The sequence below is a fragment of the Sphingomonas panacis genome (assembly GCF_001717955.1).
In the GTDB taxonomy this organism is placed as follows: domain Bacteria; phylum Pseudomonadota; class Alphaproteobacteria; order Sphingomonadales; family Sphingomonadaceae; genus Sphingomonas; species Sphingomonas panacis.
This window is the reverse complement of sequence record NZ_CP014168.1, coordinates 3322971-3553656: the sequence shown is the minus strand read 5'-3', so window position 1 is coordinate 3553656 and position 230686 is coordinate 3322971. Positions and strand designations below refer to the sequence as shown.

The window sequence follows — 230686 nt, the reverse complement described above, 5'->3', positions numbered from 1 at the left end:
ACGAGTAACGCCAGCGCCTGCCGATCCACGAATGCGAGTGTATTGGCCATCATCAGCAGAATCGCGGTAGTCCAGGCGACTAATGGGCGTGGCCATGCCGCGCCCGCGCGCGCAACGTTCGATTCCGTCACGATCGACATCCCCTCTTGTTTTACCGCTAAACTAAATGTTCTTTCGCGTGTGTCAATCGCGCATGCCTGCCGGCCACGAGTCAGCCAAATTTATTAGCGCTAAAAGGAATGGCGGTTGACAGAGAGCGCCAGATTCATTTAGCGCTAAATCAACAGTGCCGGATCATTGTCCGGTAAACTGATACAGGGGAGGTTTCTATGTCACGCAGCTTCGTTTCGGCCGTCTTGGTTGGCGGCTCGGTTCTCGCCCTAGCCGTGTCCGCCACGTCCGCATTCGCGCAGACCGCTCCGGCCACGCCAGCATCCAATCAGACTTTCGGCGACAGTGCCGGGCAGGGCGACATCGCCGAGCCCGCGATCGGGGATATCGTGGTTACGGCACAGCGCCGGTCGGAGCGGCTTCAGGACGTGCCGCTGGCGGTGACTGCGGTTACCGCAGAGGGGCTCGCCCAACGCCAGATCAGCGACACCAATTCGCTCGTGTTGGCGGTGCCATCGCTTAGCTACCAGCAGGGCGCCAATCCGACCAACACCAGTTTCCGTATCCGTGGAGTTGGCACGGCGCTGTTCGGGCAGGGCGTCGAATCCTCGGTCTCGGTCGTGACGGACGGCGTCGTCGCGATCCGCGCGGCGCAGGGGTTTTCTGACCTTGCAGACGTCGAACAAGTGGAGGTGCTGCGCGGGCCGCAGGGCACGTTGTTCGGCAAGAATGCGTCTGCGGGTGTCATCAACATCACCACCGCGCTGCCCAGCAACACCTTTCAGATGAAAGCCGACGCAACGGTCGCAGAACATGGCGAATACCGGGCGCGCGGCACGGTATCGGGGCCGATCAGCGACACTTTGCGCGCGCGCGTAACCGGTTTCTACAGCGACGTCCGGGGGATCACGCGGAACATCGCCACCAATAGCTGGGTCAACGGCTCGAAGAGCTGGGGTGTTCGCGGCAAGTTGGATTGGGACGCGACCGACACGCTGAACCTGGTCGCTGCAGCCGATTATCGCAAGACCGATGCCGATTGCTGCGCGTCGACGCTCATCAACATCGCAAATCCGCTGCTCCAGCGGCTCGCCGGGCCGATCCAGGCGACGCGCGAAAATCGCACGATCAGCGAAGACGCGAACACGTATGCAAACTCGAAATCGCAAACCTATTCTCTGACGGGCAATCTCGATCTCGGCAGTGCGACGCTCACGTCGATCACCGCGTATCAGAAGTTCGATCTCGACGTGAACCAGCCGATCGACCGCATCAATGCACCGGTTCCGCTGTTCGTCGGTGCCAACGCGGCCTATTCGTGGTGGAACCAGAATCATGGTCGGGTCGACCTCAAAGGGTTCACACAGGAAGTCCGCCTCGCCAACCGGGGAAACAGCGACATCAATTATGTCGTCGGCGTCTTCTATCTGAACAGTTCGATCAACCGACCCTTCGACCGCCGCCGCGCGCGATGCACTGCGGGAACGCTCGGGCAGCCCTGCGCGCCGGGCAACATCGTCTATCAGTCATCGGCGAGCGACATCACACTGGACCAGCAGAACATCTCCGTTTTCGGCCAGACCGACTTCAAGATCGTCGGCGGGCTGCGGGCGATCGCGGGCGTCCGGGTGCAGCATGAGAAGGGCACGAACGCGGGCACCCGGATCGCACCGATCCAGCCCGGCGACACTGTCTTCCCGAACAACCCGCCCAACTCGGGTTCCTTCTCGGCCAGCGATACCGCTGTGACGGGCAAGGCCGGCCTTCAGTACGAATTCAATCGCAACCTGCAGACCTACGCCACCTACACGCGCGGCTATAAGGGCCTCGGCTTCGAAATGGAGATCGGCGGCAATCTGGCGGCCCAATCAGCTGTCGAGCCCGAGCACGTCAACGCCTATGAGATCGGCGCGAAGGGCCGGACCGCCGATGGATCGCTGAGCTTCGCCGTCGCGCTCTTCCGCTCGGACTATACCAATCTTCAGGTTCAGGCGAACCGCTCCGATCCCGTGACGGGCGTCGTCCAATTCGTCACGACCAACGCCGGGAGTTCGCGCTCGCAGGGTGTCGAACTAGAAGCCACGCTTCGCCCGAGCCGAAACCTGTCGGTCAACATGGGCGTGACCTACGCGCGGTCGCGGATCAACATCGACGGGCTGAACTGCGGGCTGCAGTTGCAGGCGGCGGCTCCGGTCATCGCCACGGGCGTACCGACCAACGTCTGCTACAGATCCGCCGCAGGTGCGACACCGCAGCAGAACCTGCGCGACCGGCCGCTCCAGGCCAGTCCTGACTGGCGCATCAGCGTGGCGCCGCGATGGGACTTCCAGTTGAGCAGCGCACTCGACGCCTTCGTGCAGTCTTCGCTCGCCTATACCAGCGCGCAATATTTTACGTCGGAGCTCGATCCGCTGACCATCCAGCCAGCGTATGCGATTGTCGATGCCAGTGTCGGCGTGCGGACCAGCGATCAGCGCTACAGCCTGACGCTATTCGTGCGGAACCTGTTCAATGAAAACTACCTGACCAGCATCGGCCACAATTCGTTGCTGTCGACGACCGCCAGTCCGTTCGACTTGGTCGGCACGTACAACAAAGATTCTCGTCGCTACGCTGGCGCGACCCTTGGTGTGAAATTCTGACGCCTCTCGGATCGGCATCGGTGGTGTCGATCCGCTTTCGTAGGAATGCGTGATGATGAGGAACGCGTGGTGTTCGATGTAAACAGGGACAGCAGCGGCCAGGCCGACGCTCCGAAGCCGATGAACGGGATGCACGGACGGTCGCCGCTTGCCCTCGATGCTGACGGTGAAGCCTGGGTTGCAACAACACGCGATGCGATGAGCATCGCGGATCAGGTGTCCCAGTTGTTCGTGTTTGCCTGTGAGGGGGAACACGACGACACTGTCGATGCGATCACCGCCCTGCGCCCGGGCGGTATCCACCGCTTTCCGACCGGCCCGATCGACGGGGTCTGGCGCGCGGCGCGGCGGATGCTGGAAAGTGCGGACGTGCCGCTGGTGATGAGCGGCGATATCGAAGGCGGGACGATCAGCTATCCCTTCGCGACCGCGGTTCCCAACCAGATGGGCCTTGCGGCGTGCGATGATCTGGACCTGAGCGAACGGATCGCCCGCATCGTCGCGCGCGAAAGCCGCGCGCTCGGCTACGACTGGTCGTTCACGCCAGTGGTCGACGTCAACGCCGAGTTCCGCAGCGCGATCGTCGGTACGCGGTCCTACGGATCGGATCGCGAGACTGTGCTCGCCCAGGCACGCACCTATGTTCGCGCGCTTCAGGCGGAAGGCGTGGCGGCCTGCGCCAAACATTGGCCGGGAGACGGATTCGATTCGCGCGACCAGCATCTCGTCACCAGCGTCAACCCGCTCCACATGGACGCGTGGCGCGCGCTGTTCGGCAAGATCTACGGGACGCTGATCGGCGATGGCGTGATGACGATCATGTCGGCGCATATCGCGCTGCCCGCCTATATCCGTGAGCGTGACTCGTTGGCGGGTCGCGATGCCTTCATGCCCGCAACGATTTCGCGTCTTCTCAATGAAGACTTGCTACGCGGCGAACTCGGTTTCCAAGGGCTGATCGTGTCGGACGCGACCGGTATGGGCGGCCTGACGAGCTGGATGGAGCGCGAAGCCGCCGTGCCCGCAGTAATTGAGAACGGCTGCGATATGTTTCTGTTCAGCCGCAACCCGGCGCGAGACATCGATCTAATGATGCGCGGTCTGCGCGCAGGCCGGCTGTCCGAAGAGCGGTTACACGCGGCGGTGACACGTATTCTGTCGTTTAAGGCAGCGCTCGGCCTGCATCGCAAGTCAGTCGAGGAACGCGTTCGCCCGCTCGATGCGATGACCACGATTTTGCGCACGCCTGAAAGTCAGGCCACAGCGCGGGAAGCGATAGGCCGGGGTGTCACGCTCACGAAGGACATTGACGGCCTGTTCCCAATTGGTCCCGCGGTGCACCGTCGCGTCGTCGTGATCGCAGAGGAAGGATGGAGCTTCTTCGTCGGCGCACTTGAGCGCAGTTTCGAACCGTTCCTGGCCGAACTGCGAACGCGCGGGTTCGAGGTGCGGATGTACGATCCGGGTAAGCATCCGACACCGGAGGACACCGATCTGGTACTCTACCTCGTTGGGCAGGAAGCGACGCCTGCGGCATATCACATCTACCTCGACCTTCCGAAGCTGCACGGGGGGCATCGCAAGGGAATGACGCAATATTGGCGCGAGATTCCGACGGTGCTGATCTCGTTCGGCCAGCCCTATTATCTGTTCGATGCGCCTACTGCTCGGGCCGCGATCAACGCCTACAACGCGCTCGAACATGCGCAGGTGGAGGTCGTCCGGCGGATGGTGGGGGACGCCCCCTTCACAGGGGTCAGCCCGGTCGATCCCTTCTGCGGACAGGAACAGGCGAGATGGTAGAGCGCCCAAATGACCAGCGCGCGCAACTCGACGCGCTCTATGCCGACATGACACCGCGGCATCTGCTGCCATTGTGGGAGAGTCTTCATGCGCTCGTGCTGCCGGAGCCGAAGTCGCCCGCCGTACCGTGGCAGTGGCGGTATGACGATGTGCGCGCGTATCTGATGCGCGCAGGCGACGCGATCAGCGCCGAGCAGGCCGAACGTCGCGTGCTTATCATGGAAAATCCGGGGTTGCCTGGGTGGAGCGCAATCACACCGAGCCTCTACGCCGGATTGCAACTGGTGTTGCCGGGTGAGGTCGCGCCATGCCATCGGCACAGTCAAAGCGCGCTACGCTTCGTCATGGAAGGTTTGGGCGCCTTCACCGCGGTTGATGGCGAAAAGGCGATGATGGAGCCGTTCGATCTCGTGCTGACGCCAGGCGGCCAATGGCATGATCACGGCAACCCGTCACCGGCACCGATGATCTGGCTCGACGGCCTCGATATTCCCATCGTGCGGCTGTTTGATGCATCGTTCGCCGAACGGCTCGGTACTGCGGCGCATCCCGAAACCGTTCCCGCCGGCGACACCCTGGTCCGCTACGGTCACAACCTGCGCCCGATGCGCGGCAGCACCGCGGATCGTCGTCCGGGCGCACGTCCGATGTTCCACTATCGTCATGCCACCTGGCGCCCGGCGCTGGACGCGATGGCGACGACGGCGGAGATCGATCCGCATCTCGGCCATGCGCTTGAGTTCCTCAATCCCACCGATGGCGGCCCGGTGCTGCCAACACTCTCGGCGCATGTCCGGCTGTTGCCAGCCGGCTTTCAGACCCGGCCACGACGATCCACCGACGGTTCGGTTTTCGTCGTTGTCGCCGGCACGGGCGAAGCCCTGGTCGGCGAGGAGACGATCACGCTTGAGGAGCGCGACGTTGTCGTGGTGCCCTCATGGATGACGCTTACGTTACGCGCGCGGTCTGAACTCGTTCTCTTCGCCTATTCGGACAAGGCCTCGCAACTGGCGCTCAATTTTTACGGGGAGCAGAATCTGTGACGATCCTTTTTAGTCCCTTGCCTCCAGTGCTGGCCGCGACCAGCGACGGCAACCTGTTTCCGGTGCGTCGCCTGTTCTGTATAGGTCGCAATTACGCTGCCCACGCCCGCGAAATGGGGAAGGACCCTGATCGTGAGCCGCCCTTCTTCTTCACCAAATGGGCAGAAACCGTCGTCCCGACCGGAACAACGATCGCCTACCCGTCGCTGACCGCGAATTTACAATATGAGGCAGAGTTGGTAGTCGCAATCGGCACTGGCGGCCGTGACATCGATCCGGCCGCGGGCCTTGATCATGTCTACGGCTACGCCACCGGACTCGACATGACCCGTCGCGACCTGCAGTTCGAAGCGCGCGACAAGGGGCGGCCGTGGGATACCGGCAAGAATGTCGAACAGTCCTCGCCGCTTGGTATGATTCACCCTGTCACAGCGGTCGGCCACCCCACTACGGGATCGATCCGGCTGACCGTCAACGGTGAAACGCGGCAGGACGCCGATCTCGACGAATTGATCTGGCCGGTCGCCGAGGTAATCGCGCACGTCAGCCGCGCGTATCGGCTGGAGCCGGGCGACCTGATCTACACCGGTACGCCCGCCGGGGTCGGCGCGGTGGTGCCGGGCGACACGATCGTCGTCAGCATCGCGGGGCTGAGTGACACGGTGATCACCATCGGTCCTTGCGCCGATGACTGATCTGCCGGTTCTTCACGGATATTTCCGTTCGTCGGCGAGCTATCGCGTCAGGATCGCGCTCAACCTGAAAGGCATCGCCTATACCGATGCCTTTCACCACCTGCGCCGCGGCGAGCACCGCGCGCTGGAGTTCCTGGCGCTCAATCCGCAGGGGTTGCTGCCGGCACTGGAAAGCGTGGACGGGGCGCTGACGCAAAGTCTGGCGATTTGCGAGTATCTCGATGCGATAGTGCCCGAACCGGCGCTATTGCCGACCGGGCCGTTCGAACGCGCGCGGGTGCGCGCGTTCGCGTTGGCGATCGCGTGCGACGTCCATCCGCTCCAGAACCTGACCGTCCTCACGCGGTTGCGCGGGGCGGGGCTCTCCGAGGATGCGGTGACGGATTGGGCCAGGGAGGTGATCGACGAGGGCATGGCAGCTTGTTCGGCCCTGATCTCTGACCGCGACGGCCCTTATTGCTTCGGCGCACAGGTTACACTGGCGGATCTCTGTCTGATCCCGCAACTGGCCAATGCGCGACGGTTCGGCGCCAGCACCGATTGGCCGCGGCTGGCTGCGATCGAGGCTGCCTGTCTCGCACTTCCGGCGTTCGATGCTGCGCGACCGGAGAGGCAACCCGACGCCGAATAGGCTTCCAACGAAAGACATGATGCGATGATCGGCAAAAGAGTTCGATGGATCGGGATGGGCGTGGCAGCGATGGCGCTGGCGACAGGGGCGATATCCGCGCCGCCCGCGTTCGCGCGGCCTGCCGGCGGTCGGGCCTCGGCTCCGGCGCTCGCCCCGCGGGCTCGCCCAATGAACGTGCTCTTTATCATCGCCGATGACCTCGCGCCGCGGATCGGCAATTACGGCTGGCCGGTGCGGACACCCAACATCGACAGGTTGGCGTCGCAAGGCGTCAGCTTCGATCGGGCCTATGCGCAATTTCCCTGGTGCGGCCCCAGCCGAGCCTCATTCCTGACCGGCACGCGGCCGAATACCACCCGGGTTATGGATTTGGCCACGCCGTTCCGCGCCGCCTTGCCCGACATCCAGACGATTCCCCAATATTTCCGCGCCAACGGCTATTTCTCGGGGCGCGTCGGCAAGATCTTCCACCAGGGCGTACCGACCGATATCGGCACGGGCGGCCCCGACGACGGCGTGTCGTGGGACGCAGTAGTTAACCCGCGGGGCCGCGACCGCGACGCCGAAGATGGGAAGTTGAAGGTGCTGACCCCGGGCATCCCCTATGGCTCCGCGTTGGCCTATCTCGACGACGAGGGGGCCGACACCGAGCAGACCGACGGCAAAGTCGCCACCGCCGCGATCGAGATGATCCGTGCACACCGGAACACGCCCTTCTTTATCGGCGTGGGCTTCTATCGCCCGCACGTACCGGAGGTCGCCCCCAAGAAGTATTTCGACCTTTATCCGCTTGAGAAAATCCAGGCGACGCCGCAATCAACTACCGACCTTGCCCGCCTGTTGCCGGCATCGAAGGCGTGGACGCCCGACAACTTCGGCATGACGATCGACGAACAGCGCCGGATGATCCGTGCGTATTATGCCGCGACCAGCTTCATGGATGCGCAGGTCGGTCGGGTGGTCGATGCTTTGGAAGAGATGGGACTCGCCGACGATACGATCGTGGTTTTCACCAGCGATCATGGCTTCATGCTGGGTGAACACGGCCAGTGGATGAAGAACATCCTTTGGGAGGAATCCGATCGCGTACCGCTCATCCTGCGTGTCCCGGGCATGAAGAACCGCGGCAAGCGATCACCGCGCACGGTCGAGTTGCTCGACCTTTACCCAACGCTGACGGGCTTGGCCGGACTCCCCCATTATGCGCGCAACGAAGGCACGAGCCTCGAGAGTTTGTTGCGCAATCCTGCAACCCGTACCTGGACGAAGCCTGCGCTTTCCCAGATTCGTGGCGGACGAAGCGTCCGCACGGAACGGTGGCGATACACCGAGTGGGAAGAAGGCAGGCTTGGGCGCGAACTGTACGACCACCGGATCGATCCGCAGGAACGGAACAACCTTGCCGAAAATCTACGCTTTGCGGCCACGGTCGCCGAGCTCCGCGCCTTGCTGCCGCGCGGTTCGGTTGAGAAACGACCATCCGCAGTCCGGTATGATGCTATTCGCGACTGTACCTATTTCCCACAGCCAAAACCTGGCGCCGCCAAGGGTGGTGCGCCAGGTGGCGAGGGTGGGGGAGGCCTCAAGCGCTGCGACGCGCTTGATCCTTGAGCGGCGTCGGTTCGATATGAAGCGTCCCCGGTTTCCTGGAGGCAGTTTGGTTTTGGTCATGCTGCCATATCGAGATCCTGTTTGGCAGCATAGTAGTTCACCTCAGCCTCGGCGGGCGTGACGTAGCCGATCGGGGCAAAGAGGCGTTGGTTGTTGAACCAATCGACCCACCGCAACGTCGCCATCTCGACGACGGCGAGGCTCGGCCATGAGCGCTGCCGCCAGATGACCTCTGCCTTGAACAGGCCGTTGATCGTCTCGGCAAGGGCATTGTCGTAGGAATCCCCGACGCTGCCGACCGACGGCACAAGCTTTGCCTCCGCCAGGCGCTGGGTGTAGCTCATGGCGAGGAATTATGTCCTGATCGTCGGCGGGATAGTTGAATTTACACCGAGACAAGCAGCGAATGTCGGGCGCGGCTTAGGCGGGTCCCCGCAACCATACACCACACATACCAAACCGTCTCAGGTCAGCCCGAGGCGGTTTTTTATTGCCTTTTTTCCACGCCTTCCGCGTAAGCGAGGTCTGAAGGCCGCCTTGCGGGCGGGGCTCTCGACGGGCTGATAGCCGCCCTTTGAGCGGGGCGATGATGTCGGACGAGAGCGGGTCAGCGGGCGATGGAGCGAGCAGTCATACGAGCGGTCGTATGAGTAGTCGGATCGAGATTGTCGGCCGGGTGTCAGGGCGGCGGCACTGGACCGTCGAGCAGAAGCTGGCGATCCTGCGCGATGCCTTTGGGCCCGAAGGCTCGGTCCGCGCGGCCATCGAGCGCCATGAGGTCGGCAGCGGCGCGATCTACACCTGGCGCCGCCAGGCGATGTCGGGGGCGCTGACCGGGATCACCAAGCCAGCGGTGCCGAGCTTTGCCGAGGTCCAGATCAGCGAGCCTGCGGTGATGTTGCCGGCGCCGTCGTCGGCCGCGCCGGGTAGCGGGCAGATCGGGATCGAGCTCCCGTCTGGCGTGCGGCTGACAGTTGACGCATCATACCAACCTGCGTCGAGGCTGACTCACGTAAGGGATACCCAAACGGGTGAAAGTCTGAATCTATGGCGCCCTGGATCGGAGGGCGTGACCATGGGATCAGCGATCGGCTTGCGGGACGATTTTGACGGAGCTGCATTGAGGAGATTGGCGCGCGGGTCGAAGAGCGCGAACCAGACTCGTCGTCTTTTGGCGTTGGCCGAGATTTATGACGGCGGCAGCCGGACCGCAGCGGCACGGATCGGCGGGGTGGGATTGCAGATCGTGCGCGACTGGGTGGTGCGGTTCAACGCCCGCGGTCCCGATGGGCTGCTTGATGGCAAGGCCCCCGGGGCCCGTTCCCGGCTCGATGATGCGCAACGGCGGGCGCTGGTTGAGGTTGTCGAGCGCGGTCCGATCTCGGCGATCCATGGCGTCGTTCGCTGGCGGCTGATCGACCTGGTCCAGTGGTTATACGACGAGTTCGCGGTGTCGCTCGATGAAACCACCGTGGGACGGGAATTGAAGAAGCTGGGCTACGTCAAGCTCACGGCGCGCCCTCGCCACCATGCCCAGAACGAGCTTGCCATGGATGCCTTCAAAAAGGGGGCTTTGCCGCCGAGCTGGCAAAGGTCGGAGCGATCCTCCCGAAGGGCACGCCCATAGAGATATGGTTCCAGGACGAAGCGCGGGTTGGCCAGAAGAACAAGATCACGCGGCGTTGGGCCCGGCGCGGGACACGGCCATCGGCACCCAAGGATCAGCGGACGAAATCAGCCTATATCTTCGGCGCGATCTGCCCCGAACACGGCAAGGGCGCTGGGCTGGTGCTGCCCTTCTGCAATACCGAAACCATGTCGCTGCATCTGACCGAGATATCGCTCGCCGTCGCCCCCGGCGCGCACGCGGCCGTGCTGATGGATCAGGCTGGCTGGCACATGACCGACAAGCTGGATGTGCCTGCCAATATCAGCATCATCGCCCTGCCAGCCAAATGTCCCGAGCTCAACCCGGTCGAAAACATCTGGCAGTTCATGCGCGAGAACTGGCTCTCCAACCGGGTCTTCACCTCCTACGACAACATCGTCGATCACTGCTGCGACGCGTGGAACAAGCTCCTCGATCAACCATGGCACATCATGACCATCGGCCGCCGAAAATGGGCTCGTGGGTCATGATTAATGCAGGTTGGTATCAGTCGATGCCGAGGCGCTATCGCGGGTGATCGGTGTCCTGGCACGATGATCCCGCTTCCCCCGCTGACACGGATATTTCTGGCGTGCGGCGCGACCGATATGCGCAAAGGGTTCGATGGCCTGGCGGTGCTGGTGCAGCAGGCGCTGGAGCAGAGTCCGCATTCCGGCGCGCTGTTCGCGTTCCGGGGCAAGCGCGGCGATCTGGTCAAGCTGCTCTGGTATGATGGCCAGGGGTTGTGCCTGTTCTCCAAGCGCATGGATCGAGGCCGGTTCATCTGGCCGTCGACCCCAACCGGCACGGTAGCGATGACCGCGGCACAACTTTCAATGCTGTTGGAAGGCATCGACTGGCGGCGGCCGGAGCGCACATTCACACCGTCGCTGGCGGGCTAAAAATGCCCGGATTCCTGCGCTTTTTCTGGCTCTGGAACCCACGATCTGATATATATTCGCGGTGTCGGACGCAGCCCTTTCCGCCCCTGATAAAGACGCTCGGATCGCCGAGCTGGAAGCCGCATTGGCGACCGCCCACGCCGATATTACCGCTCGCGATATCCTGATCGATACGTTGCGCGTGCAGCTTGCCCGCCTCAAGCGCATGCAGTTCGGGAAGGCGTCCGAGAAGCTCAACCACGAGATTTCTCAGCTCGAGCTGGCGCTCGAAGAGCTCGAGGCCGAAGCCGCCACGGTGAGCGCGCGGCGCGTCGATCCTGCCACCCTCGATCGGCACGCGCCGGTTCGAGCGCTCCCGGCCCATCTGCCGCGTGAAGAACAGCGGATCGAGCCCGAGCACGGCAACTGCACCTGCCCCGATTGCGGCGGGCTCTTGCGCCCACTGGGTCAGGATAGCGACGAGATGCTCGACGCCGTGCCGGTCCATTGGCGGGTCGTCCGTACCATCCGGCCCAAGTATAGCTGCCGCGCCTGCGAGAAGGTCGTGCAGGCAGCGGCACCCGTAAAGGCTATCGCGCGCGGCAAGGCGACGTTCGGAACGCTCGCCCATGTCGTGGTCGCCAAGTTCGACCATCACCTGCCACTCTACCGCCAGGCGGAGATGATGGCCGCGCAGGGCATCGATATCGATCGCTCGACGCTCGCCGGCTGGGCCGGTCAGGCATCAGCATTGCTCGATCCGATCGTCAGCCGCATCCGCGAGGTCGGGCTCACCGCAACCAAGATCCATACCGACGACACGCCCGTGCCGATGCTCGATCCCGGGCGCGGCAAGACCGCGACCGGCAGGATCTGGGCCTATGTCGTCGACGATCGCGCCTCGGGCGCCACCACGCCGCCGCTGGTCTGGTATAAGTTCACTCAGGATCGCACCGGCAGTCATCCCCAACAGCAGCTCGCCAGCTTTACCGGGTTCCTGCAGGCCGACGGCTATGCCGGTTACGACAAGCTCTACAGCACCAACCGCGTCACCGAGGTCGCCTGCTGGGCGCATTTCCGGCGCAAGATTTTCGATATCCACGCGACCAAGCCGACGTCGCTCACCACCGACCTGCTGGCCCGTATCACCAACCTCTATCGGATCGAGGACGAGATCCGCGGCCACCCGCCAGACGTTCGTCGACGAGGCCGGCTGGAACGAACCGCACCCTTGGTCGAGGCGTTGCGCATCGCGCTCGACGACGCCTTGCGACGCCTCTCGCCAAAGTCCGAGATGGCCAAGGCGATCGCCTATGGCCGCAAGCGCTGGACCGCGCTCACGCGGTTCCTCGACGACGGCCGGCTGGAGATCGACAACAACATCGCCGAACGTGCGATCCGCAGCATCGCGATCGGCCGCAAGAACTGGCTGTTCGCCGGATCGAAGGCTGGCGGCGAACGCGCTGCCGCGATCTACACGGTCATCGAGACCTGCAAGCTCAACGGTGTCGAGCCGCAGGCCTATATAGCCGACGTCATCGCCAAAATCGCCGGCAACTGGCCTGCCGCGCGCTGGGACGAACTCATGCCGTGGAACTGGCGCCCAGACTTTCAGGCGATCGCCGAAGCCGCATAAGCAATGTCGCAATTCGCCATACACGACCACTAAAAGCAGGTGTGGCCGCCCCGTAAGCAACCGTTGACATTCGACATACTGATCGCTTCTTTTGCACGATGGTCGACGCTTCTGATGTTGCCTTTGTTGCGCCTTGGCGCCCCCTTGAACATGACGTCGAGCGGGAGGGTTTGCCGCGCCAGTTGGCAAAGGAGCTGTCGCCGGATCATCCACTTTGGTCTGCAGGGTGCGAAGTGATCGGCCGTGCTGACAGCAACGACGACATTCTGACTGTTTGCAAGGATGGCCGCTTCGCTATCGTTCATCTCACCTGGGGCCAAGGCCCCGGCAACGCCGAATACCCACACACAGTGATTTACAACAGCGCCAACGAGTTAAACGATGCCCTCTGGCGGGACGCCGTTTGGCAAGGCTTCGTGGACGACTTTGATCCGAACGATCCGAGGCTTCAGGTCAGCGCGTGACAGCCGTAGTCCAAGGCAGTTCTTAGCGATCTCCAGCAACGGCCGGACGGTCGCAACCACCAACTATCACCGTTCCGCGGCCTTCAGGCCACGCTTACCCTTCCGCCGAGTCGCAGGCCGCCAGATCCGCTCACCGGATCGCTCTGGATGCCACTACGTCGTAAGCGCGAAATCACCCCCACATTCCAGAACTGATGGGTATCGGCGATAGCATGTCCGCAGGGTAGCTTGGCGGGTAAGACACATGCTTCATGACGAAATTAGTTTCGAAACCGGCGGCGGTGAGCCTCCGGTGCGGCACCTGGATGTTGTGAGCGGCCCTGGCGGTCGCAGGCGCTGGACGCGCGAGGCGAAGATGCGGATCATTGAAGAAACGTTGCGCCCTGGCGCGAACGTCGCGGATGTCGCCGGACGGCACGGCTTGGTGCCGCAACAACTCTACGGTTGGCGTAGTGCGGTGCGCGCTCGGGAGAGCGAGCCGGCGCTGAGCTTTGTGCCGCTGGCTTTGGAAGGTGCACCACCGTCGATCGCGTCGGGCAGTGCTGCGATCGTCGTGGAGACCGGCGATCTGACGATCCGCATTCCAGCGAGCGTGAGTGCCGATCATATCGAGCGCGTGTTCCTGGCGGCGCGAATGCTGTCGTGATCATCCCGCCTGGGCCGCTGAAGGTGATGGTGGCGACGAAGCCCGTCGACTTCCGCAAGGGTGCGATCGGTCTTGCGGCGCTGGTCGAGCATGAACTTGCCGGCAAACCCTTCTCGGGCGTCGCATGGGTGTTCCGCTCGAAGCGGGCGAACCGGATCAAGCTGCTGGTCTGGGACGGCAGCGGCCTGGTGCTGGTGAGCAAGGTTCTGCAGACCGGTGCCTTCCATTGGCCACGCGCCGGTGGCGGCGTGATGCGACTGTCGGCAGCGCAGATGTCGGCGTTGTTCGAGGGGCTCCAGTGGAGCCGGATGCATGTGAGGTGGTGCCGGTTTTCTAGACAGGAGGCTAAGCTATCCCGGACGTAAGGGATGGACGGCAATGAAGACGACGCGGAAGCGGTATACGGGTGAGTTCAAGGCCAAGGTGGCGCTGGAGGCGATCCGGGGTGACCTGACACTGGCCGAGCTGGCGACGAAGCATGGCATTCACCCGACGATGATTGCGACGTGGAAGCGGCAGGCGATCGAGGGCATGGCGGCGACCTTCTCGGGCGCGAGCGAAGCTGCCAGGGTGGCAGGCGATACCGAGATCGAGAAGCTGCACGCGAAGATCGGGCAATTGGTGGTGGAACGGGATTTTTTGTCGAAGGGGTTCGCGCGATGAGCGTCGCGGGGCGGCGACAGATGATCGAGCGGGGGCATGCCAGCCTGTCGATCGCGGCGCAGTGTCGGCTGGTATCGATCAGCCGGTCGTCGTTTTACTATGCGCCGATGCCGGAGACGACCGAGACGCTGGCGCTGATGGCGGTGATCGACGCCTCGTTCCTCGACCACCCCTGGTATGGCAGCCGCCAGATGGCCCGACATCTTCAGCGGCTCGGTCACGCGGTCGGGCGTCGGCGGGTGCGGCGGCTGATGGCGAAGATGGGGCTCGCGCCCATCTACCAGCGCCCACGGACGAGCGATCCGCACCCGGAGCACCGGATCTACCCATATCTGCTGCGCGATCTGGAGATCACCCGGCCGGGTCACGTCTGGTGCGCCGACATTACGTACCTGCCGATGCGGCGGGGCTTCCTCTATCTCGTCGCCGTCATGGACTGGGCATCGCGGAAAGTGCTCGCCTGGCGATTGTCGAACACGATGGACGCGGAATTCTGCGTCGAGGCTTTGAAGGAAGCGCTGGCGCGCTTTGGCAAGCCCGAGATCTTCAACACGGACCAAGGCAGCCAGTTCACGAGCACCGACTTCACCGGCGTGCTGCGCGATGCCGAGGTGCGGATCAGCATGGACGGGCGTGGCCGCTGGATGGACAACGTCTTCATCGAGCGGCTCTGGCGGTCGCTGAAATACGAATGCGTCTACCTGAACGCGTTCGACACCGGCTCTGAGTTGCGTACCGGCCGAGACCGGTGGATCACCTATTACAACGGGCAGCGGCCCCACTCTCGCCTCGCCGGTCGAACCCCGGACGAGGTGTATGGGCGAGGCAGCGCAACGCCATATCCGTGGCATGCCACGGATATGGCGTTCACCAGAATGGCGGCGTAAACCAATCGGGGTATAGCTTAGCTCAGCCGCCAAACTGTCCAAGAAGGCGGCACCACCTCACGGATCAAGCCCGAGCGCTTTCGGCTTGAGTATAGCGAGTTCCAGTCGGGCCAGCAGGTCGTCGAGGCGTTCAACGGCGGCTCGCTCGATTTCGGCGGGATGAGCGAGATTCCGCCGATCTTCGCCGCCGCCTCCAACATCCATAGCTTCCGCCAGATCGCGGTCCAGCATGGCGACGTCAACAATCAGGTGGTGCTGGTGCCCAGGGACTCGCGCGTTCGCTCGCTCGCCGATCTCAAGGGTAAGCGCGTCGCCTATGTGCGGGCGACGACGAGCCAGTATTTCCTTATCAAGATGCTCGAATCTGTCGGCCTGGGCTGGGCGGATATCACGCCGGTCGCGGTCGGCGTGTCGGACGGCGCGGCGGCGTTCTCGCGCGGATCGGTCGATGCCTGGGCGATCTACGGTTTCCCGATCCAGCGTGCCATCGCGACCGAGGGCGCAACCATCCTCAAGACCGCGCTCGGCTTCCTGTCGGGCAATTACATCGTGTCCGCGCATGTCGATGCGCTCGCCGATCCCGCCAAGGTCAAGATCATCGGTGAGTATCTGACGCTGCTTCGCCGCGCTTATGCCTGGGCGGCGGCGCATTCGGACCAATGGGCTGACATCATCGCCAGGGATATCGGCGTGTCGCAAGCCTATGTGCGGGATCAGTTCGCCCGCAGGAGCGCGCCCTACGAACTGCGCCCCGTCACCGACGCGGCGATCGCCTCGCAGGAGGAGGTCGCGCGCGTCTTCGCCGAGGCCGGGCAGGTGCAGCGAAAGGTCGATGTCCGCGCGCTGTGGGACGATCGCTTCAATCCCGTCATCGAAAAGGCTTTGTGAAATGGCCAGCGTCCTCGCCGCCGATCCCGAGACCGACCTGTCGCCCGAGCGGCTCGACCGCATCACCGCCACGCTCGCCGAGAGCGCCGGCGCGGTCGATCGGGCGGCAGAGTTCCCGCGCGACAATTTCGCGTTTCTGGCGCGCGAAGGGCTGATCGGGCTGACCGTGTCGCGCGCGCTCGGCGGTGTCGGGGCGGGGCTGGGCGATGCGCTGAAGGTGCTCGGCGCGGTCGCCAAGGGCGAACCTTCGACCGCGCTGATTCTGTTCATGACCTACGCCTATCACGCCGCGCCCACCAAGACGCGCGCGTGGCCGGCCGGGCTGTACGAGCGGCTGGCGCGCGAGGCTGTCGCCGGGCGCGGGCTGATCGGCGGCTTGCGGGTCGAACCCGAACTCGGCACGCCGGTGCGTGGCGGCTTGCCCAAGACGGTGGCGCGCCGCACCGACGAGGGCTGGGCGATCACCGGCGAGAAGATCTATTCGACCGGCTCGACCGGGCTCGACTGGTTCGCGGTGTGGGCGAAGACCGACGAGGAGACCCCGCGCGTCGGGAATTTCCTCGTGCCGGCGGATTCGCTCAACATCACGATCGAGCCGGTGTGGGATCACCTCGGCATGCGCGCGACGGTGAGCCACGAGGTTCGCTTCGCCGACACGCCGGTGCCGCTCGCGCATGGGGTCGATCTGCGCCGGCCCGAGGACTGGGCGCCGATCCCCGGCGACATCTCGCAGGGGGCGTGGAACGCACTGTCGATCTCGACGATCTATGACGGCGTGGCGCGGGCGGCGCGCGACTGGCTGGTGCGCTATCTCAACGATCGCGTGCCGAGCAACCTTGGCGCGAGCCTCGCCACGTTGCCGCGTTTTCAGGAGAAGGTCGGCGAGATCGAAGGGCTGTTACAGGTCAACCGCACGCTGATCGAGAATGCCGCCGCCAGAGTAGACGCGGGCGAGGCGATCAGCGCGAACGAGCTCACCATCGTCAAATGGGCGGCGACCGGCAATGCGATCCGCGCGGTCGAGATCGGGCTGGAATTGACCGGCAATCCCGGCCTCACGCGCAACAACCCGCTCGAACGCCATTATCGCGACGTGTTGTGCAGCCGAATCCATTCGCCGCAGAACGACACGATCCTGACGTCGGCGGGCCGTTCGGCGCTGGCGCTATGACTACGCCGCTCGTCATTGCCAGCCAGATGGAGGCGGATTTCAACGCCGGCCTTGCCGCGCATCCGATCGGCCCGCGTGTCATCCCCGTGCCCGAGGACAGGCCGTGGGAGGCGGCGAGGGAGGCCGATATCCTGCTGGTGCGGCCCTCGCCGGCGTGGCGCGGCAACCATGACCTCGCGCGGCCGGCGGCGTGGCCGGGGCGGTTGCGCTGGGTGTATAGCGCATCGGCGGGGATCGATTTCTATCCACCCTGGCTGCTCGACGCGCCGCTCGTCACCTGCGGGCGCGGCGTCGCTTCCGACGAGATCGCCGACTACGTGATCGCCGCGATCTACGCGCGCGCCAAGAACCTCGATGCGGTGACGGTGCATGCGCGTGCCGACTGGCGGCCGGCGATGCTCGGCCGGGTCGGTGGCAGCACGGTCGGGATCGTCGGACTGGGCGCGATCGGCGGCGCGGTGGCGCAGTGCGCGGTCGCGCTTGGCGCGCGCGTGGTGGCGGTGCGGCGCGGAACGGCGCCGGCGGAGACCGCGGGGGTCGAATTGCTCGACAGTGTCGAAAGCGTCGTCGTCGAGGCCGATCATATCGTCATCGCGGTGCCGGCGACGCTGGCGACGCGCGGACTGTTCGACGCAGCGATGTTCGCGCGGACCAAGCCGGGCGCGCACCTCATCAACGTCGCGCGCGGATCGGTGATCGATCAGGACGCGCTGATCGTCGCGCTGGACAGTGGGCAGCTCGATTTCGCCACGCTCGACGTGACCGAGCCCGAGCCGCTGCCGGACGGCCACCCGCTCTACACGCATCCGCGTGTGCGGCTGACGCCGCATGTCTCGTCCAACTATCTGATCGTCCGCCATCGGCTGAGCGAGAAGGTCGCCGAGGATATCGGGCGCTTCGCGCGGGGCGAGGCGCCGAGCGATATCGTCGATCGGGTGCGGGGGTATTGATCGGCCGCCGATCGATCTGATCCAACGGAAGCCTAGGCCGCCGCCGCGATCGTGGCTTCGGGAAGCTCGGCCAGGATCGCCTCGGGCTCTGGGCGCTCCATCCAGTCGGGGCTGACCGCGATGAAGCGGACCTGTGCGTCGCGACCGATAATCAAGATGGTCGGCTGTGGCAGAACCCAGGTGCCGGTGCCGGTGATCGACCCGATCCAGCTCTGGCCCGCCGCTACCGCCGGCTTATCCTCCGGCTCGAAGGTGATGCCAAGCCAATCGCCTAGCGCATTGTCCGGATCGCAGGCCAAGGTGAGTTTCAGCCCGTGCCGCGCGCGCAGTTCGGGATCGACCGGGGCTTGCGGGCTGACCGCGATCAGCGGGATGCCGGCGCGTGAGAGGGCGGGGAACAAGGCGCGGTCGTAACGCGGCAGCGCGATGTTGCAGGCCGGACAGCCGCCGAAGCGATAGAAGATCAGCACCGCCGGGCCGCGCGCGATCAGGTCGTCACGACGGATCGCGGTGCCATCCTCTGCAGTCAGCGTGAAATCATCGACCAGCTCGCCCGCCTGCGCGTGGTTGCGCGGATCGTATTTGCGGACCAGCGCGGCGCGCGTGGCCGCGTTTGCGCGCAGTTGCTCGGGCGCCCAGTCGTGCTCGCGCTCGGCCTGCAATGCGGCATAGGCCGCCTTCAAGGTATCCGTCATCGATCATGCCTCCTCGTTGTCCGAAGCCTAGCGAGCGAGGCGCGCGCGCTTCCAACGAGAAGCCGCGGCGGATCGATGAGGAATGCGAATATGCCCGTTCGTGAGCGCACCGATCTTTTAGACCCGTTCGTCCTGAGCTCGTCGAAGGACGTGCCAGGAGCGCCGGCGTTCGCGGCACGTGCTTCGACAAGCTCAGCACGAACGGATCGGTATATACGCTATCCCAGCGCCAGCACCGTCTCCCGCGCGAGATCGGCGAGGCGCTGCGTAGCGATGTCGAGGCCGTCGGCGGTCTGGAGGATGCAGGCGACGCGCGGCAGATCGGGGAGGGGGTGCGGCTCGATAGGCGTAGCGTCGCGCAGGAACAGGTGCGTGCGACAGGTGAGGCCAAGCCCCGCAGACACCGCCGAGCGCAGCGTCGTGAGGTTGGGCGTCTCCACCGTGATCCGGTATGGCCGCCCGGCTTCATCGAGCGCCCGGATCGCCGCTTCGCGGAAGCGGCACGGCTGCTCCAGCACCGCGAGCGGGATGATGTCGCGGCGCGCGAGGTCGCTGTCGCCGTACCAGCTCATCGGCGCGGTGGTGATCGCGGCAGGATCGCCGCCGGCTGCGAAACCGAGGATGATGTCGAGCTGGCGGCGTTCGAGCAGCCCCTGCAACTCGGCGGTGCCCGCCACGCGCGCATAGATCTGTGCGTCCGGGTGAAGCTCGGAGAAGCGCGCGAGCAGCCCGGTGAGCAGGCTTTCGGCGAAATCCTGCACCATCCCGACTCGCGCTGGGCCGGCGAAGCGCCCAGTGTTGATCGCCGCGATCGCCTCGTCATGCAGATCGAGCACGCGGCGGGCGTAATCGAGCATCATGTCGCCCGCCGGGGTGAGCGTCAGACGGCGACCCTCGCGGACGAACAGTGCCTGTTGCAGCAATTCCTCGAGCCGCTTGATCTGGAGGCTGAGCGCGGATTGGGTGACGAACACCTGCTCGGACGCGTTGAGCATCGAGCCCGAATCCACGATCGCCACGAAGCTGCGCAGCAAGGTCGTCGGCAGGTTGACGGGCATGTTTGTCCTTCGGGTGATCGGCCGCTCCGCGCGGAGTATCGATCAGGAATGAACTCCTACCAAAATACTATGCATTGCGTGCTGTAAACATAATCTTTGCTGGCTCGGGAGGCTTCGTGCAAAGCACGCAACCTATTGTACTATAAAGTTTAAAATGCGGTATGAGCGCTGCTTATAGGTGGTTCCGCTAAACTCGATTGAACGGATAGACATTCTGATGTTGCCTTGGGCCTCCAGACGCTTGGGACGGCCCAGACATGACCGCATACGCCCAGAGTGCCCCGCAACGGCACGCCCTATCCTTCAGACTGCCGGCCCGGCTGCTCGGGCGGTGGTTCTCGCCGCTCGTGCTGCTGCTGCTGTGGGAACTCGGCTCGCGCACCGGGCTGATTCCCGAACGCACGCTCGCTGCGCCTTCGGCCGTGCTCGGCGCGTTAGTGGCGATGATCGCTTCGGGCGAATTGCCGAGCAACCTGCTGGTGTCGTTCGGGCGGGTGTCGATCGGGCTGTCGATCGGGATCAGCGCCGGCATCGCGCTGGCGCTGGTCGCCGGGCTGTCGCGATCGGGCGAGATCACGGTCGATCCACTGATGCAGATCAAGCGCACGATTCCTGTCGTGGCGCTGTCGCCTTTGTTCATCGTCTGGTTCGGCATCGGCGAGACCACCAAGATCGCGCTGATCGCGTTCGCGACCGTGTTCCCGGTCTATCTCAACCTGTATAGCGGCATCCGCGCGGTCGATCCGCGGCTGATCGACGCGGCGCGCAGCTTCGGGCTCAGCCGGATCGAGCTGATCCAGCATGTCATCCTGCCCGCCGCCTTGCCGTCGCTGTTGGTGGGCCTGCGCTTCTCATTGTCGGTGGCGATCATCGTGCTCGTCATCGCCGAGCAGATCAACGCCTCGGCCGGGCTGGGCTATCTCATCAACAACGCGCGCGATTTCATGCGTACCGACATCATCGTCGTCTGCCTGATGGTCTACGCGCTGCTCGGCCTCGGTGCCGATTGGCTCGTGCGTGCCGTCGAAACCCGCGCTTTGGCATGGCGCCCCAGCATCGTGGAGCAAAACTGATGGACGTCGCCCGAGGATTCCTGCTGGCCAAGGCCGCAGATCTGCCGACCCCCGCCGTGCGCCTAAGCAACTTCACCCGCCGCTTCGGCGCCAATACGATCATCGACGGTCTTGATCTGGAGATCGCGCCAGGCGAGTTCGTCGCGCTGCTCGGCCGCTCGGGATCGGGCAAGACGACGCTGTTGCGCACGCTCGCCGGGATGGACGAGGTGCGCGGGCAGGACGTGTCGGTGCCCTCGGCGCGCGCGGTGGTGTTCCAGGATGCGCGGCTGCTGCCGTGGAAGACGGTGTGGCGCAACGTCGCGCTCGGGCTGAAGGGCGGCACTATCCGGGAACGCGCCGAGCAGGCGTTGCGCGAGGTTGGCCTCGGCCACCGGCTCGATGCGTGGCCGCTGACTTTGTCGGGTGGCGAGGCGCAACGCGTCGCGCTGGCGCGCGCGCTGGTGCGCGAGCCGCAACTGCTCCTGCTCGACGAGCCGTTCGCGGCGCTCGATGCGCTCACCCGTATCCGCATGCACGATCTGGTGCTGTCGCTGTGGCGCGCGCACCGCCCGGCGGTGCTGCTGGTCACGCACGACGTCGACGAGGCGATCGCGCTGGCTGACCGCGTGCTGGTGCTCGACAGCGGCCGGATCGTGGCCGAGGAGCGGATTGCCGCCGAGCGCGGCGATCGCGCAGGCCTCGCGCGAGGGTTGCGGGATACGCTGCTCGGCCATCTCGGCGTGGAGCGCGGTCCCGCGTTGGAGGAGGGCGTCGTGCATCTCGCCCGCGCCCGCGCGTGAATGCGTATCGCCCGATCACGGCGGCGATCGATACCGCACCGCTGCGGGACTTCGTGACCAGGTTTGCCGACCTGATCGACAGGAGCCGCCACCAACATGAAATCCTCGCGACCGGATCGGCGTTGCTTGGTCAGTTGATCGCGCGCGACGACTGGCTGCCCGAAGCGTTCGCCGTCCCGAACCCCGAGCGCTACCAGCAATATCTGCTCCACTGCGACAGCCGCGAGCGGTTCAGCGTGGTCAGCTTCGTGTGGGGCCCGGGACAGGCGACGCCGGTGCATGACCACCGCGTCTGGGGGCTGGTCGGCGTGTTGCGTGGCGCCGAACGCGTGCAACGCTATCGCCGGAGCGAAGACGGTACGATCGTGGCGGCCGGCGACGAGGTCTTGCTGGAGGCCGGCAAGGTCGAGGCGGTCGGCCCCGACATTGGCGATATCCACCGCGTCGCCAATGGCCGGGAGGATGGCCCCTCGGTCAGCATCCACGTCTATGGCGGCAATATCGGCGCGGTCGAACGTGCCACCTACGCCGCCGATGGCACCCCCAAACGCTTCATCTCGGGATACGCCAACGGCGTGCTCCCCAACATCTGGGACAGATCGGAATGACCAACATCACCCCGCAGGATATCCGCCGCGCGCTGCTCGTCGGAGACGAGATCGCGCTGATCGACGTTCGCGAGGAAGCGGAATTCGCGCTCGGTCACCCGCTGTTCGCCGCGCAGATTCCGCTGCGCCGCATCGATGCGGAGGCGCGCTGGCGGATTCCCCGACTCGAAACCTTGGTCGTCGTGTATGACAATGGCGAGGGGCTTGCCGGCGACGCCGCGAGCAAATTCGAAGCGCTCGGCTATCCCGACGTGCGGCGGCTTGAAGGCGGTCTCGCCGGCTGGCGCGACGCGGGCTACGAGCTGTTCGAGGACGTCAACAGCTACTCCAAGGCGTTCGGCGAACTGGTCGAGCATAACCGCCACACGCCCTCGCTTCCGGCCGAAGAGGTGCAGGCGCTCATCACCGAGAAGGCCGACATCGCGATCCTCGATGCGCGCCGCTACGATGAGTATAATACGATGAGCATCCCCGGCGGGCAGAGCGCGCCCGGTGCGGAACTGGTGTTGCGTGCGCGCGCCGCCGCGCCCGATCCCGACACGACGATCATCGTCAATTGCGCGGGCCGGACGCGCAGCATCATCGGCGCGCAGTCGCTCATCAATGCGAAATTGCCCAACAAGGTGTTCGCGCTTCGCAACGGCACGATCGGTTGGACGCTCGCCGGCCAGAGCCTTGAAACCGGGCAGCAGCGCGCCGCGCCAGACGCGGCGGGCGAAAGCGCCGAGGAAGCGCGCGCGACCGCGCGCAGCGTCGCCTATCGCGCCGGCGTCAAGCGGCTGAGCTGGGCCGATCTGGAAGTGCTCAAGGCCGATAGCGCGCGCACGCTCTACCTCTACGACGTGCGCCAGCCCGATGCGTTCGCGCGCGGGCATCTGCCCGGTTTTCGCAACGCGCAGGGCGGCCAGCTCGTGCAGGAGACCGATCACTTCGCGCCGGTACGGGGCGCGCGCATCGTGCTCTCCGATGATCTCGGCCCGCGCGCGGACATGACCGCATCGTGGCTGGCGCAACTCGGCTGGGAGGTGTTCGTGCTCGACGCCGACTTCACCGGCGATCTCGAAATCGGCCCCGACGGCGCGCCCGCGCCGCGCGGTCCCGAGGGCCGCTACAAGCGCCCTTATGAGGGCACCGACAACCAGCAGGCGGCGATGCAGGCCTATCTCGACTGGGAATACGGCCTCGTCGCCCAGCTCCAGAACGACGGCACGCACGGCTTCTACGTCATTTGACATCTCTCCAGAGGAGACATTCCATGAGCGTTAAGTTCATCGGCTATATCGGTTTCAACAACGGCTCCGAGACGCAAAGCGCGGTCCGCAGCCGCGCGCTCGACAAGGATTATGTCGAGGCGGCGGCGAAGGCGCAGGAGGCGGGCGGGTTCGATCGTGTGCTGATCCCGTTCGGGTCGAACAGCCCGGAAAGCCAGATCGTCGCCGCGCACGCCGCCGCGCTTACTACCAAACTCGGGTTCCTCGTCGCGCACCGGCCCGGCTTCACCCAGCCGACGCTCGCGGCGCGCCAGCTCGCCACGCTCGACCAGCTTTCGGGCGGGCGCATCGCGGTCCACATCATCACCGGCGGCGCCGATGAGGAGATGGCGCGCGACGGCGACACCGGCACGCACAAGGCCGAGCGCTACACGCGCACCGACGAATATCTGACGATCCTGCGCAATGAATGGACGTCGCCCAAGCCGTTCGACCATGCGGGCCGTTTCTACGAGGTGCGGCAGGCGTTCAGCGCGATCAAGCCCGACAATCTGCCGGTGTTCTTCGGCGGCTCGTCCGACGAGGCGATCGAGGTGGCCGGGCGGCATGCCGACGTTTACGCACTGTGGGGCGAGACGCTGGAACAGGTCGGCGAGACGGTGCGCCGCGTGCGCGCCTCGGCAGCGCGGCATGGCCGCCGGCCGGGTTTCTCGCTGTCGCTGCGCCCGGTGATCGCCGACACAGAAGAGGCAGCGTGGAAGAAGGCCGATGATATCGTCGAGCAGGTCCGCGCCAACCGCGAGGCGGCGGGGCTGCCGACCAGCGGCCATCGCCCGCCCAACGCCGGATCGCTCCGGTTGCTTCAAACGGCGAGCGCGGGCCGTCGCGATACGCGGCTGTGGACCGGCGTCGCGCAACTGACGGGGGCTGCCGGCAACAGCACCGGTCTGGTCGGTACGCCCGAGCAGGTCGCCGACGGGATGCTCGAGTATTGGGACATCGGCATCGACCATTTCCTGATCCGTGGCTTCGATCCGCTTGGCGATGCGATCGACTATGGGCGCGAGCTGTTGCCGCTGGTGCGGCGCAAGGTCGCGGAGCGCGAGAAGCTCGGTCTGGCGCTTGCGGGTTGAGATGATCGCGAACGCAATCCTCTATCCGCATCGCCTCCCTTCCGTTCGTGTCGAGCGAAGTCGAGACACGGGGCGCAGCGCTTGCCCCTCGACTTCGCTCGGGGCGAACGGAAGGTGGGGTTGGCGTGCCTCGGCGGCCGCGCTGTTTTCGCTGCTGCTCGCCGTCCTGTCAGCCTGCGGGCAGGGCAGCGACACGCACGTCCTCCGCGTCGCCAACCAGAAGGGCTCGACCAGGGCGATGATGGAAGCGGCGGGGGTGCTCAAGGGCGCACCGTACCGCATCGAATGGTCCGAATTCCCCGCCGCGCAACCGCTGATGGAAGCGGTGGGCGGCGGCGCGGCCGATCTTGGCCTGGCCGGCGATGCGCCGTTCATCTTCGCCTATCAAAGCGGCGCGGCCGTGAAAGCGGTCGGTGCGCTGGCGACCGCCGGCAATCCAAGCGACGCGCTCGGCGTGATCGTGCGTAACAGCTCGCCGATCCACTCAGTCGGCGATCTCGTTGGCAAGACGGTGACGACGACGCGCGGCTCGATCGGCCACCATATCCTGTTGCAGGCGCTCGAACGCGCCAAGATCCCGGCGGATCGTGTCACTGTGACCTTTCTGTCGCCAGCCGACGCCAAGGCGGCGTTCGACAACGGCACGGTCGATGCCTGGGCGATCTGGCCACCGTATATCAGCGTCGCCATCAAGGAGGGCGCGCGCACCGTCGTCGATGCGCGCGATTACGAACTGCCGGTCAGCTTCGAGGTTGCACACACCGCCGCGATCGCGCCCAAGGCGGCGCTGATGCGCGACTTCCTTCAGCGCGAGGCCAAGGCGCTCAACCGGGCGCGCGCCCACCCCGAAGCCTTCGCCAAGGTGCTGGCAAAGGAAACCGGCCTGCCGCTCGACATCGCGCGCGCCAGCTTCGATCGTAACAACCGCGTCTCGGTGCCGATCGACGCCGGCATTGTCGAGCATGAGCGCGTCGTCGCCAAACGCTTCGAAACCGCCGGTCTGATCGACGCCAAGCGCCCGGTCACCGAGGCTTTCGACACGGACGTCGGCAAGGGGCTGTTCCGGCCGCTCGCCGCGAACTGAATTTCCAAGGAGACCCAACATGGCAACGGTGTTCAACGAAGCCCCGACGATTCGCTGGAGCGAAGCGGAATGGCGCACGCGCGTCGATCTCGCCGCTTTCTATCGGCTGGCGGCGATCAACGGCTGGGACGATCTGATCTTCACCCACATTTCCGCGCGCGTGCCGGGGCCGGACCATCATTTCCTCATCAATCCCTATGGCCTCGCTTTCGATGAGATCACCGCGTCGAGCCTAGTCAAGATCGACCTCGACGGCAACCTGATCGAGCCCAACGAATACGGCATCAATTACGCCGGCTATGTGATCCACTCGGCGGTCCACGGCGCGCGCGAGGATGCTTTGTTCATCGCGCACTTCCACAGTCCCGACGGCATGGCGGTGTCCGCGCATGCGGAAGGTCTGTTGCCGCTCAACCAGCGCGCGCTCGCGATCATCCCGCGGCTGAGCTACCATGATTACGAGGGCGTCGCGCTCAACCTCGACGAGCGCGAGCGGCTGGTCGCCGATCTCGGCGAAACCAAGCTGATGCTGCTACGCAACCACGGCACGCTCGCGCTCGGCGCGTCGCCGGGCGAGGCGTGGACCAACATTCACCAGTTGGAGACCGCCTGCACCGCGCAGGTCCGCACACTCGGCATCGGTCGGGAGAATGTGCTGATCGCCCCGCAAGCCGCGCAGGATGAGGTACGCCGCCAGATGGCGCGTCCTCGCAACCCGTTGCAGGGCGAACGCTCGACGAGCGATCTCGTTTGGGCGGCGTCGCTTCGCAAGGCTGAGCGGCTGTCGCCCGGCTTCGACGTGTAAACGTAATACCAACCTGCGTCGAGGCTGACTCACGTAAGGGATACCCAAACGGGTGAAAGTCTGAATCTATGGCGCCCTGGATCGGAGGGCGTGACCATGGGATCAGCGATCGGCTTGCGGGACGATTTTGACGGAGCTGCATTGAGGAGATTGGCGCGCGGGTCGAAGAGCGCGAACCAGACTCGTCGTCTTTTGGCGTTGGCCGAGATTTATGACGGCGGCAGCCGGACCGCAGCGGCACGGATCGGCGGGGTGGGATTGCAGATCGTGCGCGACTGGGTGGTGCGGTTCAACGCCCGCGGTCCCGATGGGCTGCTTGATGGCAAGGCCCCCGGGGCCCGTTCCCGGCTCGATGATGCGCAACGGCGGGCGCTGGTTGAGGTTGTCGAGCGCGGTCCGATCTCGGCGATCCATGGCGTCGTTCGCTGGCGGCTGATCGACCTGGTCCAGTGGTTATACGACGAGTTCGCGGTGTCGCTCGATGAAACCACCGTGGGACGGGAATTGAAGAAGCTGGGCTACGTCAAGCTCACGGCGCGCCCTCGCCACCATGCCCAGAACGAGCTTGCCATGGATGCCTTCAAAAAGGGGGCTTTGCCGCCGAGCTGGCAAAGGTCGGAGCGATCCTCCCGAAGGGCACGCCCATAGAGATATGGTTCCAGGACGAAGCGCGGGTTGGCCAGAAGAACAAGATCACGCGGCGTTGGGCCCGGCGCGGGACACGGCCATCGGCACCCAAGGATCAGCGGACGAAATCAGCCTATATCTTCGGCGCGATCTGCCCCGAACACGGCAAGGGCGCTGGGCTGGTGCTGCCCTTCTGCAATACCGAAACCATGTCGCTGCATCTGACCGAGATATCGCTCGCCGTCGCCCCCGGCGCGCACGCGGCCGTGCTGATGGATCAGGCTGGCTGGCACATGACCGACAAGCTGGATGTGCCTGCCAATATCAGCATCATCGCCCTGCCAGCCAAATGTCCCGAGCTCAACCCGGTCGAAAACATCTGGCAGTTCATGCGCGAGAACTGGCTCTCCAACCGGGTCTTCACCTCCTACGACAACATCGTCGATCACTGCTGCGACGCGTGGAACAAGCTCCTCGATCAACCATGGCACATCATGACCATCGGCCGCCGAAAATGGGCTCGTGGGTCATGATTAATGCAGGTTGGTATAAGAAGAGACGTATCGTAAGACGAGACGGGGCCGCCGTTGCACCAGGCAACGGCGGCCTCGACGTTCATCGTCCGGCTACCGCGAGATCTTGAACGACACCAGCACCGTCGCTGGATCGGCGTAGTTCTTGTAGTAAATTCCCGTCGTCGGCGTGTACGAAGACCCCACCGGCGCATCGGCGCCGAGGATGTTCCGCCCTTCGACCCGTATCTGAAAGCTCGGGTCGCGCGGCGTCCAGGTGATCGCGCCGTTGACGAAGGTCTGCCCCGGCCCCCGGTCCTGCGGACGCGCGAGCGCGGCTGTATAGAAGCTGCCCTGATATTGCGCGTTCAGCGAGACCTTCACGTCGCCGAACTTGCCGGCGGGCAGATCGTAATTCGCGCCGCCCGAGACGCTCCACTTCGGCGCGTTGGTCAGCGGGTTGCCATCGGCATCGATGCCCTTGCCGCCCGCGCCCTTGTAATCGTCATATACTGCCTTGAGATAGCCGCCCGACGCCTGCAACGAGGCCCGCTTCGACAGGTGCAAGTCGTTCTCCAGCTCGACGCCCCAGCTATGCGCCTTGCCGGCGTTGCCGCGCCGTGAGCCGACATAGGCCGGATCGTAGAACGACACCTGCAAATCGCGGTAATCGTTATAGAACACTGCAAGGTTGCTGCGCAGGGCGCGGCCGAACAGGGTCGCCTTGAGTCCGCCCTCATAGGTCGTCACCTTCTCGGGGTTGAAGGGCAAGGTGGCGAGGTCGATCCGCGTCGCGCGATTGTCGAACCCGCCCGATTTGAAGCTTAGGCGCGGCACGAACGGGGATTGCTCAAGCGCTGTTGATATTCGTTAAAGCGGGGCGGGGGACCGTGCTCAACCGTGGCGAGATCGCCGAGTCAGCAACGTGTCCATGAACCTGCCGGGCCTTCACTCGCCAGCTAATTCACGCTCCTGCTATTAGCGGGTATCGGCAATCCGAGGTTGCCGCGCAGCGTAGTGTGCTCATACTCGGTGCGGAACAACCCCCGCGCCTGGAGCAGGGGCACGACTTCCGAAGTGAAGCGGCGGAACTGACTAGGGTGGCCGGCATGCACGTTGATCCCGTCGAAGGCCCGCCCCTCGAACCAGCGTTCGATTTCGTCGGCCACAGTCTCAGCCGATCCCACGAACGGACTGCTGAACTGGTCTCGCAGATGTTCGACCGTGTCGCGCAGCGAGAGACCACGCGCGACCGCAATCTCGGTGATCTGTTTGGCCTGGGTGAAGAAGCTGCTTTTGGCATGTTCCAGCGCCTTGACCGGGAACGGCGCGTCGAGATCATACTGGCGGAAGTCGTGCCAGCCGAAGGCACGGCCGAACTCGGCCAACGCCTGGTCGAAACTCTGGTCGATCCTGCGGTGTTCGCGCTCGATCCTGCGGGCATCCTCGTCGGTGTCGCCGACCGTGACCGAGAAGCCCGGCAGAATGACGATCGCGTCTGGATCGCGGCCTAACGCCGCGGCGCGGCGTTTGATGTCGGCGTAGAAGGCCTGGCCTTGTTGGATCGTCTTGGCATGGGTGAAGATCGCGTCCGCCACGGTGGCCCCCAGCGTGCGGCCCTGTTCTGAATCGCCCGCCTGGAAGATCACCGGCTCGCCCTGCGGCGATCGCTGGATATTGAGCGGCCCCACGACCGAGAAATATTCACCCTTGTGGTTGAGCGCGTGGAGCTTGCTCTTGTCGAGAAATACGCCGGTCTCGCGGTCGCGCACCAGCGCACCATCCTCGTAGGACCGCCACAACCCACGCACCACATCAAGATATTCGAACGCGCGGCCGTAGCGCGTGGCGTAATTATAGTGCGCCTCGCGGCCGTAGTTGCCCGCCGTGCCGGCGTCGCCGCTGGTAACGACGTTCCAGCCCGCACGGCCCTTGCTGATCAGATCGAGCGAGGCCAGCCGGCGCGCGAGGTTGAAGGGCTCGTTGTATGACGTCGTCAACGTCCCGACGAGGCCGATATGGCTGGTCGCGACCGCCAGCGCCGAAAGCAGTGTCAGCGGTTCCAGCCGGTTGAGATAATGCGGCGGAGAATCTGCGGTGATGAACTGGCTGTCGACGATGAAAACCAGATCGAACTTGGCCGCTTCGGCCTGACGGACGATCTCGATATACCAATCGATATTGACGCTCGCATCGACCGGGATTTCAGGATCGAGCCAACGGTTGGTCTGGCCAGGACCGCCGACGCCGGTGGTGACGAGTCCAAGTTTGAGCTGTCGCTTGGCCATAGGATGGCTCCTTGCGCTAAATCAGAGTTGCTGGAAATTCGGCGCGACCTGCACCGGCTTGGTGAGCAGCCCGGCTTCCTGGAAGAGGTCGGCAATGCCCTGTTCCTCCGCGATCAAGCCGGTGTCGATGGGAACGGGAACGTTGACGCTGCGGTTGAGGTAGCGCCGCGTCGCCGCGAGCGGCACGCCGGTCTGCTTGGTCAGCATCTGCGCATAGGCTTCGCGGTGGGTTTCCCCCCAGGTGCGCGCGGCGGCGAAGCGTGCGGTCAGATCGGCGAGCAAGGGGCGTTTATCGCGCAACGAAGCGTCAGTGCCGAACACGAAACCGAGACCGGGCGTCAACGATCGGTCGATCGGGATGATGCGCATCCCGTCGCTCAATTCGCCAATGGCCGCATAAGGGTCCCAGATCGCCCAGGCATCGACCGTGCCGCTGGCCAGCGCGGCACGACCGTCACTCGGACTGAGAAACTTCATGTCGATCGCGTCGAACGGTTTGCCGAGCCGTTTCAGGCCCGCGAGCAACACATAGTGGCCGATCGAACCGCGTGGCGTCGCGACCCGCTTGCCGAGCAGATCGTCGAATCCCTTGATGGGAGACGTGCCAGACACCAGCACGGTCGTCGCGGCACCCTTGGCGCGGAACGCCGCGATCGCTTTCACCCCCGCATTCGCCTGCAGGCTGAAAATGAACGGTGCGTCGCCGCCCACGCCGGTGTCGATCGCGCCTGCGCCGAGCGCCTCGATGAGCGGGGCGGCATTGGGGAATTGCGCCCATTGAATGGCATAGGGCACATCCTTGAGCTGACCGGAGGCTTCGAGCAACGCCTGGATGCCGCCGCGCTGGTCGCCGATCACGAGCGTCTTGCTCGATCCTTTGACACAGGCCGACAACGCCCCCGCGGCACCGATCGTCAGAACGGCGCGTCGCGACATCGACGTGTTGAACGACATGGCAAAATCCTTCGGTGCGGATCGCATCAGAAATGGTTCTTCATCGTGATGCCGTAGGTGCGCGGCTCGCCGACGCCCACCTGAGTGATGCCCCAAGTGGCGTTGACCGTGGCGGTGACGAGATAATCCTTGTCGAGCAGGTTCCGCGCCCAAACCGACACGTCCCACGGGCCATTCGCCGCGCGCAGGCCAAGCTGCGCGCCGACCAGCGCATAACCCTTGATCTCGCTGAACGGATCGTCGTTGACGGCGGAGAAGAATTTCGAGCGATAGCTGATGTCGCCAGCGGCGTAGCCGAGCATACGGTCGCTCATCGGGGTCTCGTAGCGCGCCTGCACCGCGCCGACCCATTTCGACGTGCCCGACAGGCGCTGGCCGGAGATGTCGCAGGACGTCCGGTAGGATTGCAGGAACGGGCAGATCGCGTTGGTGTAGCGCACATATTTGGCATCGGTGAACGAACCCGAGGCATTGAGAGTGAGACCCTTGGCGACCGTGCCGCGAAGATCGATCTCGACGCCGCGGCTGCGTACCTTGCCGGCGTTGCCCAGGTACGAAATGCGGTTGGAAACGTCGTACAGGTTGGCCTGATAGTTTTCGTCGCTCGTCCAGAACACGGCGGTGTTGAACTGTACGCGCCGATCGAAGAGTTGCGACTTCACGCCGATTTCGTAGGAATCGACTTTCTCGGGCTCGACGAAGATGTTGATGCCGGCATTTTTGCGGACGAGGTTGATTCCAGCCGATTTGTATCCGCGCGAATAGCTTGCATAAGCGTGAACATCGTCACCGAGGTCCTGATTGGCGCTGAGCAGCCACGACACCGTGCCTTTCGACCGGCTCGCCTCATAAGCGCCACCCGACGGAGCGTAAGCCGCGCGGATTGCAGCGGCGCCGGCCTGATACGCGAGGGGCAGGCTGGAGATCGGGGCGACCGTGCCGACCTGAACCGCATCATAGCTGCCCGCTTTCTTCTCATAGGTATAGCGCAAGCCGCCGGTTAGGCTGGTGTACGGCGTGACGTGCCAGGTCGCCTGACCATAAGCCGCGTAACTGTTCGTGGACGGGTCGAGATAGCTGAACTGATCCAGGCCTTGCAGAAGCGCATTGGGGGCAGTTGGGCCGAAATACCATTTGGCGGCGTCTTTGTTGAACGACAGCTCCTGCTTGAGATCGGCCTTCTGCCAGAAATAATAGAGGCCGGCGGTATATTCGATTTTGCCGCCGCTCGGCGAGGTGAGGCGCAGTTCCTGGCTGAACTGCTTTTGGTTCGTCGCGACGGTGGCTTGTCCGAGTACATCGGCACCGAACTGGTCGCCATCCCAGTTGGGAATCCACTTCCAGAACCGGCCGGCGGTGATCGAGGTCAATGTATGTCCGCCGAGCGCGGCGTCGATGCGCGCCGTGACCCCGCCGCTCGGCATCGCGATCGCCTGGGAACCGTTGATGTCGGTCCGGCGATTGTAGGGATCGATCGCGATCGGAGCATAGCCGACGTCGGCGGAATGCGCGTAGAAGCCTTTCGTCGTCGCGCCATTGGCGAGCGTGGTCGGCAGCACCTGGCCAGACAGATAAAAACCCATATTCCCGGTCTGGCGCGCATAGTCGCCCGTCAGGCGGAAGGTCAGCGTGTCGCTGGGTTTCCACAGCAGGTCGGCCTTGACCGCGACGTTTTCGTAATTGTCCCAATCCTGCTTCTGTTTCGTGTTGTAGATGGTTCCGTCGCGTGCGGCGACGAGGCCGCTCACGCGGATCGCAAGCGTGTCGGTAAGACCGCCGGATACGGATGCTTGAGCGCGCATGTAATTGTAATTCCCGTAAGTCAGGTCGGTGGACACCTCCGGGGTGAAGCTCGGCAACTTGGTGCGCACGTCGATCGCCCCGGCGACGGTGTTCTTGCCGAACAACGTGCCCTGCGGGCCGCGCAGCACCTGCATGCTGTCCACGTCGAGCAGATCGTTGATCACGGTGCCGGTGCGCGGACGGTATACCCCGTCAATATAGAGGCCGACGCCCTGGTCGAGACCGTCATTGGTGCCGCCGGAATTCGTACCGAGGCCGCGGATCGTGATTGTCTGATTACGGCCGCTGAACCCCTGGATCGTTACACTCGGCGCGAAATTGGCGAGGTTCTTGATGCTGGTCTGGCCGCCGATCGCCCCGATCTGGGCTGAAGACAACGCGGTGATGGCGATGGGAACGGTTTGCAGGGTTTCATTCTTGTAACGTGCGGTAACGACGATGTCGTCGCTTGGCGGTGCGTCGCCATTCGAACCCGCGACCTCGGGGGGTGTGGAGGCGGCGGGCGGCGTGGGTGCCTCGGCCGCAAATGCCGGCGTCAGCGCGGTCACCGCCAACAACGCCGCGAACGCGCCGCCAGAGGTGCGCGAAATTCGATAGTTCATCAAAATTCCTGTCTGAGATGCCGGAAAACCGCCGCGAAATGCCGATCCCGGTGTCCGGTGCTGGCTTCAGCGCGCGAGTGTGGTTCGGGAAGAAGGGCGTGGGCGAGCCATCGGGTCGGACGGGCCGTATCGATCATTCGCATAGCTATCTTGACCTCGCGACGTTGGCCGGAGTGGTGCCGGTTCCACGCTAAAGCCGTCTAATTCCTATAGGATCAATGTAGATTTTAAGGGGTATTGATTGGACTTACTCATAGGTCGCGTCTCAGGTTAACGATGGCCGAAGCTGCTACCCCTCAACCGACCGGCTTTTTCCGAAAGGGACTGAACAAATAGGAACGCTGTATCGCAGCGGCCCGTGTCGCCGCACGGCGACAAATTCGGGAGCGCATCCGGCCGGTCGCACTTGCTCTTACCCACAAGTGCCCAATGGGGGTCTCGAGGTGCGGGCGCCCTCGACGAGATCGGCGAGACGCGACATACCTCTCCATATGACGGTTGCACCGGGCGGGGGGTGGGACGCGCGGTCAAGATAGCCGCCGAGCCTTGCGACAGCTCTCACATAAAAGGCGAGGTCGCGGGAAGGCGCCTGTGATAACTTTGGCGTCGAGCGATCGAGGAGATCGCGCTCCGCTTCGGTGAAGACGGCAGCAGGCGAAGCCCCTGGTGCCTCACGAGCCAGTATCGTCAGCCATGACACGCGCCAAGCAACGACGCAGCACAAGGCGATGCAGAAATCAACAGTGGGGTTTCGTTCCGACGCTTATTAACAATCTGCGCAAGCTCTTTGTCTTCCAGTTTGCGAATCCTTGGCTCCGATCAGACTCGTGTGCTGCGTGCGAACGAGGCGCGATAGACCTCGATAGTGCCGAACAGGAAGCGTAACCACGACGATGCTTCTATCGATACCCTGCCGTGTCATCACCGCTGTGCAGATATTCGACTACCGCGTCGGCGGCGCGCTCCGCGGCGGGGCGCTCCGAGTGTGAGAAGGTCGCTGCATATGCACTCTGTTGCACGTCCTGATAGCCGCGCGGGTTTGCCAAAGACCGGGCGATTGCCGCCGGCATCTCGCCGACGCCGCCGATCACCTCGCCGAGCGACCAATGGCTATAATCCATCGAACTACGCCAGTCCGGCATGTGCGTATTGAAGAAGATGGCGGGCCTCGGCCGCTGAATCCATTCGTAGATCTGGCTCGATACGTCCCCCAGATAGATATCCGCCCCCTTTACGTAACTCATGTCGATCGAACGCTGACTGCCCGTGTCGATCAATATTCCCGGATGATCGAGGAAGCGGGCGGGGATATCACGCCGGAACCGTGACCTGCGGTGGATCAGCGAGGTGTGTAGCCGGCGTTTGAACAGCATGACATGCGGTGCGAAAATCAGGTTTAGCGCGTCTTGCGCGGCGAACCAGTCCAAGACCCGCTCGCCGAGCGAGTACCAGGACGACAGCCGGGGGTTGAAGTGCGGATTGTACAACACCGTCGGTTTGTCGTTGTCGAAGAAGCGAGGCCGCGCGGTAAGGTCGATCGTGTCGAACTTGGGGTAGCCGACGATGGCGTGGCCCTGCTCCGTGATCAGCCCGAGCGACAGCATGCGATCCCGAACCTTCTCGCCGGACAGCAGCACCAGATCGAAATGTTTGGTGACGGGCTGAAAACCCGCTGCGCCGTCTCCGGCACCGTGGGGCAGATAGATCAGCTTGAGCGCTTTCAGCCCGAAGCGGGTTTTGAGCAGCGTCGATGTGGTCTCGGGCACCACCAGCGCGTCGAGCTTCGCGAACGCGGGCAGGTTCTCGCGCAGGATCGCGATGCGGCGGAACGGCGCGACGTGATGGAGCATCCGGTCGGCCAGCCGGCTCGTCCATCCGACCTCAAGCATCGTGTAGCAAACATTCGCCGCAGCCGGCAGGATGGCGCTCGCCACGCCGCGCTGCTCCTTGCTCGACGTCAGAATCTCGACATCGACACCGCGCGCGGCCAGTGCCGCCGCGATCGCGATCGTATGCGGAATCTGATGCGCGGCATCGTGGTTGAAGAGGAAGCCGACCCTCATCGGCGCAGGAACGCGACGATTGCCTGCGCGGCCCGGGCGGCGGCGCCGGGGCTGCGGTCGCCGAGCGATGCTGCCGCGCGCGCCTCCTGCCGCTCTCGGTAGAGATGGTGGCGCGCAGGCGCAGCCTCGATCGCCGGCATCAGGTCCTGCGGACGCGAGATCACATCGCCAAGATGCCAGTGCGCGAAGTCGGGATTGTCGACCCAGTCGATATTGTGCGGGTTGAGGAAGACGCAGGGGCGGGGCTCTGCCAGGAACTCGTAGACTTGGCTGCTGATGTCGCCGACATAGATATCGGCCGCGCGCGTGTAGCTCATATCCACCGATCCGTCCGAGCCGACATCGACGAGCACATTGCCGGTCGATCGCGATTGCCAATAGGCCTTGGTCCTGGCGCTACGCCTGCGAAACAGTTTCACGTGCGGCGCCACGATCAGGTTGTAAGCGTCATGCGCGGCAAAGTCCGCGAGCATCGGCTCGATGAACGTGCTCCACGATTCGAGCCCGCGCGTCTTGTGTGCGTTGTACAGGACGGTGGGGCGGGCAGTCTCGAACAGCGGCCCGGACGCATGGGACAAGAGGTCTGCCGTCTCGAGCTTGACCAGTCCGACTTCATGATACTGATCCGCACGGATATGCCCCAGTTCGAGCATCCGCTGTGCGGACTTCGGCCCGGCTACCAGAACGTAATCGAACATCCTGAGCCGCGACGAGAACCCGACGGTGCCGTCGCCGGCGCCATGCGGCAAATAGATTTTCTTGGGCCGCTCGGTCGCGCGCCGGCCCTCGAACAGCCGGAAGGCGGTGTCCTCGACGGTGAAGATCGCGTCATATGCGAGCAGATCGGGCTCGTTCGATCGGTAGATCGAGCCCTTCGCAAAACCGAATATCCTGATCCGCTCGACCACGCGCGCGAACAAATTGCGCTTCATCCGGATATAGTCGAAAGGCGCCTCGCCATAGGCCCGGCGGATGCGCTCCAGATGATAGACGGACTCCGGATCGTTGTAATAGATCGTGACGCGGGCGCCGGGCACGCGGCGCAGCTCGAAAGCGACGGCAAGCCCGTGGTAGCACTGATAGGGTTCAGCAATAAAAAGAAACGCGATGTTCATTTTCGATTGCCGTAAGAGCGCTCGCATCGTGCCGTCAACGTATATGACGCCGTAATGCCCCGATCCACACGACGGATTCGGGACAGGCTCACGGGCGAAACGCCGCTGCTCCGCACGTTCCGCAACACGGGCTGGCTCCTGATCTCAAAGATCCTCGGCGCGGTGCTGAGCCTGATTTATCTCGCGATGGCGGCGCGCGGGCTGCACGCGGCGGGGTTCGGGGCGTTCGCTCTGATCCTGGGGTTGGCGCAGGGCATGGCCGCGCTGGTCGGTTTTCAGAGCTGGCGGATCGTGCTGCGTTGGGGCACCGAGCCGCTGCTGGCCGGCAGGACCGGGCAAGTCTCCGCGCTGCTGTGGTTTTGCGGCATCCTCGATCTGGTCGCCGCGATTGCGGGATGCGCCATCACCGTTGTGCTCGTTCGCTTCCTCGCGCCGCATTTCGGCTGGTCGCGCAGCACCGCCGATCATGCGATCCTGTTCGCGTTCGTGCTGCTGCTCACGGTGCGATCGACAGCCGTCGGCGCCTTGCGGCTCCACGACCGGTTTCGCGACGGCGCACTGGCGGACACCGCGACACCGGTGTTCCGCATGATCGGCGCGCTCGCCGCGGTGTTTGCAGGCGCCAGTGTCGACGGCTTCCTGTGCGCATGGGCCGCGGCGGAGATCGCGACCGCCGCCGCGTATTGGGGGCTGGTCTGGTACAGGGTGAGGCCGGTCACGGCGGGATTGCGGCCGGCGGACATCGCCGGGGTTCCGCGCGCCTATGGCGGGTTTTGGCGATTCGCGCTGTTCACGAATCTCAACTCCAGCCTCGCTTCGGCCAGCCAGCAAGTCGCCCTGCTCGCAGTGGGCTATTCCGCAGGCGCGGTATCGGCCGGCTATTTTCGTCTGGCGCACCAACTTGGCCAGGCGCTGCTCATCCTCGCCGAGATGTTGAGCCGCTCGCTCTATGCCGAGATGGCCCGCGTCAGCGCGAGCCGGAGCCAGGGCGCGATGGCGACGCTGCTCGATCGGACCAACAAAGCGGCTTTGTTCGGCGGAATCGCCGTCTTCGCGGTGGTCGCGATCCTCGGTCGGCCGGCGCTCCACCTGATCGGCGGCGCGGCCTATCTTCCGGCCTATCCCGCGCTCGTCATCCTCGGCGCCGCCGCGGCGGTTCAGTTGATCGGGGTGAGTTTCGAGCCAGCGCTGATGGCGCTGGGGCGCACGGGGACGCTGCTTGCGGTCCGGGCGGCCGCGCTGCTCTGTCTTGCCGGGTTGCTCGCGCTGCTGTTGCCGCGCATCGGCATCATCGGGGCCGCGCTCGCCATGCTGGTGGACGCCATCGTCGCTGTGGCGCTGTTGGGAGCCTTCACGCGGCGGACCGCCGCTATGGCAGAAGCCCCGTCTCCCTGAGCGTCCGACGTGCGATACCGCGGATGCGGATCGCATTGCCGTACAGCGAGTTCGTGGTGCGCTTGACGTCGATCAGCGTCACGGGCCCCGCAGGCGCGAGGGTGTGGAACCCCTCCGTGAACGGCGCCAGCCAGCTTGGCGCGGCGGGGCCGGGCGCATCGCTCGCCTCGAATCGCGTCTCGCTGAGGTCGGTGATGGTCAGCAGCCGGATCGCGCCGCCATAGGTCAGGCGGCAATCCTGTACCGGCAGCACGATGACCCCGTCGCGCACGATCGGCACGCCGCCGGGGCGGGCGCTCGCCAGATCGACACGGACGGGGTTGAGCGGATGAAGCTGCCACGGCCCGGTGAGCCTGTCCGACCATGCGGCATGGAGATGGCTGCGCCGCGCAGCCTTGTCGGCGGAGGGAGCATAGAACAGCCACCATTTCCCCGCGTGATACAGCGGTGTCGCGTCGATCGCGGCGCCGTCGAGGGGGATGTCGCAGGCTGGTTCCCACACAAACGGGAACTGCCGCGCGCGATAGAGCGTGAGCGTGCCGGACTTATAGGCTTCCGGCAGCATCCAGGTCTCGCCATCGGCTTCGAACACGAATGGATAGGACAAATGCCAGGGCGTCTTGAGGACGGTGCGGCAATCGAGCAGATTCAGCCCGTCGTCGTAGGTCAGTACATCGATATGGCCGATCCGCGTTCGATAATCGAAGGCTTCGGCGAACACATGGAGTTTTCCGTCGCGCCACAGTCCGAACGGGTCCGCCCGGAATGCCAGTGGCGGCATGTCTGGCGTCCATACGAGGGCCGCCGGATCGATGCCGTCGCGAAGGATCGCATCCACGCTCTGCCGCACGATCGCACATCGCCATATGTCCATTGCGCGCAGCATTTCGGTCCCCTTGATGGCCAATCCCCTAAGCCACGGACAATGCGATTCCGCCATAGCGCATCACGTTGAAACGCATCGCCCGCAACCATATCTCACTCGGGATGAACATATCGTCATCGCGGGCTTCGCTCGCTTCTCTCGCGGTTGTGATCGCAAGCCTCGGCAACCCGGCGGTCGCGGAGGTGGTCGGCGCCGATGCAGCGGCGTGCAGCGACCCGAGCGCGGCCGCCGTCCGCGTTCATATCACCGGCTTCAAGACCGGCGACGGCAGCGTGCGGGTCCAGGCTTATGGGTCGAACCCGGCGGATTTCCTCGCCACCGGAAAGTGGGTGCGCCGGGTCGAGGTCCAGCTTCAGGGGCGCCGCTCGCTCGACGTGTGCCTGCGTCTGCCGCACTTCGGTGACTATGCGGTGGCCGTGCGCCATGACGCCAACGCCAACCGAAAGTCCGACTGGAACGACGGCGGGGGCTTTTCGCGTAATCCGAGGCTTTCGCTGTTTCACCTGAAGCCAGCCTATGCCGACGTGGCCGTGACGGTGAGCCGGGACACGCCGGCGATCCCGATCGTGATGAACTACCGTCAGGGGTTTTCAATCGCGCCGATGCGGGACGCCGCCCGGCGCTGATCGCATCAGGCGCCCCAATCCAGGATCGGCCAGCCGCGGGCGACCGCAACGGTGCGAAGCCGGGCGTGCGGATTGACCGCAACGGCTTCGTCCGCCCACTCGAAACTCGGCGCGTCGGAAACATGGTCCGAGTGGAAGCGGATCTGCGCGTTCGCGCGGTCGATGCCGGCGTCGGCCAGCCATCGTTCCAGCATCATTCGCTTCGCCACGCCGTAGCAGTTCGGACCGTCGAGTAGCGGCGTGACGTCGCCCGCTGCGTTGCGCCGCGCTTGCGTCGCGACCAGATCGACGACGCCGAGCCGGTCGGCGATCGCACGGGCATAGAAGGCGTGGGCTGCCGTCGCGATCACGATGCGGCGTCCGTCCGCGCGATCCGCCGCCATCTGCGCGCGCGCGCCCGGTCGGATATGGTCGCGCGTCAGGCGCTCGGCGAAATCCTCCGCCAGCCGCGCGGCCATCTCGCCGGTGAGGGTGGCGCCGAGCATCAGCCGGTGCATCGCTTGCTTGCGCCGATCGCGGTCGCGGTGGCTGAGCGCGGCGATGCCGACGAGCGGAGTCAGCGCCAGTCGCCACGGCGCAGTCGCTTTGGCTGCGTGGAGAAGGAACGGCGTCCAGGTCGGCAAGCTGGTGATCGTCCGGTCGAGATCGTAGACGGAAATCCGAACGCGCGGTGCGATCATTCCACCAAGCCGCGCACCAGATCCAGATCGCCGGGCTTGTCGACATCGACTGCGGCCAGCCCGAACGGCGATTCAACCACGCGCGGGCGAACCCCGATACGGGCACCGATGTCGGCCAGTGCGCTCGCCAGCGTCAGCCTTCCGGTCGCGTACCGGATGAGCGGCATGATGCCCAGCCGCCGCACGATCCGCCAGGGGCGCTTGCGGTCTTGCTCGACGTGCTGCCACAGGTCTAGCGCGGCGTTCGCCGCCGGCGTCGCGAGCCAGAACAGGTTGCAGCCCGACCAGTCGCCGTCGGCGAAGCGCAAATAGGTCCGCCGTGTGGCGGGGACGTCGCGTTCAATCGTCTCGCGCCGTGCGAGCAGAATGGCAACGTCGGCATCTTCAGGCACGGCGTCGACGAAGGCCGTGATCCACTCGGGACGCAGCAGCGCGTGGTCCGCCGTGGTCAACAGCAGCGGCGCTCCGCCCAGCGCGAAGCCGCGCGCCGCACTCGCACTCGGCCCGGCCTCGGCAGCGATCGGCTCGGTGCCGAGCGCCAGTGTCTCGCGCCGGACCGTCTCGTCGTTCGTGCTGACCAGGATTCGCCCCGCACCGGCCGCGCGCAGGGCGTCGACGACCCGGGCGAGCATGGTCTGGCCGCCGACCGTGATCAGCGCCTTGTGGGGAACGCCGGCATAGGCGGCGACCGGATCGAGCCCGCCGCGAGACCCCGCGAGAATCAACGCGTTGAAACTCATCTGCCGGCGACGTGGACTTGCCAGAGCACGCCGGGCGCCGCGAGCAGAGGATGACGTTCGCGCCACGGCGTCAGCGCGACGTGGACGCCGGTGTGCCGCTCGATCTTCCAAAGCCCGTAACGTGCGGCACCGTCGAAGGTGAAGGCCGCTTTCACCAGTCGTGCGACGTTCAGCAGCTTGCCCGCAGCGGATCGTGTCAGCCAAGCCTGAACGAGCCGCCGACACTCGTCGAACCCGAGTGCCGGCACCAGACTGGCCTCGACCGTGTCGAAAGCGATCCCGCTGGCCTGCCACGCGAGCGGCAGCAGGCGATTATAGCGTTCCGGTGCGTGGCCCAGGATCTGCGTCTCACGGCCGGGGGGCTCGACGCGGAACTCGGCGCGATATGTCTCGCGCAGCAAGGCTTTCCAGAAGTCGTCCGGCTGGCCCCGGCGCGGCCCCAGCGCGGCCGCGAACCGACTCGCGGTCTTGACCGCTTCGGCTACTGCGCTGAGCGTGCGTTGGCGATCCACGGGACCGTGGCTCCACACCAGTGCGCTTGGCTGCGCGAACCGAATCCAGATCGTCGTGTCGAGCAACGCGCCGGTGGCCGCGCGCTCGAAGGTCGCCAGCGGCATCGTCGCCACCTTCGCGCGGATCGTGCGTTCGCCGACCGGTATCTCGTGATAGCTGACGTCCGGCCAGAGGTTGCCGAGCGCGACCCGCCGCAACAAGGACCCGCGCGATCGTGGCGTGAGCACATAGAAATCGAGAATGTCGCCGAGCGCGCCGGTTCGCAGCACCGAGCCGTAGAACAACACGGCGACACCGCCCAGCCGCTTCGCCAGCACCCGCGCCACCGAATCGATCTCCTGCGGCACCGCCACCGACATTTCCTGCGCTACCACCGTTTGCAACGTGGTCGTCATGGCACCACGAAATCGAGCGATTCGCCTCGAGTGAGTATCACGTCGCCACCCGGATAGGTTTCGCCATCAAGCACGAAGTCGGAGTCGAACGTCAGCCGGATGCCGTCCGTGGTGCAGCGATGATAGCCGAACCGTTCGAGCCATCGCGCTTCCGATCCGGCCAGCAACGCCGGCAGCGTGGCGAGGATGTGGCGCGGGGGTGCATCGACACCGAGCAGCTTCAAACCCGCCCGTTCGCGCCCGAATGGGCGCAGCCCCAGCGGCAGGCGCTTCAGCGTCGACCCCAGGATGATGTAGAACTTCCGCTCGATCTGGATGCCACCGTCCAACGCGACGCCGACATTCAGCCCGCGACGCCAACGGTTGTCCGATTTGCCGAACACCGTCTGCGCGATCGCGGCCGCGAGCGAGAGGCCCACCGCCACGCCGCGGAAGCCGCCCAGTCCGTGGACGCCCTGCGCAATTGCCGTCGCTTCGACGAATGCCCCCGCACCGAACAAAAATCCGCGTAAATGCGGGGTCGCGGCGGCGGCATGACGAACTTCGATCGGGCTGCGCTGCTTGGTCCGCCCCGCTGCGATCGCTCCGAGTGCGTTGTGGAGCGACCAATTGATCGGAATGCCAAGGTCCAAGGCCAGTGCGTTCGTTTTGCCCGAAGGAATGATCGCCAGTTTTGGAAGTCGGTCCCGAAAATACGCGGGCGCGATGCTGAGCACGTCGCGGATCGTTCCGTCCCCGCCATCCACCACGAGTACGTCGATCTCGCGATCGGCGAACCGCGCTAGCGCTTCGCGCAGATCCTGCTCAGTATGGGGAAAAGTCCAGTCGACCGCGTCGGTCGTATCCGGCAGGGATTGCGCCTGCCCAATATTGCGATGGGCGTGACGATTGAAAATGATCCCGACCTTGGTCGCAGGCGCTCTCGTCAATACCCCATAGGATTCCGGCTGCGACTCCACCGGCGCCAAAGCGGCGTTTCCGATGCGTGCTATGGCGCGAGCCAGCAGCGTGTCCGCACCGGCGCTTCGAGGAACCCCATGTGCTAGTCGGCCGGTGCCGTATTGCATTGTCACACGCCTCATGTGTCATGCAATTGTCATAAAGCGACACAGTTTGAAACCTTTAATTGGGGCTGGTCCGCGCTCAAACGAACGGAGGTGATCCGCGGCCGACGTGGCGAGCTTTTCGCTCTCAAGCAGCGCCGACCTGCCGATCCGTGGCGGGCAACAGAATGGTCGTCGCTGCCGAGCGGTTCTTCCACCGTCACCCTAGGCAGTCGTATTTAGAAAGCCACGCACCAGCGCCACTGCTTCCCCAGTTGAAGCATCGAGAAAGCCATGACCCCATTCCGGCTTGTCGACGATATGGCCATTGACCATCAAGGCCGCGGCTCGTGGCGTGTACTGAACCAGATCATCGTTCGGATTGATGACCATGATCGGCTGTCGGACTTCGGGCAGGCCCATGTCGGGTTGGTGATTGAACGCGGCGCGATGCCCGTACCAAGCGCGGTTGCGGCCGAGCAGGCCGTCGGGAAACATGTCGGCGACCGCATCGAGGTCAAGGCCACGGCCCAGGTTGTGGTGCAGGTAGCCGCGCCACCGCTTCATCAGGTGCTCGCCATCCAGGCTTGGTACGATGCGGGCGTAGAGCGTCCGCATCTCCTCGCGCTCCTGATCATTCAGCAAAGGCGCTGATACGAGTACGACGCGTCGGATCTGTTGCGGGCGCATCCTGGCCAGGTCGCAGGAGATCAGCGATCCCGTGTGATAGCCCATCAGATCGACCGGCCCATCGATGCCCAGCGCATCAATGACGGCGGCCATGGCACGCGCGTAGTCGGCGATCTCGGGTAGTTCTTCCGGTGTATCGGACATCCCGAAGCCTGGCGTGTCCACTGCGACCGCCAGCCTGTCTTCGCCCATCTCAGCGATGAACTTGGCGAAGATGCGCCCGCTCATCGGGCTCATGTGGAAGCAGAACAGGGGCGGGTGCTCGGACTGTTGCCCAGCAACACGGATATGCATCTGTCCAAAGGGTCCATCCACATAGCTTCGACGAACAGCAACCATGAGGCCTCCTATTTGATATGATATTGTGATGTAACGATTGCTCGGACGGCGAGCGCAAGGGCACAGCCGAAGACAAAGCCGACTATCCCGAGATTTGCTCGATCGCCTGGTACCAAGCGCCATTGGATCCCTGGACCGTCGCAAGCACCGACGCCCCAAATCCCGGCACGTCCACGTTGACCGTCGTGCCTCCCGCAGCCGTGGCGACGGCGCCGGCGTCGCGCACGCGGACGGTCGCACCCAGCAATCCTCGGCGCGGTGGACGTGCGGCCGCGTGCAGTGACTGCTGCGAGCCTGCGGGAAGCCCATAGTCGATCACGCCGAAGTAGGGGGCGCTTTTGCGGGTGCCGACGTTCCAGGCCCGTAGTCGTAACTGGGTCGCGCTTCCGACCATCGCGTCGAAGCTGGCGTCCTCCAGCCCGTATTGGTGGATCACCCCCAGCCCGAGGACACGATCGAAGAAGGCCAATGTCGCGGCGGCATCTTGCACAGGACCCGAGATGCTTTGCGGTTCGCTTACCAGCCGGTCGCGCACGGTCGCGAGGTCGGTGAACAGAGCCGGATCGCCGGAGATCAGCGCGCAGACCACGCCGTCCGGACCCCATAGATGGGCTTCCTGATAGCGGCCTTCCGGCGTGTCATAATCGGCGGTCTCAGGCTTGAACATGAAGCCGGCGCGCTCGATCGACGCCCGGGCGGCGGGAAGGTCGGGCGCGTAGAAGTCTATGACCTTGAGTGCATCGCAATCCGAACCGCGAGACGGGTCGCGAATTTGATCGCCGCCAGCCGGATCGAACCGGACGAGCCGAACACCGAATGGCGTACCCGCGGTCGCAAGCGTCACCTCGCTCGATTCGTGCGAGTTGATGCCCCATATAGCCCGCGTCTCTTCGACAGATCGCTCGCTTCGCGCCACTTCTTCAAGCCCGAAGGCCGCGAACAGCGCCACATGCGCGTCGAGATCGTTCGTGGAAATTATCGGGCCGTGGATCGAGAGCGTCTCGGGCCGGATCGTGTCATTCGTCACCATGTTCGAAAGCTCTGCCATTAGCTCATCGGGGAAAGGTCGGTCAGGCGTCAGCGCGCTTTTCGCGAGCAAGCGTAACCTTGAACAGCCGGTCGTCGCGAAACCAATGCCAGGTGCGAGCCCGGCTCATGCCATCGGGGCTGACCTGGATCATCTCACAGACGCGGAGCGAAGGATCGCTTGCGTACGTGAAGTTGAGGTAGACCGTCTGTTCGTCCAATTCGTTCATCCACCCGACCAGCCGTTCGCGCCATTCCAGGCGATCGTTGCGGTAGTCGGCGAGCGGTTCGATCTGGCTCTCGCGTCCATCCCTCCAGCGGTTGTGGATTCGCAGGCGAAAGTCGGCCGCGCCGTCCGCTGGAAACTCGGAGTCGGTTTCGACCTCGTGCTCGTCGACAAGGCCACCGGTCGGGTCGAGATGGGTGTACGTACCGATCCATCGGCCCGATCCTCGGGCAAGCACGGGAAAGCGTTGGGCCATGTCTGTCATTCGTCCATCTCCTGCTGGCCTCGGTGCGGGACAGGTTAATATGGCTTAACAATAAGTCAAATGAACTCCTTCACAGCGCCCTGTGTCGGAGCGCGGCGCCCCTTCGCCCAACTGGCAGATGAAGGGCTCCTCCTGAGGCGGGGCCGAGCCTTGATCAGCCGGTCGCGTCGATTCCGTCCGGCACCATGACTTGCCGGATCGCACTGCCGTCCGCCATGAGGTCGAGCAAGGTGTTGATCCGCGACATCGGACTGATGGAGGTGAGCAGCTTCTCGACCGGCAAGCGGCCGCTGCGCCACATGGCGATATAACGTGGGATGTCGCGCGATGGGATCGCCGAGCCCATGTACGAGCCGATCAGCGTCTTTCCTTCGGCGACCAGCGAAACTGCGGGGATGTCGAATGTCTCGGACGGGTTGGGCAGACCGACCGTGACGATCCGCCCCCCGCGGCGCGCTGCGGCATAGGCGGCCTTGAGCACGGCGGCCTTGCCGACCGTCTCGATGACGACGTCCGCTCCGCTTTCGGGGAAGATCGAGGCGAGCTCCGCTGCGTTCGCCGGATCGATCGCGACCGCGCCCAGTTCTGTCGCTAGCGCGCGCTTGTCGGCGGAGGGATCGATCGCTGCGAGTATGCCAGCGCCCGACGCCCTTGCCGCCAGCAGGGCGGAAAGGCCGACGCCGCCCAAGCCATAGATTAGCACATTCTCGCCCGGCCGGACGCCGGCGCTGTTCACTACCGCGCCGGCGCCAGTCAGCACAGCACAGCCGAACAAGGCGGCGATCTGTGCGGGAATGTCCTTGTCGACCTTCACGGCGGAGCGCCGGTCCACGACGACGTGGCTGGCGAAAGCCGAGACGCCGAGATGATGGTGCACATCGTTGCCGCAGGAATCGTGCAGGCGGCGTCCACCGTTCAGCAGGCGCCCCTCGCCATTCGCCTTCGCGCCCTCCGAGCACATGAACGGTTCGCCCGCTTTGCAGCGGATGCATTCACCACAGGATGGCAGAAACGCGAGGATCACGCGATCTCCAACGGCAAAGCCCTGATCTTCACGCGAGCCCAGTGCCTCCACGATCCCGGTGGCCTCGTGGCCCAACGCCATCGGCATCGGGCGAGGGCGGTCGCCATTGATGACCGACAGGTCGGAGTGGCATAGGCCGGCTGCATCGATGCGGATCAGCAGCTCGCCGGCACGCGGCGGGTCGAGCGTGAGCGTGGTCAGCTTGAGCGGGCCATTGGTCGCATAAGGACGCGGGTTGTCGCCGGAACGCTCGAGAACGGCTGCGGTGATTTCCATCGGATCAGCGCGCCCATTTCTTTTCGAAATCCCAGACTTCCTGGAAGCCGATCAGGCCGCAGAACTCCTTGAAGTCGAACATTGGCATGTCGGCAGGCTCGCCGTCGCCTTGGTCGCGCAGCTTGATGAACGCGGTCTCGATCGCCGATGCGGCGATCAGGCTGGAGAGTGAGGGATAGATCGCAAAGGCATAGCCGATGTCCCTAAGCGCATCGCCCGTCAGGATCGGCGTGGAGCCGCCGTTCGCCATGTTGGCCATCACCGGCTTGTCGAAGGTGGAGCAGGCGAGGCGCATCTCCTCCTCGCTCTCCATCGCTTCGGGAAACAGGACGTCGGCGCCGGCTTTCGAATAAGCCTCGAGCCGGCGCAGCACCGCGTCCATCCCCTCGACCTGGCGCGCATCGGTGCGGGCGATGATCAGCATGTCTTTGCGCGTTTCGGCGGCCACTTTGATCTTTTCGACCATGTCCTCGACCGGGATCACCTTGCGCCCGGGGGTGTGGCCGCACTTCTTGGGGAATTCCTGGTCCTCGATCTGGATGGCCGAGACGCCTGCCGCCTCGTAGCCGCGGACGGTGTGCTGGACATTGAGCAGGCCGCCAAAGCCGGTGTCGGCATCCGCGATCAGCGCGGCCTTGCTGGTCTTGAGGATGGTGGCGTGGCGGTCCAGCATCTGCGTGTAGGACACCAGTCCCGCATCGGGCATGCCGTAGGCCGACGCGGTCAGCCAGTAGCCGGTGCCATATACCACGTCGAAACCAACGCGGTCGGCGATCACGGCGGTGATCATGTCGTGGATGCCGGGCACCACGAAAAAGTCTTTGGTGGCGAGTTTGTCGATCAGGCGGGTGTCGGCCATCGTCATTTCCTTGTCGTCCAGAGCCATGGCGCTGCGCATTGCTGCACCGCCTCAAACGCGGTCACATCCTCGGCGTGCAGGGCGAGGATGCGGGTGGTATCGTTCCAGCCGTTCAGCAGCGTTTCGCGCTGGCTGTCGGGCACGGTGAAGGGAATCGCAGTGCCAGCCCCGGTGATGGTGCGGGAGACGAGATCGACGGTGATAGTCGCTCCGTTTTCAGCACTGGCGCGCACCGCCTCGACTTCGGCAGGAGCGAGCCGGATCGGCAGCATGCCGTTGCGAAAGCAATTGTTGGCGAAGATATCGCCGAAGCTCTCCGCGATGATCACACGAATGCCCAAATCGCCAATCGCCCACGGCGCCTGCTCGCGACTGGAGCCGCAGCCGAAGTTTGGCCCGGCCACCAGGATCGGGCGGTCCTCGTCCTCACGGATCGGGAAGTCAGGGCCGTCGCGGCGGTCGGCGAAGGCGTAGCGGCCGAGACCCTTCTTCTCGGTGATCAGGAGGAAGCGCGCCGGATAGATGATGTCGGTGTCGATGTCAGCGTCGGGCAGCGAGATCGCCTGTCCTGTGACCTGGCTCATGGCTTTCATACCAAGACCTCGCGAACGTCAACGATACGGCCCGCGATGGCGGCAGCCGCTACCATCGCCGGGCTCATCAGGTGGGTGCGGGCGCCCACGCCCTGGCGCCCCTCAAAGTTGCGGTTCGAGGTCGACGCGCAGCGCGCGCCGGGAGGGAGGCGGTCGTCGTTCATGGCCACGCACAGCGAGCAACCGGGCTCGCGCCACTCGAAACCGGCTTGCGTGAACAGCGTGTCGAGGCCCTCGGCCTCGGCCTGCGCCTTAACGCGCATGGAACCGGGCACGACGAGCGCGCGGACGCCGGGCGCCACATGTCCGCCGCGAATGACCGCGGCGGCGGAGCGCAAGTCCTCGATCCGTCCGTTGGTGCAGCTCCCGATGAAAGCGTGATCGATGCCGAGGCCTTCGATCAGGTCACCGGCATGCACGTCCATGTAGCGCATCGCCTTGGCCAACTTGTCCCCGCCTGGCAGCGAGCCGCCGATCGGCATGACCTGATCGGGGCTGGTGCCAAAGGTGACTTGCGGGGCGATCTCGCTGGCGTCGATCACGATCTCCCGGTCGAACTTGGCGTCGGCATCGGATGGCAACGCACGCCACGCCGCGACGGCCTGCTCCCAAGCCAAACCTCGCGGCGCGCGCGAACGCCCGTGCACGTAGGCGAAGGTCTTCGCGTCCGGCGCGACAAGCCCGGTGCGGGCGCCCGCTTCGATGGTCATGTTGCACACGGTCATGCGCCCTTCCATCGAGAGCGCCTCGACCGCCTCGCCAGCATATTCCACCGCATAGCCGGTAGCGCCCGACGCACCGACGATGCCGACGAAGGCGAGTGCCATATCCTTGGCCGATACGCCCGGCTGCAGTTTGCCCGTGAACGTGACGCGCAGAGTCCTCGCTTTCGCCTGCCACAGCGTCTGGGTTGCCATGACGGTGCCGCACTCGGACGCACCGACCCCAAAGGCGAGCGCGCCGAACGCGCCGTGCGTGGAGGTATGGCTGTCCCCGCACACCAGCGTAATGCCGGGCAGGGTGAAGCCCTGTTCCGGGCCGATCACGTGGACGATGCCCTGGTCTTCACCGGCAAGCGCGAGGTACTCGATCCCAAAATGCGCGCAGTTGCGCTCCAGCAAGGCGATCTGCGCTGCAGCCTGCGGGTCGGCGATAGCGCCGCCGCGATCGTGCGTGGGCACGGAATGGTCTGCGACGGCCAACTGCGTGTCGGGGCGGCGCACTTGCAGGCCATCCTCCCGCAAGGCTTGGAAGCTCTGCGGTGTGCTGACTTCGTGCAGCAGGTGCCGGTCGATATAGAGCAGCGCCTTGTCGCCGGCTTCCGCTACGACGTGCGCGTCCCACAGCTTTTCGTAGAGCGTCCACGGCATCGGTTCAGTCCAACTGCGGGCCAGCGGCGGCGGCGATCTCGGCCCCGGTCGCGAAGCCGTGGCCTGGCTGGTCGGCAAGCCAGGCAAGCAGGTTTTCAAATTCGGCCATGCGATAGGGCAGGCCGGTGATATATGGCGTGAGGTTGAGCGTCAGCATCCGGCCGCCGTGACTCTCCGCCTCGCGGCTCAGCCAAGCATAAGCATCCTTCATCTGCTCGCGATAGCTCGCCATGGATTGCTGCTGGACGTTCAGGATCTGCCGGTCCGACAACTCATGATTGAGCGGCAGGTTGAGGATCGGGCCGCTCGGCGTGGTCATGCGATACGGCAGATCGTCGTTTACCCAGTCGCACATGTAGGTGAGGCCGGCTTCCGCCAGCAGCGCAGGCGTGTTGAACGATTGCGAGCGGGCGATCGATAGCCAGCCGGTGGGACGGGTGCCCGAAGCGGTTTCGATCCCGTTCAGCGAAGCCGCGATCAGAGCGCGTTCCTCGTCCTCCGGCAGGCCAGAGGCGATGGTGCCGTTCATGTCGGTCGAGTGTGCGATGATCTCGTGGCCGGCGGCGAGCACGTCTGCGATAAGGGCCGGATAGCGCGCGGCTAAAGTGGCATTCGCGGCCACGCTGACCTTTGCGCCGACGCTCGCCAGCGCATCCAGCAGGCGATAGATGCCAACGCGGTTGCCGTAATCGCGCGAGGTGTAGTGGCGATAGTCGGGATATGCCGTCTGCATGTGGCCCGGCGCGCGAAAGGGCTTGTCGGCGGGCGTGATCGGAAACCACTCGAGATCGATCACGATCCAGGTGAGCACCTTGCGGCCGCCGGGCCAGACGATCGCCTTGCGCTCGAATAGATTGGACCAAGGGTAGAGGTCGTGGTCCATGCCTTGCCGGCGCTTGGCATATTCGAGGTAGCTGGGGTCCAGAGTCATGCCGCGCCCCCTGTGCGTTCGGGATAGTGGTCCAGGTAATGGTCGGCGATGTCACCGCTGCGGGTGATCCAGGCGCGTCCATCGGCGGCGATATGGCGCAGCACCTCCTCGAACGGCCCGATCCGGTGCGGCTGGCCGATCAGGTAGCTGTGAAGCGGAATGCACATCACCGTGCCGGATTGCGCGCCTTCAGCGGCGAGGCGTTCGTACTGCTCGATCAGCGTGCGGGCGTACTCGCGCGGGCTCATGTTATAGATGAAGAAGCCGTAATGGTCGTTCACCTCGAGGCTGTAGGGCATCGAAATCAATTGGCCGGCCTTGGTAGCGACCGGCATCGGCTGGTCATCGTGGTAGAGATCGCAAGTGTAGCTCAGGCCGTATTCGGCAATGAGGTCCAGCGTGCGGGTCGTGTGGGTGAGGGCGGGGGCCAGCCAGCCCTTGATCGTCTGGCCGGTGGCATCGCGAACCGTCCGGATCGAATCCTCGATGATGGCGCGTTCCTGCGCCTCGTCCATGCCGTAGCTGTAGCGGGTGTTGTAGATGCCGTGGCTGAAGAACTCCCAGCCGCGCGCGTTGGCGTCCGCCACCACTTCGGGAACGTGTTGGCACAGCGCGACGGAAAGAGAGACCGACCCCGGGAAGCCGTGCTTGCTCATCACATCCGCCATCCGCCAATGTCCGACGCGGTTAGCATAGTCGCGATGGGCATAGCCGACCACGTCCGGGTGGGGCTTGCCCCAGCTCTTGCGATGGGGGTTGCCGGGTGGATCGAGCTCGTAGAACTCCAGGTTCGGTGAGACCCAGACCGCAACGGACTTGCCGCCCGGCCACGCGATCTTGGGCCGACCGCGATACGCGCGATAATCGTAGAGCCCCGGGTCCGCCTCGCCCTCGCGCATCACTGCGCCTCCAGCCAGTCGATCACGGTCTGCACCGGCTCGACATCGGCGTATTTGATCTGGAGGTCGGTCAGATTGCCGAAGTGATAGCTTTCGTGCTTGTCGGCGCAGGTCTCGATCGGAACGATGGTGCGATAACCGCGCGAGAGGCTATCGACGGCGGTGGCCCGCACGCAGCCCGAAGTGCTGCCCCCGGTCACGACCACGGTGTCCACACCGTGAAAGATCAGCAGCGATTGCAGCGGCGTCTCGAAAAAAGCGGACGGCATGCGCTTGTTGTACTGCGCGTCCCTGGGACCGATCTCGCAGCGGTCATCGTACTCGTGTCGGCGGCTCCCGTACTTTATATTCTGCAGGCTGTCGGGCGTGTCGGTGCGTGTGCCCCACACGCCGCAGTCCGAGCCGTCCTCGGCATAGGCGACACGGGTCCAGATCACGGGCATGCCCTTGGCGCGGGCGAGCGCGGAAATGGTGTTGGTATATTCGATCTGGCGCGGGTCGGTCTCGTAAGCGGTTTTGAACTCATCGATGGCAGTGTAGGCCTTCTGGAAGTCGACGTTCACAATCGCGAGCTTCCGGCCGAAGCCGAACTTCACGCGGTTGGGATTGGCGGTGACTTCCTCGAATAGCTGACGCGCCGTCTTGTCTTCGCGGATCATCCTGGTTCCGATCAAAGTCACGCCCATGCTCCTTGTTTGATGTCGGTGTTTTGCGTCGTCGATACGAACCCCAGCGGCAAGCCCGCGAGCGGGGTAAAGCCGTAGAGCGGCTCGTCGCCCAGCGTCTTCTGCACGAATTCCCGCACCGCGATGAGCTTGTCCAGATCGACACCGGTGCGCACGCCCATAGCCTCGAACATGAAGACGAGATCCTCCGTCACGATGTTGCCGCTGGCCCCCGGCGCGAAGGGACAGCCACCGAGCCCACCGAGCGAACTGTCGAACGTGGTCAGTCCGGCATCGAACGCGGCCAGCACGTTGGCGAGACCAAGCCCGCGCGTATTGTGCACGTGAATGCCGGTCAGCGCGTCCCCGCCCACCGCGCTCCAGATCGCGGCGATCATCGATTTGACGGAAGCCGGATCGGCATAGCCGGTGGTGTCGGCCAGCCCAACTTCGTCGCAACCTGCCGCCATCAAGGCTTCGGCGAGTTCGACGACCTTGGCTTGGGGGACCACGCCCTCGATCGTGCAACCGAAGGCGGTGGAGAGGCTGCCCTCGAAATGTGGACGCCGGCCTTCCGGCAAATCGCGGATGGCGGCGGCGATCAGCCTCGCGTCTTCGATCACCTGCGCGTGGGTGCGGCGCAGGTTTGCGAGGCTGTGAGATTCGCTGCAGGACAGCGGCAGCGTGATCTTGTGCGCCCCCGCTGCGATCGCGTCCGTCGCGCCGCGCGCGTTGGGCACCAACGCAGCTACCGTCAGTCCCGGAATACGCGCGGAGTAGGCAACGACTTCAGCGGTATCTGCCAACTGCGGGAGCAACTTGGCGGGAACGAAGCTGCCGACCTCGACCTCGGTCAGGCCTGCGGCCCAGGCCATGTCTATCCAAATTTTCTTGGCGGCGGTCGGCATGATCCGGTCGATGCTCTGCAACCCGTCGCGCGGCCCCACTTCACTGATCAAGACGTCCATGCACCGACATTCCTGTTGATCTCATTTGTATTGTCTATATATCAATTTAAACCGAAGTGTCGAGACGACTGGAGCGAACTTTTGCAGCAGCCGACGGAAAATCCTCCCCTCGCGGGGGTGCGCGTGGTGGAGTTCAGCCACATGGTGATGGGGCCGTCCACCGGCGCGATCCTGGCTGACCTTGGCGCAGACGTGATCAAGGTGGAGCCACTGGGCGGCGACCGCACGCGCCAGTTGCTCGGTTCGGGGTCGGGTTATTTCCCGATGTTCAACCGCAACAAGCGCAGCATCTGCATCGACCTCAAGAGCGAAGACGGGCTCGCGACGGCGAAGCGGCTGGTCGACGGCGCCGACGTTGTGGTCGAGAACTTCCGGCCCGGCGCGCTCGACAAGCTCGGCCTGGGGCCGGAAGCGTTCAAGGCCAGCAATCCCGGGCTGATCTATCACAGCGCGAAGGGGTTTTTGTCCGGACCCTACGAGCATCGTGCTGCGCTCGACGAAGTGGCGCAGATGATGGGCGGCCTTGCCTACATGACCGGCCCAACCGGGCGGCCTCTGCGCGCCGGCGCGTCGGTGATCGACATCACCGGCGGCATGTTCGGCGTGATCGGCATCCTGGCGGCGCTGCATCAGCGCAAGACCACGGGTGAGGGCGCGACCGTGCGCTCCTCGCTATTCGAGACCAGCGCGTACATGGTCGGCCAGCACATGGCGCAGATGGCGGTCACCGGCAGCGCTGCACGGCCGATGCCGGAACGGGTCTCAGCCTGGGCGATCTACGATGTGTTCGAAACCGCGATTGAAGGCGAACTGCTGTTCGTCGGCGTCGTCAGTGACGGCCAGTGGGACGCTTTCAGAAAGGCATTCGATCTCGGCGAGATCGGCAGCGACCCGAAATATGCCAAGAACAATGACCGCGTGCAGGCGCGTGATATGATCGTGCCGCTCGTGCGTAAGATCATGGGGGCCGAGCCGCGCGCGGATCTGCTGGTGAAGCTGGAAGCCGCCGGCGTCGCCTTCGCGCCGATCACACGGCCCGAAGATCTGTTCGACGATGCACATCTCAACGCCAACGGTTCGCTGGTCGATCTCACCCTGAACGACGGGCGCAGCGTGCGCCTGCCGGTGACGCCGATCGAGATGAACGGGGCGCTGCCCGGCGTGCGGCATGACTTGCCCCATCCGGGCGGGGACAGCGAGCAGATTCTCGAGGATTTCGGCTTCGGCGATGCCGAGATTGCGGCGCTGGTAAAGTCCAATGCGGTCGCGAGCACGCGGATGACGGCAAGCTGAGATGATCGAGGGAACAAGCACGGCGCTTGCGCTGGAGCAGGTCGGCGACGGCCATCGCGAAGCCAGAACCCTGGCTGGGATGCTGTGGGAGGAACACGTCGTCGTATCGCTCGACAGCGACACCGACTTGCTCGCCATCGATCGCCTGATGCTGCACGAACGCACCGGCGGCGTCGCGCTCAAGAGTCTGGACGAAGCGGGCCGGAACGTGCTCGCGCCGGGTCAGGTGTTCGCGACGATGGACCATATCGTCGATACGTTCCCCGGCCGAAGCGACAAGACGCTGATGCCCACCGGCACCGCGTTTCTCACCGCCATGCGTGAGGGCGCTCATCGGCACGGCATCACCCTGTTCGACTTGCATGATGCGCGTCAGGGCATCGTCCATGTGATTTCGCCGGAACAGGGAATCGTTCTGCCCGGCGTGACGCTGGTCTGCCCGGACAGTCATACGTGCACGCAAGGCGCGTTCGGCGCGCTGGCCTGGGGCATCGGCTCGACCGAGGCGGAACATGCGCTTGCGACGATGACGCTGCGCGCCGAGCGCCCGCTCGACATGCGCATCACCATCGATGGTGCGCTGGGTCGTGGCGTCACCGCCAAGGATCTGGCGTTGCAGATCATCAGCCGGCTCGGCTCGGGCGGCGCCAAGGGCTACATCGTCGAGTTCGCCGGTTCCGCCGTGCGCGGGCTCGACATGGAAGCGCGCATGACCCTGTGCAACATGGCGACCGAACTGGCCGCCTTCGGCGCGATCATCGCGCCGGACGAGGTCACGTTCGCGTACCTCGAAGGCCGGCCGTTCGCGCCTGCCGGTGCGCAGTGGGATGCGGCTCTGGCTGCCTGGCGGCGCCTGTCATCGGACGATGACGCGGCCTTCGCCGTCGAGCATCGTTTCGATGCCGCCGACGTGGCGCCGATGATCAGTTGGGGCACCAGCCCGCAGCACGCCATCCCGCTGAACGCGACCGTGCCGACGGCGCTGTCCTTGCAGGGCAGCGTCGGTCAGGCGGACTACGACCGCGCGCTGGCCTACATGGCGTTGTCGCCGGACATGCCGCTGCTCGGCCTGCCCATCGACGCGGCGTTCATCGGCAGTTGCACCAACAGCCGAATCTCCGACTTGCGCCGCGCGGCGACGATTCTCAAAGGCCGCCGTGTCGCGCCGGGTCTGCGCGCGATTTGCGTGCCGGGCTCGACCCAGGTCAAGGCCGCCGCCGAAGCCGAAGGGCTGGACCGGATCTTCCGCGATGCCGGGTTCGAATGGCGTGAGGCGGGCTGCTCGATGTGCTTCTTCGCGGGCGGCGAAAGCTTCGGAGCGCAGCAACGTGTCGTCAGCTCCACCAACCGCAATTTTGAGAGCCGTCAGGGACCGGGCACGCGCACGCATCTCGCCTCGCCCGAGACCGTCGCCGCATCCGCCATCGCCGGTCGCATCGCGGACCCGCGGGTGATCGACGGGACCGAGGCGTGACGCCGCTCGTCGCCCTGCAAGCGAAGGCGGTGCCGCTCATACGCGACAACGTCGATACCGACGCGATCATCCCCTCACGCGAGATGACATCGGTGTCCAAGACCGGGCTTGCCGACGGCCTGTTCGCCGGTTGGCGCTATGTCGCGCCCGGCAGCCGCACGCCCGACCCGGCATTCGTGCTGAACGATACGCGGTTCGTAGATGCGCAGATCCTGATCTCCGGCGCGAACTTCGGCTGCGGTTCGAGCCGCGAACATGCGGTGTGGGCACTGGCTGAATATGGCTTCCGCGTAGTGGTGGCGCCATCGTTCAGTCCTATCTTCCGAGCCAATTGCATCCGCAACGGCATCGCCCCGGTCTCGCTTCGCGGAGAGGCCGTCGACCAACTTGCGGCGGCGGCGGAGCGGGGTGAAAGTCTGGCCATCGATCTTGAGGCGATGACCGTTTCGGCTGGTGCGACCTGCTTCAGCTTCACTCTGGAGGCCGAAGCGCGCACGATGCTCATGGAAGGTCTCGACGCGGTTGAACTGACGCTGAAGCGCAGAGCCGAGATTGTCGCCTTTCGTGAGGCCGACGCGGTTAAACGACCTTGGGTTTACATAGAAAAATGAGCGAGAGCGCATAAATGGACTTGCTTATTGTTATATAACTAGGTCAAATAAGATCAGGGTCAGGCGCATCGTCGCAGGCTTATGACAACCAGAAAGAGGGGCAGGCCGTGACACTCCTGAGGTGCGCGACGCATATCGTTGCCGATCTCGATGCCGCCGTGGCGCGGTATGCGCGCTGGCTGGACTATAGCCTGGTCGAGCAAGGCGAGGTGCCCACCGATCTTGCATTGGCCTGGGGCGCACCGGCCAGCGCCGACCGACGGTATGCGGTGATGCAGCCTTCCTCCGGCACTCCGGTGTTCCTGCGCTTCATCGAAGGCGATCCTGTCGGCGATTATCTTCCGATCCGCACCTATGGTTGGGCCGCGATCGAGATCTGCGTGCAGGACGTGGAAGCGGTGAACGAACGTATGGTCGCATCCGGCGACTTCGAAGTCATCGGCCCGCCGAAGCCACTCGATGGCTTTCCCAACGTCAAACCAATGCAAGTGCGCGGGCCGGATCTGGAAACGGTCTATCTCACCGAGATCCGCGTCGACGATCCGTCCGCCGGTCTGCCTCGACCCAAGTCTTTGATCGATCGGCCCTTCATCCTCGTGCTCGCGTGCCCGGATCTTGCGAAGACGGCGGCGTGGATGGCGGAGGTGCTGGCGCTGGAAGTCAGCGATCAGGTAGCGATCCGCTACTCGATGATCTCGCTCGCGTTTGGCTTGCCCGCGGACGACAAGCATGCGCTGGTCACCGCCAAGTGGCAGGGGCAGGTCTTGCTCGAGGCGGATCAGTATCCCGAAGGCACGACGACGCGACCCCGCCACCTGGGCGCGCTGCCGCCAGGCGTCTCGATCGTCTCAATCGTCCATCCCGATCTCGCGCGGCTGGAAGGCCACTGGGCGTCTCCACCGGTCGTGCGCGACGGGCCGCTTTATGCCGGCGCTCGCGTCGGTGTGCTGCACACGCCCGAAGGCGCGCTACTTGAAGTCATCGAAGGGGAGCCGCTCGCCTGGGGCTGAGCCCGGCCGCCTCGCAGCAACAAGGACAATATTATATGACTCAAGTGGTTGAAGTGAAACGCGGCTTCGTCGATCTGCCGCACGGACAGACGCATTATCGCACAGCGGGATCCGGTCCGGCCTTGCTGGCGATCCACGCCTCGCCGGGAAGTTCGCGTCAGCTGCTCGGTCTGATCCGCGATCTCGCCGACGGTGCGACCGTCTATGCGCCTGATACGCCCGGCAATGGTGACAGTACCGCGCTGTTCGATCGCGAACCGACGATCCAGGAGCTTGCCGAGGCAGAACTGCGCTTCATGGATGTGATGGGCCTCGACAAGGTCGATCTTTACGGCTCGCACACCGGCGCCGCGATCGCGGGTGAGCTCGCTATTCTCGCGCCCGATCGTATCAACAAGGTCGTGTTCGACGGGTTGAGCTGGCTGACGCCGGACGAGCTGGAAGACATCCTCGCCAATTACGCCTTCCCGTTCGTTCCCGATCAGGATGGCAGCTATCTGGTGCGTCTGTTCCAGTTCTGCCGCGACCAGTATCTGTTCTTTCCCTGGTACAAGCACGTACGGGCGAACCGCCGCGACGGTAGCCTAGGCAGCCCGCAGGACCTGCATGCGTGGGCGCTGGAAGTCATGAAGGCCAGCGAGACGTACCACCTGAACTACCGCGCCGCCTTCAAGTATGACGCCAAGCCGCGTCTGCCACTGATCACGGTTCCGGCGCTGGCGATAGCGGGCGAGAACGATCCCTTGTTCGACATCACCGCCGAGTTGACGAAGCTGATCCCGAACGCCCGTTTCGAAGGCATGCCACGTTTCGACGCGCCTACCTTCGGGGCGGATCGGAAAGCCAAGATCACGGGCTTCTTCGCTCAGACCGTCGCTGCCTGAGGAGCGCCTGCGTGGATATCAGCCTCTCCCTGCTCACATTGCTGCACATCCTGATCCCGGTCTACTGGCTCGGTGGGGATTTGGGCGCCTTCTATGGCTCCACTTTCATGACCGATCCGAAGCGGACCGTCGGTGAGCGGATGATGGCGCTCAAGATCCTCAACAACATCGACATGGCGCCACGCACGACTCTGATCCTGGCCCTCCCCACCGGCTTAGCGCTGGCCTGGGCGAAGGGTTGGCTCGACGTACCGGGCATCGCCGTTGCCGCGGTCACCGTGGGCTTCCTTGCCTGGTTGGTGCTCGCTTGGGTGGTACACCTTCAACATGGCAGCGGCGCCGGCTTCAAGAAGCTGGACATCACCGTCCGCTATGTCGTTCTCACCGCGCTTGCGGTGGCCGGTCTGGGCGGCCTTGTCGGCACGTTCGCAATTCCCTTCTTCATCGCGCTCAAGCTGTGCATCCTGGCTTGCTGCGTCACGCTTGGCCTGATCGTGCGCAAACAGCTGGTGCCGCTGTTCGGTGCCATCCGCGTGATGACCAGTACCGGGCCGACGCCGGAATCCGACGCGACCATCGCTGCCGTGAACAGCCGTGCCCGAATCTCGGTGCTGACGATCTGGGCCCTGGTCCTACTGGCCAGTTTTCTGGGCATCGCGACACCAACCTGAAGCTTTCAGGCCTAACTTCAAAGGAGAGCCACGCATGACCGGAATGGTGCACAAGACGATAACCGGCAAGATCCTCTACACATCCAAGAAGCCGGGCCGCGAAGGGCATGAACGCGGCCGCGAATACTTCACCTGGACCAAGCACACCGATGGCAGCCGCACCTTGCGCGCGCTGTGCGAGATCGACGAGCCCGAGCCAACGGTGCTGCGTGACATCACCTATAGCCTCGATGCCAACGACATGCCGACGGATTGCTTCGTGCGTCTGATGATCGGCGACAAGTTCATGGGCGCAGGGTTGTTCCGCATCACCCCCGACATGGTGGAATGCGAGAGTTTCGGCCCGCTGATCGGCCGTGTCTCGCAAAAAATGCCGGTCGGCGGTGACTTTGATGGCTTCGGTACACACCCGATCGCGGGCGATGCATACATCACCAAGAAGATCGACAAGACCAAGGGCGCGCATGACCGCAAGTTCCGCACGTTCCTGCCGTCGCCCGATCATCGCGGCGCGACCCCGCCGTTGATCGCGGAGACGAACATCTACCTCGGCTATGTCGGGGACGAAACGATAACGGTGGCCGCCGGCACCTTCGAAGCCTCGCACTACCGCTTCACCGATCCACATGGCGACATGGCCGGCGGTCACCCCGACTATGACGTGTGGGTCACCGCCGACGATGACGCGATCTTCCTGCAAGGCGGCGTCGCTGGCTACATGCAGACCTGGTACGAGCTGGTTGAGCTGGAGCGCCGCTAAGACACCTTAGAGGGATTTCCTTTTGGAACCCCTCTAACACTCAGCCCGACCCGGGCGCTGTTTTCAGCAAGCCGGGTCGGGTTTGGGTGTCGCGAACTTAGAAGGCGGGGGGCGCCTTGTATTCGCGAGTCCAGCTTTCTGGCGTGCCGTCGGGGATTTTGGGCGCGTAAGTCTGGCCGATCGGCAGCGGCACCGGATTCGTCCAGGTCGTGCGTACGTAATTCGCACCCGCCCGCATGATCTGGAAGAAGCCGCCGACCGATACGTGGGGGCCGTGCACAATCTCGGGCGGGCGATAGAAGTAAGCGCCCGGTCGGATTAGGCCCTCGGGCGTCCACATCTCGCCTTGCAGCATGAACATTTCTTCGAAGTGATCGTGGATTTCCGCCGGCATCTCCTTGTGAGCGGGCATGCCGTGCGGCAATCCAAGCAGCAGGAAGGTGCGAGAGCTGTCGTTTGGACCGAGGCGCAGCACCTTGCGGGTAAGCCGAAGGTGCGCGATCCGATCATCGCTCGGCCGCATGTCCCAGGGCGCGTCCAGGGCGTCCACAACCAGGGCTTCAGAGACGCCGATCACGCTGTTTGGATCGCTGCGGCCATACCGGAACACGATCATCGTGGCTCCGGCTTCGCTCGCGCGCGTTCCGGCGCTCTCGCCGCGCGGGGTGAAGCCATAGGCGTGGTATCCGCGCACCAGTCCGCCAATGGTGATGCTGCCGTCCAGAACGAAATATTCCTCGGCTCGGTCCTCTGGTCCGAGATCATCCCGCGTGAAACCGGCCGGGTAGCGGATGAGGAAGGTTTCCTCATCATCCTGCGCGTCCCAATTGAGCCGCTTGATCTGCGTGCCGTCGCGCTGGTCCTGCCAGTCGACGTTCTGTGTCTGGACGAATTCAATGTGCGGACGTGCCATCGCTTCAGGCTCCCAGGCCGAGCGCGCCGGGATTGACGCGATTTTCAGGGTCAATCACGTGCTTGATACCCTGCAGCAAGGCGCGCGCTTCGGGTCGCAGGATGTCGGCATAGTGATACGTGCGGCCGATCTGGTTGGATTGTGCGCCGAACGACGCGAACAGTTCCACGATCTCGCTCCGCACTTCGATCACCAGGGATCGCGCCTCGGGGTTGGCGACGGGCTCCGCGACTGTCGCCTTCACTTGCGCACTGATCGCTGCGTGATGGCCCGGAAGCCAGGTATCGTGCCAGTTGAACACTGGCTCGTAGCTAAAGACATGGTTGCCGATCACCGTGAGCAGGCGCGACACCACCACCCCGCGCGCATCCAGTTCCGACTGATGTCGGGCGATCAGACTCTCCACCGCGTCGACGAGCGGCTTCGCATCGCTGTGCGCGACCTTTGCGTTGAGCGCGACCCAGCGATCGCCCGTCGCGCCGATGACCGCGTCGAGCTGCGAATAGGGATCGGCCCGCCCCGCCTTGGGGATGGAGTTGGGCAGTTCCTTGCCCCCAGAGGGCGCGATAATTGCGCGGGCCAAAGCCATGTCGCCTTCCACCGCTTCGCGGGTGCGACCGGCCAGCACCATGTGCAGCGAATAGCAGCCGTCCTCGATGAAATCGCGGCCTGCCATCGCCAACTGCGCTCCGGCACGCAGGCTGCGCAGCAGGCCCTTTTCCTGCGATACCACCTTCATGAGCGTCTTGGCGTCCTTGACCCAATCGCTCGGAGCGGAGAGCGCCGCGCGCGTCTTGTCCGGGTCCATCATGTAGCAGTCTTCGGCCAGTTCCGAGCGGCCAATCTCGCACAAGGCTTCGACGGCCGCGTCGCGATCTTGAAAGCCGAACGAGAGATAATCGGTGTGCGCGGGCGCGCGCATCATACGCAAAGTCACGACGCCCTTGATGCCCAGTGCTCCGGCGTCGTGCGTGAACAGTCCGGTTGTATCCGGCCCGAAGGTGCGCGTGAACGAACGCCTGGCGGTTTGGATCGCGGTCTGTCCGGTATGCAGGATCGAGCCGTCCGCGAGCACGACCTGCATGCCCAGCACGATCTCCGCGGAGGTACCATAGCGCGCTGTGCCGAGGAACAGCGCTCCGTTCGACAGTCCGCCGCCGACCGTCGCGCCGCGCCCGGAAAACGTGCCGAAGAACGGTAGGCGCAGCCCGCGTGGCTTGAGGGCGTCGTAGATCTGCATCCAGGTGACGCCAGCCTCGACCGTAATCAGCAGATCCTGCTCGTCGATCTCCAGAATGCGGTTCATCCGGCGCACGTCGACCGCTATCGCGCCGTCTGTCTGGCTCACATAGCCTTGCACGTATGTCAGCCCGCCGCCGCGCGGCATCAGGGCGAGCCCGGCATGTGCGATCTCCGCGACCGCGGCGCTCAGTTCCTCGATCGAGGCGGGGCGGATGACGGCGGCGACCCTGCCGCCTGCGCCGAACAGGTCGGCGCTATGGAGAGTGCGGCTCTCGTCGTCGCTCAGGAAGCCCCCGGGGCCCAGGATGTTCGCGAGCCTGTCCTGCAGCACCTCGCGGGCGGTCGTCGAGGTGTCGTTCATGCAGCTTCCCTTTCAAGGTTGGCCTGCGCCGCCGCGCGGAACGCGGCGCGCCCCGACATGAGGATGATCATCGACGTCACGCCGCAGGCGAAAAAGACCGTGCCCAGCGACCAGGCGATGCCGCTCGGTTGGGTGAACACGGTATCGGAGAGGAACCCGACCGCAAAGTTGCCGGCCGTCAGGGCCAGCAAACCGGACAGGATGTTGTGCAATGCCATGACTTGTCCGCGCAACTCATTGGGCACGATCGCGGAGATCCCGGAGTACACGCCCGAGATGTTCCAGTTCACGAACAGGGCGTTCAGGCCATAGCCTATCAGCGCCAGAATCGCCGATGGCACGATGCAGGCGAAGGTGCCGAACACGACCATCGACAGCGCACAGCAGATCGCCGCGATCATCGGCGCGTCCTTGTGCCCGCGCTTGGTGAGCCAGGAGATCACCCAGCCGCTGTTGATCGCCGCGAAGATACTGATGGGCATGCCTACGGCGCCGAGCAGCCAGCCGGTCTGCGCCGGCCCCCAGCCGTGAACCCGGATGAACAGCGCGGGGAACCAGCCGATGATGGCATAGACGCATACGAGGTTGAGCACCGTGCCGACCATCAAGGTCACGAAAGCGCGCGGGTGCTCGCGGAGGAGTTGCAGGATTGGCCTGAGGCTGATCGGCGGCGTCGTCGCGCTCGCGCCGTGGCGCTTGGGTTCGCGCACCGTCAGGATGATGACGAGAGCCAGCAGCAGACCCGGCGTGCCGCACAAGATGAAGACGATCTGCCAGGGTGCCATACCCGCGAAAGCGGCGTAATCGGCGATCAACACTTCGGCTATGACGAGGAACAGGCCCGACAGCGTCAAGGCGGCGGCGGTGCCGAGCGAACTGCCGGTCACGAATACGCCATAGGCTTTTGGCCGCACATAGGGATCGAAGTAATCCGCGATGAGCGAGGCCGCGCATGGGACCAGCGCCGCCTCGCCAACGCCAACCAGCATGCGGGCTATGAACAAGTGACCAAAAGTATTCGCGAAAGCACAGCCGATCGTCGCCGCGCTCCACAGGCACAGGCCGGTGGCGAGTAGTGGCACGCGCCGCGATCGATCGCACCAGATGCCCAGCGGCAGCCCCAGAACGCTGTAGAACAGGCTGAACGCCATGCCTTGCAACAGGCCGAATTGGGTGTCGTTGATGTGCAGCGTGGCCTGGAGGGGTACGATCAGCAGGCCGATCGACACCCGATCGAGGATTGCCAGCGCATAGGCCAGCGTGAGCAGCGAGACGATGTACCAGGCGTACTTGCGCGCCGGCCAGATGTGCCCCTGCGCTATGATCGGTGCGGTGGCCTTCATGCCACCGCCTCCGCGACGTGAGCGTCTTTAGAGAGGAAGTGGGTCACGATCTGCACCGTGTCCGTCAGGTTGGCCGGCCTCTCTTCCAGGCTCGCTCGCGGTAGCCTCGCGGCGAGGTTTGTCGCTCCCGCATACCCTCGATCTCCGAGGCGATGCAGGAGGAGCGCGTTTTGGGGAAAGGCGGGATAGCGGGCCTCTTCATCCGATTGGAGCGCAGCGCGGGCGCAATCGCCATACCGCTCCGGTTGCTTGAGGACGCCAAGCAGGGCGTCGTGCAGCGGTCGTGCGGCAAGGATCGGCGCCAATCCTCGCGCCGCGTCGGCGCTGCCGTCGTGCCACGGCCAAGCGGCCTCACCATCGCGCAGCATGTGCCAGGTTCGGTGGATGTGGCCGCCTCCTCGATCGAATGGGAACACGGGGGCGACTTGCTCGGCCAGAGTTCGGGCCTCCTGCTCATCAAGGCTGTAGCAGCCGTCGAGTATGACGCGTGCGATCGCGCCGGGATAGCGGCGCGCCAAGGTGCAGCCCAGCGGCGTGGCGAAGCCGATCGCCAGCAGGTCGACTTGCGCATAGCCAAGCTGTTCCAGCATCGCGGCAAGGGCGTCCGTCGCGGCTTCAAGGGTCGGCGAGGGCAGGGGATCGGATTCTCCGAAGCCAGGAAGTTCGGGCACGAGGGTGGAACGATCCGGCGATCCCGCTTGCCAGGCAAGTGCCTGCAACGTCGTGGGAGCGGAGAGAATCAGAAGCGGCCGATCGCCCGGCGGGCCGCTGCGATGCACACGCATCCGGCCGTGGGGAAGATCGACGTAGATTGCTCCGGTAGTCGGCTGCGCCGGCAGCGGCGGCGCTGGAGACATGTTCTCCACGGCAGACGCGAGCGTGTTCTCCAGCCAAGCCAGCCATGTGGCGAGATCGGGGGGAAGCCGCTTGACCGCAAGCGCTGTGTTCTCCGCCACCGGCACTCGATCGAGGCTAGCATACAGGACGTCATCGGACCGCGCCGCGACGAGCACGGGCGAGGTGACCCGCATGAGCGAGGGCATCGGATCGTACCGCATCGCGGCAGCATAAGCCGACGAATAGTTCGGCCCGGCGGATAGGAAATCGATCATGTACGCGCTGATCCAGGCGTCTGTCGGTTGCGCGGTTGGCATGCGCGTCTGCGGCGACGGAGCAAACCACGGAAACCAGCGCACCATGTCGCGCATGCGGGTCCACTCGGCGGCGAGATACGCCCCGGCTTCATCAAGCAAGAACGGGCGCATGTATGCGGAAATGAAAGCTGGGTCGGTGCGAGCGACCGGGATCGATAGCCCATCAAGGATGAGGCAGCCCGTTTGTGCCGTTCCGGTGCGCTTAGCCTCGTGTTCCCCGTAGCTATTTGCCCGGCTTGCGGCATACTCAAGCGCGATTTTGGCGCTGGTGTGCGTGGCATAGATGGGAGCACCCTCGATCCCCAGCGCTCGGATAACGGCGTCCAGCGCAGTGGCGAAGTCCGCGATGGTCGGATCGGCGGACCCTAGCGGCTCCGAATTGCCGTAACCTGGTGTGTCGAGTGCATAGACGCGAAAGTGGCGAGAAAGGGCATGCATCGTTGCCAGATGGAGCCGCGAGGACCTTGGCGAATCGTGCAGCATGATCACTGCGGGGCCGTCGCCGATCACACGATAGTGGATCGCGCGTCCATCTGCCTCGAGATAGCGGCGCGCCACCTCTTGAGGGTGTTCAGGGGCGGTGGAACTACGGTCGTCCATGAACACGCTCCGTGCGATCGGCTCGCATACTCCAATCAGAGCTTGCGTCCTGACAATTGATATACTCTTATAACTTATCGTGCGGCAACACCGACCGCTTGTCCAGCCCCCGGAGTGACCTTTGATGACGAGCCAGGTTTTAGGTGGACACCCGTATTCTCAACCGCGTGAGACACCGCGCGGCTGGCTTGTCGTGCTGGCGGCTATGGTCGGGGTGGCGGTAGGGCTGAGCCCGGTGCCTTTTTACACCATCGGCATGTTCGCGCCGGAGCTGTCTAAGGCGTTCGGGTGGTCCTTCGCCGCGATGATGGGCAGCATCGGCGTACAATCCGCAGTGGTGATGGTATCCGGCCCATTGGCAGGATTCGCCGTGGACCGGTGGGGCCCGCGTCGGGTCGCGATCGTATCGCTGCTGTTGTTCGGCCTGTGCTTCATGAGCCTGGCGCTGAGCAATGGCTCGTTGCTGCTCTATTACGCACAATGGGGCGTAATGTCCGTGCTGGGCGCCGGGACACTTTCGGCCGCATGGACGCGCGTGGTGAACGGATGGTTTGACAAGAACCGGGGCCTCGCGCTCGGGTTCGCGAGTACCGGAACGGGACTCACTGGTTTTTTGATCAAGCCGTTCACCGCCTGGATCATCACCGACTATGGCTGGCGCGCGGCGTTCGTGGCGGTCGGGTTGCTCCCGATTTTGATTGGCGTTCCGATAATCCTGCTGCTCTTCCATGAAAGGCGAGGTCTTGCGGCGACGGTCGGCTCGAACGAGGCCGCCGAGGTTGAGGAATATGGCCTCACTCTGATGCAGGCATTACGCAGTCGCAGGTTCTGGATTTTGGCTGCCGCGTTTTTCCTGATCGCTTTTGCGTTGACCGCTCCGACCCCGAACCTGGAAAATATCCTCAAGTCGTTCCACTTCGAACTGGCGCAGATCGGACGTATCACCGCCAGCTTTGGCCTTGCGGTGATCGCCGGACGAATTGTCGGCGGTTGGATGCTGGATCGCATCTGGGCGCCGGCCTGCGCCTTTGTCATCCTTCTCGTACCCGCATTGGGCAGCTGGCTGTTGGCGGGCGACACGCTCAGCGGCCAGGCCGCCCTGGCCGCCGTGCTGTGCATCGGCTTCGGCGCGGGATTTGAATTTGACCTGCTGGCGTATTTGATCAGCCGATACTTCGGGCAACGAAATTACGGCATGATCTACGGCTGCTTCTACACGGTAATCGCGTTCGGGGGCGGCTTGGGACCGGTGGTGTACGGCTATGCCTTCGACAGCACTGGCACGTATGGAACCGCGTTGCTGATCGGTGTCGCGTGCGTGCTGACAGGATCTGTCTTGCTGCTTCTGCTCGGCGCCTACCCGGTATTTACGGCCGCTGACGCGGCAAATCCGCAACAATCCTAAGAGCCGATTTGGCGGATGCTCGATCGCACTTGACACATGCCCCGATTCATATGACCTAATGTCATAACAATAAGTCATATAAGTGACGTTGGCGCCGAACGCAGCGGTGGGACGACATTCTCAGGGAAGGGCATTCTGATGAACATCAAGCTTAACACATGTGTCTCGCGGTTTGCCATGGCGGCGATCATCGCAACAATGGGAAGTGGTGTTGCCCACGCGCAAGCGACGGAGGATGCTGGCAAAGCGGCGGTGCCGGCTGACAATGGCGGCAATCTCGGGGATATCGTTGTGACGGCGCAACGGCGTCCCGAGCGCGTTCAGGAGATTCCGGTTGCGGTTACCGCGTTTTCGGAAGCGACGATCCGCAACCTGAACCTCAATGATGCGATCTCGGTCTCCAAATACGTGCCGTCAATGATTTCGCAGCACAATGCCGGTCTTGCGACTGCCAACTCCTACTTCCTACGCGGTCTGGGCAATACCCAATCGGCTGCGACCTTCGATCCGCCGGTTGGGACTTACGTCGACGATATTTACGTCGCCCGGCAGAACGCGAATAACTATGCTTTCTTCGATACGGAGCGCGTCGAGGTTCTGCGCGGACCGCAAGGTACTCTGTTTGGCCGCAATACGACCGGCGGCGCGGTTTCGATCATCATGCGCAAGCCATCTGATCGCTATGGCGCAAAGTTCGAAAGCACTTACGGCTCCTATGGCCGTGTGACCTCGAAAGTCAGCGTAGATATCCCCGTCTCCGAGAAGCTGCTCACCAAGTGGTCGGCGTTCTACATCAAGGACGACGGCTATCTGAAGAACATCACCACCGGCGAGCACCTGAACGGCGAAACCAGCTACGGTTTCCGCAGCGACGTTCGCATCCTGGCGACCAGTGAGCTGACGGTTGATCTGTCTGGCGAATACACCAAGAACACCGGTACGTATTTCGGTGTCCGCACCCTGCCGATCGCGTCGAGCAGGTTCCGCACGTCGACGACGCCCGTGTTTTACGAAGCGGCCACCAACATGCGGACAACCAGCTGTAAGGGCGATCCGGTCAATATTCTGCTGTCGACCGGGAATGGCTTGTGCTTGAATTCCGAAAACTACGCGGCGTCGGCGAATGTTTCGTGGGCAACGGATGCTGGTACGCTACAGGGCATCTTCGGCTATCGCAAACAAGACCAAGGGTACATTAACAATTACAGCTCGGGCACCGTAAACAAGTACGCCGGGTTCATCCTGGCGGACAGGATCAAGAACGATCAGTTCTCGGGGGAGCTGAAGTGGTCGAGCGAGTTGATGGATGGCCGCCTGAAATACGTCACCGGCATCTATTACCTCCAGGAAAACAACGCGTTGCAGACGGCGCAGTTTTCGGGAGGCACGACTTCCTACGTTCTCGCTACCACCCGTGCCAACGGCGTGGACTATGGTGTGGACGTTCGGTTCAAGCAGAAGGTCGAGACTGCGGCCGTCTATCTGCAAGCTGACTACGAGCTGGTCGATAACCTCACCGCGACGCTCGGTGCTCGCTACACGTATGAAAAGAAGAACCTCGACTTCTTCTCATCGGATCGTTTCCTCAACCCTGCCTGGAATCACGGCGCGGCAGGCTATACCAGCGACGATGTGCGCGCCGCCGGCATCCCGCTCAGCCAAACCCAGAAGCGCGTGACGCCGCGCGTGGCACTGTCGTACAAGGTCAATCCCAACACGATCGTCTTTGCCTCCGCCACCAACGGCTTCAAGTCGGGCGGCTGGAATGGCACTAACAGCGTTCCCTTCCAGGTGCTTCCCTTCAGGCCGGAAAAGACCTGGTCCTACGAAGGTGGCTTCAAGTCCGACCTGTTCGGGCGCAAGCTGCGCCTGAACGGTACGGTCTATCTGGCCAAGACCACTGACCTGCAGGTTACCTCCGGCATCATTGTTCCGCCATCGACTATCGTGTCGCAGCTTGCCCGCAACGCAGGCACGCTGAGGACGTATGGCTTCGAATGGGAGACGATGTACGCGCCTACGAAGCGGTTCTCTATCTTCGTCAATGGCTCGATCAACCGCGGCAAGTATCTTTCGACAGTGCTGACGCCGGGAGTTCCGGATGCCTCGCAGATCCAAACCTCGACCATACCCCTCCGTGTGCCCAAGTTCCAGGTTGCTGGCGGCGCAACCTACAAGGTGCCGGTGAACGCGCTGGGCGGCGATGTCGGCTTCAGCGGCGCGTATCGTCACAACTCGCCTTACGCGGTGGCTGCGCTCAATACCGCATTCGCACCGACCGAGGATTTCGTCGATCTGAACCTCACCTACGATCATGCCGATGGCAAATGGGGTAGCTCGTTCGGCGTGAGCAACCTCACCAAGCAGGAAACGATCACCGCGAACTTCATCTCGCTGTTCCCGGGCGATCCGCGTCGCTTCACCGGGCGGGTTTGGTTTAACTTTTAAATCCTTCGACTTTCTGTTCGTAACCAAGGGGGCTGCCGCGGGCGGCCCCCTTTTCCGTTTGAACGGCGATACACTACCAACCATCGGACAAGTCGACGCAATCTGGAGGCGCAGGCGCTTGACGCCGACTGGCAAACGCTGAACTAAGCAACAGCCATTCTGGAACGATTGGCGTCCGTTCATAAGACGCCAGAGGAAATAATAGTGATTGATCGGGACGCGGCGGTACCGCTCTACCACCAGATTTACCTTCAACTTCGAGACGAGATCCTGAGCGGTCAGCGTCCCTTCCACAGCGCGCTTCCGACCGAGCAGGAGCTTTCCGACATCTACTCGGTGTCGCGCATCACGGCGCGGAGAGTATTGACTGAACTTGCGCAGCAGCACTTTGTGGAGCGTAAGCGGCGGTTGGGAACCCGGGTCATCTTCGAGTCTCCTACCAAGCCGATGGAAGCCAATATCGACCAGGCGGTGGACTCGCTGCTCGCCTTCGGTCGCAGGACCACGGTCAATGTGATCGAGGTGGCAACCGAGTCGCCGCCGCTCGCGGTCGCCGCCGCTTTGAAAGTGGGTCCGGACGAGAAGGTCGTGCGTGCGGTGAGGGTGCGTAGCTTGGAAGGGTCACCGCTAGGCTATATCGTCAGTTACGTTCCGGCCGCCCTGGCGGACGTCATCACGGCCAAGGCGCTGGCCCGCGCACCGATCCTCAAGATTCTGGAAGAAGCGGGGCACAAGGCGGAGCACGCCGAGCAGACGATCAGCGCGATGCAGGCGGACGGCGTGATCTCGCAAGCGCTGGAGATTGAGGCGCGTGCCGCGCTGCTACGGATCACGCGCACCAGCTACGACGGCGCAAAGACACCTTTCCTGCTGACGTTCGCACATTATCGAGCGGACAAGTTCACCATCCGGCTCGATCTTCAGCATCTGGGCAGCACCGTCACGCCCACTTTGGTGCCGGATGTAAGCTGAGGGGCGTGACAAGGCTTTTAATTGATATATAGAAGATACAAATGAACCGTCAGCTGGGCCGCGTGGCTGGGCTGAGCAAGCGGAGTATCTTCGTGAAAGCATTTGAGATTGGCGAGCAGAATGGCCTCGAATCGCTGACCGCAACGGCCCGGCCGGACCCCGTTGCCGGCCCCGGTCAAGCCGTGATCGCGCCGCGCCTCATCAGCCTCAATAATCGCGATCTACAGATCATTCGGGGGGCGTATGGCGCCAAGAAGCCGACCGGGCGCGTGCCCGTGTCCGAGGGCGTGGGAGACATCGTCGCCGTTGGTGAAGGTGTCACCACCGTAAAGCCTGGGGATCGCGTGATCAGCCCGCACTTTGTGAACTGGGCCGGTGGTGACTTCGGCTATCACGCCTTCGGGTTTGATGTCGGGGTGACGAACGATGGCTGGCTGGCCGAGAAGGTGGTGCTGCCAGCGACCGCCCTAATTCGCGTTCCTGAGGCAATTTCCGACGAAAGCGCGGCGGCCCTGCCGTCGGCCGGGCTCACGGCCTGGAATGCGCTGGTGGAAGTTGGCAAGGTCAAGGCCGGCGACCTCGTACTGTGTCTCGGCACTGGCGGCGTGGCGATCTATGCTCTCAAGATCGCGAAGGCTAACGGCGCGCGGGTCGCGATCACCTCGTCCAGCGACGAGAAGCTGGGGCTGGCGCGCCAGCTCGGTGCCGATATCACTATCAACTACAAGACGCACCCCGAGTGGGCGGCCGAACTGATGGCGCAGACCGGCAACTCCGGCGCGGATATCGTGGTGGAGACGGGTGGTCAGGGCACGCTGGGGCAGTCGATTGCCGCTGCGGCGGTAAACGGTCGCATCGTCATCATCGGCGTCACGGCCGGGCAGGGCATGTCGGTACCGGGCTACGGCACCATCATCGGCAAGAACCTGACGCTCAAGGGCATTGCTAACGGTAGCCGCGAAATGCTGCTGAAGCTGGTCCGCGCGGTCGAGGCGAACAATATCGAGGCCATCGTCAACAAGACCTTTCCATTCGACGAGGCGCCTGCCGCTTATGCCTACTTCGCGGCGGCGGAGCATGTTGGCAAGGTCATGATCTCGCTTCGATGAGACACGCCTCGGACCGGCTCGTCGCCCATGCGTTGAGCGTGTCGTGGACGGATCTTCCGCCGGGCGCCAAGCGCGCGGCGCGCAACTTCCTGCACGACAGCATTGCGGTCGGTATCGCAGGCCGCAATGCCGCGCTCGCCGACGCGGCGTTTGGCGCCGCTCGGATCTGGAGCGGGCAGGGCGGCAACGGGTTGGTGCTTGGCCGGCCCGGTGAGCGGCTTACCACGCCTAACGCGGCCTTCGCCAACGCTTACCAGATCCACGCGCAGGAATATGACTGCGTGCACGAGCCCGCCGTCGCGCATCCGATGGCTAGCGTGCTTGCGGTGCTCCTCGCCGAAGCCGACCGTGCGCCGGTGAGTGGTGCCGATTTTCTGGCCGGCATCGTTGCCGGTGTCGATATCGTGGCGACCCTCGGGGTGGCGGTCAAATCGCCGCTCAAGTTCTTTCGCCCGGCTACGGCGGGTGTTTTCGGGTCGATCGGCGGGCTGAGCCGTATGCGGCGCCTGTCTCCCGGCGTGGCGGGCAACGCATTCGGTTATGGCCTCGCGTTCGCCAGCGGCACGATGCAGGCGCATGTCGAGGGCAAGCCCGCGCTCGCCATCCAGGTCGCTGGCGCCGCCCGCTCCGCGATTGAAGCCGCCGACTTGGCCCGCGCCGGATTCGAGGGACCGCAGGGCTCAATCGATGGTCCGTTCGGGTATTTCTCGCTGTTCGAGGATGAGGCGGAACTGGAGCCAGTCTTAGCTGAGCTCGGCGCACGTCACCGGATCGAGGAAGTGAGCTGGAAGCCGTTCCCCACCGGGCGCGCGGCGCACGGCGCGATCATCGCATTGCGCAGCCTGATGGAACGGGACGGCCTGACGGCCGACAAACTCCAATCCTTCACCTATCGCGCGCCACCGCTGATCCACCGCCTCGTCGGGCGCAGACCGTTCGCGGGCATGAGCGTTGCCTATGCGCGGCTGTGCTTTGCCTGGCTTGGAGCGGTTGTGCTGACGCGCGGCACGATTGATCTGGAGGATTTCGCGCCCGAACGCCTGTCAGATCCCGAACTGCTGGCCCTCGCCGAGCGGATCGTGGTTGAAATCGACGACAATGGCGATCCGGCCGCTTTCGTCCCCGCAATCGGAACCGCGGCGCTGGTGGATGGCACGATCGTCAGCGAAGCGGTGTCACGCCAGTTCGGCTCACCGGAGTGGCCGTTGAGCCGGGAGGAGCACTTGGCTAAAGCGCGGCGCTGTCTGGCATTCGGCGGGCGGGCGCAGGCGCACACCGGTCTGATCGACCTGATCGAACGCTTCGACGAACTGGACGATGTCGCGCTCGCGCTGGCCTCCGTGATCGAGTGAGCCCCTCCCGCACGGGGAAGGGCTCATCGCGTCAATGCGGCTCTTCGCCGCCCGACACGTTCATCGACTCCGCGGTGATGTAGCACGCGCCGTCCTGGCACAGGAACGCGACAGCGTTGGCGGTATCCTCCGGCAGGCCCGGACGGCCCATCGGAATGCGACCGGCCATGTCTGCCATGTACTGCTCGATCGTCTTGCCCTGCTTTTCGGCGAAATATTGGTTTTGCCAGGCGCCGAGCCCCGTCGTCACATGATTTGGGCAGACGTTGTTCACGGTGATCCCGTGAGCGCCCAGTTCCGTCGCGGCGGAGCGGACCAGACCGACCAACCCATGTTTGGACGCGGTGTAGGCCTGCATATTCGGAAAGCCGCTCTTAGCCGCCTGACTCGCAATGTTGACGATCCGTCCGCCGCGACCTTGCGCCACCATGCGCTGGGCGGCGGCCTGCATGCCAAAGAACGCGCCGCTCAGGTTGACGTCGATCACCGCGGACCACTCGTCTTCCGAGACATCCAGCAGCGGCTTGACGATGTAGCCGATGCCGGCATTGTTGACCCAGATGTCGAGGCTGCCATGCGTGGCGACCGCGTGATCGGCTAGTGCTTGCACTTCATCCCGGCGGCGCATGTCACAGGATTTTGCCGAGACCGCGACGCCCTTGGCCCGGATGGCGGCTGCGATCTCTTCCATCTCCGACGACAGGCCGATCATGCTGTCGGGGGTGGCCGCGTCGCGCGAGGCGCCGATGTCGGACAGCACGATGTTGGCGCCGTCCTCGGCGAGGCGCAGCGCGATTGCCTCACCCAAGCCGCCCTTGCGGCCCGAACCGGTGATGACGGCAGTCCTGCCAGCGAGCGGCCCGCTCATGCAGGCTCTCCGGTAACTTGACGGGTGAGAATGAAGGTCGGCGTCGACCACTCGTTGAACTCGGCGGCGATGCGGCCCATCGTTTCGGTCGACGCCTCCTGGCCGAACAGGTCCATGTCGTTGATATCGAGAATTTCGACATAGTCGTACGGCGGCTTGGCGTCACTTCCGAGCAGACCGGTGGACTGGAACAGGGTGAAGCCATCGATCGACTTGAGCGCGTTGACCGTGGGCAGGTCGGTGGTCAGCGCCCAACGCTCGTAATCCGCGGCGCTCTTACCGGGCTTGAGGTTCACCAATACGATAATCCGAGTCATACCTGCTTCATCCTCTTGGCATTCAGGAACTGTGGTGTCATATTGTTATAAAGATATACCAAACCTAAGGAAAGCGGCATCTCGATATGACACTCTCCAATTTGCCTTCCGCCCAGCCTTATGACGGCCCACCCGATTACCGCGTGGTTGGCCGTCACGCGGTGTTCCCGCAGACCAGCCATGACGAGATCGAGCGGATCAACTTCCTGGCGCAAATGAACCGTCACCTTTCGGCCCGCGTTGTTCCAGGCGTGAAGGCGGCGTACGAAAACGAGGTCGCGCCCGCCTTCACCAAGGTGCACGGCCGCCCAATCGCCGACCGGCACGAGGCACGGCGCGCTCTGCTCGAGGACGGCAGCTTTTGTCTGTGGTCGGCGATCCGTCGCATGACGATGGAGCAACGCCAACAGGCGGGCCGCTGGACCGCGATACGGCAGCGCGAGGCCTTGGCGCAGAAGGTTGCGGAACTGACGGACGGTGACGAGCGCCTGAAGCTGAACCCGAATGTGGCGATCCCACGCTATGTCTCGGCGGTGGATCACCACTGCATGCCTGGCAGTTACTACACCGAGGCGTTTCCCGGCGACGTTGCCAACGCAGCCAACTACGATCACGGCAACTTTGTCACCACGGCGGGCCTGCTCGGTAAGTTCGCCGATGGCGGCGGGCACGCCGTGGTCAAGTGGATGAAGCGCAACTACCCCGACTTCAAGCCCGCCACGATCCTGGAGATCGGCGGCACCGTCGGCCATTCCGGTTTGCCGATCGCGCAGGCCTATCCGGAAGCGGAGATGACCATCGTCGATCTTGGCGCTCCGGTGCTTCGCTATGGTTTGGCGCGCGCCAAGTCGTTGGGCGTCGAGAACGTCAGCTTCGTGCAGGCTAGCGGCGAGGATCTGGCGATCTTCCCGGATGCTAGCTTCGACTGGATTCAGACCACGATGTTCCTGCACGAACTGTCAAGCACAGCGCTCGACAACATTCTGCGCGAGACTCGCCGCTTGCTGAAGCCGGGTGGCATCGTCCTGCATGTCGAGCAGCCGCAATACACGCCGGACATGCCGCTATTCGAGCAGACGATGCGTGATTGGGATGCGTTCTACAACAATGAGCCGTTCTGGAGCCGCATGCACGAACTCGACCTCGACCAGCACATGGTCGCTGCCGGGTTCGGGGCCGACACGCTGATCCACGGGGGCGTGACGGCCGTCGTCGACAAGGACCTGTTTCCCGACGCCGCTGACGACGAGACCGAGGACTATGGTCGCAAGGCGGCCTGGCACGTTATTGGGGCGAGCATCTGATGAGCGTGAACGACGCATTGGCCGAAGCCGGCGCCAAAGCCGCCGGCAAGCGCCCGTATTTCCTGGACGAAGAAGTGGAGGCGGTGCTCGCCATCACAATGGCCGCCGTGCAGGAGCTCGCCGTCGCCCGGCAACGGATCGATACGCTGGAGCGCCTGCTGGAAGGCAAGGGCGTGCTCAGCCGGTCCGAGATCGAGACGTATGCGCCCGATCCTTCCGCCGCGATCGAGCGTGCCCTGTCGAACCAGGAGTACATCGCCCGCGTGCTGCGCATCGTGCAGCAGCGCAACGAAGCCAACCAGGCGGTTGGCGACATCGCTTCGGAGGCGGTCGGCAGCGAACTCGGCGCGCGTTCGTGAGCGAAGCGGAAGAGTTCGACTTCTCGGTTCCGGTGCTGATTGCCGGGGCCGGCGCCTGCGGTGCGGTGGCGGCGCTCGCCGCGTTCGATGCAGGCGTGACGCCCTTGGTGATCGAGCGGGATGACCGCCCCGGCGGCTCCACTGGCATGTCGCAAGGCCTGTTCTGCGCGGCGGGCACGCAGTCGCAGCGCGAGCATGGCATTGAGGACAATGCCGATCTCTTCTTCGCCGATATTATCGAAAAAGCACGAGGGCAAACCGACCCGGTGATTGCCCGCGCCCTAGCCGATCACAGCGGGGCGACGCTGGAGTGGCTGCGCGAGGCGCACGGGTTGCCTTGGGAACTCGACCTGCGGTTTCGCGCCTCCTACGGCAACAGCCGCCAGCGGCTCCACGGCTGGCCAGGCAACAGCGGTGCCGAGATGGTGCAGCTGCTGCACCGGCGCATGAGCGATGCCGGGATCGACGTGCTGATGGAGGCCAGGCTGGTCGATATCTACGCGCGCGACGACCGGATACTCGGCGTGGCGATCGAGCGGGCGGACGGAGCAATCGAAAAGATCGGTTGCGACGCGCTGATCCTGGCGTGCGGCGGCTTTGGCGCCAACCGCGAAATGACCAATCGGTACATGCCGGAAACGGCGACGCTCAAGTACAATGGGCACGAGGGTAGCCAGGGCGAGGCGATCGTCGTGGCGCAGCGGCTGGGCGCGGTATTGGCCGATATGGGCAGTTACCAGGGCTATGCCATGCTTACCGATCCGCAGGGCATTTCGGTTCCGCCACCGGTACTGATCGAAGGCGGAGTCATCGTCAACAAATTGGGCGAACGCTTTACCGACGAATCGGCCGACATCGCCGGGATGGTTCACCCGCTGGCACGGCAACCCGATGGCTTGGGTTGGGTGATCTACGACACTCGAATCGAGGAGCGCTGTGCGGCAATCCCGGAACTGGCGCAGCTCATGGCCCTGAACGCGCCAAAGATCGCGGATGACCTCGATGCGCTCGCCGTGCTGACCGGCACCGAGTCATCGCGGCTTCACGAAGCAATCGAAGGGGCGCAGCGCGCAGCCCAGGCGGGAGCAAGGGACCATTTCGGTCGGTCATGGTCGAGCGATCGTCCACCTTCCGAGCCATACCGGGCACTCAAGGTCACCGGCGCGCTTTACCATACGCAGGGTGGCCTGCAGATCGATGGGGCCGCGCGCGTTTTGCGGGACGATGGCACGCCATTCGCAAACCTTTTCGCGGGCGGCGGCTCGGCGCGATCAGTGTCTGGACCGTCCTCATGGGGCTATCTGCCCGCCATGGGCCTCACCACCGCAGTGGTGCTGGGTCGCCTTGCTGGCCAGAGCGCAGCGAGAGCCAGCGTAACCTGACCGAAGCGGGAGTCGATCTCATTTCGAAGCGCTTGCAACGACCGATTTATATGTCATAACTATAGTACATATTCGCGTCGCCACAACTTCAGGGTGAATCATGCAACAGCACGAACTGCCGACAGAGCTATCGAGAACGGATAACCTGCAGGGCTGGTTGGCGGTAATCGTGGGGGACGACAACATTCGCTCCGACGAGGCATCCCGACGGCTGCATAGCGAGGATATCTGGAACCCGGTGGGCCCGGTTGTCGCTCTCATCGCAGCACCCGGCTCGGTCGAAGAGCTTGCCGCCGTGGTCGCTGCCACTCGCGCTGCCGGCTATGCTATAGCACCGCGTGGTGCCGGCATGAGCTACACCGGGGGGTATGTGCCCGCAACGGACCGAACGGTCTCGCTCGACATGTCGCGCATGGACAAAATCGTGCGGATCAGCCGTGAAGACATGACCGTTACCGTACAAGCAGGCGTGACGTGGAAGGGCATGAACGAAGCGCTTGCGCCGCTGGGCCTGCGAACGCCGTTCTGGGGGCCGATGTCGGGCCTCAGTTCCACCGTTGGCGGGGGGATTTCGCAACTCAATGCCATGTTCGGTGCAGGCCATTATGGCACTTCCAGCGAGAGCGTCGTCGCGCTGACGGTGGTCGCTTCCGACGGATCGGTGATCCGCACCGGCGCGCGGGGGCCGGGCGGTGAGACGCCGTTCTATCGCCACTTCGGCCCTGATCTGACCGGCATCTTCTGCGGCGATTGCGGCACGCTGGGGATCAAGGCCGAGATCACCCTGCGCCTCATCACGATGCCCGCATTCGAGGATCATGCCTCGTTCTCGTTCCCGAGCGGCGAGACGCTGCTGGAGGCGATGGCCGAAGTCGCACGCCAGGGCCTTGCGGCCGAGACATGCGCTTTCGATCCGGGGCTGACCATGGTGCGCATGAAACGCGCCTCTCTCACCGCCGACGTGAAAACGCTGAGCGCGGTCGTTGCCAAGGAGAAGAACTTCGGCAAAGGCATCCTGGCCGCGGCCAAGATCGCCATGGGGGGACGCAACTTCATCGCGCCCACCGACTACCCGCTCCACGTAATTTGCGAGGGCCGTTCGAAGGCGGCGGTCGACCACGACATGGCGGCAGTGCGCAAGATCGCGACGCAGTTTGGTGGGGCCGAGATCGAGAACAGCATCGCCAAAGTCATTCGCGCAATGCCGTTCCCGGCGCTCAACTCGATGGTCGGCCCGACCGGCGAAGCCTGGGTGCCGATCCATGGCGTTTGCTCGTTGTCGACTTCGCGGCAGATCTTCGATGAGATCCAGATGCTCTATGCCGAGCGAAAGGCGGAGATGGACGCGCACGGCATCCACACCGGATTCCTGTTCACTACCATGGCAAGCAATGCGATCGTGCTGGAGCCGGTGTTCTTCTGGCCCCAGGGTTGGCGTCCGGTTCATGAGTCCGCCGTCGAGCCGGCGCACCTCGGCCGCTTGCAGCAGCGCCCGCAGAACGAGGAAGCGACCGCACTGGTCACATCTCTCCGCAACGCGGTGGTGGCGATTTTTGAGCGATACGGCACCGGACATTTCCAGATCGGGCGCACCTATCCCTACCGGGAGAGCCGGGACACCATGTCCAAAGCGCTGCTCGACGGAATTAAGGCGATCATGGACCCCGATGGCATGATCAACCCCGGCGTGCTCGGTTTCCCGGCAGGGGGCGACGCATGAGCGGCACGTATCGCGCGATCCAGCTTCAGCGTTTCGCCGAAAGTTTCCGCGCCGCGACGGAAATCGTGACGCTCGATCTGACCGACCCGGCTCCCGGCCAGGTGCTGGTGCGTAATCATTATTGTGGCATCAACGGCATCTTCGACACGCAGATTGCCCGCAATGCGGTGGACTACGTGAAGATCGGCCTGCCGACGCTGACCGGGGTCGAGGCCATAGGCGTCATCGTAGCCGTCGGCGAGGGTGTGGCAGACTTCGCGGTTGGGGATGCCGTCGTAACGACGCGCTTTCCCGGCGGGTATCGTGAATGGAATCTGGCCGATCAGGGCCATTTCGTGAAGGTGCCGGAACTCGCACCCGAGTGGCTGGCGCTGGCCTCGACCGGCGTCTCGGCTGCGATGGCGCTCGAGTATATCGGCGCGGTGGAGGACGGCGAAACGGTCGCCATTTCGGCCGCGGCGGGCGGGCTGGGCCACTTCATGGTGCAGCTTGCGGCGCAGCGTGGCTGCCACGTCGTTGCCGTCTGTGGTGGTTCCGACAAGGCCGCGTTCGCGCGCGATCTCGGCGCGGCTCGGGTGATCGACTATCGCTCGGAGTCCGTGACCGATATTCTCGCGGTCGAATACCCGGACAAGCTGGACGTAGCGATCGATACGGTAAGCGGCACGATCTTTGACGCGTTTCTCAAGAACGTGGCGCCGCATGGGCGCGTGGTGGTCGGCGGCGCGGCGGCAGACCTCGAGGGCCGGCCCGAGATCGTGACGCAACCGCGGATCGCGCATAGCCTCTATTACAAGGGCGCCTCGGTGCGCGGCTTTATGAACGGACTGCTGACCGAACAATGGCCGGCAGCACGCGAGCGCGTGTTCTCGGCTTACAGTTCCGGTGATCTCAAGGTCCGTTTCGACGATCGTAAGTTCACCGGGTTGGAAGGCATTTTCGACGGAATTGAGCGCCTCCTTTCCGGCCAGTCGATCGGCAAGGTCATCGTGGACCTGCGCCCGTGACACTGACTCACGTCATGAACCAAGGCGGCGCGACCATTTCCTCTTCCATTTCAGTCATTCGCAAGGATCGCCCATGGCTTATCGGCTAGGTGTTGATGTCGGTGGTACGTTCACCGACCTGTTGCTGTTCAAGGAAGATACCGGTGCCTTCTGGCGCCACAAGACGCCGTCTACTCCGCACGACAGTTCCGAGGGTATCCTCAACGGACTGAACGCGGTGTGCGAGAAGGCAGGTATCATCCCCGCCGACATCGAGGTGTTCCTGCACGGCACGACGGTTGCCACCAACGCCGTACTGGAGGGCAAGGGCGCCCGCGTCGGCTTGATCGTGACGCAGGGATATCGCCAGGTCATGCAGATCGCCCGCAGCTTCGTGCCGGGCGGGCTCGCCGGCTGGATCGTCTGGCCCAAGCCCGCGCCGATGGCCGCGCTGGAAGACACCGTCGAGATCAAGGGGCGCATGACAGCGCGAGGGGAGGAACTGCGCCCGATCGACGACGAAGACATTCGCGCGGCATTGCGCAAGCTAAAGGCGCAGGGCGTCGAGGCGCTGACGGTCAGCTTGATGAACGCGTACCTGAACGGCGTGCATGAGGCGCGCGTCGGTGAGCTCGCGGCTGAGATCATGCCGGACATTCCGGTCTCGCTCAGCCACATCGTCCTGCCCGAAATGCAGGAGTACGAACGAACCCTGACGACTGTTGCCAATGCGGCCGTCCGCCCCGCGGTGGGACGCTATGTGCGTAGCTTGCGCAATCAGCTCCGAAATGCAGGGATGGCCGGCAAGCTGTCGCTGTTGCGTTCGGACGGCGGGTTGATGACGTCCGAGAAGTCGGAAGAGCATCCGGTCTCGCTGCTGATGTCGGGTCCGGCAGGCGGCGTCACCGGAGCGATCTGGGTCGGTAAGAACAGTGGCATCCGCAACATACTGACGCTCGACGTCGGCGGTACTTCGACCGATGTCGCGCTGATCGAAAACCTGGAAGCGCGCCGCGTACGCACAACCGAAGTCGGCCATCTTGCGGTGCGCGCCTCCGCGCTGGACGTGAAGACGGTGGGCGCGGGTGGCGGATCGATCGCCTATGTGCCTGAGTTGACCGGTGCGCTGCGGGTCGGTCCGCAGTCTGCCGGCGCGGTGCCGGGTCCGGTGGCTTACGGCAAGGGCGGCACCCTGCCTACCGTGACCGACGCCAACGTGGTGCTGGGCTACCTGCCCGAAGCGCTGCTCGGCGGCACCTTCAAGCTCGACCGCGAGGGCTCGATCAAGGCCGTGCAGGGCATTGCCGATGCGCTCAAGATCGACCTGTACGCTGCCGCGCGCGGCATCATCGACATTGTCAACGAGAACATGTTCGGCGCGCTGCGCATGATCTCGGTTCAGCAAGGCTATGACCCGCGCGACTTCGCGCTGATGGGCTTTGGCGGCGCTGGCCCGCTCCACGTAAACGCGGTCGCGCGCCTGATGGGGAGCTGGCCGGCGGTCTCGCCCGTCTCCCCCGGCGTGCTGTGCGCGCTCGGCGATGCGACGACGCGGATGCGAACCGAGACCGCGCGCTCGTTCTCGACCCTAGCGTCGAAGACTACGGCGGATGCGCTGCTCGCCGTGCTGGCCGAAATGGAGCAGCAGATCCGCGAGGAACTCCGTGCAGAGGGCGTGGCCGAGAGCGACATCGACGTCGTGTTCGAAGTCGACGTGCGCTATTCGGGACAGGCGTTCGAAGTTCCGATGGAAGTTACCATCGACCAGCTCGGCGAGAAGGGTATCGCCGCCCTGACCGAGCGCTTCGACGACGAACATCGCCGCCTGTTCACCTTCAACATGGATAGCGAGCACGAGATCGTGAACTTGCGTGCGGTGGCGCTGGGCCAGGCGCTCGATCTGCCGGCAGCGCGCTTGCCCGAAGGCAACGGCGATCCATCTGAAGCCAAAGTGCGCGACCACCAGCTCTACATGGACGGCCGCATGCAGCCAGCGGTGATCTACGATCGCGCCAAGCTGAAGGCCAAGGACGTTATCACGGGGCCGGCCATCGTCATCGAAATGGATTCCACCACGCTGATCGAAGCCGATTGCGTGGCCACCGTCGATGGCGTGGGCAACATCCTCATCACTCTCGCCGACGCCTGATCGAAGGACGCCAAGATGCCCGCACGGATCATCCAGACCAACGAAGCGGCCTTCGAGAAGAAGGTCATCGACCCCGTTACCCTAGACATCATCGAGAATGCGCTGCGCAATGCCCGCGTCGAGATGGACGCCACGCTGGTGCGCACGGCGATGTCGCCGGGCATTCGCGAGCAGGGTGACGCCTTTCCGCTGATCGCCGACCACAAGGGGCGTATGATCGTCGGCCAGTTCGGGTCATACATCGGCCCGTTCCTCGACGGCTATGAAGGCACCGTGGAAGAGGGCGATCTCATCATGCTGTCCGATCCATATTCGGTCGGCGGCGCGGTCAGCCACAGCAACGACTGGCTGGTGCTGCTGCCGGTGTTCAAGGACGGACGTCTGATCGCCTATACCTCGATGTTCGGCCACCAGTCCGACATCGGCGGCATGGTCGCCGGCTCGATGCCGATCGTCGCGACCTCGATCTTCCAGGAGGGGGTCCGCATCCCGCCGGTAAAGATCTACAAGCAAGGCGTTTACAACGAAGACGTCATCAAGCTCATCATGCATCAGGTCCGCACGCCGGATTGGTGCAAGGCCGATCTCAATGCGCTGATCGCCTCGTGCCGCGTGGCCTCGCGCCGGGTGATCGAGATGGCCGGCCGCTTCGGCGACGATGTGTTCGTCTCCGCTTGCGAAGAACTGCTGGCGCGCAACCACAAGGCGATGAGCCAGCTGATCGACACTGCCATCAGCGAAGAGAAGGTAAGCTTCGAGGATTATATCTGCGACGACGGTATGGGGTACGGACCATACAAGATCAAATGCACGATGTGGCGCGAGAATGGCCGGGTGGTCCTGGATTTTGACGGCACAGACCCGCAATCTAAGGCCTCGATCAACTTTTTTCTGAATGAAAACATGATGCGCATGTTCTTCGGAATCTACATGATCATGGTATTCGACCCGCAGATATTGTTTAACGACGGGTATTACGACCTGATCGATGTTCGCATTCCGGAAGGCTCGCTGCTCAAGCCGCGCTTCCCGGCGGCGCTGTCCGGCCGCACCCACGCGCTGGGCCGCATGTTCGACATTCTGGGCGGTCTGCTCGGCCAGAAGACGCCTGAGTTCCTCACGGCGGCGGGTTTCTCGTCCAGCCCGCATTTGTTCTATTCCGGGTTCGACAAGGCCGGCGAATACTTCCAATTGTTCCAGATCGGTTTTGGCGGCATTCCCGGCCGCCCGTTGGGTGACGGACCGGATGGTCACTCGCTGTTCCCCAACTTCACCAACGTACCCAACGAGTTCCTCGAACGATACTTCCCGCTGGTGATCGAGCGCTACGAAACCGTCGCGGACTCTGGCGGTGCCGGATTGCATCGCGGCGGCAACGGCATCCTGATGTCGTATCGGTTCCTCGAAAATGGCAAGATCGCGATCCACGACGACCGCTGGTTCGTGCCTCCCTGGGGCGTCAACGGCGGCGCGCCGGGAGCGCGAGCGCGCAAGATCTTGGAGAAACCCGATGGTTCGCAGACCATCGTCGGCAACAAGATTGAGGACCTGGAGGTCGAGGCGAACGATGTGCTGCACTTCATCACCTGGGGCGGTGGCGGCTGGGGTGATCCCTTCGATCGCGATCCGGCTCTGGTGGCCAAGGAGATCGAGCAGGGGCTGGTAACGATCGAGGGCGCGAAGGCCTATGGCGTGGTGATCGCAGTTGACGGCACCGTCAATGACCCGGCCACCCGAGCGCTTCGCGACCAACTGCGCAATGAGCGTGGCGAAGTCTCGGTGTTTGACTTTGGCCCCGACATCGAAACTCTGCGCCGACAGTGCGAAGATGAAACCGGTCTACCTGCTCCGCGTGCGCCGCAATGGGACATCTACGCCGAGGCGGCGGAGTAGCTGAGAAGCCCGAAAGACCGGGAACTTTGTTGCCTGTCGGCGTTCGTCAAGCGGGGGAGGCCGTCACTCGACGCAAGGCGATGGTTGAGGCGGTTGCTGGAGAGCTCGGTCGCAATCGGATGAACGTCAGGGTGGGAGCTTCACCATCTCTATTTTGGCATGTTCGGCGCGCGCGCCTTCTCGGCAATCATCAATCCATCGCAGGGACGCATTATTAGAAGTGGGATTCGCCGGATGCCGGTCGGTGATACTGGGCGAGGCTCGCGTTCCGGGAATACGAATGTCCTGCACAGTGTCCATCGAGGCGCGCTATCTCGGCGCACGCAAGGCGCTGATCGCGCAGCCAGTACCGCTCATGTTTTGAAAAGGAGTTTTCCGTGGGTTTGTCATTAAGGGATCCGTCGCTCCTGAAGGATCAATGCTTCATCGGCGGCACCTGGATTGGGGTGCCCGAAGTTGATGTCACAGATCCGGCGAGCGGCGAGAAGATCGCCGCGGTGCCGAACTTCGCGGCCCGCGAAACGCGGCAAGCCATCGAGACCGCAGACAGGGCGCTGCCCGAATGGCGCAGCCGCACGGCGGCACAGCGATCAGCGATATTGCGGCGGTGGTTCGAGGCAATTGTCGACGCCACCGAAGACCTGGCGCTCATTCTGAGCAGTGAGCAAGGTAAGCCGATCGCCGAAGCTCGTAGTGAAATCACCTATGCCGCCAGCTTCATCGAATGGTTCGCAGAAGAAGGGAAAAGAACCTATGGCGAGGTCATCCCAAGCCCGCGCGCCGACGCGCGGATCGTCGTGATCCAGCAGCCGATCGGTGTGACAGCCGCAATCACACCCTGGAATTTCCCGGCAGCCATGATCACGCGCAAGGCGGGACCAGCACTGGCGGCAGGGTGCACGATGGTGCTGAAACCGGCGATGCAGACGCCGTTGACGGCATTGGCGCTGGCCGCGCTCGCGCAGCGCAGTGGTATCCCGGATGGTGTATTCAACGTCGTGACGGGACGCGCACGTGATATCGGCGGCGAACTGACGTCCAACCCCACGGTGCGCAAGATCAGCTTTACCGGATCGACCGAGGTTGGCCGCCTGTTGCTTCAACAGGGCGCTGCAACGGTGAAAAAGATGTCGATGGAACTTGGAGGGAATGCCCCCTTTATCGTGTTCGATGACGCGGACATCGACGCCGCCGTCGAAGGTGCGATGCTGTCGAAATATCGCAACAGCGGCCAAACGTGTGTTTGTGTGAACCGGATATATGTTCAGCGCAGCGTCTTGGACGAATTCGTGGCGAAATTGGCGAAGGCTGCCGCAGGCTTGCGTGTCGGGCGCGGAACCGATGCTGGTGTAACACAAGGTCCGCTGATCGACGCTGCAGCGGTGAGCAAGGTCGAAGAGCATGTAGCCGACGCGCTGGCGAAAGGCGCAAAACTCGCGTTGGGCGGCAAACGGCATACTCTGGGCGGGACTTTCTTCGAACCGACGGTGCTGGTGGACTGTTCCGCAGATATGCTCGTCGCGCATGAGGAAACGTTCGGACCGGTAGCATCCATCTTCGCTTTCGACGAGGAAGAGGAGGCGCTGCGGCTTGCCAATGCTAGCGAGTTCGGGCTGGCCGGGTATTTTTACAGTCGGGATATCGGCCGGGTGTGGCGTGTCGCCGAGGCCCTCGAATGCGGGATGGTCGGCATCAACACCGGGTTGATTTCGAACGAGGTCTCGCCTTTCGGAGGAATCAAGCAATCCGGCATAGGGCGAGAGGGGGCGTCACATGGCATCTCCGAATATCTCGAGGTGAAATACCTTTGCATGGCCGGGGTCTAGATCTCGCTGCGTGCAATATTCAATCTGCTCATGAGATCCGCTTGATATCGGTTGCCAGAACGTACCGAACACGAGGTATTTAATGTCGTACCGCTTTATTATTTATTCTCTTTTTCCTCTAATGTTGGCCGCTCCAGGTTTTTCCAGGACATTAGAGGTGAAGATGAAAACCGCTGGAGCCGCCGGTATGATGGTCTTCGAACCGGCCTTCATTCAGGCATCGCCCGGGGACACGGTGCGCTTTGTTCCCACGGATCCGAGCCACAACGCGCAGACTATCGACGCCATGTGGCCAGCCGGCGTGCCACCGATTATAGGGTCGGTGAATAAAGCGGTCGATATCAAAGTCACGAAAGCCGGTCTTTATGGCATCAAATGCAAACCGCACTTCGCGATGGGAATGGTTGCGTTGATCAAGGTGGGGGCTGGGCCGTCGCCAAACGCTGCGGTGGCAAACAGCGTCAAACTTCCACCTTTGGCCGCCAAGCGTATGGCGCCAATGCTCGCGAAGGCGAAGTAAGTCTCGTCAGCGATGAGCGACGTTCGCCTGATGTTGCAGGATCATCATTGGAAGCGGCCGGCTGATAATCGCCTGTTTAGGGAGGCGGTCTTTTGGCTAGCTCAGACGGGTTCGCCGTGGCGCGATCTGCCGGTGATCTTCAGCAAGTGGAACAGCGCCTTTGTTCGATTTTCGCGCTGGTCCAAAGACGGCGTGCGGGATCATCTTTTCGCCGCCATGAAGAGCCGGATTTCGAATACGTCCTGATCGACTCCACTGTCTTCCGCGCGCATCAGCATGCGGCAGGCAAAAAAGGGATCTGAAGCTCGTGCGATGGATCGCTCGCGCCGCGGATTGGCCACATGGAGCAGAGCATGGCGAAGCGGCTGTTTTTCGTACCGTGGCAAGCAACGTCCCCGGTGGGCGTCGCGGCGCTCGAACGGTTCGCCCATGACGGCGTGGCCCACGTCGATGCGCCGTCATCTGCCGGTATCAGCGTGTAGCGCACGGCATGCATTTGCATGTCGTTCATACCACCCGGTTCCGCGGGGTTGGGAAGCGCGCCAGATAAAGGCGGCCATTACCGCGCCGTCTGCGCCGTGCTCCTCGAGCAGAGTCACGCACGTCGCCCATCATGGCCGCTTATGTGTGTTCTCAATGAAGAGGGGCTGTCGGATCGGACCGGCTCCCGCGACGCGTGCCATCCCCGAAGCGCGCGTAGAGCGTGGGTAGGGCGAACAGGGTTAGCAATGTCGCCGTGATCAGGCCACCGATCACGACCGTCGCCAACGGCTTCTGCACCTCGGCGCCGGCACCATGACCGAGTGCCATCGGAACGAAGCCAAGGCTCGCGACCAGCGCGGTCATGGCGACAGGGCGGAACCTCGCGAGCGCTCCCTCATGCGCAGCGCGAGCGCGATCCATTCCCTTCGCCAGCAGGTCATGGATCGAGGTCACCATCACCAAGCCGTTGAGGACGGAGATGCCGGACAGAGCGATGAACCCGACCGCTGCCGAAACCGAAAAGGGCATGCCGCGCAGGAACAGCCCGAGTACCCCGCCGACCAGCGCCAGCGGCACCCCAGTAAACACGATGATCGCGTCACGCACGGAGCCGAGCGCGCCGTACAGCAGCAACAGGATGACGACGAAGCATATCGGCACAACCAGCGCGAGGCGGTCGCGCGCGGACTCGAGGTTCTCGAACTGCCCACCCCATTCGATGTACGTGCCGGGCGGCATCTTTACCTGAGCATCAATGGCGGCTCTGGCGTCGGCGACCACGCCGGCGACGTCCCGATCACGGACGTTGGCCTGGACCACCACGCGGCGTTTTCCGTTCTCGCGGCTGATCTGGTTCGGACCATCGACGACATTGATGTCTGCCACCGTCGAGAGCGGCACGAATCCACCGGCGGACGTCGGGACGGGCATCTGGGCCACCTGGGTCAGGTCCGACCGCGATGCCTCGGACAGGCGGATCACGACCGGGAAGCGGCGATCTCCCTCAAAGATCACGCCCGCCTCGCGACCGCCAATAGCCGCTGCGACGGTGTCCTGCACATCGCCGGCGGTGCCCCCGATCCGCGACATCGCCATGCGATTCGGCCTAATGTCGAGCATCGGCAAGCCCTCGGTCTGCTCGACGCGGACATCGACCGCGCCGCCTGTCTTGCGCAATATGTCGGCGATATGAGCAGCCGCCGCGTTCATGCCGCCGAAATCGTCACCGAACACCTTCACCGCGATGTCGCCGCGCACGCCCGCGATCAGCTCATTGAAGCGCATCTGGATCGGTTGAGTGATCTCGTAGGCATTGCCGGGCAGCGTAGAGAGGCGCGTCTCCATCCGCCTGACCAGCGCCTCTTTGCTCAATGACGGGTCCGGCCATTCGGCCCTGGGTCTAAGGATGACGAAAGTGTCTGTCGCGTTGGGCGGCATCGGATCACTGGCGATCTCGGATGTGCCGGTGCGCGAAAAGGCGAAGCGAACTTCGGGCTGGCGGGAGAGCACCTTCTCAACCTGGAACTGCATGGCCTGGCTTTGATCGACGGACGTGCCCGGAATGCGAACCGCTTGTACGAGGATATTCCCCTCGTCGAGCTGGGGGAGAAACTCCTGCCCCAGCGTCGTGAAGGCGACGCCTGCAACCGCAAGCGCGCCGAGTGCGCTGCCGAGCGTCACGCTTGGGCGTCGCATCGCGACGTCGAGCCCCGGTTCATAGCGGCGGCGCAACCACGTGAGGACGCGGCTCTCCTCCTTATCGACAGACTTGCTGAGCCACACCGCAGTCGCGGCCGGAACGAACGTCATCGAGAGGATAAAGGCGACGACCAGCGCGATGATGACGGTGAGCGCCATCGGCTCGAACATCTTGCCCTCGACGCCGGTGAAGGTGAGCAGCGGCGCATAAACGAGGATGATGATCGCCTGACCATATACCGAGGGGCGGATCATCTCGCGGGCCGAAGCCGCCACGATGGCGAGCCGATCCTCGAGAGGCATTGGGCCTTCGCGGCCGTGCTGCGCATCCCCGAGACGGCGCAGGGCATTTTCGACGATGATCACCGCGCCATCGACGATCAGGCCGAAGTCCAGCGCGCCGAGACTCATCAGGTTCGCGGACACGCCGGCCTTGAGCATGCCGATAGTGGTCAGCAGCATCGTGATCGGGATCACGAGCGCCGCGATCAGCGCGGCCCGGAAATTGCCGAGCAGAACGAAGAGCACGACGACGACAAGCACCGCACCCTCGGCGAGATTGCGCGCGACGGTCGTGATCGTCGCGTTCACGAGTTCCGTGCGGTTGAGCACTGGCTTGACCACGACGTCGATCGGCAGCGCCCGCCCGATTTCGATCAGCCGCTGGCCCACGCCTGTAGAGACTGTTCGGCTATTCTCGCCGATCCGCATCACCGCGGTGCCGACGACGACTTCATGTCCGTTCTCCGAAGCGGACCCCATCCGTAAAGCCTGACCAGTACGGACGACGGCGATCTGGCTGAGCAGGACCGGCACGCTCTCACGCGTGGCGATCACGGTGCGCGCCAGTTCATCGACATTGCGGATGCGCCCATCGGCCCGAACCGCGAGGCCCTCGCCGTTGCGATCGACGACACCTGCGCCCACGCTGGTGTTATTGCGCTCGAGCGCGGTCGCGAGATCCTGCAGCGTAATGTGCATGGCGGCCATGCGCTGGATGTCGGGCACGACCAGGTACTGCTTGGTGTATCCGCCAAGGCTGTCGATGCCGGCGAGGCCGGGCGTGCCCTTGAGCTGTGGCGTGACGATCCAGTCCTGGACCGTGCGCAGATAGGTAGCCTTGTCCGCCTCGCTGACGAGGTGATCGCCCTCAGGCGTGATGTAGCTGCCGTCCTTCTGGAGGCCCGGCTCTCCGAGCAGATGGCTGTCCTTGCCGAGTTCGCGAAACTCGACCGTCCACATGAAGATATCGCCGAGCCCGGTCGCAATCGGCCCCATTTCTGGATGTACGCCATCGGGCAGGCTCTCCTGAGCCGTCCGCAATCGCTCGGCGACCTGCTGCCGCGCGAAATAGACGTCGGTGCTCTCATCGAAAACGGCGGTGACCTGCGCGAATCCGTTGCGGCTAAGCGAGCGGGTATATTCGAGCCCCGGGATGCCCGCGAGCGCGGTCTCGACCGTGAAGGCGACCTGCTTCTCGATCTGGTCGGGGGACAGCGCCGGGGCAACGACGTTGATCTGGACCTGGTTGTTGGTGATGTCGGGGACGGCGTCGATAGGAAGGCGCTGAATGGCGAAGGCGCCGGCGAATGCCGCTGCGATGGTCAGAAACAGGACGAGCCAACGCTTCTCGACGGCAAAGGTGACGATGCGACCCAGCATGGTTCAGTCCTCGTCCCTGGCTTCGCTCTTGCCGAGTTCGGACTTGAGCGTGAACGAATTCGTGGACGCGATGCGTTCATCGCCGGTGAGGCCCGACGTGACTGTGATCGATCCCCCGTTGGTGCGCCCGAGGGTCACCGGCGTCGCCTTGAAACCGGTGGCCGTCCGCACGAAAACATAGGGCCTGCCGCTGATCATCTGCACGGCGGCGGACGGCACCGCGACGCTGCGATTGCCTGCGGCGGGGAGCAGGACCGAGACGCTGACATTCTCGCCCACGCGCCACGTCCCACCCGCATTGTCGATGCTTGCGATCACCGGCACCAGGCGCGTGGTCTCGTCAAGGATTGGGGACACCAAGGTCACGCGACCTTCCTGGTGCCGGCCTGCGGACGTCACCTCAATCCTGGCACCTGGCCTTACCCGCCCCGCGTCAGCCGGAACCAGCGACATCGTCACCGAGACCTTGGCGAGATTGGCGACACGGAACAGCTCGGCATCAGCCGGAATCTGCTGGCCGAGTGTCGCCGACCGGGCAATGACCTCGCCCGCGATCGGCGCGCGGACGGCAATCCGGTTGAGCGCACCACCATTGCCGCCGGTGGCGGAAAGCCGCTGGCGAGCAAGGCGTAGCGCTATGTTCGCCTCTATTGCAGCCGTGCGCGCGGCAACGATATCCTGCTCCGGCGACACCCGCTCGGCGAACAGGCGCTGCTCGCGCCGAAGGTTCGTGCTGGCAAGCGCGGCTCGCGCCCGGGCCGCTTCGACTTCGGCGTTCAGCGAAGCGGCCTCCCGGCTCTCGATCACCGCCAGCGTGTCGCCACGACCGACCGCCTGGCCGAGATTTCGGGTCAGCGACACGAGGCGCCCACCGATCGGCGCGGACACGACCTGCACGCCTTGCGGGTCGCCCTCGATCGTTGCCGGCAACTCGATGGCGCCGGCGACGCCGCCTACGGTGGGCCGGGTCACTTCGATGCCGGCATCGGAGATTTGCTGGCCGGACAGAACAGCGATCTGCGGATCTCCCGGAGCGGCTTTCTTTTCGCCACGGTCCTCCGTTGCCGACGTGTCGCTGGCCTTGGGCGAGCGGCCGCAGCCGCCCACAGCCAGCGCGATGGTGGCGGGCACGAGGGCGCGCAGCAAGGTAGGATTCATCGATCGTCGTCCTTGGGCGAGGGCGCGGTTGCAGCGAGACGCTCAAGCCGTGTGCGCGCGAGGTGATACACGGTGAGCGCGTCGATCGCGGCGGTCCGTGTTTGCGCAAGAGTGCGTTCTGCATCGAGCAGGTCGAGCTGACCGAATTTGCCTTCGCGGTACCCGATACGCGCAATCCGGGTGGCTTCCTGAGCGGCAACGAGCGCTGGACCGATAGCGTTCGACGCGGCCGCCTGTGCGTTCGCGAGGTCCGCCTGCGCCTGCGCAACCTGTTGCTCGGCGTCGAGCATCGCGGAACGGCGCTCGGCGTCCACCTTGTCGCGTTCCGCTGTCCTCTGCGCAATCGCGGCCGATCCGCCGTTGAAGAGCGGCAGGGGAACCGAGACCCCGAACACCGCCGCGACGCTATTGGTGGCGGGAAGCCTTCGCACCCCGGTGCTGACGGTGACGTCAGGAATACGCTGAGAGCGGGCAAGCCGAAGTTGTGCCTCCGCAGTGCGGCGGTCCGCTGTAGCTGCCGCGACCGATAGACTCGTCATTCCATCCCGTGGCTGCGGCGGACCATAGGCATCAATGCGGTCGAACCAGTCTTGATCAAGCCGACCGGAAACGGGCTGGCCTAGCCTACGTTCGAGATTCGCCCGCGCCAGCGTTGCGAGGCGCTGCGACTTCTGGACGTCCGCTTCGGCCGCGATTCGCAGGACGTCGGCACGCTGCTGCTCCAACGGCGAAGCCTTGCCGGCCTCGACCCTCACTTGGGCGGCATGCGCCGTTTCACCGGCGATGCGAGCCTGTTGGCGCGCGGCGCCGAGGCGGCGCTCGGCGGAGACGGTCTCAACATAGGCATCGGTGACGCTCTCCCGAAGGTCCGCCTCGGCAATAGCCTGGTCGATGCCGGCCCGCCCACGCTGCGATACCGCCACCGCGATCCGGGCCGGACGCTTGCCGCCAAGTTCGAGCGGTAGACCGATGCCGACCGTCTGTTTGGGAGCTTCAATGATATTGTATGCCCGGGAGCCTCCGACATTTTCAATGTCCGCACTCACGGTCGGGTTGGGGCGCAAGCCGGCGACACGCTGCCCGGCGTCGGCGGCGCGAACCCCCGCGTTGGCTGCGTCCAACGACGGCGCATTGGCGTGAGCGAGTTCGAGCGCTTGGGTGAGGGTAAGGACTGGCCCGTCCGGCGGACTACCGGATGTTTGTGCTTGCGCCGTCGAGGCGCAAGCGGTCACGGCCAGAACGGCCGCGATCACGCGATGCATGGTGGTATGCTCCTGACGTAAGGGATCAGCCGCGCGGATAGAGCCGGCGGCGGGATGTCTGCGTCAGGCTCGGGGTGGACGAAGGAGCTCGGCCGGGTCGGCTGTGGCGAGTTTCGGTGCGCGATTGCCCACAAGCGGCTGGGCAACGTGCTCACTGAGCGGCAAGCGCTCGGCTGTGGCCGGAACGCCTACGCTATGATCGTGGCAGGCTGCATGATGATGAGGATATCTTGTGTCGGCATCCGCCGGCACTTCGTCGCCGTCGCCGGCCCAATGGCCGGCATCGTCCATCTGGACCGTCCCGACCGGAGCGAAGGAGTCGATCGCATGCGCCGTCGTCTGTCCGCTGGCCGAGATGGCGAGAAGGAAGCCGAGGAAAAGCGTGGCGAGCTTATGCACGACGCCCTTATACAGGATATGGAGATGATTGTCGTGCCTCACGCTGGCCAAAACCCTCATGGGGTGGCTGACGCCCGTAAATTGACGAGTCCCGACGCAATTCCCGCCGGTGGCGTGATGTGCGACATTCTGCATGCGCAGTGGGATCGCATCGCCGTCACGACGTCAGACAGGCGATCATCGCGCCCCACGATGCCTTGCGGTCTGACGCGATCAATCGGTATCGCGAGCGAATGGACCCCATCGGAAGCCGCATCGACGAAACCGGTACGCTGATTCGCGACGGCAGCGGCTTCTATCTTCGCCGCGACCTCGGTGGTCGTTACGCACTGGAACTGCGTCGCGTGCCGGTCGACTTCGTCGAAAAGCGCGTGCGGGTGATCGGCACGCTCGTGGCCGACAATCTCGTATCGGCCGATGGCGTTGGTCCGGCTTAGCCTCCGGGCGTGGCAACTTCGACGACGCGCTGGGCCTTTCAGGCACAGTGCTTTACCGACACTTTGATCGTGATGGAGCGGAGGCGCGAGCTCTGGGTTAAGCGAAAGGGCGTCGACACGGCGCCGCGTCAGTGATTACGCCAATTCGGCGCTCGTGGAGAAGATAGATATGCAGCGCGTCACCAAAGGGGCCAACACCATCGTGCCGGCCACCATCATCCAACCGAGCGTCCTCTTTGCCGGCGGTAGCGCCGACGTGTCGGCCTACATCCTCGACGGTACCGGCAAGGTGCGCGGTGACGAGGACATGATTTTCTTCAACCAGCCCGCCACCCGGGATGGGTCGGTTTCGCTGAGCGGCGCGAACTTCACGATCGACCTTTCGAAGATCGCCGCCGATATCGAGCGCATCGCAATTTGCGCGGTTCCCGAGCAGGGCACCGTTGCCGATCTCAAGCGCATCGATCTTGAAGCACCCGGCGTCGTCGCTTTCAGTCAGGACACGGCTGGCATGAGCGAGGCCGCGGTCATCATCGGCGAATTCTATCGGCGCGGCGGCGACTGGAAGTTCCGCGCCATCGCGCAAGGCTTCAATGGCGGCCTCGCGCCGCTGTCCCGCCATTTCGGCATCGACGTTGCCGATGAACCCGCTGCGAGCGCGGCACCGGTGCCCGCGCCCTCGAAGGTCGATCTGCGCAAGCAGCGAATCGTCAGCCTCGAAAAGCGCGATCCGAAGCTCGTCAGTCTCGCCAAGGCCGCAGCGGTCAGCCTCGAGAAGAAATCGCTGTCCGGGGCAACCGCCAAGGTTGTGCTGGTGCTCGATATTTCGGGATCGATGTACGACCGGTATCAAAGCGGCGAGGTCGATCGGCTCGTCCAGCGTGTCCTCGCACTCGGCCTCAACATGGATGATGACGGTTCGATCGAGGTTTATGCCTTCGGGACGGGGGCCTACCGGATCGGCACTGCGGACATCGACACCTATCAGGATTTCGTTCCCAACATGCTCCGCACGCACGATCTTGAAGGATCCACGCATTATGGCGCGACCATCAAGATGATCCGGCAGGATTTCGCCTCGCAGCCCGACTTCGGCCGCGTTCCCGTCTATGTGATGTTCGTCACCGATGGCGATACGATGGACCGCTCGCTCACCGAGAAGCAGATCCGCGAAGCGTCGTCGCAGGGCATATTCTGGCAGTTCATGGGTATCGGCGGTAGCGGCCTGCGATCCAGCGGGTTCAAATTCCTTGAGAAGCTCGACGATCTCAAAGGGCGCAAAGTCGATAATTGCGACTTCTTTTCGGTGCCGAGCGCAGACAGCGACACCGACACCGAACTCTACGACAAGCTGATGAGCGAATATCCGGGATGGCTTAAGGCGGCCGCCGCAGCCGGCATTTTGCCCTGACGCCGGACACGGTTATCGGAAAGGGGCGTGGCAGGTACGGGCGAGTCGCCGCGCCACGCTGTCAGACCCGCTTGCGGCTGCCTTTCTCCTGCGCCGGCTGCTGTTGATCCGCGCCTGGCATCTCCGGGGCGGGCAGGGTCGCGATGTTGCGATGGGCGAGTTGGAGCATCGTGGTCGTCTCCGGCAAACGGGTGAACGCGACGGAGGCTGATCAAAGCGAAACGCCGCAGTCAGGTCGCCGAAGGCGGTACGCCGCCACGGCGTGATGTTCGGTTCGATGACGCCGGTCACCTGTTCGAGGAACTGCAACACCGAGGGTGGTCGAACGGCTGCAAACCCAGCCGCCCACCGTCCACGACAAGACGACAATGCACGGCACCCGGAAGCTGCCACCCAATCGGCAGGCCGCCGATGAATTCGCGGGCGGTACCCTCAGGTGGCACCGGCGGCGGCACGTGATCGAACAGTCCGTCATTCTCGTCGTAGTTGAGGATGAACGCGGTCTTCGCCCAGACTTCCGGGTTGGCGGCGAGTGCGTTAAGCCCGGCGCCGACATATTAGTATGATAGTTCTTGTTTTAATGAATTGTTTTGGGGTAGCACGTTGCTCAATGTCCGGTCACGAGCCTGACCGCCTGAGCGTCGTCACATCTCGTAGCGATCGCCAACCAAGAACGAGGCCGCGCTTTTCCGACGCGGTCGCCCGAGGAGCCTGCGTTTAACCATGAAGACAGACGCGATCGCGATAAGCCTCGATCTGATCAATCGCCATCACCAGGAACCCAACCGGAACCGGTACGAAAGCCGGTATTTCTGGGAAGAGCTTTACACGCTGATCGCCGCGTCCGGTTTCTCGGGGGTCGAGATTCCCTATGAGCCGGTTTGGCAGTTCGGGGGGCGCAGCGGCGTGCCGTTCAACCGCTATTGCGTGAACACCAAATACGGCAGCGCGGCCAAATATCGCGCGCTGCTGAGCGCAAGTGGCATACACCATGTTACCGGCATAACCTTCGATCCCAACCTGTTCATGCGCAACGACAATCTGGATTTCTACTTCGGGGCGACGGGCCATTTCGCGAACGAGGGGTTAGCCCATGCAGCGGACATGGGGGCCGAATATTTCGCCATCAGCCCTTCGCCTTATTATGGGCGGATCGCGCAGTACCATCCCGACCTGGAGATCATGAAGGAGGCCTTTGCAGAGCGCACAATCGCGCTGCTTGGAGGGCTTGCCGCCAAGGCGGGAGAACTCGGGGTCACGCTCGTGCTTCGCAACGAGTATTGGAGCCTGTTCGGCGGCGAGCGGATCTTGGCGCTGGCCGATGCCCTGCCCGACGCTGTGAAGCTGGACCTCGACATGGCCAGCCTGGCCGTCGCTGGCATCTCGCCGACGGACTTCCTCGAGGCGCAGATTGCCCGGATCGGCTGCGTGCATCTGACCGATACCAGCTTCGTCGATACGCAAGAGGTCTGGAAAACGCCCAACCCCGAGTTCCCGCGCGATCATGCGACGCAGGTTTTCCGCGATCCGGGGACCGGGTCGGTCGATCTGGTGAAAATCGCTGCCCTGCTCGACACGCTGAAATATCGAGGACCGGTCACCTGTAGCGCTCGCCAGACGAGAGATCCGTTTCGTGCGCTGCTGAGAACCCGCGCCTTGCTCAACCAATTTCCGAAATAAGACGGACGGAGACTCCGCGATGCCCAATATTCGCTATGCCAATATGTGCCACTGGAAATCCATCCCGTACCAGAGGATCGCAAATTTTCGCGAGTTCTACTACGAAGACAAGACAAATAGTGCCTATTATTCCGACTGGGATAATATCCTGAAATACCAATCTGCACTCGGCTTCGAGGGAATCGAAATCGCGCCGTGGGATTTGGCGGACATCTTACCGCTGTTCGGCTCGCCGGAGAACTTCACGCAGTTCGCGAAGGATCGCGGCGTGAGCGTGATCGGGATGTTCCACGGCGCGCACGCCTCCCATCAGCAGGATCATTTCGACGAGGCCGTTCGCGCCGGGCGCGAGGCGGTCGATACGATCGTGCAATTCGGCGGCACCTACATGAACACCTGCCCGACGCAGAATTATTACGGGACGGGGCCGCTCAGCCGGGAAGAGGTACAGCAATGCGCCAAGGTTATGAACGAGATCGGCCGCTATGCGACCGATCATGGCGTAAAGATCGGCCTGCACAACGAGTTCTTCTGCGCGATCAATCTGCCGAACCACCGCGAACTGATCGAGTCGACTGACCCGAAGCTGGTTCATTACTGCATCGACACCGCCCAGATAGCGATTCTGGGCGAGGATCCGCTGAAGTTCTACGAGGACTATCACGACCGGATCAGCACGTTTCACCTTAAGGATACCGCTTCGGCAAGACTGCCGGACAGCGTCCGCTATGCGCAGGACCCGGAGATCACCGATGACGGCACACGCTGGTTCTGGGAGCCGGGGCAGGGCGAGCTTGATCTGAAAGGTCTCTATCGCCTGCTCAAGCAGCACGAGTTCAAGGGCTGGATGTCAATCGAATACGACGGCTCGCCTGACATGCTCGCTTCGATGGCGATGACGCGATATTACCTCGATAACGAGTTGCGACCGATCTACGACTGAGCGCCGCGCCGTGGTGACGGTTTAAGGTTTTGAGATCCTCAAGCGATCTGAAATAGGATTCGCGGCTGATTTTTGGAGATCAGTGATGGATGCGATGCACTTGAGGGTGAGCAACCGGAACGACTCTAAGGGTTCGTACCCGGTGGGGCGAAGGATAAACCTGGGCCGCGCACCGACAACCGGAACGTCTGCAAGTGCTGTGGATGGCCGTCGCACGTGCTGAGCCGTGCGTACTGGCGCCGCTCAGGGTCTGCCGAAGGGCACACTCATGCCGCCAGCGGGCGGGCAGTATCGGCGTGACGCGCGGCGATGAGCGTGGCGGACAGGATCAACGCGGCCGCGAGAGCCAGCGGCGCGGCCAGCCCGACGTGCTTTAGCAGTACGGCGCCCACGGTCGCGCCGGCGAGCAGGCCGAGGATGCTCGCGCCGCGCCGCTTCCAATTGATGTTGCCGCCGCCGGCGAGCGTTGAATCGGCCGCGAGTCCCGTGATCGTCATCGTCAGCACGGTCGTGGTGAGGTCCGGGACTTTCAGTTGGCGCACGGTGGCGTTGCGAAAACCCATCGCGATCGCGGTCAGGCTGACGATCGCTGCGACACGCAATGGCGGCTGCGCGGCGATATCAAAGCCGATCGCGACGATGGCACCAAGTGCAAGCAGCGAGGCCTCGACCAGCGCCGAGATCAGCAGCCATTGGCGAAGCGGCTTGCCGACGAAGCGCCGGCCAGTGCGTCCGGCCACCACCGCGCCCGCCATGAATGTCGCGATGGCGAGCAGGTATATGGGGGCGTTGAAACCGGGAAGGTCAGCCGCTGCGAAGCCCAGGAACACGACGTTGCCGGTCATGTTGGCGGTGAACACCTTGCCCAGTCCCAATACGCTTGCCGCGTCGACGAGCCCCGTGGTGGCGGAAAGGAAGATGAGCAGTGGCGGCAATGGGGCGGGGCTGTTCGCCAAGGTCGATATCCTTTCAGAACCGGAAGTTGCTTTCGAGGCCGAGCATTGTGATCGTTCGCGCCGATCCGGTGGCGCGAATAAACCCACCCGGCACGAAGGCGGAGAGCGACGCGGACACTTCCCATTGGGCGGTGGCTTGCCACGCGATCACAGCTTCCGCCTCCTTGCCGACAAAGCGGGCACGAACTGTCCCCGGCGCGCGGATCAGGTTACCGGGAATATCATAGACGCCATCTCCCCGGGAGGCGCGCCAATACGCCATACCGGCCAATGTCGCGGACACGCCCCCGCCTAAAGACGCCGATGCTTGCGGGTTGACGTTGATCAGATTGTACGGGCCGACGGGCGAGAGCTCGCCGAAATATTTCCCCTTTGGGAACAGCGCGTTGAACGTTCCGAGCCGTCGATCGTCGGGATTGCGGTCGCCGCTGGCATAGTTCACCCGCATCACCAGATCGGGGCTGAAGCGGGTGGCGGGGAAGCGCCGGCCCAATTCCGTTCCCAATGTCCAGGCGCCGATCGGCTCGCCGGCGAAGCGGCCGAACTGGGCCACACCCTCGACATTCCAGTGCCAGGTGCGCAGGTCGCCGAACCAGCGGACGCCGACGCTGTGGCGCAACTCGCGCCCGGTCCGGGCGCCGAAGGTCGCGGCGGAATTGCGATAGCCGAGATAATATAGATCGAATCCCGCAGGGCCGACCGGGATCGTCGCATACGCCCCCCACAATGATTTGGTGTGCGACCGACGATCATCGAATGTGCCGGGCCCAGGCTGGACCGGACGCACCGCGAGCAGGCTCACGATCGCGCCGTTCAGCGACGCGAGCGCGCGAAACCCGTCAAATGCGAGCGGGACGTTGGGGCCGTAGCGCGTGCCGATCAGTCGTTCGGTGCCGAGCGACAGCATCTGGCGTCCCGCACGCAGAGTTACCCCGGCCCCGTCGGTATCGCCCGTCTTCGCGTCGCCCAACCGGACGTCCGCGAAGCCCTGAAGCAGATCGGTGCGGGTCTGGTCGACCGGCGAAGCGGTGGGGCGCACTCCGATCGCGTAAGCAGCGATCGGCTGGACGAACGCACGGAGGCGTCCAAGATGCAGGTCGACGTGCGGGATAGCACGCACCCACACATAGCCATCGTTCGGCGCCGGTCCGCCTCCCCAAAGATTGTCGTGATACTTCTCGTTGCGAACGCGCAATTCGAACCCGGTCGTCGCATAGGCATCGTTGCCGAGGGGCACGTATTTGAAGCGTTCTGTCCAGTTCCCGGTGCGCTCCGCCGGATCGGCGAGATTGGACCAGTCCTCGTCGTACCGGGTGATCGTCAGCGTCGGAGGTTTCCACGCTTCCGGCGCGGACTGGGCGGCAGCGGGTGCGCCCAGCACGATGCCGAGTCCGATCGGGACGGTCCTACGCACGCGCGTGTCGCTTGCCGGCGATCATCGCCGCCATGACGAACGCAGCCACCAGCCCGAGATGTTCGAAGAAGTCGTTGATCGCGATGAAGCGGGCCTGACCCTGCATGGCCCAGAACGGACTCGCGATGAAAGCCGTCAACAGCGTGAAAATCCCCAGCGCCCCCGCCGCGAGCCACACCAGCCGCCCGGACAGGAGCAAAGCGGACCCGACGACCTCGATGAAGATGGTCAGCGCGGCGGTGATCTCCGGCGGATGAACGCCGAAATGCACCTGTTCGGCGATTGCCGAGGGCCAATCGCCCAGCTTGGTGACACCACCGATCAGATAGGCGCTGACCAACGCCAGCCGCGCGACGAACCATGTCGCGGGCCAGCAGAGGATGGCATCGACAAAGGTCGGCTGACCGTCGCTCACGAGGCCGTTGCCGCGTGAATTTCGGCGATATAGCCGCCGGGGAAGCGGACGATCGCGGACTGCCGCCCCGGTTCGACGTGGGCGGGAACGAGTGTCTCGACACCGGCCGCGTTCGCCTTGGACAGCGTGGCCGCGAGATCGGCAACCTCATAGCCGGTCATGTCGCGGCCGTAAGGCCAGGGCAACTGGCCATTCGACACCATCACCGTCATCCGGCCATAGCCCGAAGTCAGGCGGATTCGGCGGTAGGTGGCGTTAGGCTGGCCGATCTCGACGCCCGGCGCGACTTTGTCGTCCGACACTATTGTCGCATGCGAGAAGCGTGTCCAATGCTCGACAAACCGGTCGGCGCTATCGGCCGTCAGGTAGATCCGGTTTTCCGGCACGGTTGCGAGCGCAGGATAGTTTGGCTTGGCGGTGTGCCAGTAGAGCTGCATGTTCACGCCGCCCGGCCACTGCACCACGGCATCGCGCCCGATCGGATCGGGAAAGGTGGTCACGAGGCGCGCGGCCCCGCTCTTGACCGCGGCATCCACCGCCGCGTCCATATCGGTAACGAGATAACCGTTGCGCTCCTCGCCGAAGCCATATGGCACCGGCGTGGTGAAACCGAACACGGACAGCGAACCCGCAGGCGTCAATACGAGTTGGGACCACGTCTTGCTGCTGGTCGGCGTTACTTGAAAGGCGCCCTTCTTGGTGGCGGTGCCGCCGAAGGTGGCGAGCAGGCTTTGCACAAAGCGGTCGAAATCGTCCGGCGCGACATAGACGTGAGTCGTGTCATATTGCGGGCCGACGGCGTAGCCGGCTGCTGGCACGTCGCGCGCGAGGACGGGGGCGGCGGGCGCAGCGCCGAGCAAGGCGAGCGCGAGCAGGAATGTGGTGCGTTTCATCGTCATTCTCCTCGTCGGTTGTGAGTCAGACCGCCCAGCAACCGCAGCCGAGCGCCCCCCAGAAGGTCTGCACGTCGGCGGTTGGGGCGGACGCACCGAGCGCCGCGGCGTGATCGTGCCCGTGAACGTTGCATGCCGAGGCGCAGCCGCAGGCGTGCGCCAGCTTCGCATTCGCTTCCGGCGTGCGGTGATAGCCGCCGAACGTCGCGACCGGCGACCAGTCGGGCATGGGGCGGGGCAGTCTGGGCGCGAGATCGGCATAGTCGCCCTCGCCATGTACCACCGTGCCGCCAAGCAGGGTGAGCACCGAGCGCAGGTGTGGAATGTCGGACTCCGGCACGCTGAAATAATCGCCGGAGAGGACCGCCAGATCGGCGAGTTGCCCGGCCTTGATCTGGCCCTTCTTGCCGACCTCATTCGAGAACCACGTGTTCTCGTGAGTCCACATCGCGAGCGCCTTCTCGCGGCTGACGCGGTTGGCGCCGGGATAGAGCGACAGGCCGCCCACCGTCTTGCCCGTCACCAGCCAGTTGAGTGACACCCACGGGTTGTAGCTCGCGACGCGAGTGGCGTCGGTGCCACCGCCCACCGGCAGCCCGGCCGCCAGCATCTTAGCGATGGGCGGTGTGCGCTCGGCAGCGCGGGCGCCGTAGCGTTCGACGAAATACTCTCCCTGATAAGCCATGCGGTGCTGGACGGCGATGCCGCCGCCCAAGGCTGCGATCCGATCAATGTTGCGGTCGCTGATCGTCTCGCAATGGTCGAAAAACCAATGGATGCCGTCGAAGGGGATGTCGCGCGACACCTTCTCGTACACGTCGAGAGCGCGGCCGACCGTCTGGTCGTAGGTGGCGTGAAGCCGCCACGGCCATTTGTGTTCGGCGAGCAGGCGGATGACCGGCTCGAGATCGCTCTCCATGCTCGGCGGCATGTCGGGGCGCTCCACTCGGAAGTCTTCGAAATCCGCCGCCGAATACACGAGCATCTCGCCCGCGCCGTTATGCCGGTAGCTGTCGTCACCCTGGCCCGGCGTGACCTGTTTCACCCAGCCGGCGAAGTCGGCAAGCTCCTCCTTGGGTTTCTGCGTGAACAGATTGTAGCTGATCCGCACGGTCAGTTGCCCGTCGTCGTGCAGCTTCTCGATGATTGCATAGTCGTCCGGATAGTTCTGGAATCCGCCGCCCGCGTCGATCACGCCGGTCACGCCGAGCGAATTCATCTCGCGCATGAAATGCCGGGTCGAGTTGAGCTGGTACTCCGGCGGCAGCTTCGGCCCCTTGGCGAGAGTCGCGTAGAGGATCGTCGCATTGGGCTGCGCGAGCAGCAGGCCGGTCGGGTTGCCGGCCGCGTCGCGCACGATCTCGCCACCCGGCGGATTGGGTGTGTCCTTGGTATAGCCTACCGCCCGCAGCGCGGCGGCGTTGAGCAAGGCGCGGTCGTAGAGGTGGAGGATGAAGACGGGCGTGTCCGGCGCGACCGCATTCAGTTCGGCGATCGTCGGCAGCCGCTTCTCGGCGAATTGATGTTCCGTGAAGCCGCCGACGACCCGCACCCACTGCGGCGCGGGCGTGTTGTCGACCTGGCGCTTGAGCATCGCCATCGCTTCGGAGAGGCTTGGCACACCGTCCCAGCGCAGCTCCATGTTGTAGTTCAGCCCGCCACGGATGATGTGCATGTGGCTGTCGATCAACCCGGGAATGACGCGCCGACCCTTCGCGTCGATCACCTGCGCCTGAGGCGCGGCGGCGCGCACGTCCTGCTCGGTGCCGACGGCGAGGAACTTGCCGTCGCGGATCGCGACCGCCTGGGCCTGCGGGTTTTCCCGGTCGAGTGTCGCGATCTTGGCGTTGACGAGGATCAGATCGGTCATGGTCATGCTTTTCGCTGGGTATCGGGATCGCCGGGCAGCCGGCCGAGGACAGGTTCGGTGCAAGCGGCGCTCACCGCCTGCGCCGCGGGCTGACCACCGATGACTCGCTTGACGACAGGCACGATCTGCTCGCCCAGCAGAATGCCGAGCAGACCGATCAGTGCGATCACCGGCGGCGCCGGGGATTTGACGTTAAGAAGGCTGTAGACGATGCCGACCAGGAGGCCGGCGCCGAGTGACAGGAGGTAGGGCTTCATTGCGAGGCTCCTCGCGCATAAGCGTGGATCAACCGCGCACGAAGGCGAGCAAATCGGGGTTGATGACATCGCCGTTCACCGTCAGCATGCCGTGCGGATAGCCAGGATAGATCTTGAGCGTGGCGTTCGGCAGCAGCTCGGCCTGCTTCACCGCCGCGTTCTTGTACGGCACCACCTGATCGTCATCGCCCTGCAGCACGAGCGTCGGCACCGTGATCGCTTTCAGATCCTCCGTCTGGTCGGTCTCCGAAAAGGCTTTGATGCCGGCGTAATGGGCCTGTGCGCTGCCCATCATGCCCTGACGCCACCAATTGTCGACCACTGCCTCGATCACCTTGGCGCCCGGGCGGTTGAAGCCGTAGAACGGGCCGGCGGCGAAATCCCGAAACATCGCGGCGCGATTGTCCGCCAGCGCCTGACGGATGCCGTCGAGAAATTCGATGGGAAGGCCATCCGGATTGTTCGGCGCCTTGACCATGATCGGCGGGACCGAGCTGACCAATACCGCCTTGGCGACGCGGCCATTCGGCTGGCCATGTCTCGCCACGTAGCGCGCGACTTCGCCGCCACCGGTCGAGTGGCCGATATGAACGGCGTTGCGCAGATCGAGATGATCGGCAACCGCCGCCGCGTCGGATGCATAATGATCCATGTCGTGGCCGGTGCCGATCTGCGACGAGCGGCCATGTCCGCGGCGGTCATGTGCGACGACGCGGTAGCCGTTGTTGAGGAAGAACAACATCTGCCCGTCCCAATCGTCGGACGACAGCGGCCAGCCGTGGTGGAACATGATCGGTTGGGCCTCTTTGGAACCCCAGTCCTTGTAAAAGATATCGGCGCCATCCTGCGTCGTGACAAAGCTCATCGAGACGTTCCTTCCGTGAAGATGGTTCAACTGAATTCAGGCGTGTCCGCCCTCGGACGCACCAAACATCGTCTTGGCGTAGGTGACGCCGAGCCCGTAGGCGCCGCCCCATTTCGTCGCGATGCCGGTGGTGGACTCGTAGGTTTCCGTCCGCGCCCAGTCGCGCTGGAGTTCGAGCAGGTACTGAAGCGACGTCATCGGCTTCGCGCCGAGCTGGATCATGCGCTGGACGGCGCGGTCGTGCGCTTCGATCGAAATGTCGCCGCAGGCATCTGCGATGAAATAGCAGTCGAAGCCCTGATCGATCGCCGACGCGACCGGCCCGACGATGCAGACGCTGGTCCACAGGCCCGCAAAGACGATCCGGTCTTTCGCCAATCGGTTGACCTCGGCGATGACTGCGGTGTCCTCCCAGGTGTTCATGCTCGTGCGATCGAGCATCGGCTGCCCGTCGAACGCTTCGACGATCTCGTCGAACATCGGGCCGGAGAAGCTCTTCTCCGCCACCGTGGTCAGGACCGTCGGCACGGCGAAAGACTTGGCCGCGCGGCTGACCAGCGCGGCGTTGTTCCGCAACAGTTCGGCGCCGATCGATTTGGTCGCAAACGCCATCTGCGATTGGAAGTCGATCAGGATCAGAATGTGGTCGTGCGGCGACAGCAGCGATTTCCCGGGCGTCGCGGTGGCGGTGATGGACATCTGGCGATCTTTCGAGGTTGAGGAATGATGCGGAGCGGGCGCTGCGCTAGACGTGCGCGACTGATGAGGATGACAGATGCGCCCAATTGCGCCGCCAATTGAGCGGCGTCTCGCCGACCCGTCGCCGGAACAGGCGGGTGAGGTGGGCCTGGTCGGTAAGGCCGCACGTGATGGCGATCTGACTGAGCGGATCGCGGGTGCGCAGCATCAACGACTGCGCGCGCCGTACCCGTCGCCGTATCAGAAAGTTATGCGGGGTCTCGCCGACGCTGACCTTGAACGCGCGACAGAAATGCCCGGTGCTGAGCCGGACGATCTCAGCCAGCGTTTCCACCGTCACAGGGCCAGCCAGCCACGCTTCGACATGCTCGGCGACGCGGCGTATCTGCCATGACGCCAGTCCGCCCTTGATCATTCTGCGGTCCAGTACGTCCGGCGGCATCGCCGGCAGGAGGATGCTGTCAACGGCCGGGTCATTGACGGTGAGGAGAGCCTCGAGCCGATCCAGGTACGCGCGCGCGGCCTCGGGGTCATGTTCAAGGGTGCGGCGGGCATGCGCGAGCAATTCTCTCGGGCAATGCGGCATGGTTCCCAAAGCCGTGGGATGCGGACGCGCGCTGGGTTGCGGCAGCGCGGTCAGCATCGGGTAGCTCCACCGAACAAGGCTCGCTCCGGTCGAGTTGAGTCGCGCTTCGGTCGCGGTTTGGGGCCGGTTTCGAACATGAGGGCGACTGTACCGGCAATCAGCCCTGCGACGATCTCGAAAGGGGGGACCGCGACACCCGCTTTCGGGTATTTCAGCGCATCGGCACGCGATCCGCTGGGCGCGCAAAGGCCCGGAGGTTGTGCGGAGTTACGAGGCGCACCGACGTTCCAGCGTCGGCGCGCGCCTCGCCGGCAGTCGCTCGACCATTTCGCCAGCCGTTAACCGCCCGCGATGATGTCTTTCGGAAGAGGCGCGCTCGGGCGCTATAGATCGATAAGGCCGCGCTTCGCCGCGATGGTGACGGCATGGGTCCGATCGGCGGCCCCGAGCTTCGAGAACAGCGCCTTCATGTGCGCTTTCACCGTGTCTTCCGATATGCCGAGCCGAAAGGCGATCTGCTTGTTCGAATTGCCCTGCGCCGCCAGCGACAGGACGGCGATTTCCCGCTCGCTCGGCGCTTCCGATACGACGTGGAGCGCGATGTCCGTCGCGATATGTGCGTCGAGATGCTTGCCGCCGGCGTGAACCGAGCGGATCGCTTGGAGCAAATCCTTGCGCAGGCTGCTCTTGAGGAGATAGCCGGCCGCACCGGCACGAAGCGCGCGGAGTGCATGCGCGTCGCCGTCATATGTCGTCAGTACGACGATTCGCGCGCCGGGCGATCGTTTACGGATCGCGGTGATGGCCTGATCGCCGCTGAGCCCGGGCATCTGCAGGTCCATCAAGACGACGTCCGGCATCAACTCTGCATGAAGGCGGATCGCTGCGTCGCCCGATTCCGCCTCACCGACCACACGCATGTCGGGCTGGGTCTCGACCACCGCTCGCACGCCTTCGCGCAGGAACGGATGGTCGTCGACGACGAGAATGCGGATCGCGGCGGGAGTTGGCACCAAGGGACCTTTTTGCAGGGGCAGGTCAGCACGTTCGTCGCTCTCGCGCGGCTGGGCAAGCATGTTGCCGCCAAATCAGGCGCTGGGGAGCGCCGCGAACGCCTTGGCGAATGCTGCCCGTGTCGATTCTATATGGGCCAAGCCAGTGCAGAATATCCAGACGTTCAGTGATGTGTCCGGTGACGCCGCGAGGCCACGCAGCAACCCGCCGAGCATCTGCGCCGCCACCGCATCGGGATCGACGGTGTGGATGCCGCTATCGAGCAGGCTCGGCGCGAAACAGGCCGAGGCTGCATCACGGCGCAGCACCTCCGCCGCCGCAGCGGATACCGCGCCATGCAAAGTGGTTGCTTCCCAAGCTGCGGGATCACCCATTCCGACCAGCAGAACGGTCGAGGCTTTCACCGGCGGTACGACATGCGATAACGCCAGCACTTCGCCGGGCGCGGCCCGGAAGATGCCGTCGCTTCGCAGCCGAGTCACAGCGCCGCCCATCGCGGTGTCCAGGTCGAGCAGCCCGCCCGCCGGGCCATCCGCCGCCAGTTCGTGCGTGAACATGCCCGCAGCCGCGATTTCGACCTGCGCGGTCACGGCGTCGCGCGGCGCGACGGCGATCTCGACGCCCCGCCAGTTACCGATGGCACGCGCGTCGTTCGCGCTGAACGTGGAAGCCGTCATCGCTTTGCTCCAAAAGGCCAGGGAAGCGTGCCGGTAAACCATGAAGCTTCGTCCCGCTTGTATGAAGCAGAGCCGATTTGGTGTATCCGCACGCTGCCCCGCTCGGAGATCTCCCTTGCCTGAGGCCGATCACTCCAGGCCGACTGTGACACGCCGCCGGTCGCGATGATCGAACGCGATCCGCTTGCGCGTGGATCGATGGACTCTCTGGTCCATTCGGTCGAGCTGGAGACGCAGCTATGCGGCGGCGATAGCGCTTGAGATCGGGGTGCTGTGCCCCGTGTGTTGCCTGTGGTGAAATATCCGCACATTGCAGACCTGAGGCATGGGGTTCCAGTCGCGATTTGGCAAAGCAAGGCATCACGGTGTCGCTCATTTTCGTCACCGGGCATGACGATATGCCGATGACGGCGCACGCGATGAAGGCAGGTGCGGTCGATTTCCTGTCCAAGAGGCAGCGGAAAAGCCAGGTGATCGCCGGATGCTCCAATCGCGATTAGCGTTTGGGAGCCCGGGCGGCGTTCTGAACGACCGCAACTGGCTCAGCGCAGCCCCATGCGGTCCATCTTCTTGAGCAGGCCGACGCGCGATAGTCCCAGTTCGCGAGCGGTATGAGTGTGGTTGTGGCCAGTGCGTCCGAGCGCCTCCAGGATGCGCCGACGTTCGAGGGCCGCGACCTCTTCGTCCAGAGTTTTAAAGACAGAGGAGGCCGGCTCAGACGGCAGATCACCGACTGCAAAGGCGAGGTCGGCTGCACCGACCATCAAACCGGCCGCTCCGGGGATAGCGAGCGCGGCTGCGCACTCGACGGCTGCGCGCAACTCGCGGACGTTACCAGGCCAGCGCCGTTCCGCCACCCAGTCGAGTGCGTCTGGCGTGAAGCTCGCGCGGCCCTCGCTCGTCCGGCGCAGGAACATGCTGGAGAGTAGCGGCACGTCGCTAGCACGCTCGTCGAGGGACGGGGTGCGCAGGACGATGCCTTTTAGCCGATAGAACAGATCCTCGCGGAAGCTGCCCTCCGCCACCGCGGCGGGGAGATCGCGGTGGGTAGCCGCCACGATGCGGACATCGGCCATGCGGGGTGCGCGCGCGCCGACCGGTTGGTAGCTGCCGTCCGCAAGGAAGCGCAGCAGCTTTACCTGCATCGCAGCCGGCATCTCGCCGATCTCGTCGAGGAACAGCGTTCCACCGTTCGCGGTCTCGATCAGGCCGGGACGATCGGTGGTGGCACCGGTGAAGCTGCCCTTGAGATGGCCGAACAGCTCGCTCTCGAGCAGCTCGGCCGGCACTGCGCCACAATGGATCGGCACAAGCGGCCGAGTGGCACGCGGCGACGCGGCGTGGATCGCGCGCGCGACCAGCTCCTTTCCCGTTCCGCTCGGCCCGAGCACCAGCGCCGGCAGCCGCGTCGGCGCGACGCGGCGGATCAACGCGCGCAAGGCCGCCATCGCCGGCGAGGTGCCCACCAGGCCCATGTCTTCATCGCCGCCCGCCTGCGCCTTGAGCGTTGCCACCTCGCGCGCCAGCCGCGCCCGCTCCAGCGCGCGGGCGACCACGACGCGCAGCAGGTCGGGATCGACCGGTTTGGCGAGGAAGTCCCATGCGCCCGCCTCTATCGCCTTCAGCGCGAGCGCATGGTCGGCATGGCCGGTCATCACCACCACAGGCGCTGGCGTGAACGCCGGGATCAGCGCCAGTCCGGCCTCCGGATCGTGGTGCGGCGGCATGGCGAGATCGAGCAGCACGAGGTCCGCAGGCTTGGCCGCAAAGGCGGCGCGCGCGGCATCGCCGTCGCCAGCCACCTCGACCTGATGGCCGAGGCCGCGAAGCCAGGCACCGGTCAGCCGTTGGAAGGCAGGTTCATCGTCGGCCAGCAGGATCATGGCTTTGCTCCGAAGGTCAGGCGGAAACAGGTCGACCAGCCCTCACGATGGGCGAGTGTGACGGTGCCGCCATGCGCCTCCATGATCCGGCGGACGATCGCGAGGCCCAGCCCGGTGCCGCCGGGGCGCCGGGACACGAAAGGGCGGAACAGGCTGTCGACGATCTCCGGCGCGATCCCCGGGCCATCGTCGCAGACGTCGAGGACGAGCGGCTCACGGTCGGCGAAGACCGCGACCCGCGTGCCGAGCGCGCGCGCATTATCGACGAGATTCGTCAGCACGCGCAGCAGCGCCTGGCGGTCGGCGACGAGGGTCAGGTCGTCCGGTATCTGCGCCTCCACCCCGAGCGCTGCGACCAGATCGGCGACCCGCAGCGGCTGCGGCGCTATCGTCCAGGCGCGCGCATAGTCGAGGATGTCGGTGACGAGGTGGTTCATCCGCGCGACCTGTTCGCCGATCTCGGCGCGCACCTCCGCCGGGGCGCCGGTCGCGGCCATCTGGACGATGCCGAGCGGATTGCGCAGGTCGTGCGCGATCGTCGCCGCGAGCGCGCCGATCTCGGCGAGGCGGGCCTCGCGCTCTGCCTCGACCAGCAGCCGAGCGGCGGCAAGACGGCGCGCGCTTTCGGCGACGATGATGGCGAAGCGCTCGGCGACGTGGCGGGTGGGGGGCGGGGCATCGTCCCAGCCGACCAAAGCCACGACATCACCCGCGACGGTGAGCGTCGGGCCGTCGGCAGGGAGGTTCAGTCGGTCGCGCAGCAAGCCGCGCGCCGCCTCGACAAGGGCTCCTTCATCTGGCGCCGCAGCCAATCGGTCGCGCCAGTTGGCCACGTCCGCCTCGCTGACTCGCCCGCCGGGGAAGGCGACGCGGTCAGCAAGCCGCTTCAACGGCGCAAGGATCATCAGCCCCAGCGCCAGCGTCGCGGCCAACGCCGCCCAGGTTGCGAACAGCCCGGCAGGACGCCCGGCGAGCGCGAGGGGCAGCGCCGCGATGAGCGCGCTGGCGGCGCCCGCTCCGGCGACCAGCAGCAGCCAGACGAGGCCGCGCCGCGCCCACAGGTCCGCTGCCATGAAGCGGTGGCGCAGGATACCGTAGACCAGCACCACCGAGTATAGCGGCAGGAGCAGGACGGGCCACGGATAGGCATTGATGCCGAGCGCGGGGAAGGCGAACCCGGTCAGCGCGACGAGGCCGATCAGGCTGGATATGAACACCGCGCCGGTCTGACGCTGATGCTGCCCTGCATGCTCGCGCCATGCGCGTGCGAGGCGCAGATGACCCGCGACGGAGAGCAGCGCCGCCAGCGCGAGCACGCCCCAGCCGACGGCCGAGGGTATGAACATGCCGGGAAAGCCCCGCCACGGCACGACCTCGCCGACGCCGAACACCAAGCCAACCAGCGCGGCGAACGCGGCGATCGCGTAGCTGACGATAGCAACCGGCCGAAGCGCCCCGCACAGCGCGAAGGCGAAGACGAGGTGAACGAACGCCGCTGCGGGCAGCGGCGACAGCGCGATAAGTGTCGTCGTGACCGGCGACGCTTCAAGCCCGAAGATGGCTGGCAGCGCCTGCGCGATGCTCCAAAGCCCGACACCGCCCAGGAAGACGGCAAGCAGCGTCGACCCCGGCAGCGCGCGCGCGCGCAGAGCGAGGAACATGGCAAGCAGCGCACTGGCGAGCGCGGTCAGCGACAGCGCGCCGATATAGGAAAAAAGGCCGACAGCCGTATCCATCGTTGACAGCATAGCAGCTCCCTCTGTTTACTGCGTTAACATTTCCGCACGCTGTCCGGCTCGGAAAAGCGCCGATTTTGGCCAATCTTCGCAACTGGCATGCCATTCGCAATGCGTCTTTCGAGCCGGGCGATCGTCGCGCGGTGTTTGGAAGGAGATTTTCCATGCTGTTGCCCATCGCAGCCCTGCTGCTGACCTATGCGCTGACCGCGCTCATCGCGGTCCTCGCCGCCGCCGTCCTGTGGCGGCCCCTGTCGATCCTGCTGGCCGAACTCTGTGGCACCGAACAACGCTCGCGCTTTTGGGCGGTGTGGTCGACGGTGATGATGGTGGCCACACCGATGCTGTTCGTCTCGATCCGCAGCATCGCCACCAGCCCGACCGCTCTGGTTCAGGGCACGATCACGAGCGCGCTGTTCGGCGTGCTGCTGGCGCTCGCCGGCATGGGGTTCGCGGTCTGGAGCCGCACGCCCCGCGCAAGCGCGTGAGAGGACGAGCGATGCACGTTCTGATCGTCGGGGCCGGCGGCTTCATCGGCCGCCATCTCGCAGGGCGGCTGGTGGCGGAAGGCCTCCGCATCACCGCCGCCGGGCGCGTGCCGGCACGCCTGGAACGGCTGATTCCCGGCGTGAGCGCGCTGTCCTGCGACCTGTCGCGGGACAGCGTCGAGGCATGGCACGGCCGGCTCGCCGGGGTCGATGCGGTGATCAACTGCGCTGGACTGTTCGGCGACGCGCGCGGCTACCCGCAGGTTCATGCAAGCGGACCTGCCGCCTTGTTCGACGCCTGTCGTTCAGTCGGCGTCGGCCGGGTCGTTCAGGTCTCTGCTCTGGGCGCGCACGCCCAAGCCGCCAGCGCGTATCATCGGAGCAAGGCCGCTGCGGACGATCATCTCGCGGCGCTCGATCCGACGGGCAGAGACATGGGCTGGGTGGTGTTGCGCCCTTCGCTGGTCATCGGTCGCGGCGGGCGGAGCAGTGCGCTCTTCGCGGCACTGGCCGCGCTGCCGGTCACGCCGCGTCTGGGGCAAGCCGGAGGTCTGGTGCAGCCGATCCACATCGACGATCTGGTCGAGGTCGTCTTCCGGTTGCTGCACGCGCCGCTGCCGTTGGCTGAGCGGCTCGATGTTGTTGGCCCTGAGCCGATGACGACAGACGCGCTCATCGCGTGCTTTCGCCGATGGCTCGGTCTCCCGCGCGCATGGGGCGTGACCGTGCCGCGGATGGTGCTTGCCGCCGTCGCACGGCTCGGGGCGGGGCCGGTTACCCGCGAGGGCATGGCGATGCTCGCGGCCGGCAATACCGCTCCGTTAGCGCCGCTGGTTGCGGCGACCGGATGTCGGCCGGCACCCCTGGAACAGGCGCTTGCGCGGTGCCCGGCGGGCGAGGCGGACCTTCGCGCAGCCCGGCTTGCCCCGGTAGTGCCGATCCTACGGCTGATGCTGGCGTTGGTATGGCTGGCGGGTGGAATCGTGCCGCTCGTCCTCACGTCGCAGGCGGCGAGCGCCGCATGGCTCGCCCGCGTCGGACTCGTCGGCATGCCAGCGATTGCCGCTCTCTGGACAGGATCGCTGGCGGACATCGCCATCGGCGTGGCGCTGCTCGCCACCGTGCGCGGCGCGGCGCTCGCCGGGATCGGATTGATGACCGTCTATACCCTGATCCTTGCCGGCACGGTGCCCGAGCTCTGGGCCGATCCCTTCGGCGCGCTCATCAAGAACGCCGCCGTGCTGGGGCTGTCGCTCGCCGTCCATACGCTGGAGACTCGTCGTGGCTGATTACCTGCTGCTCAAAACCGTCCACATCCTCAGCTCGACCTTGCTGTTCGGCACCGGGCTCGGCACCGCCTTTCATGGCTGGATGGCGAACCGATCGGGCGACGCCGGCGCGCGTCGAGTCGTCAACCGCAACGTCGTAATCGCCGACTGGCTGTTCACAACGCCGGCGGTCATCGTCCAGCCAATAACCGGTGTGTGGCTGGCGCGCATTGCGGGCTTCCCGCTGACGACGGGCTGGCTGGCGGCGTCGATCGCACTTTACCTGCTGGTCGGCGCCTGCTGGTTGCCGGTCGTCGTCATCCAAATCGAGATGCGACGAATCGCCGATCGCACGCCATTAGGCGAGCAATTGCCGTCGCGCTACTTCCGGTTGTCGCGGTTGTGGTTCCTGCTCGGCTGGCCGGCGTTCATCGGCGTCATTCTCATCTTCTGGCTGATGGTGACCAAGCCGGAGCTCGCGTGGTGACCGTGGCTGTGTTTCGACGTTTCCGCCGCCGGCGATCGTTCGATCCGAACTCCGGGTACGGAGGCGTACCAGGTTTTGAGTGCTGCCGGACTCACCGCCGGAGCCGACACCCCGCCGGAACACGGACTGGGCTGCAGCGCGCCATCTCACCTCGCGGGAGCGTCACCGTGAAGGTGGTGCGCAGTGGATCGGGCGCGCCCGGATAATAGTCCGTGCTGATGGCCTGGGCGCCGCTCGCCATCGCGGCCAGAGACTTGCGATGATCTTTGGCGCGCGCCTCGACGGTGTTCGCGTCGGAGCGGGTACGGACGATCAGGCCCTGCTGCACCCATCGCCGAATCTCGGTCTTATCGGCCAGCGGATCCTGGACGATCTGTATCGCGGAATCCGCATCATCCTCGGGATACCAGCCGAACATCGCACGACCGGCGAGTGACGGATGCCCCAGACGGTACGTGTTTGAGACCGCCTTGCGCACGTCGAACAGGATGTAGACCCGGCCCCGGGCTTTGGACAGGCTCGGCCACCCACGCTGCCGGATCGCCTGACTCAGCGATGGCGCGTTGCCACGAACCTCATCCGGCGTGATGAGCCGGTTGCCGCGGAATGCTGATCGGATCTCGCCGTCCAACGCGTCGAGCAGTGCAGGATCATCGAGCGGGATCGGATCGGTGATGCCCGGCCGGTTCGATGGCGTGTCGGCTGCATTGATGGTGATCATAATCGGCAGATGATCGGGGTGCCGGCGCGACCAGCGATCGACCTCGCCGAGACAGCGGCGCAACGTCACGCAGGTGCTGATGTAGTCGATATCGGGTATGTGGAACACCTTGAACCCAGGCTGCCGCATCGCCGCGCGGTCGAACGCGGTGGTCTCCCCGGCGGCGCGCGCCCAAAGCTCGCCCTTGGGCTCGGCGTAGCGATCGCCTTTGGGATCTGCGAAGATGTCGATCTCGATCTGACGCACGCCGTGATCGAGTTGGTCTGTGAGCGGCAGATGATAATAGTCGAGCCCGTCGGCCAGTTTCGGATCGATCGTGCGCAGCCTGGCCATCACCGCGTCCGGGATGCGCGCCTTGAAGCTGTTGTGCGAGCCGATCACCTGGATGTCGTTCATCCTTAGCGGCGGAGCGGCGGCGCCGAGGGCCACCGCGGCGAGCGCCAGAAGAGCGGATCTGATCATCAGAACTGCGCCCGCACACCGAACAGGATGGTCCGGCCGTAATTGTTGATCTCGCCGAATTGTAGTTCCTTCTCATTGTAGCTGTAGCTGTTCGCATTGGCGATGTTGATCGCCTCGACGCTGAACATCAGGTGGCTCGTAGCGCGGATCGAGAGGTTGCCATCGAGCGATCCGAACGCCGCCTGCGTGGTGGTCGCCTGCGTAGTACTGCCGATGCCGGTGAGGTATTTATCGCGCCACGTATAGGACAGCCGGGTCGAGAGCGGCCCCTTGTCGTAGAAGCCGACGACGTTGAAGCTGTTCTTCGACAAGCCGATCAGTTGATCCTTTATCGGGCGCGCGCCGGCCGTGTAGCTCGCCTGTACCGAGGTGTGCGTGTAGGACGCCTGGAAGCCCAGACCGTCAAACGGCGCCGGCAGGAAGGTGAACACCTGATTGTAGGCCGCTTCTGCGCCATAGACCTTGGCATTGCCGCCGTTGACCTGAGTGCTGAGCAGCACCGTGCCGCGCCCGGGAATTTCGACGTTGATGTTCTGCGCGGTTATGTAGTTGTCCATCGCCTTGTAGAACAGCGCGCCGGTGAGCGAACCCTGCCGGTTGAAATACCATTCGAGCGAGGCATCGAACTGGGTCGCGAGGAACGGCTTCAGCGCCGGGTTGCCGCCGCTCGCGGTGGGCTGGTCGGTAGAGACGCTGATCTGCGGCGCGCTCTGCGTCACGTTCGGGCGGGTCAGCACGCGGCTGGCGGCAAGGCGACCAACCAGGTCGTGAGTCAGTTCGGCGCGCAGGTTGAAACTCGGCAACCAGTCGTTGAAGGTCTGGGGGAAGCTCGCCGGGGTCGCCACGCTGCCGGTCGTGAGTGTGCCGCTCGCCACCTGGTCGGTATGGACATAGCGAACGCCGACGTTGCCGGTGACTGGAACCGCGCCGAGCGAAAAGGCATAGTCCGCGCGCACGTAGCCGCCCGCTGTCTTCTCGGTGACGACGTAGGAGGCGCGGAGATCGCCAGCGGCCAGCGGCGCGTTGGCGATCGCATCTGTGAACAACTTGTCATAGAATACGCTGGTGATCGGCACGATCCAGGTGCGTGGATAGTTGCCCGGTACCCCCGACAGGAAGTTGTCGAACGGAATCTGTTCGTACCCGTTCGGTGCGAAGCCGGTGAGCGACGTGTTGGCGGCGGGATTCACGGTAAAGTCGCGGCGTCGGTAGTCGCGCTTGCGCGAATGGTACTCCCCACCCGCCGACAGCTTGGTGATGAAGCCGTCCATATCATGATCGACGTCGAGCCGCACGTAGCGGTCCCAATCCTTGCTGTTTTTGGGCGCGATGTTGAAGGGATACAGCGTGTAGTTGGCCGGGTTGAGCACATTGGTCGGCGTGGTGATCGTCGGAGCAACTTTGTAGCCGCCGGACGAGTCATAGCTCAGCGGTGCGAAAAACTGGATGCGGCTACGCACCGTGCCTTCGGCGTAGCTCGGATGAAAGCTGTGCGCGTAAGACCAGTTGGCGTTGGCGACGATATGCCAGCCTTCCGGATTCCACGCCTGCTTGAGGCCGATCGTGATCAGGTCATGTCGGTTGAGGCTGTATTCGCGCGTACCCATGAAGCGCACATCGTTGATCGTCGCGGCGACGACGGTTTCGCCATCGCGCTTGACCGAACCCGGCACGATCGCCGGTTTGTGCCCGGCGACGCTGGAGTCGTCGGGATAGATGTCCAGCCCGAACTCGTCATAGGCGACGTCCAGCCGAGTCGCGAGCACGTCTAGCGTCGTCTCCAACTCAGGTGTTGGCTGCCACTGCGCCGAGATCAGGCCGGACAAGCGCTTGCGGTCCTCGGTCTCCACGGTCGGGCGGGTGCGGCCGGGCGTGTAGAAGCCGGACCCAAGCGCCGAGGCGAACTTGTCGAGATACCAGCCGGTATTGTACGAACGATCATTGCGGACAGATTTACCCCAATATTGCGCGGCAGCGAGGATGCCGAAGGTGCCGTCGCCGCTCTTGAAGCTGGTGAGGCCGGTCGCGTTGGGCTTCACCTTCTCCGTCAGCGTCGTGTAGGTGCCGCGCAGGTTGAGCGTGGTCTTGGTGCCCACTTCGAGCGGACGGAAGGTGTGGACGTCGATGTTGCCGCCGAGCGCACCCTCGTTCATGTCCGCAGTCGGCGTCTTCACGACGTCGATCTGGGACACGAATTCGGCCGGTAGCATTTCGAAGCGGAACTGGCGACCGTTGGCGCCGCCATTCTCGATCAGGTCGTTGATCGCGATCGGGCGCCCGTTGAGCAGCGTGTTCTGAAACTGCGGCCCGAGCCCTCGAACGCTGATGTACAGTCCCTCACCGCGCGGACGGGTGATCGCGACGCCCGGAACCAGTTGGAGCGCCTCCGCTACGTTCTGTGCGGGGAATTTGCCGATGTCGGTCGAGTTGATCGCGTCGACGCCGAACGCTGCCCGGCGTTTGGTCTCGGTCGCCGCCGCAAGGCTGTCCGCGTAGGAGCCGGTCACCACGATGTCGTTCGCGCCGTCGGCGGCAGCGGTGTTCGCGTCTGGCGTCTGCGCGCCCGGATTCGCCGCCTCCGCAATCAGTTGTGCTGCGGCTGGCTGCGTGTACCCCAATGCCGCCAGAGTGAACGGCAGCGTCGCCCGGAACAGGCGTGAATAGCTCGACATGTGATGGTTCCCCGTAAACAGCTTCTGCTGCTGAAAGGGGCGCTTAGATCCCGATCGTTGCGGCTTCGGTACGTTCCGGTTTCGATGATGTTACGGTGCCATGTACAACGTGTGACGGTATGTTGAGCAGGCCTGCGGCTGGTGATCCGCTCAAGGAACGTTCCGGTGCTTCGATCGCTGTCAGAGCAGCGCTGAAGCTCCAGCTTGAACCCCCGGAAGCGAGATGGCTGCTGGCCACAGCACGCGAACGGAGGGAGCCGAGGATATGTGCGACTGCAGGGTCGCGTCCCTTGTGGTGGTGTAGCTCGACGGTAGCGACGCTAACCGGGTTGCGCTCCCCACCAGCGCTGTCGCGGCCGGCATCGGAGATCTTCGGATAGCTTTGGGTTGCAACACTCAATCAACAGAGACACCGATGATACGATGAACTTGCAGGCGCTGGCGGGAAGGAGCGCGAATGCAGAGTCGCGCGGCGGCTGATGGATCTGGAGGTCGGCAGGCTGATCGCTCGCCAGCGACAGAGAATGGCGACATCTGAACCGCAGACATAGCTCGCCGGATGTGTGTCGACCCGATACTATCCCTCTCGAATTTTGGAGGATACCCATTTGGCCCGCCTCATCGTGATCGAGGATGATCCAAAAACTGCCGAGCAGATCATTGATGTCCTGCGCGTGCACGACCATGAGATCGTGCACGTCGCGGACGGCCAAGCCGCGCTGGAACGCGCGACCCGCGAGCCTTTCGACCTCGCCACGCTCGATCGCTTGCTGCCCGGTCTCGACGGCCTGTCGCTGGTCGCGGCCTTGCGGGAACGGCGGATCATGATGCCCGTGCTGATGATCAGCGCACTGAGCGATGTCGACGAACGGATCGCTGGATTGCGCGCGGGCGGCGACGACTATCTCGTCAAACCGTTCGTCCCCGAGGAAATGGCGATGCGCGTCGAGGTGCTGCTGCGCCGTCGGCTGCAACCGTCCGAGGCCGCGATCCTGAGCGTGGGCGCCATCGAGATCGACTTGATCCGCCGCATCGTCACCGTCGCGGGGGAGCCGGTGCGGCTGCTCCACATGGAGTTTCGCCTCTTGGAGTTTCTGGCGCGGCACCCGGGCGACACGATCAGCCGGCGGATCATCTTCGAACAGGTGTGGGGATATTATTTCGACCCCGGCCCGAACCTCATCAACGTGCATATCGCGCGGTTGCGCAAGAAGCTCGATCAACCGGGGCGCCCCTCCGCGATCGTCACCGTCAAGGGCGAAGGCTATCGTCTCGATGCCGTTTGAACGTCTGCGCCTGCGCGAGATCCGCGCAACCAGCACGTTCCGGCTGACGATCTTGCTCGGGATAGTGTTCGCCGCCGGCGTGGTGGCGCTGCTCGGCCTGATCTACGGGCTTTCCGCACGGGAACTGACGGCGCGAACCGACCATATCCTGTTGCAGGAGGCCGATCGCCTCCGCAGCGTCTCGGCCGAAGCCTTGCCGAGACGAATCGACAGCGAGATCCGCCAAAATGCCAGCGGCCTGACCTATTTCGGCCTGCAAGCGCGCGATGGCGAGCCGGTGGCGGGCAATCTGCGGATCGCGGGCACCTTCCGGTTCGACCATCCGGTGAATGTCGCGGCCGGCGGAAACCGGCACAGCCCGCTTCGCGTCCTCGCGATCCGCGCGCCGACCGGCGAAACGATCCTGATCGCGCGCGACATCGCGCCGATCGTCGACCTGCGCCATCGTATCCTCACGATCCTCGTCGTCAGCGGTCTCGCGATAGCGGTGCTGGTGTTCGGCGCGGGCTTCATGCTCAGCCTCGCGCCGCTGCGCCGGGTGCGTGATCTGCAGGCGACCAGCCGGGAAATCGCCGCCGGTCGGCTGGACCGGCGGATGCCCGTCAGCCGGCGCGGCGACGAGCTCGACCTGTTCGCGGACACCGTCAACACCATGATCGAGGAAGTCGAGCGCGTGGTCGCGCAGGTGAAGGGCGTGACGGATGCGGTGGCGCACGACCTGCGGACCCCGCTCGCGCACGTGCGCGGCAAACTGCAGCAGGTTGCCGCATTGGCAGCGGCGGACCCCGACCTTACCGAACTCGCCCGCTCGGCCACCGACGACCTCGATCTCGTGCTGGAACGCTTCGCCGCATTGCTGCGGATTTCCGAACTGGAGGCACGCGGACGTCTGGCGGGGTTCGCGGCGGTGTCGATCGCGCCCTTGCTTGCCGGGGTGTGCGACTTGTACGAGCCGCTCGCCGAGGAGGCCGGGGTTGCGCTTGCGCTCGCGGCCGGTCCTGACGCGACCATTCACGCCGACCCACAGTTGCTGTTCGAAGCGGTCAGCAATCTGGTCGACAACGCGATCAAGTTCAGCGGCCCCGGAGGCCATGTCCTGCTGTCGCTCGCGCTGGAGGCGGAGGCCGTGGTGATCGCGGTGCGCGATGACGGTCCGGGACTGCGCGCCGACGATCGTCAGGCCGCGCTGCGGCGCTTCTACCGCGGCGTGGATACGGCTGGCGTCCCCGGTACGGGTCTCGGCCTGAGCGTCGTCGCCGCGATCGTTCACCTCCACGGCTTTGCACTCGAACTGGACGATGCCGCGCCGGGCCTGATCGTGCGCATTCACGCACCCAGGTGAAATTCATTTAAGGTGCACCGCAGCGAAGTCGGAATACATGGGGGCCCGTCATTCCACCCGGAAGATCGGGGTTCCCGTGCTGCAACTCGTCAAGCTTGCGCTCAGCAAGCCCTATACGTTCGTCGTTCTCGCCATCCTGATCGTGTTGTCGGGATCGATCGCATGGGTACGCACCCCGACCGACATCTTTCCTGACATCAAGATCCCGGTGATCGCGGTGGTGTGGACCTATCGTGGCCTGCCGCCCGAGGACATGGCCGGTCGCGTCGTCTATTATTACGAGCGCCAGCTTTCGAGCACGGTCAACGATATCGACCATATCGAGAGCCAGTCGCTCAACGGCGTGGGCATCGTGAAGATCTTCTTCCAGCCCGACGTGGATATCCGCACCGCATCGGCGCAGGTGACGGCCGCCTCGCAGACCGTGCTCAAGCAGATGCCGCCGGGCATCACTCCGCCGCAGATCCTCAACTACAACGCCTCGACCGTGCCGATCCTCCAGCTCGCGCTGTCGGCCAAGGATCTGTCCGAACAGAAGATCTACGATCTTGGCCAGAACTTCATCCGGCCAGCGCTCGCCTCGGTGCAGGGTGCCGCGATCCCGTCGCCCTATGGCGGCAAGGAGCGCCAGATCCAGATCGATCTCGACCCCGACGCGCTTCAGGCCCGGCATCTGTCGGCGAGCGACGTCGGTGCCGCGCTCGCGGCGCAGAACCAGATCGTTCCGGCGGGCACCACCAAGATCGGCCAGTACGAGTATAACGTCCGCCTCAACAACTCGCCCGAGGTGGTCGAGCAACTCAACGACCTGCCGATCAAGACCGTGGATGGCGCGACCGTGACGATGCGGGACGTGGCGCATGTCCGCGACGGATCGCCGCCGCAGCGCAACGTGGTGCGCGTCGATGGTGGCCGCGCGGTGCTGATGACCGTGCTGAAGTCGGGCGCGGCATCGACCATCGCGATCGTCGATCAGGCAAAGGCGCTGCTGCCGAAGATCCGCGAGACGCTGCCGCTCTCGCTCAAGGTGCAACCGCTGTCGGACCAGTCGCTGTTCGTGAAGGCGGCGGTGTCCGGCGTCATCAAGGAAGGCGTGATCGCGGCCGCGCTCACCTCGCTGATGATCCTGCTGTTCCTCGGCTCGTGGCGATCGACCGTCATCATCGCCGCCTCGATCCCGCTCGCCATCCTCGCCGCCGTGGCGGGGCTGGCGATGGCGGGGCAGACGCTCAACATCATGACGCTGGGCGGGCTGGCGCTCGCGGTCGGCATCCTCGTCGATGACGCGACGGTGACGATCGAGAACATCAACTGGCATCTCGAACAGGGCAAGCCCGTGCGCGCCGCGATCCTCGACGGCGCCGAACAGATCGTCGGCCCGGCGTTCGTGTCGCTGCTGTGCATCTGCATCGCCTTCCTCCCGATGTTCTTCCTGCCCGGCGTCGCCGGCTTCCTGTTCGCACCGATGGCGATGGCGGTGGTGTTCGCGATGATCGCGTCGTTCGTGCTGTCACGCACGCTCGTCCCGACGATGGGCAACTATCTGCTGCGCCAGCACGCAACCGAGCACACGTCCGATGTGATGGTAAGCCACGACGCCATGTCTGGTCGGCCCGAGAGCCGCAACGTGTTCCGGCGCTTCCAAAGCGGATTTGAGCATCGCTTCGAGGCAGTGCGCGGCTATTACGTCGCTTTGCTCGACTTCGCACTCGCCCGGCGGCGCGTGTTCGTGCCGGCGTTCATGGCCGCCGTCCTCGTCTCGTTCGCGCTGGTGCCGATGCTCGGTCGCAACTTCTTCCCGACCATCGACGCCGGACAGATCAACCTCCATGTCCGCGCGCCGATCGGCACGCGGATCGAGGAGACCGCAGCGATGTTCGACCATGTCGAGGATCGCATCCGCTCTGTCATCCCGCCGGATGAACTGGTGTCGATCGTCGACAATATCGGCATGCCGGTGTCGGGCATCAACCGCGCCTATTCCAACACCGGCGGCGTCGGCCCGCAGGACGGCGACATCCTCGTCACGCTGTCGGAAGACCATAAGCCCACCGCCGGCTATGTCCGGCGCTTGCGCAAGGTGCTGCCCGATGCGTTTCCCGGCTCGGTCTTCTCGTTCCTGCCCGCCGACATCATCAGCCAGATCCTGAACTTCGGCGCGCCCGCACCGATCGACGTGATGGTGACCGGCAGCGACATCAAAGGCGGCAAGGTCTATGCGCAGGCGCTTGCCGAGAAGATGCAGCATATCCCCGGCATCGCGGACGTGCGCGTGCAGCAGACCGAGGCCTATCCCGAACTCGGCTTCGACGTGGATCGCGCGCAGGCCGACCGGGTCGGCATCACCGAAAACGACGTGACCCGCAGCATGGCGGTCAATCTCGCCGGCAGTTTCCAGGTCGCGCCCGCCTTCTGGCTCAACCCGAAGAACGGCGTTTCGTACCCGATCGTCGTGCAGACGCCGCAATATCGCACCGACAGCCTGTCGGCGCTCCAGAACCTGCCGGTCACCGGCCCTGGCGGGACTTACCAGCTTCTCGGCGCGCTCGGCACGCTCCACCGCGAGCCGTCGCCGGCGGTGGTGACGCATTACGCGGTGCAGCCGTCATACGACGTCTATGCGACCACGCAGGGCCGCGATCTCGGTGCGGTTGCCGCCGACATCCAGAAGGTGCTCGACGACGCCAAGGGTACGTTGCCCAAGGGGTCGAGCGTGAAGCTGCGTGGCCAGGTCGAGACGATGAACACCGCCTTTTCGGGCCTGATCTTCGGCCTGATCGGCGCGATTGTGCTGATCTACTTGCTGATTGTCGTCAACTTCCAGAGCTGGGTTGATCCAACCGTCATCATCTCCGCTTTGCCCGCCGCGCTCGCCGGGATCGTCTGGATGCTGTTCGCGACCCATACGCCACTCTCTGTGCCGGCACTCACCGGCGCGATCATGTGCATGGGCGTGGCGACCGCGAACTCGGTACTGGTAGTTAGCTTCGCGCGCGAACGTCTCGCGGCAACAGGCGATGCGCTCCTTGCCGCAGCAGAGGCGGGTGCAACCCGCTTCCGCCCGGTGCTGATGACCGCCCTCGCCATGATCATCGGCATGGCGCCGATGGCGCTCGGTCTCGGCGAAGGCGGCGAGCAGAACGCGCCGCTCGGTCGCGCCGTGATCGGCGGGCTGATCTGCGCGACGCTCGCCACGCTCGTCTTCGTTCCCGTCGTCTTCTCGATCGCGCACCGCAAACAGCGGCGCGCCGCTTCCGCCCCTCTTGTATCTGGAACTCTCGCTCATGCAGGCTGAACCCGTTCAGGCCCCGGCGCCGAAAGGCCTCAAAACCGCCGGTATCGTCGCCGTGGTGACGGCGGTCGGCATCGTCGCCGCAGGCGCGCTGGTGCGCCGGGGCGACACGCATGAGGCGCAGAGCTGGTCGGACGCGCGCTCGGTGCCGACCGTCCATCTTGTCGCCGTGAAAGGATCGTCGGCGAGCGACGCGCTGACCTTGCCCGGCACGATGCAGGCGTGGAACGCCGCCAAACTGTACGCGCGCGTCGGCGGCTACGTCAGCGCGTGGTACAAGGATATCGGCGCGGTCGTTGGCGCGGGAACGCCTCTCGGCAAGATCGACACGCCCGAACTCGACCAGCAGATCGTCTCCGCGCGCGCCGCCCTGGTCAGTGCGCAGGCGCATGCCAGCCTCGCGCGCAGCACGGCGGCACGCTGGAACGATCTGCTGACCGACAATTCGGTGTCGAAACAGGAAGCGGACGAGAAGAACGGAGACCTCGCGGTGCGCAATGCGGCGGTACAGGCCGCGCGCGCCGATCTTGGCCGGCTGCTCGCGCAAAAGGCATTCTCGACGGTGCGTGCGCCGTTCGCGGGAACCGTGACCTCGCGCAACTCCGACATCGGCGATCTGGTCGGCCCGGGCGCATCGGCGCAGCAGCCGATGTTCTCGGTCGCCGACACGCGCAAGATCCGTATCTATGTCAGCGTGCCGCAGAATTATTCCGCCGGGATGACGCCGGGGCTGAGCGCGACGCTGACAACCCCCGATTACCCCGCGCGCAGCTTCAGCGCGCATGTCATCGGCAATTCCGGCGCGATCAACCAGCAGACCGGCACCTTTCAGGTCCAGTTGATCGCCGACAATGCCGATGGCGCGCTCAAGCCCGGCGGCTACGCGCAGGTCCGCTTCGATGTGCGCGGCCAAAGCGGGACGGTGCAGATCCCGTCGAGCGCGCTGATCTTCCGCGCGCAGGGCACGCAGATCGCAACGGTCGGCGCGGATCATCATGTCCACCTGCGCGCGATCACGATCGGTCGCGATCTCGGGCAGACCGTCGAAGTGACCTCGGGCCTGTCGGCGGCGCAGAAGATCGTCGACAACCCGCCGGATTCCTTGGCGAACGGCGAATTGGTGCGCGTCGAGGATGCCAAGCATGGCTAAGCGCGCGTGGCCCGCACTGGCGCTCCTGGCCACCACCGCCGGGTGCTCGTTCGCGCCAGCCTATCATCCGCCGGTCACGCCAGCGGTCACGGCGTTCAAGGAGGCCGGACCCTGGCAGCCCGCCACCCCCGCCGACACGGCAGCGCGCGGCGACTGGTGGGGGGTGTTCCGCGACCCGACGCTCGACGCGCTCGAACGGAAGATCGCGACCGACAACCCGACCTATGCCGGCGCGCTTGCCCGCTATGATGCGGCGCGCGGCTACCTCGGCCAAAGCCGCGCCGCGCTGCTGCCGCAATTGGGAGCCGATGCCAGCATCACCCGCAATCGCCAATCCGACAATCGCCCCTTACGCGGTGCGAACCAGCCCGACGTCTACAGCGCCGACACGGTCGAGGCGAGCCTGGGCTATGAACTCGATCTGTGGGGCCGCGTTCGCAACACCGTCGCGGCGGGCAAGGCGGAGGTGCAGGCCTCGGGCGACGATCTCGCCGCGATCCGGCTGAGCTTGCAGGCCGAACTCGCCAACGATTTCATGGCGCTGCGCGGCTATGATCGGCAGGCCGTTTTGCTGACGCAAACCGTGGATGCCTTCGCCAAGGCCGATCACCTGATCGCGCGCCGCTTCCAGGCCGGAATCGTCAGCGGAATCGAGACGAGCCGCTCGGGTGCGCAACTCGCCGAAGCGCGTGCGCAGCTCGCCGATGTCGCGGGGGCACGCGCGCTGACCGAACATGCGATCGCGAGTCTGGTCGGCACGCCTGCATCGAATTTCACCATCGCGCCGGTCGCCACCGATTTCGATGTGCCCGCCGTGCCGCTCGGGCTGCCCGCCACGCTGATCGAACGCCGCCCCGACGTGGCGGCTGCCGAACGCCGCGTCGCCGCCGCCAATGCCGGGATCGGCGTCGCCAAGGCGGCGTTCTTCCCCGCGATCCGATTGGGGGCGAGCGGCGGGTTCCAGAATACCGGACTGCCGGGGCTGTTCTCGGCACCCAACGAAATCTGGTCGATCGGGCCGAGCGCGGTGCTCACCCTGTTCGACGGCGGACGCAGGCGCGCCGAACTCGCCGTCGCGCGCGCGCGTTGGGCGAGCGCGGGGGCGGACTATCGCGCCACCGTCCTGACGGCGTTCCAGCAGGTCGAGGACAATCTGGCTTTGCTCCACCACCTTGGTGATGAGGCTGCGGCCCAGGACGAGGCCGTGCGGCAGGCGGCGATGACGGAGCGGCTTTCGCTCAACCGCTACAGCAAGGGCGCCGTCACCTACCTGGAGGTGTTCACCGCCCAGACGACGGCGCTTCAGGCGCGGCGCGCAGCGCTGGATCTGGACACCCGGCGGCTGCAGGCGAGCATTCGTCTGATCCGCGCGCTGGGTGGGGGGTGGCCGTCCAGCAACGTGTTCGCAAATCGCAAAACTCCCGTGACGCCAGTGCAGGGGCAGTGAAGGACGTCAAGCGAGGTGTCGCGTCTCGCAACGGATTGGACCCACGCGCGCTCCAACGCGATTTGTGACGCGCCAAGTCTGCTCTCACCGATAGCGGCCGACGCCGCTTGGCTTGTGAATGACCGACAGCGTGAAGGAAAATCGTGCAACTTATGTGTACGATTTCTCAAAGGTAGGCGGCTCGGGGCAGGTAAGGCCCCGTATCACCGTCGATTGTTACACATGCAGACAATCGCGTTGCCCCCGGCACCGCGGCGCGGCAGAAGCGCGGCATGATAGCTGCTCTTTCCGCTACCCTGGTTTCGCTGTCGGCCGCCGCACAGCGCGACGATCTGCCGCCGGTCAGCTATCCGATCCTCGCCGAGACCGCGCGCGACGCGAAGGGCTTCGTGCCCGGCGGCTGGAAGCTCGAGATACAGGACACGGGTGACCTCGATGGTGACGGGCTGCCGGACCTGGCGTTTGCCGTTCACCAGCGGGACCCAAGCAATATCGTGCCCAACGGTCCTTTGTGTGGCGACACCCTCGATACCAACCCGCGCATCCTCGCGGTCGCCCTGGCGCAGCGCGGTGGCGGCTATCGCCTCGCGACGCAGAACCACAGCCTTGTCCCGCGCCGCGACAATGCCTGCGCCGAGGACGGGTTCGATTCCGAGGGCGTCATTGGCGGCGGAATGGATGTCATGCGTGGTACGCTCCGGGTCCGGCTTGGTCGGTTCATGAGCGCGGGCGGTTGGAGCATGGGCTCCATCACGTACACGTTCCGCTGGCAACAGGGCGCACTGCGGTTGATCGGATATGATTATACGAACGTACAGCGCAATAACGGCGAGATGAAAACCCTCAGCATCAACTACGTGACCCGCCGGGTGAAGATCGGCGCAGGCTCGGTCGGCGACGGTGATGTGAAGACGCGGTGGTCGACGGTTCCTGTCCGGCCGCTTCTCACGATTGACGAGATTGGGGATGGCCTCGAATTCGATCCGAACGGGCTCGTCGGTAGTCTCTGAAGGCGAGGCGAGCCGTGGTCGCATCGCACTGCCCGGGTCACGTTGCTCCCGGCGTGGCAACGGCGCGCCTCATCCTCCCGACCGTACCAGCAGCGGCTCTGGCGGCGGACGCTGGCCGCGCTCTCCGGCCCGGCACTTTTCCACAGTCCCGCAACACGCCGGGGCGAACATGACAATCGTCCACGCCTGATCTAGGCTGCTGCATGTTCTTTGGCCGCCGAGTCCCGCAGCGTCAGGAGCCGGCTCTAGCGAAGACCGCGCTTTCCCGCAGCTTGCTCCTTTCGTTGCTGGCATGCGTTGCGCTCGGCGATCCCGCTGCCGCGCAGGACGCCGCAGCTGACATGCCCGTCGGGGTGGGCCAGGAGCAGGAGGCGTCGGCCGGCGGCGTGGCGCGGCTCGATCCGACTTGCGAGGCGGATGATGCCGAAGCGTGTACCGCGCTCGCCTATCAACTCCTCGAAGGCGATGGCGCACCGAAAGATGCGGCCGCAGCGCTGCGGCTCTTTGCCCAGGCGTGCCAGTTCGGCAGCATGCGGGGCTGCACGATGGCCGGATATGCCTATGCCGAAGGGGACGGCGTGGAGGCAGACCTGACACGCGGCCTGTCTTATTACGCTTTTGCCTGTCGGGGCGGCGAGGCGACCGCATGCTCCAACCTTGGCCTTGCCTACGCCGCCGGGAAGGGCGTCCCCGAGGATGCCGTTCGAGCCCGCGTCCTGTTCAAAGATGCTCGTGACAAGGGCGGATGGGGCGGCTGCGCCAACCTCGGGGCGTCCTACTCGCTCGGCCGGGGCGTCAGGCGCAACCAGGTCCGTGCGGCACGGCTGTTCCGGAAGGCCTGTGACGGCGGCGACCAGCACGCCTGCTACAACCTCGGCGTGCTGTATCGCGATGGTCTGGGCGTCTCGCGCGATTACAAACGAGCGGTGACCTTGTTCGAGTCCTCCTGCGCCGCGCAGAATTCGACCGCATGCGGCAATCTCGGCCTGATGGTGGACGACGGGCGGGGCGGCGCAAAGGACCGCCAGCGCGCGCTTGAATTGTTCGATAAAGCCTGCGCCCTCGGCGAGCCCGAGAGCTGCTTTTCGCTGGGTCGGGCATACCAGACCGGGAACGGCCGCGAACGCGACGATGCCCGCGCGGTCGCCTTGCTGGAACGCACGCTGGCGCTAGACCCGGAAACGGCCTCCGCCTCAGAGGCCGAAAAAGCCCTCGCGCTCGCCCGGCCACCGACGAAGGATGCGGAGGCTCCGGCTAGCAAACCATGAGAGGCGTACAGCACGATGATGACGCGCATAGTTGATGGCCTGATATTGCTGTGCGCAGCCATGATCTTGGCCTGCCTCTGGGCCGGGGCGCCGGTCGCGGCGCAATGGCAGGCCGAGGAAACCGTTCTGACCTGCCGGTTCGAGGGGCAGGACCGTGTCGCGTCCGTTTCGCTCAGGGGCACCCGGGCGATCTATCGCGATGGCCGCGCCGGGCAGACGCCAAAACTCACTTTGTCCAGTTCGCTGGCCGATCTCGATTATCGGCGTGAGGACGGTGCGGGCGATACGATCGACGAGATCGCGACCTTCGCGGATGGCGACACCGTGTACCGCTTAGCAGCGGGGTTCAGGAGCGGTGCGCAGCCAGACCCGTCTGAGCTTCGTCCGTTCGGGCTGTTGATCGTGAGCCGGGTGGGCAAACCGCTCGAAAAGCTGTCCTGCGTTCCGGCCAGCATCGGGAGAAATCCAGACCGCCTGTTGGCGCGCATGCGCAACGCCGGCCGCGAGCGGACGTCTGACGGCGTAACTTTTCCCAACTATCCGATCGAGCCGCCGATCCGCGCCGCGGACGCGCCGGCCTGCAAGGCGGAGAACAATGTCGACACATGCTGGAGCCGCGGTGTCGGCGCGGCGCGGCGCGGCGATCTGCGCGGCGCGCTCGAACATTTCGACATGTCTTGCGACGCCCGCATCGGCACCATGGGCTGCTACGAGGCGGGCAAGCTCTACCTCCACAGTCGGCAACTCCGCGATTTCGCTCGCGCGAAGCAACGGTTCGCACGAACTTGCGATGGCGACGATTCCGGGCAGGGGCCTTATGCCTGCAAATACTTGGGGTGGATGTATTTCACCGGGACCGGGGCTTCGCGCAATCTTGATGAGGCATTTGGTGCGCTCGCGCGGGCCTGCTTCCTGCACAATGACGAGATCCTCATCGATCCAGAAGGATGCCACTTCCTCGGCAAGACCGTGCTCGAATTGCGCGGTCGTTCGCAGCGCGATGAAGCTAAGGCGGATTATCTCGCTTACATCGCATTTGCGCAGGGCTGCACCGACGGCGCCAAGACGGTCTGCGATGAGGCGCGCGCGCTCTATCGTCGCGATGCCGCGCGCGCCGCGGTCTGGACAAAGCGGTGCGACGACGACGCCAGCGGGCATGGCGCGATCAGCAAGTGCGCCGACCTAGCAATAAGCGGGGACGATTATGATGCCACGCAAGCCGCACGACGGCAGCTTGCCTCGCTGTTTCGCGCGGTATCGGCGTCGCAAGAGGCACATCCGCACGTACGATGAGGGTGTCTCTTACGGCGGCGTCCGGCCGTTGATTGTCCCGGGCCAGCCCGGCTCGATATCTTCTTTGACCATCGCGACCGGAGCCGGGGGTGCCGGCCTAAGCGTGATCTGATAACGATCGTCACCGTCCAGCCCATCCTTGCTCAATGTGTCGCGGCCCGCGAAACACGCTCTCACGCGGTAGCTCCCCGGCGTGGCGGGGATCGTATCGATCGGGTCGCCGGTGCATTCACGGATATCGATGTGTTCTGGCGGGATCTCGATATTCGCCTCCGCGACATGATCCAAATCGTCGAGAATCAAGGGCGGAGCGGCGAGAGCCACATCGATTCCGACGGCGCCGAACGGCTGTTCGCGCGTTCGCCTGCTCTCCGCGGATGCGGCATGATCTCGCAGGCGATGCTCCGCTGCAGCGTAGAGATTTCAGCCCGCATATCTCGTCTTGAGCACCCAGAGCACGTAAATAGACAGGATCGGGACGATGGCGCCACCGAGCCGGGCCGCCCCTTGCAGAATGTATAAGGCCGGGAAGCTGTTCAGCAGTATGATCACCGTGATGGCGGTCGCGATGAATCGCGCCCATGGCGCAGATGTCGCAAGCCCCGCCCGACAGCGTATAAAAGCACGCCGAACGATGCGGCGATCAGCGCCAGCACCGCGATCAGCCCGAAAATCGCGGCGGCCATACCATTCAGCAACGACATGATTTCGCCCGCGCCGCTCGCCGCATTCGCGATCAGCCCAATGAGTCCGTACTGCGTCACGCTGAGGTAGTCGGGCCTAGGCTGGGTGGCGGATGGCGCGACTATGCAGGCTGCGATGCCCACCGTGATCGCCAGCGCTGACGATAGGAGCGCCGTCGCCAAGCCGATGATCCTGAACCCGGTGGCGACGATGACGCGGTGGTTCGGCAATGGGATATTCCTTCGACGAAGCAAGCGGAGCGTCGAGATGCGGCGTAGCCGAGTGGCCCCTAAACAGCCAGACAGAGGCATTGCTGCTGGTCAAGGCGGGCGATCCTGGGTGGACAGGATCAGATAACTGCTTGTTCGTTTATGGGTTGGCGCTCGGGCGCATAGAGGTGGCTCGGTTTGTTTGGACAGTCTCGCGCGATTGCTAAGTGGAGCGCCTGCCGGTTTCATGCCGCTGCGAGAAGCGGTTGGTTGAAGTAAGCCTGATCGGGCGTCTTGCGGTCAAGCGATGAGTGCGGGCGGCGACCGTTGTAGAAGGTCAGATACCGGCCAAGCGAGGCGCGGGCATGAGGCTGCGCCGGGCGCAACGGACCGTTCACGGGCACCGCCGGCCGAACGTGATCTATTCCGAACAGCTCCAGCCGATCACTAACATTACCTACCGACTAGGCGACGGCAAGCCGGTCGAAACGAAGCGCATCGATGCACCGGCGTTTGCCGAATGCGACCTTTACGCTGCCGCGCCGTTAGAGCGCCAAATTGCTTTGCTCGGTTCACACCTGCGCTATTACCCCTAAGGATTGGCGCTTCGCGTTGCAAGGGCGCAGAGTATCGGGCATGGTCATCGGACGACGGGAGAGTGCTGATGCGGGATATCTTGAACTGCAGTGAGCGGGGCGGAGCATATGCGGTGCGGAGCATAGCAGCGGGCATGATAGCCGTTAGCGCCCTTACGCTGGCTGGGTGCGGTGGCAACAGCGGGTCTGGCACAGCCCCGCAACAGGATATTCCAGCGGCATTCGATACAGCCGCGCGCGCGCTCTCGGCCCAAGGCTATTCGTTGGCGAGCTGCGTCGCCATCGCGGACGACAAGGAGAAACTGGCTTGTTATGCCGCGCTAGGCTTCAAGGATAAAAGTGATGTCTCGAAAGTCGAGGCACTGGCCGGCGCCTCGGACATAATGAGTGGGAAGCGCTGGCAGATCACGGCGCCAAGCCCGGGCGGGAGCGACAGCTTCCAGGGCACAGCCACGTTGACGTTGGCTTCGCTCCCCAACGAGGGGCCGATGGCGTTCCGTAATACGCGCATCTTGCTGCGCTGTCCGGCAAACTGGGGCAGTTCAAACAACCAGAAATGGACTGCGTCGATCGATCTGCCTTCCGATGTGTCTTATGATTCAAACAGCAAGGATCGCGGCACCATGGCGATCGAAGTTGATGGTAAGCCCTTCAGTGCAGTCCAGTTCTCACGCACCAGTTTCAACGTGGCAGACGATCAAGCGACGGCGTTCCGCGATGCGGTCGTCGCTGGCAAGGCATTGTCCTTCACGGTGAAGACGACCGACGGGAAGACCGGAGCGACGAAAACCCCGCTCCCGGACGCCACGGGCCTGAAAGAGTATTTCACGAAGTTCTGTGCGTAGGGCGCGGCACGCGTTCCAGAAGAGAGCGCCCACTTCGCGGTCGATCATTGACCAGCGCCTCGATGCGCTGGCGTTCGGAAGGCAGGTCGAGGAGGAAGAGTATCCGGGGCACGCCGCGGCCGCTTGAACAATCCAAGGTCCGGCCGACTCATCAAGAGTGGTGCAGCTAAAGAGTTCTTAGGCGGCGTGGACAAATTTGAGCCAGTATCTGGCGGTAGCGAGATGGACCATTCCGAGGAAACTGCTGGCCAGTTGATCGTATCGGGTCGCGATGGCGCGGTTGATCTTAAGCTGGCCGAACATTCGTTCGATGCGGTTGCGCTGTTTGTAGAGCGTCCGATCATAGTCGATTTTCACGCGGCGGTTTGATCGGCCGGGGATTACGGCTTTGATCTTTCGTTCGGCAAGGTCGGCGCGGATCGCGTCCGCGTCGTAGCCTTTGTCCGCGAGTAGGGCGTCCGGTGCCTGCTCGGGCAGATCAATCAGGGCATTATATGCCTTGCTGAGCTGCACCCGGTTCCGCGGACACCAGGTTAGGCTACGTTAGCGTGCTTCTCGAAGTCCATGGGGCTGAGATAGCCCAAGGTCGAGTGAGCTGCAGCCGGTTTCGTGGACACCAAGATAAGGTGTTTTTGGAACCGGAGGGTGATGATGCAACGACGGAAGTTCAGCCGGGAGTTCAAGCTCGAGGCGGTGAAGCTGGTATTGGAGCGGGGCGTTTCCGCAGCGCAGGCGGCGCGGGATCTCGACGTGCACGCCAACGTACTGCGCAAATGGATCCGCGAAGCGGAAGGCGATCCTGGATCGGCCTTTCCCGGCCACGGCAACCTGAAGCCAGAGCAACAGGAGATTGAGCGGCTGCGCCGCGAGTTGGCTCGGATGAAGGCGGAGCGCGACATCCTAAAAAAAGCGGCGGCCTACTTCGCGAAGGACTCGATATGAGGTTCGCCTTCATCGCGAAGCACCGGGGGATCTGGCCGGTATCGTGGATATGTGAGGCGCTCGGGGTCTCGCGCAGTGGGTTTTACGCCTGGCTGGTGCGTGCGCCGAGCGTGCGTTCGCGCAGCGACGAGGAGTTCGGCGCCAGGATCCGCGCAAGCTTCATCTCCAGCTATCGCACCTATGGCGCACGGCGTGTCTGGCATGATCTTCTGGCCGAAGGCCTGTCATGTGGGCTGCACCGCGTCGAACGACTAATGCGGGCGCAGGGTCTCAAGGCTCGCCCCCGGCGTCGCGGCCTGCCCAAGGACGAAGGCCAGCGGTCGATGATCGCCGGCAACGTGCTCGATCGTCAGTTCACCGCCGATGCGCCGAACCAGAAGTGGGTGGCAGACTTCACCTACATCTGGACGGCGGAGGGGTGGCTATATTTTGCGGCCGTCATCGACCTGTTCTCACGCCGCGTGGTCGGCTGGTCGATGAACGATGCGATGACGGCGCAACTGGTCACCGACGCGCTGATCATGGCGATCTGGCGACGCGGCAAGCCCGATGCCCTGCTGCATCACTCGGACCAGGGCCAGCCAATATACCAGCGAGCAGTTCCAGCGGCTGATGGCCGATAACGGCGTCACTTGCTCGATGAGCCGGTCGGGCAACGTCTGGGACAATGCGGCGATGGAGAGCTTCTTCTCCTCGCTCAAGACCGAACGGATCGCGCGGAAAACATACCGAACGCGCAATCAGGCACGGGCCGACGTGTTCGATTACATCGAGCGCTTCTACAACCCGACACGCAGGCACTCGACCTTGGGCTATCTCAGCCCCATGGACTTCGAGAAGCACGCTAATGTAGCCTAGGGTGTGTGGGGATTCATCGTGAATTGATGACGGCAGCGGCAAGGTAGATCATGGCCTCGAAGCTGCGGTCGGTTTTGCAAGCACGCATGGCGATGCGCTTAAACTCTTTCAGTTTGCAGAAGAAGTTCTCGATGAGGTGCCGCCAGGTGTAGATGTCGGTGTCGATTTTGAGCTTGAGCGCGCGCCCGGGGTGCTGCGAGATGACGACGGATGCGCCACGATCGTTGAGTTCGGCGACGAGCGCGTTGCTGTCGAAGGCCTTGTCGGCGATCAGGCCGTCAAAGGCGATGCCGTCGATCAGCGGGGGCACCTCGACGCTGTCGTGGCGCTGGCCCGGCATCAGTCTGAACCGCACCAGATTGCCCAGCGCGTCGGTGAGCGCCAGGATCTTGGTCGTCATGCCACCTTTGGAGCGGCCAATGGCCTGGCTCTGAGTCCCCCTTTTGCGCCCTGCCCGTGGCGGTGGACCTTGACCATCGTGGCATCGACCATGGCATATTCCATATCCGGCTCATCCGACAGCGCATCGAATATGCGCCTGAAAACATCGGCTTCCCGCCAGTCTCGGAACCGCCGGAACGCCGTGCTCCAGTTGCCGAACCGCTCCGGAAGATCGCGCCAGGGACTGCCCGTGCGAACGATCCACAACACCGCCTCCAGAAAAAGGCGGTTGTCCTTTCCACTACGTCCCGGATCGCTCCGCTTACCCAGACAGTGGGGCTCGATCTTCGCCCATTGGGCGTCCGTCAGAATATCTCGATCCATCCAAAGCGTGAATCACATCCAACCCTGTTTGTGAATCCCCACACGCCCTAATCTGGTGTTCGCGGAACCGGGTGCAGCTCAGGGCTTCGTACCCACGCCCGCGCCGGCGAACGGACGTTGGGAACGAGGCGAAAGCGGCAATCCGCGCGGGCGACCGCCGGGGCGTCCAGACGCACGCACCAAGATTGCTCGCGCACTTATGGATGACGGCCCAGCGATTGCCCGTGTCGTGGTTGACGCTGCGCTGGCGGGCGACCTCCAAGCCTGCAACATCGCGCTGGCCCGGATCGCCCCAGCTATCAAGCCACAGGCAGAGCGTGTGTCGTTTGATTTCGACGCGACCGCACCGATCAGTAAGCGTGGCCTGAAGGCCGCGGAACGGTGATAGTTGGTGGTTGCGACCGTCCGGCCGTTGCTGGAGATCGCTAAGAACTGCCTTGGACTACGGCTGTCACGCGCTGACCTGAAGCCTCGGATCGTTCGGATCAAAGTCGTCCACGAAGCCTTGCCAAACGGCGTCCCGCCAGAGGGCATCGTTTAACTCGTTGGCGCTGTTGTAAATCACTGTGTGTGGGTATTCGGCGTTGCCGGGGCCTTGGCCCCAGGTGAGATGAACGATAGCGAAGCGGCCATCCTTGCAAACAGTCAGAATGTCGTCGTTGCTGTCAGCACGGCCGATCACTTCGCACCCTGCAGACCAAAGTGGATGATCCGGCGACAGCTCCTTTGCCAACTGGCGCGGCAAACCCTCCCGCTCGACGTCATGTTCAAGGGGGCGCCAAGGCGCAACAAAGGCAACATCAGAAGCGTCGACCATCGTGCAAAAGAAGCGATCAGTATGTCGAATGTCAACGGTTGCTTACGGGGCGGCCACACCTGCTTTTAGTGGTCGTGTATGGCGAATTGCGACATTGCTTATGCGGCTTCGGCGATCGCCTGAAAGTCTGGGCGCCAGTTCCACGGCATGAGTTCGTCCCAGCGCGCGGCAGGCCAGTTGCCGGCGATTTTGGCGATGACGTCGGCTATATAGGCCTGCGGCTCGACACCGTTGAGCTTGCAGGTCTCGATGACCGTGTAGATCGCGGCAGCGCGTTCGCCGCCAGCCTTCGATCCGGCGAACAGCCAGTTCTTGCGGCCGATCGCGATGCTGCGGATCGCACGTTCGGCGATGTTGTTGTCGATCTCCAGCCGGCCGTCGTCGAGGAACCGCGTGAGCGCGGTCCAGCGCTTGCGGCCATAGGCGATCGCCTTGGCCATCTCGGACTTTGGCGAGAGGCGTCGCAAGGCGTCGTCGAGCGCGATGCGCAACGCCTCGACCAAGGGTGCGGTTCGTTCCAGCCGGCCTCGTCGACGAACGTCTGGCGGGTGGCCGCGGATCTCGTCCTCGATCCGATAGAGGTTGGTGATACGGGCCAGCAGGTCGGTGGTGAGCGACGTCGGCTTGGTCGCGTGGATATCGAAAATCTTGCGCCGGAAATGCGCCCAGCAGGCGACCTCGGTGACGCGGTTGGTGCTGTAGAGCTTGTCGTAACCGGCATAGCCGTCGGCCTGCAGGAACCCGGTAAAGCTGGCGAGCTGCTGTTGGGGATGACTGCCGGTGCGATCCTGAGTGAACTTATACCAGACCAGCGGCGGCGTGGTGGCGCCCGAGGCGCGATCGTCGACGACATAGGCCCAGATCCTGCCGGTCGCGGTCTTGCCGCGCCCGGGATCGAGCATCGGCACGGGCGTGTCGTCGGTATGGATCTTGGTTGCGGTGAGCCCGACCTCGCGGATGCGGCTGACGATCGGATCGAGCAATGCTGATGCCTGACCGGCCCAGCCGGCGAGCGTCGAGCGATCGATATCGATGCCCTGCGCGGCCATCATCTCCGCCTGGCGGTAGAGTGGCAGGTGATGGTCGAACTTGGCGACCACGACATGGGCGAGCGTTCCGAACGTCGCCTTGCCGCGCGCGATAGCCTTTACGGGTGCCGCTGCCTGCACGACCTTCTCGCAGGCGCGGCAGCTATACTTGGGCCGGATGGTACGGACGACCCGCCAATGGACCGGCACGGCGTCGAGCATCTCGTCGCTATCCTGACCCAGTGGGCGCAAGAGCCCGCCGCAATCGGGGCAGGTGCAGTTGCCGTGCTCGGGCTCGATCCGCTGTTCTTCACGCGGCAGATGGGCCGGGAGCGCTCGAACCGGCGCGTGCCGATCGAGGGTGGCAGGATCGACGCGCCGCGCGCTCACCGTGGCGGCTTCGGCCTCGAGCTCTTCGAGCGCCAGCTCGAGCTGAGAAATCTCGTGGTTGAGCTTCTCGGACGCCTTCCCGAACTGCATGCGCTTGAGGCGGGCAAGCTGCACGCGCAACGTATCGATCAGGATATCGCGAGCGGTAATATCGGCGTGGGCGGTCGCCAATGCGGCTTCCAGCTCGGCGATCCGAGCGTCTTTATCAGGGGCGGAAAGGGCTGCGTCCGACACCGCGAATATATATCAGATCGTGGGTTCCAGAGCCAGAAAAAGCGCAGGAATCCGGGCATTTTTAGCCCGCCAGCGACGGTGTGAATGTGCGCTCCGGCCGCCGCCAGTCGATGCCTTCCAACAGCATTGAAAGTTGTGCCGCGGTCATCGCTACCGTGCCGGTTGGGGTCGACGGCCAGATGAACCGGCCTCGATCCATGCGCTTGGAGAACAGGCACAACCCCTGGCCATCATACCAGAGCAGCTTGACCAGATCGCCGCGCTTGCCCCGGAACGCGAACAGCGCGCCGGAATGCGGACTCTGCTCCAGCGCCTGCTGCACCAGCACCGCCAGGCCATCGAACCCTTTGCGCATATCGGTCGCGCCGCACGCCAGAAATATCCGTGTCAGCGGGGGAAGCGGGATCATCGTGCCAGGACACCGATCACCCGCGATAGCGCCTCGGCATCGACTGATGCGTCAACTGTCAGCCGCACGCCAGACGGGAGCTCGATCCCGATCTGCCCGCTACCCGGCGCGGCCGACGACGGCGCCGGCAACATCACCGCAGGCTCGCTGATCTGGACCTCGGCAAAGCTCGGCACCGCTGGCTTGGTGATCCCGGTCAGCGCCCCCGACATCGCCTGGCGGCGCCAGGTGTAGATCGCGCCGCTGCCGACCTCATGGCGCTCGATGGCCGCGCGGACCGAGCCTTCGGGCCCAAAGGCATCGCGCAGGATCGCCAGCTTCTGCTCGACGGTCCAGTGCCGCCGCCCTGACACCCGGCCGACAATCTCGATCCGACTACTCATACGACCGCTCGTATGACTGCTCGCTCCATCGCCCGCTGACCCGCTCTCGTCCGACATCATCGCCCCGCTCAAAGGGCGGCTATCAGCCCGTCGAGAGCCCCGCCCGCAAGGCGGCCTTCAGACCTCGCTTACACCGATCACGCATCAAATCGAAGCAGTGCTCACCGCCATCGCTGCGGGCGTCTTAGCGCCAGATGTGGGGCAAACGATCATCGCTTCACTTGGGACGCTCTCAGACGCGCGTGCCGCCGCCGACCTCGAAGCACGCATCATCACACTCGAAGCCAAGGAGGCAAGGTAGCAATGTCGTATATGAGCTGGGAACCGCGCTATCGCGTTACGACGATCGCACCGGGAAAGCTGGATATCTTTGTGGTCACGCTCGTCGATGGTCGTCGCGCTGCCGTGGACGCTATCACGGAATACGAAGCCGCGCTCACCAGAGCCAACGCTTTCAGCAACGAGCACCCCAATCGTTGCCAGATCAAAGTACTTCCGTTGACGTATGCGGAGTTCTGCAACCTCTTCAACGTCACGCTTCCCGAACAACCCGAGCCGTCAGACCCGGCGGAGCGGAAATACGTCACCGAACTGCTTCTGCACATCGCGCGGAACACCAACGATGGTGATGCACGGTCGGACGCGCTCGACCTGCTTTTGAAATCGGGAGTCATTCAGTCATGATGAGCAACTTGCATCCGAATGACGTCAAAGTCTTCGCTCCGACCACCGAGCAACTGGATTTGATGTTGGCGCGCTCGGTTGAACGCGCTGCCGCCGAGCGTGAAGCGCGGATTCGCGCTGAGGCTTGGCCGCGAGACGTCGAGGACATGCTGACCACGCTTGCGGCGAAGGCGCTCGCTTTCGAGGCGCGGCTAGCGGCTCTGGAAGCCGAGCGGGGGTAAAGGCCATGGCAGGTGTCCGCTCCATGCTAACGCGAGTACAGCGCCTAGAGCAGGCTCGCGCACCCACTTCGCCCTTCGTGCGGGCTTACGGGTCGTTTGAGGCGTTCGCTGACTTCGTGCGGGCTGAAGTTGAAGCTGGGTTGATCGACCGGCGCGATATGCTCGGTGCCGATGGAAACGGGGGCGTGCTGCGCGCGCTCCTTCGCTGGGATCGCGAGGGTATGCGGAGGGCGGTAGGTGCGTAGGCGCAGCGCCGGGGCGGTTGTCCGCGCTGCGAGCGCGGTTCGGGGGGTAAGGTGCCGCGCACAGCGACAGCGTTGCGGGACGGTACGCACGCCGCCGCACCAGCATAGGAAAAGCCACCCCGTCGCTCATTGGCAGGGTAGGTGCCCGGTTTGCGCTTAGTCGGGCCGAGGACCAGCGGACGGTCCCTCGTTAATCGAACATCCGCAGCAGCGGGGAGTATCTCCTTTCACTCCTGACGCTGTCGGCGCCCCGCGCCTTCGGGTGCGGGGCATCGTAAGCAACCCGCGAATGCGTTATCGTATGGGGATGATCCAAACTGACCATCCCGCAAGCATCACTTATCGTGGCAATCGTCGGCTTAATTGCTGGATTCGCCGGATGGATAGGACGCGGCCTAACGTTCCTTTTAAACCGCTGGTGGACAGGTGCTCCTCAAAAGGAACAGGCAGCTTACCTTAATAGCGTAGCCGATCTTGCCTCTAAGCTCCGAACTCACGGTATGACCATAGAAGAAGTCCGGGAACTAGAAGCAATTGTCCGCAATCCTGCCGTCGTCGGCAGCGTTGGAGCTACCAGAGTTGTAGAAGTGATGTCTGAGGATACTAGTGATCCGCAAGCATTTCAGTCGAATATAGCAATGAAAGCCCGAACGGGTGCCGCATACACTGTGGCTGACGCATTGCTTGAACAAGCTATAATGGACCTCCGCCTCGTAATAGGCGAGCATGAGTATGAAGTTTTTGAAGTCGCTCACCAAAAATAGCGGGAGTACCGTAGCGCGCTTGAGGATTGCGCACTTCGAGAGTTTGAGGACGGCACCCATGCAACACTAGCGCTCGCTCTAGCCGGGCTGAGCGAAACAGAACGCCGAACTAACGAGGTCAAGGCGCAGGTCGCCGAGAGAACCGCTCGCTAGCTCCGGGTCTTACGAGAAACTTATGGGGCCTGCCGCAGCGCGCCACCAAACCTGAACCTTGCAGGTAACGCTTTGAAATCAAACAAAAAATGGTGGACGCACTTGGGCTCGAACCAAGGACCCGCTGATTAAGAGTCAGCTGCTCTACCAACTGAGCTATGCGTCCATTCCTGTAGCAGCGAGAGCTGCTTGGCAGCACCACCGCGTCGGGAGGTGCGCTGTTACCATCCGCGCGGCGGGATGCAACCCCTTTTTCGCTACCAGCGCACAGTTTTGCGATTTTGCCGATCGATCGACATCAACACCCCCAGACACAGCATCACCGTCATCTGCGCGGAGCCGCCGAAGCTGATCAGCGGCAGCGGCACGCCGACCACGGGGGCGAGGCCCATTACCATCGCCATGTTGATCGACACGTAGAAGAACAGCGTCGTTGCCAGTCCTGCCGCGGTCAGGCGGGCGAAACGGCTTTCTGCATGCTGCGCGACGTTCATGCCCCAGTAGATGATCGTGAAGAACGCCGCGATCAGCAGCACGCCGCCGACCAGACCCCATTCCTCCATCATCGTCGCCAGCGCGAAATCCGTGTGGCCTTCGGGCAGATAGTCGAGATGGCTTTGGGTGCCGTTGAGGAAGCCTTTGCCGAAAATCCCGCCGGATCCGATCGCAATCTTCGACTGGCTGATGTGATAGCCGATACCGAGCGGATCACTTTCGGGATCGAGGAACACGAGGATGCGGTTGCGCTGATAGCCGTGCAGCACGAAGTTGACCGCGAGCGGCACTGCGGCGCCCACCGCCAGCCCGCCGCCGATGAACAGGCGTAGCGGCACGCCCGCCAGGAACATCACGGTGATTCCACTCGCCATGATCATCAGGGCAGTGCCGAGATCGGGCTGCTTCATGACCAGCGCGGCGGGCAGCAGGATCAGCGCCGCGGCCGGCCAGATCGCGCTAAACCGTCGCGTTTCTCCAGCCGGAAGACCATCGTAGAATTTGGCGACCGCCAGCACGATCGCCAGCTTCATCAGTTCGGAAGGTTGCAGGCGGATGATGCCGAGATCGAGCCAGCGCTGACCGCCGCCCCGGACAGCGCCGATCAACTCGACCAGCACCAGCAGCACGACCAACACACCATAAGCCGGCAGGGCCGCCTTGCCGAACGCGGAGACGGGTACGCGCGACAACACGATGGCGCCCAGCAGGAACACGAAGAAGCGAATGCCCTGCGATAGCGCCCAGGGCCGGATGCTGCCGCCGGACGCCGAATACAGCACGAGCAGATCGAAGCCGCCGATCGCCAGCGTCAGCAGGATGATGAGCCACGGGAGTTGCGAAATCGGTTTGGGGACGTAGTCGCGTGCGCTCATTGGTCGCGCTCCGTGGTCCCGTCGGCGGCGATGCTGTTGCCGGCGGCACTGGTGCGTGCGACCGACTCCGCTGCGGAAATATCGGCTGCGCTGGCGGCGTTTACGGCGGGCGCCTCGGTCGGCGCGGTGGCGTTGAGTTCGGTCTGCACCGCAACCGCCGGCGGCGGGGCATTGGCAGCCGCGCGGTAGGCGGTCGCCTCGGCGGCCATACGGGTGCGGATGTCGCCGCCCCAGGTCGGCTCCAACTCGGCGAGGGTCGCCATCGCTTTGTCGCGGTCGAACAGATACGTCATGATGTCGCGGCCGATCCCCGGCGTATCGAGATTGCGCACGGTGTGCCCGCCATGTTCGAGCACGACCGCGGTGGCATAGCGGGGCTTGTCGGCCGGGGCGAAGCCGATGAACAGCGCATGGTCGCGCAGCTTGAACGGCAGCGAGGCGTTCTTGAGCACGCCCGAACTGCGCTCCGCCATCGAAATGCGCCGAACCTGCGCGGTCCCGGTCTTGCCGGCAAGCGCAACGCCTGGGATCTGCATACGCGCCGCGCCACCGGTGCCGCCGGCGTTGACCACGCCGAACATCGCATCGCGCACCACCGCGAAATGCTCGTCGGAGATCGACAAATCTGCGGGGGCGGGGGAATGGCCGGCCAGGATGCTTGGGTAGAGAATCTTGCCCGATGCGAGCCGCGATGCCATCACCGCGAGCTGAAGCGGGTTGGCGAGCACATAGCCTTGGCCGATCGACGCGTTGAGCGAATCGGCGACGGTCCATTGCTCCTTGTATTTCCGTAACTTCCACGCCGGATCTGGCACGGTGCCATAACGCTGGCTGCCAAATGGCAAGTCGAATTTCTGGCCAAGCCCCATCGCGCGCGCGACCGGCGCGATCGCGTCATAGCCCACGCGGCGCGCCATCTCATAGAAATAGATGTCGCAGCTCTGCATGATCGCATTCTTGAGATCGAGCGGCCCGTGCCCACGCTTCTTGTGGCAGTGGAACACGCCGTTGCCGACGCGCAGCGCGCCCGAGCAATTGACGCGCATCCCCGGATCAACGCCGGCGGCGAGCAGCGCCAGACCGTTCATCGGCTTGACCGTCGAACCTGGCGGGTAGAGCCCCTGCAATACCTTGTTCATCAACGGAACATGGTCGTTATCCGACAGCATCTTCCATTCAAGATGGCTGATCCCGTCGGAGAAGCTGTTCGGATCGTAAGCCGGCATCGAAACCATCGCGAGCATCTCGCCGGTCAGGCAGTCGATCACCACCGCAGAGCCCGAGTTGGTGCCAAGCCGCCGCGCAGTATATTCCTGCAGGCCCGCGTCGATCGTCAGCCGGGTCGTCCGGCCGGGCGTGTCAGGGCGGGTGGCGAGTTCACGCACAAGCTTGCCGCGTGCGGTGACCTCTACGCGCTTGGCGCCGGGCTGGCCGCGCAACTGGTTTTCCAGCGTCTTTTCAAGACCATCCTTACCGAGTTTAAAACCCGGAACGAGCAACAAAGGATCTTTGGTCTTGAGATATTGCTCCGCAGACCCAGCCCCGACATAGCCGGTGAGGTGCGCTACCGCCGCTCCCAATGGATAGCTGCGCGCGAAACCGCGCGTTGGCGCGACGCCGGTCAGTTCGGGTAAATGGACACTGACCGCCGCGAACCGCTCCCAATCGAGATTGTCGGCGACCTGTACCGGTTGAAAGCCGGCGGCGTGTTTCAGATCGGTTGCGATCCGGGCCACTTCCTCAGGCGGGAGGTTGAGCAAACGCTGCAACTCGACAAGGATCTTGTCCTTGTCCTCGAGCAGATCGGGAATCAGATCGACGCGGAAATCGGTACGATTGTTGGCGATCGGCGCGCCGTGACGATCGACGATCCAGCCGCGGCGCGGCGGCACCAACGTCATGTTGACCCGGTTGCTTTCGGACAGCAGGCTGTAATGCGCATTCTCGGCGATCGCGAGCCAGGTCATGCGGCCGGCCAGCACCAATGCCACGCCACCCTGCGCCGCGCCCAGCATCAGCGCGCGGCGTGAAAAGCTATAGGTTTGCGTAGCTTCGGTGAGGATACGCGGTGGGCGGCTCATGCCGGTTCGTAATCCCGATCGAGCCAGGCGCAAAGCAACGAAATAACCGGAAACAACAACACCGAGGTGAGCACCTGGAGCAGCAGGACGGTATCGACATGGGTGCCGAACGGCACCGCAACCAAGCGACCGCAAATCAGGTAGAAGGCGGTGCCGCCCGCCGCGATCAGCCAATTCTGCCAAAAATCCCGGAACACCAGCCGCTCGTCGATCATATCGATCATGAAGAAGCACAGCGTCCAGGTGGTGATGCCCAACCCGAACGGCTGGCCGCTCAACAGATCATCGAACATGCCGAGCGCGAGGGGTGCCCAGACCGGGATCGCCTCCCGCCGGATCAGTCGCCACGCGAGCAGCATCAGCAGCCCGACTGGCGGCAAAAAGGGGAAGGAGGCGATCGTCGGCCAGATGGTGACGCAGGAGCCAGCCATCACCGACAGCGCGGGCAACAGCCGGCCGACGCGCGAATCCGGGGTCTCGTCGAAGGGACCGCGGCGACGCGGGGATCTCACGGCTTCTTCACCTTGGGGGTCGGCGTCGGCGTTGGGGTCGGGGCTGGCGCGGGGGGCGGTAGATAGGCACGCTGGACCAGCGCGAAATCGAGCGTGCTCGGCCGCGCCGCAGCTTCGGCGACCACGATGTCACGGCCGTGGCGCAGCACCCGCGCCACCGGAATGTTGGGGGGATAGACCCCGCCGGCGCCGGAGGTGACAAAGACTTCACCCGGCGAGAAGGTGGCCGCGGCGTTGCTGACCGAGCGGATATCGACCAGACCGTCGCCGCGCCCCTGCGCGAGTGCGGGCAAGCCGTCGCGGGTGCGCCGCACCGGTATCGAGCTTTCGGGATCGGTCAGCAGCAGCACGCGCGCGGTGTTCGGGCCGGATTCGAGCACCTGGCCGATCAATCCTTCTGGGCCGAGCACGGGCTGACCATGTTCTACGCCCTGCCAGGCACCGGCATTGAGCGTCGCGAAACGCCGCGTGCTTGCTGGCGAGGAACTCACCAACCGCGCGGTCGTGACCGGTACGCCAACCCGCTCACGTAGCGCGAGCAGCCCCTTCAGACGGCGATTTTCATAGTTGATCGCCCGTGCCCGCATCGTGATCGCGCGTTCATCGGCGATCTGCTTGCGCAGGGCGGCATTCTGGTCATGGACCGCGATATAGCTGCCCAAGCCGTCCGGCACCGAGCCGACCGAGCGGCCGACGAAGGCGAACGCCGAAGACACGGGCGCGCTCACTTCCGCGATCGCGGTGCGCGCCGCGCCGAACGTGTTCGGATCGAAATAGGACAAAGCAAGCAGGATCGCGCCGACCAGCGCACCCGCCACAGCGAACACATAGGTTGCGAAAACGCCATATTGCGCCCGGCGCGAAAACCCCGGACGCCGGTTATTCGACGGCGCCATCAATCCCTCGTTCGAAGCCCGCCCGGGGCAATTGGAAGCCTGACGCCCCGTACACAGGGCCGGTGATCTTGGGTAGCGGTATCGCACGTAGCGACACCGCTATCCGAAAATCGTCAGGCGCTGTGCAAGACGCCGCGGAACACCGGATCTTCGAGCGCGCGGCCGGTGCCGAGCGCAACGCAGATCAGCGGATCGTCGGCGACGGTGACGGGCAGGCCTGTCTCATCGCGCAGCACCTCATCGATACCCTTTAGCAGCGCGCCGCCGCCGGTGAGAACGATGCCCTGATCGACGATGTCCGCCGCCAGTTCGGGCGCGGTATTCTCGAGCGCGATTCGGACGCCCTCGACGATCGTGCCGACCGGCTCGCTGAGCGCCTCGGCGATCTGGCCCTGATTGATCTGGATTTCCTTGGGCACGCCGTTGACAAGATCGCGGCCCTTGATGTGGATCGTCAGACCAATGCCGTCCGCCGGCGGCTTGGCGACGCCGACTTCCTGCTTGATCCGTTCCGCCGTCGCATCGCCGATCAGCAGATTGTGATTGCGGCGCACGTAGGAGACGATCGCTTCGTCCATCTTGTCGCCGCCGACGCGAACCGAAGTGGTATAGGCGAGGCCACGCAGCGACAGGACGGCGACTTCGGTCGTGCCGCCGCCGATGTCGACCACCATCGAGCCGATCGGCTCGGTGACGGGCATGTCCGCGCCGATCGCGGCCGCCATCGGCTCCTCGATCAGCCAGACTTGCGATGCGCCGGCATTGGAGGCGGCATCGCGGATCGCGCGGCGCTCTACCGAGGTCGAGCCCGACGGCACGCAGATCACGATCTGCGGCCAACGCATGAAGCGCCGCTGACCACCGTGAACCTTGTGGATGAAATGCTTGATCATCTGCTCGGCGACGTCGATGTCGGCGATCACGCCGTCGCGCAGCGGACGAATCGCCTGGATGCTATCGGGAGTCTTGCCCATCATCAGCTTGGCGTCGTCGCCGACCGCCTTCACGCGCTTGACGCCGTTGAGAGTCTCGACGGCGACCACCGACGGTTCGTTGAGGACGATACCGCGCCCGCGCAAATAGACGACGGTGTTCGCGGTCCCGAGATCGATCGCCATGTCGTGCGACATGAATTTGAAGAAACGCGAGAAGAAGGCCATTGATCGTTCCGTCCTAAGCCGTCCCTAGAGCAAGGTCGCGGCAATTCGCACAACTCCCAGCGTCGTCTTCATGGCCGGTGCGCCAGAGCTATCGCCCTGATCGCGTGAGATGAATGCGGGTCGCGGGATGGCTGCGCTTGGGCTAGAGCATGACTCATGTCAATACGGCGCTTACCTGAACATCTGGTCAATCGAATCGCTGCCGGGGAGGTTGTCGAACGCCCTGCCAGCGCGCTCAAGGAGCTGGTCGAAAACGCGATAGATGCCGATGCATCGCGTATTTCCATTCGGCTCGTCGCAGGCGGTACAGACCTCGTCGAAGTTACCGACGATGGCTGCGGCATGACGCACGCCGACATGGCGCTCGCGCTTGAGCGACATGCGACCTCGAAGCTGCCGGACGAGGCTATCGAAGCCGTTGCGACGTTGGGTTTTCGCGGCGAGGCGTTGCCCTCAATTGCGAGCGTCGCGCGGCTTTCGCTCGAAAGCAGGGTGCCCGGCGCGGAAGGCTGGTCGCGAATCGTCGATAACGGCGTGGTGACGGGTGAGGGGCCGGCGGCGATTCCCCCCGGCACGCGCGTTCGCGTTGAGGCTTTGTTCGAGCGCGTACCGGCGCGGCGCAAGTTCCTGCGTTCGGCGCGGTCGGAATATGCCGCCAGCCTGGACGTGGTGAAGCGGCTCGCGATGGCCCGGCCCGACATCGCGTTCAACGTTGAGCATGACGGGCGTCGCGTGCTGACCGTCGCCGCTGGCGAGACCTTGCCGGACCGCGTGGCCGCGCTCACCGATCGCGGGCTGATCGAGAACGGCATCGGTGTCGATCTGGAACGCGAGGGCATCGTGCTCGGCGGGATCGCCGGGCTGCCGACCTTCAACCGTGGCATCGCCGACCATCAATATCTGTTCGTCAATGGCCGCCCGGTGAAGGACCGACTGCTGACCGGCGCGGTGCGCGGCGCGTATGCCGAGCTGCTCGCCCGCGACCGCCATGCGGTGGTGGCCCTGTTCCTCCAGGTGCCGGGCGATCTCGTCGATGTGAATGTGCACCCCGCCAAGACCGAGGTGCGCTTCCGCGAACCCGCGCTGGTGCGCGGCCTGATCGTCAGCGGCCTACGCCGCGCGCTCGACGAAGCCGGCCACCGCAGCGTGCAGCGGCCCGATGCGGCAGCGCTGGAGCTGTGGAAATCCGAGATCATCGCGCCACCTTCTCCCGCACCCCATTTATGGGGCGCATCGCCGCAAGTCTTTCCCCCGGAAAGACTCGAGGGCGACGATGCGGGCCGGGGAGAGGGGCGGTACGAAGCGGCGTTGCCCGTATCGCACGCCGTCTACGACCGCCGCCCATCGTTCGCCGCCCCGCCACCGCAGGCCCGCGCCGAGCCCGCCTACCAGCCCCCCCCGCAAACCGAACGCTATCCGCTCGGCGTCGCGCGTGGGCAGGTCGCACGTACCTATATCGTTGCCGAGGCCGAGGACGGGCTGGTGCTAGTCGACCAGCACGCCGCGCACGAGCGACTGGTGCTCGAGCGCATGCGCAAGGCAATGGCGGGCGGTGGGGTCGCGTCGCAGGCGCTGCTGCTCGCCGAAGTGGTTGAACTCGACGAACCCGCCTGCGACCGGCTCGAAGCTCGCGCCGCCGAGCTCGCCGAATTCGGCCTCGATCTCGATCGCTTCGGCCCGCGCGCGATGCTGGTGCGCGGCGTACCGGCGCTGCTCGGGCAGGGCGATGTCGTTGGCCTCGTCACTGACATCGCCGACGAACTCGCCGCGTTCGACGAGGCGCTGAGCCTCAAGGAACGGCTCGATCATGTCGCGGCGACGATGGCGTGCCACGGCTCGGTGCGCGCCGGCCGCGTGCTGTCGGTTGCCGAGATGAACGCATTGCTTCGCGAAATGGAGGTGACGCCGCATTCGGGCCAGTGCAACCACGGTCGTCCGACCTGGATCAAGCTCGCGCATGGCGACATCGAGAAGCTGTTCGGGCGGAAATAGCCTCAATCAGCCTCGGTTCAGCCGCTCCAGATAGGTCTCGAACATATCCGCGAGCGAATCCGAATAGGCCTCAACCTGGGCGGCCAGCGCGGTATCTTCGGAGAGGCGCTTGCCGACATCGGCGAGTGTCATCATCACCAGATTGCCCGCGATCTCGCGCGTATCCTCGCCGCAGCCGGGCAGCGCCTCGACCATGAAGGCGCGCAGGATCGCGCTCCCGCGCACCCGCGGCACCGCCGCTTCGGGCGCGTCACGATAATATGGCGCGGCGTCGGCGAGCGCGATCCGCATCTCGGCCTCCTCGCATTCGGATCGCACGAAGGCGTGAACCAGCCGACGGAGCCGGTCGCGCGGCGGCGCCGAACGATCCTCGAGAATGCCACGCATCAAAGCGCCGGTCTCTGACCATTCGTCGCTCTGCAACCGGAACAGGATCGCCGCCTTGTTGGGAAAATATTGATAGAGCGAACCGATGCTGACGCCGGCCCGCTCCGCGACTCTTGCAGTGGTGAAGCGGTGCGCACCGTCCTCCGCCAGAACGCGAGCGGCAGCTTCGAGAATGTCCGCGACCAACTGCGCCGATCGCGCCTGTCGCGGGGCTTTTCGCGCGGAAATCCTGGGTTTCTCGTGCTCGGTCATCGCGCCTTCCAGGATGCGAATAGGGAATGCGACGGATTACTCGTATTTTCGTGAGGCGCGCAATACCGCGCGCCGTTCCCCTCACGGAGACTGCCAGTGACCACCTTGACCACCGCCCCGATCGCGCCGCTGCTCGCCGCGTTGTTCGCGGAGACCGACCGTAGCGAGGGCGTGCTTCCGCCAGCGCTCGCTGACCTCTCGACCGCGCAGCGCGCGGCGATGCTTCGCAGCAAGACCGACTATATCGACCTGTACAGTTACATGAAGGATTCGCCGCTCGCCGTATCGCGCGAAACCGGGGTGCTACTCTACATGCTCGCCCGTGCGCTCGGCGCCAAGGCGATCGTCGAGTTCGGCACCTCGTTCGGCATCTCCACGCTCCATCTCGCGGCGGCGCTGCGCGACAATGCCGGCGGGCGGCTCATCACCACCGAGTTCGAGCCGGCCAAGATCGCGCGCGCGACCGAGAATCTCGACGCTGGCGGTGTGCTCGATCTGGTCGACTTGCGCGCCGGCGATGCGCTCGACACGCTTGCGTCGGATCTGCCTGAGACGATCGATCTCGTGCTGCTCGACGGCGCCAAGGCGCTGTATGGCGACATCCTCGATCTGCTCGAAAGCCGGCTACGCCCCGGTGCGCTGCTCATCGCCGACAATGCCGATATGTGCCCGGACTATCTGGCGCGGGTTCGTGCCGATGATGGCGGCTACCTCTCAGTGCCGTTCGGCAGCGACGTCGAGTTGTCGATGCGGATCGGCTGATGCGAGATGGGCGAGGGGATCACCCCTCGTTCACGCGCACCCGTCTGATCCGCGGTGTCCGCTCCAGATCCGCGGCCTGCTTGATCCCCTGCCGCAGTTCGTCGCGCTTTTCGTGGATAGAGGCGATCACCGGGCCGACGGCAACGCCGAGATCGGTCAGCACCGCTTCGGAGAGTTGCAGTGAGCTTTCCAGCGTCTCGGGCACCGCATCGGTCACGCCGGCGCGGTACAGTTCGGCGGCATGGTCGACATCGCGCGCACGGGCGATGATCGTGAGATTGGGCACCCAACCGCGCACCCGCCGCGTCACCTGTACCGTCAGCACCGGATCATCCATCGTCAGGATCAGCGCCTTCGCCCGCCCGAGATTGAGCCGATCGACCAGTTCGGGTCGCGACACGTCACCGAAGATCAGCGGATAGCCGTCTCGCCGCGCCGCCGTTACCGTATCGATATCGGCCTCGACCGCGACATAGGGCTGGTTGTGCGTCGCGAGCATGTCCGCCACCATCCGTCCGACCCGCCCGAAGCCGATGATGACCGTGCCCGGCCCGTCGTTCGGGATTCTCAGGTCGAGCGTATCGTCGCCACCACCGCGCCGTTCGATCCGCGCCGCCACGCGCCGCCCCGCCCAGGCGAGCAGCGGCGTGATCGTGAGACCGATCGCCGTTACGGTCTGCCAGTAAGCGGCGGTGGAGGGCGCGATCAGCGCTGCCTGCGCGGCTGTGCCGAGCACGATCAACGTCGTCTCCGACGGACTCGACATCAGCACGCCGGTTTCAGCGGCGATGCCCGATTTGACCCCGCCGAGCTTGAGCAACGCGAACGTCACCACGGTCTTGACGACGATCACGCCGAGGATGCCGAGCAGCAACGCGCTCCAATTGTCGGCGATCTGGCGCAGATCGAGGCTCATGCCGACGGTGAGCAGGAACACGCCGAGCGCGAGGCCCTTGAACGGCGCGGTCATCACTTCGACCTCACTGTGATAATCGGTCTCGGCGATCAGCAGACCGGCGAGCAGCGCGCCGACGATCGGCGACAGCCCAGCCGCCGCGGTGGCGAGGCTCGCCGCGATCACGATCAGCAGGGACGCGGCGAGGAACAGTTCGGGGCTTTTGGTGCGCGCCGCCTGGGCGAACAGCCGCGGCAGGATGAACCGGCCGCCCAGGTACATGACGACCACGGTTATCAGTCCGCGTCCGAGGACCCCCACGAACGCCCAGTCGCCACCGGTCGCGTTGGGCGAGAAGGCAGCGAGCACGAAGATGATCGGCACCAGCGCGAGATCCTCGAACAGCAGCATCGCGAACGCCGAGCGACCGACCGCGCTGGTCGTGCCAGCGATCGGCAGGACCAAGGCGGTGGAGGATAGCGTCAGCGCGAAACCGAGGCCGATCGCGCCCGGCCATTCCTGTCCGAGAAGATGCAGCGCGACTCCGATGATGAGGCCCGAGCCGATCAGTTCGGCGGCGCCCGTGCCGAACACTTGCGCGCGCATCGCCCAGAGCCGCTTGAACGACAGCTCCAACCCGATCGAGAAAAGCAGCAGGATGATGCCGAACTCGGCGAATGGCTCGATCGAATGCGCGTCGGAGATGGTGATGTAGTAGAGCCACGGGTAGCTCCCCACCAACGAACCGAGGCCAGCCGGCCCGACCAGCACGCCGACCAGGATGAACCCGATCACCGGACTGATCCGGAATCGCGCGAAGGTGGGAATCACGAGGCCCGCCGCCCCGAGGATGACGAGCGTATCGCTCAGTCCGTTATTGTCGAGCGCCAATGCCATGATCGGCATCTAGCCAGAGAAGCGGGGGTTTGTCAGCCGGTGACTGTGGCCGACATGACAATATTGTCAGGTCGCGAATGTGGCTGACCGCTCGCTCATGGCGAGCGAGCGGTCACATCCAGACTCACGCGGCGAGAACGTCGCCCATCTTGGCTTCGAGATTGACGCGCACTGCCTCGAAGAACTGCTCGGTCGTCATCCACGCCTGGTTCGGGCCGATCAGCAGCGCGAGATCCTTGGTCATCTTGCCACTCTCGACGGTCTCGATGCAGACCTTCTCGAGCGTCTCCGCGAACTTGGTCACCTCGGGGGTGCCGTCGAACTTGCCGCGATAGATCAGGCCGCGGGTCCACGCGAAGATCGATGCGATCGGGTTGGTCGAGGTCGCCTTGCCCTGTTCGTGCATGCGGAAGTGGCGCGTGACGGTGCCGTGCGCGGCTTCAGCCTCGACGGTCTTGCCGTCCGGCGTCAGCAGCACCGAGGTCATCAGGCCGAGCGAACCGAACCCTTGCGCGACCTGATCCGACTGCACGTCGCCATCATAGTTCTTGCAGGCCCACACGAACTCGCCGTTCCACTTGAGCGCCGATGCGACCATGTCGTCGATCAGGCGATGCTCGTAGGTGATGCCGGCTTCCTTGAACTGGTCCTTGAACTCGTTCTCGAAAACCTCGGCGAACAGATCCTTGAAGCGGCCGTCATAGGCCTTGAGGATGGTGTTCTTGGTCGACAGGTACACCGGCCACTTGAGGTTCAGGCCATAGTGCATCGAGGCGCGCGCGAAATCGCGGATCGAATCGTCGAGATTGTACATCGCCAGCGCGACGCCCGGCGACGGGAAATCAAACACTTCGCGGTCGATCTTGGTGCCGTCGGCGCCGTCAAACACGAGACGCAGCTTGCCGGGGCCGGGAACGAGGAAATCGGTCGCGCGATACTGATCGCCGAAAGCGTGACGGCCGACGACGATCGGCTTGGTCCAACCCGGAATCAGCCGCGGCACGTTCGAGATCACGATCGGCTCGCGGAAGATCGTGCCGCCAAGGATGTTGCGGATCGTGCCGTTGGGCGACTTCCACATCTGCTTGAGGCCGAATTCCTCGACCCGCGCCTCATCGGGGGTGATCGTCGCGCACTTCACGCCGACGCCGTATTTCTGGATCGCCTTGGCGCTGTCGATGGTGATCTGGTCGTTGGTCTCGTCGCGCTTCTGCACGCCGAGGTCGTAATATTCGAGATCGATGTCGAGATAGGGGAGGATGAGTCGCTCGCGAATCCACTGCCAGATGATCCGCGTCATCTCGTCGCCGTCGATCTCCACGACGGGCGTCTTCACCTTGATCTTCGCCATTTTGTCTCTCTTGTGCAGGAGGAGTTTGGGCAAGCGTCTAGGAGCAAGCCCGCGCCGGATCAACCACCGCCGGATGATGCGGCGGTGATTGTGTTGGCCGGCGCGGCGGCGTAGGTCTGCGGCCATGCCGTCTCTCGAAAAACCCGAAATCACCACCTCCACCGTCAAATGGCGCTTCGCCGACATGCACCCCGAGGGGCGCAAATATGTGCTGATCGCGGCAGCGATCACCTTCGCGATGTGGCTTTTGGTGCCGATCCTGACCTGGCCGATGATCGCCGTGACCGGGTGGGTCGCCCTGTTCTTCCGCGACCCGATCCGCGTGACGCCACAGGCCGAGGGGCTGGTGGTCGCACCCGCCGACGGCCTCATCACGATGATCGAGCGCGTGCCCGTGCCGCGCGAGATCGCGGGCGAACTGGGCGTATTGCCGCTGGTGCGCGTGTCGATCTTTATGTCGGTGTTCGACGTCCACATCAATCGCACGCCGATCGCAGGGACGATCCGACAGGTCGTCTATATCTCGGGCAAGTTCCTGAACGCCGATCTCGACAAGGCGAGCGAGGAGAACGAACGCCAGCATATCGTCGTCGAGGATCGCGACGGCCGTCGCATCGGTTTCACCCAGATCGCCGGGCTGGTCGCGCGCCGGATCGTGCCGTTCGTCAAGACCGGCGACATGGTCGCGCGGGGGCAGCGGATTGGCCTGATCCGCTTCGGTAGCCGTGTCGATGTGTATCTGCCCGAGGATTGCGCCTGCCAGGTCGCACTCGGCCAGCGCAGCATCGCCGGCGAGACCGTGCTGGGCCGCGTCGGCGGCATCGTCGCGACCGGGATTTCGCAGTGACCGTAACCGCCAGAGCAGTTCGTTAAAATGCGTCGCCCGCTCCGCCGCTCACGACGCGGCCTGCCGCTGCGTGCGGTCGCACCCAACGCCGTCACCGCTTTGGCGCTGTGCTTCGGGCTGACCGGCATCCGCTATGCGATCTCGTCCGACTGGGAGGCGGCGGTGACGATGATCATGATCGCGAGCGTGCTCGACGGCCTCGACGGCACGGTCGCGCGGTTGGTGCGCGGCGAAAGCCGGTTCGGTGCGGAACTCGATTCGCTATCCGACGCGATTTCCTTCGGGGTATCGCCAGCGGTGATCCTCTACCTGTGGTCACTAAAGGATGCGCCGCGCGTCGGCTGGCTGTGCGCGATGGTGTTCGCGGTATTTTGTGCGTTGCGGCTTGCGCGCTTCAATGCAGCGATCGACTTGCGCGACCAACCGCACAAATCGGCTGGTTTCCTCACCGGCGCGCCGGCGCCGGCCGGTGCGGCGCTAGCGATGCTGCCGATGTATCTCTGGTTCTGGACCGGGCAACCGTGGTTCCGGTCACCAGCGATCGTGCTGCCCTGGGTCGCGTTGATGGCGATCCTGATGGTGTCCAGCGTCGCGACTTTCAGCTGGGGATCGCTCAAGTTGCGCGATCACATCCGGTTCGAGGCAATCGCCGTCGTCGTGCTGCTCGGCGCCGCGCTGATTTCAGCGCCGTGGCACACTCTGTCGGCTTTGTGCGTGTGCTATCTTGCCACGCTGCCGTTCAGCATCAACGCGTATCGGCGTGTCAGGCGGCTTCGCGAAACGATGCCGGCCGGAGCCGCTGCGCCGATTGCACCCGAGCCCGCACGCGACGATCGCTGACCACGAAGACCTGATCGGATGCCACGACCTCGACTTCACCGCGCAGCAGCGCGACGATCCGCGGCAGTGCCGGGACGAGCGTGAAAGCGAAAACCCATACAGCCGCCGTGAACGCCGCGGCGAAGACCATGCAATCGAGAACTGCGACCATTGCTCAACTTCCTGTTTACGCGCGAAGTCGAAGATCAGAAAGCTTCAGACCCCGGCGATGTTCCACGTACCGCTGATGAACATGTTATGTTCCACATTTGTACCGTTCGTCAAGCTTGATTTTCGCGGAAAGCTCGGCTAACGGGTCCGCCTTCACACCGCATGGGAAGCACATAGCCGGTGTCCAGAGGGTAACCCTCACGGATCACACGCTTCCCAGAGGCATAACCGGAAAGGAACTATCTTATGGCGGCACCTGTCGTCTCCATGCAGCAATTGCTCGAAACGGGCGCGCACTTCGGCCACCAGACCCACCGCTGGAACCCGAAGATGAAGCCTTACATCTTTGGCGACCGCAACGGCGTCCACATCCTCGATCTCTCGCAGACCGTGCCGCTGTTGGCGCGCGCGCTCGAATTCATCAGCGCATCGACCGCCGCTGGCGGCAAGGTTCTGTTCGTCGGCACCAAGCGCCAGGCGCAGGAGCCGGTTGCGGACGCGGCGCGTCGCGCTGGCCAGCATTTCGTCAACCATCGCTGGCTGGGCGGCATGCTCACCAACTGGAAGACGATCTCGAACTCGATCAAGCGCATGAAGGCGCTCGAAGAGCAGCTTTCGGGCGACACGCACGGCCTCACCAAGAAGGAAGTGCTCCAGCTTACCCGCGAGAAAGACAAGCTCGAACTGTCGCTCGGCGGCATTCGTGACATGGGCGGCATCCCCGACGTGATGTTCGTGATCGACGCGAACAAGGAAGAGCTGGCGATCAAGGAAGCCAACACGCTCGGCATTCCGGTCGTCGCGATCCTCGATTCGAACGTCTCGCCTGATGGTATCGCGTTCCCGGTACCGGCGAACGATGACGCGAGCCGCGCCATCCGCCTGTACTGCGAAGCCGTCGCGATCGCCGCGACGCGTGGCGGTCATGAGCAGGTTGCCCGCCGTGGCGTCGATTTCGGCGCGATGGAGCAGCCGCCGGTCGAGGAAGCGCTGACCGTCGAGACCCCGGCCGCCGAGCCGGGCGACGTTCCGCCAGTCGCGGCCGAAGTCGAGATGGCTGCCGAGACCGAGCGCCAGCTCGACGCCTGAGCGTCGTTTAACTGACATATGGGCGGGGTAGGGCGAAGCTCTTCCCCGTCCTTACCCATATCTGCAAAGCCAAGAGGAAATCGACATGGCAGAGATCACAGCCGCTGCGGTGAAAGACCTGCGCGAGAAGAGCGGCGCGGGCATGATGGATTGCAAAAAGGCGCTGACCGAAGCTGCCGGTGATACGGATGCCGCGATGGACTGGCTTCGCGCCAAGGGCCTCGCCGCCGCCGCCAAGAAATCAAGCCGCACCGCTGCCGAGGGTCTCGTCGGCGTCGAAGTGTCGGGCACCAAGGGTGCCGCGGTCGAGGTGAACTCGGAAACAGATTTCGTCGCGAAGAACGTTCAGTTCCAGACGTTCGTGCGTGATGTCGTATCGGTGGCGCTCGAGATGGGCGACGATCTCGACACGATCAAGGCGACGTCGCTCGGTGAAAAGACCGTCGAGGAGACCCTTGTCACCAACATCGCGACGATCGGTGAGAACCAGGCGGTCCGTCGCGCCAAGCGCCTCGAAGTGTCGGCCGGCGCGGTCGTGCCGTACATTCACAACGCGCAGGCTCCCGGCCTCGGCAAGATCGGCGTGCTCGTCGCGCTTGAGAGCGAAGCTGGCGCGGATGTGCTTGAGCCGCTCGGCAAGCAGATTGCGATGCACATCGCCGCTGCTTTCCCGCTGGCGCTGAGCGCCGACGGGATTGATCCGGCCATCGTCGAGCGCGAAGCCGCGATCGCCAAGGAAAAGAACGCCGACAAGATCGCCGGCAAGCCGCCCGAGGTCGCCGAGAAGATCATCCGCGGCCCGGTCGACAAGTTCTTGCGCGAGAACGCGCTGCTTACGCAGGCGTTCGTGATGGACGGCAAAACGCCGGTTCAGGATGTCATCGCCGCCGCCGCCAAGGCAGCGGGCGCGGCAATCGTGCTCAAGGACTATGTCCGCTTCCAGCTCGGCGAAGGCATCGAAAAGGAAGTCAGCGACTTCGCGGCCGAAGTGGCTGCCGCCTCGGGCGTTCCCGCCAAGGTGTAAGCCTCTGCGCCGCCCGCTGCCGATTGTCGGCAGCGGGCGGTGTTTGTCGTCTGCACGGCATGACGATATGTTCAGCGTGGTTTCCACGCTTCCAATCGCGGAGGGCCGCGACTAAGGTCCGCCCCGCACCCGCCCCTCAGCATGATGGAATCCCGTGAGCGATCCTAGGTTCAAGCGCATCCTGTTGAAATTGTCGGGCGAAGTCCTGATGGGCGAGGGGGGGCTGGCGATCGACCCCGCCGTTACCGCCCGCGTTGCCGGCGAGATCGCCGATGCTCGCGCCGCCGGATATGAAGTGTGCGTCGTCGTTGGTGGCGGCAACATCTTCCGTGGCTTGTCCGCAGCTGCCAAAGGCATAGAGCGCGCGACTGCCGACTACATGGGCATGCTTGCAACCGTGATGAACGCGCTTGCGGTGCAGAATGCACTGGAGCAGATCGGCATCGATACGCGCGTGCAATCGGCGATCCCCATGCAGTCGGTATGTGAGCCGTTCATTCGCCGCCGTGCCGAGCGCCATCTCGAAAAGGGCCGCGTAGTGATTTTCGCCGCTGGCGTCGGCAGCCCGTTCTTCACAACCGATAGCGGCGCTGCCTTGCGCGCGGCTGAAATGAAGTGCGATGCCCTGTTCAAGGGCACGTCGGTAGACGGCGTCTATGATGCCGATCCGAAGAAGGTTCCGACCGCAAAGCGTTTCGAAACCGTGGCTTATAGCACGGTTCTCGCGCAGGATCTCAAGGTGATGGACGCCAGCGCCATCGCTTTGTGCCGCGACAACAATATCCCGATCGTCGTGTTCAACATCCGCGAGCATGGCAATCTCGCCGCCGTGCTGCGTGGCGAGGGCGTTTCGACGGTCGTTCAGGCCCAAGGAGAATAACATGGCAGCCTATGACAAGGCCGATCTGGAACGCCGCATGGCGGGCAGTGTCGAAGCGCTCAAGAGCGATCTCGGCGGCCTGCGCACCGGTCGCGCGTCGATCTCGCTGCTCGATCCGGTCACGGTCGAGGTGTACGGCTCGCACATGCCGCTCAACACGATCGCGACCGTCTCGGTGCCCGAACCGCGCATGATCTCGGTTCAGGTGTGGGACAAGAGCAATGTCGGCCCTGCCGACAAAGCGATCCGGTCGGCCGGTCTTGGTCTCAACCCAATCGTCGATGGCACCACGTTGCGCCTGCCGATTCCGGACCTGACCGAAGATCGCCGCAAGGAACTGGCCAAGCTCGCCGGCAAATACGCCGAAGGCGCACGTATCGCCGCGCGCAACGTGCGCCGTGACGGCATGGACAGCCTGAAGGTCGACGAGAAGAAGGGTGTCATCTCCGAGGACGAGCGCAAGCGCCTCGAAACCGAGGTGCAGAAGCTGACCGACGCGACGATCGCCGATATCGATGCGGCGGCGGCGGCAAAGGAAAAGGAAATCCTCGGCAAGTGAGCGCCCGGCCTGCCCCGGTTGCACGGATTGCCGATGGCGGGGCGGTGCCCCGCCATGTTGCGATCATCATGGACGGCAATGGCCGCTGGGCCAAGAAGCGCTTCCTCCCGCGCGTCGCCGGCCACAAGGCCGGCATCGATGCGGTGCGCCGGGTAACGCGCGCCGCGCGTTCGATGGGGATCGATGCGTTGACGCTCTATGCCTTTTCCTCCGAGAATTGGCGACGTCCCGAGGACGAGATCAGCGACCTGATGACGCTGATGCGCGTCTTCATCCGTTCCGATCTCGACGAACTGGTGCGCGAGAATGTGCGGCTGCGGGTGATCGGCGACTATCGCCGCTTCTCGTCCGATCTGGTCGTTTTGGTGGATGAGGCGATCGCACGGACGGCCGCGAACACCGGGCCGATCCTTGCGGTCGCGCTCAATTACGGTTCGCAGGCCGAACTGGCTAACGTCGCGCGTCGTCTCGCGGAGCGAGCGATGCGGGGCGATCTCGATCCCGCCACGATCGATACCGGACTGATCGAGTCGCAACTCGACACCTACGACCTGCCGCCCCTCGATCTGTTGATCCGCACGTCGGGCGAAGTGCGGCTGTCCAATTTCCTGCTCTGGCAAGCGGCCTATGCCGAACTGCTGTTCACCGAGACCTTGTGGCCCGATTTCGACGGCGCGGCCTTGGCCGATGCGGTCGCCATCTTCGGCCAGCGGCAACGCCGGTTCGGGGGCCTGTGAACGAGGGCGGGGCGTCTAAGCGGCCCTCCGAACTCGCGCTGCGTACGATTGTCGGCATCGCACTGATCGCGGTCGCACTGGGTGCGATCGTCGCGGGCGATATCGTATTCTGGCTGGTGTGCGTTACGTTGGGGCTGTTGATGATGGGCGAATGGGCCGATCTCCAGGCGACCCCCGCCGCCACCAAGCGGCTTGCACAACTCGCGCTTTTCGTGCCCTTGTCGGTGATGGCGCCGATCATGGCCGGGCCGGGCTTCTTCACGCTCGGGCTGCTGGCGGGGGCGGGGTTCTTCATCGTCATCGTCACGCAGCGCCCGATGCTGGCGGCGGGGGCGATCTACGTCGGACTGCCGACGCTGGCGCTGCTGGTGATTCGTGAACAGAAGGAAGGCATCGTCTTCACGCTCTGGGTGCTCGCGTTGGTGTGGGCGTGCGATATCGGTGCGTATGCCGCCGGCCGTGTGATAGGCGGGCCAAAGCTCGCACCGGCGATCAGCCCCAACAAGACTTGGGCAGGGTTGCTCGGTGGCATGGCGATGGCGGCGATCTTCGGCGCATTCCTACACGCGATGTATGGCTTGCCGCTGCGACTCACCCTCGCCACACCATTCCTCGCGGTGATCGCGCAGGGTGGCGATCTCTACGAGAGCTGGCTCAAGCGCCGTGCCGGCGTGAAGGACAGCGGCAACATTTTTCCCGGTCACGGCGGCGTGCTAGACCGGCTCGACGGGCTGGTGCCCGTAGCGCCGGTGGCGGCGTTCCTGGTCATTTTGCCGAGATTTTATTTCTGATGAAGACAGTTACGATTCTCGGCGCAACGGGCTCCGTCGGCCGCTCGACGCTCGATCTGGTCGAGCGTGAGCCGGACGCGTTTCAGGTGCTCGCGCTGACCGCGCACCGCGACGTGACCAAGTTGGCTGAAGCGGCGATCCGCACCAAAGCCAAGCGTGCCGTGGTCGCTGATGAAGCGTGCCTGGATGCACTGCGGAGCGCGCTGGCCGGCACCGGCATCGAGACGGCGGGCGGCGAGCAGGCGGTGCGTGACACGGCCGACCTGGGCGCGGACCTGACGATGGGCGCCATCGTCGGCTGCGCCGGACTGGAGCCGGTGCTGGCGGCGATCGAGCAGGGTCGGACCGTCATCATCGCCAACAAAGAGCCGCTCGTCTCGGCAGGCGAGGTTGTGCTTGCGGCAGCGGCGAGGAGCGGCGCGACCCTGTTGCCCGCCGATTCCGAACATAACGCGATCTTCCAGTGCTTTGACGTGGCGCGGCCCGGTCGCGTGCGGCGCATCATCCTCACCGCCAGCGGTGGCCCGTTCCGCGACTGGTCGCTGGATCAGATGCGGGGCGTAAGTGTCGAACAGGCGGTCGCGCACCCGAACTGGTCGATGGGTGCGAAGATATCGGTCGATTCGGCGACGATGATGAACAAGGGCCTTGAGCTGATCGAAGCTGCGCGGCTGTTCCCGGTGCCGCACGACGCGATCGAGATCATCCTGCATCGCCAGTCGGTGATCCACTCGATGGTGGAATATGTCGACGGCTCGACGCTCGCGCAGCTCGGCCCACCCGATATGCGCGTGCCGATCGCAAGCTGCCTCGCCTGGCCCGATCGGATGGCGACGCCGATGGCGCCGCTCGATCTCGTAAGGATCGGCCGGCTCGATTTCGAAGCGCCCGACGCGGTACGCTTCCCGGCGCTGCGGCTCGCACGTGAAGCGCTCGATGCGGGCGGTGCGCGGCCTGCAATCCTCAACGCCGCCAATGAGATCGCGGTCGCCGCGTTTCTTGACAGGCGGATCGGCTTCCTCGAAATTGCCGCAATCGTCGAAGATACCTTGATCCGCTACGATCCGCCCGCGCCGGGGGCACTCGCCGACGTTCTCGCCGTCGACGCAGAGGCGCGAGTGATCGCGCATGAGCGAGTGAAGGATTGCGTTGCGTGACCCACAGCCCCGGCTTCCTGCTGACCGTGCTCGCGTTCGCGCTGGTGATCGGCCCGCTCATTTTTCTGCATGAGATGGGGCATTATCTCGCTGGGCGGCTGTTCGGCGTGAAGATCGAGGCTTTCTCGATCGGTTTCGGCCAGGAAGTGTTCGGCGTCACCGACAAGCGTGGCACGCGGTGGAAATTCTCGTGGATGCCGCTCGGCGGATACGTGAAGTTCGCGGGCGACATGAACGCGGCAAGCCAGCCCGGCACCGAGTGGCTGATGCTGCCGCCCGAGGAGCGCGCGAAGACGTTGCAGGCGCGGCCGGTGTGGCAACGCGCGATGGTGGTGGCTGCGGGTCCGATCGCCAATTTCGTCGTCGCGATCGTGATTCTCGGCGGTTTCGCGCTGACATATGGTGTGGATGCCACCCCCTCTGTGATCGGCGTCGTCGCACCGAAGAGCGCTGCGGCAAGCGCCGGCCTTCAGGTCGGCGACCGTATTATCAGTCTTGGCGGCCGCGAAACGACGACCTTTGCCGATCTTGCCCAGTTTACCGTTTTGCGCCCCGACGAGCGCGTAAACGTCCGCTTCGTGCGCGCCGATAACCTGATGAACCGCGATGTGACGATCGGTGCGCTGGTGCAGCGTGACGCCTTCGGCAACGAATTCCGCAAAGGTCTGCTCGGCATTGGCCCGGTCAGACCCGTGCTGCGTCCGGTCAGCCTGATTGAAGCACCGTTCGCCGGTATGAAGATGACCGGTGAAATCCTGCGCAGCACGCTTGACGGGCTTGGGCAGATCCTGACCGGACGCCGGTCGGTCGATGAGCTTGGCGGGCCGCTGCGCATCGCCAAGGTATCGGGCGAACAGCTTTCGCTCGGCGCACCTGCGCTGATCTGGATGATCGCGGTGATTTCGATTAATCTGGGATTCATCAACCTCTTGCCAGTCCCAGTGCTCGATGGTGGTCACCTGTTCTTCTACGCGATAGAGGCGATCCGGCGCAGGCCGGTGCCGGTCCACGTACAGGAATGGGCGTTTCGCGGCGGGCTTGCGGCGATGCTGGCCTTGATGTTGATGGTGACGTTCAACGATCTGGGATCGTTTGGGCTCTGGAAAAACCTCACCGGCTTGATCGGCTGACGAAGGTGGGGCAGGGCGGGTCCGCGGTGTTGCGGTCCGCGAGTATTTTCTCCGATTTGGGGTGGGAAGTGACAGCGATCAAGGTTTCGACGTTCGGAAAGCATGCGCTCGTCACGCTTTTGGCGGGTACGGTGCTTTCCACGATGCCGAGCGCGGCCGCCGCCCAAGGCGGTGGCATGCGGGGCGGCGGACAGCGTGGCGCTGCGCCGCGCGGCGCGGCGCAGCCGATCCCGATGCCGCCCGCGCCAGCGACAGGTGCGGCCGTGGTCGTCAGCGATCCCAACGCCAAGAAGATCCTCACACTTCGTGTCGAGGGGTCTCAGCGTATCGAGCCTGAGACGGTGCTGTCCTACACGCGGCTGCGCGTCGGCGTCGCCTACAACAACGAACTGCTCGATCAGGCGATCAAGGATTTGCTGGCGAGCGACCTGTTCGCCGACGTGTCGATCAGCGGCGTCGAGAGCGGCAACATCGTGCTGCGCGTGCGCGAGAACCCGATCATCAACCGCGTGATTCTGGAGGGCAACAAGCGCCTGAAGGAAGACAAGATCACCAAGGAGATCAAGCTCAAGCCGCGCCAGATCTTCACGCGCACCGCCGTCCGGCAAGACGTCGCGCGAATCGTCGAACTGTATCGCCGTCAGGGCCGATTCGCCGCCGCGATCGAGCCAAAGATGGTCACGCTCGACCAGAACCGTGTCGATATCATCTTCGAAATCAACGAGGGGCCGAAATCCAAGGTCCGCCAGATCAATATCCTTGGCAACGAAGTGTTCTCGGACAAGGCGCTGCGTGGCCAGATGGCGACCAAGGAAGCGCGGCTGACCACACTGCTCAGCTCGAACACGAGCTATGATCAGGATCGCCTCGCCTACGACCAGCAGAAGATGCGTCAGTTCTACCTGACCAACGGCTATGCCGACTTCCGCGTGACCTCCGCCGTCGCCGAGCTGACGCCCGATAAGAAGGACTTCATCATCACCTACGTGGTGGAAGAAGGAAAGCGCTACAAGTTCGGCGACGTGACGGTCGATAGCGACATTCGCGATTTCGACGGCAAGAAGGTCGCCGCCGGCCTGTCGATCAAGAAGGGTGACTGGTACGACGCCAAGAAGGTCGAGGATACGGTCGACAGCCTGAACCAGTCGGCTGGTCTCGTCGGCTATGCGTTCGCGGATACGAACCCCGAGTTCAACCGCGATAAGGACACGCTGACGATGGGGATCAATTTCCACATCGCAGAAGCCAAGCGCAGCTATGTCGAGCGGATCAACGTCACTGGCAACACGCAGACGCAGGACAAGGTAATCCGGCGCGAGATCCGTCTCGCCGAGGGTGATGCGTTCAACAGCTTCCAGGTCAAGCGCTCGCAGGACCGGATCAACTCGCTCGGCTACTTCCAGGACAAGTTCGAGATCAAGCAGAGCCAGGGGTCGGCGCCCGATCGTGTTGTGCTCGATGCCAATGTCGAGGAAAAATCGACCGGCGAGCTATCGTTGTCGGTCGGCTATTCGAGTCTCGAGAACTTCATCATCCAGGCCTCGATCACGCAGCGCAACTTCCGCGGCAAGGGGCAGGAGCTGCGCGCGAGCGTCAACTACTCGAGCTATTCGAAGTCGGTCAATCTCGGCTTCACCGAACCGTACCTGTTCAACAAGAACATCGCCATCGGTGGCGACCTCTTCCGGCGTGATTACAACGCGTTCAACTTTAGCGGCAGCGATCGTCAGACGACCTATACTCAGGTGTCGACCGGCTTTCAGATCCGTGCGGGCGTGCCGCTCACAGAATATTGGTCGCTCGCGGGGCGCTACGGCCTTACCTACGATCAGGTCGGACTGAATGGGCAGTATTTCAACTCCGACGGCAGTTGTAACGTTCTCGCCGCCGGCAGTTATCTGTGTCAGGCGATCGGTAATCGCTGGACCTCGTCGGTCGGATATTCTTTGATCTTCGACTCGCTCAACAGCCGGTTGCGCCCGACGGCAGGGCAGAAGTTCAGCCTCAGCCAGGATTTCGCCGGTTTGGGCGGTGACGTGCGCTACGTTCGTACGCGCGTCGATGCGACCAAGTACAAGAACCTCGGCGCCGGTTTCATCGGCTCGCTGCACGTCGAGGGCGGCTATATCTTCTCGCTCGAAGGCAAGAAGCCGGCTGGCGTCGACAAGATCCGTATCACCGATCGCTTCTACCTCGGCGAGCCGGATTTCCCCGGCTTCGACATTCGCGGTGTCGGCCCCCGCGTGACGCGAACGCCCTATACCACCGATGCGACAGGCAAGCAGATCCTCGTCACCGACAAGAACAGCATTGTCGATGACGCGCTGGGCGGCAACAAATACTATGTCGGCCGGCTAGAAGTGCAGATCCCGCTGGGATCGGGTGCGCGTGAACTGGGCTTGCGGCCGTCGATTTACGTTCAGGCAGGCGCCTTGTGGGGCGTGACCAAGCCGGTCGCGACGGCAAACTTCCCGACCACGATCGATCCGGTGACGGGCCGCGCCACTGTGCAGCCGCAGGTCACGCCGGTTTTGGACAGCACAAGCGGCAAACCGCTATTCGCGGTGCCAGCCACCGATGGCGCCAATGCGGGGTTGCAGACGATCTGCGCAGTCGGCTATTCAGCGAGCGCGACCACGCCCTGCGTCGGCTCGTCGGTGAACAACGCCGTGACCAGCAGCACCGCACCGTTCCTCGAACAGTTCCTGGGCAATTCGGGGGCGCCGCGCATTTCGGTCGGCGCCGGCGTAAACTGGAACTCGCCGTTCGGGCCGCTCCGCATCGATATCGCCTATGCCTTGAAGAAGGTGAAGGGCGACGACACCAAGCTTGTGACATTCAACGTAGGGACACAATTCTGATGAACACGTTCAAGAAGCTCCTGATCGGCGGCGCGATCGTCGTTCCGGCCGCGTTCGCAGCCAGCGCGGCCACCGCGCAGGTTTCGGGCATCGCTTTCTCCGATCCGGAATCGGTCATCCTCAGCGCCAAGGCACTCGATGCCGCCAACCAGACGATCGCGACCACCTACAAGGCGCAGCTCGATCAGGCACGCGCGCGTCAGCAGACGCTCGACACCGAACTGCAGGCACTGATCGCCCCGCTCGACACCAACAAGGACAAGCAACTTTCCGACGCCGAGGTGCAGGCGGCGCAGGCCGCCAAGAACCCGGCCCTCGCAAAGCTCGAAGCCGCCCAGAAGGCGGGTCAGCAGGAAGTTAGCCGCCTGCGCCAGCCGGCGACGCTTGCCCAGGCCTATGCGATCGAGCAGATCGCGATGAAGTATGATCCGGCGATGAAGGCCGTGGTCGCCGCCAAGAAGGTGAGCCTGCTGCTCTCGGCTGGCGCGATCCAGTACAATTCGCCCGAAGCCGATCTGACCGACGAGATCAAGGCCGAACTCGATCGCCAGACGCCGTCGGTGTCGGTGACGCCGCCCGCTAACTGGCAGCCGAGCCAGCAGACCGGTCAGCTCTTCCAGCGCTATCAGCAGCTCGTCTATTACAGCGCGATGCAGCGCCAGCAGGGCGCGGCTGCCGCACCTGGCGCCGCAGCGCCCGGCAAGCCCGCACCGCAGGGGCGCTGATCGTCCCGCGATGACGGATCAAGCCGAAGTCCGCACCACTGGCCCGTTCGATATCGCACGGGTCATGGCGGCGCTGCCGCATCGCTATCCGATGCTGTTGGTCGACCGTGTCGAGGAGATCATCCTCGACCGGTCGATCACGGCGATCAAGGCGGTGACGATCAACGAAAGCTTCTTCCAGGGACATTTCCCCGGTCGTCCGATCATGCCGGGCGTTCTGATCGTCGAGGCGCTGGCGCAGGCCGCCGGTGTGCTCGCGGTCGAGAGCCTCGGACTGGCCGGCTCGGGCAAGCTCGTCTATTTCATGGCGATCGACGGTGCCAAGTTCCGTAAGCCCGTCGAGCCGGGCGTTCTGCTCAAGCTCGAGGTCGAGTTCGTGCAGAAACGCAGCAGCGTCTGCAAGTTCGCGGGCAGGGCCACGATCGACGGGCAGCTTGCGGCGGAAGCGAACTTCACCGCGATGATCGCCGATCCTCCCAAGGCATAGTGCGGTTTTGGACGCTCTGACCTGGTTCGGGCTGCTCGCGCTGTCGTTCACGCTTGTGTGTTATGCGCTGGAAAGCCGGTCGTCCTGGTGGACGCTCGGCTTTGCGGCTGGTTGCGTGCTCGGATCGTTTTACGGATTTCTGCAGGGCGCGTGGCCATTCGGGTTGGTCGAGGCGATCTGGGCGGTGGTGGCGCTACGGCGGTGGCTCTCGCTGCGTCACGCCTGAGTTGCCAGCCGTTATTGCACTGCCCGCGCAGCTCTGATAGGGGCCGCGCCTTCGCCGCTGGTCGGAAACCAGTGGCTTTCACCGGAGATACGACGTGAAGAGCAACATCCACCCCGATTACCACATGATCAAGATCCAGATGACCGACGGCACCACGTTCGAGACGCGCTCGACCTGGGGCAAGGAAGGCGATCTGATGCAGCTTGAAATCGATCCGCTCGCGCACCCGGCCTGGACCGGCGGCAAGGGCCAGATGCTTGACGCGGGTGGCCAGGTTGCGCGCTTCAACAAGCGTTTCGGTGGCATTTCGCTCTCCGGCAAGAAGTAAGCGTCCGGTCGGCGGTCGCGGCGCGGCAACGCGTCGCTGGATCGCCGCCGAATTCGAACACGCGGTTGCCGATCGGCGCCGCAGCGACCGCTTGCTACCGATCTCGTGGATAGAGATCGGTAGCGAGCGGTTTTCGTTTGTGCGGCCGATGGATGCGCCCCAGCACGGCGATAGGTCGGGGCGCGGATCGGCTGACATGAACGATTAGTGTGTTTTCTTTGCAACGGCGACGTTGTAGGGAAAGCACGATGGTGTTGCGCGTAGCCCCGAGTTCCAGTGACCGCGCGTTTCGGTTTCCCGAAATCGCCGCAGCGATCGAACTGGCAGCGCTCGGCATTACGGTTGCGATCTCGATCGCGACTTACTCCGTTATCCGCACGCATGCGCTCGCCGAACAGATGGTGCCACCCGCACTAAGCGCGTTCCTGTTGCTCGCCAATCTGTTGCCACTGGTAGCGATCATCATTCTGGTTGGGCGCCGCATTGCCCGCCACCGCGCTCAGCGCTCGGCGGTCGCAGGGGGTGGCCAGCTCCATGTCCGTCTGGTGGCGATCTTCTCGCTGCTGGCCAGCATCCCGATTGTGCTGACAGTGATTGCCGCCTCGTTCATGTTCCAGTCCGGAATCGAATTCTGGGTGTCGGACCGCGCGCGGAGTTCGTTCGAGGCCTCAATGAACATGGTGCGTGATTCGCAGCGCGAGATCATCACGCGCTGGTCGAACGAGGGCCGCGTGATGGCCGCGGATATCGCGAGCGAGTCCGCGCAGATTCCGGTCGGCTCGCCACGCTTCCCCACGTTCCTGCAATATCAGACGTACCAGCGCAGCCTCAGTCAGGCCGCAGTGTTCCGCTACACGCCAACCGGGGGGATTGAGCCGATTACGGTGGTGGCGGTGCCCGATCTCGCCGTTCTCGCCAAGCGCGCCGATCCCAAGATTCTCAACATCGTCAAGCGGCAGAACCGCGCCTATGTCGATCTCGCCAAGGATATGGTGTGGGTCGTCACGGCGCTGCCTGCATCCGACAATCTGTATTTATATGTCGGCACCGGCACGAACGCGGACTTCCTCAACCAGCAGCATGTCGCCGCTGAGGACGTTCTCAAGGATTACCGCGACATCCAGGCGCGGGCGCGTGCTCTGCAACTCCAGTTCAACGCGGCGCTGTTCGCGGTGGCGCTGCTGATCGTCGGCGTGGCGGTTTGGATTGCACTCGCCGTAGCCGACCGTCTGGTACGGCCGATCGACGAATTGGTCGGCGCCGCGCGATTGATCGCCGACGGCGACCTTACCGCGCGCGTACCCGAACGCGAGGAGCGCGACGAGGTTGGCACGCTCGCCGCTGCGTTCAACCAGATGACGAGCCGCTTGCAGGCGCAGACCAGCGCGCTCGAAAGCCGCCGCGCGCTGATCGAAGCGGTGATGTCGGGCGTGACGGCCGGCGTCATTTCAATCGCGCATGATGGAACGATCCGCCTCATCAATCGCTCGGCGGCGACCTTGCTCAAGACCGGCGACGACAATCTCGTTGGCAAGCCGCTATCGCTGGTCTCACCGGAACTCGGTGCCTTGATTGAGAGCGAGGATCGCGAGGCGATCGTCGAGGTCGATGCGACCGGTGAGGCCAAGACACTCGCGGTGAAGATCACGCGCGCGGGCGAGGGGCCGATCCTGACGTTCGACGACATCACCGGCCAGTTGCTCGATCAGCGGCGCGCCGCCTGGTCGGACGTGGCGCGCCGCATCGCACATGAGATCAAGAACCCGCTCACCCCGATCCAGCTCGCCGCCGAACGGCTCCAGCGCCGCTACGGCAAGCAAATCCCTGCGGATGACGGCACCTTCGCCCGTCTGACCGATACGATCGTCCGTCAGGTCGGTGATCTGCGGCGGATGGTCGATGAATTTTCGTCGTTCGCGCGCATGCCAAAGCCAGTGTTTCGCAGCGAACCGCTGCTTGAGGTCGCCCGGCACACGTTGTTCCTGCACGAAGTCGCGCATCCGGCGATCCGTTTCGTGCTGCAATATGACGAACCGGGACCGATGCTGGTGTGCGATCGCCGCCAGATCGGCCAGGCGCTCACCAACATCATCAAAAATGCGGTGGAGGCGATTGAAGCCAAAGGTGAAGGCGAGGACGGGGGAGTCGCGATGACCCTCACGCAGGAAGCTGATGCGGTGACAATCGTTGTTCGTGACAGCGGCATTGGTCTGCCCGCCGCGCGAGACCGCATCGTCGAACCGTATGTGACGACACGCGCGCGCGGCACCGGCCTCGGGCTCGCCATCGTCAAGAAGATCGTCGAGGAGCATTTCGGTACGATCAGCTTCGCCGACAACGAAGGCGGCGGCACCTGCGTGACGATCCGCTTCGATACCGTCGCACTTGCGGCACTGGACGCCGGCGAGGCTCCTACCTCCGAAACCCGCGCGCCCGACTATAACCAGAACCGGACCTGACCTATGGCACTCGATATCCTCATCGTCGACGACGAGCATGACATTCGCGATCTCGTCGCGGGCGTCCTTGAAGACGAAGGCTATGGTACGCGCACCGCGGCCAACAGCGACGCCGCGCTTGAGGCGATCTCCATGCGGCGGCCGTCGCTCGTGTTGCTCGACGTATGGCTGCACGGCTCGCGGCTCGATGGCCTCGATCTGCTCGACGAGATCAAGCGGCGCGACTCGACCATCCCTGTGCTGATGATCTCGGGCCACGGCAATCTCGACACTGCCGTCGCCGCGATCCGGCGGGGCGCCGCCGATTTCATCGAGAAACCGTTCGAAGCCGAACGCCTGTTGCTAATGGTCGCACGCGCGACGGAGACCGAGCGGCTGCGCCGCGAGGTGGCGTCCTTGCGCGCGGTCGCCGCGCGCGATGCCGATCTCACCGGCAATTCCGCCGCCATCAATGCGGTGCGTGCGACCCTCAAGCGTGTCGCCGCGACCGGCAGCCGCGTGCTGGTGATGGGTGCAGCGGGCGTTGGCAAGGAAATCGCCGCGCGGCTGCTGCACGGCTGGAGCCAGCGCGCCGATGCGCCGTTCGTGATCGTCAACGCCGCGCGCATGACGCCCGAGCGAGTCGACGAGGAACTGTTCGGGGTGGAGGAGGGCGGTGATCTCGTCCGTTCCGGCCTGCTCGAACAGGCGCATGGCGGCACGCTGTTCCTCGACGAGATCGCCGACATGCCGATCGCCACGCAGGCCCGCATCCTGCGGGTTCTGACCGACCAGAGCTTCACCCGCGTCGGCGGCACGCGCATCGTCAAGGTCGATGTCCGGGTCGTCTCCGCAACATCGCGCGATCTGGCCCACGAAATCGCCGAGGGCCGCTTCCGCGAGGATCTCTATTATCGACTCAACGTCGTACCGGTCCAAATCCCGCCGCTCGCCGAGCGGCGGGAGGATATCCCGGCGCTGATTTCACACTTCGTCGCGCATTACGCCGCAGATCGGCGCGTGCCGACGCCAGAGATCGCACCTGACGCGATGGTCGCGCTGCAATCCTATGAGTGGCCGGGGAACGTCCGCCAGCTCCGCAACATCGTTGAGCGTGTCATCATCATGGCGCCGGGCGACCGGATCGGCCGCATCGACCTCGACATGCTGCCGAGCGAGGTGCTGGGCGATCCCGGCGAACTCGGCAGCGGCGCGACAGCTATCATGGGCTCGCCGTTGCGCGAGGCGCGCGAAACCTTCGAACGGGAATATCTGCGCGTCCAGATCAAGCGATTCTCGGGCAACATTTCGCGCACGGCGAACTTCATCGGCATGGAGCGTTCGGCACTGCACCGGAAGCTCAAATTGCTCGGTATCACCGAGGGGCGCGAGGAATAGTGGACGAAACCGCCGCGCGCGCCTAGATTGGCGCCGCGACAATCGCACAACCGACGCCGTAAATGGCGCGCTGCGGGAAAAAACCCGCCAAAAACAAAGGATCGACCGATGGCCGACAAACCAGCTTCGCTTCAGGATCTCTTTCTCAACGCACTGCGCCGCTCCAAGACCCCGGTGACGATGTTTCTCGTCAAGGGCGTCAAGCTTCAGGGCATCGTGACGTGGTTCGACAATTTTTCCGTGCTGTTGCGCCGCGATGGCCAGTCTCAGCTCATCTACAAGCACGCCATCTCGACGATCATGCCGTCGAGCGCTGTCGATATCGCCGCGATCGTCAACGCGGTCGGCGAGGCGCAGCGCAAGCAGCCGCTGCTTCAGGAGATTTTCCTCAACGCGGTCCGCAAGTCGAACGACAATGTGACGATGTTTCTCGTCAACGGTGTGATGTTGCAGGGACACATTGCCGCGTTCGATCTGTTCTGCATGTTGCTCCAGCGCGATGGCATGTCGCAGCTCGTCTACAAACATGCCGTGTCGACGATCCAGCCGGCGCACCCGCTGAACCTCGCCGATGAGCAGGCCGAGACAGAAGAAGATTGAGAGTGACGCTTTGAGTACTGGCTTCGATCGGGACCGCGACGAGTTTGCCCGCGGTGCCCGCGCCATCGTCGTATATCCCGATCATGGCGCCTCGGCGCGCGATGCGGATGCGCGCCTCGACGAGACCGCTGGCCTAGCCGCCGCAATCGGCGTGACGGTGGTGGAGAAAGTCGCGCTTCGCCTTCGCGCGCCCAAGCCCGCCACGTTGATCGGCAGCGGTCAGGTCGAGCAACTCGCCGCGACGGTGCGGATGGAGGAGGCGGGTCTGGTCGTGTTCGATGCCGCACTGACTCCGGTGCAGCAGCGCAATCTCGAAACCGCGCTCGAAGCCAAGGTGATCGACCGTACCGGGCTGATTCTCGAAATCTTCGGTGAGCGTGCCGCGACCGCCGAAGGGCGGTTGCAGGTCGAACTCGCGCATCTCGATTACCAGGCCGGTCGGCTCGTGCGGAGCTGGACCCACTTGGAGCGCCAGCGCGGCGGCTTCGGCTTCCTCGGTGGCCCGGGCGAGACGCAGATCGAAGCCGATCGCCGCCTGATCCGTGACCGGATGGCGCGGCTACGCAAGGAACTCGATTCGGTCAGCCGCACCCGCGGGCTTCACCGCGAACGCCGCCAGCGTGCGCCGTGGCCGGTAATCGCTCTGGTCGGCTATACCAACGCCGGCAAATCGACGCTGTTCAACCGGCTGACCGGCGCGCATGTGATGGCCGAGGATCTGCTGTTCGCGACGCTCGACCCGACGCTGCGGCAAATCTCGCTGCCCGGCATCGACAAGGCGATCCTGTCCGACACCGTTGGATTCGTGTCTGAACTGCCCACCCAACTCGTCGCCGCGTTCAAGGCAACGCTGGAAGAGGTGGTCTCGGCCGATCTGCTGATCCACGTCCGCGACATCGCGCACCCCGATACGCAGGCACAGCGTGACGACGTCGAAGGCGTGCTACGCGATCTCGGCGTCACCGAGACTACACCGCGCATCGAAGCGTGGAACAAGCTCGATCTGCTCGAAGGCGAAGCGCGCGAGGACATGCTCGTGGAGGCCGGCCATCGCGATGACGTCGTGCCGATCTCTGCGCTGAGCGGGGAAGGGCTCGACACCCTCGTCGCCACGATCGGCGCACTGCTGACCGAGGGGCATCGCCGCTACACGATTACGCTCGAATCGGCCGACGGCGCCGGTGCGGCTTGGTTGCACGCGCACGGCGAAGTGCTGGGGCAGGCGGTCGATGGCGAACACGCGCTCTACGATGTTCGCATGTCCCCGAGCGATTACGAGCGGTTCCTCACACGCGGTTAGAGGAACGCGGCCCGCTCGATGGCAAATGACGGGGAACGCGGGCATGCAGCAGTTCGATCAGCATACGAACAGGACGCTCGTCATGCACTTGTCGAGTTCTCGCGCGCCTTAACCGCCGTCCATAGGAGCTCCTGCGCATCGAGATCGCGCGCCGCCAACTCCGGATCGGCCGCCTCCATCGCTTTGAACCGCCGTTCGAATTTCGCGTTGCCGGCCCGCAACGCCGCCTCGGGATCGACACCCAGCTTGCGCGCCCAGTTGACGACCGCGAACAGTAGATCGCCAACCTCTTCCTCGCGCTCGGCCTGCGTCGCCGCAGCGGCCACCTCCGCCAGTTCCTCATCGATCTTGGCACGCGGACCGCTCGCATCCGGCCAATCGAATCCGACGCGGGCGGCGCGCTTCTGGAGCTTCTCTGCACGCAGCAGAGCGGGCAGGCCGGCCGCAACGCCGTCGAGAGCGCCTGACGACGCCTTGGCCGCGCGTTCCTCGGCCTTGATCTGCTCCCAGCGGTGATTGCCGCCCTCCGTCGCGTCGCCGAAGATATGCGGATGGCGGCGCTCCATCTTGTCGCTGATCGAGGTCACCACGTCGGCGAGCGTGAAATAACCGGCTTCCTCGGCCATCCGGCTGTGGAACACGACCTGAAGCAGCAGGTCGCCGAGTTCATCGCGAAGCTCCACCATGTCGCCACGCTCGCAGGCGTCAGCGACTTCATAGGCTTCTTCGATCGTGTACGGTGCGATCGAAGCAAAGGTCTGCGCGCGATCCCATTCGCAGCCGCTGACCGGGTCGCGGAGGCGGGCCATGATCGTTGTCAGACGCTCAACCATTGCCGCCCCTCGCATGATCCATAAGTTCGATAATACATATTATGTTAAATCAACAGTCATAGCCCAAGAGAGCCGCGCATCCCAGCGCCAACGCCCATCGCCTCCTGCCAAGCCGCTACGACGCAAAACAGCAGCAGAAAGATCGCCAGCCAGGCCAGCGCCATCTTGACCACCTCACCGACCGGCAAACGTCGGGCGACCAGCGCCGAGATCGGTAGCACCAGCATAACTACGTAGAACAGCACGTCGCCGGTCACAGGTCGATCTCCAGCCCATCATATGCCGGCTCGATCCCGTCCGGTAGCCGCGCCGCAAGCGTGACATAATCCATCGACTGATCCATATGGGTCAACACTGCACGGCGCGGCTTGACTGCTTCGATCCAGCCCAATGTCGTAGCGAGATCGGCATGCGTCGGATGATACCGTTCGCGCAACGCATCCACAATCCAGACGTCAAGATCCTCATAAAGTGACTGAACGATGCCAGCCATCTCATTGATATCGGTAGCATATCCAAGGCTCTTGCCATCGGCCTCGAAGCGCAACCCGGCAGACGTGATTGATCCGTGCGGCTGATCCGCAACACGGATCGAAATGTCGCCGATCGTGAGCGCGTCGCTCAAATCCGCGATCGTTACCGTTGGCGGATAGCCACCGGCGCCCGCGAAGACGTAAGGAAAGCGCGTCATCAGCGACTGCGCCGTCCAGGGCCTGGCGAAGCCCCGCACCGGATGTCCGAGTTCATGATAGACTTGCCGCAGATCGTCGATGCCATGCGTGTGGTCGGCATGGTCGTGAGTCCAGATCACCGCATCAACCGTCGCGACCTGCGCCGCCAGCAACTGCGCGCGCATGTCCGGCCCGGTATCGACGAGGATGCGCGTGCTCGCGGTCTCGACCAGGATCGAGACGCGCGTGCGGGCGTTGCGCGGATCGGCGGGATCGCACGCCCCCCAATCATTCCCGATCCGCGGCACGCCCGATGACGTGCCCGATCCGAGAACCCGCACCTTCATGCGCGCACTTTGCTAAACAGCGCGTAAAAGTTTCGCGCGGTCGCCTCGGCCAGGTCCTCCACGCTTTGCCCGCGCAAGCCGGCAAGGAAGGCGGCGGTATCCGCGACAAACGCGGGTTCGCCGGTCTTGCCGCGATGCGGCACCGGCGCGAGGAACGGCGCGTCGGTTTCGATCAACACCCGGTCGAGTGGCAATCGCGTTGCGGTCGCCTGCAGATCCTTGGCGTTCTTGAAGGTGACGATGCCCGAGATCGAAATGTAGAAGCCGAGATCGAGTGCGATATCGGCAAACGCATCGCTCGCCGTGAAGCAATGGATCACCCCGGGGAAGGCCCCCTGCTCCATCTCTTCGCGCAGGATGGCGGCGGTATCGTCCTCGGCGTCGCGGGTGTGGACGACGATCGGCAATTGCGTCTCGCGCGCGGCGGCGATGTGTGCGCGGAAGCTTGCCTGCTGGCGCTCATGGTCGCTCTTGTCGTAATAATAATCGAGGCCGGTTTCGCCGATGCCGACGACGCGCGGGTGCCGGGCACGCTCGATCAGCCGTGCGGTGCTGACGTCGGGGTGCTGATCGGCCTCATGCGGGTGGATGCCGACGGTGGCCCACACGTCGGGCTCACGCTCGGCGGTGCCTAGCACCACGTCCCACTCGCTCTCGCGCGTCGCGATGTTGAGCATCACCTCGACCCCGCGGGCGCGGGCGTTGGCGAGCACCTCCTGCTGCCGGTCACCCAGGCCGTTGTAATCGAGGTGGCAATGGCTGTCAGCGAACATCAGGCGTCCGCTTCCACAGGCAGGTCGAGACGGGGAAACACGCCTTGGGGCGCCGGCAACGTTGTCCCGGCGATGATCGGAACATTAAGCGCGGCGAAGTCGCGCGCGCTGGAGTCTTGACCGAGCAGGTCCAGCAGTCGGTCGGCTCCGCCCGGGATCACCCAGCGTACGAGGATGGCAAGTTGGCGGATCGCTTCGGCGGTATGATAGAGGACGCCGTCCGCCCGTGCCGGATCGGTCTTGCGAAGCGCCCACGGCGCCATATCCGCGAAATAGCCGTTTGCAATCCGCACACAGTCCCAAATCGCCTCGAGGGCTTCATTGATCTTCAAATCGCGCATCGCTTCGACGATCTGGCCGAGCGGATCGCCGAAGTCCGGCGCGGGGGTATCCACCGTATCGGCTGGCACCACGCCCCCGCACGTCTTGGCGATGATCGACAAACAGCGCTGCGCGAGATTGCCGAGGCCATTGGCGAGATCGGCGTTGACACGCGTGACGATCGCCTCGGCCGAGTAGCTGCCGTCCTGCCCAAAGCTCACTTCCCGCAGCAGGAAATAGCGCAAGGAATCCACACCGAATTTCTCGGCAAGACCAATAGGATCGGTGACGTTGCCGAGCGACTTTGACATCTTCTCGCCGCGGTTGAGCAGGAAGCCATGACCGAACACCGATTTCGGCAGCGCCAACTTCGCGGACATCAGAAAAGCTGGCCAGTAAACCGTATGGAATCGCACGATATCCTTGCCGATCAGGTGGAGATCGGCCGGCCAATACTTCGCGAGCGCCGCGCCATCATCGGGATAACCGACGCCGGTGAGATAATTGGTCAGCGCGTCGACCCAGACGTACATGACGTGCCCGTCGCTACCCGGCACCTTCACGCCCCAGTCGAAGCTCGTTCGCGACACGGACAGATCCGCCAGCCCGCCTTCGACGAAGCGCAGCACCTCGTTACGACGGCTCTCCGGCCGTATGAAGTCCGGGTTGGCTGCATAGTGATCGAGCAGCGGTTGCTGGTATTTGGAGAGCCGGAAGAACCAGCTTTCCTCGGCCGTCCAGGTGACGGGGGTGCCTTGCGGCGAGAGCTTTACGCCCCCTTCCCCGTCCACCAGTTCCTTCTCGTCGTAATAGGCTTCGTCGCGAACTGAATACCAGCCTTCGTAGCGGCTCAGATACAGGTCGCCGGCATCCGCCATTGCCTGCCAGATCGCCTGGCTGGCGCGGTGATGATCCGGCTCTGTGGTACGGATGAAACGATCATACGACACATCAAGGCTATCGCACATCGCCTTGAACAATCCCGACATTTCGTCGGCGAGAGCGCGCACCTCAACGCCTTTGTCGCGCGCGGTCTGCACCATCTTGAGGCCGTGTTCGTCGGTACCGGTCTGAAAGCGAACGTCGCGCCCGGCCTGACGGTGAAAGCGCGCGATCGCATCGGCGGCGATCGCCTCATAGGCGTGGCCGATGTGCGGTTTGCCGTTGGGATAGCTGATCGCGGTCGTGATGTAATAGGGTTCGGACATAGGCGGCTCCTAGAACATCGGACCGAGCAATTGAAGCCTCCCCCGGGAGACGGCTATTTCGCGAGCGTTGCCACCAGTCCGGCCATTTCATACACCGTCCCCTGCGCATCGAGCGACAATCCACGCGCGCTCGCCGAAAGCGCGCGGGCGGTGTCATAGCTGTCCAGCGCGACGCGCAGGCGTTCGCCATGCCGGTCTCGCGCGCTCTCGGCGATGAAGGCGGGCGCGCGGTCAAGAAACGCTTCGTAGCGCGGCTGCGCGGCCTTCAGCGCGAGCGCCTTGGCGAGCTTCACCCGGCGCGCGTTGCTGCGGTCGCCATCCTGCGCGATCGCCGCCAATACGGCGTCCAGCGCGGCGAGATCGAGGCCCGCGAACCCCAGCGCCCGCCCCGGTGAACCCGCGCCGGCGCGGACCAGCGCCGCGACCTCGGCATCATCCGCCTTGCCGAGATGCTCCCGCACGATCCGCGCCATGTCGCTTTCGCCGAGCGGGTCGAAGCGCAACAACCGGCAGCGCGAGCGGATCGTCGGCAGCAGCCGCCCCGGCGCATGGCTGATGAGGATGAAGATCGTCCCCGCCGGCGGCTCCTCGAGGCTCTTGAGCAACGCATTCGACGCGCCGGGCCGCTCGACATCGTCGATTGCGTCGATCAGCACGACCCGGCGCGGCGACAATGATGGTTTCATCGCGAACATCGGCAGCAGCGCGCGAACCTGCGCGATCGGAATGCTGCGCGCCAACTCCTGCCCCGTCTTGTCCGATTCCTTGGGCAAGCGCTTGAGTTCACGGTAATCCGGGTGCGATCCAGCCCCGATCAGCCGGCGCGTCTGGTGGTGTTCGGGGACGTCGAACCCCGGCGGCAACGTGCCCGGCGCCGCCGCGTCGGCGAGCAACCGCATCGCCGCCGCGCGCGCGAAAGTCGCCTTGCCGATCCCTTCCGGCCCGGCGAACAGCCAGGCGTGGTGGAGCGTGTCGCCCGACATTGCCGCTGCGAAGGCCGCGTGCGCGGCATCATTGCCAACCGGCAAGGTCATGGCAGGAGGTCGGCCAATCCGGCCAGTAGCGCTTCCGTCACGCTGTCGGGATCGGCCGAAGCGTCGACAAGGCGGAAACGCTCGGGCTCGTTCGCGGCGAAGCGCCGGAACGCAGCGGCGACGTCGGCGTGGAACGCATCGCCGCGCGCCGCGAAGCGATCCGCCGCCACGCCATCGCGGCTTTCGGCCCGCGCACGGCCCTGTTCGACCGGCACCTCCAACACGAAGGTCCGATCGGGCAACAACCCGCGTGATCCGAAGCCATGCAGCGCCAGGATCGCCGCATCGTCGATCCCGCCTGCGAGCCCCTGATACGCGCGGCTGCTGTCGAGATAGCGGTCGCAGATCACCCACGCACCCGAGCCTATCGCCGGGCTGATCGTCTTCTCGACATGATCTGCGCGCGCGGCGGCGAACAGCAGCGCCTCGCTATGTGTGCTCCAGCGAGTCTGCGCGCCGTGGAGAAGAAGCGCGCGGATCGCCTCGGCACCCTCGCTGCCGCCGGGTTCGCGGGTGACGACCACCTCCAGCCCGCGCGCGCGCAACGCCTCGGCGAGTCGCCGCGCCTGAGTCGATTTACCCGCCCCCTCCCCGCCTTCCAGCGAGATGAAGCGGCCGCTCAAGCGCCGAACAATCCCGTCAGCCCGGCCCAGACGCGACCGAAGAAGCCAGCTTCGGCGACATCGGTCGCGGCCACCAGCGGCAGGCGCTGGGTTGGCATGTCGGGCGCGGTGACGACGAGATCGGCGATATGCTGGCCGGCCTTGATCGGCGCCTTGATCGGTCCGTCATACGCCACCTTGAGCGTCATTTCCGAGCCGACGCCAGCGGGCAACGTGGCGGTGAGATCCTTGCCCGCGACGAGATCGACATGGTTGCTCGTGCCAAGCTGAACCTCGGCGGTCTCGACCTTCTTGCCCTTGCGCGCGATCGGCTTGGCCTGCCACGAGCGGAAGCCCCAGTTCATGAACTTGACCGATTCCTCGGCGCGCTGGCCGTAGGTGCCGAGTCCGGCCAGCACCATCACCAAGCGACGGCCGTTATGGATCGCCGAACCGGTGAAACCATAACCCGCTTCCTCGGTATGGCCGGTCTTGAGGCCATCCGCGCCAGCGACCCGCCCGAGCAGCGGATCGCGGTTTTCCTGCTTGATCGCCGCGCCAGCGCCGAGCGTCTTGCCCCAAGTGAAATCGGGGCGCGAATAGAATTTCTTGTACAAATCCGGATAGTTATTGATCGTGGCCTTGGCGAGCGCGGCAAGATCGCGCGCGGTCACATAGGTGACGCCGCCATCGGGCCAGCCGTTCGACGTGCCGAAATGGCTGTTCTTGAGGCCGATCTTCTCGGCATCGCGGTTCATCCGCTCGACGAACGCCGGCTCGGTTCCCGAAATCCCCTCTGCGAGCACGACGCACGCGTCGTTCCCCGAAAGCGTGACGATGCCGTAGAGCAGATCGGCCACGCTGACCTTCTCGCCTGCCGACAGGAACATCGTCGAGCCTTGTGAGTGCCACTTCTTCCACGTCTCGGGCTGCATCTCGAACTGTTGATCGAGCTTGAGCTCGCCCTTCTTGATGAGATCGAAGGCGACATAAACCGTCATCATCTTCGCGAGCGATGCCGGTGGCATGCGGCGATCGGCATCCTTCTGGTACAGGATCGATCCCGAGGACATGTCCTCCATATACGCGACCGGCGCGGGCGTATCGAATTGCGGCGCGGCGGCGAGGCCGGGCTGGACGACGAGCATCGCGAGAACAGAGGCGGCGATCAGTTTCTTCATTTCAGGCGGTCCCGTTACGCTAAAAGTCTACTCGGTGTGGCTTACACGCGCGTCGCGATAGCCGTGCCGCGCCGCTTCGTCACGTGCGCGATTGGCGGCCGCGACAGTGCCATACGGGCCAAGCTGGACCCGGTACAGCCCGCCCCCCGCGACCACCCGCCCCCCGAGCGATCGTGCGAGAGCATTGGCACGTCCCGCCGCCGACAGCGCGGCGACCTGCACGACATAACCCGAGCGGGGCGCGGGAGCGCGCGGTTCGACGCGCGGCTGACTGCGCGCGACCGGCGCGGGCGCAGGGTAGCGCGCGCCGGGGGCGGATTCGCCATCGACATGCACCGGCGGACGCGACGCGGCGGACTGGACATCGGCGCGCCGGCGAGCCGGCGGCGGTGACGCTTGCGCATATTGCGGCACGCGCTTGCGCAGCGCTTTGAGCAGCACTTCGGGCGCATCGATCCGCGTCGACGCCTTCGCGCCCGAGCGCAACGCCGTCTGGTCCTGGGGGCTGGGCGTGGCTGAACGCACGCGCACGCCAGTCCCCGGCGCGATACCAAGCGCCTGAAACGCGCCCGCTGACAGAAGCACCGTACCACCCGGCGCCGAATTGGCACCAACCAGCGCCAGGATGGTATGGCCGCTGCCGAGTTCGGTCAGTTCGACGAAGCCGCCGGGCGCAGCGCCCGCTGCCGCCACCGAGACGCCGGAGGCGCCGCCATCGTCGGGCTGCGCCACTGATACCATGTCGAACGACGGCTCGCCCGACGTGGCGCGCGGGCCAGAACCTTGGGGGAAATCCGGCGGCGGCGCGTCCTGCGGACCCGTCGCGGCCCGCATCGGCTGCGACCAGCCCGCGCGCGGTTGATCCTCGGAACGCGCCTGCGGGTGCTGGTCAGCAGCACCAAGCGCGGCGGAGAGAGCGATCAACAGCAGCATTTACTGCGACACCGCATCCGACAGCAGCCCAACCGACAGCGCGTAGAAGTTCGAGCAATTGTAGTCGAGGATCACCCGGTAATTCCCGGTCAGCAGATACGCGGTATCACCGGGACCATCCGGCTCGATTAGCGTCGCCAGCACCGAATCGCGCGGCCATGCGCGGGTCTGCGGTGCGACACCCAATGCGCGCCACTCCGCCATCGTCTTCCAGCCGCTATGCCGTTGAAAGACACGCGGGCAGCGCGGGCTGAGCGTGCGATTGACGATCTGAGACCGATCGAAGCCGGCCGGCACGTTCACCGCGAAGCCCCAGGGCTGCCCCGGCCGCCAGCCGGCATTGGTGAAATAATTGCCGATCGAAGCCAGCGTGTCGGCATCGCTCGTCCAGATGTCGGCGCGCCCGTCCCCATCGCCATCCCGCGCGAGCCGGTTGTAGACCGATGGCAGGAACTGCGGCCCGCCGGTCGCCCCCGCCCAGCTTCCCACCAGCTTGGCGCGCGGCACGCCGCGATCGATCATCTTGAGCGAACCGATGAACTCGTCGGTGAACAGATCGCGCCGCCGCCCTTCGTAAGCGAGCGACGCGAGCGCGCGCGGCAGATCGAACCCGCCCATCACCACGCCATAGTTGGTCTCATTGCCCCAGATCGCGACCATGATCGATTCGGGGACGCCGGTTTCCTCCTCGATCTTCTTCAGCCGCCAGCGCTGTGCCTGATACGCGCTACGGCCGCGGCTGATCCTTTGCGCATCGACATGCGCGATCCGGTACGGCGCGAACGGTGGGACGGCCGTGCTGGCCGGATTGCCCGGCTGCTTGCGATCGAGATCGATGACGCGCTGGTTGAGCGTCAGCGTTGGCATCACCGCATTCAGCGTAGCCTCCGACACGCCTTGCGCCCGCGCCTGCACGCGCAACTGGCCGAGGAAGGCTTGAAAACCGGCGTCGTCCTGAGCGCACGCCGGAAGCGCAAGCACCGCCGCCAACGCCGCGCCGATCGCCGACAAAGATTTGCAAAACACCCGCATGCAAGGACTCTTGCACAAGCCCGCGCCGACATGAACCCCCAAAAGGCGGTAGCTCTTGCACAAATCGGCGTTCCGGCTCTAAGCGGAGCCGGCACGCGGAGAGATGGCCGAGTGGTTTAAGGCAGCGGTCTTGAAAACCGCCGTGGGTGCAAGCTCACCGTGGGTTCGAATCCCACTCTCTCCGCCAGTCCCCGATCTATATGTTCGCGCAATCGATCCGGGGCCATCCGGGCCGATCTGCCTCAGGACCGACATCGCGCCGTCTCACGAATGCAGCGATACTGACACAAAGCGCCCTTAGTTGGACGCCAGCCGGCCGGAACAACGCGAAGCCGGCTCTGCCCAAGGGGACATCATTTGACGAAATTCATCTCGGCCGGCGCGCTCGCCGCGCTGCCAATCGCGCTGTGCGCACCTGTTTTCGCGCATGCCGCGCCCGCTGCTGCACCGGCCGATGCGCCTGCTGCCGACCAGATCGCCGATTCGGATACGGTGATCGTCACCGGCACGCGAGACCGCGGTGTGACTCAGTTCAACTCGCAATCGCCGATCGACGTACTGCCTGCCGCCGCGATCGACGCCAGCGTCTCGGGAGACCTCAACGATACGCTGGCGCAATTGCTACCGTCGTTCAACGTGCAGCGGCTGCCCGCCGCCGACGGTCAGGCGTTCGTGCGCCCCGCCACGCTGCGCGGCCTGTCGGCCGACCAGACGCTCGTGCTGGTCAACGGCAAGCGCTATCACCGTTCCGCCCTGCTCGGCACGCGCGGTGCGCAGGCGCCCGATCTCGCGACGATCCCCGGCCTCGCGATAAAGCGCATCGAAGTGCTGCGCGACGGCGCCTCGGCGCAATACGGGTCCGACGCGATCGCGGGCGTGGTCAACATCATCCTCGACGATCAGCCCGGCCTCAGCGCCTTCGGCCAATATTCGCAATATTACAAAGGCGACGGCAAGGAATATCAGAGCGGTATCCAGGGCGGCGTGGCGCTCGGCGACCGTGGCAGCTTGGTCGTCACGGGCGAGTATGACCATTCCGAAGCCACCTCTCGCACCCGCCAGCGCCCCGATGCGATTGCCTTTCAGGCGGCCAACCCGACGTTGAAGGTGCCGAATCCGGTGCAGCGCTGGGGCCAGCCGGATCTCGAAAGCATCCGCGGCGGCTACAACACGCATTTCGACGTGTCGGACGCGGTCAAGCTCTACAGCTTCGGCACGTTCGGCGAGGGCGAAGGCGTCACCGATTTCAACTGGCGCAACCCCGCCGGCACCGCATCGGTCTATGGCTCCACTCCGGCCTTTCCGGGCTTCAACTTCACCAGCCTGTACCCGACCGGCTTCACGCCCCGCTTCGGCACGCAGACCAGCGATGTGCAGGCGACCGGCGGCGCGCGCGGCGCTCTCGCCGATGCCTTTACCTATGATCTCAGCGCTTCCTACGGCCAGAGCGTGATCGACTATACGCTGAGTGAAAGCCTGAATGCCTCGCTCGGGCCAAGCTCGCCGACGGCATTCTATCTCGGCCGCCTGCGTCAGCGCGAGTTCAACCTCAACGCGGATTTCGTGTACCGCTTGCCGGTCGGCGGTTTCGCGCCGATCAATATCGCGTTCGGCGGCGAACGTCGCCTGGAACGCTATAGCGTCCGCCCCGGCGACCCGGCTTCCTACGCGATCGGCGCCGGCGCGGCCGCGGGCCTCGCCCCCAATTCCAACGGCTTCCCCGGCTTCAGTCCGCTCCAGGCGGGCCAGTTCAGCCAGGAAAGCTATGCTGGCTACGGCGATCTCGAATGGCAGCCCGTGAAGATGCTCAGCGTTGGCGCGGCGGGCCGATATGAGAACTTCTCGGCGTTCGGCGGAAAGTTCACCTACAAACTGAGCGCGCGCATCGAACCGACCGACGGCATCGCCTTGCGCGGCGGCTATTCGACTGGCTTCCGCGCGCCGACCCCGGCACAGCTCAACACCTCCAACACCTCGCAGGGCCTCGATACCCGGACATTGCAGGTGTTCAACAGCGGCCGTCTCGCCACCACCGATCCGATCGCGGTCGCGCTCGGCGCCAAGCCGCTCAGGCCCGAAACGTCGGACACGATCACCGCCGGGCTGACGTTCAGGACCGCATTCGGGCTGACCGGGAGTGTCGACGCCTATCAGATCAGCGTCGATGGCCGCTTCAGCCAATCGGCGTCGGTCGCGGTGCCGGCGGGGGTGGCCAATCCGTTGCGCTTCACCTCGGTAAGCTACTTCACCAACGACTTCGACACGCGCACGCGCGGCATCGAGGCGGTGCTGAACTATGCGCAGGCGATCGGGCCGGGCAAGGCGACCGCGACCATCGCCTATAATTACAACCGCACCAAGGTGACGAGCGGCACCTCGGCGGCGATCCCGAACGAAACCCAGCGGATCGTGTTCGAACAACGCCTGCCGCAGCACAATGCGACTGGCTCGATCGGCTATGACATCGGCCCCGTCGGCCTGCTGTTGCGCGGTCGCTATTACGGCGGCTGGACCGATGTGTCGGGCAATGCCACCGGCGACATCTACCAGAAGTTCGGCGGCATCGCGCTGTTCGACGTGTCGGCCAGCTACACGTTCGCGCAGCACTTCACGATCCGCGCCGGGGCGGAGAACGTGTTCAACCGGTATCCGGCCGAAGCCACCAACCAGGCGGTGCGCGGGCTGATCTATTCGCGCAATGCCCCCTATGATACCGACGGCGGCCAATATTATGTCCGCGTGGGCATGAAGTTCTGATGGAAGAGAACGGCATGCCGACAATCAGCCGGAGAACCATGCTGGCGGCGGCGGCGGCCCTGCCCGTCGCCGGCCGGCTGAACGCGACGATGTCACCCGATCCGAAACCGGGCGGCCGCGCGGTCGGCGCGGACGACGAAGTCTATTGGGCCAAGATCGCCGCGCAGTATGATGTGACCCGTGACGTCATCCAGCTCGAAAACGGCAATTGGGGCATCATGGCGAAGCCCGTGCTCGCCGCCTATGAACGCGCGGTCGAGCGGGTCAATCGCGAGAACAGCTTCTACACGCGGCGCGGCTTCGCGACCGATTACCACGCGGTGCATCAGCGCGTCGCCGCAGCGCTTGGCGTCGGTGCGGACGAGATCGCGCTGACCCGCAACGCGACCGAGGCGTTGCAAGGCCTGATCGACGGGTACAACAGGCTGCGGCCTGGCGATGCGGTGCTGGCCGCCGATCTCGACTACGACAGCATGCTCGGCTGCTTCGACGGGCTGAAGGCGCGGCGCGGCGTGCAAGTGGTACGGATCGCCCTCCCCGAGCCGGCGACCTATCAAGGCCTGATCGATGCCTATGCCCAGGCGTTCACCGCGAATCCCAGGATTCGGCTGGTGCTGCTCACCCACCTCAGCCACCGCACCGGGCTGGTCGTGCCGGTGCGGGAGATCGTCGCGATGGCGCGAGCGCGCGGCATCGATGCGATCGTCGATGCAGCGCACAGTTGGGGCCAGCTCGACGCCGACTTCGCCGATCTCGGAGTCGATTTCGCCGGCTTCAATCTGCACAAATGGTGGGGTGCGCCGCTCGGCGTCGGTGTGATGTACCTCCGCAAGAGCCGGGTGCGTGACATCGATCCCGACCCCGCCAATGGCGAGGGCGACCTCGACAGCGTGCAGGCGCGCATCCACACCGGGACGAGCGATTTCGCCGCGATGTTGACCGTGCCGGATGCGTTCGACTTTCAGCAGGCGATCGGCACACCCGAGCGCGCGGCACGACTGCGCTATCTGCGCGACCGCTGGGCCGAGCCGCTGCGCAAGCTCGACGGCCTGCAAATCCTGACGCCAAGCGATCCGCGATTGCATGGCGGCATCACCTCGTTCCGTATCCGCGGCCGCGTCACCGCCGCCGACAACATCGCGATCGCAAAGATGCTGCTCGACGAGTTCGGCATCTTCACGGTCCATCGCACCGGCATCGAGGCCGGCGCCTGCGTGCGGGTGACACCAGCGTTGTTCACCAATCCGGCGCAGATCGACAAACTTGCGGCTGCGCTGCCGATATTGGTCAAGCGGCTCGCGAAGACGTGATGCATGGGCGACGGTAGCCGAGCGTTCCGGGCGGATTTCCGGGGGCGCTCCGGGGACGTCGCGACGATCTCCTTGATAGGCTGGCACGCCAGTGGCAAACGATCGGGATGGAACGCGATAGAACGTCCATTCACGGGAGACTTCCGGCCGTCGATCCCCTCACCGATCGGAGCATCCTGCTCGCTCGGCTGGCGCGGACCTATGAGCGCGCGCTGAGCCGCTTCTTCCAGCGCCGCGTTACGGTGCAAGCGGATGTGCCGGATCTCGTGCAGGACGTATATGTCCGTCTCAGCCGGATGGTCGATCCGGCGGCGATCGAGAAGCCCGAGCATTTTCTGTTCGTCACCGCCGCCAACGTGCTCAAAGACCGTGCACGACGTGATGCGGTGCGTGGTGCCGGCCTGCATGACGAGATCGACGAAAGTCTCGCCGGTTCGGAAATCTCACCCGACCGCGTCTTGGAAAGTAGGGAGGCAGCGGATCGCTTGCAGGCGGTGCTGATCGAGCTTCCCGAGCGGACGCGGGACGTGTTCGTGTTGCGTGTGCTGGAGGGACTGAGAATGGCCGACGTCGCCCGCGCTATCGGCATTTCGACCCGCGCCGCCGAGAAGCATCAGGCGAAGGCGCTGGCGCGCGTCACTGAAGCGCTGGAGGATTGGCGCCATCGCTGAGGACATGCTCCTCGCCGAAGCGGCTGAGTGGCACGCGCGACTGGCGCAGGCCGGCGATTCGACGCGCGCAGCCTTCAAGGCGTGGCGTGGCGCGAGCGCCGAACACGCTGCGGCGTTCGAGCGCGTCCAGACGGCGCATGACCGGGCGCAGGCGCTTGGTGAACACGCGCCGTTGCTCGCGTTGCGCCAGCAGACACTCGCACGCACGATGCTGGCCGGGCGATCACGGGCGCCGCGCTGGCGGATCGCGGCGGCTGGCGCGCTGATGCTGGCGGGCGCGCCGCTCGCCGCGTACGGCATCCACGCCTGGACCGCGCCGCCCGCGCCGCGCGCCACGTTCGAGGCCTTCCGTACCGGGATCGGCCAGCAAGCCGATGTGACGCTTGCGGATGGATCGGTCGTAACCTTGGACACCGCGAGTACGCTCAAGGTCCGGCTTGGCAGCAGCGTGCGGCAGGTGACGCTGGACGGGCAAGGCTGGTTCAGGATCAAGCCTGGCGACACGCCGTTCCGCATCAGCGCGGGCGGTCGCGACTTCACCGCGCGCGAAGGCATTTTCGACGTGCGCACCGACGCTGACCGCGTTCGCGCATTCGCCGAGACGGGGCAGCTGATGCTCGAAGGCGATGGCTCTTCCGTCGCGCTCGCGCCCGGACGGCTGCTGGCGGTCCGCGATAGCGACGTGGTGATCCGCCCACTCGCCGATCCCGTCAGCTTCACCGGCTGGCGTACTGGCCTGTTGCAATTCGAGGATACGCCGCTGGCCGAGGCGGTCGGCGAGTTCAACCGCTATCGCACCCAGCCGATCCGCCTCGCTGACGATCGCGCCGGCGCCTTGCGGGTGTCGGGCGCGTTCCGCACGACGGGCGCGCCGGCGTTCGTCGGCGCTCTCGCCACCGGCTTCCCGGTGCGCGTCAAACGCGACACGCGCGATGGCATCGTCATTGCCTCGCGCTGAGGCGCGAAAAAAAGCGCGTTTGGGGTTCGGACTTTCGGCGGCGGTGCGTCTTGTCCTTGGAGAGCCCCGCGCATGACGGGGCCGCTGGGAAGGAGACGGGTGTCATGGCGATCTTGCGGCGCGATTGCAGCGACCGTGGTTGCGGCTGGCATTCCGACTATCGTGATCGCGGCGCCCTCCCCCTCCTTCGACATTCCCGCCGGCGATCTCGCCGATGCGCTTGTATTGTTCGCACGCCAAAGCGGACGGCAGATCCTGTTCGCGCCCGCGCAGGTACGCGGGCTGCGCAGTCCAGCGGTGCATAAGCGGACCGATCCCGATCGCGCGATCGCGCGGCTACTGGCGGGCACGCGCTTCCGCGCGCGCCCGGCGCCCGGTGGCGCGTATGTGCTTGAGGCGTTGCCCGCTCCTCGCCCGCCCAGCGGGCCTATGTCGGTCGCGCCGCGTGTCATCGCACCCGAGGATGTCGCGAAGATCACCGACATCGTCGTGGTCGGCACGCCCGGCGGCGGCAGCCGGCGGCAAGATGCGGCGTTCGCGGTCACGACCGTCACCCGCACGGCCATCGACCAGCTCGGCGCGCCCGCCACCGCCGATGTGCTGCGGCTCGTCCCCGGCCTCACCGTCGAAACGTCGGGCGGCAAGAATGGCGCCAACATCTTCGTGCGCGGCTATCCGTCGGGCGGCGACGCCGAATATGTCACCTTTCAAACCGAAGGCGCGCCGTATTTCCCGCCGGCAACGCTCTCGTTCCTCGAAAATTCGCAGCTCTACCGGATCGATGAGACCGTGCAGCGCGTCGAGGCGGTGCGCGGCGGGACCGGCGCGCTGCTCGCCTCCGGACAGCCCGGCGCGACGGTGAACCTGATCCAGCGCGAGGGTGGCGATCATCTCGCCGGCCTCGTCAAGACGAGCGTGATCGACGACGGCGAGGTGCGCGGTGATGCGTATGTCTCCGGGCCGATCGGCGCACGCACGCACGTTATGGTCGGCGGCTATTATTCGCGCGGAAACGGTATCCGCTCGCCCGGCTTCGCCGCCGATCGCGGTGGGCAGATCACCGCCAATCTGCGCCGCGATCTCGCGCACGGGTCTGTGCTGGTGTTCGCACGCTATCTCGATGATCGCAGCCAATGGCTGCTGCCGATCCCCGTCGAGCAGACCGGGCGGAGCATCGGCGGCTATCCCGGCTTCAATCCCGGAACGGGCACGCTTGCCGGCCCCGATACGCGCACCGGCACGCGCAACGACGGCACAAGCTATGACCTGAACGACGGACGCGGCGCGCGGATCATCAACCTCGGCACCAACGTCGAGCTTCGGCTCGGCGACACCGTCACGCTGCGCGACAAGGCGAGCTGGCTGGCGGGGGATGCCGACACCACCGGCCTCGTATCGGACAATGTGCCGCCCGAAACCGCCGCCGCCTACGCCGCGCAGATGGGCGGCACGATTGCCACGCTCGTCACCGCCGCCGATGGGCATGCCGTTTCGCCGGCGCAGGCCGTGGTGCGGGCCGGCATCTGGACGGTCGAGAAGCGAATCGACGCTTTGGTCAATGACGCGACGCTCGAATGGGCGGCGGGATCGAGCAAGGCGACGATCGGCGTGTACGCGGCCGACTATGGATCGCGCGACCATTGGGACATCGGCAATGCCCTGCTGTTGACCGCGCAGCCACAGGCGCGCCGGCTCGACATGACGCTGACCAACGGCGCGCTGGTCACGCGCGACGGCTTCGCGAGTGGATCGAGCTTCCTCGTCGATGCGCGCTATCGCGGCAGCGATCTCGCCTTCTACGGCGTCGAGGAGGTGAAGCTCGGCGACTGGCTGCGGATCGACGGCGGGGTGCGCCACCAGCGTCACAGCGTCGACGGCAGCGTGCGCGATACGCGGCCTGCTGGTCCCGCCGGACTCGATGGCGACCCGCGGACGCTCTACGACAATGCCGACGTCGTGTTCGCCGATACGCGATCCCCGGTGCGGTATCGCGGCGGGGCATGGTCGTGGACGCTCGGTGCCAATGTCGATGTGACGCGGCATTTCGGCGCTTTCGCCCGGTTCAGCCGTGGCACCAGCTTCCCGTTCTTCGACAATCTGCGCGACGGCATCACCGTCGCACCGCGGATCGACACGATCGAGAGCGGCGTGAAGCTGTCGGGGCCGCTCAGCCTTTACGCCACGGTGTTCCGCAACACATTCCAGGGTCTTGCCACCACCGTCATCGCCGGTGGCGCGCCGATCGCCTCGATCGGCGGCGCACGAGCGACGGGCGTGGAACTCGACGGGCTGTGGCGGGTGGCGAAGCCGGTGTCGGTGGCGTTCGCGGGCACCTGGCTCGATGCGCATTACCGGCGCTTCTTCACGGACGGCGGGTTGACCAACCTCAGCGGCAACCGGGTCCAGCGTCAGCCGATGTGGCAATGGCGGGTCACGCCGACCTGGGACTTCGCGGTCGCCCGACGCAGATCGAGCCTTTTCACGACGTTGAGCTATATGGGAGATCGCTGGTCCGACGTGCAGAACCAGCAACTCCTGCCCGGCTTCATCACGTGGAATGCCGGGATGACGCTGGATGTGAGCACGCGCCTGCGGATGCAGGCTACCGCCGACAACATCACCAATGCGATCGGGCTGACCGAAGGCAATCCGCGCACGCTGGGCACCCAGGCGCCGGGCGCGATCTTCGCGCGTCCGATCCCCGGTCGCTCGGTCAACCTCTCCGCAAGCTACCGGTTCTGAACATGACTCGCCCGCACAACCCACCCTGAGATCATCCGGGCGCTGCGTAGATTTCCGTCCGAATGCCGCGCCGGCACTCCGCCCGGCGCGCAGGCAGCGTGCGCGCGCAGCGCACCGCCGCACCATCGACAACGAAAAAACCGATCAGGAGGAACCCATATGATCCGTACCCGCCACACCCTCGCGCTGGCGTTGCTCGCCGGCACCGCGCTCGTCGCGACGCCCGCCTCCGCGCAGGATACCCCCCCGGGCGCACCGCCGGCGCCCGCTGCCGCCGAAGAGGCACCGATGCAGGACATCGTCGTCACCGGCAACGTCAACCGCGAGGGCCTGCGCAAGCTCGACGCGAGCTATTCGATCTCCACCGCGAGCGCCGAGCAGATCCGTCAGGTACAGCCGACCTCGACCGCAGACCTGCTCAAGATCGTGCCGGGCGTGTGGGTGGAAAGCTCGGGCGGCCAAGCCGGCGCGAACGTCTTCATCCGCGGGTTTCCCTCGACCGGCGACGCGCCGTTCCTCACGCTCGAACTGAACGGTTCGCCGCTTGTCGCGCCGTCGTCGCTGTCGTTCATGGAGAATAGTTCGCTGTTCCGCCTCGATGACACGATCGAGCGGCTTGAAGTTCTGCGCGGCGGCCCGAGCCCGATCTTCTCGAACGGCCAGCCGGGCGCGACCACCAACTTCATCCTCAAGGAAGGCACGTCCGAGCCGCATCTGTCGCTGCGTGCGACCTACGGCACCGAGGGGACGTATCGCGGCGATGTCGTGGCCCAGGGGCCGATCGCGGCCGACACCACCTACATGCTCGGCGGCTTCTACCGCTATTCGGACGGGTTCCGTAAAACCGGCTTCCAGGGCGATCTCGGCGGGCAGATCACCGGCAGCATCACGCACAAATTCGATGCCGGCAAGCTGACCGTCTACGGCCGCTACCTCGACGACCAGAACGCGTTCTACACGCCGATGCCGCTGGTTGAGAACAACGGCAAGTTCAGCACCTTCGCCGGGTTCGACGCGCGCACCGACACGCTGGTCGGCAAGGAGATCGAGCGCACGCTGATCGAGACCGGCCCGAGCGTGGGCGGCGGCGCGACGCAGAAGAAGGTGGTCGATCTGTCGCGCGGGCGCGGCGCCAACATCTTCACGTTCGGCTCGAACTTCAGCTACGATGTCGGCGGCGGCTTCACGATCCAGAACAACATCAACTATACCAAGGGCACGTCGGAGACGAACGCGCTGTTCACGGGATCGAACCCGCAGTCCGTGTCCGAATATCTCGCGGCGGCGGGCGGCCCCGGCACCGTGACCTATGCCGGCACCGGCCAGGCGCTGACCGGCACCCAGCAGACCATCCAGGCCGGCATCTGGACGGTTCAGAAGCACATCCAGAGCTTCACCGACGAACTCAAACTGTCGAAAAGCCTGTTCGAGGGCAACACGCTGACGCTCGGCGGGTATTATTCGCATGTCGCCGATCACGATATCTGGAACCTCGGCAACAACATCCTGCTCGCGCTCGAACCCAATGCGCGGGTCCTCAACGCTCGGCTCGCCAATGGTACGATCCTGACGCGCGACGGCTTCACCAGCGCCAACAGCTACGACGTCAACGCGAAGTACAAGAGCGACAATATCGCCGGCTATGTCAGCGACGAGTGGAAGATCGGCCAGCTCCGGCTCGACGGCGGCGTGCGCGTCGAGCATGTCAGCTTACGCGATACGTTCGAGAACAGCTCGACGGGCGATCTCGATGCCAACCCGCTCACCGCGTACAACAACAACGCCACCTACCTGAACGGCACCTACACCAGCGTGCGCTACAAGAAGACGCAGGTGTCGTGGACGGCCGGCGCGGATTATGCGTTTACCGGCAATCTCAACGGTTTCGTCCGCGCGAACCGGGGTGCGTTGCTGCCGCAGTTCGACGATTTGCGCGGCAACGCGACCGCGATCCAGAACATCAAGCCGCAGACCGCGGACCAGTATGAGGTCGGCCTCAAGACCTCGACGCGGCTGTACGACGTGTATCTGACCGGCTTCTACAACCGCTTCCACAACCTGATCTTCCAGGACATCCGCGTGGTGAACGGCGTCGAGCAGAACGTGGTGCTGTTCGGCGGGTCGCGCGCTTACGGTCTTGAGTTCGAAGGCGCATTGCGTCCGGTCGAAGGAGTCCAGATCGCAGTGCGCGGTGTTGTGCAGGACGGCAAGTTTAAGGATTTCGGGCCGAATACGGGCAACGACGTCAACCGCCAGCCCAAGTTCCAGATCGCCGCCACCCCGTCCTACACCTTCCGCAGCGCGTGGGGCCAGGCGCGGCTGTTCGGCACGTTCACGCACATCGGCAATCGTTATGCCGATATCGAGAACCAGCAGCGGCTCGGCAGCTACCAGACGCTCGACCTCGGCGCGTCGATCGATCTGAACGATCGCTTCTCGCTTCAGGCGACCGTGGACAACGTGACCGACACGCTGGCGCTGACCGAGGGCAACGTCCGCACGGTCGGCTCGGCCAATGGCAACGGCTATTTCCTCGGCCGGCCAATCTTCGGCCGCCACGGGACGATCACTGCCGCAGTCAAGTTCTAAGCGCCTCCCCAACTGCCGGCCGGGGCCATCCGCCCCGGCCGGTTCCTTTTGCGTGGCGCCGGACTGGATCGCAGTCAGCGGCGACCAGGCCAGTTTTCGAAAATGATACGCTTGATTGGAGCAATGTCGCCAAAGCCGTTCGCGGGCATCCCGATGTCGCGAGCCTTCGCACCTGGACCAACGGAGCCCTGCTCGAAGAACCGGGAGTCTTGTGGCCGGAAAACGTCCGACATTGTGCCATCTCGCGCCGTGCCATTCATGGAAGCCCAATGGTCGGGCGCTATGTGCGCGTCCAGGAAGCAGTCGATGAACGAGACCTGCCCGATCGCGCGCGGATTGGCGTAACGCCCATCGGCGAAGCGCGTAGTGGGGTGCCACGGCCTTGCGAGAGCGACGACTTTGTCCGGAACGCCCGCCTCGCGCGTCAGTCGAGATCGATAAAAGACGATGCCCACCGGCTGATCAAGGAGTGTCGAAGGGGCGGCGATAAACGACTGGAACGGCTCGCCGTGCGTCGCCGAGGCGCGCCGGCGCGATCGGATCTCAGACCGTTCGATCAGAACCATGCCATTACCGAAAATGAAGTCGATATTGCCCGCAATCAGACTGTCGGTGATATGGACCCGCTTGCCGTTGGCGAACAGGGTATCCTGGTAGCCCACCAGCGCGCTCTTCCGGACGCTGACGCGGTCACTATGAATATCGGTCAGGAGCGCGACCGCTTGGGGGTTACCGATCTTGTTCTTGGCATCGTCAGGCAATGCGTCGTTCGCCAGATAGTCATAGTCGTTTTCGATGGTCATTCCCGAGACGATCACATCATTGGCATCGATCGTCAGCGTGGCAGAGCCGGGAGTGCCCCAACCGTCCCGATGATACGCGCGCGATGTCTGGGCGACAGCATTGAAATGAAGTTTCGTGCGCGCCGAACCACTTCCAATCAGTCTCACCTTGCTGCGCGAGATCGCGATTTTCTCGCGATAGGAGCCCTCACCCACACGGATTGTAATCCATCCCGTACCTGTGTCGCGATTCGCCTCCGCCGCTGCTGCGGCAAGCGAATCGAAACAGTGGATGGCGCCGGTACAAGCTCCACTCACCCTCAGTTCACGCGCCGCGGCCTCCTGCCCGCTTGCAAACGCGCCCGCGAGCATCGTGCCGCAGACAAGGGTTAGGCGGATCATCGTGATTGCCCCTTGTGCGCCTGATCGCCGCCGACCGCCCGTAGAAAGGCTGTGATCTGAGCGACCGCCTGCTTCAGATATGGATCGAACAACCAGAAATCGTGGGGCGCATTGGTGTACATGTAGGTGGCCGTTCGGATGCCGTTGCGTTGCAGAACCGACGTCACGCGCTCGCGGCCGGCGGTGAACCGCGGCGCTCCGCTGCTGATGATGAGGGTCGGCGGCGATGCCGGGCCGACATAGCTTGCCGCGCTGGCGGCCCGCCACACCTCCGGCACCTGTTCAAATGAACCGCCAAGCCATCGCGCTAACGGAGACTCTGGCCCGGCTGCATTTTCGTATTGCAGAGCGAGCGGGCTACTGGCGTCGAGCACACCGTCCATGTCGATCAAGGCATTGACCGGCGGGCGCGCATTGCCGTTCGCGGACGAAGCAGCGCGATAGGCGAGCAGTGACGCCATCTGCCCGCCCGAGGAGGCACCGCCGACTGCGATGCGATCGGCCCGCACGCCATAACGCGGCGCCTCGTGCTTGGCCCAGGCCACTGCATCGGCGATATCGTCCATACCCGCCGGATAGGGCTGTTCCACCGCCAGGCGATATTCGGGCAGGAATATGGTAAAGCCGCGTTGTGCCAACAGATTGGCGAGCGCGTAAAAATGCGCCTTAGTCCCGGACCGCCACGCACCCCCATGAACCAGAACGAGTCCTTGGCGAACGTTCCTGCGCGGAGCCGGACTGAAGACGTCCATGTGCAAATCGCGCTCGCCGACCGTCTTATAGACGAGGTCGAACGCCAAGGTCTGACCGGTCTGCGGCGCGATCAAAGGCAGCGAGATGCCGGGATATTGTGATCGGTAGCCCTCGAAGCGGCGTGAGACCGAATAGCTGTCATCGATAACGCGGTTCGCCACCGCCGGACTGGCGACGCTCAGCAACAGTGCTGCGATCACTTTAAGAGGCTTCGTGCTCACCCTCGCGCTGTCCTCGTTTCGAAAATTGATGCCATATCCTCCGCGAGGATCGACTCAGTCAGGTTCGGCGCGGCTCGCTTCAAGTCGAGCGCCTTGCGCAGGCTGGAGCGGAAGCCGGTGACGATGATGTCGCGAGCAGCGTCTGACGACAGTCTGTCGGCGCTCGTAGTGGTTATCGGCGCGACCGGGTCGGCGCGACCGGGTCGGCGGTGTCCTGCGGCGATGGCGGTGGCGACTCTGAAACCGGCGTGGTGTGCGACGCCAGCGGGGCAGAGGTCATCGGACCCGTCTGAGCAAACGCGGCAGCCGGCAGCAGCGACACGATCGCGACCGTAACGATCGACGTACCGCCCCGTAGATTTTGGCCTCTGGAAAACATGGTCATTTCTAATCCCCCCATTGCCCGTCACGTCTTGGCGCGACGATTGATACCGGTTGCCACGCTGGACCTAAAACCGGTCACCAGCGTGGTTAGCGGGAGAGAAGAAAACGCGCTTCATCAGCACCGTGCCCCTCTCCTATTCGACGGATGCTCTGTGGCGATCTCGTCTTGGCTTCTAATTGTCGCGTTCGGTAACCGGTGTCAACGGCGTATTTCATGTGCCTAGGATACGCAGCCCACTCCGCCCTCGACGTTTCGGTGCGCGCGCCGAATAGGCATGATCGTAGATCACCTCGGCCTCACACAGACACGAATACAGCCTTATCGCTTCACCGCGCGGCGAGATGTGACGTGTATCGCCGCCCGATTCGCCTTGGTCAGCGCGGCTTGTCCGAGATCATCGGCGGGTACTGCGCTGGCGAACGCGACATCATGCTTACACGGAGCAAGCGCAGCCGCGCATCTTCCTCAACCCGATCCACTGCGTATATTCGTCTTGATAGACAACGTCGTAGCGGATCGTATCCGGTAACCACGATTGCGTCGAGGTGGCGCGAACATGGTTGCTGCGAGAAACGATGCCGCCACATTGAGCGGATAATGCCTCCCCCTCGCCCGACTATACTGCGTCAGCGGCAAAAATCGGCAGCTTCGTGGGACGGGTAAGGGCGTGCCGGTTCACGATCATGAGACGGCAGTCTCGGCAGACTGCGTTCGCACGATGCGCCACGTCACCGCATTGGCGGAAAACAGCCGGCCGGGGCCGGCTTGAATACGCCGGGTCATGCCATGTTGCCTGCCGCATGGGCGATGCCACGTTCAAGCCCGCGCAGTTCGGCGAGCCCGCGCATCCGTCCGATCAGCGAATATCCCGGGTTGGTCGTCCGGTTCAGGTCGTCCAACATCTGATGGCCATGATCGGGCCGCATCGGGATGCTGCGGTCTTCGCGGACCGACAGCCGATGCACCGCCGCCACGACCGCCGCCATGCCTGCGTCGCCGCCCAGATGCTCGGCCTCGTGGAACGCGCCGTCGGCTTCGCGCTGCACCGATCGCAGATGCAGGAAGCCGATGCGGTCGCCCAGCCGATCGATCATGCCGGGCAGATCGTTGTCAGCGCGCACGCCGAACGATCCGGTGCACATGCACAACCCGTTGGACCCATTCGGCACGCGCGCGAACAGATCCGTCACATCGGCTTCTGTGCTGACGATGCGCGGCAAACCGAAGATCGGGAACGGCGGATCGTCGGGATGAACGACCAGCCGGATGCCGAGTTCATCCGCCAACGGGCACACCGCCTCGAGAAATGCAACATGATGGTCGCGCAGCCGCGCGGCGTCGATGTTGGCGTAGGTTTCGATCGCGCGCCGGAATTGCGGCGAGGTGAAGCCTTCTTCGCTACCCGGTAGGCCGGCGATGATCGTGCGCTCCAACGCGGCACGCGCGGTATCGTCCATCGCCGCGTAACGCGCCTCCGCCGCCGCTTGCGTCGCCGCGTCATAATCGTCGGTCGCGCCCGAGCGACGTAAAATGAACAGATCATAGGCCGCGACCGCGACCGCCTCAAAGCGCAGCGCCCGAGCGCCGTCTGGCAGTTCCCAACCGAGATCGGTTCGCGTCCAGTCGAGCAGCGGCATGAAATTATACGTGACCACGTCGATCCCGCACGCGGCGAGGTTGATCAAACTCTGCCGATAGTTGTCGATCAGCCGTCCCCAGTCGGCCGAGCGTGTCTTCAGTCCCTCCTCCACCGGCAGGCTTTCGACCACCGTCCAGTCAAGTCCCGCGGCGCGGATCGCCGCCTTGCGCGCTGCGATCGCATCACGTTCCCAAACCGCGCCGTTATGCACCTCGTGCAAGGCGGTCACGACCTGCGTCGCGCCGGCTTGCCTGATACCGTGCAACTGCACCGGATCGGCCGGCCCGAACCACCGCATCGTCTGTGTCATCAACATGTTTATTCGCCTCTCTGAACCAAAAGTGCCTTGCGCGGCATCGCGCGCAACAGGCTCCACAATACGGCCGCCGCCAGCAGGTCGAGCGCTGCCAGCGCGGCGAAAAGCGGGTCGTACCCCCAGGCATCCGCGCTCTGCCCGATCAACAGCGTGAACAGCATACCGCCGACCCAGGCCGAGGTGCCCGCCATACCGCTCGCCGTCCCGACGGTCCGGCTGTCGAACATGTCGGCGCACAAGGTGATAAGTGCGCCGCTCAACATTTGATGGGCGAAGCCGCCGACGCAAAACAGCAGGATCGCGATGCCGGGCGATGCGGCAAGACCGATGCAGGCCGGACCGATCATGCACAGCGCACCGATCGTCATCGTCACCTTGCGCGATGCAACCAGCGATACGCCACGCTTCATCAGCCAGGTCGGCAGCACGCCCGCTGCGAGACTGCCGAAATCGGCGGCGAGGAACGGCATCCACGCCCACAGCGCGATACTCTTCAGATCGAGCTTCCACACCGACACGAGATAGAGCGGGATGAAGAAGTTGAACGTCTGCCATGCCGGCTCGGCGAGGAACCGCGGCACCGCAATTCCCCAGAAGGCGCGGCTGCGCAGAAGATCCCGCCGCGTAGCGGGCTTGGCACCGACATCCTCGCCGCGCGCCGCGGTCATCGCCGCGCGCTCGGCATCGCTGAGTGCAGGATGGTCGGCGGGGCTCCGGTAGCTCCAATACCATAGCAGCGCCCACATCAGGCTCAGCCCGCCGGTGACGAGGAATGCCGCCTGCCAGTTCCAGGCGAGGATGCAGAAGGCGACGAGCGGCGGCGCGATCATGTTGCCGACGCTGGTGCCCATCTGAAATACGCTGGTCGCCAGCGAGCGTTCGCGCGGCGGGAACCATTCCGAAACGGCTTTGGCACCGGCGGGGATTGCCGCTGCTTCGGTCGCGCCGAGGAACGCGCGGAACACGGCGAGGCTGGGCCAGCCCGTCGCCAGCGCGTGCGCCATGTTGGCGATCGCCCAGCCGATCGCGAACAGGAAGAAGCCAAGCCGTGTGCCCAGCACGTCAAGCACCCCGCCCGCGACCGTTTGCATCACGGTGTAGCTCGCCTGGAACGCCAGCACGACCCAGCTATAATCCTCGGTCGTCATGCCGAATTCGGTCTTCAACTGCGGCGCCGCGACCGACAGCGTAGACCGCGCGAGATAGTTGAGAATCGTCCCCAGCGTGACGAGGCCGATCAAACGCCAGCGCAAGGGGATGCCGCGCCAGCCCCGGCGCATATCGCTCATCGCACAATCTCGATCGCGGAGACGATCGCATCGCCCTTAATCGGCTCGAACCCCAGGTCGAGCACGCCGCCACGCACCGCGACGGTGGCGCTACGCTGCAATGCCTTTGCCGCGCCACCCGTCACCCGCGCGATGTCGATCGCCTTCACGATCGTCTTGCCGTTCGCGGTCACGTCGAAGACGCGTTCCCCCGCAGCGAGCGAAGGCTCGACGAACGTCAGCGTGACGCGGTAACGTCCGTCCGCGAGTGGGATGGCGTAACGGAACCTGCCCTCACGATAGGTCGCCGCCACGGCAACCTCCGCCGCGCCCATGATGGTCGCCGAGACTGCCGGTTTGCCATACTCGGCCGGCTTGTTGAGCGTCCCCGCCTTGCCGCCCGTGAAGAACGCATCCGATCCGTATCGCGCCCGCGCCGGCGCGGCCACGATCGCGCCCGTGTCGATCCGCACGTTCGCGGCGGCATCCGGCGACAGAGTCCATTCAACTCTGTCCTCCGTAGCGCCGCCTCGCGCCACGAGCTTATTGGTCCCGACGTCGAGCGCGACCCCCTTCCATACGCAGATGCGATCAGGGCAATCACCGCGCGGCCCGAGCGGACGCCCGTTCAAAACGAGTTCGGTCGACACCGCGTTGCTGTACACGCTGATGTCGGTCACCCGGTATGCGCGATCGACGTAGCGCCGGCCGTTGATGTGGATGGTCGGGGTCTGCGTCCAATTGGCCTTGTAGAAGTAATAGGCATCCTTGCGAATGCCCCGATCGTAGGTGACGAGCCCCTTGGTATTGATGTCCTGCGCGTCGCCTTCGGTGCGGATCGTCGTGGCAAAGTCGAAGGAATTCCACAGGAACGTTGCCCAGAGGTAAGGGCGCGCCTTAAGCGTTTTCCACGCTTCCTCATGGATATAGCTCTCATATTCTTCGGGCTGGGTAACGCCACGGGAATCGATTGCACCGCCACGCACGTCGTCGGTATGGATGCTCGTCGCGCCGCCGGCACCGTATTCGGTCACGGACAGGGGCTGCTGCGGCCGCTTGGCGTGAAGCATGTCGAGATGCGGGCCTAGATCCCCCGGCACGCCGAAATACCAACCGAAATAGCGGTTCGCGCCGCCGAGATCCGCCGCCGCAGCGGTCGTCGGGATGGCGACGCCCTGATCGAACAGACGGCCCTCGCAACAAGTCGCCAGGGCGGTCTGCCGGCTCGAATCTTCGGCATGGGCGACGTCCTGCAAAATTTTCAACAGCGGGATCGGGTCTGGCGCTTTACCGTCGGCATAGCCCGTCAGAAATGCCGGAAAGGAATTGCCGAAATCGACCTCATTCGCGATGCCCCAACTTACCACCGAAGGATGATTGCCGTTCTGGTGGATCAACTCGCGCATCTGTTGGCGGGCATTGTCGATGAGCGCGGCGCGCGGCTCCAACTCGCCGCGCCGCGTCCACGCGGACACCAACGGAATTTCGTCCCACAACAGCAGACCATAGCGGTCGGCGAGGTCGTGGATGGTCTGCCCATGTTGGTAATGTGTGAGCCGGATCGCGTTCACGCCCATCTCGCGCATGATCGCCACATCGGCGGCGACGTCGGCGGAGTCGATCGCCCACCCCTTGCCCTCGCGATCCTGATGATAGCCGACGCCGCGCAACTGCACATGCTTGTCGTTGAGGAACAGGCCCCGGTCGGGATCAATCCGGATCGTGCGGATGCCAAATGGTTGGCGCACGCGGTCGAGCAGACGACCGTCCGCGTCGGTGACGTCGATCGAGAGCGTATAAAGATAAGGGTCGTCGACACCCTGCCACCGATGCGGGCTGGCGACGTCCAGTGTCAGCGCCGCGTCCTGCGTCGCTGCGCCCGCGAACTTCAACGACCTCTGCATCGAGGCTGCGGTCCGCCCGTCGGCATCGATCAGGCTGGCGGTGACGCGGGCGGTACCGGCGTGTCGATCCGCGTTGGTGATACGTGTCCGCACGGCGACCCGCGCCGCTGCAGCCGTCGCACTGGTGGTCGTCGCAAAGACGCCGGAGCCGCCGAAATCGGCAAGATCGATATGGATCGGTTCGACCGCTATCAGCCTTACGGGCCGATACAGACCGCCGTGGACGAAGAAGTCGCCAGTTAGCGGAAGCACGTCGGCGGTAGCCGAAGCACCCGTCGCCGGTGCGGTATTGTCGACGCGGACGGCAAGGGTATTTACCCTACCGAGCTCGAGAGCATCGGTAGCGTCCAAGCGAAAACGCGAGAAGCCGCCGGCATGCTCGCCAAGCTTCTTGCCATTGAGCCAAACGCTGGCGATGCGGCTGGCCGCATCGAATTCGAGCCATGCACGCTTGCCGTGAAGATCGGTGCTCGGGGTGAAGTGCAGGCGATACCAGCCTGTCCCCTGAGTCTTGTCTATATTGTCGGCGCGATTGCGGTGGCTGGATGGATCGGACCGATAATAACCGACATGATTCCAGGTGTGGGGGACGCTGACCGGACTCCACGCCAGGTCGTTGAAGGATGTCCCGGCACTCGCATCACCTGAATCGCCAAGATGAAATCGCCAGCCATCGGCCAGGGGAATGATCGTGCGAGCGTCACCGGACTTCGCGACACCAGAATCGGCCTGAGCCCAACCCGCTTGTGGGTTGAGACCCGCGAGCAGCACACCTGCAGCGAACATGATTGCCAAACGACGGGTCATCAGCCTCTCCATTTTGAGAGAGGCATAACAGCGATGAACCGGCCTTACCAGTGCCCACAACCTGCCAGCCAGCTTCTCGCCGACGCCAATGCCTAGACGTGCGCCGCCGCCCGGTATCGCGCGCGCGTGTTGGCAACAGCTTTGCGAGCCTCTTCAATCGCGCGCTCCTCAGTCTGGAACAACAAATGATCCATCACCGCGGCAAGGTGTGCTCGCATTGCCACACGGGCAGCGGCGGGATTTCGCTCGCGCAATGCAGCAAGAATCGCATTATGCTCCTCGATTACAGGTCGCACATTGGCAGTACGGGCTTTGTCATGGAGGAGCGTGCATTCGGGCGACGTAGAGCGGATGCGCCAAAATTCTTCAATCGTCATCTGTATCGCCGTATTACGCGTCGCCTTGGCAATTACGAAATGGAACGATCGGTCAGCATCTTCTGCTGCGTCAAACGGGGCGTCTTTGATCTGTTCAACAAGTTTCTCAAGTTCAGCCAGTTCGTCGTCACCGATGTGTACGGCAGCAAGAGCCGCGGACTCTCCTTCAAAAACCATGCGTGCCTCAGTCAGCTCGAAGGCTGTTACCGCAAACTGAGGACGATCGTCGCTGTCTCCGGGCAGCCGGCGCACAAACGCTCCGGCACCTACGCGAACTTCAATGAAACCTTGAACTTCCAGTGCGATCAGCGCCTCTCGGACGGCGGGACGGCTCATGTTATGTTCTATCGAAAGCTCCCGTTCGGCGGGGAGTCGATCGCCGACTTTGTAGCGTCCGGAGGCCATCTCGTCGATCAGCATCCGAGCCAGCCGCTGATACAGCCGTTCGCTATTTGCCGATGATGAAGGAAGTGCCGCGTTCAGGCGCGTGGCCATACAAAATACTCGTCGTTGGTAGCTGATTGGCCACTACCACATCTCCGTCGCGAAGCTATAACGTCGGGCGTAAGGGCAGGCACTCCCAGTCGCTGCGAAGTCCGGCTGCAGGCAACTGCCGCATCGAAAATCAGGCATCGCTGAAGCGCTACGCGCCGATTCCCGCCGGAATATCCCGACAGCTCGTATCGAACCTCGTTACGCGTTCCGACCGGTCAGACCAGCGGCCAGTTCTATTACCATGTAGGTTGAGAGCGCGGCTGCTCGCCCTTGACCCGTGCATATTTATCTGCATTGGCCAGACAGATAAAGGCAACCGTATCAATGGTTGACAATCAGGAGGGGGTTTTATGCGCATCAAGCATATTCTTTTGGCGTCAGCGGCGCTGGTTGGTTTCGCATCACCGGCTCTAGGGCAGGCGGGCGCCGTTTCGCCGACCGCCCCTGCCCCATCTGCCCCCGTCGCCAGCCCTTTCGCCCCGCCGGGCCAGCAACAAGGATTCAGCGCCTCGGAAGCTCCGCAGGAGGAGGGTACGCTGGAAGACATCGTGGTCACCGCGCAGAAGCGCGAGCAGAGCCTGCAACGCGTTCCGGTTGCTGTAACCGCCATTACGGCCGATCAGTTGGAGACCCGGGGCGTCGCCGCAATCACGGACGTAGCGCGGGTATCACCAAGCCTTACGATCACCGAAAACACGAACGCGACCGGCAATAGCATCAACCTGCGCGGGATCGGGACCTTCTCGTTCAGCATAGGTATCGAGCCAAGCGTCGCCATCGTCGTGGATGATGTCGCCCTGCTCCAGCAAGCGCAGGCATTCTCCGGGCTTAACGATATCGCGCGTCTGGAGGTGCTGCGTGGTCCACAAGGCACCTTGTTCGGAAAGAACGCCTCAGCCGGTGTCATCAACATCGTAACGCAAGGGCCGACGTCTACGCTCACCGGCTCGGTCGGTGCGGTCGCGACTACCGATCAACAATACCGCGTCGAGGGCATGATCTCTGGCCCCGTCGCGCAGGGTATCGGGTTCAGACTGAACGCATTCTACGATGACCGCGACGGTTACATCAAGAATCTGAACACGGGCCATGACCTCAACGGCGAGCGCAGTTATGGTGCCCGCGCCCGGATCGACTTGGATCCCGTCAGCAACCTCAACATCGCGTTGACCGGATCTTACACAAACACCAAGACGGATGGGCAAGTCCGTACCTTCCGTAGCGTGAATCCTGGCGCATCCGTTTTCGGCGCGCCGATTGCAGCTTCGATCGTCGGCATCACGCCATCCGACAGCAACTATCGTATCAGGCTGGACACGGAACCCGAGAACCACAGCAAACAAGCGATGTTCACGGGACGCGCCACCCTCGATCTGGGCGGCGCCAACCTGATCTCCATTACGGCGTATCAGGATTGGCGGTTCCGCTTTATCGAAGATTTGGATACGCTTGGCTCGCCGACGCTTCTGGTCCCCACCAACCCTGCCAGTCCAGTGCTTCCGAACGGATCAGCGGCACGAGCAAGCTTTCACGCGAAAAACTTCACGCAGGAACTACGCCTCGTATCGTCCGGAAGACGAAAGCTCGATTACCTTCTCGCCCTCTTCTATGCGAACGGTGATACCAGCCGGAACTATAGCCGCGGGCCGAACGCCGCAACCGCTTGGGTCGCCAGTGCGACCACGGAGACATTCGCTGCCTTTGGTCAGTTGACCTACAACATCACCGACACGACGCATATCGATGGCGGTCTGCGCTTCAACCGAGAGACGATCGGCGCGACCTTCCAGAACGTCACGGCGGGTGCCGCTCCGGTCGCCAATAACGCCTCGTGTTTGACGCTGTGTCGCGGCAAGGACAGCGACAACGCGGTAACCTACAAGGTTTCGCTTCGCCAGGATCTGTCCGACACCATCATGGCCTACGCCTCCTATTCGACGGGATACAAAGGCCAAGGCTTCGACATCAGCACAGGCTTCAGCCCGACACGCGCTGCAAACCCGGTACGTCCAGAAACCAGCAACGCGTATGAAGTCGGCGTGAAGAGCCGCTTTCTCGACAACAAGGTTCAACTCAACGTCACAGGGTTCTGGACAGACTTCAAGGATTTCCAAGCCCAAGGGGCCGTCACGCTACCCGACGGCACCGTCAATCCGCAGCTCAGCAATGTCGGCAAGTTACGCAGCCGCGGCGTCGAGGCAGAGCTGTCCGCCAAACCGACACGATTGCTCCGTATCGATGCGTCGGCCGCGTATACGGACGCCAAGATCCGCGAGTTTCCCAACGCCCCATGCTACGGCGGTCAAACGGCTGCGCAAGGATGCCTTCCGGTCGGTACGACCACCTTTCAGAACCTTTCGGGCGCGCAACTCGCCAACGCCCCGAAGTTCAAGTACAATATCGCTGGAACCTATGACGTCGAATTTCCATCCGCGCCATTCGATGGCTTTATCACAGCCGAATTCGCTCATCAGAGTCAGACCAAGCTCGATCTGCTCGGCAGCCCGATTTCGTATCAAAATGCCTACGGCGTGGTGAACGGCAGTATCGGGATCGATGGCCGTAAAGACGGCAACTTCCGGGTGGCTTTCTTCGTGAACAACCTGTTCGATCAGGCATATGCGACGTCTCTGGGGTACACCGGAAGCTCAAACAGTCAGGCGGTGGCGCAACTCCTGCCGCGCAACTCCCGCCGCTACTTCGGTGTTCGCACGCGTATAGGTTTTTAGAACATTTCGGAGCCGCAGTGGGACCGTCGAACGGCTCAATAAGCGTGCCTTGGATTATGGTCGAAGCTGACGGGCGCGGACTTTCTGACGGCGCCATCCCCTCATCGTACATGGATGTTCGACGACGTCATCCATGCGCCTGAGGGGACGTCGCCAAGAACACATTCGTTTGGGTTAGCGATCCGCGGAGAAAAGAAGCGCGATACGATTGTTATGGTCGTGCCATGTGATGTTTCGTCCGGCGAGCCAAGTATCCTCGTAGTAGGTGCAGGTATAGCGCTCGCCGCCATCGCACAGGATCGTCACGACTGAGCCTGTCTCCCCGCGCGCCGCCATCTCGTCGATCAACAACCGGCAGGCCGCGAGGTTCGTGCCGGTCGATCCGCCGACCCGCCGCCCCAGGCGCGTCGAGAGGGCACGCATCGCCCCGATGCTCTCGGCGTCATCGACCGCGATCATACGGTCGATCACGGTCGGGACGAAGCTGGGCTCGACGCGCGGCCGGCCGATCCCCTCAATGTAGCTCGCGCATCCTTCCGGAAGTGACACGGCGGTACGATCCGCGAAGTGGCGGTGGAACACCGAATGGACCGGGTCCGCGACGCACAGGCGCGTCGCGTGCCGCTGATAGCGGATATAGCGGCCGACGGTTGCTGAGGTGCCGCCGGTGCCTGCGCCACACACGATCCAGGACGGAACGGGATGTTCCTCGGCAGCCATCTGGGCGAAGATGCTCTCCGCGATGTTGTTGTTGCCGCGCCAGTCGGTCGCACGTTCGGCATAGGTGAACTGGTCGAGATAATGGCCACCGGTTTCCGCCGCGAGCCGGTGCGCAACGTCATAGACAGTGCGCGGATCATCGACCGCGTGGATGTCGCCGCCGTGGAAGCGGATTGCGTCCAGCTTGGGCGCAGCGGTGGTGGCAGGGACGACGGCGATGAAGCGCAGCCCCAGCATCCGGGCGAAATAGGCTTCGCTCACCGCGGTCGAGCCCGAGGAGGCTTCGATCACCACGGTATCGCGCCCGATCCAGCCATTGCACAGCGCATAGAGGAACAGCGAGCGGGCCAGCCGGTGCTTCAGGCTGCCGGTGGGATGACTGCTCTCGTCCTTCAGATACAAGGTGATGCCGGGATAGCGCGGCAGATCCAGCCGGATCAGATGGGTATCGGCCGAACGGTTGTAATCCGCCTCGATCCGCCGGATCGCCTCGGTCCGCCAGGCGCGGACGGCAGCATCCTCGCGATCAGTGGGCATCGGCGGCCAATCCGTGCCGGACCAGCATAGCCTGCGGATCGGCGTCACGCCCGCGAAACGCGCGGAAGCTCTCTGCCGCCGGACGGCTGGCGCCCCGCGCGAGCACCTCGTCGCGGAAGCTGGCAGCGGTTGTGCGGTCGATCAGGCCAGCCTCGGCGAAGCGTTGGAAGCCATCTGCGGCGAGCACTTCCGCCCAGAGATAGCTGTAGTAGCCCGAAGCATAGCCGCCCGCGAAGATATGGCCGAACGCATGGGGGAACCGGTGCCAGGCCGGCGGGCGGACCACCGATACCTCGTCGCGCACCGCCTCGATAACCTCGATCGGATTCGTGCCCAGCGTGCCGAGGTGCAGCAGCAGATCGAACAGCGCGAATTCGATCTGGCGTACGACTGCCATGCCCGACAGGAAGCGGCGGGCGGCGATCAGCTTGTCGAACAGTGCATCGGGCAACGGCGCGCCGGTCTGATACTGCCCGGACATGCCGCGCAGCACGTCGCGATCCCAGGCGAAATCCTCCATCAGCTGGCTCGGCAGTTCGACAGCGTCCCATTCGAAGCCGCTGGTCCCAGCGATGTTCGGGCGATCGACGCGCGTGAACAGGTGGTGCAGGCAATGCCCGGTTTCGTGCAGCAGGGTGACGACTTCGTTATGGCTGAGCAGCGACGGCCTGTCTTCGGTCTTCGGCGCGAAGTTGCAGACGAGATAGGCCACCGGCACCCTGTGGACATTGCCGTCGTTCAGTCGCGGGCGCGCCTGCGCCATCCACGCGCCGCTGCGCTTGCCGGCGCGGGCATGGAGATCGAGATAGACCCCCGCGAACACCGCGCCGTTGTCGTCCATCACATCATAATAGCAGGCATCCGGGTGATAGACGGGTACGTCCGCGCGGGCGACCAGCCGGATACCGAACAGCCGTTCGAGCAGCTGCTGCCACCCAGCGATCACGCGCTCGACCGGGAAATAGGCACGGACTTCCTTCTCATCCACCGCATAGCGGGCCGCCCGCAGTCGATCGGAGGTGAAGGCCACGTCCCAGGACTGCAGCGCGTCGATCCCGAGCTGCTCGGCAGCGAAGGTGGCAAGCTCAGCGAACTCGCGTTCGGCGGCAGGCTTCGCGCGGCGGCCCAGATCGCGCAGGAATGCCAGCACCTGGCCGGCATCCGGCGCCATCTTGGTCGCGAGCGACCATGCGACCGGATCGGGGAAGCCGAGCAGCTCCGCCGCCTCGCGTCGTAGATCGAGCAGCGCAGCGATCCGTGCCGAATTGTCGAACTGGCCGGCGTGCGGCCCTTCGTCCGACGCGCGCGTGCCAAACGCGCGGTAGACTCGCGCCCGCAGGTCGCGGTTCTCGGCAAAGGTCAGGACGGCGCTTACACTTGGGGCCTGCAGTGTTATCGCCCAGCCGGTGAGACCGCGCGCCTTCGCCGCTTCGGCGAAGATCGCGATGTCGGTGTCGGAAATCCCGGCGAGCAGCGCGGCATCCTCGACATGCTCGAACCAGGCGTCGGTCGCATCGAGTACGGCATTGCCGAAGGCCGTCGAGAGGTTGGACAATTCGACTGAAACCGCCGCAAAGCGTGCACGCCGCTCTGCGTCCAGCGCCACGCCCGACAGGCGAAAATCGCGGACGATATGCTCCACGGCGGCGCGATCCGTCTGGGGCCGGGCGGCGAAGTCGTCGGTTGCGGTCAGGGCGACCAGCGCCTCGTACAGCGCCTGATTCTGCATGACCTGCAACCGGTTCTCGACCAGCCGCTCTTGGCCAGCCGCATACGCGGCCCGCAGTTCGGGCGAGTCGGCGACACCATGGAGATGCGAGACCGTCGACCACATGGCGTCGATCGCGGTCTCAGCGCGCTCCAGCGGCATCCACACCTCCGTGAAGCTACGCGCATCGCGCGCGATCACGCTGCGCACGACGGACTCATGCTCGGCGATCAGCGCGTCCAGCGCGGGTTCGATCTGCTCGGGCCGGATCGCATCGAAGCGCGGCAGCACCAGCGTATCGAGCAGAGGGTTGGTCATCACGTCGTCCATCCTTGAAGTGGCCGCAAGACGCCGGCCAGCACAATCTTTACCGCATGTATCGGCCGGGCGATCATTGCCAAAGTCGATCAGCCGGCGTTCGTCGATCTATCCAGTCGCGGGCAGTGTTCCTCAAAACCATGCTTGCCCGAGCATCGTACAAGCGAGCGACGCATTGGGAAACCATGTGCTGCCTGAACATCGTCCTGTGATCCCGTTCAGCAACCATGCCGCCTGCCGATCGTATCTCCTCGACAGGCCCATCCGGGTCGAGAGGATTTCATATGAAGATCACCCATATCGTCGCTGCCGCTCTGATGGTTGCTGGCATCGGCGTCTCAGGTGCCGCATCGGCCCAGATGAACACCGGACCGTACGCACCGCGTGGCGAGCATCGCATGGATCATCGCGGTGGCGACATGCGCGACGATCATGGTCAGCGCGAGCATCGCGGCGATATGCGTGATCGCCGGGACGACCGCCGCAGCTACGGCCGCAATGATCGCCGCGGCTGGAACCATGGTCGCCAGCAGTGCCGCACCGAATGGCGCCATCATCGCCGCGTTCGCATCTGCCGCTGATGAAGAGCCGGTCGGGAGGAACGCGGATGCGTTCCTCCCGACCGTTCGGCCCGTGGAGTTGAAGATCGAGGGCGGGAAGAGACGATCACCCACAACGCCGATACCCGTTATTGCGCCGGGATCGGCGCCGCTGTGAAACCCGTCACGATCTGCCCCGGTTACATCGCTGGCAGAACCTTCGCCGCGAATGCTCGCGACGACATCGCTACGCCCGCCGTCGCAGCGACCGCACACATTTACCAATCGTTAATTCCGATAACCATTCCGAAAATCTCGGCAGCGGCCACGCCATCCCGTTGAGCGGCAGCGGCAATTGGCGACATCTTATCGTATCCACGCGTCGGCACGGCCGGTACTTCAGCATGAGCAGGATCGTCGTCGCGAGTGGTGTTCGAGGTCGGCGCGGGTCGCGGATGCCCCATGTGCGGCTGAAGAGCCGGATGTGGGCCTCGGGTATGTTTCACCGTTAACCCAGACGCGTTGACGACCGAGTAACGGCGTAAGCTCATCATCATCATCATCATCATCAGCGGCGCCTGCCGCCGGCACGCTATCTTTAAGGATAGTCGTTTGATGCATGGCGACGACGCGGCAAACGGCAGCTTCGAAGGTGCCGTTTCAAACGAAGATTTGCGCTGATCGCGATTCTTCGTCAGAGCGGAGTTGTCCAATACTGGATATCCCCTTTGGTCGCAGCGAAACATCGCAGCAATATATACGGACATACTGATATGGAAGAAGAAACACTGAACCCCGTCGAACTCGCCACCGAACTGACGATCGCGTGGCTCGGCAATCAGAACAACCGCGTCTCGGCTGACGATGTGCCGGCGTTCCTGCGCACGATGCACACCACGATCGTCGAGCTCGGTTCAGGATCATCGGCAGCGGACGCGTCGGGCGGTGAAGCTGCTCCTGCGGAAGAGTTCACGCCGGCGGTCTCGGTGCGCAAGTCGCTTGCCTCGAAAGATCACATCATCTCGATGATCGACGGCAAGCCTTACAAGACGCTTCGCCGTCATCTTTCGACGCACGGCCTGACCGACGTGCAGTACCGCGAGCGCTACAATCTGCGTTCCGACTACCCGATGGTGTCGGAAAACTATTCGCTCGCTCGCCGCGAAATGGCGCAGCGGATCGGCCTCGGCCGCAAGGGTCGCGGTGGCGCAGCGACGCCCGCCGAAACGCCCGCGGCCAGCGACGGGACCGCGACACCCGCCCCGGCGAAGCGCACACGTCGTAAAGCTGCTGAAAACGCCTGAGGTTCTGCTCGCATCATCCGGAATATGCTGGGTGATGCGAGCTGCCGCGCTCAGCTTGTCTGTGACGTCAGTTGGCCTGCCGATATGCTGCGTGTCCGATGGCCCGGTGCCGGTGATGGTGAAATGGTGCCGTCCGGCGAATTAGGCTTACCCGCCAACCGAGGCTGGCGCTTCGTGGCGGCAGCCGGCCTCGGGCCTGGTTCGACGTGAAAATCGCCCTACGCCACTTGAACTGGTATCGCCGTTTCGTTCGGCCTGCCGATACGTTGCCGCTCGCGCCGCTAAGATTGGGAGTTGAGATGAAGTTGGGAATCCTCGCATGCGCGCTGGCGCTGCTATCGCCCTCGGTGGCGCAAGCCCGCACCGCGCAGTGGTGGTATGTCACCCAAGGGGCCGACAAGGTGCTGTTCGTGGATGTCGGATCAATCGAGCGTGACGGTGACACCGTACGTTACGAGGCCAGCCAGATCCTGCGCGAACCGGGCAATCCCGCCGCTTCGGTGCGCGCCTCCATGGTTGCCGATTGCCGCCAGCACACCGAAACGTGGGACATGGTTCTGCGCTATGGCGCCGATGACGAACGGCTCGACAAGACCGCGCTCAGCTATGCCGGACCCAATCTCGTCGAAGCCGGCTCGGTGGGAGATGCTCAGTTGCAGTTCGTCTGCGCTGACGACCACAGCCAGACTGGCGGTTTTCCCCTGGCGATCGACCAGGTCGCCTTTGCCGAAGCGCTGATCGCCGACACCAAGGCCTCGGTCAAGCCGGCGGACCTTCACGAAAAGATGCGGGCGGACCCAAGAGTGCCGGTCATCCGCTCCACCGCGCCCACGCCCGAGACTTTCGGCACGCCGCAAGTTACGGCTGCGGGGCACGCCGTCGTCCCGCCGCGCGATTACGCCAAGGGCGTGCAGATCCCCGACGCCAGCCAATACGATACGATCGAGAGCGGCACGATCTACGATATCGCCTATCTCGGGATCGAGAAGGGCGAACTGGCCTTCGAACTGCGCGGCTATAGCATCGACGATCTCGTCCATGCCAGCAGCGGCCAGACCATGCGCTTCCCGCTGTCGCAAAAGTCGATCCGTATCCTCGACATCGAGATCGCGGTTCTGGAAGCCGCACCGCAGCGCCTGCGGTTCCGCGCGAGCCTGGCGCCTCGAAACGCCGACGACACGCCTTCCGTCTGCAACGATCCGACCTGCACCTCGCGATGATCCGCGCCCTCCTGCTGTCCATCTTCACCGCAATGGGGACGAGCCGCCGGCATCGAGCTCCTCGGCAGCCGCGCGCGCTGCGTCGTTAGCGACAAGGTGATGCGCGGACGGATCACTCCGCCCTCTGTTCCGAAGGCTGCCAACCGCCCCCAAGCGCTTGAAAAAGAGCGGTCGATGCGAGCAGGCGGTCGCTGCGTGATTGTACGAGCGACAATTGCGAAGATAACAGGCTCCGCTCGGCGTCGAGCTGTTCGAGATAGGGGGAATAGCCCTCGCGATAGCGGCGCGACGCAAGCTGCTGGACCCGGAGGACCGCGGCCTGCTGACGCGTCAGCACCTCCTCCTGCTGTCCGTACCGTTCGACCGACGCCATCCCGTCTTCAACTTCTCGGAACGCGGTAAGGGCAGCCTTCCGATACGCAAAGGCGGCTTGGTCGCGGCGAGCGGCCGCGCTATCCGCCCCGGCGCGTATCCTCCCGCCGTTGAAGATCGGCGCGAGGATGCTTGCCCCCAGCGAGAAGATCGAAGGCGGATCGCCGGGGAGCAGCGAGGAAGCGACGAAGCCGCCGGATGCCGCCAGTTTGATGTCGGGCATGAAGGCGGCGCGCGCCGCGTCCAGCGAATGGTCGGCCGCGACGATCTGCTGTTCGGCCGAGGCGATGTCAGGGCGCTGTCGGAGCACGCTCGCCGGCAGCCGCGACGGCACTGTTGGGATTGTCAGCGCCGTGACTGCCGATCCACGCGCGACGGGGCCGGGTGTGCGACCGAGCAGGATGCTGATGCCGTTCTCGAGCTTCGCTATCGCCAGATCGACGGTCGGGATGACTTGGGCCGCCGCCTCAACCTCCGCTTCTGCCTGCGCCAGATCGAGCTGCGAGCCATACCCCGCTTCGGCGCGGCGCCGAATGAGCTTCAGGGTGTCCGCGCGCGCATCGAGCGTGCGGCGCAGGATCGCCCGCCGCTCGTCGAACGTCCGAAGCTGGACATAGCCGCTGACCACGCCTGCGGCGATGGCAAGCCGGACGGTTTCGCGGCTGTCATCGCTGGCGAGGAGTTGCGCCTTCGCGGCGGCAGCGCTGTTGCGCAGGCGGCCGAACAGGTCGAGGTCGAACGACGCCTGCACTTCGCCCTGTGCTGCCCATTGGTCGACATCGATCCCGAACGGGTTGACGCTGCGGGTGCGGCCGCCCGTGCCGGCGCCTTGCACCTGCGGCATCCTGGCGCCGCGCGCGGCGGCGAACTGCGCACGCGCCTCCTCGACGCGTGCGGCGGCGATCTCGATATCCGCATTATGTGCGAGCGCCGCTTCGACGAGGTCGGTCAGCGTGGCATCGCCAAAGCTACGCCACCATTGCGCGTCAATGGCGACGGCCGATGCTTCGCGAGCATCGCGCCACTGGGCCGGCGATGCGACCTCGGCCGCTCGCGGCATCGCCGGGCGCGGGCCGGCACAGGCCGAAAGGAGGAGGGCAAGGTTGCCCGCAGCTAGAAGCGCTCTCATGACCGGACACTCGTATCGACCCGGGCCTCCACCGACATGCCCGGACGCAGGCGCTTCGCCGCTGCTGCGCCGGGATCGACCGCGATCCGCACGCCGATCCGTTGCGGGATCTTCACGAAATTGCCGGTCGCATTGTCCGGCTTGAGGACCGCGAACTCCGATCCGGCAGCAGGCGACAGGCGCTCGACCCGCCCCTTCAGCCTTGCGCCGTCCAGTGCGTCGACCGTCAAGCGGACCGGTTGACCTGGGCGGATTTGCCCCGTCTGGTTTTCCTTGAAGTTGGCGATGACCCAGCGATCCGGCGGCACGATCGCGAGCAGCTGTGATCCGTTGGTGACATAGGTGCCGACCCGGATGCCGACCTCGCCGAGGACGCCGCCTTCGGGCGCGCGGATCACGGTGTGCTCGAGATCGATCTCGGCTGCATGCAATTGCGCGCGCGCCGCTTCGACCTGCGCTTCCAGCCCGCCACGGCCGACCTCGACCGTTCGGATGTCCTGGCGGCCGATCTCGCTTCCGGCCTCCGCCTGGCGCAGTTGCGCCTGTGCCTGGGCGAGCGCGGCCATCGTCTGGTCGCGCTCCCGCACCGAGATCGAGCCGTCCCGGGCAAGATCAGCGGCGCGCGCCATGTCCGCCCGTGCCCTGGCGAGCTGCGCTCGTGCGCCTTCGACGCCCGCTATTTGGCCCTGGAGACCCGCCGACCGGGACGCCCGGGCCTGGGTGGAGTTGGCCAGCGCGGCCTCGGCCGCCGAAAGGTTGGCGCGCGCCTGCTCGACGCGGGCGCGATAGACGCGGTCATCTATCCGCACCAAAATCTGGCCGGGCTTTACGACGTCGTAGTCGTGGACCAGCACCTGCAGGACATAGCCGCTCACCTGCGGGGCGATGACCGTGACCCGGCCGCGCACATAGGCATTGTCGGTTTGCTGGTATCGTCCTGCAAAGGGCGGCAGATTCCAGGCGGCGAGAACGAGGAGAATGCCGGCAAGCGCCAGCGCCACCGTGGCGACGATCCGTATCGGGCGCTTGGCGGCGGGGCGCCATGTCGCCGCTTCGTTCTCCAGTGGTGGGGCGGTGTCAGCTGCGGTCATTGGTCTTCTCTCGGGTGCGCGCAACGAGGATGTTCGCGAAAATGAAGGCGGCTGTGGCCAGGGCGAGCATGGCCACGAACCGGAAGGTGTCGTTGAACGCGATCACCGCGGCTTCGCGCGCCATCGCCTGTCCCAGCAGGCCCGCGCCCTGGGCGGCGCGCTGGGCGGGATCGACGAGCACGGCGGCCAGCGATGCACCGCCGCCGCCGATCCGGGCAGCGACCTGCGGGTCGCTCGCCAGCATGTCGGCTGCCAGCGTGTTGCTGGCGTTGCGCGCCCAGATCGTCTGCAACGAGCCGAGCAGCGCGGATCCCATCAGCCCGCCGACATTCTGCGAGATGCTGAACGTGACGACGAAGCTGACGAGATAATCGCCACCCCGCTGGATCATCCGCAGGAAGCCATGCAGAAGCGCCGGCCCGGCGAACAAGGTGGTGCCGAAGCCGATCAAGGCCTGGCTCAGGATCAACTGCGCCGGGCGCGTCAGCGTGGTCGCGTCGCTGTCCAGCCATGCGCCTGTGGCGATGATCAGGGCAGCAACGAGCACCTGCCAGGGCAAGCGGCGCTCGGACAGCGTCAGCGCGGCGGCGACAATGCCCAGCAGCATCGCGACCGCGACCACGCCGAAGAGCGTCCCTAGCTGGTCGTTGTTGAGTCCGCCGAGCGTCAGGAGGCCGACCGCCCCATAGCTTTGCTCGGCAAGCGCCAGACGCAGGACCAGCGCCACGGCGGCGAACCGCAATATGCCCCAGGTGCCGATCCATTCGAAATGCACCAGCGGATCGCGCCGACCCGTCTCGTTCAGAAAGGCGCCCGCGAGCAGTGCGATCGAGGCTGCAAGCGCCATGCCGAGCCAAGGCGTGTCGGACCACCAGAGCGTACGGCCCTGGCCGATGACTTGGCAAAGCAGCACCATGCCGGCGGTCGCCAAGGGGATCGTCAGGAAATCGCGCGGCGCGAAAGCGGTGCTCTTCTCGCTGGGCGGCAGTGGCAGCGCGAGAATGAGCGCGAGCGAGACCAGCGCCAGCGCGACTTCGATGGCGTGCAGGCCCCACAATCCGTTGTCGACCAGCACCTCGACGGGGACGAGCCGGGCCAGCGGCGTACCGAGCTGCGACAGGCCCATCCCGATGACGGCACCGACCGGCTTTGCCTTGGGCGGAAAGGCCTGCATTAGATAATAGACGCCGAGGGTGATCAGCGCGGCGGCGGCCATGCCACTGGTCGCGCGCACGAACACCGCCGCCCAAAAGCTGGCGAAGCCGAAATGGACCAGCGCCGCGAGCGCATAGAGACCGAGGAAAAAGCCGGTCACCTGCGGGATGCCGAATTGAGCCCTTGCCTTCACGAGGGAAAGGTTGGCCGTCGCATTCATCGCGACATAGATTGCCGGAAGGGCAGCAGCCTCGGCCACGTACAGCCCGAGCGGACCAGCCACGCTTCCCGTATTGACCGTCGTCAGCGCGTTCCCGAACGTCGAGGTCGCGGCGAGAAACGTGCCGATGGCGAAATAGCCGAGGCGCCGGCCAGCGGGGTGCGACGGCGAGAACGGCGACCCTGCGAAGAGCGGCCTCTCTTCAGGCCTGAAGGCATGCTCCACGCTCATGACGGTGTTCACGGAACCGCGTTGCCGACCACGCCGGTGCGCTCCGCCGAAGTGCTGGTCACGCTGACGTGCCGACAGGCTGTGAGAAGATATATATGCACGTGTCGAACCTTCTGACTGCGCCGGGCCTTCGCCGCGCTGCACGGTCATAGATTCTGACACCCTCGGCCGGACGCGAGTGGCTGTTAGCGCGGCGGAAGCCGCAGGAGGCGTCACCGACTAACATGTTGCCGTCGAAGCGCGCTTCAGGCGATCGACCGGGTGCCGGTTCGCGTAGCGCGTCACGCGGGAGCCGTTCGAGGATCGCCTCGGCCATGCGTTCCTGAACGTCAAGTTCACCCTCGCCGATGATATCGACGCGATCCGACCACAGGATCTGCCCCCAGCGGCTGGACAGCTCCACGCATACGCGGTGCACCGCCTGCACCCGGCGGATCGTGCCATGCAGCACCAGATCCGAGCCGGCATGCGCGGCGACTTCGTGGAGCGAATAACGGCTCTCGCGAAACTGGAACATGATCGCCCGCGGCGCGACCCGGAGATGCGCGTCCCGTTCGGCCGCGTAGATTATCTCGTCCGTCACCCCCGCCGCGAACGCCTTTTCGTGGACACAGAGCGCGGTGAACGGCAGCACCGCCAGCATCGGCGGCCCCCTCTCCGCCCCCGACGCTTCGGTGATGATGCGCGACGCATCCTGTCGCAGGTGGAAGCTCGGCGCGTAGCCTCCCGTTGGAATCGACACGATCACCGCATCGCCCCGGCCCGGCCCAGCATAATAAGCGGCGAGCTTGCGCCGCAATCGGCGCGCCTCGACGCGTACAGCGGAATCGATGCGTGGGTCATACTCGACGATGCCGCCATAGAGCTCGACGCCGATCACCAACTCCTTCAGCGTCGCCGCGCGGCCCGCCAGCGCTTCCTCCACGACGAAGTGCAGAAAGGCGTACAGCTTCTCCGAGCCGGTGAACGCATGGGCGCGAATCCGTTCCAGCTGCGCCCGCACCTCCTCTGGCGTTGGGCGACGGATGGTCTTCCCGGCGCCGGTGTCGACCGGCGCCGCAATATCTGCAAGGCGCATACACTATCTCCTGGCGCGGAACGGCGATGGACGTGGAGCAAAGATTGGTCCCGTCCCTGCCCGGCCCGCATAGAGGAACCGCCCGAAGGCCCCGACTAAACAGGTGCCAAACTCCGCTAATTCGCGCATAAGGGTAGCGCTAACGTGTCTGCGGGGGGACGTAAGTGGGTCGGCCAGACGACAGACGATCATGAACGATCGGCGTATCCGGTTCGGATCGTTCGAGCTTCGCCCTGAACGGGGGCATTTGCTGAGTGGCGGCGTCCGCGTCGGCCTGGGGTCGCGGGCGCTCGCGATCCTCGCACTCCTTGCCGAACGGGCCGGGGAGATCGTTTCGGTGCAGGAAATCGCCGATCGCGTCTGGCCGAACATTTTCGTGCAGGACAACAATTTGCGCGTTCACATCACCGCGATCCGCCGCGCGCTTCGCGCCGGGGCGGAGGACGACGCCGAGATCGTTAACGTGCCGGGCCGAGGCTATCGGCTCAGTGCCGACGTGACCATCGAGGCTGAAGGCGAGGACGCGGCCGAGGCGCCGATGTCGCCGGACATCCGCCCGCTTCCGCTCCCGGTGCCGATTCACCACTTGATCGGCCGCGAGACCTGCGTCGCCGAGGTGGTGGAAAGCATCGCGCGGCATCGGCTCGTCACGATCGTCGGTTCGGGCGGCATCGGCAAGACGAGTGTCGCGCTGGCTGCGCTAACGCAGCTTCGTGCCCGAACCGCCGTCTGCGTTGTCGATCTGACGAACTGCACGTCCCTTGCGCACGTGGCCACCGCCACCGCTGCGGCGCTCCAAAGCCCGATGGGCCAGGATACGATGCCCTCCGTGCTGGTGGAACGCCTGCGCGCGGCCGAACTCGTGCTGCTCATCGACAATTGCGAGCATCTGATCGACACCGCAGCCAGGGCCGCAGAGGTGCTGCTTCAATCCTGCCCGCGCGTGACGCTGCTGGCGACCAGCCGTGAACCGCTGCGGGTGCCCGGCGAAGTGCAGGTGCATCTCCAGCCCCTGCCCGTGCCCGTGCCCGTGCCCGCTGCGGCGGATGCGGTGGAGACGATCGCCAGCAACCCGTCGGTCGCGCTGTTCGTGGAGCGTGCAGCGGCAGCCGCTGGCGGGTTCCGGCTCGCCGAGGAGAATGCCCGGCAGGTCGCGGCGGTGTGCCGCTCGCTTGACGGGCTGCCGCTCGCGCTCGAACTGGCGGCAGCGGCGATGCCGATGGTGGGGCTGGAGGGGCTGTCCAGCGGACTGGCCGGGCGTCTGTCGCTCCTCGCTTTTGGCCGCCGCACGCTCGCGCGTCACGAGACGCTCGAAGCGATGCTGGACTGGAGCTTCGAACTGCTCACGCCCGACGAGCGCCTGGTGTTCGGCCGCCTCAGCCTGTTTCGCTCCACCTTCGATCTTGCCGCTGCCGTACAAGTCGCCGCGCCGGATGCGGCGGAGGATGCGCACGCGGCGAAGGCCGTCCTGCAACTGGCGGCCAAGTCGCTGCTCTTCATCGAGCCATCGCAACACGGCGTCGCCTATCGCCTGCTGGAGACGACCAAGGCCTATGCCCGATGCAAGCTGGATGGCTCCGGTCAGGCTGGAATCGCGGCGCGCCGGCATGCCGAATGGGTCGGGACGTTGCTGGATCGCGCCCAGGCCGATTGGCTGCGGATGGACCGCGCCACCTGGTGGGAGCGGTACGGCAACGCGATCGACGACGTGCGCGCGGCGCTGGTGTGGTCGCTGGGCGAGGCCGGGGACAAGCGGCTGGGCGTCCGCCTCATCCTTGCCTCTGCGCCGCTTTGGCTCGGCATGTCGCAATTCGCCGTATATCATCGCTGGCTGGAGCAGGCGATCGCCACGCTGGACGCGCTTGGCCAGCGGGGCGGGGCCGAGGAAATCCAGCTGCAAATCGGCCTGTGCGTGCTGTTGTTCAACGCCGACCGGCCGAGCGAACGGTTCGTGCGCGCGGCGACGCAGGTGCTGCGCATCGCCAAGAAGATCGGCGATCCCGTGGCCCGGGCGACCGCGCTGTGGATGCTGTCCGGTCAGCGGGGAATCATGGGCGATCATCCAGCGTCGCTCACGCTCGCGCAGCAGATGCTGGTGCCTGAAAGCACGGATGTTGATCGCGACCTGCAGCATTTCGCCCAACGGGTGATCGCTGGGATGACTTTCCGCGTGGGGCGCATGGAAGAATCGGCGGCGATCGGCGCCGAGTTGGTCGCCAGCAGCAGCGACCGCACCGCCTATGGCGCGGTGCTTCGGTACGATCATGCGACGATATTGCGGGGCAACCACAGTGTCACGCTGGCGGTGCAGGGCCGGCTGGAAAGCGCCCGGGCGACGATCATGGAAACGGTGATCGATGCCCGTCGGCTGCGCAATCCAAGTTCGTTCTGCTATCTGTTGAGCAGCGCGGCCTGTCCGGTCGCGCTGTGGCTGGGCGACGACGAACTGGCGTGGCACTATGCCGATCTGCTCGGCCGTGCGGCGGACGAAAACCGCTTCACCTACATGGTTGAACTCGCCGCGTGGTTTTCGCGGATCGCCGGTCTGCGCATGGGAAAGCCGCTACAGCCGCTCGCGCCGGATCGGATGCGCCCGCCCCTGCCGCATGACAAGGAAGTCTTCATCACCTGCTGCGCGGCACTGTGCGACACGGAAGCGACCGCGCGGACTGAAGCCTGCGCCCCGCACTGGGCGACCGCGGAGATCCTGCGGGCCGACGGCGAGAACAGGCTGCGATCCGGCGATGCGTCGGCTGGTCGAGCGCAGTTCCAGCGGGCGCTCGCGATCGCGGAGGCGCAGGGCGCCGGGCTCTGGGCCTTGCGGGCCGCGACATCGCTGGCCCACCTGATGCCGCCGGACGAGGCGGCGCACATCCTGATGCCCGCACTCGCGCGCATCGAAGGCGATGAACACTATCCGGACATACGCGCGGCGCGCGCCTTGCTGCACGAAAGTGAGCTTCACGTCCGTTAGACGCGAACGAGTGGCCCCCGGACGAAGCCATCTACGAAGTGTGACTCAACCCGCCGCACCGACTGCCTCAGTTCCGCGCCACCAAATCCCGTTCGGTCAGCACGTCCGCAGACCATGATCGCCCTGCATCGAACACTGCCAGCCTGGAGGGTCTTCGCGAACTTCGATCTCGCCGACCGACGTCTCGCCCTGAGCAAGCAGGGGTGGCGGTCAGCCGGAGGCGAGTATCGTGGCCTAGCGTGCGCAACACCTCGGCGACGGCTTTGAGGTTTGGATCGGGGAGCGTGTCGATCATCGCTCTATCCGCTCTGCGACCGTGATGTGCTGGGATGAAACCAGCGGATCACAAGCTTCGGCGAGTAGCGATGCCTGATCCTGGTGCGGCGGCAGCAGGACCGCGTCGCCGGGACGCCAGCCTTCCGGGGTTACGACATGATCTGCGTCGACGATGCACCCTCAACATTTCATCGACCGAGCGCCCGATCGTCGCCGGATAACAAATCATCGCGCGGATGATTCCGTCGGGATCGACGGAATAGGTCGATCGCATCGTCGCTGAATCACGCGAGCGATCGGACATCATACCATAAGCCCGTCCGATGATCAGCGAGGAATCTTCGATGATCGGAAAGCTCACCGTGACGCCGAACCCGTCGCGGATCGCGCGAATCCAGCCAAGATGTGAGTAGAGACCGTCGACAGAAACCGCGAGCAACGCGCAGTCGAGCGCTTCAAATCGGTCGCTCGCCTTACATAGGGCGACGAAGCCGCGCTGCGAAAGCGTTCTCGTAAAGCCGACGCGCGCAACGACCCTGCCGCCGATTTGATCCTTCATTCGGCGCCTACACCTATGAATATAGAGAAATAAATTCCGGGCCTTTCTCGATTCGGCGCGCGTTGAGCGTTTCTGATGAGGAGAGTAAAACGGTGAAAATCAAACTGATTGCGGCATTGGCTGCAACCATCCTTTCGGCCTCGGCCTATGCGCAGAGCGGGGGATATTTCCATAACCCGGCGATCAAGGATCCGCACGCGCGGACCACGACAGTGGCCGCGCGGGGCCGCAACTCCTTCACCGAGAGCCAGGCACGCGGCCGGATCATGAAGGCGGGATACAGCCGGGTGAGCGGTCTCGCCAAGAACCGCAATGGCGTCTGGCAGGGCAAGGCGATGCGCGGCAAGCGGATGGTTCGCGTCGCGCTCGACTACAAGGGCAATGTCACCGTTCATTGATCCCGCGTTTCCCAGGAGAATAATCATGTCGAAGACCATCACGCGCCTGTTCGATGACTATGCCGACGCCAAAACAGCGGTAACTCAGCTTGAATCCGCAGGCATTCCGCGCGACGACATCAGCGTTGTCGCTAACAACACCCACGGCGACCACGCTGCCGACGATCATGACGGCGTCAACGACCACGGCGACGTCACCCGTGGCGTGTCGACCGGTGCGGCACTCGGCGGTGCCGGCGGGTTGCTCGCCGGGCTCGGGCTGCTGGCGATTCCGGGTCTTGGCCCGATCGTCGCGGCGGGGTGGCTCGCGGCCACGGCCGTCGGCGCCGGTATCGGCGCGGCTGGCGGTGCGGCAACCGGCGGAATCGTCGGAGCACTCAAGAATGCAGGCCACAGCGACGAGGAAGCGAACGTCTATTCCGAGGGCGTTCGTCGCGGCGGCACCTTGGTCAGCGCGCGCGTCGATGATGCCGAAGTCGCGTCGGTCGAAGCGATTCTCGACGGAAACCGCTCGGTCACGGCCGATCGCCGGGGCGAAGCATATCGTCAGTCGGGCTGGACGCAGTTCAACCCCGACGCCGAAGCCTACACCGCCGATGAGATCGCGCGGGATCGTGCGGCGTATCGGACGCCGACTTCGACCTTCTAAGCATATCCGCTTACGATCATGGCCCGGCCGCGCAAGCGGCCGGGCTTCTTCGTATTTGCCAAAGTACGCGTCGCATTGCGCTTGGCGGTTGAAGGTTGCCGGCAATCGCGCCACGATCGGCGTATGCGCATCCCCCTCCCCCCGCTCCTTTTGGTCACGATGCTGTTCGCCTCGCCCGCGGCCGCCGAGGCGCCCGATCCCGCGCGCCTGAAGGCGACCGTTGAGAAACTGGTGAGCTTCGGCACTCGCCACACGCTTTCCGCGCCGGACGATCCCGCGCGCGGCATTGGTGCAGCCCGGCGCTGGGCGGGTGCGGAACTGACTCACCTTGCCGATGCGTGCGGCGGCTGCATCACCGTCGCCAATATCGCGCGCACCTTCACGGGGCCGCGCGCGCCGCAGGGGGTCGAGATCGTCGATGTGCTCGGCTTTCAGCAGGGCATCGAACCCAAGCGCGTCATCATTGTCGGCGCACATATCGACAGCCGCGTCACCGACGTGATGAACGCGACCGCCGATGCGCCCGGTGCGAACGACGACGGCTCGGGCGTCGCGCTCGTTATGGAGGCGGCGCGGATTCTCTCGAAGGAGAAATTCCGCGCGACGATCGTCTACGCGATCTTCTCGGGGGAGGAGCAAGGGTTGTGGGGCGGCCAGTTGCTCGCCGAAACGGCGAAGGCGAAGGACTGGACGGTCACCGCGATGCTCAACAACGATATCGTTGGCAACACGGTTGGCCAGAATGGCGTGCTGGTGGCTGATCGGGTGCGGGTGTTCTCCGAAGGCTTGCGCGCCGCCGACGATCTCCCCGCGCAACTCGCCCGGCGCGGGAACGGCGGCGAGGACGATTCGCCCTCGCGTAGCCTCGCCAAGGCGGTGCGCGGCATCGCCGGCACCCTGCCCGGCGGACTCGAAGTGTTCGTCGATCGCCGCCCCGACCGGCTCGGACGCGGCGGGGATCACGAACCTTTCCTCAAGCTCGGCTATCCCGCGATCCGCTTCACCGTCGGCGCGGAAAATTGGAACCAGCAGCATCAGGATCTCCGCACCGACAAAGGCGTTTCCTATGGCGACACGGTCGACAGAATGGACTTCGCCTATCTCGCCAAGGTGACGGCGATCAACGTCGCGACGATCCGCCGCCTCGCCGCCGCCCCGGCCGCACCGGCGGACGTGACGATCACCGGCGGCGGCAGTGACGACACCGCCGTCGCCTGGCAACCCGTCACGGGCGCGACCGGCTATCGCCTCCACTGGCGCCGCACCGATGCGCAGGATTGGCAACAGGCGCTCGACATACCCGCCGCCGAGACAACGCATGTCCTGAAGAACGTCATCGTGGATGACACTTTCTTCGGCGTCGGCGCGCTCGGCACGGACGGGGCGGAAAGCGTGGTGACGTTCGCGGGCCCGCCCGCACGGAAATAGGCCGCCTCGCTGATCGTTTCATCCGATCAGTCTCATTAGGCCAGATCAATGGTCGTGCAGCGCAGCGCTTGCTACGGGAACCGCATGTCCTACAAACTGCCCGACACTGCGACCGCGCCCTTCTGCCCATCCGAGACCCGCGGCGCGGTCGCCATTCCCGCCGGGTTGCCGCTGTGGCGCAAGCTGCTGCGCGCGACCGGACCGGGGCTGCTCGTCGCGGTCGGCTATATGGACCCAGGCAACTGGGCGACCGACATCGCGGCGGGGGCGCGTTTCGGCTACGATCTGCTCTTCGTCGTACTGCTCACCAGTCTCGCCGCGATCCTGCTGCAGTCGCTGGCAATGCGGCTCGGGCTAGTCGCCGGGCATGATCTCGCGCGGATGGCGCGCGAGCGCTACTCGCGCGGTGCCACGCTCGGGCTGTGGTTGCTCGCCGAACTGGCAATCGTCGCAACTGATGTGGCGGAGGTGCTCGGCAGCGCCCTCGCCTTCAACCTGCTGCTCGGCGTGCCGCTCTGGCTCGGCGTGTTGCTGACCGGGCTGGATACGATCGTCGTACTCGGGCTGAAGGGCAACGGCTTCCGTCAGGTCGAGGCGATCATCTTGGGGCTGGTGACGACGATCGCGGTGTGCTTCGCGGTGCAACTCGTCATCGCCGGGCCAAGCCTGTCGGGCATCCTGCACGGCGCGGTGCCCAAGCTCGCGGTGTTCGCCGATCCGCAGGCGATCTATCTCGCGGTCGGCATCCTCGGCGCGACCGTGATGCCGCACAACCTGTACTTGCACTCCTCGATCGTCCAGACGCGCGTGAGCGAACCCGGTGAAGCCGCGCTCAAGGAATCGCTGCGCTTCGCCACGATCGACATCGTCATCTCGCTGCTGCTCGCGACGTTGGTCAACGGCGCGATCCTGACGCTTGCGGCAGCGACCTTCCACGAGAGCGGCTATGCCCACGTCGCCGAGATCGAGGAGGCGTACCACCTACTCACGCCGCTCACCGGCGCGGCGGCGGCGGCGATCCTGTTCGGCATCGCCTTGTTCGCCTCGGGGCAGAGCGCCACCTTCACCGGCACGATCGCGGGTCAGGTGATCCTCGAAGGCTTCCTCGATCTGAAGATCCCGTGCTGGCAACGCCGCATCATCACACGTGGGCTGGCGCTGATGCCGGCGCTCGCGGGCGTGCTGTGGCTGGGTGACCACGCGGTCGGCAAGCTGCTGGTGCTGACTCAGGTGGTGCTGTCGCTGCAATTGCCGTTCGCGATCTATCCGCTGATCCGCTTCACCAGCAACAAGACCATCATGGGCGTACACGCGAGCGGCGCGGTGGTGCGCACCGTCGCCTGGGGTGTGTTCGCGGTGATCGTCGCCGCAAACCTGTGGCTGATCGTCCAGATGCTGTAAGTCGCGCGGAACATCGCGGACTTCGGGGCATTCCTTACCGACAACAACAGGAAAACACGCGTGACCGACCAGCCACCGCCCCGCAAAGCCGGAAAGGCCGCGATGATAGTCGTGGCCATCGTCGCCGTGCTGATCGTCGTGGTCTTCATCGGACTGAACGTATCGCACTACACGTCTTTGAAGAATCAGCAGCAGGGCCAGCCCGCACCCGATTCTGCAAAACACGGCCCCCAGGATCTCGGCACTGAAAATCAGCAGTAACGGAGGCTTCGACGCCCCCGCGCACGGACGATCAGGCGGCGACCGTCGCCAAGCTGTCGAGTTCGGCCACCACCGCTTCGGACAGATGGAGATCTGCCGCCGCGAGGTTTTCGCTCAGATGTGAAACGCTCGACGTGCCGGGGATCAGCAGCACGTTCGGCGCACGCGCGAGCAACCAGGCGAGCGCGATCTGCATCGGCGTCGCTCCAAGCCGCACGGCCAATGCCGCGAGCGTATCCGACTGGATCGGCGCGAAGCCGCCGAGCGGGAAGAACGGCACATAGGCAATGCCCTCGGCCGCAAGCGTATCGACCAGCGCATCGTCTTCGCGATGAACGAGATTATACTGGTTCTGCACGCACACCACGGGGGCGATCCGCTTCGCTTCGGCGACTTGAGCGGCGGTCGCGTTGCTAAGGCCGAGGTGGCGGATCAGCCCCTGCTCGCGCAAGCCCGCCAACGTCGAGAATTGCAGTTCGATCGGACCTTCGAGCGGGCCATGCACCGACCCCATCAGCCGCAGATTGACCACGTCGAGAACCTCAAGACCGAGGTTGCGCAGATTGTCATGCACCGCCTGCGTCAGTTCGGCCGGGCTTTGCGCCGGCAGCCACGAAGCGTCGTCGCCGCGAGCCGCGCCGACCTTGGTCACGATCGTCAGGTCGTCGCGATAGGGGTGCAACGCCTCGCGGATGATCTGATTGGTGACATGCGGGCCGTAGAAATCGCTGGTATCGATATGGTCGACACCCGCCTCGACAGCCGCACGCAGCACCGCAATCGCCGCGTTGCGGTCCTTCGGCTGGCCGAACACGCCCGGGCCGGCGAGTTGCATCGCTCCGTAACCCATGCGGTTGACGGTGCGGTCCCCCAGGCGGAACGTTCCGGATTTGGCAAGATCGATCATCACATATCTCCTCGTTGACACCGCAGATATGGACTTTGCTGGACCATACGATAAGCCGATCCAATTGGCACGGCCTGTACGGAAACTCGAACAATGGCGGCGGAACTCGACGATCTTTCCACGTTCGTAGCGATCGTTCGCGCCGGCGGCTTCCGCGATGCCGCGCGAACGTCGGGTGGCTCCGCCTCCGGCCTCAGCGAAGCGGTGCGGCGGCTCGAAGCACGGCTCGGCGTGCGGCTGCTCCATCGCACCACGCGCAGCATCGCGCCGACCGAAGCTGGTGCCCGGCTGTTCGAACGTCTCTCGCCGGCGCTCGCCGAAGTACGCGCAGCGCTCGATGTGGTGAACACCTTCAAGGATCGGCCAGCGGGTACACTGCGGCTCAACGTTCCCGCCAATGTCGCGCGTACCGTGCTGCCGGGAATCGTGCCGGCATTCCTCAAGGCCTATCCCGATATTCGCATGGAAGTGACGGTCGAGGACGGGTTCGTGGATATCCTCGCTTCGGACGCCGACGCCGGCATCCGCTACGAGGAGCGGCTGGAACAGGACATGATCGCGGTCCCGATCGGCCCGCGCACCCAACGCCTCATCACCGCCGCCGCGCCCGCCTATCTCGCCGCGCACGGCCGGCCGGAGCATCCGCAGGATCTGCTCGATCACGCCTGTATGCGCGGGCGCTTCTCGGGCGGTGCGACAGCGCTCTGGGAGTTCGAAAAGGCCGGCGAGATCGTGCGCGTCGATCCGGCCGGTCCGCTGCTGGCGCAACCCGGCCTCGCCTGCGACCTGCTTGTTGAAACCGCCGTCGCCGGACTGGGCATCATCCATCTGTTCGAGGACTGGCTCAAACCGCATATCGCCACTGGCGCTCTGGAGACGGTGCTCGACGATTGGTGCGAGCCGTTTTCCGGCCCGATCCTCTATTATTCGGGCCGCCGCTATCTGCCGACGCCGCTGCGCGCGTTTGTCGATTTCATCAGGGCGAATCCGTTCGGATAATTCCGCACTTCTCTTGAAGTCACAGCGACTTGCCCCATATTCCCAAGACTGTTCAACAACGGAAAGGAGGTGGTCGAATGTCTCATTGTTTCACGCCGCTGATGGCGAACCTGCCGAGCGCGACTCCCGCCCGCGGGGCTGTCCAGCTCTAAGGAGCAAGCCAGAAGTGGCTGACAATGGAAAGGCCGTCCTGAAAGGGGCGGCCTTTTATGTTGGTCTCTGCACCCAGACGCGCGACCGATGCGGCTATCCGGGTTTGTGTCGGTGCCATCCTGCTCTAAACACACGGCTTCGCAGCCGGCATCGCGGCGCGACGGGAGAGGATGAATCATGACGATCTGGAAAACGATCGCGACGACCTTGGCACTGGCAGGTGTCTCCTTCCCCGCGCTCGCGCAGGACGGCACATCGCGCCAGGTCTCCGTCACGATCGACGCCAGCCGCAGCATCGGCGCATTGCCGCCGACGTGGCGGTTCTTCGGTGCCGACGAGCCGAACTACGCGACGATGAAGGACGGCCGCAAACTGCTGGTCGAACTCGGCGCGCTGAAATCGGGCGATGTCTATTTCCGCGCGCACAATCTGCTGACCAGCGGTGACGGCACACCATCGTTCAAATGGGGCAGCACCAACGTCTACACCGACGACAAGGCCGGCAAGCCGGTCTACGACTGGACGATCGTCGATGGCATCATCGACAGCTACCGCGCACAAGGCATCCACCCTTATCTCCAGATCGGTTTCATGCCCGAGGCGCTGTCGAGCGCGCCGGCGGGCGTACCCTACCGACACGCCTGGAAGCCCGGCGTCGATTACGGGAAAATCGCGACCGGCTGGAGCTACCCGCCTAAGGATTACGCGAAATGGGGTGAGTTGGCCTATCAATGGACTCGCCACAACGTCGAACGCTACGGCCGCGCCGAAGTCGAGCGCTGGTTCTTCGAGGTGTGGAACGAACCCAATCTCGACTTCTATTGGCGCGGCACGCCGGAAGATTTCTACAAGATGCACGATTATGCGATCGCCGGGGTGCGCCGCGCGCTGCCGACCGCGCGCGTCGGCGGGCCCGACGTCGCGGGCGCGGGCGGCACCTTCATGGACGGCTTCCTCAAGCACGTCACCACCGGCAAGAACTACGCAACCGGACAGATCGGCACCCCGACCGACTTCCTCTCGTTCCACGCCAAGGGCAAGCCGAGCATCGTCGATGGCCATGTCCGCATGGGCATCGCTACGCACTTGATGGCAGCGGACGGCGGTTTCACCAAGGTGCTGTCGATTCCGGCGCTTGCCGCCAAGCCCGTCGTGATCGGCGAGAGTGATCCCGAAGGCTGCGCCGCATGCCCCGGACCCGAGAACGCCTATCGCAACGGCACGATGTACTCGAGCTACACCGCCGCCAGCTTCGCGCGGATCTGGGAGCTGGCCGCCAAGCGCAAGGTCAACCTCGCCGGCATCGTCTCCTGGTCGTTCGAATTCGAGGGCCAGCCGTGGTTCGCGGGATATCGCCAGCTTGCCACAAATGGCGTCGATCTGCCCGTGCTCAACGTCTTCCGCCTGTTCGCCAAGCTCGGCGAGACACGGCTGGCGAGCACCAGCAGCGCCCAAATCCCGCTCGAAAGCGTAATGGAGGACGGCGTGCGCGGCACCCCCGATGTCGGCACGCTCGCCACGCGCACCGCGGACGGCAGACTCGCCGTGCTGGTGTGGCATTATCACGACGACGATCTCGCCGGCCCCGACGCGCAGATCCACATCGCCCTGAACGGCTTGCGAAGCGCACCTGTCAAAGCGACGGTATGGCGTGTCGATCCCACCCACGCCAACGCCTTTGCGGCGTGGCGGGCAATGGGTTCGCCACAGTCACCCGACACCGGACAATACGCCGCGCTGGAAGCCGCATCGCGAATGCACCCGGAGACGGTAAGCATCGCGCGCGGCAAGGCCGGCACGGCGACGCTCGACATGCGCCTCGCCCGCCAAGGCGTCGCGCTGGTCCTGCTCGACGGGGCATGAGCCGGACCGGGCGGAAATCGAGAATTGGCAAGCCGTAACGCTTGCGTTAGATGCAACGCCGAGGCCCATGTCGGGTCTCGATGATCGCGCCGGTGCCCCGCGAGGGGCTTCAATGGGAATGCGGTGCGGGGTTCTCCCCAAATCCGCGGCTGTCCCTGCAACTGTGAGCGGTGAGCGACGGCATCAGGCTCTTTCGGGAGCAGCCACTGGATCGACGCATCTGCGGATGTGTCCTCTGGGAAGGCGATGCCGCAGCGTTGACCCGCAAGCCAGGAGACCTGCCGGCGATATGGTCGCTCTTGCTTCGGTCCAGGGGATGGTCGCGGCACGGTTCTCCGTCTGAGCGACGAGCCTGTGCGGCTGGGGCTGCATCGGTGCGTGGCACGGGCGGCTTTCGGCGCCCGTCCGTCGTCGCGCGCCGACCGATATTTCGGTCCCCGCCGGTCGTTGCTTGCGCCGCGGAGAAGAGCATGTCCGATCTGTCAAAGGTGCCCGTCACCATCGTCACCGGCTTTTTGGGCGCCGGCAAGACGACGCTCATCAGCCATTTGATCCGCGAATCCGGCGGGCGTCGGCTGGCGGTGGTCGTCAACGAGTTCGGTACCCTGGGCGTCGATGGCGATATCCTGAAGGGCTGCGCGATCCCCGATTGCCCGGCCGAGAATATCGTCGAACTCGCCAATGGCTGCATCTGCTGCACCGTCGCCGACGATTTCATCCCCACCGTGCAAACGCTGCTCGCGCTCGATCCCCGGCCCGACCATATCCTGATCGAAACGTCGGGCCTCGCGCTGCCCAAGCCGCTGCTGAAGGCGTTCGACTGGCCGGCGATCCGATCACGCATCACCGTCGATGGCGTGATCGCGCTGGCGGATGCCGAGGCGGTCGCGGCGGGGCGGTTCGCGCCGGACGTGACCGCGCTCGACGCGCAACGGGCCGCCGATCCGAGCATCGATCACGAAACGCCATTGTCCGAAGTGTTCGAGGATCAGCTCGCCTGCGCCGATATGGTGCTGCTGACCAAGTGCGATCTGGCCGGCCCCGACGGCGTCGCCGCCGCGCGCGCGGTGATCGCCGCCGAGACGCGCAAGCCGCTGCCGGTGGTCGAACTGATCGACGGCGTGATCGATCCACGCGTCGTGCTCGGCATCGGCGCGGCGGCGGAGGACGATATCGCCGCACGACCCTCGCACCATGACGGCGAGGACGAGCACGAGCATGATGATTTCGACAGCATCGTCGTGGATTTCGGCGAGATCGCCGCGCCGGCCGATCTGGCGGATCGCATCGAAGCGCTGGGACGGGGTGGCGACGTGTTGCGCGTGAAGGGCTACGCCGCCGTCGCGGGCAAGCCGATGCGGCTGCTGGTGCAGGCGGTCGGCGCGCGGGTACGCACGCATTACGACCGCCCCTGGCACGCGGATGAGCCGCGCCGCACCCGCCTGGTCGTGATCGCAGAGCGCGACCGGCTCGATCCGGCAGCGATCCGGGCCGTGCTGACGGTCTGATCCCCCGATGCACGTCATCTTCCGCGAAACGCATGGGCTGGAAGAGAGCGCCACGCCACGCGATCTGGGGCAGGATGCCGCCGATCTCGTGGTGCTGTCGTTCTCGGACAGCGACCTCGGCGCGTTCGCGGCGGGGTGGCGCGCGATAATGGCGGAGGTTGGTGATGGCGAGGCGCCAAGCCTGCGGCTCGCCAACCTCGCCGAACTGACGCACCCTTTGTCGGTCGATACCTATGTCGAACGCACGCTCGGGGCCGCCAAGGGCATATTGATCCGCCTGATCGGCGGCACGGCCTATTGGCCCTATGGCTTGCAACAGGTGGAGATGCTGGCGCGCCAGCGCGGCATCGCCCTGGCGGTCATTCCAGCGGACGGGCGACCGGACACAAGGCTCGACGCCGCATCGACGATGCCGGTCTCCACGCTGCGTCGGCTCGCGCAGCTTTGCGATATCGGCGGCGCGGCGGCGGCGCGGACCGCGCTCGCCCAGTTCGCGCTGGCGGCGGGTCTGTACGTCAAACCCGCACGCGGTGCGCGGGCCATCGCTGCGGTTGGCGGCTGGTCGCCGGATCAGGGCGTCGCCTGCCCCGCTGCGTTCGCGATAACGGCGCTGCGGTCGCGCGTCCTGATCGTCTTCTACCGATCGTACCTGACCGCGGCCGACCTCGATCCCATCATCGCGCTTCGCATGGCATTCGTCGCACGCGGGTATGATGTGCTCGCGGTGTTCGCGCCATCGTTGAAGGACGCCGAGGCAAGTGGCTGGCTGCGGCGCTGGGTGACGGCACTGGCGCCGGCCGCGATCGTCAACGCCACCGCCTTTTCCGCGCGCGACGAGAGCGGCACGACGCCACTCGACGGCGCGGGCGTGCCCGTGTTCCAGATCGCGCTCGCCACCTCGGATCGCGCCGCGTGGGTCGATGCACCGCGCGGCCTCTCCCCCGCCGATCTGGCGATGCACGTGGTGCTACCCGAGGTCGACGGCCGCCTCTTCGCGGGCGTGGCGAGTTTCAAAGGCGACGCGACGCGCGACCCCGACCTGCAATATGCGCGCCGCGAACATCGTGCCGATCCGGCGCGGATCGACGCTATCGCGGCGCGCGTCCACGGCTGGATCACGCTCGCGGCAAAGCCCGCCGCCGAGCGCCGCCTCGCCATCATCCTGTCGACCTATCCCGGCAAGGCACACCAGATGGCACACGCCGTCGGGCTGGACGCGTTCGCCTCGGCCGAGGCGATGCTGCACGATCTGGCGGAGGCGGGCTATGCGGTCTTGCCCGTCACCGACCTGCCCGAAGCGCTTGGATCGCAGTGGCTGGAATGGCCGATCGCCGACTATCGCACGGCACTCGCGCGCTTGCCGGCGGCGTTGCAGGCCGATCTGGCTTCCACATGGGGTGCGCCCGGGGATGATCCGGCTGTCCTGGGCAACGTATTCCGGTTCACCGCAATCGAAGCCGGCAACAGCATCGTCGCGCTTCAGCCCGAACGCGGCAGCCCGGCCGCGCGGACGGAGGACTATCACGATCTCTCGCGCTGCCCGCGCCACGCCTATGTCGCCTTTTATCTGTGGTTGCGCACGCGTGGCACCGATGCCGTGGTCCATGTCGGCGCGCACGGCACGCTCGAATGGCTGCCCGGCAAGGCCGTCGCGCTGTCGGGTGACTGCTGGCCCGAGGCGCTGACCGGAGCGATGCCGGTCATCTACCCGTTCATCGTCAACGATCCCGGTGAGGCCGCGCAAGCCAAGCGCCGCATCGGCGCGGTCACGATCGGCCACGTGCCCCCGCCGCTGGAGCGCACCGGCAACGGCGCCGGGCTAGGTCGGCTGGAAGCATTGCTCGACGAGTTTTCCGGCGCGGACGGGCTCGATCCACCGCGCCGCGCGCGCCTGCGCGGCGACATCCGCGATGAGGCGCGGTCGCTCGGGCTGGAAAGCGCGCTCGGCCTCGACACGGCCCGCTCAGACGCGGAGGCGATCACGCGGATCGACACGTTCGTCTGCGATGTGAAGGACAGCCAATTCGGCAACGGCCTTCATGTGTTCGGGCGCGGCGATCAGGGTGCTGCGGAACGCGCCGGGCTGCGCGCCGCGCTCGACGGACGGCGGGTGCCGCCGGGTCCGTCGGGGTCGCCGTGGCGCGGGCGGCGCGACGTGCTGCCCACCGGGCGCAACCTCTACACCACCGATCCGCGCGCGGTGCCGTCGCGATCGGCGCATATGCAGGGCATGCGCCTCGCCGACGAACTGGTCCGCCGCCATCTGCAGGATCAGGGCGACTATCCCAAGGCGTTGGTCGTCGACCTGTGGGGATCGGCGACGATGCGAACCGCAGGCGAAGAGTTCGCGATGGCGCTGCATCTGCTCGGCGCCGAACCGGTGTGGGATATGGGATCGGACCGCGTGACCGGGGTCGAGATCCTGCCGCTCGCGATGCTGGACCGACCTCGCATCGACGTGACGTTGCGCGTCTCGGGACTGTTCCGCGATGCTTTCCCGACGTTATGCGCGATGTTCGGTCAGGCGGTCCGCGCGATTGCCGCCCGCGACGAGCCAGCGGATCGCAACCCGTTCGTCGGCATGGCGCCCGCTCCGC

The 230686-nt window shown here is 64.6% G+C and carries 204 protein-coding genes, 2 tRNA genes, 7 pseudogenes and 1 riboswitch (2 of these 214 only partly in view); of the genes and pseudogenes, 115 read left to right on the top strand and 98 right to left on the bottom strand.

Annotated elements, in window-relative coordinates; all coding sequences use genetic code 11:
- On the bottom strand, positions 1-131 hold the 5' end (the start) of the coding sequence (locus J0A91_RS16200) for an MFS transporter (RefSeq protein WP_069207409.1). 1216 nt of this gene lie to the left of the window's left edge; 131 of the gene's 1347 nt are visible here — the first part of the coding sequence; the start codon lies at positions 129-131; the stop codon falls past the left edge of the window.
- 198 nt (positions 132-329) lie between these two features.
- On the opposite strand from J0A91_RS16200, the gene J0A91_RS16195 reads away from it, so the two are divergent.
- The 6 genes from J0A91_RS16195 to J0A91_RS16170 all read left to right on the top strand — a co-directional run bounded on the left by J0A91_RS16195 (position 330) and on the right by J0A91_RS16170 (position 8536).
- On the top strand, positions 330-2753 hold the full coding sequence (locus J0A91_RS16195) for a TonB-dependent receptor (protein WP_069205769.1): 2424 nt from the start codon (positions 330-332) through the stop codon (positions 2751-2753).
- Positions 2754-2951: 198 nt separating this feature from the next.
- Positions 2952-4556, top strand: a complete 1605-nt coding sequence (locus tag J0A91_RS16190; RefSeq protein ID WP_240502046.1) for a glycoside hydrolase family 3 protein — start codon at positions 2952-2954, stop codon at positions 4554-4556.
- A complete protein-coding gene (gene gtdA, locus J0A91_RS16185) occupies positions 4550-5599 on the top strand; it encodes a gentisate 1,2-dioxygenase (RefSeq protein WP_069205768.1) in 1050 nt (349 codons plus the stop codon). Before J0A91_RS16190 ends, gtdA begins: the two co-directional genes overlap by 7 nt.
- Positions 5596-6294 (top strand): fumarylacetoacetate hydrolase family protein, encoded by a 699-nt coding sequence (locus J0A91_RS16180; protein ID WP_069205767.1) that lies wholly within the window; start codon positions 5596-5598, stop codon positions 6292-6294. Before gtdA ends, J0A91_RS16180 begins: the two co-directional genes overlap by 4 nt.
- Positions 6287-6925 (top strand): maleylacetoacetate isomerase, encoded by a 639-nt coding sequence (gene maiA / locus J0A91_RS16175; protein WP_069205766.1) that lies wholly within the window; start codon positions 6287-6289, stop codon positions 6923-6925. Before J0A91_RS16180 ends, maiA begins: the two co-directional genes overlap by 8 nt.
- A 24-nt stretch (positions 6926-6949) precedes the next feature.
- On the top strand, positions 6950-8536 hold the full coding sequence (locus tag J0A91_RS16170; protein WP_150126941.1) for a sulfatase: 1587 nt from the start codon (positions 6950-6952) through the stop codon (positions 8534-8536).
- 56 nt (positions 8537-8592) lie between these two features.
- On the opposite strand, the pseudogene J0A91_RS16165 reads toward J0A91_RS16170, so the two are convergent.
- Positions 8593-8889, bottom strand: a pseudogene (locus J0A91_RS16165) (integrase core domain-containing protein); the annotation flags it as partial.
- 233 nt (positions 8890-9122) lie between these two features.
- Here J0A91_RS16165 and J0A91_RS24875 point away from each other — a divergent pair.
- The 11 genes and pseudogenes from J0A91_RS24875 to J0A91_RS16110 form a co-directional block, all read left to right on the top strand.
- A pseudogene (locus J0A91_RS24875) lies at positions 9123-9302 on the top strand (IS66 family insertion sequence element accessory protein TnpB); the annotation flags it as partial.
- A gap of 309 nt (positions 9303-9611) precedes the next feature.
- Positions 9612-10675 (top strand): IS630 family transposase gene (locus tag J0A91_RS16155; protein ID WP_169833225.1). Its coding sequence is split into 2 segments (ribosomal slippage): positions 9612-10103 and positions 10106-10675, totalling 1062 coding nucleotides; the frame shifts between segments, so codons are not numbered across the junction.
- A 63-nt stretch (positions 10676-10738) separates the two neighbouring features.
- A complete protein-coding gene (gene tnpB / locus J0A91_RS16150) occupies positions 10739-11086 on the top strand; it encodes an IS66 family insertion sequence element accessory protein TnpB (protein WP_069203775.1) in 348 nt (115 codons plus the stop codon).
- Positions 11087-11147: 61 nt separating this feature from the next.
- Complete coding sequence (tnpC, locus tag J0A91_RS16145) at positions 11148-12701, top strand: IS66 family transposase (protein WP_083224481.1); 1554 nt, start codon at positions 11148-11150, stop codon at positions 12699-12701.
- Positions 12702-12799: 98 nt separating this feature from the next.
- The gene (locus J0A91_RS16140; RefSeq protein WP_069203773.1) at positions 12800-13165 is read left to right on the top strand and encodes a hypothetical protein; all 366 of its coding nucleotides are present in this window, start codon (positions 12800-12802) and stop codon (positions 13163-13165) included.
- Positions 13166-13520: 355 nt separating this feature from the next.
- Positions 13521-13811 (top strand): transposase, encoded by a 291-nt coding sequence (locus J0A91_RS16135; RefSeq protein ID WP_206364915.1) that lies wholly within the window; start codon positions 13521-13523, stop codon positions 13809-13811.
- Entirely contained in the window at positions 13808-14176 is a 369-nt protein-coding gene (gene tnpB / locus J0A91_RS16130) for an IS66 family insertion sequence element accessory protein TnpB (protein WP_069205763.1), read from the top strand. The genes J0A91_RS16135 and tnpB (J0A91_RS16130) overlap by 4 nt, the downstream gene beginning before the upstream one ends.
- A gap of 13 nt (positions 14177-14189) precedes the next feature.
- Positions 14190-15361 (top strand): IS3 family transposase gene (locus J0A91_RS16125; RefSeq protein ID WP_150126940.1). Its coding sequence is split into 2 segments (ribosomal slippage): positions 14190-14445 and positions 14445-15361, totalling 1173 coding nucleotides; the frame shifts between segments, so codons are not numbered across the junction.
- A 159-nt stretch (positions 15362-15520) separates the two neighbouring features.
- Complete coding sequence (locus J0A91_RS16120; protein WP_240502045.1) at positions 15521-16249, top strand: ABC transporter substrate-binding protein; 729 nt, start codon at positions 15521-15523, stop codon at positions 16247-16249.
- Position 16250: 1 nt separating this feature from the next.
- Positions 16251-17420 carry an acyl-CoA dehydrogenase family protein gene (locus J0A91_RS16115; protein ID WP_069205761.1) on the top strand — a complete coding sequence of 390 codons (1170 nt, stop codon included), beginning with the start codon at positions 16251-16253 and terminating at the stop codon, positions 17418-17420.
- Entirely contained in the window at positions 17417-18370 is a 954-nt protein-coding gene (locus J0A91_RS16110) for an NAD(P)-dependent oxidoreductase (protein ID WP_069205760.1), read from the top strand. The genes J0A91_RS16115 and J0A91_RS16110 overlap by 4 nt, the downstream gene beginning before the upstream one ends.
- Before the next feature lie 32 nt (positions 18371-18402).
- Here J0A91_RS16110 and J0A91_RS16105 read toward each other — a convergent pair whose 3' ends face one another.
- Together J0A91_RS16105 and J0A91_RS16100 are read right to left on the bottom strand one after the other, a co-directional pair.
- Complete coding sequence (locus J0A91_RS16105; RefSeq protein ID WP_069205759.1) at positions 18403-19065, bottom strand: peroxiredoxin-like family protein; 663 nt, start codon at positions 19063-19065, stop codon at positions 18403-18405.
- A 218-nt stretch (positions 19066-19283) separates the two neighbouring features.
- The gene (locus J0A91_RS16100; RefSeq protein WP_069205758.1) at positions 19284-20123 is read right to left on the bottom strand and encodes a LysR substrate-binding domain-containing protein; all 840 of its coding nucleotides are present in this window, start codon (positions 20121-20123) and stop codon (positions 19284-19286) included.
- A gap of 257 nt (positions 20124-20380) precedes the next feature.
- On the opposite strand from J0A91_RS16100, the gene J0A91_RS16095 reads away from it, so the two are divergent.
- From J0A91_RS16095 to J0A91_RS16060, 8 genes are all read left to right on the top strand, one after another.
- Positions 20381-21196, top strand: a complete 816-nt coding sequence (locus J0A91_RS16095) for an ABC transporter permease (RefSeq protein WP_069205757.1) — start codon at positions 20381-20383, stop codon at positions 21194-21196.
- The gene (locus J0A91_RS16090) at positions 21196-21978 is read left to right on the top strand and encodes an ABC transporter ATP-binding protein (protein ID WP_069205756.1); all 783 of its coding nucleotides are present in this window, start codon (positions 21196-21198) and stop codon (positions 21976-21978) included. Before J0A91_RS16095 ends, J0A91_RS16090 begins: the two co-directional genes overlap by 1 nt.
- Positions 21975-22586, top strand: a complete 612-nt coding sequence (locus J0A91_RS16085; RefSeq protein ID WP_069205755.1) for a cysteine dioxygenase family protein — start codon at positions 21975-21977, stop codon at positions 22584-22586. The genes J0A91_RS16090 and J0A91_RS16085 overlap by 4 nt, the downstream gene beginning before the upstream one ends.
- The gene (locus tag J0A91_RS16080; protein WP_069205754.1) at positions 22583-23818 is read left to right on the top strand and encodes a rhodanese-like domain-containing protein; all 1236 of its coding nucleotides are present in this window, start codon (positions 22583-22585) and stop codon (positions 23816-23818) included. The genes J0A91_RS16085 and J0A91_RS16080 overlap by 4 nt, the downstream gene beginning before the upstream one ends.
- A 23-nt stretch (positions 23819-23841) precedes the next feature.
- Positions 23842-24930 (top strand): LLM class flavin-dependent oxidoreductase, encoded by a 1089-nt coding sequence (locus tag J0A91_RS16075; RefSeq protein WP_069205753.1) that lies wholly within the window; start codon positions 23842-23844, stop codon positions 24928-24930.
- A gap of 1 nt (position 24931) precedes the next feature.
- Positions 24932-26014, top strand: coding sequence for an ABC transporter substrate-binding protein (locus tag J0A91_RS16070; protein ID WP_083224718.1), 1083 nt, complete (start codon positions 24932-24934; stop codon positions 26012-26014).
- Between the two features lie 19 nt (positions 26015-26033).
- Complete coding sequence (locus J0A91_RS16065) at positions 26034-26819, top strand: class II aldolase/adducin family protein (protein WP_069205752.1); 786 nt, start codon at positions 26034-26036, stop codon at positions 26817-26819.
- A 96-nt stretch (positions 26820-26915) separates the two neighbouring features.
- Positions 26916-27979, top strand: a protein-coding gene (locus tag J0A91_RS16060) for an IS630 family transposase (RefSeq protein WP_169833225.1) whose coding sequence is annotated in 2 segments (ribosomal slippage) — positions 26916-27407 and positions 27410-27979 — 1062 coding nt in all. Because the reading frame shifts where the segments join, the coding sequence is not laid out codon by codon here.
- 93 nt (positions 27980-28072) lie between these two features.
- On the opposite strand, the gene J0A91_RS16055 is transcribed toward J0A91_RS16060, so the two are convergent.
- The 7 genes from J0A91_RS16055 to J0A91_RS16025 form a co-directional block, all read right to left on the bottom strand.
- Complete coding sequence (locus tag J0A91_RS16055) at positions 28073-28795, bottom strand: TonB-dependent receptor domain-containing protein (protein WP_069205750.1); 723 nt, start codon at positions 28793-28795, stop codon at positions 28073-28075.
- A 122-nt stretch (positions 28796-28917) separates the two neighbouring features.
- Positions 28918-30246 carry an LLM class flavin-dependent oxidoreductase gene (locus tag J0A91_RS16050; RefSeq protein ID WP_069205749.1) on the bottom strand — a complete coding sequence of 443 codons (1329 nt, stop codon included), beginning with the start codon at positions 30244-30246 and terminating at the stop codon, positions 28918-28920.
- Between the two features lie 21 nt (positions 30247-30267).
- Positions 30268-31200: an ABC transporter substrate-binding protein gene (locus tag J0A91_RS16045; protein ID WP_069207403.1), complete on the bottom strand. Its 933-nt coding sequence runs from the start codon at positions 31198-31200 to the stop codon at positions 30268-30270.
- 26 nt (positions 31201-31226) lie between these two features.
- Entirely contained in the window at positions 31227-33605 is a 2379-nt protein-coding gene (locus J0A91_RS16040) for a TonB-dependent receptor (RefSeq protein ID WP_069205748.1), read from the bottom strand.
- A 412-nt stretch (positions 33606-34017) separates the two neighbouring features.
- The gene (locus J0A91_RS25235; RefSeq protein WP_420852802.1) at positions 34018-34329 is read right to left on the bottom strand and encodes an IS4 family transposase; all 312 of its coding nucleotides are present in this window, start codon (positions 34327-34329) and stop codon (positions 34018-34020) included.
- Between the two features lie 175 nt (positions 34330-34504).
- Positions 34505-35668, bottom strand: coding sequence for a hypothetical protein (locus J0A91_RS16030; RefSeq protein WP_069205747.1), 1164 nt, complete (start codon positions 35666-35668; stop codon positions 34505-34507).
- A complete protein-coding gene (locus J0A91_RS16025; RefSeq protein WP_069205746.1) occupies positions 35665-36783 on the bottom strand; it encodes a hypothetical protein in 1119 nt (372 codons plus the stop codon). Before J0A91_RS16025 ends, J0A91_RS16030 begins: the two co-directional genes overlap by 4 nt.
- Before the next feature lie 54 nt (positions 36784-36837).
- Between J0A91_RS16025 and J0A91_RS16020 the strand changes: the two genes are divergently transcribed.
- Positions 36838-38178: a lipopolysaccharide biosynthesis protein gene (locus J0A91_RS16020; RefSeq protein WP_083224715.1), complete on the top strand. Its 1341-nt coding sequence runs from the start codon at positions 36838-36840 to the stop codon at positions 38176-38178.
- Here J0A91_RS16020 and J0A91_RS16015 read toward each other — a convergent pair.
- A complete protein-coding gene (locus J0A91_RS16015; protein WP_083224970.1) occupies positions 38153-39064 on the bottom strand; it encodes a glucosamine inositolphosphorylceramide transferase family protein in 912 nt (303 codons plus the stop codon). The two genes, J0A91_RS16020 and J0A91_RS16015, sit on opposite strands and share 26 nt — an antisense overlap.
- A gap of 65 nt (positions 39065-39129) precedes the next feature.
- Here J0A91_RS16015 and J0A91_RS16010 point away from each other — a divergent pair, with 65 nt between their 5' ends.
- Positions 39130-39690 (top strand): DUF2141 domain-containing protein, encoded by a 561-nt coding sequence (locus tag J0A91_RS16010; protein WP_240502044.1) that lies wholly within the window; start codon positions 39130-39132, stop codon positions 39688-39690.
- A 5-nt stretch (positions 39691-39695) separates the two neighbouring features.
- Here J0A91_RS16010 and J0A91_RS16005 read toward each other — a convergent pair whose 3' ends face one another.
- The 15 genes from J0A91_RS16005 to J0A91_RS15935 form a co-directional block, all read right to left on the bottom strand.
- Positions 39696-40370: an HAD family hydrolase gene (locus tag J0A91_RS16005; protein WP_069205745.1), complete on the bottom strand. Its 675-nt coding sequence runs from the start codon at positions 40368-40370 to the stop codon at positions 39696-39698.
- Positions 40367-41110: a nucleotidyltransferase family protein gene (locus tag J0A91_RS16000; protein WP_069205744.1), complete on the bottom strand. Its 744-nt coding sequence runs from the start codon at positions 41108-41110 to the stop codon at positions 40367-40369. Before J0A91_RS16000 ends, J0A91_RS16005 begins: the two co-directional genes overlap by 4 nt.
- The gene (locus tag J0A91_RS15995) at positions 41107-42018 is read right to left on the bottom strand and encodes a hypothetical protein (RefSeq protein WP_069205743.1); all 912 of its coding nucleotides are present in this window, start codon (positions 42016-42018) and stop codon (positions 41107-41109) included. Before J0A91_RS15995 ends, J0A91_RS16000 begins: the two co-directional genes overlap by 4 nt.
- Positions 42015-43085, bottom strand: coding sequence for a diacylglycerol/lipid kinase family protein (locus J0A91_RS15990; RefSeq protein ID WP_169833156.1), 1071 nt, complete (start codon positions 43083-43085; stop codon positions 42015-42017). The genes J0A91_RS15995 and J0A91_RS15990 overlap by 4 nt, the downstream gene beginning before the upstream one ends.
- Positions 43086-43286: 201 nt before the next feature.
- Positions 43287-44090, bottom strand: a complete 804-nt coding sequence (locus J0A91_RS15985) for an alpha/beta fold hydrolase (RefSeq protein ID WP_169833155.1) — start codon at positions 44088-44090, stop codon at positions 43287-43289.
- 82 nt (positions 44091-44172) lie between these two features.
- Positions 44173-45039 (bottom strand): hypothetical protein, encoded by an 867-nt coding sequence (locus tag J0A91_RS15980; RefSeq protein ID WP_169833154.1) that lies wholly within the window; start codon positions 45037-45039, stop codon positions 44173-44175.
- Between the two features lie 121 nt (positions 45040-45160).
- Complete coding sequence (locus J0A91_RS15975; RefSeq protein ID WP_069205740.1) at positions 45161-45598, bottom strand: hypothetical protein; 438 nt, start codon at positions 45596-45598, stop codon at positions 45161-45163.
- A 163-nt stretch (positions 45599-45761) separates the two neighbouring features.
- Entirely contained in the window at positions 45762-46907 is a 1146-nt protein-coding gene (locus tag J0A91_RS15970) for an alcohol dehydrogenase catalytic domain-containing protein (protein ID WP_069205739.1), read from the bottom strand.
- Positions 46908-46911: 4 nt separating this feature from the next.
- A complete protein-coding gene (locus J0A91_RS15965; protein ID WP_069207398.1) occupies positions 46912-47766 on the bottom strand; it encodes an isocitrate lyase/PEP mutase family protein in 855 nt (284 codons plus the stop codon).
- A gap of 2 nt (positions 47767-47768) precedes the next feature.
- Positions 47769-48359, bottom strand: a complete 591-nt coding sequence (gene leuD / locus J0A91_RS15960) for a 3-isopropylmalate dehydratase small subunit (RefSeq protein WP_069205738.1) — start codon at positions 48357-48359, stop codon at positions 47769-47771.
- On the bottom strand, positions 48356-49729 hold the full coding sequence (gene leuC, locus J0A91_RS15955) for a 3-isopropylmalate dehydratase large subunit (RefSeq protein WP_069205737.1): 1374 nt from the start codon (positions 49727-49729) through the stop codon (positions 48356-48358). Before leuC ends, leuD (J0A91_RS15960) begins: the two co-directional genes overlap by 4 nt.
- Before the next feature lie 4 nt (positions 49730-49733).
- Positions 49734-50660, bottom strand: coding sequence for a polysaccharide deacetylase family protein (locus J0A91_RS15950; protein WP_069205736.1), 927 nt, complete (start codon positions 50658-50660; stop codon positions 49734-49736).
- A complete protein-coding gene (locus J0A91_RS15945; RefSeq protein ID WP_069205735.1) occupies positions 50657-51559 on the bottom strand; it encodes a polysaccharide deacetylase family protein in 903 nt (300 codons plus the stop codon). The genes J0A91_RS15950 and J0A91_RS15945 overlap by 4 nt, the downstream gene beginning before the upstream one ends.
- Complete coding sequence (locus J0A91_RS15940) at positions 51559-52239, bottom strand: isochorismatase family protein (protein WP_206365058.1); 681 nt, start codon at positions 52237-52239, stop codon at positions 51559-51561. The genes J0A91_RS15945 and J0A91_RS15940 overlap by 1 nt, the downstream gene beginning before the upstream one ends.
- A complete protein-coding gene (locus J0A91_RS15935; protein WP_240502043.1) occupies positions 52236-53132 on the bottom strand; it encodes a hydroxymethylglutaryl-CoA lyase in 897 nt (298 codons plus the stop codon). The genes J0A91_RS15940 and J0A91_RS15935 overlap by 4 nt, the downstream gene beginning before the upstream one ends.
- A 141-nt stretch (positions 53133-53273) precedes the next feature.
- On the opposite strand from J0A91_RS15935, the gene J0A91_RS15930 reads away from it, so the two are divergent.
- From J0A91_RS15930 to J0A91_RS15900, 7 genes are all read left to right on the top strand, one after another.
- Positions 53274-54485, top strand: coding sequence for a CaiB/BaiF CoA transferase family protein (locus J0A91_RS15930; protein ID WP_069205733.1), 1212 nt, complete (start codon positions 53274-53276; stop codon positions 54483-54485).
- A gap of 1 nt (position 54486) precedes the next feature.
- Positions 54487-55959 carry a 3-isopropylmalate dehydratase large subunit gene (locus J0A91_RS15925; protein ID WP_083224712.1) on the top strand — a complete coding sequence of 491 codons (1473 nt, stop codon included), beginning with the start codon at positions 54487-54489 and terminating at the stop codon, positions 55957-55959.
- Positions 55956-56570, top strand: coding sequence for a 3-isopropylmalate dehydratase small subunit (leuD, locus tag J0A91_RS15920; protein ID WP_069205732.1), 615 nt, complete (start codon positions 55956-55958; stop codon positions 56568-56570). The genes J0A91_RS15925 and leuD (J0A91_RS15920) overlap by 4 nt, the downstream gene beginning before the upstream one ends.
- Before the next feature lie 158 nt (positions 56571-56728).
- Positions 56729-57580: a VOC family protein gene (locus J0A91_RS15915; RefSeq protein ID WP_240502042.1), complete on the top strand. Its 852-nt coding sequence runs from the start codon at positions 56729-56731 to the stop codon at positions 57578-57580.
- A 35-nt stretch (positions 57581-57615) separates the two neighbouring features.
- Positions 57616-58464 carry an alpha/beta fold hydrolase gene (locus J0A91_RS15910; RefSeq protein ID WP_069205730.1) on the top strand — a complete coding sequence of 283 codons (849 nt, stop codon included), beginning with the start codon at positions 57616-57618 and terminating at the stop codon, positions 58462-58464.
- 11 nt (positions 58465-58475) lie between these two features.
- The gene (locus tag J0A91_RS15905) at positions 58476-59135 is read left to right on the top strand and encodes a hypothetical protein (protein ID WP_083224711.1); all 660 of its coding nucleotides are present in this window, start codon (positions 58476-58478) and stop codon (positions 59133-59135) included.
- A 34-nt stretch (positions 59136-59169) separates the two neighbouring features.
- Positions 59170-59895, top strand: a complete 726-nt coding sequence (locus J0A91_RS15900; protein ID WP_240502041.1) for a DUF3108 domain-containing protein — start codon at positions 59170-59172, stop codon at positions 59893-59895.
- Between the two features lie 97 nt (positions 59896-59992).
- Here J0A91_RS15900 and J0A91_RS15895 read toward each other — a convergent pair whose 3' ends face one another.
- Genes J0A91_RS15895 through J0A91_RS15880 form a run of 4 tightly spaced genes read right to left on the bottom strand, consistent with a single transcriptional unit; the run spans position 59993 to position 65508 of the window.
- Complete coding sequence (locus J0A91_RS15895; RefSeq protein WP_069205729.1) at positions 59993-60808, bottom strand: cupin domain-containing protein; 816 nt, start codon at positions 60806-60808, stop codon at positions 59993-59995.
- 4 nt (positions 60809-60812) lie between these two features.
- Positions 60813-62411, bottom strand: a complete 1599-nt coding sequence (locus J0A91_RS15890; protein ID WP_069205728.1) for an FAD-binding oxidoreductase — start codon at positions 62409-62411, stop codon at positions 60813-60815.
- The gene (locus J0A91_RS15885; protein WP_069205727.1) at positions 62408-63754 is read right to left on the bottom strand and encodes an MFS transporter; all 1347 of its coding nucleotides are present in this window, start codon (positions 63752-63754) and stop codon (positions 62408-62410) included. Before J0A91_RS15885 ends, J0A91_RS15890 begins: the two co-directional genes overlap by 4 nt.
- Entirely contained in the window at positions 63751-65508 is a 1758-nt protein-coding gene (locus J0A91_RS15880) for an alpha/beta hydrolase (RefSeq protein ID WP_150126939.1), read from the bottom strand. Before J0A91_RS15880 ends, J0A91_RS15885 begins: the two co-directional genes overlap by 4 nt.
- Before the next feature lie 124 nt (positions 65509-65632).
- On the opposite strand from J0A91_RS15880, the gene J0A91_RS15875 reads away from it, so the two are divergent.
- From J0A91_RS15875 to J0A91_RS15855, 5 genes are all read left to right on the top strand, one after another.
- The gene (locus tag J0A91_RS15875; protein WP_069205725.1) at positions 65633-66913 is read left to right on the top strand and encodes an MFS transporter; all 1281 of its coding nucleotides are present in this window, start codon (positions 65633-65635) and stop codon (positions 66911-66913) included.
- 138 nt (positions 66914-67051) lie between these two features.
- Positions 67052-69361, top strand: coding sequence for a TonB-dependent receptor (locus J0A91_RS15870; protein WP_083224710.1), 2310 nt, complete (start codon positions 67052-67054; stop codon positions 69359-69361).
- 204 nt (positions 69362-69565) lie between these two features.
- On the top strand, positions 69566-70333 hold the full coding sequence (locus J0A91_RS15865; RefSeq protein WP_240502040.1) for a GntR family transcriptional regulator: 768 nt from the start codon (positions 69566-69568) through the stop codon (positions 70331-70333).
- 41 nt (positions 70334-70374) lie between these two features.
- A complete protein-coding gene (locus J0A91_RS15860; RefSeq protein ID WP_206364913.1) occupies positions 70375-71442 on the top strand; it encodes a zinc-dependent alcohol dehydrogenase family protein in 1068 nt (355 codons plus the stop codon).
- Complete coding sequence (locus J0A91_RS15855; protein ID WP_069205722.1) at positions 71439-72794, top strand: MmgE/PrpD family protein; 1356 nt, start codon at positions 71439-71441, stop codon at positions 72792-72794. Before J0A91_RS15860 ends, J0A91_RS15855 begins: the two co-directional genes overlap by 4 nt.
- A 31-nt stretch (positions 72795-72825) precedes the next feature.
- Here the strand turns inward: J0A91_RS15855 and J0A91_RS15850 are convergent, their stop codons facing one another.
- Both J0A91_RS15850 and J0A91_RS15845 read right to left on the bottom strand, forming a co-directional pair.
- On the bottom strand, positions 72826-73662 hold the full coding sequence (locus J0A91_RS15850) for an SDR family NAD(P)-dependent oxidoreductase (protein WP_069205721.1): 837 nt from the start codon (positions 73660-73662) through the stop codon (positions 72826-72828).
- Entirely contained in the window at positions 73659-73979 is a 321-nt protein-coding gene (locus tag J0A91_RS15845; protein ID WP_069205720.1) for an REDY-like protein HapK, read from the bottom strand. Before J0A91_RS15845 ends, J0A91_RS15850 begins: the two co-directional genes overlap by 4 nt.
- 161 nt (positions 73980-74140) lie before the next feature.
- Here J0A91_RS15845 and J0A91_RS15840 point away from each other — a divergent pair, with 161 nt between their 5' ends.
- The 11 genes and pseudogenes from J0A91_RS15840 to J0A91_RS25070 all read left to right on the top strand — a co-directional run bounded on the left by J0A91_RS15840 (position 74141) and on the right by J0A91_RS25070 (position 86600).
- A complete protein-coding gene (locus J0A91_RS15840; protein ID WP_240502039.1) occupies positions 74141-75283 on the top strand; it encodes a class I SAM-dependent methyltransferase in 1143 nt (380 codons plus the stop codon).
- The gene (locus J0A91_RS15835) at positions 75283-75642 is read left to right on the top strand and encodes a hypothetical protein (RefSeq protein ID WP_069205718.1); all 360 of its coding nucleotides are present in this window, start codon (positions 75283-75285) and stop codon (positions 75640-75642) included. The genes J0A91_RS15840 and J0A91_RS15835 overlap by 1 nt, the downstream gene beginning before the upstream one ends.
- The gene (locus J0A91_RS15830; RefSeq protein WP_069205717.1) at positions 75639-77024 is read left to right on the top strand and encodes an FAD-dependent oxidoreductase; all 1386 of its coding nucleotides are present in this window, start codon (positions 75639-75641) and stop codon (positions 77022-77024) included. The genes J0A91_RS15835 and J0A91_RS15830 overlap by 4 nt, the downstream gene beginning before the upstream one ends.
- Before the next feature lie 100 nt (positions 77025-77124).
- Entirely contained in the window at positions 77125-78744 is a 1620-nt protein-coding gene (locus J0A91_RS15825) for an FAD-binding oxidoreductase (RefSeq protein ID WP_083224709.1), read from the top strand.
- A complete protein-coding gene (locus J0A91_RS15820) occupies positions 78741-79751 on the top strand; it encodes a zinc-binding dehydrogenase (RefSeq protein WP_069205716.1) in 1011 nt (336 codons plus the stop codon). Before J0A91_RS15825 ends, J0A91_RS15820 begins: the two co-directional genes overlap by 4 nt.
- Positions 79752-79824: 73 nt before the next feature.
- Complete coding sequence (locus J0A91_RS15815) at positions 79825-81879, top strand: hydantoinase/oxoprolinase family protein (protein WP_069205715.1); 2055 nt, start codon at positions 79825-79827, stop codon at positions 81877-81879.
- 15 nt (positions 81880-81894) lie between these two features.
- Entirely contained in the window at positions 81895-83772 is a 1878-nt protein-coding gene (locus J0A91_RS15810; protein ID WP_069205714.1) for a hydantoinase B/oxoprolinase family protein, read from the top strand.
- 377 nt (positions 83773-84149) lie between these two features.
- Positions 84150-85598 carry an NAD-dependent succinate-semialdehyde dehydrogenase gene (locus tag J0A91_RS15805; RefSeq protein WP_069205713.1) on the top strand — a complete coding sequence of 483 codons (1449 nt, stop codon included), beginning with the start codon at positions 84150-84152 and terminating at the stop codon, positions 85596-85598.
- Between the two features lie 82 nt (positions 85599-85680).
- Positions 85681-86118 (top strand): pseudoazurin, encoded by a 438-nt coding sequence (locus J0A91_RS15800; protein ID WP_069205712.1) that lies wholly within the window; start codon positions 85681-85683, stop codon positions 86116-86118.
- Between the two features lie 12 nt (positions 86119-86130).
- Positions 86131-86460 (top strand): annotated as a pseudogene (locus tag J0A91_RS15795) (transposase); the annotation flags it as partial.
- 11 nt (positions 86461-86471) lie between these two features.
- On the top strand, positions 86472-86600 hold the full coding sequence (locus J0A91_RS25070; RefSeq protein ID WP_276204575.1) for a hypothetical protein: 129 nt from the start codon (positions 86472-86474) through the stop codon (positions 86598-86600).
- 151 nt (positions 86601-86751) lie between these two features.
- Here the strand turns inward: J0A91_RS25070 and J0A91_RS15790 are convergent, their stop codons facing one another.
- The 4 genes from J0A91_RS15790 to J0A91_RS15775 all read right to left on the bottom strand — a co-directional run bounded on the left by J0A91_RS15790 (position 86752) and on the right by J0A91_RS15775 (position 92822).
- Positions 86752-89961 carry an efflux RND transporter permease subunit gene (locus J0A91_RS15790; RefSeq protein ID WP_069205711.1) on the bottom strand — a complete coding sequence of 1070 codons (3210 nt, stop codon included), beginning with the start codon at positions 89959-89961 and terminating at the stop codon, positions 86752-86754.
- Between the two features lie 3 nt (positions 89962-89964).
- On the bottom strand, positions 89965-91119 hold the full coding sequence (locus J0A91_RS15785; protein ID WP_069205710.1) for an efflux RND transporter periplasmic adaptor subunit: 1155 nt from the start codon (positions 91117-91119) through the stop codon (positions 89965-89967).
- Positions 91116-92381, bottom strand: coding sequence for a TolC family protein (locus tag J0A91_RS15780; protein WP_069205709.1), 1266 nt, complete (start codon positions 92379-92381; stop codon positions 91116-91118). Before J0A91_RS15780 ends, J0A91_RS15785 begins: the two co-directional genes overlap by 4 nt.
- 63 nt (positions 92382-92444) lie before the next feature.
- Positions 92445-92822: a hypothetical protein gene (locus tag J0A91_RS15775; RefSeq protein ID WP_150126938.1), complete on the bottom strand. Its 378-nt coding sequence runs from the start codon at positions 92820-92822 to the stop codon at positions 92445-92447.
- Positions 92823-93013: 191 nt separating this feature from the next.
- Here J0A91_RS15775 and J0A91_RS15770 point away from each other — a divergent pair, with 191 nt between their 5' ends.
- Together J0A91_RS15770 and J0A91_RS15765 are read left to right on the top strand one after the other, a co-directional pair.
- On the top strand, positions 93014-93217 hold the full coding sequence (locus J0A91_RS15770) for a DUF5818 domain-containing protein (RefSeq protein ID WP_069207391.1): 204 nt from the start codon (positions 93014-93016) through the stop codon (positions 93215-93217).
- Between the two features lie 169 nt (positions 93218-93386).
- The gene (locus tag J0A91_RS15765) at positions 93387-94628 is read left to right on the top strand and encodes a VWA domain-containing protein (RefSeq protein WP_069205707.1); all 1242 of its coding nucleotides are present in this window, start codon (positions 93387-93389) and stop codon (positions 94626-94628) included.
- Positions 94629-94915: 287 nt separating this feature from the next.
- Here J0A91_RS15765 and J0A91_RS24870 read toward each other — a convergent pair whose 3' ends face one another.
- The gene (locus J0A91_RS24870) at positions 94916-95122 is read right to left on the bottom strand and encodes an alkaline phosphatase family protein (protein ID WP_240502297.1); all 207 of its coding nucleotides are present in this window, start codon (positions 95120-95122) and stop codon (positions 94916-94918) included.
- A 229-nt stretch (positions 95123-95351) separates the two neighbouring features.
- Between J0A91_RS24870 and J0A91_RS15755 the strand changes: the two genes are divergently transcribed.
- Both J0A91_RS15755 and J0A91_RS15750 read left to right on the top strand, forming a co-directional pair.
- Positions 95352-96308 carry a sugar phosphate isomerase/epimerase family protein gene (locus J0A91_RS15755; RefSeq protein ID WP_069205705.1) on the top strand — a complete coding sequence of 319 codons (957 nt, stop codon included), beginning with the start codon at positions 95352-95354 and terminating at the stop codon, positions 96306-96308.
- 19 nt (positions 96309-96327) lie between these two features.
- Complete coding sequence (locus J0A91_RS15750) at positions 96328-97251, top strand: sugar phosphate isomerase/epimerase family protein (RefSeq protein ID WP_069205704.1); 924 nt, start codon at positions 96328-96330, stop codon at positions 97249-97251.
- A gap of 266 nt (positions 97252-97517) precedes the next feature.
- Here the strand turns inward: J0A91_RS15750 and J0A91_RS15745 are convergent, their stop codons facing one another.
- The 11 genes from J0A91_RS15745 to J0A91_RS15695 all read right to left on the bottom strand — a co-directional run bounded on the left by J0A91_RS15745 (position 97518) and on the right by J0A91_RS15695 (position 106897).
- A complete protein-coding gene (locus tag J0A91_RS15745; RefSeq protein WP_069207390.1) occupies positions 97518-98216 on the bottom strand; it encodes a YoaK family protein in 699 nt (232 codons plus the stop codon).
- Between the two features lie 4 nt (positions 98217-98220).
- Positions 98221-99621, bottom strand: coding sequence for an alginate export family protein (locus tag J0A91_RS15740; RefSeq protein WP_069205703.1), 1401 nt, complete (start codon positions 99619-99621; stop codon positions 98221-98223).
- Positions 99614-100036, bottom strand: coding sequence for a DoxX family protein (locus tag J0A91_RS15735; RefSeq protein ID WP_069205702.1), 423 nt, complete (start codon positions 100034-100036; stop codon positions 99614-99616). Before J0A91_RS15735 ends, J0A91_RS15740 begins: the two co-directional genes overlap by 8 nt.
- Positions 100033-100929: a VOC family protein gene (locus J0A91_RS15730; protein WP_069207389.1), complete on the bottom strand. Its 897-nt coding sequence runs from the start codon at positions 100927-100929 to the stop codon at positions 100033-100035. Before J0A91_RS15730 ends, J0A91_RS15735 begins: the two co-directional genes overlap by 4 nt.
- Before the next feature lie 25 nt (positions 100930-100954).
- Positions 100955-102799: an amidohydrolase gene (locus J0A91_RS15725; protein WP_069205701.1), complete on the bottom strand. Its 1845-nt coding sequence runs from the start codon at positions 102797-102799 to the stop codon at positions 100955-100957.
- Positions 102800-102801: 2 nt separating this feature from the next.
- The gene (locus J0A91_RS15720) at positions 102802-103056 is read right to left on the bottom strand and encodes a DUF1427 family protein (protein ID WP_069205700.1); all 255 of its coding nucleotides are present in this window, start codon (positions 103054-103056) and stop codon (positions 102802-102804) included.
- 28 nt (positions 103057-103084) lie between these two features.
- A complete protein-coding gene (locus J0A91_RS15715) occupies positions 103085-103921 on the bottom strand; it encodes an alpha/beta fold hydrolase (RefSeq protein ID WP_069205699.1) in 837 nt (278 codons plus the stop codon).
- A 36-nt stretch (positions 103922-103957) separates the two neighbouring features.
- A complete protein-coding gene (locus J0A91_RS15710; protein WP_069205698.1) occupies positions 103958-104620 on the bottom strand; it encodes a hydrolase in 663 nt (220 codons plus the stop codon).
- A gap of 46 nt (positions 104621-104666) precedes the next feature.
- On the bottom strand, positions 104667-105263 hold the full coding sequence (locus J0A91_RS15705) for a helix-turn-helix domain-containing protein (protein ID WP_083224707.1): 597 nt from the start codon (positions 105261-105263) through the stop codon (positions 104667-104669).
- Between the two features lie 326 nt (positions 105264-105589).
- On the bottom strand, positions 105590-106219 hold the full coding sequence (locus J0A91_RS15700) for a response regulator (protein ID WP_240502038.1): 630 nt from the start codon (positions 106217-106219) through the stop codon (positions 105590-105592).
- Positions 106220-106294: 75 nt separating this feature from the next.
- Positions 106295-106897: a M17 family peptidase N-terminal domain-containing protein gene (locus J0A91_RS15695; RefSeq protein WP_069205696.1), complete on the bottom strand. Its 603-nt coding sequence runs from the start codon at positions 106895-106897 to the stop codon at positions 106295-106297.
- A 398-nt stretch (positions 106898-107295) separates the two neighbouring features.
- On the opposite strand from J0A91_RS15695, the gene J0A91_RS25230 reads away from it, so the two are divergent.
- Positions 107296-107397 (top strand): hypothetical protein, encoded by a 102-nt coding sequence (locus J0A91_RS25230; RefSeq protein ID WP_420852835.1) that lies wholly within the window; start codon positions 107296-107298, stop codon positions 107395-107397.
- 42 nt (positions 107398-107439) lie between these two features.
- On the opposite strand, the gene J0A91_RS15690 is transcribed toward J0A91_RS25230, so the two are convergent.
- Positions 107440-108780 (bottom strand): sigma-54-dependent transcriptional regulator, encoded by a 1341-nt coding sequence (locus tag J0A91_RS15690; protein WP_069205695.1) that lies wholly within the window; start codon positions 108778-108780, stop codon positions 107440-107442.
- A complete protein-coding gene (locus tag J0A91_RS15685; protein WP_083224703.1) occupies positions 108777-110528 on the bottom strand; it encodes a sensor histidine kinase in 1752 nt (583 codons plus the stop codon). Before J0A91_RS15685 ends, J0A91_RS15690 begins: the two co-directional genes overlap by 4 nt.
- A gap of 152 nt (positions 110529-110680) precedes the next feature.
- On the opposite strand from J0A91_RS15685, the gene J0A91_RS15680 reads away from it, so the two are divergent.
- Genes J0A91_RS15680 through J0A91_RS15670 form a run of 3 tightly spaced genes read left to right on the top strand, consistent with a single transcriptional unit; the run spans position 110681 to position 112759 of the window.
- A complete protein-coding gene (locus tag J0A91_RS15680; RefSeq protein ID WP_069205693.1) occupies positions 110681-111004 on the top strand; it encodes a hypothetical protein in 324 nt (107 codons plus the stop codon).
- 11 nt (positions 111005-111015) lie between these two features.
- Positions 111016-112293 carry an SDR family oxidoreductase gene (locus tag J0A91_RS15675; protein ID WP_069205692.1) on the top strand — a complete coding sequence of 426 codons (1278 nt, stop codon included), beginning with the start codon at positions 111016-111018 and terminating at the stop codon, positions 112291-112293.
- Positions 112286-112759: a DUF2269 family protein gene (locus J0A91_RS15670; RefSeq protein ID WP_069205691.1), complete on the top strand. Its 474-nt coding sequence runs from the start codon at positions 112286-112288 to the stop codon at positions 112757-112759. The genes J0A91_RS15675 and J0A91_RS15670 overlap by 8 nt, the downstream gene beginning before the upstream one ends.
- A gap of 91 nt (positions 112760-112850) precedes the next feature.
- On the opposite strand, the gene J0A91_RS15665 is transcribed toward J0A91_RS15670, so the two are convergent.
- Both J0A91_RS15665 and J0A91_RS15660 read right to left on the bottom strand, forming a co-directional pair.
- Positions 112851-113942 carry a Ca2+-dependent phosphoinositide-specific phospholipase C gene (locus tag J0A91_RS15665; RefSeq protein WP_069205690.1) on the bottom strand — a complete coding sequence of 364 codons (1092 nt, stop codon included), beginning with the start codon at positions 113940-113942 and terminating at the stop codon, positions 112851-112853.
- The gene (locus tag J0A91_RS15660; protein WP_069205689.1) at positions 113942-116614 is read right to left on the bottom strand and encodes a TonB-dependent receptor; all 2673 of its coding nucleotides are present in this window, start codon (positions 116612-116614) and stop codon (positions 113942-113944) included. The genes J0A91_RS15665 and J0A91_RS15660 overlap by 1 nt, the downstream gene beginning before the upstream one ends.
- A gap of 608 nt (positions 116615-117222) precedes the next feature.
- On the opposite strand from J0A91_RS15660, the gene J0A91_RS15655 reads away from it, so the two are divergent.
- The 8 genes from J0A91_RS15655 to J0A91_RS15620 all read left to right on the top strand — a co-directional run bounded on the left by J0A91_RS15655 (position 117223) and on the right by J0A91_RS15620 (position 128702).
- Positions 117223-117900 carry a response regulator transcription factor gene (locus J0A91_RS15655; protein WP_069205688.1) on the top strand — a complete coding sequence of 226 codons (678 nt, stop codon included), beginning with the start codon at positions 117223-117225 and terminating at the stop codon, positions 117898-117900.
- Positions 117890-119242 carry a sensor histidine kinase gene (locus J0A91_RS15650; protein ID WP_069205687.1) on the top strand — a complete coding sequence of 451 codons (1353 nt, stop codon included), beginning with the start codon at positions 117890-117892 and terminating at the stop codon, positions 119240-119242. Before J0A91_RS15655 ends, J0A91_RS15650 begins: the two co-directional genes overlap by 11 nt.
- A gap of 76 nt (positions 119243-119318) precedes the next feature.
- Positions 119319-122537, top strand: coding sequence for an efflux RND transporter permease subunit (locus J0A91_RS15645; RefSeq protein ID WP_206365056.1), 3219 nt, complete (start codon positions 119319-119321; stop codon positions 122535-122537).
- Positions 122527-123684 (top strand): efflux RND transporter periplasmic adaptor subunit, encoded by a 1158-nt coding sequence (locus tag J0A91_RS15640; protein WP_069205685.1) that lies wholly within the window; start codon positions 122527-122529, stop codon positions 123682-123684. Before J0A91_RS15645 ends, J0A91_RS15640 begins: the two co-directional genes overlap by 11 nt.
- The gene (locus J0A91_RS15635) at positions 123677-125131 is read left to right on the top strand and encodes an efflux transporter outer membrane subunit (RefSeq protein WP_069205684.1); all 1455 of its coding nucleotides are present in this window, start codon (positions 123677-123679) and stop codon (positions 125129-125131) included. Before J0A91_RS15640 ends, J0A91_RS15635 begins: the two co-directional genes overlap by 8 nt.
- A gap of 272 nt (positions 125132-125403) precedes the next feature.
- Positions 125404-126141: a hypothetical protein gene (locus J0A91_RS15630; protein WP_069205683.1), complete on the top strand. Its 738-nt coding sequence runs from the start codon at positions 125404-125406 to the stop codon at positions 126139-126141.
- 203 nt (positions 126142-126344) lie between these two features.
- Positions 126345-127409: a tetratricopeptide repeat protein gene (locus tag J0A91_RS15625; protein ID WP_083224702.1), complete on the top strand. Its 1065-nt coding sequence runs from the start codon at positions 126345-126347 to the stop codon at positions 127407-127409.
- Positions 127410-127424: 15 nt separating this feature from the next.
- On the top strand, positions 127425-128702 hold the full coding sequence (locus tag J0A91_RS15620) for an SEL1-like repeat protein (protein ID WP_240502037.1): 1278 nt from the start codon (positions 127425-127427) through the stop codon (positions 128700-128702).
- A gap of 9 nt (positions 128703-128711) precedes the next feature.
- Here J0A91_RS15620 and J0A91_RS15615 read toward each other — a convergent pair whose 3' ends face one another.
- From J0A91_RS15615 to J0A91_RS15605, 3 genes and pseudogenes are all read right to left on the bottom strand, one after another.
- Positions 128712-129026: a hypothetical protein gene (locus tag J0A91_RS15615; RefSeq protein ID WP_150126937.1), complete on the bottom strand. Its 315-nt coding sequence runs from the start codon at positions 129024-129026 to the stop codon at positions 128712-128714.
- Between the two features lie 224 nt (positions 129027-129250).
- Positions 129251-129568, bottom strand: a complete 318-nt coding sequence (locus tag J0A91_RS15610; RefSeq protein ID WP_150126936.1) for a hypothetical protein — start codon at positions 129566-129568, stop codon at positions 129251-129253.
- A gap of 272 nt (positions 129569-129840) precedes the next feature.
- Positions 129841-129960, bottom strand: a pseudogene (locus tag J0A91_RS15605) (integrase core domain-containing protein); the annotation flags it as partial.
- Between J0A91_RS15605 and J0A91_RS15600 the strand changes: the two are divergent.
- Positions 129961-130191: a hypothetical protein gene (locus tag J0A91_RS15600; RefSeq protein WP_069205679.1), complete on the top strand. Its 231-nt coding sequence runs from the start codon at positions 129961-129963 to the stop codon at positions 130189-130191. It abuts the pseudogene before it with no gap.
- A gap of 134 nt (positions 130192-130325) precedes the next feature.
- The gene (locus J0A91_RS15595; RefSeq protein ID WP_150126935.1) at positions 130326-131036 is read left to right on the top strand and encodes a hypothetical protein; all 711 of its coding nucleotides are present in this window, start codon (positions 130326-130328) and stop codon (positions 131034-131036) included.
- A 177-nt stretch (positions 131037-131213) separates the two neighbouring features.
- Here the strand turns inward: J0A91_RS15595 and J0A91_RS15590 are convergent, their stop codons facing one another.
- The gene (locus J0A91_RS15590; RefSeq protein WP_083224699.1) at positions 131214-131549 is read right to left on the bottom strand and encodes a transposase; all 336 of its coding nucleotides are present in this window, start codon (positions 131547-131549) and stop codon (positions 131214-131216) included.
- A gap of 138 nt (positions 131550-131687) precedes the next feature.
- On the opposite strand from J0A91_RS15590, the pseudogene J0A91_RS15585 reads away from it, so the two are divergent.
- Positions 131688-132836: pseudogene (locus J0A91_RS15585) on the top strand (IS3 family transposase).
- A gap of 13 nt (positions 132837-132849) precedes the next feature.
- Here J0A91_RS15585 and J0A91_RS15580 read toward each other — a convergent pair.
- Positions 132850-133601, bottom strand: a pseudogene (locus tag J0A91_RS15580) (IS5 family transposase).
- 55 nt (positions 133602-133656) lie between these two features.
- Between J0A91_RS15580 and J0A91_RS24865 the strand changes: the two are divergent.
- On the top strand, positions 133657-133986 hold the full coding sequence (locus tag J0A91_RS24865; RefSeq protein WP_240502036.1) for a DUF5681 domain-containing protein: 330 nt from the start codon (positions 133657-133659) through the stop codon (positions 133984-133986).
- 66 nt (positions 133987-134052) lie between these two features.
- On the opposite strand, the gene J0A91_RS15570 is transcribed toward J0A91_RS24865, so the two are convergent.
- The 4 genes from J0A91_RS15570 to tnpA all read right to left on the bottom strand — a co-directional run bounded on the left by J0A91_RS15570 (position 134053) and on the right by tnpA (position 136862).
- Entirely contained in the window at positions 134053-134418 is a 366-nt protein-coding gene (locus tag J0A91_RS15570; RefSeq protein WP_069203773.1) for a hypothetical protein, read from the bottom strand.
- 98 nt (positions 134419-134516) lie between these two features.
- Positions 134517-136070: an IS66 family transposase gene (gene tnpC / locus J0A91_RS15565; RefSeq protein ID WP_083224481.1), complete on the bottom strand. Its 1554-nt coding sequence runs from the start codon at positions 136068-136070 to the stop codon at positions 134517-134519.
- Between the two features lie 61 nt (positions 136071-136131).
- Positions 136132-136479, bottom strand: coding sequence for an IS66 family insertion sequence element accessory protein TnpB (gene tnpB, locus J0A91_RS15560; protein WP_069203775.1), 348 nt, complete (start codon positions 136477-136479; stop codon positions 136132-136134).
- A complete protein-coding gene (tnpA, locus tag J0A91_RS15555; RefSeq protein WP_069203776.1) occupies positions 136476-136862 on the bottom strand; it encodes an IS66-like element accessory protein TnpA in 387 nt (128 codons plus the stop codon). The genes tnpB (J0A91_RS15560) and tnpA overlap by 4 nt, the downstream gene beginning before the upstream one ends.
- Before the next feature lie 303 nt (positions 136863-137165).
- On the opposite strand from tnpA, the gene J0A91_RS15550 reads away from it, so the two are divergent.
- The 3 genes from J0A91_RS15550 to J0A91_RS15540 all read left to right on the top strand — a co-directional run bounded on the left by J0A91_RS15550 (position 137166) and on the right by J0A91_RS15540 (position 138776).
- A complete protein-coding gene (locus tag J0A91_RS15550) occupies positions 137166-137546 on the top strand; it encodes a hypothetical protein (RefSeq protein ID WP_069205674.1) in 381 nt (126 codons plus the stop codon).
- A complete protein-coding gene (locus tag J0A91_RS15545) occupies positions 137543-137767 on the top strand; it encodes a hypothetical protein (protein WP_150126933.1) in 225 nt (74 codons plus the stop codon). The genes J0A91_RS15550 and J0A91_RS15545 overlap by 4 nt, the downstream gene beginning before the upstream one ends.
- A gap of 589 nt (positions 137768-138356) precedes the next feature.
- Positions 138357-138776 carry a hypothetical protein gene (locus J0A91_RS15540; RefSeq protein WP_150126932.1) on the top strand — a complete coding sequence of 140 codons (420 nt, stop codon included), beginning with the start codon at positions 138357-138359 and terminating at the stop codon, positions 138774-138776.
- Between the two features lie 243 nt (positions 138777-139019).
- On the opposite strand, the gene J0A91_RS15535 is transcribed toward J0A91_RS15540, so the two are convergent.
- The 6 genes from J0A91_RS15535 to J0A91_RS15510 form a co-directional block, all read right to left on the bottom strand.
- A tRNA-Lys gene (locus tag J0A91_RS15535) sits at positions 139020-139095 on the bottom strand.
- Between the two features lie 91 nt (positions 139096-139186).
- A complete protein-coding gene (gene rodA / locus J0A91_RS15530; protein WP_069205670.1) occupies positions 139187-140299 on the bottom strand; it encodes a rod shape-determining protein RodA in 1113 nt (370 codons plus the stop codon).
- A complete protein-coding gene (gene mrdA, locus J0A91_RS15525) occupies positions 140296-142380 on the bottom strand; it encodes a penicillin-binding protein 2 (RefSeq protein ID WP_069205669.1) in 2085 nt (694 codons plus the stop codon). Before mrdA ends, rodA begins: the two co-directional genes overlap by 4 nt.
- Complete coding sequence (locus J0A91_RS15520) at positions 142377-142892, bottom strand: rod shape-determining protein MreD (RefSeq protein WP_069205668.1); 516 nt, start codon at positions 142890-142892, stop codon at positions 142377-142379. The genes mrdA and J0A91_RS15520 overlap by 4 nt, the downstream gene beginning before the upstream one ends.
- On the bottom strand, positions 142889-143788 hold the full coding sequence (locus J0A91_RS15515; RefSeq protein ID WP_069205667.1) for a rod shape-determining protein MreC: 900 nt from the start codon (positions 143786-143788) through the stop codon (positions 142889-142891). The genes J0A91_RS15520 and J0A91_RS15515 overlap by 4 nt, the downstream gene beginning before the upstream one ends.
- Before the next feature lie 113 nt (positions 143789-143901).
- On the bottom strand, positions 143902-144948 hold the full coding sequence (locus J0A91_RS15510; protein ID WP_069205666.1) for a rod shape-determining protein: 1047 nt from the start codon (positions 144946-144948) through the stop codon (positions 143902-143904).
- 156 nt (positions 144949-145104) lie between these two features.
- Here J0A91_RS15510 and mutL point away from each other — a divergent pair, with 156 nt between their 5' ends.
- On the top strand, positions 145105-146940 hold the full coding sequence (gene mutL, locus J0A91_RS15505; protein ID WP_069205665.1) for a DNA mismatch repair endonuclease MutL: 1836 nt from the start codon (positions 145105-145107) through the stop codon (positions 146938-146940).
- Between the two features lie 6 nt (positions 146941-146946).
- Here the strand turns inward: mutL and J0A91_RS15500 are convergent, their stop codons facing one another.
- Positions 146947-147579: a TetR/AcrR family transcriptional regulator gene (locus J0A91_RS15500; RefSeq protein ID WP_069205664.1), complete on the bottom strand. Its 633-nt coding sequence runs from the start codon at positions 147577-147579 to the stop codon at positions 146947-146949.
- Between the two features lie 96 nt (positions 147580-147675).
- Here J0A91_RS15500 and J0A91_RS15495 point away from each other — a divergent pair, with 96 nt between their 5' ends.
- The gene (locus J0A91_RS15495) at positions 147676-148341 is read left to right on the top strand and encodes an O-methyltransferase (protein ID WP_069205663.1); all 666 of its coding nucleotides are present in this window, start codon (positions 147676-147678) and stop codon (positions 148339-148341) included.
- Between the two features lie 19 nt (positions 148342-148360).
- On the opposite strand, the gene J0A91_RS15490 is transcribed toward J0A91_RS15495, so the two are convergent.
- Both J0A91_RS15490 and J0A91_RS15485 read right to left on the bottom strand, forming a co-directional pair.
- Positions 148361-150133: a cation:proton antiporter domain-containing protein gene (locus tag J0A91_RS15490; RefSeq protein WP_069207384.1), complete on the bottom strand. Its 1773-nt coding sequence runs from the start codon at positions 150131-150133 to the stop codon at positions 148361-148363.
- Positions 150134-150257: 124 nt separating this feature from the next.
- Positions 150258-151484, bottom strand: a complete 1227-nt coding sequence (locus J0A91_RS15485; protein ID WP_069205662.1) for an NADP-dependent isocitrate dehydrogenase — start codon at positions 151482-151484, stop codon at positions 150258-150260.
- 124 nt (positions 151485-151608) lie between these two features.
- Here J0A91_RS15485 and J0A91_RS15480 point away from each other — a divergent pair, with 124 nt between their 5' ends.
- From J0A91_RS15480 to hflX, 20 genes are all read left to right on the top strand, one after another.
- Positions 151609-152331 carry a phosphatidylserine decarboxylase gene (locus J0A91_RS15480; protein ID WP_069205661.1) on the top strand — a complete coding sequence of 241 codons (723 nt, stop codon included), beginning with the start codon at positions 151609-151611 and terminating at the stop codon, positions 152329-152331.
- A 27-nt stretch (positions 152332-152358) separates the two neighbouring features.
- Positions 152359-153171, top strand: a complete 813-nt coding sequence (locus J0A91_RS15475) for a CDP-alcohol phosphatidyltransferase family protein (protein ID WP_069205660.1) — start codon at positions 152359-152361, stop codon at positions 153169-153171.
- Positions 153140-153463, top strand: coding sequence for a hypothetical protein (locus J0A91_RS15470; protein WP_169833153.1), 324 nt, complete (start codon positions 153140-153142; stop codon positions 153461-153463). Before J0A91_RS15475 ends, J0A91_RS15470 begins: the two co-directional genes overlap by 32 nt.
- Positions 153464-153567: 104 nt before the next feature.
- Entirely contained in the window at positions 153568-154410 is an 843-nt protein-coding gene (gene rpsB, locus J0A91_RS15465) for a 30S ribosomal protein S2 (RefSeq protein ID WP_069205658.1), read from the top strand.
- Between the two features lie 85 nt (positions 154411-154495).
- Positions 154496-155434: a translation elongation factor Ts gene (tsf, locus tag J0A91_RS15460; RefSeq protein WP_069205657.1), complete on the top strand. Its 939-nt coding sequence runs from the start codon at positions 154496-154498 to the stop codon at positions 155432-155434.
- Between the two features lie 208 nt (positions 155435-155642).
- Positions 155643-156314, top strand: coding sequence for a UMP kinase (gene pyrH, locus J0A91_RS15455; RefSeq protein WP_069207383.1), 672 nt, complete (start codon positions 155643-155645; stop codon positions 156312-156314).
- Position 156315: 1 nt separating this feature from the next.
- Positions 156316-156873: a ribosome recycling factor gene (frr, locus tag J0A91_RS15450; RefSeq protein WP_069205656.1), complete on the top strand. Its 558-nt coding sequence runs from the start codon at positions 156316-156318 to the stop codon at positions 156871-156873.
- Positions 156874-156941: 68 nt separating this feature from the next.
- Complete coding sequence (uppS, locus tag J0A91_RS15445; protein WP_240502296.1) at positions 156942-157610, top strand: polyprenyl diphosphate synthase; 669 nt, start codon at positions 156942-156944, stop codon at positions 157608-157610.
- Positions 157607-158401 carry a phosphatidate cytidylyltransferase gene (locus J0A91_RS15440; protein ID WP_069205654.1) on the top strand — a complete coding sequence of 265 codons (795 nt, stop codon included), beginning with the start codon at positions 157607-157609 and terminating at the stop codon, positions 158399-158401. The genes uppS and J0A91_RS15440 overlap by 4 nt, the downstream gene beginning before the upstream one ends.
- Positions 158401-159558, top strand: coding sequence for a 1-deoxy-D-xylulose-5-phosphate reductoisomerase (locus J0A91_RS15435; RefSeq protein WP_069205653.1), 1158 nt, complete (start codon positions 158401-158403; stop codon positions 159556-159558). The genes J0A91_RS15440 and J0A91_RS15435 overlap by 1 nt, the downstream gene beginning before the upstream one ends.
- The gene (gene rseP / locus J0A91_RS15430; protein WP_069205652.1) at positions 159555-160688 is read left to right on the top strand and encodes an RIP metalloprotease RseP; all 1134 of its coding nucleotides are present in this window, start codon (positions 159555-159557) and stop codon (positions 160686-160688) included. Before J0A91_RS15435 ends, rseP begins: the two co-directional genes overlap by 4 nt.
- Before the next feature lie 68 nt (positions 160689-160756).
- Positions 160757-163549 carry an outer membrane protein assembly factor BamA gene (gene bamA / locus J0A91_RS15425; protein WP_420852801.1) on the top strand — a complete coding sequence of 931 codons (2793 nt, stop codon included), beginning with the start codon at positions 160757-160759 and terminating at the stop codon, positions 163547-163549.
- Positions 163549-164274, top strand: coding sequence for an OmpH family outer membrane protein (locus J0A91_RS15420; protein ID WP_069205651.1), 726 nt, complete (start codon positions 163549-163551; stop codon positions 164272-164274). The genes bamA and J0A91_RS15420 overlap by 1 nt, the downstream gene beginning before the upstream one ends.
- Before the next feature lie 10 nt (positions 164275-164284).
- Positions 164285-164761, top strand: a complete 477-nt coding sequence (gene fabZ, locus J0A91_RS15415; protein ID WP_069205650.1) for a 3-hydroxyacyl-ACP dehydratase FabZ — start codon at positions 164285-164287, stop codon at positions 164759-164761.
- 7 nt (positions 164762-164768) lie between these two features.
- Positions 164769-164987, top strand: coding sequence for a hypothetical protein (locus tag J0A91_RS15410; protein ID WP_069205649.1), 219 nt, complete (start codon positions 164769-164771; stop codon positions 164985-164987).
- Between the two features lie 94 nt (positions 164988-165081).
- The gene (rpmE, locus tag J0A91_RS15405; RefSeq protein WP_069205648.1) at positions 165082-165315 is read left to right on the top strand and encodes a 50S ribosomal protein L31; all 234 of its coding nucleotides are present in this window, start codon (positions 165082-165084) and stop codon (positions 165313-165315) included.
- A 248-nt stretch (positions 165316-165563) separates the two neighbouring features.
- Positions 165564-167774 carry a sensor histidine kinase NtrY-like gene (locus tag J0A91_RS15400; RefSeq protein WP_069205647.1) on the top strand — a complete coding sequence of 737 codons (2211 nt, stop codon included), beginning with the start codon at positions 165564-165566 and terminating at the stop codon, positions 167772-167774.
- A 3-nt stretch (positions 167775-167777) separates the two neighbouring features.
- Positions 167778-169151, top strand: a complete 1374-nt coding sequence (gene ntrX / locus J0A91_RS15395) for a nitrogen assimilation response regulator NtrX (RefSeq protein WP_069205646.1) — start codon at positions 167778-167780, stop codon at positions 169149-169151.
- A 108-nt stretch (positions 169152-169259) separates the two neighbouring features.
- The gene (gene hfq / locus J0A91_RS15390) at positions 169260-169751 is read left to right on the top strand and encodes an RNA chaperone Hfq (protein WP_069205645.1); all 492 of its coding nucleotides are present in this window, start codon (positions 169260-169262) and stop codon (positions 169749-169751) included.
- Between the two features lie 10 nt (positions 169752-169761).
- Positions 169762-171051 (top strand): GTPase HflX, encoded by a 1290-nt coding sequence (gene hflX, locus J0A91_RS15385; protein WP_069205644.1) that lies wholly within the window; start codon positions 169762-169764, stop codon positions 171049-171051.
- A gap of 80 nt (positions 171052-171131) precedes the next feature.
- On the opposite strand, the gene mazG is transcribed toward hflX, so the two are convergent.
- The 10 genes from mazG to J0A91_RS15335 are packed head-to-tail and all read right to left on the bottom strand — an operon-like array spanning position 171132 to position 179986.
- Positions 171132-171884, bottom strand: coding sequence for a nucleoside triphosphate pyrophosphohydrolase (gene mazG, locus J0A91_RS15380; RefSeq protein WP_150126930.1), 753 nt, complete (start codon positions 171882-171884; stop codon positions 171132-171134).
- 56 nt (positions 171885-171940) lie between these two features.
- On the bottom strand, positions 171941-172141 hold the full coding sequence (locus tag J0A91_RS15375) for a hypothetical protein (protein WP_069205642.1): 201 nt from the start codon (positions 172139-172141) through the stop codon (positions 171941-171943).
- Positions 172138-172902 carry an MBL fold metallo-hydrolase gene (locus tag J0A91_RS15370; RefSeq protein ID WP_069205641.1) on the bottom strand — a complete coding sequence of 255 codons (765 nt, stop codon included), beginning with the start codon at positions 172900-172902 and terminating at the stop codon, positions 172138-172140. The genes J0A91_RS15375 and J0A91_RS15370 overlap by 4 nt, the downstream gene beginning before the upstream one ends.
- Complete coding sequence (locus J0A91_RS15365; protein WP_069205640.1) at positions 172899-173675, bottom strand: TatD family hydrolase; 777 nt, start codon at positions 173673-173675, stop codon at positions 172899-172901. The genes J0A91_RS15370 and J0A91_RS15365 overlap by 4 nt, the downstream gene beginning before the upstream one ends.
- Positions 173675-175204 (bottom strand): methionine--tRNA ligase, encoded by a 1530-nt coding sequence (gene metG / locus J0A91_RS15360; RefSeq protein ID WP_069205639.1) that lies wholly within the window; start codon positions 175202-175204, stop codon positions 173675-173677. The genes J0A91_RS15365 and metG overlap by 1 nt, the downstream gene beginning before the upstream one ends.
- A 53-nt stretch (positions 175205-175257) precedes the next feature.
- Positions 175258-176238 (bottom strand): AAA family ATPase, encoded by a 981-nt coding sequence (locus J0A91_RS15355; RefSeq protein ID WP_069205638.1) that lies wholly within the window; start codon positions 176236-176238, stop codon positions 175258-175260.
- Entirely contained in the window at positions 176235-176861 is a 627-nt protein-coding gene (gene tmk, locus J0A91_RS15350) for a dTMP kinase (RefSeq protein ID WP_069205637.1), read from the bottom strand. Before tmk ends, J0A91_RS15355 begins: the two co-directional genes overlap by 4 nt.
- Positions 176858-178021, bottom strand: a complete 1164-nt coding sequence (locus J0A91_RS15345; RefSeq protein ID WP_069205636.1) for a D-alanyl-D-alanine carboxypeptidase family protein — start codon at positions 178019-178021, stop codon at positions 176858-176860. The genes tmk and J0A91_RS15345 overlap by 4 nt, the downstream gene beginning before the upstream one ends.
- Positions 178022-178048: 27 nt before the next feature.
- Complete coding sequence (locus J0A91_RS15340; protein WP_069205635.1) at positions 178049-178954, bottom strand: SPOR domain-containing protein; 906 nt, start codon at positions 178952-178954, stop codon at positions 178049-178051.
- The gene (locus J0A91_RS15335; RefSeq protein ID WP_069205634.1) at positions 178955-179986 is read right to left on the bottom strand and encodes a lytic murein transglycosylase; all 1032 of its coding nucleotides are present in this window, start codon (positions 179984-179986) and stop codon (positions 178955-178957) included. It lies immediately after the preceding gene.
- A 97-nt stretch (positions 179987-180083) separates the two neighbouring features.
- On the opposite strand from J0A91_RS15335, the gene J0A91_RS15330 reads away from it, so the two are divergent.
- From J0A91_RS15330 to J0A91_RS15300, 7 genes are all read left to right on the top strand, one after another.
- A tRNA-Ser gene (locus J0A91_RS15330) sits at positions 180084-180173 on the top strand.
- Positions 180174-180343: 170 nt separating this feature from the next.
- Positions 180344-182743, top strand: coding sequence for a TonB-dependent receptor plug domain-containing protein (locus J0A91_RS15325; RefSeq protein WP_069205633.1), 2400 nt, complete (start codon positions 180344-180346; stop codon positions 182741-182743).
- Positions 182744-182757: 14 nt separating this feature from the next.
- The gene (locus tag J0A91_RS15320; protein WP_069207381.1) at positions 182758-184053 is read left to right on the top strand and encodes an aminotransferase class V-fold PLP-dependent enzyme; all 1296 of its coding nucleotides are present in this window, start codon (positions 182758-182760) and stop codon (positions 184051-184053) included.
- Positions 184054-184160: 107 nt separating this feature from the next.
- Positions 184161-184724, top strand: a complete 564-nt coding sequence (locus J0A91_RS15315) for an RNA polymerase sigma factor (protein WP_169833152.1) — start codon at positions 184161-184163, stop codon at positions 184722-184724.
- Positions 184725-184728: 4 nt separating this feature from the next.
- Entirely contained in the window at positions 184729-185682 is a 954-nt protein-coding gene (locus tag J0A91_RS15310; protein WP_069205632.1) for a FecR family protein, read from the top strand.
- A gap of 72 nt (positions 185683-185754) precedes the next feature.
- Positions 185755-188424, top strand: coding sequence for a TonB-dependent receptor (locus J0A91_RS15305; protein ID WP_069205631.1), 2670 nt, complete (start codon positions 185755-185757; stop codon positions 188422-188424).
- Positions 188425-188583: 159 nt separating this feature from the next.
- Positions 188584-191013, top strand: a complete 2430-nt coding sequence (locus J0A91_RS15300) for a TonB-dependent receptor (RefSeq protein WP_069205630.1) — start codon at positions 188584-188586, stop codon at positions 191011-191013.
- A 74-nt stretch (positions 191014-191087) separates the two neighbouring features.
- On the opposite strand, the gene J0A91_RS15295 is transcribed toward J0A91_RS15300, so the two are convergent.
- From J0A91_RS15295 to J0A91_RS15270, 6 genes are all read right to left on the bottom strand, one after another.
- Complete coding sequence (locus tag J0A91_RS15295) at positions 191088-192197, bottom strand: pectinesterase family protein (protein ID WP_069205629.1); 1110 nt, start codon at positions 192195-192197, stop codon at positions 191088-191090.
- The gene (locus tag J0A91_RS15290) at positions 192194-193135 is read right to left on the bottom strand and encodes an alpha/beta hydrolase (protein WP_240502035.1); all 942 of its coding nucleotides are present in this window, start codon (positions 193133-193135) and stop codon (positions 192194-192196) included. The genes J0A91_RS15295 and J0A91_RS15290 overlap by 4 nt, the downstream gene beginning before the upstream one ends.
- A 1200-nt stretch (positions 193136-194335) precedes the next feature.
- Complete coding sequence (uxuA, locus tag J0A91_RS15285; protein ID WP_069205627.1) at positions 194336-195511, bottom strand: mannonate dehydratase; 1176 nt, start codon at positions 195509-195511, stop codon at positions 194336-194338.
- A gap of 2 nt (positions 195512-195513) precedes the next feature.
- Positions 195514-196800 carry an MFS transporter gene (locus tag J0A91_RS15280; RefSeq protein WP_069205626.1) on the bottom strand — a complete coding sequence of 429 codons (1287 nt, stop codon included), beginning with the start codon at positions 196798-196800 and terminating at the stop codon, positions 195514-195516.
- Positions 196797-199490, bottom strand: coding sequence for a glycoside hydrolase family 2 TIM barrel-domain containing protein (locus tag J0A91_RS15275; protein ID WP_240502034.1), 2694 nt, complete (start codon positions 199488-199490; stop codon positions 196797-196799). The genes J0A91_RS15280 and J0A91_RS15275 overlap by 4 nt, the downstream gene beginning before the upstream one ends.
- 92 nt (positions 199491-199582) lie before the next feature.
- Positions 199583-200362, bottom strand: coding sequence for a FadR/GntR family transcriptional regulator (locus tag J0A91_RS15270; protein ID WP_083224695.1), 780 nt, complete (start codon positions 200360-200362; stop codon positions 199583-199585).
- 350 nt (positions 200363-200712) lie between these two features.
- On the opposite strand from J0A91_RS15270, the gene J0A91_RS15265 reads away from it, so the two are divergent.
- Positions 200713-203091, top strand: a complete 2379-nt coding sequence (locus J0A91_RS15265) for a TonB-dependent receptor (RefSeq protein WP_069205624.1) — start codon at positions 200713-200715, stop codon at positions 203089-203091.
- A 174-nt stretch (positions 203092-203265) separates the two neighbouring features.
- On the opposite strand, the gene J0A91_RS15260 is transcribed toward J0A91_RS15265, so the two are convergent.
- The 4 genes from J0A91_RS15260 to J0A91_RS15245 form a co-directional block, all read right to left on the bottom strand.
- Positions 203266-204348: a PLP-dependent cysteine synthase family protein gene (locus J0A91_RS15260; RefSeq protein WP_069205623.1), complete on the bottom strand. Its 1083-nt coding sequence runs from the start codon at positions 204346-204348 to the stop codon at positions 203266-203268.
- Positions 204338-206374, bottom strand: a complete 2037-nt coding sequence (locus tag J0A91_RS15255) for a M3 family metallopeptidase (protein WP_069207378.1) — start codon at positions 206372-206374, stop codon at positions 204338-204340. The genes J0A91_RS15260 and J0A91_RS15255 overlap by 11 nt, the downstream gene beginning before the upstream one ends.
- A 338-nt stretch (positions 206375-206712) precedes the next feature.
- Positions 206713-206931 (bottom strand): hypothetical protein, encoded by a 219-nt coding sequence (locus tag J0A91_RS15250; RefSeq protein ID WP_169833151.1) that lies wholly within the window; start codon positions 206929-206931, stop codon positions 206713-206715.
- A gap of 260 nt (positions 206932-207191) precedes the next feature.
- Positions 207192-207626 (bottom strand): hypothetical protein, encoded by a 435-nt coding sequence (locus tag J0A91_RS15245; RefSeq protein WP_150126929.1) that lies wholly within the window; start codon positions 207624-207626, stop codon positions 207192-207194.
- Between the two features lie 60 nt (positions 207627-207686).
- Here J0A91_RS15245 and J0A91_RS15240 point away from each other — a divergent pair, with 60 nt between their 5' ends.
- Both J0A91_RS15240 and J0A91_RS15235 read left to right on the top strand, forming a co-directional pair.
- Positions 207687-208217, top strand: a complete 531-nt coding sequence (locus tag J0A91_RS15240) for a Ros/MucR family transcriptional regulator (RefSeq protein WP_069205620.1) — start codon at positions 207687-207689, stop codon at positions 208215-208217.
- Between the two features lie 299 nt (positions 208218-208516).
- Complete coding sequence (locus J0A91_RS15235; protein ID WP_069205619.1) at positions 208517-209437, top strand: surface-adhesin E family protein; 921 nt, start codon at positions 208517-208519, stop codon at positions 209435-209437.
- A gap of 112 nt (positions 209438-209549) precedes the next feature.
- Here the strand turns inward: J0A91_RS15235 and J0A91_RS15230 are convergent, their stop codons facing one another.
- From J0A91_RS15230 to J0A91_RS15215, 4 genes are read right to left on the bottom strand one after another with little or no spacing between them, the layout of a single operon-like run.
- Positions 209550-210938 (bottom strand): efflux transporter outer membrane subunit, encoded by a 1389-nt coding sequence (locus tag J0A91_RS15230; RefSeq protein ID WP_069205618.1) that lies wholly within the window; start codon positions 210936-210938, stop codon positions 209550-209552.
- Complete coding sequence (locus J0A91_RS15225; protein ID WP_069205617.1) at positions 210935-212029, bottom strand: HlyD family secretion protein; 1095 nt, start codon at positions 212027-212029, stop codon at positions 210935-210937. Before J0A91_RS15225 ends, J0A91_RS15230 begins: the two co-directional genes overlap by 4 nt.
- Positions 212016-213785 (bottom strand): MFS transporter, encoded by a 1770-nt coding sequence (locus tag J0A91_RS15220; RefSeq protein ID WP_240502033.1) that lies wholly within the window; start codon positions 213783-213785, stop codon positions 212016-212018. Before J0A91_RS15220 ends, J0A91_RS15225 begins: the two co-directional genes overlap by 14 nt.
- Positions 213694-214713, bottom strand: coding sequence for a hypothetical protein (locus tag J0A91_RS15215; protein WP_240502032.1), 1020 nt, complete (start codon positions 214711-214713; stop codon positions 213694-213696). Before J0A91_RS15215 ends, J0A91_RS15220 begins: the two co-directional genes overlap by 92 nt.
- A 190-nt stretch (positions 214714-214903) precedes the next feature.
- On the opposite strand from J0A91_RS15215, the gene J0A91_RS15210 reads away from it, so the two are divergent.
- Complete coding sequence (locus J0A91_RS15210; protein WP_069205615.1) at positions 214904-217687, top strand: ATP-binding protein; 2784 nt, start codon at positions 214904-214906, stop codon at positions 217685-217687.
- 291 nt (positions 217688-217978) lie between these two features.
- Here the strand turns inward: J0A91_RS15210 and J0A91_RS24860 are convergent, their stop codons facing one another.
- A complete protein-coding gene (locus J0A91_RS24860; RefSeq protein WP_240502295.1) occupies positions 217979-218137 on the bottom strand; it encodes a hypothetical protein in 159 nt (52 codons plus the stop codon).
- A gap of 115 nt (positions 218138-218252) precedes the next feature.
- Positions 218253-218522, bottom strand: a pseudogene (locus tag J0A91_RS24855) (redoxin domain-containing protein); the annotation flags it as partial.
- A 92-nt stretch (positions 218523-218614) separates the two neighbouring features.
- On the opposite strand from J0A91_RS24855, the gene J0A91_RS15200 reads away from it, so the two are divergent.
- From J0A91_RS15200 to J0A91_RS15180, 5 genes are all read left to right on the top strand, one after another.
- Entirely contained in the window at positions 218615-218920 is a 306-nt protein-coding gene (locus J0A91_RS15200; RefSeq protein ID WP_083224692.1) for a hypothetical protein, read from the top strand.
- A 25-nt stretch (positions 218921-218945) separates the two neighbouring features.
- On the top strand, positions 218946-219569 hold the full coding sequence (locus J0A91_RS15195) for a general stress protein (RefSeq protein WP_069205613.1): 624 nt from the start codon (positions 218946-218948) through the stop codon (positions 219567-219569).
- Positions 219570-219692: 123 nt separating this feature from the next.
- A complete protein-coding gene (locus J0A91_RS15190; protein WP_069207376.1) occupies positions 219693-220997 on the top strand; it encodes a M28 family metallopeptidase in 1305 nt (434 codons plus the stop codon).
- A gap of 84 nt (positions 220998-221081) precedes the next feature.
- A complete protein-coding gene (locus J0A91_RS15185; protein ID WP_069207375.1) occupies positions 221082-222398 on the top strand; it encodes an Nramp family divalent metal transporter in 1317 nt (438 codons plus the stop codon).
- Positions 222399-222458: 60 nt separating this feature from the next.
- On the top strand, positions 222459-222659 hold the full coding sequence (locus J0A91_RS15180; protein ID WP_069205612.1) for a hypothetical protein: 201 nt from the start codon (positions 222459-222461) through the stop codon (positions 222657-222659).
- Between the two features lie 31 nt (positions 222660-222690).
- Here the strand turns inward: J0A91_RS15180 and J0A91_RS15175 are convergent, their stop codons facing one another.
- Positions 222691-223566: an aldo/keto reductase family oxidoreductase gene (locus J0A91_RS15175; RefSeq protein ID WP_069205611.1), complete on the bottom strand. Its 876-nt coding sequence runs from the start codon at positions 223564-223566 to the stop codon at positions 222691-222693.
- A gap of 93 nt (positions 223567-223659) precedes the next feature.
- Here J0A91_RS15175 and J0A91_RS15170 point away from each other — a divergent pair, with 93 nt between their 5' ends.
- The 4 genes from J0A91_RS15170 to cobN all read left to right on the top strand — a co-directional run.
- The gene (locus J0A91_RS15170) at positions 223660-224565 is read left to right on the top strand and encodes a LysR family transcriptional regulator (RefSeq protein ID WP_069205610.1); all 906 of its coding nucleotides are present in this window, start codon (positions 223660-223662) and stop codon (positions 224563-224565) included.
- Between the two features lie 330 nt (positions 224566-224895).
- Positions 224896-226581, top strand: a complete 1686-nt coding sequence (locus tag J0A91_RS15165; RefSeq protein ID WP_069205609.1) for a GH39 family glycosyl hydrolase — start codon at positions 224896-224898, stop codon at positions 226579-226581.
- A 73-nt stretch (positions 226582-226654) separates the two neighbouring features.
- Positions 226655-226881, top strand: a riboswitch (cobalamin riboswitch).
- Positions 226882-227051: 170 nt separating this feature from the next.
- On the top strand, positions 227052-228089 hold the full coding sequence (gene cobW, locus J0A91_RS15160; RefSeq protein WP_069205608.1) for a cobalamin biosynthesis protein CobW: 1038 nt from the start codon (positions 227052-227054) through the stop codon (positions 228087-228089).
- 7 nt (positions 228090-228096) lie between these two features.
- On the top strand, positions 228097-230686 hold the 5' portion of the coding sequence (gene cobN / locus J0A91_RS15155) for a cobaltochelatase subunit CobN (RefSeq protein WP_069205607.1). The gene runs 680 nt beyond the window's last position; 2590 of the gene's 3270 nt are visible here — the first part of the coding sequence; it begins with the start codon at positions 228097-228099; the stop codon falls past the right edge of the window.

What these genes read in the sequence shown, in the direction of transcription:
- J0A91_RS15755 (WP_069205705.1), top strand. Translation starts at nt 95,352, where the DNA reads ATGAAGACAGACGCGATCGCGATAAGCCTCGATCTGATCAATCGCCAT.
- J0A91_RS16075 (WP_069205753.1), top strand. Translation starts at nt 23,842, where the DNA reads ATGAGCGTTAAGTTCATCGGCTATATCGGTTTCAACAACGGCTCCGAG.
- J0A91_RS16080 (WP_069205754.1), top strand. Translation starts at nt 22,583, where the DNA reads ATGACCAACATCACCCCGCAGGATATCCGCCGCGCGCTGCTCGTCGGA.
- J0A91_RS15600 (WP_069205679.1), top strand. Translation starts at nt 129,961, where the DNA reads ATGAGGCTGCGCCGGGCGCAACGGACCGTTCACGGGCACCGCCGGCCG.
- J0A91_RS15545 (WP_150126933.1), top strand. Translation starts at nt 137,543, where the DNA reads ATGATGAGCAACTTGCATCCGAATGACGTCAAAGTCTTCGCTCCGACC.
- J0A91_RS15260 (WP_069205623.1), bottom strand. Translation starts at nt 204,348, where the DNA reads ATGCCCACTGATCGCGAGGATGCTGCCGTCCGCGCCTGGCGGACCGAG.
- J0A91_RS15225 (WP_069205617.1), bottom strand. Translation starts at nt 212,029, where the DNA reads ATGACCGCAGCTGACACCGCCCCACCACTGGAGAACGAAGCGGCGACA.
- J0A91_RS15255 (WP_069207378.1), bottom strand. Translation starts at nt 206,374, where the DNA reads ATGACCAACCCTCTGCTCGATACGCTGGTGCTGCCGCGCTTCGATGCG.
- J0A91_RS15640 (WP_069205685.1), top strand. Translation starts at nt 122,527, where the DNA reads ATGCAGGCTGAACCCGTTCAGGCCCCGGCGCCGAAAGGCCTCAAAACC.
- uxuA (WP_069205627.1), bottom strand. Translation starts at nt 195,511, where the DNA reads ATGTTGATGACACAGACGATGCGGTGGTTCGGGCCGGCCGATCCGGTG.
- J0A91_RS15880 (WP_150126939.1), bottom strand. Translation starts at nt 65,508, where the DNA reads ATGGACGACCGTAGTTCCACCGCCCCTGAACACCCTCAAGAGGTGGCG.
- J0A91_RS15235 (WP_069205619.1), top strand. Translation starts at nt 208,517, where the DNA reads ATGAAGTTGGGAATCCTCGCATGCGCGCTGGCGCTGCTATCGCCCTCG.
- J0A91_RS15925 (WP_083224712.1), top strand. Translation starts at nt 54,487, where the DNA reads ATGATCGAGGGAACAAGCACGGCGCTTGCGCTGGAGCAGGTCGGCGAC.
- J0A91_RS15295 (WP_069205629.1), bottom strand. Translation starts at nt 192,197, where the DNA reads ATGATCCGCCTAACCCTTGTCTGCGGCACGATGCTCGCGGGCGCGTTT.
- J0A91_RS15845 (WP_069205720.1), bottom strand. Translation starts at nt 73,979, where the DNA reads ATGACTCGGATTATCGTATTGGTGAACCTCAAGCCCGGTAAGAGCGCC.
- J0A91_RS15935 (WP_240502043.1), bottom strand. Translation starts at nt 53,132, where the DNA reads ATGCCGACCGCCGCCAAGAAAATTTGGATAGACATGGCCTGGGCCGCA.
- J0A91_RS16115 (WP_069205761.1), top strand. Translation starts at nt 16,251, where the DNA reads ATGGCCAGCGTCCTCGCCGCCGATCCCGAGACCGACCTGTCGCCCGAG.
- J0A91_RS15310 (WP_069205632.1), top strand. Translation starts at nt 184,729, where the DNA reads ATGCTCCTCGCCGAAGCGGCTGAGTGGCACGCGCGACTGGCGCAGGCC.
- J0A91_RS16170 (WP_150126941.1), top strand. Translation starts at nt 6,950, where the DNA reads ATGATCGGCAAAAGAGTTCGATGGATCGGGATGGGCGTGGCAGCGATG.
- J0A91_RS15875 (WP_069205725.1), top strand. Translation starts at nt 65,633, where the DNA reads ATGACGAGCCAGGTTTTAGGTGGACACCCGTATTCTCAACCGCGTGAG.
- mutL (WP_069205665.1), top strand. Translation starts at nt 145,105, where the DNA reads ATGTCAATACGGCGCTTACCTGAACATCTGGTCAATCGAATCGCTGCC.
- hfq (WP_069205645.1), top strand. Translation starts at nt 169,260, where the DNA reads ATGGCCGACAAACCAGCTTCGCTTCAGGATCTCTTTCTCAACGCACTG.
- J0A91_RS16105 (WP_069205759.1), bottom strand. Translation starts at nt 19,065, where the DNA reads ATGACGGATACCTTGAAGGCGGCCTATGCCGCATTGCAGGCCGAGCGC.
- J0A91_RS15485 (WP_069205662.1), bottom strand. Translation starts at nt 151,484, where the DNA reads ATGGCGAAGATCAAGGTGAAGACGCCCGTCGTGGAGATCGACGGCGAC.
- J0A91_RS15635 (WP_069205684.1), top strand. Translation starts at nt 123,677, where the DNA reads ATGGCTAAGCGCGCGTGGCCCGCACTGGCGCTCCTGGCCACCACCGCC.
- J0A91_RS15345 (WP_069205636.1), bottom strand. Translation starts at nt 178,021, where the DNA reads ATGAAGAAACTGATCGCCGCCTCTGTTCTCGCGATGCTCGTCGTCCAG.
- pyrH (WP_069207383.1), top strand. Translation starts at nt 155,643, where the DNA reads ATGGGCGAGGGGGGGCTGGCGATCGACCCCGCCGTTACCGCCCGCGTT.
- J0A91_RS15950 (WP_069205736.1), bottom strand. Translation starts at nt 50,660, where the DNA reads ATGACTCTGGACCCCAGCTACCTCGAATATGCCAAGCGCCGGCAAGGC.
- J0A91_RS15800 (WP_069205712.1), top strand. Translation starts at nt 85,681, where the DNA reads ATGTCGTACCGCTTTATTATTTATTCTCTTTTTCCTCTAATGTTGGCC.
- J0A91_RS16070 (WP_083224718.1), top strand. Translation starts at nt 24,932, where the DNA reads ATGATCGCGAACGCAATCCTCTATCCGCATCGCCTCCCTTCCGTTCGT.
- J0A91_RS15665 (WP_069205690.1), bottom strand. Translation starts at nt 113,942, where the DNA reads ATGATCAGATCCGCTCTTCTGGCGCTCGCCGCGGTGGCCCTCGGCGCC.
- J0A91_RS15170 (WP_069205610.1), top strand. Translation starts at nt 223,660, where the DNA reads ATGGCGGCGGAACTCGACGATCTTTCCACGTTCGTAGCGATCGTTCGC.
- J0A91_RS16100 (WP_069205758.1), bottom strand. Translation starts at nt 20,123, where the DNA reads ATGCCCGTCAACCTGCCGACGACCTTGCTGCGCAGCTTCGTGGCGATC.
- J0A91_RS15185 (WP_069207375.1), top strand. Translation starts at nt 221,082, where the DNA reads ATGTCCTACAAACTGCCCGACACTGCGACCGCGCCCTTCTGCCCATCC.
- J0A91_RS15210 (WP_069205615.1), top strand. Translation starts at nt 214,904, where the DNA reads ATGAACGATCGGCGTATCCGGTTCGGATCGTTCGAGCTTCGCCCTGAA.
- J0A91_RS15175 (WP_069205611.1), bottom strand. Translation starts at nt 223,566, where the DNA reads ATGATCGATCTTGCCAAATCCGGAACGTTCCGCCTGGGGGACCGCACC.
- J0A91_RS16045 (WP_069207403.1), bottom strand. Translation starts at nt 31,200, where the DNA reads ATGTCGTTCAACACGTCGATGTCGCGACGCGCCGTTCTGACGATCGGT.
- J0A91_RS15945 (WP_069205735.1), bottom strand. Translation starts at nt 51,559, where the DNA reads ATGCGCGAGGGCGAGGCGGACCCGGGGCTCTACGATTATCGCGCGTAT.
- J0A91_RS16050 (WP_069205749.1), bottom strand. Translation starts at nt 30,246, where the DNA reads ATGGCCAAGCGACAGCTCAAACTTGGACTCGTCACCACCGGCGTCGGC.
- leuC (WP_069205737.1), bottom strand. Translation starts at nt 49,729, where the DNA reads ATGCCGTGGACGCTCTACGAAAAGCTGTGGGACGCGCACGTCGTAGCG.
- J0A91_RS15420 (WP_069205651.1), top strand. Translation starts at nt 163,549, where the DNA reads ATGAACACGTTCAAGAAGCTCCTGATCGGCGGCGCGATCGTCGTTCCG.
- J0A91_RS16190 (WP_240502046.1), top strand. Translation starts at nt 2,952, where the DNA reads ATGAGCATCGCGGATCAGGTGTCCCAGTTGTTCGTGTTTGCCTGTGAG.
- J0A91_RS16135 (WP_206364915.1), top strand. Translation starts at nt 13,521, where the DNA reads ATGCGGATCATTGAAGAAACGTTGCGCCCTGGCGCGAACGTCGCGGAT.
- J0A91_RS15975 (WP_069205740.1), bottom strand. Translation starts at nt 45,598, where the DNA reads ATGGCCCAACGCTTTCCCGTGCTTGCCCGAGGATCGGGCCGATGGATC.
- J0A91_RS15720 (WP_069205700.1), bottom strand. Translation starts at nt 103,056, where the DNA reads ATGAAGCCCTACCTCCTGTCACTCGGCGCCGGCCTCCTGGTCGGCATC.
- J0A91_RS15475 (WP_069205660.1), top strand. Translation starts at nt 152,359, where the DNA reads ATGCGTCGCCCGCTCCGCCGCTCACGACGCGGCCTGCCGCTGCGTGCG.
- J0A91_RS15820 (WP_069205716.1), top strand. Translation starts at nt 78,741, where the DNA reads ATGAGCGGCACGTATCGCGCGATCCAGCTTCAGCGTTTCGCCGAAAGT.
- J0A91_RS15710 (WP_069205698.1), bottom strand. Translation starts at nt 104,620, where the DNA reads ATGTCCATCACCGCCACCGCGACGCCCGGGAAATCGCTGCTGTCGCCG.
- gtdA (WP_069205768.1), top strand. Translation starts at nt 4,550, where the DNA reads ATGGTAGAGCGCCCAAATGACCAGCGCGCGCAACTCGACGCGCTCTAT.
- J0A91_RS15785 (WP_069205710.1), bottom strand. Translation starts at nt 91,119, where the DNA reads ATGAATCCTACCTTGCTGCGCGCCCTCGTGCCCGCCACCATCGCGCTG.
- J0A91_RS15985 (WP_169833155.1), bottom strand. Translation starts at nt 44,090, where the DNA reads ATGGTTGCTGTTCGTCGAAGCTATGTGGATGGACCCTTTGGACAGATG.
- J0A91_RS15675 (WP_069205692.1), top strand. Translation starts at nt 111,016, where the DNA reads ATGCACGTTCTGATCGTCGGGGCCGGCGGCTTCATCGGCCGCCATCTC.
- J0A91_RS15365 (WP_069205640.1), bottom strand. Translation starts at nt 173,675, where the DNA reads ATGTTCGCTGACAGCCATTGCCACCTCGATTACAACGGCCTGGGTGAC.
- J0A91_RS16120 (WP_240502045.1), top strand. Translation starts at nt 15,521, where the DNA reads ATGAGCGAGATTCCGCCGATCTTCGCCGCCGCCTCCAACATCCATAGC.
- J0A91_RS15680 (WP_069205693.1), top strand. Translation starts at nt 110,681, where the DNA reads ATGCTGTTGCCCATCGCAGCCCTGCTGCTGACCTATGCGCTGACCGCG.
- tsf (WP_069205657.1), top strand. Translation starts at nt 154,496, where the DNA reads ATGGCAGAGATCACAGCCGCTGCGGTGAAAGACCTGCGCGAGAAGAGC.
- J0A91_RS15835 (WP_069205718.1), top strand. Translation starts at nt 75,283, where the DNA reads ATGAGCGTGAACGACGCATTGGCCGAAGCCGGCGCCAAAGCCGCCGGC.
- mrdA (WP_069205669.1), bottom strand. Translation starts at nt 142,380, where the DNA reads ATGAGCCGCCCACCGCGTATCCTCACCGAAGCTACGCAAACCTATAGC.
- J0A91_RS16110 (WP_069205760.1), top strand. Translation starts at nt 17,417, where the DNA reads ATGACTACGCCGCTCGTCATTGCCAGCCAGATGGAGGCGGATTTCAAC.
- J0A91_RS15490 (WP_069207384.1), bottom strand. Translation starts at nt 150,133, where the DNA reads ATGGCATTGGCGCTCGACAATAACGGACTGAGCGATACGCTCGTCATC.
- J0A91_RS15630 (WP_069205683.1), top strand. Translation starts at nt 125,404, where the DNA reads ATGATAGCTGCTCTTTCCGCTACCCTGGTTTCGCTGTCGGCCGCCGCA.
- J0A91_RS15320 (WP_069207381.1), top strand. Translation starts at nt 182,758, where the DNA reads ATGCCGACAATCAGCCGGAGAACCATGCTGGCGGCGGCGGCGGCCCTG.
- J0A91_RS15885 (WP_069205727.1), bottom strand. Translation starts at nt 63,754, where the DNA reads ATGAAGGCCACCGCACCGATCATAGCGCAGGGGCACATCTGGCCGGCG.
- J0A91_RS15215 (WP_240502032.1), bottom strand. Translation starts at nt 214,713, where the DNA reads ATGCGCCTTGCAGATATTGCGGCGCCGGTCGACACCGGCGCCGGGAAG.
- fabZ (WP_069205650.1), top strand. Translation starts at nt 164,285, where the DNA reads ATGACGGATCAAGCCGAAGTCCGCACCACTGGCCCGTTCGATATCGCA.
- J0A91_RS15165 (WP_069205609.1), top strand. Translation starts at nt 224,896, where the DNA reads ATGACGATCTGGAAAACGATCGCGACGACCTTGGCACTGGCAGGTGTC.
- maiA (WP_069205766.1), top strand. Translation starts at nt 6,287, where the DNA reads ATGACTGATCTGCCGGTTCTTCACGGATATTTCCGTTCGTCGGCGAGC.
- J0A91_RS16095 (WP_069205757.1), top strand. Translation starts at nt 20,381, where the DNA reads ATGACCGCATACGCCCAGAGTGCCCCGCAACGGCACGCCCTATCCTTC.
- J0A91_RS15810 (WP_069205714.1), top strand. Translation starts at nt 81,895, where the DNA reads ATGCCCGCACGGATCATCCAGACCAACGAAGCGGCCTTCGAGAAGAAG.
- J0A91_RS15750 (WP_069205704.1), top strand. Translation starts at nt 96,328, where the DNA reads ATGCCCAATATTCGCTATGCCAATATGTGCCACTGGAAATCCATCCCG.
- leuD (WP_069205738.1), bottom strand. Translation starts at nt 48,359, where the DNA reads ATGAAAGCCATGAGCCAGGTCACAGGACAGGCGATCTCGCTGCCCGAC.
- J0A91_RS15355 (WP_069205638.1), bottom strand. Translation starts at nt 176,238, where the DNA reads ATGACCTTGCCGGTTGGCAATGATGCCGCGCACGCGGCCTTCGCAGCG.
- J0A91_RS16140 (WP_069203773.1), top strand. Translation starts at nt 12,800, where the DNA reads ATGGTCGACGCTTCTGATGTTGCCTTTGTTGCGCCTTGGCGCCCCCTT.
- J0A91_RS15280 (WP_069205626.1), bottom strand. Translation starts at nt 196,800, where the DNA reads ATGAGCGATATGCGCCGGGGCTGGCGCGGCATCCCCTTGCGCTGGCGT.
- J0A91_RS15500 (WP_069205664.1), bottom strand. Translation starts at nt 147,579, where the DNA reads ATGACCGAGCACGAGAAACCCAGGATTTCCGCGCGAAAAGCCCCGCGA.
- J0A91_RS25230 (WP_420852835.1), top strand. Translation starts at nt 107,296, where the DNA reads ATGCCGATGACGGCGCACGCGATGAAGGCAGGTGCGGTCGATTTCCTG.
- J0A91_RS15190 (WP_069207376.1), top strand. Translation starts at nt 219,693, where the DNA reads ATGCGCATCCCCCTCCCCCCGCTCCTTTTGGTCACGATGCTGTTCGCC.
- J0A91_RS15230 (WP_069205618.1), bottom strand. Translation starts at nt 210,938, where the DNA reads ATGAGAGCGCTTCTAGCTGCGGGCAACCTTGCCCTCCTCCTTTCGGCC.
- J0A91_RS15595 (WP_150126935.1), top strand. Translation starts at nt 130,326, where the DNA reads ATGATAGCCGTTAGCGCCCTTACGCTGGCTGGGTGCGGTGGCAACAGC.
- J0A91_RS15195 (WP_069205613.1), top strand. Translation starts at nt 218,946, where the DNA reads ATGTCGAAGACCATCACGCGCCTGTTCGATGACTATGCCGACGCCAAA.
- uppS (WP_240502296.1), top strand. Translation starts at nt 156,942, where the DNA reads ATGGACGGCAATGGCCGCTGGGCCAAGAAGCGCTTCCTCCCGCGCGTC.
- J0A91_RS15890 (WP_069205728.1), bottom strand. Translation starts at nt 62,411, where the DNA reads ATGAACGACACCTCGACGACCGCCCGCGAGGTGCTGCAGGACAGGCTC.
- J0A91_RS15695 (WP_069205696.1), bottom strand. Translation starts at nt 106,897, where the DNA reads ATGACGGCTTCCACGTTCAGCGCGAACGACGCGCGTGCCATCGGTAAC.
- J0A91_RS15995 (WP_069205743.1), bottom strand. Translation starts at nt 42,018, where the DNA reads ATGACGACCACGTTGCAAACGGTGGTAGCGCAGGAAATGTCGGTGGCG.
- J0A91_RS15265 (WP_069205624.1), top strand. Translation starts at nt 200,713, where the DNA reads ATGCGCATCAAGCATATTCTTTTGGCGTCAGCGGCGCTGGTTGGTTTC.
- J0A91_RS15240 (WP_069205620.1), top strand. Translation starts at nt 207,687, where the DNA reads ATGGAAGAAGAAACACTGAACCCCGTCGAACTCGCCACCGAACTGACG.
- ntrX (WP_069205646.1), top strand. Translation starts at nt 167,778, where the DNA reads ATGGCACTCGATATCCTCATCGTCGACGACGAGCATGACATTCGCGAT.
- J0A91_RS15270 (WP_083224695.1), bottom strand. Translation starts at nt 200,362, where the DNA reads ATGGCCACGCGCCTGAACGCGGCACTTCCTTCATCATCGGCAAATAGC.
- J0A91_RS15400 (WP_069205647.1), top strand. Translation starts at nt 165,564, where the DNA reads ATGGTGTTGCGCGTAGCCCCGAGTTCCAGTGACCGCGCGTTTCGGTTT.
- J0A91_RS15730 (WP_069207389.1), bottom strand. Translation starts at nt 100,929, where the DNA reads ATGAAACGCACCACATTCCTGCTCGCGCTCGCCTTGCTCGGCGCTGCG.
- J0A91_RS15570 (WP_069203773.1), bottom strand. Translation starts at nt 134,418, where the DNA reads ATGGTCGACGCTTCTGATGTTGCCTTTGTTGCGCCTTGGCGCCCCCTT.
- J0A91_RS16195 (WP_069205769.1), top strand. Translation starts at nt 330, where the DNA reads ATGTCACGCAGCTTCGTTTCGGCCGTCTTGGTTGGCGGCTCGGTTCTC.
- J0A91_RS15790 (WP_069205711.1), bottom strand. Translation starts at nt 89,961, where the DNA reads ATGCTGGGTCGCATCGTCACCTTTGCCGTCGAGAAGCGTTGGCTCGTC.
- J0A91_RS16000 (WP_069205744.1), bottom strand. Translation starts at nt 41,110, where the DNA reads ATGAGTTTCAACGCGTTGATTCTCGCGGGGTCTCGCGGCGGGCTCGAT.
- J0A91_RS15725 (WP_069205701.1), bottom strand. Translation starts at nt 102,799, where the DNA reads ATGACCGATCTGATCCTCGTCAACGCCAAGATCGCGACACTCGACCGG.
- J0A91_RS15910 (WP_069205730.1), top strand. Translation starts at nt 57,616, where the DNA reads ATGACTCAAGTGGTTGAAGTGAAACGCGGCTTCGTCGATCTGCCGCAC.
- J0A91_RS15765 (WP_069205707.1), top strand. Translation starts at nt 93,387, where the DNA reads ATGCAGCGCGTCACCAAAGGGGCCAACACCATCGTGCCGGCCACCATC.
- J0A91_RS15780 (WP_069205709.1), bottom strand. Translation starts at nt 92,381, where the DNA reads ATGCATCGCGTGATCGCGGCCGTTCTGGCCGTGACCGCTTGCGCCTCG.
- J0A91_RS15870 (WP_083224710.1), top strand. Translation starts at nt 67,052, where the DNA reads ATGAACATCAAGCTTAACACATGTGTCTCGCGGTTTGCCATGGCGGCG.
- J0A91_RS15715 (WP_069205699.1), bottom strand. Translation starts at nt 103,921, where the DNA reads ATGAGCTTTGTCACGACGCAGGATGGCGCCGATATCTTTTACAAGGAC.
- J0A91_RS15860 (WP_206364913.1), top strand. Translation starts at nt 70,375, where the DNA reads ATGAACCGTCAGCTGGGCCGCGTGGCTGGGCTGAGCAAGCGGAGTATC.
- J0A91_RS16065 (WP_069205752.1), top strand. Translation starts at nt 26,034, where the DNA reads ATGGCAACGGTGTTCAACGAAGCCCCGACGATTCGCTGGAGCGAAGCG.
- J0A91_RS15770 (WP_069207391.1), top strand. Translation starts at nt 93,014, where the DNA reads ATGGACCCCATCGGAAGCCGCATCGACGAAACCGGTACGCTGATTCGC.
- J0A91_RS16015 (WP_083224970.1), bottom strand. Translation starts at nt 39,064, where the DNA reads ATGCTGCGCGCAATGGACATATGGCGATGTGCGATCGTGCGGCAGAGC.
- J0A91_RS16030 (WP_069205747.1), bottom strand. Translation starts at nt 35,668, where the DNA reads ATGAGGGTCGGCTTCCTCTTCAACCACGATGCCGCGCATCAGATTCCG.
- J0A91_RS15855 (WP_069205722.1), top strand. Translation starts at nt 71,439, where the DNA reads ATGAGACACGCCTCGGACCGGCTCGTCGCCCATGCGTTGAGCGTGTCG.
- J0A91_RS15370 (WP_069205641.1), bottom strand. Translation starts at nt 172,902, where the DNA reads ATGAAGGTGCGGGTTCTCGGATCGGGCACGTCATCGGGCGTGCCGCGG.
- J0A91_RS15220 (WP_240502033.1), bottom strand. Translation starts at nt 213,785, where the DNA reads ATGACCGTGCAGCGCGGCGAAGGCCCGGCGCAGTCAGAAGGTTCGACA.
- J0A91_RS15850 (WP_069205721.1), bottom strand. Translation starts at nt 73,662, where the DNA reads ATGAGCGGGCCGCTCGCTGGCAGGACTGCCGTCATCACCGGTTCGGGC.
- J0A91_RS15625 (WP_083224702.1), top strand. Translation starts at nt 126,345, where the DNA reads ATGTTCTTTGGCCGCCGAGTCCCGCAGCGTCAGGAGCCGGCTCTAGCG.
- J0A91_RS16020 (WP_083224715.1), top strand. Translation starts at nt 36,838, where the DNA reads ATGCCCCGATCCACACGACGGATTCGGGACAGGCTCACGGGCGAAACG.
- cobW (WP_069205608.1), top strand. Translation starts at nt 227,052, where the DNA reads ATGTCCGATCTGTCAAAGGTGCCCGTCACCATCGTCACCGGCTTTTTG.
- J0A91_RS15300 (WP_069205630.1), top strand. Translation starts at nt 188,584, where the DNA reads ATGATCCGTACCCGCCACACCCTCGCGCTGGCGTTGCTCGCCGGCACC.
- J0A91_RS15315 (WP_169833152.1), top strand. Translation starts at nt 184,161, where the DNA reads ATGGAACGCGATAGAACGTCCATTCACGGGAGACTTCCGGCCGTCGAT.
- rpsB (WP_069205658.1), top strand. Translation starts at nt 153,568, where the DNA reads ATGGCGGCACCTGTCGTCTCCATGCAGCAATTGCTCGAAACGGGCGCG.
- J0A91_RS25070 (WP_276204575.1), top strand. Translation starts at nt 86,472, where the DNA reads ATGGCGAAGCGGCTGTTTTTCGTACCGTGGCAAGCAACGTCCCCGGTG.
- J0A91_RS15685 (WP_083224703.1), bottom strand. Translation starts at nt 110,528, where the DNA reads ATGCTGTCAACGATGGATACGGCTGTCGGCCTTTTTTCCTATATCGGC.
- metG (WP_069205639.1), bottom strand. Translation starts at nt 175,204, where the DNA reads ATGTCCGAACCCTATTACATCACGACCGCGATCAGCTATCCCAACGGC.
- J0A91_RS15990 (WP_169833156.1), bottom strand. Translation starts at nt 43,085, where the DNA reads ATGCAATACGGCACCGGCCGACTAGCACATGGGGTTCCTCGAAGCGCC.
- J0A91_RS15550 (WP_069205674.1), top strand. Translation starts at nt 137,166, where the DNA reads ATGTCGTATATGAGCTGGGAACCGCGCTATCGCGTTACGACGATCGCA.
- tnpB (WP_069203775.1), bottom strand. Translation starts at nt 136,479, where the DNA reads ATGATCCCGCTTCCCCCGCTGACACGGATATTTCTGGCGTGCGGCGCG.
- J0A91_RS15690 (WP_069205695.1), bottom strand. Translation starts at nt 108,780, where the DNA reads ATGATCCTGCTGGCCGACGATGAACCTGCCTTCCAACGGCTGACCGGT.
- J0A91_RS15335 (WP_069205634.1), bottom strand. Translation starts at nt 179,986, where the DNA reads ATGCGGGTGTTTTGCAAATCTTTGTCGGCGATCGGCGCGGCGTTGGCG.
- J0A91_RS15815 (WP_069205715.1), top strand. Translation starts at nt 79,825, where the DNA reads ATGGCTTATCGGCTAGGTGTTGATGTCGGTGGTACGTTCACCGACCTG.
- J0A91_RS15515 (WP_069205667.1), bottom strand. Translation starts at nt 143,788, where the DNA reads ATGGCGCCGTCGAATAACCGGCGTCCGGGGTTTTCGCGCCGGGCGCAA.
- J0A91_RS15305 (WP_069205631.1), top strand. Translation starts at nt 185,755, where the DNA reads ATGACGGGGCCGCTGGGAAGGAGACGGGTGTCATGGCGATCTTGCGGC.
- J0A91_RS15250 (WP_169833151.1), bottom strand. Translation starts at nt 206,931, where the DNA reads ATGATGGCGCCATTCGGTGCGGCACTGCTGGCGACCATGGTTCCAGCC.
- J0A91_RS16005 (WP_069205745.1), bottom strand. Translation starts at nt 40,370, where the DNA reads ATGATCGCACCGCGCGTTCGGATTTCCGTCTACGATCTCGACCGGACG.
- J0A91_RS15620 (WP_240502037.1), top strand. Translation starts at nt 127,425, where the DNA reads ATGATGACGCGCATAGTTGATGGCCTGATATTGCTGTGCGCAGCCATG.
- J0A91_RS15900 (WP_240502041.1), top strand. Translation starts at nt 59,170, where the DNA reads ATGACCGGAATGGTGCACAAGACGATAACCGGCAAGATCCTCTACACA.
- J0A91_RS15650 (WP_069205687.1), top strand. Translation starts at nt 117,890, where the DNA reads ATGCCGTTTGAACGTCTGCGCCTGCGCGAGATCCGCGCAACCAGCACG.
- J0A91_RS15895 (WP_069205729.1), bottom strand. Translation starts at nt 60,808, where the DNA reads ATGGCACGTCCGCACATTGAATTCGTCCAGACACAGAACGTCGACTGG.
- tnpA (WP_069203776.1), bottom strand. Translation starts at nt 136,862, where the DNA reads ATGAGTAGTCGGATCGAGATTGTCGGCCGGGTGTCAGGGCGGCGGCAC.
- J0A91_RS15825 (WP_083224709.1), top strand. Translation starts at nt 77,125, where the DNA reads ATGCAACAGCACGAACTGCCGACAGAGCTATCGAGAACGGATAACCTG.
- J0A91_RS15340 (WP_069205635.1), bottom strand. Translation starts at nt 178,954, where the DNA reads ATGCTGCTGTTGATCGCTCTCTCCGCCGCGCTTGGTGCTGCTGACCAG.
- J0A91_RS15480 (WP_069205661.1), top strand. Translation starts at nt 151,609, where the DNA reads ATGCCGTCTCTCGAAAAACCCGAAATCACCACCTCCACCGTCAAATGG.
- J0A91_RS15275 (WP_240502034.1), bottom strand. Translation starts at nt 199,490, where the DNA reads ATGACCCGTCGTTTGGCAATCATGTTCGCTGCAGGTGTGCTGCTCGCG.
- frr (WP_069205656.1), top strand. Translation starts at nt 156,316, where the DNA reads ATGGCAGCCTATGACAAGGCCGATCTGGAACGCCGCATGGCGGGCAGT.
- tnpB (WP_069203775.1), top strand. Translation starts at nt 10,739, where the DNA reads ATGATCCCGCTTCCCCCGCTGACACGGATATTTCTGGCGTGCGGCGCG.
- J0A91_RS15965 (WP_069207398.1), bottom strand. Translation starts at nt 47,766, where the DNA reads ATGGCCGACACCCGCCTGATCGACAAACTCGCCACCAAAGACTTTTTC.
- J0A91_RS16025 (WP_069205746.1), bottom strand. Translation starts at nt 36,783, where the DNA reads ATGAACATCGCGTTTCTTTTTATTGCTGAACCCTATCAGTGCTACCAC.
- J0A91_RS16040 (WP_069205748.1), bottom strand. Translation starts at nt 33,605, where the DNA reads ATGAACTATCGAATTTCGCGCACCTCTGGCGGCGCGTTCGCGGCGTTG.
- J0A91_RS16090 (WP_069205756.1), top strand. Translation starts at nt 21,196, where the DNA reads ATGGACGTCGCCCGAGGATTCCTGCTGGCCAAGGCCGCAGATCTGCCG.
- mazG (WP_150126930.1), bottom strand. Translation starts at nt 171,884, where the DNA reads ATGGTTGAGCGTCTGACAACGATCATGGCCCGCCTCCGCGACCCGGTC.
- J0A91_RS15660 (WP_069205689.1), bottom strand. Translation starts at nt 116,614, where the DNA reads ATGTCGAGCTATTCACGCCTGTTCCGGGCGACGCTGCCGTTCACTCTG.
- J0A91_RS15435 (WP_069205653.1), top strand. Translation starts at nt 158,401, where the DNA reads ATGAAGACAGTTACGATTCTCGGCGCAACGGGCTCCGTCGGCCGCTCG.
- rodA (WP_069205670.1), bottom strand. Translation starts at nt 140,299, where the DNA reads ATGAGCGCACGCGACTACGTCCCCAAACCGATTTCGCAACTCCCGTGG.
- J0A91_RS15705 (WP_083224707.1), bottom strand. Translation starts at nt 105,263, where the DNA reads ATGCTGACCGCGCTGCCGCAACCCAGCGCGCGTCCGCATCCCACGGCT.
- J0A91_RS15970 (WP_069205739.1), bottom strand. Translation starts at nt 46,907, where the DNA reads ATGGAAATCACCGCAGCCGTTCTCGAGCGTTCCGGCGACAACCCGCGT.
- J0A91_RS15510 (WP_069205666.1), bottom strand. Translation starts at nt 144,948, where the DNA reads ATGGCCTTCTTCTCGCGTTTCTTCAAATTCATGTCGCACGACATGGCG.